This is a genomic window from Pantoea sp. USHLN298, from assembly GCF_037149395.1.
In the GTDB taxonomy this organism is placed as follows: Bacteria; Pseudomonadota; Gammaproteobacteria; order Enterobacterales; family Enterobacteriaceae; genus Pantoea; species Pantoea astica.
In genome coordinates, this window is record NZ_JBBCRO010000003.1 from 460,209 (window position 1) to 675,737 (window position 215,529).

The following is a 215,529-nucleotide window of genomic DNA, read 5'->3' on the forward strand; positions in this document are numbered from 1 at the left end:
ACCGATGATGTGGTCAGCGCAATCGAGTCGCAGAACGCCCAGGTCGCCGTCGGTCAGGTGGGCGGCCTGCCATCAGTCGCGAAACAGGCGCTTAACGCCACGGTGAATGCTCAGTCGATGCTGCAGACGCCGGAACAGTTCCGGGCGATTACCCTGAAAAACAATCCGGATGGCTCGGTAGTGACGCTGGGCGACGTCGCCAGCGTAGCGCTGGGTGCAGAAAAATATGACTACCTCAGCCGCTACAACGGCCAGCCCGCTTCCGGACTAGGGGTGAAACTGGCCTCTGGCGCCAATGAGATGAATACCGACAAACTGGTGCGGGCGCGTATTGAAGAGCTGTCGCACTATTTTCCTCACGGACTGGAAGCGAAAATCGCCTATGAAACCTCGCCGTTCGTCAAAGCCTCTATCACCGATGTGGTGAAGACGCTGCTGGAGGCGATCGTGCTGGTGTTTGGCGTGATGTATCTGTTTATGCAGAACTTCCGCGCTACCCTGATCCCGACTATCGCGGTGCCGGTGGTGCTGATGGGCACCTTCAGCGTGCTCTACGCCTGCGGTTTCAGTATCAATACCCTGACGATGTTCGCCATGGTGCTGGCGATCGGGTTACTGGTGGATGATGCCATCGTGGTGGTGGAAAACGTTGAACGCCTGATGAGCGAAGAGGGACTGTCGCCGCGCGCCGCAACACGTAAATCGATGGGCCAGATTCAGGGCGCACTGGTGGGTATTGCGCTGGTGCTCTCCGCCGTATTTGTGCCGATGGCCTTTTTTGGCGGCACGGTCGGGGCCATTTATCGCCAGTTCTCGATCACCATTGTGTCGGCGATGGTGCTGTCGGTGCTGGTGGCGATGATCCTGACGCCCGCGCTGTGTGCCACGCTGCTCAGGCCGGTGAAGCCCGGCGAGTCGCACGATCGTCGCGGCTTTTTCGGCTGGTTTAATCGTCACTTCAATAAAAATGCTGACCGCTACCAGCACGGCGTGGCGGGCATTCTGCGTAAGGGCGGCCGCTGGCTGCTGCTCTATCTGGCGCTTATCGGCCTGATGGCCTTCCTGTTTCTGCGTCTGCCAACCTCGTTCCTGCCGCTGGAAGATCGCGGCGTGTTCCTGACCCAGGTCCAGTTGCCGGCAGGCGCGACGCTGGAGCAAACCGCCGCCGTGGTGGCAAAAGTGGAGCAGTACTATCTGACCGAAGAGAAAGCCAATGTGCTGTCGGTGTTCTCGACCATCGGTGCCGGTCCTGGCGGTAACGGTCAGAACGTGGCGCGCCTGTTTGTGCGGCTGAAAAACTGGGAAGATCGCCCCGGCACCGATCGCACCTCATTCGCGATTATCGATCGTGCCACAAAAGCCTTTCAGAAGATCAAAGAGGGCCGGGTGATCGCCAGTAGCCCGCCGGCGATCACCGGTATGGGCAGCTCATCCGGCTTTGACCTGCAACTGCAGGATCACGCCGGAGTCGGGCATACGCAGCTGATGGCGATGCGCGATAAGCTGCTGGAGATGGCCGCCAATGATAAGTCGCTGTCGCGGGTGCGGCACAACGGACTTGATGACAGCCCGCAGTTGCAGATTGATGTTGATGATCGCAAAGCGCAGGCGCTGGGCGTCTCACTCGATACCATCAACGACACGCTGACCACCGCCTGGGGCTCAAGCTACGTGAATGATTTCCTCGATCGCGGTCGGGTGAAAAAGGTCTACGTTCAGGCGGCGGCCGAATATCGTATGCTACCGGAAGACATTAATAAGTGGTACGTGCGCAACAGCAGCGGCGGCATGGTGCCCTTCTCCGCTTTCGCCACCAGCCACTGGGAAACCGGTTCACCGCGGCTTGAACGCTACAACGGTTATTCATCGCTGGAGATTGTGGGTGAAGCCGCGAATGGCGTCAGCAGCGGCACCGCGATGGACGAAATGGAAAAACTGGTCAACGCCCTGCCGCTGGGCGTCGGCTTTCAGTGGAGCGGTGCCTCTTATCAGGAGCGGCTCTCCGGCTCACAGGCCCCGGCGCTGTATGCGATTTCGCTGCTGGTGGTCTTCCTCTGTCTTGCCGCGCTCTATGAGAGCTGGTCGATTCCGTTCTCGGTGATGCTGGTGGTGCCGCTCGGCGTGGTCGGGGCGCTGATCGCCACCTGGCTGCGCGGGCTGGAGAACGATGTCTACTTCCAGGTCGGGTTGCTGACGGTGGTGGGGCTCTCCGCCAAGAACGCCATCCTGATCGTCGAGTTTGCCAATGAGATCAACAGCAAAGGCGGCGAACTGGTGGCCGCGACGCTGGAGGCGTCACGCCAGCGCCTGCGGCCGATTCTGATGACTTCGCTGGCGTTTATCTTTGGGGTGCTGCCGATGGCAATCAGTAGCGGAGCCGGTTCCGGCAGCCAGCATGCGGTGGGGACCGGCGTAATGGGCGGCATGATCTCCGCCACGCTGCTGGCGATCTTCTTTGTACCGCTGTTCTTTGTGCTGGTCCGCCGGCGCTTCCCGCTAAAAGAGAAGCCACACGATTAAGCCGATTGGCCCGCAACCGGGCCAGCAAGGTCAGAAATAAAAAGCGGCCACTGATGTCAGTGACCGCCTTATTTCTGTGTGTGGTAAGAATTGCAGCAAGAGGGGAATCGCCCTGCTTGTCTCTTAGCGTGTTACTTGTTGCGTAACATCGCTTCGATAAATTCTTTCCAGTTCCCCATTTCAGTGTCAATCATAATGCCCTCTCTTATTGTGATGGCAATGTTACGCGCTTTTTTTCATCAGGTGAATACGTTTACACCTGTTATCACTATCGGCAGCGGTGAATAAAACCTGAGATTTATCGGATTTGGTAGCTGACGCACATTTCAGCAACTGCTTAACCCGACTGAAAATAATTTTTGATAAACCCAGCGGTAGACTATTTTTCAAACATGGCGAAATTCTTAATCACCCAATGATAAGCCAGGTAATGATTACGGCTGAAATTGATAACGGTTACCCGGTGATAAACCAGGCGCAGCCGAAAGCGTTTTTCGGCAGGTCAGGCTGGCCTGGTGAGATGCCGCAACGGATCGCACTATGCTAAACTCCCGCTTTGGCTGCTTTTTTCAGCTTCCACTTTTCACAGGATAATAAGGATCAGGCGATGAGCGCGCAGTGGGTGATGTTCGGGATTAAAAATTGCGACACGATAAAAAAAGCCCGGGGCTTTTTAACGGCGGCTGGTATCGACTATCGGTTTCATGACTACCGCGCTGATGGCCTGAGTGATGCGATGCTGCAGGAGTTTATTGATGCGCTGGGTTACACCACCCTGCTCAACACCCGCGGCACCACCTGGCGCAAGTTGCCCGAGGCAGAGCGCGAAGCCGTCACCGATGCCGACAGCGCCAAAGCCCTGATGCTGGCCCAGCCCGCCATGATTAAACGCCCGCTGTTACGCACTCCGGATGGCACTTTGCTTGCCGGCTTTAGTGAGACGAGTTATCAGAATGCTATCCAGGAGAAGTAATATGTTTTGCCCGGTCATTGAGCTGACGCAACAGCTGATTCGTCGCCCTTCTCTCAGTCCCGATGATGCCGGCTGTCAGGCGCTGCTGATTGCCCGCCTGCAGGCGATTGGTTTCCACATCGAGACCATGAACATCGGCGACACCCTGAATTTCTGGGCGACCCGCGGTGAAGGCGAAACGCTGGCCTTTGCCGGTCATACCGATGTGGTCCCGTCGGGCGATGCCAGCCGCTGGATCAATCCGCCGTTTGAGCCCACCATCCGCGACGGCATGCTGTTTGGCCGTGGCGCGGCCGACATGAAGGGTTCGCTGGCGGCGATGGTGGTGGCGGCGGAGCGTTTTGTCGCCGTCCATCCGCACCATAAAGGGCGGCTGGCGTTTCTGATCACCTCAGACGAAGAGGCCAGCGGTGCCAACGGGACCGTGAAGGTGGTTGAACGCCTGATGGCACGCCAGGAGCGGCTTGATTACTGCCTGGTTGGCGAACCCTCAAGTACCGAAGTGGTCGGTGACGTAGTGAAAAATGGCCGACGCGGCTCGATCACCGCCAATCTGACCATCCACGGCGTGCAGGGCCACGTCGCCTATCCGCATCTGGCGGATAACCCGGTGCATCGGGCGATGCCCGCGCTGAACGAACTGGTGGCGGTCGAATGGGATCAGGGCAATGCGTTTTTCCCGGCGACCAGTATGCAGATTGCCAACGTACAGGCGGGAACCGGCAGTAATAATGTCATTCCCGGCGAGCTGTTCGTGCAGTTTAACTTCCGCTTCAGCACCGAACTGACCGACGCGATGATCCGTCAGCGGGTCGCAGAGCTGCTGGATCGTCATCAGTTGAGCTACACCATTGAGTGGAAACTCTCGGGTCAGCCGTTCCTGACCGATCGCGGTAAGCTGGTGGATGCCGTCGTAAAAGCGGTAGCGCACTATAATGAAATTAAGCCGCAGCTGCTGACAACCGGCGGCACCTCTGATGGCCGCTTTATCGCCCGCATGGGTGCGCAGGTAGTGGAACTGGGTCCGGTGAACGCCACCATTCATAAAATCAATGAGTGTGTGAAAGCCTCCGACCTGCAGATGCTGAGCCGGATGTATCAACGCATCATGGAACAACTGATCGCCTGAGTGCGATGTTAAGGAGCGGGAAATGGAGTTTATTAAAGATTACTGGTGGATCCTGGTGATCCTGCTGATGGTTGGCGTGCTGATGAATGTGTATAAAGATCTGAAACGCATCGATCACAAAAAATTTATGGATAACAAACCGAACCTGCCGCCGCATCGTGATTTTAACGATAAATGGGACGATGACGACGACTGGCCGAAGAAGAAGTAATGCCGGATGCCCTCGCTGAGCGAGGGCATTTTTACATCATCACGATGACATCATCATCACCGGGCTTCGCCCCGCTCAACGCCTCGTCAAAATAACGCTTCGGCACCGTATAACGCAGATGATCCAGCGCCAGCGCCATGCTGCGATGGTCGATGGCATGGGCCAGATCGTCGACAATATCCAGCGTAACATCGCCGCCTAATGCCGTCAGACGCTGCTCCGCCAGCTGCGCATGATGCAGCGGGATCTGCTCATCGTAATCACCGTGAATCAGATGCACCGTGGTGCGGGTACTGGCTTTCTCGGGTAGCGTGACGAAGCGACCGTTAAACACCACCGCCCGCCCCGCCAGATCGGCATGCGCTTTTACCCCTTCCAGCACCATGCTACCGCCCTGCGAAAAGCCGATCAGCGCCGTCGCTTCCGCCCGGACACCGCTCTGCTGCTGCCAGTGACGAACCGACTCGACGAACTGCGGCATCGCAGCGTCGACCCGTTGCTGAACCGTCTGGTCGTGTAAATCGGCTTCGGGGAACCATTGGCGGCCTGCGGCGGGCGCCCCCACCGACACCACCAGCGACTCCGGGAAGGTGCGGGCAAACCAGCTGCCAATCTCGCCCATTGAATCCGGATTGTCGCCCACGCCGTGATAAAGCAGAAACAGCTGGGCCGCCGTGGCGGGCTGTTGAACGATTACATATTTCAGTGTCATGTTGACCTCCTGTTTTCACTCTACGCCGCCGGGCGCGAAATGATATGAGGAAAATTTGAACCCGCAGGTCGAATTATTTCAACGACTGACGCAGAGCCTCAGCGTCCAGGCCTGGCAGGTTTTCAAGCGCGGTGGCGGTCTGCTGACGCAGCGCAGTAATCAGCGCTTTACGTCCACTCAGTCCCGCCTGTCGGGCCAGCGTGCTGAGCGCATCCGGCGCGGCAATCGCGGCTTCCAGCAGCGGTAACGGCTGCAGCCGGAGACCTGCCAGCCGCTGCAACACCGGCAAACTGGCCTCCAGTGGCCGCTGTGCCCAGGCAAAACCGGCGGCCAGCCAGGCATCCTGATCGGTAAAATCCGCGTCATACCGCTTCACTACGCCTGCCGGTAAGGCGACAGGCTGAGGTAAAAGCGGCCAGTCGCGGGCCAGTTGCTGTGCCGCGCGCTGCTGCAACGCTTCTCCGGCAGCAGAACAGGCCAGCATCGCCATTGCGGCATAACAGCCGCTGCTCGCCTCGCGCTGACTGCCGATTCGCACCAGGGTAAAACCACAGGCGCGCCAGAAGGCCCAAAGAGACTCAGTGTAGCCGAAGCTGACGGAAAGATAGTCGTAATCAGCGGCAGCGTGACGGGCCGCGGTCACCAGCTGCTGGCCGATTCCACGGCGACGGCTTTCCGCCGCCACGGCAATACGGCTGATGCGCAGTGAGCGTAACGTTGCCGCCTCCGTCAGTCCTGCATGCGCCGCCAGCGACTGAGCCACCAGGCTACCGCGTGGCCGACGGGTACCGGCCCACACCGCCTGCGCCAGCGCCGGATCAAGTCCACCCTCTTCCACCAGCCATAATGCGCCCTGCAACGCCGCTGTCTCGCCAGCCAGCCACAGCTGCATACCAGGCGCATCCAGCAGCCGACGTAAATCCAGCGGTGAGGTCCGGTAATGGGCGCTGGTCAGCAGGCGATAGGCCGCCTGCAACGCTGGGAAATCGTCGCGGGAGGCAGGATGCGGAAGGGCTGATGATGAAGGCGTGACAGCAGTGGCATCATCAAACAGCAGCGTCTGGTTGAGCCAGCGCTCCAGCGGATCGCTACGCGACCAGCGCAGTGGCTCATCAAGGGTAAAATAGCGCACCTGCGGCAGTGCGGCGCAAAACTTGAGGATAAAGCCGCGCCCGCTACCTTCGTAACCTTGTACGGTGGTGGTGAGTAACACGCGGGGAAAACGGCTGACCAGCGCCTGCAACAGCGGCGCGGGAATAGCTGCCGCTTCATCAATAATCAGCCACTCAGCGGCAGGCGGCGGGTCCAGCGCCAGTAGCGCGTCTGGTGCCATGAAATGAAAATGCTCGCCGGCAAACGCTGCCAGGACCTCCGTTGAAGCTCTGGCCGGTGCGGTCACCAGCGCGTGACCATTGTGACGCGCCAGCATCCCCGCCAGTGCCGATTTTCCGCGGCCACGGGCGGCGGTCAGGACCGCCACGCCAGACGATATTGCCAGCCACTGTTCCAGCACCGCCTGTTGCTGCTGCGGTGCCTGACACTGCCAGTGTGGCCTGTCAGACAGCGGCGGCCAACGGCACGGCTGATGCTGCCGCTCCAGCAGCACTTCGGCATCGGTGAGAATCTGCTGTTGCAGATGGTGAACGAAGCGTGGCGTGGCGATGGGTTCGGCGACATCCGCCCAGCGCAGGCTATCGGCATCCGGCTGGTGCGGCCAGCGGTCCCAGGGCGGGACCAGCAGCAGCAGCCAGCTACCGGCGGTTAAGGTGCCAGCCAGTGCGGCGAAGGCGTCAGCGTGAAAGCCCGCGCGGGCATCGAAAATGGCGTGATGAAATTCGCGTCCCAGCAGAGTTCGCACCGCACCTGGCGCGCAGTGCGGACCGGGAAACAGCGCGCTGTCGGCCAGCGTCAGCCAGTCACCCGCCAGCGCGTCACGCCATACCGCCGCCCGTGCCAGGCACCAGGCGGGATCGCCGCTGATCACTGCCAGCCGTCGAATCCCGGCCTGCTGCATCAGGACGGTGGTGTGCTGCAGGGTCATTCGTTGCTGGCAAAGGTGTTGCACTGTCCTGGATTGCCACTATCAAAACCGCGCTTGAACCAGCTGTAGCGCTGCTGCGAGGTGCCGTGAGTGAAGCTATCCGGCACCACCCGTCCCTGACTTTTCTGTTGCAGACGATCGTCACCAATCGCCTCGGCGGCATTCAGCGCCTCCTGCAGATCGCCGACTTCCAGGATATTCTCCTGCTGCATATAGTGTCCCCAGACGCCTGCGAAGCAGTCAGCCTGTAACTCCATTTTGACCGACAGATGGTTGACCTGAGTCTGGCTGGCACCCTGCTGCATTTCGCGGACTTTCGGTTCGATGCCAAGTAACTTCTGCACGTGATGGCCGACTTCATGCGCAATCACATAGCCCTGGGCAAAGTCACCGCCAGCACCGAGTTTGGTTTTCATCTCGTCGTAAAATGAGAGATCGATATAAACCGTCTGATCGGCAGGACAGTAGAAGGGTCCCATTACCGACTGGCCGGTACCGCAGCCGGTGCGGGTTGCGCCGCGATACATCACCAGCTTCGGCGCGACATACTGTTTGTTCATCTGCTGGAACAGTTTGCCCCAGGTATCTTCGGTGGTAGCCAGGATAACCTTAGTGAATTTCGCGGCCTCGTCATCATTAGCGCTGACGCTGCGCTGCTGCTGCTGACTGGTCGGCGCCACCTCTCCGCCGGTCAGTAAGCCGGTCAGATCATAGCCATAATAGCCGGCCACCGCGACCACGATCAGCAGAACGATACCACCCTTGCCGCGCGGCAGACGGATCTGGCGGCCTCCATAACCGGACGATTGATCGCGACGGTCCTCTACATTGTCGCTTTCGCGACGCCCTTGCCAGCGCATGCTTTACTCCCTTAGCGGTTTACTCAGATGGCATGATTTTAGTTGTGTGCCGGGGCAATAACCAGCTTTACGCCAAAATGAAAAAAGGAGAGCCGGGGCTCTCCTTTCTCTGCTGTGCGGTGTGGCTTAGTCGAGCTTCACGCCCAACCGCTGAGCAACGGCTTCATAGGCTTCAACCACGCCGCCCAGGCTCTGGCGGAAACGGTCTTTGTCCATTTTATCCAGCGTCTCTTTGTCCCACAGGCGCGCGCCGTCTGGCGAGAACTCATCGCCCAGCGTCACTTCGCCGTTAAACAGACCAAACTCCAGCTTGAAGTCGACCAGAATCAGTCCGGCGTCGTCAAACAGCTTGCTCAGAACCTCGTTGGCTTTAAAGGTCAGTTCCTGCATCCGCGCCAGGTTTGCCTTGCTGACCCAGCCAAAGGTTTCGCAATAGGATTCGTTGACCATCGGGTCATGTTTCGCATCGTCTTTCAGGAAAAGATCGAACAGCGGTGGATTGAGCACCAGCCCCTCTTCCACGCCCAGGCGTTTTACCAGCGAACCCGCGGCACGGTTGCGCACCACGCACTCAACCGGCACCATCTCCAGCTTCTTCACCAGCGCTTCGGTATCAGACAGCAGCGCTTCCATCTGGGTCGGGATACCCGCTTCCTGCAATTTAGTCATAATGAAATGGTTGAACTTGTTGTTCACCATCCCTTTACGATCAAACTGCTCAATTCGAGCCCCGTCACCTGCTGACGTATCGTTGCGGAATTCGAGTATCAGCAGATCCGGGTTATCGGTGCTGTATACGGTTTTCGCTTTACCGCGATACAGCTCAGCTCGCTTTTGCATCTTGTTCACTCCAGACTTGAAATAACGGGTGTCCAGCGGCCTGTGCCGCTGCGGCGATTGCCTTGACGCAATCGTTTACTTCGCCGCGCGCTATTATGCCAAAAACAAAATAAAAAGGCCGGAGAATCTCCGGCCCTTCATCATTTTTATTTGTTCAGCGCGCCCTGGAACACCGCCACCAGCGCATCATTTTGCGACTGGGTCAGCACATGCCCTTTCGGGTCGATGAACTGCAGGCTGGTACGGTTATCAAGATCGCCGACCTGCACTTTATAATCCCCGTTTGGCAATTCGGGATCTTTAGCGCCTACTTCATCCCAGCCGCTGCTGCCCGGTGATTTATAGGTCACCTTCATGCTGCCGGTTGAGCGGGTCGTATCGGTCACTTCCATTCCGATGCGTTTCATTGCCTCTGGCAGACGCTGCCAGGCCACGTTGTACGGCGTACGCAGGATCAGCAACGGCAGGCCGGTATCATCCGCACCGCTCTGCACATCAATCGCGCCATTCACCCGACCCGAAGCCGCATTTTCGCTGGCGGTCTGGATCTTATCCATGCCGGTGCTGATGTCGTTAAGCATCTGCGCGGTATAGCGTTGGATCTGCGCAGGCGAAGTGATGGTTTTGCCATCCTGCTGCAGTTCCAGCAGGCGAACCGTCAGCAGCTGCTGATAGCTCTGCGACTGCACGCTGATCTGGTAACGGCCTCGATACTGCTGATCTTCATCAGCGCGGTTCCACTGAACCCAGTCGGTGGTCAGCTGCTGTCCGGCGTCGTTACGTGAAGCAATCGGGAATTTGTAAGACTGCACCACATTGACGACCTGCGACCAGACGGAGCCACGGCTGTTATCAAGCATCAACGCGCCGGTATTATTGCTGTATTGCGCGCGGGTACCGTTCAGCAGTGCCAGCGGCTGGGCCGGTGGACGGATATCAAGCTGCTTGCCGGTCGGGGCCTTGCTGCTGGTGCGCGGGACATCAAAATCGCCACGCTGAACCGGCAGGATCATCCCGGCTGGGGCTTTCAGTTCATGTAGTTCGCTGGCTTGCAGATAAGATTCGTCACCGCTGACCTGGCGCTTATAGCGCTGGTCGCTTGAACAGGCCGACAACAGCATCAGGGTGGAAAGCCCCACCACTGTGGCTACCGTTGACCGCTTTACTGAGTAATTCATTCAAACTCCCTAAATTATCGCAAACCCGCTTTCACCAGCGCCTGCTCCACTTTCGGCTGGCCGGCTGCAGTCAGTGGCGTCATTGGCAGACGCAGCGTGTCGTTAGCGATTAATCCTAGCTGTTTCGCAGCCCATTTTACCGGGATAGGATTGGGTTCACAGAAAAGCGTCTGGTGCAGGTGCATCAGACGCTGATTCAGGCGGCGTGCCTCGACGAAATTACCCTGCTGTGCCAGTGTGCACAGCTCAGCCATTTCGCGCGCGGCTATGTTCGCCGTCACCGAAATGACGCCTTTGCCGCCCAGTTGCATAAAGTCCAGTGCGGTAGCATCGTCGCCACTCACCAGAATGAACTCTTCATTAACCAGCTCTTGGATCTGACTTACCCGCGATAAGTTCCCGGTTGCCTCTTTGATTCCGATAATATTTTTTATTTCAGCCAGGCGGGCAACGGTTTCCGGCAGCATGTCACAACCGGTACGTGAGGGAACGTTATACAGCATTTGCGGCAGGCTGGTGCTGTCGGCGATCGCTTTAAAGTGCTGGAACAACCCTTCCTGCGTAGGACGGTTGTAATAAGGCGTGACGGTCAGGCAGCCGACCACGCCGGAGTGTTCGAAACGTTTAGTCAGAGAGATGCCTTCAGCGGTGGCATTCGCACCGGTCCCGGCGATTACCGGAATACGGCCATCCGCCAGCTCCAGGGTCAGCATCACCACATCGCCGTGTTCTTCATGGCTCAGCGTGGCCGATTCGCCTGTGGTGCCGACGGAAACAATCGCCGCGGTGCCGCTGGCGACATGATAATCAATCAGTTTTTTCAGACTCGCACGGCAGACATTACCTTTGTCATCCATTGGCGTAACGAGTGCAACAATACTTCCCGTAAACATTGGCGATCCCCTCGACAAACAAGTGCTTCATGGTACGTTTTACGCTTAGGGAAAAGCAAGCAAGCCACGCTATTCCGGCGCTTGTCAGCAGTTTTTTTTATGTTTACCTTATAGTTATTAGCGAATGCACAGGAAAAGCCATTTTGCCGCAATCTCAGCCCCATCATCTGGTGATCACCGCGCTCGGTGTTGACCGTCCGGGTATCGTCAACACCATTACCCGACACGTCAGCAGCTGCGGTTGCAACATTGAAGATAGCCGTCTCGCCATGCTCGGGGATGAGTTCACCTTTATCATGCTGCTGTCAGGCAGCTGGAACGCCATTACGCTGATTGAATCCACTCTGCCGCTGAAAGGCGCCGAACTGGAACTGCTGATTGTCATGAAGCGGACCAATGCCAGTCGCCGTCCGCCGATGCCGGATACCGCCTTTATCCAGGTTGAGGTAGCGGATTCGCCGCACATCATTGAACGCTTCACCGATCTGATCGATAAGCATCAGATGAATGTTGCCGAACTGGTCTCCCGGATTACACCGGGACAACACGATTTGCCTCCCACGCTCTATATTCAAATGACCGCCCACAGTCCGACGCGGACTGAAGGCACGTCGTTTGAGCAGGCCTTTAATACGCTGTGTCATGAGCTGAATGCCCAGGGATCGCTGCGCCTTTACAGCCTGTCGGATGCCGACAGCAGTGAAGCCATCAGCCCGACACGCTAACGGCGCATGTTGATACCGGAGCTATTTCTCCACATGACCGTCACCGAAACGTGCCCGGCTATGTGGTGAAATACCCCCTGATGGTAATTTTCCATTTGGCAGTTTCGCGCCGGATGGTGTATTACCGACAGCCTGAATAAAAAAATGGAGAGATGTGATGAATCCACTGAAAGCCGGTGATACCGCACCGAAATTTAGCTTGCCCGATCAGGATGGCGAACAAGTGAATTTGACCGACTTCCAGGGACAGCGCGTTCTGGTGTATTTCTATCCGAAGGCGATGACACCCGGCTGCACCGTCCAGGCGTGCGGTCTGCGTGACAACATGGATGAGTTAAAAAAAGCGGGCGTGGAGGTGCTGGGTATCAGCACTGACAAACCGGAAAAGCTGTCACGCTTTGTCGAAAAAGAGCTGCTGAACTTCACCCTGCTGTCAGATGAAGATCATGAGGTCTGTAAGGCGTTTGGCGTCTGGGGTGAAAAAACCTTTATGGGTAAAACCTATGACGGCATCCATCGCATCAGTTTCCTGCTGGATGCTGACGGCAAGGTGGAAAAGGTCTTCGATAACTTTAAAACCTCCAATCACCACGACATCGTGCTGGACTACGTTAAGTCCGCCTGATGTCTGCAGGGCGCGGCAGCCTGCTCGCCGCGTCCTGCTTATTAGCGTCACTGCCCTGACTGACTGCGGTGATCCGCTTCAGCCGCCAGAGGGCTTACCGCCTCTCCGCCACCAGAATCTCTCCGTTAACCCGCGCCCTGCCAGGGTTGCGGCTTCCGACGTAGCGGCTAACTGACTGCCGCGGCGATCACACAGTTACGGCCGCTGTTTTTCGCCTGATAGAGCGCAGCATCCGCCTGCTTCAGGCTATCTTCAAGCGTCACATCCTGCTGACCGCTCCATGCCGAGACGCCAATCGATAAGGTGATGCGTCCGACGTCGGTAAGCCAGGCTTCGGCAATGCCGAGCCGCACCCGTTCGGCAATGATCAGCGCCTCTTCCAGCGCGGTGCCTGGCAGCAGCATCAGAAACTCTTCGCCGCCGTTACGACAGACCACATCAGACTGGCGGGCGCTGGCGCGCAGCGTGCTCGCGACCTGCTGAATGACCCGGTCGCCGACGTCATGGCCCCAGCTATCGTTGACGTTTTTAAAATGATCGATATCCAGTGCCAGCACCGAAAATGGCTGACGCAGCGTCTGGTAATAGTCCAGCACCGCGTTGAGCCCGCGACGATTGAGTAACTGGGTCAGCGGATCGGTCTGTGCTTCCGAGTTGAGTCGGCCAATTTTATCCTGCACCAGTCCGATGCCGGTCAGCAGCGCACGCTTGACCTGCGCAGCTTCAAAATACCAGGCGCTGATCCCGCCTATCTCTTTTGACACGCCCTGCGCATCCATCCGGCTGGCCTTACGCGCCAGTTGCCACAGCGGTAGCGCAATCAGACGGGCCAGAATCACCGCCACCAGCAGCGTTAACAGCGCAAAGGGTACAGAGTTTTTCAGCACCTTCAACAACAGGCCCGACAGCGGCTCCAGCGTCACGTTAACCGGCTTGAGTGCCACCACCATCCAGCCAGTGGTCGGCACCACCGCATAGCCTGCCAGCTGGGTAACCTCTCCTGCTGGCGAAATCTTCAGCGAGCCGTTGCTCTGCTCCTCGCGTGGGCCGATGATGGCGGGCAGCGTTTTGCCAATCAGTTGGCGATTCTGGTGATAGAGCACCTGATTATTGCTGTCGAGCACGTAGACGCTGGTGCCATCTCGATAAAACTGTTCGCCCAGCAGCGCATTCAGAACACTTTTCTTCTTCAGATAGATGGTGCCGCCCACATAACCCAGATAGTCCCCTTCCCGGCTCCAGATGGGCCAGGAGACGAACACCAGCAGATTGTTAGCAGCAGAAAGCGTCGGTTTACTGATCATCGGCTGACGCATCGACAGCGCCTCTCGTGACGCGTCGCTGGTGAGGTGCATCCCTTTAAGCGTCAGCGATTCCGGCGAGATAGCTCTGACTATCCCCTGCTGATCGACCACCGCGACCGAGTTAAAACTGATGGTCTGCTCGCGCAGTCGGTTGACTTCGCTCTGCAGCAGTTTGTCATTACCGAAATCGCCGCTGATCTGGTTAGCGCTGTAGTGCAGTTGCGACTGCGCCAGCTGAAAGAAAATTTCACTGGTGGAGGCCAGCTTGGCGGCGTAGGCCCGGTTAGCTTCCAGCGTGCTTTCAATCAATACCTGCCGCTGAACCCGCCAGGTGGCGTACAGGGTATTGGCGAGGGTGATGACGATGCTGACTATGACCAGCAGCGCGATTAAATTGCGCAGATCGGTTTTGGGTCGAAAACGCCTTATCATGACGTTGCCGCCGCAGGTGAAAAAATCATCGATTACGTGCCTGATTATTGTTATTAGCGTGTGCCGGATGGCCTGGCGATACTGGCGTCAGTTTACACCCTGACAGAGGATTTGAGCAGGGTTAAGGCCGCCGGCACCACACTAAATTCAAATTTATCTGGTCCTAATCGATCAATCCCTGGCTATCGTAAAACGGCCAGGGCCCGGAAAAGCGGCCAATGGCGCACTGGTGCGTCACCATTCCCTCTCCGGGCTGCCAGCGATGCAACAGAAATCCGGGCGGCTCCAGCACAAAGTGCGCCGGACCGTCAGGCTGCAGATCCAGCGCCACCTGATGCGAGGCGCCCGGCGCTACGCAGGCCAGCGTGCCGGCAAAACGGGTCTGTAAGCTGCGATGCAGATGACCGCACAGCACCCGTTCCACCTGCGGATGACGGGCAATGATCGCCTCAAGCGCGTCGGGCTGACGTAACCGTTGCCGATCCATATGATCGATACCGCAGGCAAAAGGCGGATGGTGCAGCATCACCAGCGTGGGCCGATCGGGCGCGGCACTCAACGCCCGATCCAGCCACAGCAGTTGCTGCTCATCGACATAGCCCCACGGCTGCTGCGGCACGCTGGAGTCAAGCGCCAGCAGTCTGACATCGCCAACGGTCAGTTGCCAGTTCAGGGTTGGCCCGTTTTGCAGGTAAGCGTGATCCGGAAAGGCAGCGCGCAGCGCCTGGCGGTCATCATGATTGCCCGCCATCAGGTAATAGGGCCGCTGTAGCCGCTGCAAGGCGTCGCGCAGCGTCTGATACTCGTCAGGCCTGCCGAAATCGACCAGATCGCCGGTAATCACCACCACATCGGGCTGCGGTCGCAGCGCGTTTAGCGTATCGATAGCCAGCAGTAAGGCCGCATGGGTATCGACCTTTTTATAAGAGAGACGGCCATTGGCCTTGATATGCAGATCGCTGAGCTGCGCAATCACCGTAGGTTGAACAGACAATCCTGACTCCTTAGCAACTAAATTCCAGTGCGGCATGGCTGGCCAGCGACCAGCTGATACGCTGTCCGGCCTGCCAGACTTCGCGGGCGTGGCGTTCGACCTGAATCGGCGTTTCCAGCCCGATATCGATCAGTAAGCGCTGCGAGGCGCCAAGAAAGGTACTGCCCATCACCATACCCTGCTGGGCATACCGGCTCTCGTCAGCCAGCAGCACATCTTCCGGCCGACAGAAACGCAGCGGTTTGCCGTGCCGATCCTCGGCAATACAGTTAATCGCCCCGACAAAATCAGCGACAAAGCGTGACGCCGGACGCTGATAAATTCCCTGTGGCGTATCGATCTGCACCAGGCGACCCTGCTCCATCACTGCAATGCGGTCGCCCAGCGCCATCGCTTCCTGCTGGTCGTGGGTCACGTAGACGGCGGTGATCGCCAGCCGCTTCAGCAGCGCGCCGATCTCCAGTCGCAGCCGTTCGCGCAGGCGCGCGTCGAGCGCCGCCAGCGGCTCATCGAACAGCAACACTTTGGGTCGGGCGGCCAGCGCACGCGCCAGCGCCACCCGCTGCTTCTGTCCGCCGGACAATTTATCAATCCCGCGCTGCGCCAGATGCGTCAGATCCACCAGCGCCAGCGTCTCCGCCACCCGCGCCTCACGCTCGGCGCGCGGCACGCCCTGCACCTTCAGGCCATAGGCGACGTTCTGCGCCACGTTGAGCGTGGGAAACAGCGCGTAGTTCTGGAACACCATGCCGACATTGCGTTTCTCAATCGGCAAATTGGTCACGTTGCGCTGATCAAACCAGACTTCGCCCGGCCGATCGCTGCTCTCCAGCCCGCTGATGATGCGCAATGTCGTGGTTTTGCCGCAGCCCGACGGGCCGAGTAGCACCAGCGTTTCACCCGCCTGCACCTGCAGATCGAGCGGATGCAGCGCCACATGTTGATTAAAGCGGCGCGAACAGCCGCGCAGCGTTACGTTTACCGCCTCGTTCATGCTTGCTCCTCACGTTGCTGCCGCCGGGTTTGTCGTTCCAGCCAGTGATTACAGGCATTGAGCAACAGCAGCAGCGGTAAAATCATCAGAATAAAAATCAGGGTATAAGCGGACCCGACTTCCAGCCGCATCGAGGCGTAGCTGTCCGCCAGTCCGACCGGCAGCGTTTTGGTCAGCGGGGTGTGCAGCATCCAGGTAATGTTGAACTCGCCGACCGACAGGGTAATCACCATAAAAGCGCCAGCCAGGATGCCGTTGCGGCAGTTGGGAACCACCACGGTAAAGAAACGGTGCCAGAAACCGGCCCCGAGGCTGGCAGCGGCCTCTTCCAGGCGCGGTAGCTGAATCGCCTGCATCACCGCCAGCACCGGTCGGATCATAAACGGCAGCGTGAACAGCACATGACCAATCAGGATGAACAGCCAGCTGTCACGCAGGCTACTGAACTGGCCATACAGCAGAATAATACCCAGCGCGGTCGCCAGACCGGGCAGCGCCACCGGCAGCATCAGACACTCTTCAATCCGCGCCGCCCAGCGTGAGGGCGACTTCAGCAGGCCCCAGGCTGCCGGTACCCCGATCACCACCGTCAGCGCTAAACAGCTCAGCGCGATCAGCAGTGATAGCCAGAAGGTGTCGGCATACATCTGCCACACCTGCGCCACCCACTTCAGCGTCAGGCCACTGCGCAGGCCGACAAAATAGTTTTGCGTCACGCCCGCCAGCATCGATAACAGCACCGGCACGATCATAAACAGCGCGGTCAGGCTGGTGATGGAGATCTGTAGATAAAACAGTCCCCGGCGCTTCATGATGTGCGTTCCTCGCGGCTGGCGGTCAGCCAGCGTGCCAGCATCAGGCCCAGCCAGGCGACCGCTCCCATCACCACCGAGAGCGCGGCGGCGGTGGCGAAATTGGCGTAATTAGTGAACTCGCCGTAGATGGTCAGCGGCAGCACCGCCAGCTGCGTCCCGAGAGTAAATGCGGTGCCAAAGGCGCCCATGCTGGTGGCGAAACAGAGCGCACCGCAGGAGAGCAGCGCCGGTTTCAGACCCGGAATAATCACATCAAGGATGATGCGCCACTGGCTGGCACCCAGTGAACGGGCCGCCTCTTCCAGTGAGCGATCCAGCTTTTCACTGGCCGCCACCAGCGTGACGATGGCCCGTGGCAGCGAGAAGTAAAGGTAACCAATAAACAGCCCGCTCAGCGAGTAAGCAAGGACCCAGCGCTCCCCCACCAGGCTAAGACTGAGTTGCGCCAGCACGCCCTGCCGTCCCGCCAGCATCACCACCAGAAACCCCACCACCACGCCGGGAAAGGCCAGCGGAAAGGTCAGCAGCGCCAGCAGCGTGCCGCGTCCGTTAAAACGCTGCCGCGCCAGAAAGCAGCCAACCACGGCGGCAATCAGCAGCGTCACCAGGGTAACCGCCAGCGACAGCAGCACGGTATTAAACAGGCTTTGCAGATACTGCGGCTGGCTGATGACCGTCCAGTAGCCACTGTGGTGGCTGCTGCGATCGGCTGTCATGCCGATTTGCAACAGGCGGGCAAACGGCAGCAGCCAGAAGGCAGCAAAGAACAGCAGCGCAGGCAGCAACATCCACGGCCAGTTCACGTCCGGCTGCCCGGCACGCGCCCGAGCACGGCCGACGCGGGCTAAGGCGTGGCCGGTTTCAGCGAGTGCCATCAGCGGATCTCACTCAGGTAACGCGCTGAGAAGGCTTTCTGGGCATCGGCCATCTGCTGATAATCGACGGTATGGGCGCGGGCGTAATCGCTGTCCGGCAGAAAATGTTTTTTGGCTTCTGCTGACATCGCCGCCGGGCGTACCGGGCGCAGATATGCATTCGCCCAGATCGCCTGACCGGGATCGGAGAGCACATAGTCGATCACTTTTTTACCGTTCGCCGGATGCGGCGCGTTTTTCACCAGGCTGATAACGTAAGGCACCGTCACCGTGCCTTCCTGCGGAATAACAAATTCGACGTTAGCGTGATCTTTATAGCGGGCGCGATAGGCGTTGAAGTCGTAGTCGAGCAGAATCGGGATTTCGCCGGAAATCAGGCGGGCATAGGCGGTCTGTTTCGGCACAATCGGCTGGTTGCGCTGCAATGCTTTAAACCAGTTAAGCGCCGGAGTGAAATCCTGCAGATTGCCGCCTTTGGCCTGATTCACCGCCACCGCCGTCACGTAACCGACAAAAGCACTGGCGGGATCGAGGTAGCCAATCATGCCTTTATATTCCGGCTTCAGCAGATCGTCCCAGGAACGGGGCACCGGTGCGCCAGCCAGCGCATCCACATTGACCATAAAGCCGAGCGTCCCGGAGTGCAGCGCCACCCATTTACCGGCCGGATCTTTCATCCCCGCCGGGATTTGATCCCAGCCGGACGGTTTATAGGCGGCGATCACATCGGCACCGGCTGCCTGGATACCGAAGCTGACACCGTAGTAAACCACGTCGGCAACCGGATTGTTTTTCTCAGCCACCAGCTGCGCCAGCGCCTGACCGGAATTTTTATTATCCTGCGGCACCTGAATGCCGGTCGCTTTTTCGATCGCTTTCAGCTGAGTGCCCCAGTCAGCCCACTCAGGCGGGCAGTTGTAGCAGATGGCATTATCCGCCGCCTGGACCCAGTGACTGGTGAGCGTGCAGCCCGCCAGCAGCGCGACGCTGAAAAGCTGTTTGATATTAACCGTGAGTAGCATGATGTTTCCCTGAAGTTGAGCCATAAAATGCCGGGGCGACACTCTCCCCAAGCCGCAAATGATGTTCCAGCCGCTCTGTGCCGCCGCCGGAGGAAGGATGTAAAAGCCGATCGATGGCGCGCGTCCCCAGCAGCGCGCCCGGCTGCACCACACTGGCCAGTGAAGGCGAAAGCTGTTCACCCAGTGCAATGCCGTCGAAACCCATCACGGAGAGCTGGCGCGGCACGCTGATGCCGGCACGCGCAGCCGCCCCCATCAGGCTGATGGCCAGCAGATCGTTGCTGCAAATCACGGCCGTCAGCGGCGATGCGGCGTGTATCAGCGGCAGCAGCGGCTGAAAATCAGATTGGGTATGGCTCGGCATTTCGATGACCGGATGCGCCATCAGACCGGCCTGCCGCATGGCATCGCCGTAGCCAAGATAGCGCTGGCGCGCCCGATCAGATTGACGCATCGGCCCGGCGATCATCACGATATGACGGTGGCCCAGCGCCAGCAGATGCCCGGTCGCCTCGGCAATGGCTCGTCGGTTATCCACACACAGGCAGGGCCAGTCATGCTGCTGCGGCACGTTGTGCGTCAGGACAAACGGCATCTCTGCTGCCGCCAGCATCGGTAACAGCGTACTGCTGTCGGCATCCGCCACCGTCAGAACCAGACCCGCCACGCGCTGGCGCAGCATATGTTCGACTATCGCCGCTTCCCGATCGGCCTGATAGTCACTGGTCGCCACCAGCAAACCGTAGCCGGCACGCCGGGCCTGTTGCTCCATCGCCTGAAGCTGCTGGGCAAAAACCGGGTTCAGCAGCGAAGGCAGCAACACGCCTAGCGTGGTGGAGTGCTGGGTGCGGAGCTGACGGGCAATATGATTCGGGCGAAACCCGAGCTCGGCCGACGCCGCCAGCACTTTTTGCAGCGTGTCGGGTTTCAGCAGATGAGGATCAGAGAAGGCACGTGCGGCAGTGGCGCGGGAGACACCCGCCAGATTGGCCACGCTGATTAAATCGGTCATTACGCCCTCGTTTATCGTCGATGAGATCGATCTCATTGAGGCGTAAGCTAACGGCGAGATATGACAGGCGCATCGCGGTGAGGTGACGGAAAGATGACAGCGGCGTTGCCGCCGCCGGAAGAATCAGAGCATCAGAAAAGCGTACCCTTCATTTTGCAACGTGGCGACGGTAGTGCCGCTGGAGATGGTGTGCGTTACTCTCGGATCGATCCATTCACGCTCAAGCTGATGGAATGCCACCGACTGATCGCAAATCGACACCTCAACACCGGCTTTTTTCAGTTCGTCGATCAGTTTAAGGTTCGGGTTGTCGACACCGTAGGCTTTATGAAACTGGGTATTATTTAAGGCAGCCGGCACCGCATCGCTGTTAATCGAAACGACAAATTTGAGCTGGTTGAGCGGCACGCCCGCAGCGTAATAGAGGTTGGTCACGCGAGCCACCCGTTCCAGACCGAGATTGGGCTGACGAATATCGCCTTCACTGCGGTTGATCTGGAAAACAATTTTATTACTCAGGCCTGGCGTGGTGCCTGGTTTAAATGCGGGCGTATCGACATAATGTATTTTTCCGTAGCCATCAATGGCGGGCGTACTCCAGAAATCAGCCGGCTGCGTTTTATTATCCGCCATTTTCCCGCTGACCTTATCGAACAATTCCGGCAACTGTAAAACATTACCCCCAATAAAACCCGCCACCGCGGCGACCACAATAAAGGCTGCTGGACGCATGACTTATTTCTCCTGAAGTTTCAGACAAGACGTTAATTACATTGCCAGCCACGCATAACCCTGATTTTGCAGGGTCGATACCGTGGTTGGGCTGGAAAGTGCATGCACCACCGATTTATCAATCCAGTTATTGGGATAATGGTGGAATGCCACCGACTGATCGCAGACCGACACTTTCACGCCGGTTTTATTCAGCTCATCAATCAGTTTCAGGTTCGGGTTATCGATGCCATAAAATTGTCTGAAATGGGCGTTATCCAGCATGGCTGGCGTCGCATCGCCGGTCACTGACACCACAAACTGAAGCTGGTCAGCCGGAATGCCGGAGGCGATATAGAGATTCACCACCCGCGCGACCCGCTCCAGGCCCAGATTGGGTGCGGTCATGGCACCATCGCTGCGGGTAATCTGGAAAACAATTTTATTGCTCAGCCCCGCCACCGGTTTAAAGGCCGCATCAGACTCATAATGAATTTTGCCGTAGCCCGCAATGGCTGGCGTACTCCAGAAACCCGCAGGCTCCTGCGGCTCAGTTGAAAAATGACTCGCCACTTTGTCATAGATTTTGCTGCTTTGTGTCACAGCCGCGCCAACCGCACCGCCGATAATGGCGATTAACACGTACGAAACCGCTGAGCGCATAACACTCCTCTCCGCTAATTAATGCGTTATCGATCCTGATTCTGAATCGCGGCCTTATCTATATCACAGCGCATGAGTATTCAGCGCCTGCGTAAATTCAGGTCAGCACGCTTTACGCGATCGGAGAAATAATGCACGGACGCAATCAATAGAAAGGTTTCATCGCGTTTAAACGAAAAGACAGTATTTATCGGCCCTTAATAAACGCGAATACGTATGCAGCATCGGCAGACAACGCATAATTTAAGTCCACACCGCAGTGGAAAGAAAGGTTGGCTTTCACCTTGAACGATTTAATTTCTCAATCGAAGATCTGAGCAAAAAGTGACGAAACACCTTTTTTTTTCGGAGTATACCTGGAAAAATTCATGCCACATTCAATTTTTTTGAGTGTGTTTACATAACTTTAAACTAATGAAGTGAACAGGCAGATATTGCCTTCAGCATAATCTGCTTTATTTTTCGCTGCTGCATCGGGAAATCGGTAATAAGCGGAAACAGAGCCGCCAGTTATCGCCAGCACAGGCGGGACGCCTTTTTTCGTTTAGCTCTGGTTTAGGTTTCAGAGACATTCAATTTTTTTCGTCAGAAAAGGCGATCTTGCACAAATCACTCACCATTCTGCGCAGATAACCCCATTTCTTTCTTATCATGCTCTGGTTAAGATGGTTGCGAATCGCTGTTAGCTACGAAAAAACGGAATGTTACCGCTGCGCACCTGTCCCGTCTCAGGGCCTCTTTACAGGATTAAGGCATGTTGAACCGGTTAAAGAAAACGCTGATCGCCGCACTGCTCCCGGCGCTGATAGTAACCAGTCTGGCACCGGCTTATGCCGACGTCAGCGATTCACTGCCCGACATGGGGACCACGGCGGGCTCGACCCTGTCGATTAATCAGGAATTACAGATGGGCGACTTCTACGTTCGCCAGCTGCGCGCCAGTGCGCCCCTGATCAACGACCCGTTACTGAATCAGTACATTAATCAGCTCGGACAGCGGCTGGTGTCACACGCCGATTCGGTTAAGACGCCGTTCCACTTCTTCCTGATCCAGAATGACGAACTCAACGCCTTTGCCTTCTTTGGCGGTAATGTGGTGCTGCACTCGGCACTGTTCCGGTTCACCGACAATGAGAGCCAGCTGGCCTCGGTGATGGCGCATGAGATTTCGCACGTCACCCAGCGCCATCTGGCGCGCGCGATGGAAGATCAAAAACGTAATGCGCCGCTGACCTGGGTTGGCGCGCTCGGTTCCATTCTGCTGGCGATGGCCAATCCCCAGGCCGGTATGGCGGCGCTGACCGGGACGCTGGCGGGTACCCAGCAGGGCATTATCAGCTTCACCCAGGGCAACGAGCAGGAAGCGGATCGCATCGGGATTCAGGTACTGCAGCGCGCCGGTTTTGATCCTCAGGCGATGCCCAATTTCTTACAGAAGCTGGCCGACCAGAGCCGCTTCTCCTCTAAGCCGCCCGAGATCCTGCTGACGCACCCGTTGCCCGACAGCCGCCTGGCTGATGCCCGTAACCGCGCCAATCAGATGCGGCCGGTGGTGGTCCAGTCCACGCAGGATTTCTATCTGGCGAAGGTGCGTGCGCTGGGGATGTATTCAACCGGCCGCAATCAGCTGACCGATGAACTGCTGAGCCAGTACGCCAGCGGCAACGCTCGCGAACAGCTGGCGTCGCAATATGGCAAGGCCGTGCAGTTTTTACAGGCAAAAAGCTATGCCGATGCGAAGCGCATCATCACCCCGCTGCTGGCGAAGCAGCCGGATAACGTCTGGTTCCTTGATATCATGTCCGATATTGATATCGGGCTGAATCAGCCGCAGCAGGCGATCGCTATGCTGACCGCGGCCACCGGCGCGAAGAACAGTCCGGTGGTGCAGCTCAACCTGGCCAACGCCTACGTCGAAGCGAAACAGCCCGCCAATGCCAGCCGCATTCTGAACCGCTACACCTGGAGCAATAAAGATGATCCTAACGGCTGGGATTTACTGGCACAGGCTTCAGCGCAGCAGGGTCTGAACGATGAAGAGCTGTCGGCACGCGCTGAAAGCCTGGCGCTAAATGGCCGGCTGGATCAGGCGATCACCACGCTCAGCAGCGCCAGTGCCCAGGTGCCGCTCGGCAGCCTGAAACAGGCGCGATACGATGCCCGTATTGATCAGCTGCGTCAGTTGCAACAGCGCTTTAAGCAGTATCAGAAAGGTTAAATGACCAGAGATCACAGGAGATCGCCGGAGATGGTGACGATTTATCACAATCCGCGCTGCAGCAAGAGCCGCGAAACGCTGGCGCTGTTACAGGAGCGCGGCATTGAGCCGGAGGTGGTGCTCTATCTGCAGACGCCACCGGCGAGCGACACGCTGCACATTCTGCTGCAGAAGCTGGGGATGCAGAGCGCACGCCAGCTGATGCGAACTAAAGAGCCGCTTTATCAGACGTTAGGGCTGGCGGATCAGAGCCAAAGCGAGACGGCGCTGATCGCCGCGCTGGTCAGCCATCCCATTTTAATTGAACGACCCATCGTGATTAATGGCGATCGGGCGCGCATTGGCCGCCCGCCGGAAGCGGTGCTCGACATTCTCTAAAGGCCGAGCGTCTCTTTGACAAAAGGAATGGTGAGTTTGCGCTGGGCGCTGATCGAAGCACGATCGAGCCGATCCAGCGTATCAAACAGCGTGCGCATTTCGCGATCGAGCCGTTTCAACAGGAAGCGGCCGACATCTTCCGGCAGCTCAAAACCGCGTAATCCGGCGCGCAACTGCAGCGCCTGCAGTTTATCTTCGTCGGAAAGCGGCTGCAGGCGATAAATCTGCCCCCAGTCGAGACGCGAAGCCAGATCGGGCAACTGCAGGTTAAGCTGACGCGGCGGACGATCGCCGGTAATAAACAGGCGGGTATTGCCGGTTTCCAGAATGCGGTTGTAGAGATCAAAGATCGCCATCTCCCACTCCGGCTCGCCGGCGATGCACTCGATATTATCGATGCAGACCAGTGACAGTTGCTCCATCCCTTCCAGCACTTCCGGCACGAACCAGGTACGCTTATCCAGCGGCACATAGCCGACCGCCGCACCGCGTGCAGACATTTCAGCGCAAGCCGCATGCAGCAAATGGCTCCGGCCACCGCCTTCACGCGACCAGAAGTAGAGATAGCTGCCATGTTGTTGGTTGAGAGCACCTTTCAGCGCGGCAATCAGCGACGGGTTTTCCCCCGGCCAGAAGCTGGCGAAGGTTTCGTCGTCAGGCAAATAGAGTGGCAATGACAATTGTGCCGGCGTGTTCAGAAGCACCTCAGCAAGAGAACAAGCAAAAAACCGGGGAAGTCTACCACAGTTTTCAGAAAGAGATGAATGGAGCGTCCCTGCCCCGATCTGATGCGCGTGCCGACGATCAGGAATCCTGACGATCTTCCGCTTCCAGCACTACTTCTTCCGGGCGCAGCAGTGAAATCACACGGAAGATCAGCGCCAGTCCCACGCCAACCAGCGTGGCCAGCGCCATGCCTTTCAGCTCCGCCGCACCGATATGTACCTTCGCGCCGCTGACGCCGATGATCAGGATCACCGAGGTCAGGATCAGGTTCTGCGCTTTGTTGTAATCCACTTTGGATTCGATCAGTACCCGGATACCGGACGCGCCAATCACCCCATAGAGCAGCAGCGAGACGCCGCCCATCACCGGCACCGGGATCGCCTGAATCGCCGCCGCCAGTTTACCGACGCACGACAGCAGAATGGCGAGGATCGCCGCGCCGCCAATCACCCAGGTACTGTAGACGCGGGTAATCGCCATCACGCCGATGTTCTCACCGTAGGTGGTATTAGGGGTTGAGCCAAAGAAGCCAGAGATCACCGTCGATAAGCCATTGGCGAACATCGAACGATGCAGGCCGGGATCGCGGATCAGATCTTTCTTCACAATGTTGGCCGTCACCACCAGATGCCCGATGTGTTCGGCAATCACCACCAGCGCCGCCGGCAGAATGGTGAGCATCGCTACCCACTCAAAGCGCGGCGTATAGAAGGTCGGCAGCGCGAACCACGGCGCGTTCTCGACTCCACGCCAGTCAACGATGCCCATAAACCAGGAGAGCACATAGCCGACCAGCACCCCGATCAGAATCGGGATAATCGCCAGGAAGCCACGAAACAGCACCGATCCGAACACCGTCACCGCCAGCGTAACCAGCGAGATGATCACCGTGGTGCTGTCGGGCGCGCTGCCCTCAGCCGGCAGCAGGCCTGCCATGTTGGCCGCGACGCCCGCCAGTTCCAGACCGATCACCGCAACAATCGCGCCCATCGCCGCCGGCGGGAACATCACATCCAGCCAGCCGGTACCGGCCCGCTTCACAATCAGCGCCACGATACAGAACAGCACGCCGCACAGAATAAATCCGCCCAGCGCCACCTCATAGCCCAGCGGCAACAGCAGCAACACCGGCGAGATAAACGCAAAGCTCGAACCGAGATAGGCGGGGATTTTGCCCTTACAGATAAACAGATAGATCAGCGTGCCGACGCCGTTGAATAACAGCACGGTAGCCGGGTTGATATGAAACAGAATCGGCACCAGCACCGTGGCGCCAAACATGGCGAACAGGTGTTGCAGGCTGAGTGGAATGGTTTGCAGTAACGGCGGTCGTTCACTGACGCCAATGGCGCGACGAGTCATCATTTATCCCCTTATGTTATGCATCCCCTTCCTCGCTGCAGCCGCGACGAGTCACATCCACGCACAAGGCGTGAACCTGTCGCCAGCGGCAGAGGCTATCGGATTGGGGATGATGCTTTTTTGCCAAAAAAAAGCCGACTCTCCGGCCGGCTATGCGATTTATTTGGTTCCGAAAATCTTATCCCCGGCGTCACCCAGCCCGGGAATGATGTAACCTTTTTCGTTCAGTCCCTGATCGACTGACGCGGTATAGAGTTCGACGTCAGGATGCGCTTTTTCCAGCGCCGCAATCCCTTCTGGCGCCGCCACCAGCACCAGCACTTTAATGCTGCTGCAACCGGCTTTTTTCAGCAGATCGATAGTGGCGATCATCGAGCCACCGGTCGCCAGCATCGGATCGACCACCAGCGCCAGACGCTCTTCAATATTCGAGACCAGCTTCTGGAAATAAGGGACCGGCTCCAGGGTTTCTTCATCGCGGTAAACGCCCACCACGCTGATGCGGGCGCTGGGAACATGTTCCAGCACGCCTTCCATCATGCCGAGACCGGCACGCAGAATCGGGACCACCGTAATTTTTTTACCTTTGATTTGATCGATCTGCACCGGGCCATTCCAGCCCTCAATGGTCACTTTTTCGGTTTCCAGGTCGGCGGTGGCTTCGTAGGTCAGCAGGCTGCCCACTTCTGATGCCAGCTCGCGGAAACGCTTGGTACTGATATCATGCTCACGCATCAAGCCCAGTTTATGTTTGACCAGCGGGTGTCTGACTTCCACGATCTTCATTGGTGTTCTCCCGGAGTGAGTTGAGCTAAAAAAAAATCGCGGGATTATACCGCCTTTTCGCCTCTGCGCCACTTATCCTTGCGCAAAGCGGCAGCTTTTACCGGGACAAAATAAGGATTGATGAAAATCACCCGGTGCGCAATCCCGGACTCGCAAACGTTTGCCTGCGCTGGTAGAATTGCCGCGCTTTATTTAAACCACCAACCGCAACTCGCGTGGGGACCTCGCAGTGACCGACAAGACCTCTCTCAGCTACAAAGACGCCGGTGTTGATATTGATGCTGGTAACGCCCTGGTTGACCGTATTAAAGGCGTAGTGAAAAAGACGCGTCGCCCGGAAGTGATGGGTGGACTGGGCGGCTTCGGTGCGCTTTGCGCGCTGCCGCAAAAATACCGTGAACCGGTGCTGGTCTCCGGCACCGATGGCGTCGGCACCAAGCTGCGTCTGGCGATGGACCTCAAGCGCCACGATGCGATTGGCATCGATCTGGTCGCCATGTGCGTCAACGATCTGGTGGTTCAGGGTGCCGAGCCGCTGTTCTTCCTCGACTACTACGCCACCGGCAAACTGGATGTTGATACCGCCTCCGCGGTCATCACCGGCATCGCCGAAGGCTGCCTGCAGTCAGGTTGTGCGCTGGTTGGCGGCGAAACCGCTGAAATGCCGGGCATGTACCACGGTGAAGATTACGACGTGGCCGGTTTCTGTGTCGGCGTGGTTGAAAAGTCTGAAATCATCGACGGCAGTAAAGTGCAGGATGGTGACGTGCTGATCGCGCTGGGCTCAAGCGGTCCGCACTCCAACGGCTATTCGCTGGTGCGCAAGATTCTGGAGGTCAGCAATACCGATCCGCTGACTGAACAGCTGGAAGGCAAACCGCTGGCCGATCATCTGCTGGAACCGACCCGCATCTATGTGAAAAATATTCTCAGCCTGATTGAGCAGGTCGATGTGCATGCCATTGCGCACCTGACCGGCGGCGGCTTCTGGGAAAACATTCCACGCGTGCTGCCCGACAACACCCAGGCGGTGATTGACGAGACGAGCTGGCAGTGGCCAGCGGTGTTCAGCTGGATGCAGCAGGCGGGCAACGTCAGCCGCTTTGAGATGTACCGCACCTTTAACTGCGGCGTCGGAATGATCATTGCCCTGAGCCCGGCTGATGCAGATAAAGCGGTCGCGCTGATGCAGGCGGCCGGCGAGAAAGCCTGGAAGCTGGGCGTGATCAAAGCCTCGGATGCTGAAGAGCGTGTGGTTATCAACGGATGAAAAAGCTGGTTGTCCTGATTTCCGGTAACGGAAGCAACCTTCAGTCCATCCTTGACGCCTGCGCCAGCGGGCGGATTGACGGCAGCGTTGCTGCCGTTATCAGCAACCGCGCCGCCGCCTATGGTCTGACCCGGGCGCAGGAGGCAGGTATTCCCGCGAAAGCGCTGGCGGCCAGCGACTTTGCTGACCGCGACGCTTTTGACCGGCAGCTGATCGCTGAAATCGAGGCGTTTTCGCCGGATCTGGTGGTGCTGGCGGGCTACATGCGCATTCTCAGTCGCGCCTTTGTCGCCCATTTCCACGACCGTCTGCTGAATATTCATCCTTCCCTGCTGCCGAAATATCCGGGCCTGCATACCCATCGTCAGGCGCTGGAGAATGGCGACAGCGAACATGGAACCTCGGTGCACTTCGTCACCGATGAGCTGGATGGCGGCCCGGTGATTTTGCAGGCCAAAGTACCGGTGTTCCCTGACGACAGCGAAGCGGAGATAACTGAGCGGGTGCAGCATCAGGAACATGCGATCTATCCGCTGGTGATTAGCTGGTTTATCGACGGACGACTCAAAATGCGTGATGGCAAAGCCTGGCTGGATGGGGAACCCCTGCCGCCGCAAGGCTACGCCCACGAGTGACCTGGAAGGAGAAGCCCGGGCTTCTCCTGAAAGAGTCGTGGAGTAAAGGCTCAGGGAACCTACGCCCTCCGTAAAGACGCAAAAAACGCCATCCCTCACCGCGCGGCGTTACTACGGGCATAGGCTCCCATCGCTTTGCGTTTATGAGCCGTCTGCCAAAAGCCTCGCCCTTCTCCCTCTTCTTAGCCGTAGCGACCGGTGATGTAATCTTCGGTGCGCCGCTGTTTCGGGGCGGTAAAGATCCGATCGGTATCATCAAACTCCACTAACGCGCCCTGATGCATAAACGCGGTGTAATCCGAGACGCGTGATGCCTGCTGCATATTGTGGGTCACCAGTACCAGGGTAAAGTGCTGCTTCAGCGTGGTCATCAGCTCTTCAATCACCAGCGTGGAGATCGGGTCCAGCGCCGAGGTCGGCTCGTCCAGCAGCAAAACTTCGGGTTCGATGGCAATCGCCCGGGCAATCACCAGCCGCTGCTGCTGTCCGGTCGACAGGGTCAGCGCATTCTGCCCCAGCTGGTCCTTCACCTCACTCCATAACGCGGCCGCCCGCAGCGCACGTTCACAGGCTTCGTTCAGCACCCGCCGATCGCGCACGCCCTGCAACCGCAGGCCATATACCACGTTTTCATAGATCGACTTGGGAAACGGATTGGGCCGCTGAAACACCATGCCAACCCGCCGACGCAGTGCAGAAAGATCCTGATCCGGCCGCATGATCGGCAACCCACCCAGCAGCACTTCACCCTCGACCCGGCAGTGATCGATCACATCGTTCATCCGATTGAAGCAGCGCAGCAGGGTCGATTTGCCGCAGCCCGATGGCCCGATCAGCGCGGTAATGCGGTTCTTCGGCACCTGCAGGGAAATATCCTGCAGCGCCTGGCGCTCGCCGTACCACAGCGAGAGATGATTCACGGTGAGCGCAATGTCAGTGTCGGGCGTCATAGTCATAGCCTGTTATTGAGTCATAAGGCGATAGCGTTCACGCAGACGGTGACGCAGGCTCATCGCCAGCAAATTGAGCGACAGAATAATCAGCACCAGTAGCAGCGCAGTGGCGAACACCAGCGGCCGGTCAGCTTCAATATTCGGGCTCTGAAACGCCAGATCGTAAATCTGGAAGCCAAGATGCATAAATTTGCGGTCCAGATGCAGATAGGGGAACACCGCGTCGATCGGTAATTCCGGCACCATCTTCACCACCCCGACCAGCATCAGCGGCGCGGTTTCGCCCGCCGCTCGTGCCACCGCAAGGATCAATCCGGTCAGCATGGCCGGGACCGCCAGCGGCAGCACCACATGCCATAAGGTTTCCGCCTGAGTGGCACCCAGCGCCAGCGATCCCTGACGCAGCGTGTTGGGAATGCGCGAGAGTCCCTCTTCCGTCGCCACGATCACCACCGGCAGCGTCAGTAGCGCCAGAGTTAACGCCGCCCACAGCAGGCCCGGCGTACCAAAGGTCGGATTAGGCAGCGCGCTGGCGAAGAACAGCTGATCGATCGTGCCGCCGACCAGCCAGACAAAAAAGCCCAGGCCAAAGACGCCATAGACAATCGACGGCACCCCGGCCAGATTGACCACCGCAATCCGCACCAGCCGCGTCAGGGCATTGCGTCCGGCATATTCATGCAGCCAGATTGCAGCGATCACCCCCAGCGGCATCACCACAATCGACATCAGCAACACCATCAGCACGGTGCCAAAAATCGCCGGAAAAGCCCCCGATTCGCTTTCACCATCTGCCGGTGAGTCGCTGACGAAACGCCACAGCTGATGCAGGAAATGCACCGTTTTTTCGCCTGCCGTCATTGCGTTGGGTTTCCAGCTATCAACAATTTCCGTTAACGGAATGGCGTGATCGATGCCGTGCACATCCCGCAGGATCAGCACGTCGCGCAGGCTCTGCTGTTGCAGGCTGGCCAGCGTCTCACTGAGTTGATCGAAGCGGCGCTGCAATGCCGCCTGATTCGCCTGGTATTCCGACTCGGTCTGAAGGTCAAAATGCCCGGCGGCGCGTTGTTTTGCGGCCTGCTCGTCGAGTTGCTCGCGCTGGCTGTTAACGCGTGCCATCTCAACCCGTCGAATCTGGTTGGCCTGCCGCAGCAGCAGTTGCACCTGCGCCAGCCGCTGATGCAGCAGCGCGTCGGGGTCCTGAGCGGTTAAGACGTCATTATCCTCACGCAGGCCAACAAACCAGCCGTAAGCCTGGCCGTGACTGCGGCGCTGTAGCACCATGATTGCTTTTGGCTGGCTGACGCTGGCTGCTTGCCGGCTATAGACCACGCGGAAATCGGGCGCATCCCAGTCGCGATTGCCGGTTTTAATCAGATAACGATGCACCTGTCCGCCGCTGTTGCCCTGCTCATCCGCCGGAGCCGGAAAGCGTGGCTGATGCTCAAGCGTTTCACCCAGCAGCCGCACCTCGCGCCCATCGGGCTGGCTGAAACTGTAGAGATCAACCCGCTGCGGCCAGAAGGCCCGGACGCCCTGCCAGGCCAGCAGCCCAATCAGCAGCGTAAAGGCCAGCAGGCAGACCGCCACCGCACCGGCGGTTAGCCAGCGCCAGCGATCGTTCTGTCGCATCACCTTCATACCTGCTCCTCTTGCTGACTGTAGCGCTGGCGCAGCCGCTGACGGATCAGCTCTGCTACGGTATTGATCACCAGCGTGAACAGCAGCAGCATCAGGGCGCTGAGAAACAGAATGCGATAATGCGCGCTGCCGGCGGCCGCTTCCGGCATTTCAATGGCGATATTGGCCGACAGGGCGCGCAGCCCGCTGAACAATCCGCCTTCAGTTTGCGGCGTGTTGCCGGTGGCCATCAGCAGAATCATGGTTTCTCCCACTGCACGCCCCAGGCCGATCATCAGGGCAGCGAAGATCCCGGCGGAGGCGCCAGGCAGCACCACGCGGGTCAGGGTTTGCCAGGGTGTTGCCCCCAGCGCCAGCGATCCCTGCCCCAGCGCCGCGGGCACGCTGAACAGCGCATCTTCAGAGAGCGTAAAAATCAGCGGCACCAGCGCAAAGCCCATCGCCAGCGCCGCCACCAGCAGGTTGCGCTGTTCGTAATGCGGCAGCCAGTCGCCCGCGTCGGGAATAAACAGCGTCGGCAGCCACAGCGTCAGTAAGGTGACCAGCAGCAACAGCGGCAGCAGAATCAGCACTTCGCGGCCCGGCTGTCGCCAGCGCGGTGGCAAACGTGCGCTGAGCACACCGCACAGCAACAAACTGCCCGCCAGCGTCAGCGGCAGTAACAGCACACCAACCAGCGCCTGACTGATGTGCGGGGCCAGCCAGACACCGGCAATCAGGCCCACCACCACACTCGGCAGCGCGCCCATCATTTCGATAGCCGGTTTAACCCAGCGGCGCAGGCCCGGCGCCATAAAGAATGCGGTATACATGGCTGCCGCCAGCGCCAGCGGCGTCGCAAACAGCAGCGCTAAACTGGCGGCTTTCAGCGTACCCACCACCATCGGTACCAGGCTGAACTTGCCCTGATAGCTGTCGCCTGCCGCCGTCGATTGCCAGATATAGTCCGGTTTCGGGTAGTTTTCGTACCAGATTTTCTGCCAGAAGTTACGCCAGGTGACATCCGGCCACGGGTTATCCAGCCGCAGGGTTTGCCAGCTGCCCGACCGTTCAATCAACAGCGTGTCGCCACGCGGCGAAAACTGCGCGTCGAGAATGCCTGGCGCCAGCTGGCGTTGCAGAACAGGCCCATCCTGCTTGCTGGCGAACAGCCGCAGCAGGCCGCTTTCACTCAGAGTGGCAAATACCCGACGCTGCGATTCGGTGATGACAATCGCCGGTCCGTCACTGTGGCTAAAGGTACGGATGCGTTGCAGCCGCGGACCCTGCGGGCTGGCGATGGCAAACCACTGGGTAATGCCATTCTGATCCTGAATCAGCAGGCTTTTTCCGCCCACCAGCAGATGCAGGCTTTGCGGACGCTGCGGCAGCGTCTGGGTTTCACGCAACAGCGCCTGATCATCATTGAGTTGCCAGACGCGCAGCACGTTGCCTTCGGTGGTATAGAGCAGATCGCCCGCCGGGGAAAGGGCCAGCAGATCCAGGTGCTGTTGCGGCAGGTCAATGGTGGCGGCCTGCTGATCGGTGCCGAGCGTCAGCACCGTCAGTCCGGCATCGGTCAGCGCGGCGATACGCCACTGACCCGCATGGCGGGTCGCCAGCGCCATTTTTGTCACCGCGCCCTGTGGCAGATGAAACGGTTTATCGCCCAGCGGAAAACGCCACTGCTGTTGCGCCGTCGGCTGCATCAGCATCAGCGCGCCCTGCAGATTAAGCAGCAGCGTCTGACCGTCAGCGCTGCGCACCACCTGTTGCGGTGCCGGCGATAAGGCCAGCGCCGGTTCTGCCGGCTGGCCATTCAGCGGAATAAACCGTGCTGCCCCGCGTTCACTGATGCGCCAGCCGGTGCTGCCATCATTGCCGAGCGCTAACGCCGGTGCGCGATCCCATAACTGCTGCTGACTGGCGATGTGAAGCTGTGGTGCGCTAAACAGCGGTAACACCACGCCAATCAGCCAGCAAAACAGCAATAGCATCAGCAGCAGAATCGCAACGCCACAGGACGTGACCAGTCGCCGCGTCAGACGGTCAACGGCACGACGCTTTCGGTCGCTAAACTGGACGGGGATGTGGTTTACGCTCATGCGGTTCCGGTAGCAGGCTAAAACAAGCCGCTATGTTGCCCGTAGCCGGTTGATAAGACAACTATTGACGTTGGACAACGCTGCCATACTCTCGCCATAATGATCGTGGACACTGGATCTTCAGTCCTGCAACCGCTATATGGAGTGAGAATGGGTCAGGTAAAGCTTTATATTGAAAAAGAATTAAGCTGGTTATCCTTTAATGAACGGGTTTTGCAGGAAGCGGCGGACAAAAGTAATCCGCTGATTGAGCGGATGCGTTTTCTCGGCATTTACTCCAATAACCTTGATGAGTTCTATAAGGTGCGTTTCGCCGACCTGAAACGCCGCATTCTGATCGGTGAAGAGCAGGGTTCCGCCAGTACGCCACGCCATCTGTTTAAGAAGATCCAGCAGCGGGTTCTCAAGTCTGACCAGGAGTTTGACGCGCTGTATAACGATCTGCTGCTGGAGATGGCGCGTAATCAGATCTTCCTGATTAACGAACGTCAGCTGTCGCCGAATCAGCAGGCCTGGCTGCGCCACTATTTCAAGCATGAACTGCGTCAGCACATCTCGCCGATTCTGATCACCCATGAAACGGACCTGACCGAATTTCTGAAAGACGATTACACCTATCTGGCGGTGGAAATTATTCGCGGCGATAACATTCGTTATGCGCTGCTGGAGATCCCGTCTGATAAAGTGCCGCGCTTCATTAATCTGCCGGCTGAGCCACCGCGCCGCCGTAAGCCGATGATCCTGCTGGATAACATTCTACGTTACTGCCTGGACGACATTTTTAAAGGCTTCTACGACTACGACGCGCTCAACGCCTACTCAATGAAAATGACGCGTGACGCCGAGTACGATCTGGTGACGGAGATGGAATCAAGCCTGCTGGAGCTGATGTCCTCCAGCCTGAAGCAGCGCCTGACCGCTGAGCCGGTGCGCTTCGTCTATCAGCGTGATATGCCGGATTCGATGGTTGAGTTGCTGTGTCATAAGCTCTCCATTTCCAACTTCGACTCGATATTGCCCGGCGGTCGCTATCACAACTTTAAAGACTTCATCGGCTTCCCGAACGTCGGCAAAAACAACCTGGTGAACCGGCCGCTGCCGCAGATTCGCCATATCGGCTTCGACGGCTTCCGCAACGGCTTTGATGCGATTCGCGATCGCGACGTGCTGCTCTACTATCCTTACCATACCTTTGAACATGTGCTGGAGCTGCTGCGTCAGGCGTCGTTTGACCCCAGCGTGCTGGCGATCAAGATCAATATCTATCGCGTCGCCAAACACTCACGCATCATGGATGCGATGATTCATGCCGCCTATAACGGCAAAAAAGTCACGGTGGTGGTCGAGCTGCAGGCGCGCTTTGATGAAGAGGCGAACATCTACTGGGCTAAACGCCTGACCGAAGCGGGCGTCCACGTCATTTTTTCTGCGCCCGGGCTGAAGATCCACGCCAAACTGTTCCTGATCTCCCGTCGTGAGGGAGAAGAGATTGTGCGTTACGCGCATATCGGTACCGGTAACTTCAATGAGAAAACCGCCCGTCTCTATACCGATTACTCGTTACTGACTGCCGATGCGCGTATCACCAACGAAGTGCGTCGGGTGTTTAACTTTATTGAGAACCCTTACCGCCCGGTCACCTTCGATCATCTGATGGTGTCGCCGCAAAACTCGCGCCGGATGCTGTATGAGTTGATCGATACCGAAATTGCCAATGCGCAGCAGAAAAAGCCGTCCGGCATTACTCTGAAAATTAACAATCTGGTGGACAAAGGACTGGTTGACCGGCTTTATACAGCCTCCAGCGTGGGGGTTAAGGTCAATCTTCTGGTACGCGGCATGTGCTCATTGATCCCCGACTTGCCTGGGATCAGTGAAAATATTCGTGTCATCAGTATCGTTGACCGTTATCTGGAACACGATCGCGTCTATATTTTTGACAATGGCGGCGATAAAAAGGTGTTCCTCTCCTCGGCTGACTGGATGACGCGTAACATTGATTACCGCATCGAAGTGGCGGTGGCGATTCTCGATCCACGCATTAAGCAGCGCATACTCGACATTATTGCTATTCAGTTAAGTGATACGGTAAAAGCCCGCATCGTCGATAAAGAGTTGAGTAACCATTACGTCCAGCGCGGCAATCGTCGCAAAGTGCGATCGCAGCTGGCCATTTATGATTACATCAAGAACCTGGAACAACCTGAATAAATCCTATGCCAATTTCCCATAAAAGTACGCCAAAACCCCAGGAGTTTGCGGCGATCGACCTCGGATCGAACAGCTTCCACATGGTCATCGCCCGGGTGGTGGATGGCGCGATGCAGGTATTAGGTCGCCTTAAACAGCGCGTCCATCTGGCTGACGGGCTGGATGCCAACAATCGCCTGAGCGAAGAGGCGATGGAGCGGGGATTAACCTGCCTGGCGCTGTTCGCGGAGCGCCTGCAGGGATTCAGCCCCAGCAACGTCACCATTGTCGGCACCCATACGCTGCGTCAGGCGGTTAACGCCGAGACCTTTTTGCAGCGTGCCGCCGAGGTGATCCCCTACCCGATTGAGGTGATTTCGGGCCATGAAGAGGCGCGTCTGATCTTTATGGGCGTGGAACATACTCAGCCGGAGAAAGGCCGCAAGCTGGTGATCGACATCGGCGGCGGTTCAACCGAACTGGTGATTGGCGAGGATTTTGAGCCGCAGCTGGTGGAAAGCCGCCGCATGGGTTGCGTCAGTTTCGCCCAGCTCTATTTCCCTAACGGCGAAATCAGCCGCGAAAATTTCCGTCGTGCCCGCTTAGCGGCAGCGCAAAAACTGGAGACGCTGGCGTGGCAGTACCGCCTGCACGGCTGGCAATATGCGCTGGGAGCCTCCGGTACCATCAAGGCCGCCTGCGAAGTGCTGCAGGCGATGGATGAGAAAGAGAAGCTGATTACCCCTGAGCGTCTCGACAAACTGTATGACGAAGTGATCAAACATAAGTCGTTTGCCGCGCTGAGTCTGCCCGGCCTGTCGGAAGAGCGCAAAGGGGTATTTGTACCGGGTCTGGCGATTCTGTGTGGGGTGTTCGACGCCCTGGCGATTCGCGAGCTGCGCCTCTCTGATGGCGCGCTGCGTGAAGGCGTGCTGTATGAAATGGAAGGCCGTTTCCGGCATCAGGATATCCGCAGCCGCACCGCGCAGAGTCTGGCGAATCATTACGCCATCGACAGCGATCAGGCGCGTCGCGTGCTCGACACCACCGAACAGCTCTATCTGCAATGGCGCGATCAGAATCCGAAACTGGCGAACCCGCAGCTGGCGGCGCTGCTGAAGTGGGCGGCGATGCTGCATGAAGTCGGGCTGACCATTAACCATAGCGGCCTGCAGCGCCACTCCGCCTATATCCTGCAAAACACCAATATGCCGGGCTTTAACCAGGATCAGCAAATGCTGCTGGCGGCACTGGTAAGATTCCACCGTAAAGCGGTGAAGATCGATGAGCTGCCACGGGTGACGCTGTTTAAGAAAAAGCAGTTCGTGCCGCTGATCTTCCTGTTGCGTCTGGGTACCCTGCTGAACAATCAGCGCCAGGCTACCACCAGGCCAGATACGCTGGTCCTGAAATGCGATGACGGCCACTGGACGCTGATATTCCCGACGGGTTACTTCAGCCAGAACACGCTGGTCCAGCTCGATCTTGAGCGCGAACAGGGGTACTGGAATGATGTTACCGGATGGAAACTGATTCTCGAAGAAGCCTGATAACGTGGGCGTCTGGCGCCCATCCAACTGAACTGATAACCATGACACAACAAACCGAACGTCTGCGTGACGAAAACTATTTCGCCGAAACCTACGGCCTGACGCCGCCGCACTCTGAAGTGGTTGCCGCGCTGCCGATGCTCAACGTCGGTAAGGCGCTCGATCTCGGCTGTGGCGGCGGTCGTAATACGCTGTTTCTTAATCAGCAGGGTTTCGAGGTAACTGCCTGGGATCACAATCCGCAGAGTCTGGCACGCCTGCACGATATCATCGGGCGCGAAGGCCTGAGCGGTATCCACACCGAGCAACGCGATCTGAACAACACGCGCTTTAATGGCGGCTATGATTTTGTGCTGTCGACCGTGGTGATGATGTTCCTGCAGCCGCAGGCCATTCCGCAGCTGATTGCCGATATGCAGGCCTGTACGGTGAGAGATGGCTACAACCTGATCGTGGCGGCGATGAACACCGACGATATGCCCTGCCCTGGCGACTTTACCTTTGCGTTTAAATCGGGTGAGCTCAGCCATTACTACCGTAACTGGCACATCGTGAAGTACAACGAACATCCCGGCCAGCTGCACCGTAAAGATGAAAACGGCAACCGCATCACCTGCCGCTTCGCTACTCTGCTGGCGCAGAAAGCCAGCTACTGATCTTTGTCTGCTGTTTTTTTCAACAGCGATTGATTTCATCTGGCGACTGTGACTAAATATTGCAGTCGCCCAGCATGGGTCATTACAGGAACCACCCCGCGTGAACAGCGCTATTTCTCCCCGAAGACGTCAAAAAACCGGCACCATGACCCGCATCGTGTTGCTGATCAGCTTTATCATTTTGTTTAGCCGCCTGATTTTTATCCTGCCTGCTGCTTTCGAACATCACCAGCAACAAAAATCGCTGCCTGAACCGGTTGCCGTCAGTTCTGGCGATACGCGTTAGCGAACACGACTTATTCGCCTGAAAAAACTGCCACGCCGTCCGGTTGACTGCGCCATTTTTTGCATCCCTTTTTCAGGCGAAACGCTACACTTCGTGCTGGTGCTTTCAGACTAAAGGGATTCAACGTGTCTGCCTCACACTCTCAACGTTTAAGTGAAATACGTCATCGCATTCTGACGCTGCTGCTCAATGAGCACGATCTGGTTGATGCGTTGCTGGATAAAGCCAGTGACCTCAGCCCTGAACAGCAACGTGAAAATGCGACCCAGCGTGACGCGCTGGAACAGGATATCCTTCAGCTGCACGCGGCTGACCTTGCCGATATCCTCGAAGCCTTACCGGAAGAAGAACGTCAGGCGCTGTGGCGGCTGGTGCCGAACGAACGACGCGGCCTGGTGCTGGTAGAAGCCTCGGAAACCGTCTGGGCCAGCCTGACCGAAGAGATGAGCGACCGCGATATTCTGCGCGCCATCGAACCGCTGGATATCGACGATCAGGTATGGCTGGCACGCTATCTGCCGCGTGACCTGACCGGTCGCCTGCTGGCGTCGGTGGAGCCGGGCCTGCGCGCCCGGATGCTGAGCGTGGTGGAGTTTGACCGCGACCGCGTTGGCCGGGTGATGGATTTCAATATCCTGACGGTGCGCGACGACGTGACGCTGGCCACGGTACAGCGTTACCTGCGTAAGCATAAAAGCATGCCGGGCGGCACCGATAAAATCTTCATCACCAATGATGATAATCTGCTGCTGGGCGAACTGATGCTGACTGACATCCTGCTGAACAAGCCGAAAACGCTGGTCAGCGAGGTGATGAATGCCCGCCCTACGACCTTCCAGCTCAACGATAAAGCCGAAGACGCCGCCAGCGCCTTTGAACGTTATAACCTGATCTCCGCCGCGGTCACCGATGCAAAAGGCCGGCTGATTGGCCGTATCACCATTGAAGACATCATCGATTTGGTCAACGCCGAAAACGAAAGCAACATTCGTAAGATGGGCGGTATCAGTCAGGAAGAGGATGTGTTCGCCCCGGTGCGTAAGTCGGTGCGCAAGCGCTGGGCATGGCTGGCGATTAATCTCTGCACCGCCTTTATCGCTTCACGGGTCATCGGGCTGTTTGAAGGCACCATTTCGCAAATTGTGGCGCTCGCCACCCTGATGCCGATTGTCGCGGGCATTGGCGGCAACACCGGTAACCAGACCATCACCATGATTGTGCGTGCGCTGGCGCTGCATCAGGTTGAACCGGGAAACTTCTCGTTCCTGATTGTCCGTGAACTGGGCGTGGCACTGATCAACGGCCTGTTCTGGGGCGGCATTATGGGCGGCATCACCTGGCTGATGTATGACAACCTGGCGCTGGGCGGCGTGATGATGCTGGCAATGGCGCTGAATCTGCTGCTGGCGGCGCTGATGGGGGTTCTGGTGCCGCTGGTGATGACCAAAATGAAGCGCGATCCCGCCGTCGGCTCCAGCGTATTGATTACCGCTATCACCGACACCGGCGGCTTCTTCATCTTTCTGGGGCTGGCGACGCTGTTCCTGCTGCCGCACTGAGCCTCAGGCGCGGCCTTCGCGGCGTTGTAATGCCCGCCTGAGATTGCGCTGGCGCGTCACCTGCGCCAGCTCACCGATGGCAGATGGCAGCGCATAAGTGCCGCGCTGGCTTAACCACGCCAGCACATCGTCCAGATGCCAGATTGCAGTTTTGCCGTCATGCACCGGCAGCGGAAACGGCGGACGCTGGCTGAGCATCAGTTTACGCATATTCTGGCGTGACATACCGGTGAGTTCCGCCACATCCGTCAGCCCGACAAAATCGGGTGCCGCTTCCGCCAGTATCGCGCCGGGAATCGCGCTCATGACCTCTTCCTCTGCGCGTTTCAGTGCCTCACTGGCAGAAGAGGCCTCACGGCTAAACTCCAGCGCAATTCTGCCGGGAACGCCAAGCCCGACCAGCGCATCATCACAGCCCGCCATTGCCAGATTCTCCAGCATCTCATCCTGCGTGGCATGATCCGCTGGCAGACTAAATCGTAGAGTAAAACGGTATTCCATGAGCCGCTCCTTTTGCTGTGTCAGGCCGTAAGAGTGTGACAATGATCAACCACGCGCCGCAGGGCATTGGCATGGTTTTGCGCACTCTTCGGCGTACTCCAGATGCAGGTCAGGCAAAACTCGCCACACCGACAGGTCATCAGTTTTTTCGGGCAGTACATTTTGCCCCACGCATGATGGCCGCCCGGCACCACCCGCCATCCATGGGATTCTGCGTAACATAAAGCCGATTCAATCTCTTTATTGGGATGTCGCTTTCTGACCATCTGAGCCTCTCAGCCTGACGTGAAACCCGCCAGTTGTCAACTGACAACTGATAAAATAGATGTTATGCGGCTCAGCATGGGCAGACTTTTTCTCGCGGTAAAACAGTCAGGGTATAAACTGGAAAACGGCACGCAAAAAATCATCAACTGTGGATTTACGCGACCAGAATAAAAACACTCTATGGAGGCAACATGTTTAAAGCTGATGATTTTGTCCAGTCAAAGACCGGCGGTCCAAAGATGCAGGTGCTGCGGGTTGAAGGCGATACCCTGTGGTGTGCACGCATTGACGATGCGACCAAAAATGAGATTGAAGTCAAGGCGGATAGCATGAATCTGTATCACGAAGAAGGCGACTTCGGCGTCTGCTGATAAAACTGGCCCCGGTTAAGGGGCCAGACTATTACGGCTTATCCTGCTGAAGGTTGTCGTGACCGAGGCCGCCGATAAACGGCAGACGCAGCCGGAAAGGCGTGAAATCCAGCCCCATATTTAAGCCCAGCAGATTCACTTCAAAGCCCTCTTCAGCGCCGAGCGTCACACCCGCTACGCCCAGAATCGACACCTGTAATCCGCGTCCCGATGGCGGTAACCCAATCGGACGCCACAACGGCCGGTAATCTTTGCCCAGCGCATTAGCGGGCAGATCGAGTTTCAGTGCCGGCACTTCCCGGCCGATATGCGCCAGAAAGGTATTACTGTTGGGGCCTGGCCAGGCGTAATAGGTGGTCGGCCACGGGTAAGATTTAATTGCCGCTTCAATCTGCGGAATCATCGCTTCCGCCGCCGGACCGCGATGCTCCACCAGCAACCGCGGTTTCGCGCCATACCAGTAACCATCCGGAATATTGGTGTTGCGGCGGACTTTATCGCCGCTGCCCCAGCTAATCACTTCATAACGGTTATAACGACTTTCGCCAGCGCGTTTAAAGATGATCCACGGATGAACCGCCACCGCGCCTTTCCAGCCGTAGGTCGGCGCGGCATAGACCTGCACTATCGCCAGGTTGGCTATGGCGCGCGGATCGGGGGCTATCCCGGCCGAATCACGACGAGCCGACCACCAGCCACCCTTTTCATTGTTATCGCTGTGGCGGGTCGCCTGCGCGATGCTGGCACCCAGCGATAACAGTAAGACGGCAACAAAAAACAGGCTGAACACTTTAAGTGAGAGCATGACAACATTCCTGGTGACAATAGTGGCAACGCCTGATTAGCAGACGGATTCAATAAGGGGCGGCTTTGGGATACGAACGATCGGTGAAAGCGGCGGGTAAAGGCGGACGGCAAAGCGGACGCACGTCTCTCTACTGCAGAGCAGGATAGCGCAATTTGCGGCAAAGTGAACAGAAAACCGCCAGCGGCGGGTATGGATGCGCTGAAAGGTTAAAACGGAGAACAGAATGGCCTGCCTGTTAACAGCCAGTAAAAAGCCCGCGGTAAGGCGGGCTTCAGTTACTCAGGATTCAGGCGGTGGGTAGCGACTTACTCAAGATCTATTATTAATAATGAATAAAAAAACCTATGATTATAAAATCATTAAATACAGTATTAAAAAATCATTTAATATATTAACCCAAAGAAAAGTAATACTCCTTACCACTTTAGTGCTACATGCCTACTTTTTTATAAACGAATATTTCCTTAATGTGACTAATGCGACTCTATCCGATTTCAAACTAAAACCCAGTCACTATTCATATTTATCACACACACAGCTCCGGATCTCTCAATATGACGAATACAGCCCCGAAAACTGTGTTCATAAAAAGAATTAGCCCCACATTTGGAATAGCCCAAAAACCTCGCTTAAAGCAGAAGTTAAAAAATGATAAATTTGATAACATTTAAACCGAATTTATTAATAAAATTGAGCTCATAAAAAAACACTAATATTAACAACTCGTTTTACTTGCACCGGCTATAGATGATTTCATTTATTTGCAGTATTAACTGCATTTAAGGAGAACATTTATCGTAACAGTACTGTATGCGCTACGGATTATTTTTGTATTATGTTACTTTTTCTTTTTGCATAAGGAATATTGAGCAAAGCTTGCTATTATAAAGTTGACTCGCACCAAAACCTAAATAATTAAAAATATCATCCTATCGATTAACATATAAAAAACTACCCCATTACTCAGGCAACATTTCAATTTCAACAAAAAAATCACTACTATGTCATGTGCCTTAAACCAATAGCAGAAGCATAAGCTTACGCTGAAAATCTCAACACCTTTGCAGGATGGTACTTATAGTCCGTAGACTTATAAGCATCACCCTGCAAAAGTGTTAAACATTAAAAACCTCTAGGCATAAGTGTGGAAAATACAGTTTGCAAAAGCTTTGGTAAGAGAATACGTTTCCTGCGCCTGAGTGCGGGGCTTTCACAAGAACAACTCGCTAACTTGTGTGACCTAGATCGAACTTACGTCGGAGGAATTGAGCGCGGAGAACGAAATCCGGCATTAAAAAATATACACCGTCTGGCTCAAGCGCTGGGTGTTTCGCTTTCAGATTTGTTTAAAAATATATAAGGAACTAATAAGTGACATTAGCTCTTATGGAATTAAAAAATAGTATACTGGACAATTTCCATAATCAACTTTATCCAGCAGTAATCCAAATTGACTCCTGCAATTTAGAATATCAAAAAAAGGCACAAGCGGTTAATTCCCTTGCCGGGCAAATAAGAAACAACTGGATTAATTGGATCGCTTCATTGCCAGTAGGGGATAGAACAAATGCCTCATTAGTACTGCAATACTGCTATTCAGTAGCAAGCCTAGAATACAGGAATAAGGTTTGGCCCTATGAATATATGGCATTTTCCCGGCGAGTAGGTGAATTATGGGAAGGTTTCTGCTCTGCTGCCTGGAACTTTCCGAATCGGGTAAACGTGCATCGCTATAATCACCCACACTTTGATGACGTAAGAAGAACACTTAGAACGCGTTTAGACCTTAACATTGGTGACCACCCGCTTAAAAATGAACTACAAAAAGATATAGACATTCTGTTTGACATCATCGGTGACATCAATATGAAAGAGGATGAAGTGTTCGAGGTTGATGGAGTCCCCCATGTTATTGATTTCAAAAGTGGGTTTGGCTCTAATGAAAAAGGAAATATGCTACGATTGCAGACAGTAGGGCGAGCATATAAACTTTGGAATTTGAATACCCGCCTGCTGTTACTCGTCAGGCAGTCTGCAAATAACAACTATCTTAAAGTTTTAGAAAAGATTGGATTATGGGAAGTCCATACGGGCGATAATGCTTATAACCTTATCGCCGAACTTACCGGAGCTGGCATTCAGCAAGTTCGGCGAGAGATTATAGATTGGGAGAACGATCTTTCCGAAGACTTTAAAACTCATCTATCGCAACAAACGACAGATCTTCGCTCTTACTTAGAATGGTAATGGATCAATTGCTCCTATAAAATCATCGCAAACCTCTTGCGGCAGGGATTTATTATTTTTAGCATTTTCATAAATTTCTGCCGCAGCCTTATATTGTTCATCTGTTAGCTTAGGCACAGGCAGACGCTTTAAATAATTAGCTGAATTATTAGCACTGCCATTAGTAATTTCTTTAATTCTACGAGAAGCAAGTGATGAATTCAAATAGATAAGAAGAAAAGAAATATCTCTCTCTGCCTTTGGGAAAACTCCAACGACGCCTTGATCAAATACAGCGTTTTCCATAATAGCAGCAGAAATTCGCCGGGTTGAAACCATAGGAACAGAAATGCCACGCCGGAAATAGTAGCTGGCGTTTTGCAGACGAGCTTTTTTATTCGTTTTATAAAAACATACGGATTCCACGCTCCAATGTACGGCTGACGAAGGCTGTTCAAATGGTTGCCTGTGCCCTCCACGAATCAATGGTACATAATCATTTCCATCTTTGATGCCTGATTCCATTTCTTCTACAGTAAGTTCTTCGCATTTTACTTGCCCCCATTCAATGGGATGTCCATTAATCCTACGCGTCACGCGAGCAGGATCAAACCCAATAAATCTTTGATTGTCACCAGTGTAAATACCCGTGCGACATTCTGCTAAATCTCCAAGCAAGATATGATCAGCAAAATATTTTGTATCCTCACCTAGCATGCCCGAGTTCCATCCCGTGGAGACTTGCTGTATAATCTTTTTAGCAGCCACACTTGATTGAAAAACGGTCTTTAAGTTCAGAGAATTTTCATTGTGGAATAAGTCACTCCAATAAACAGTATCAAGCTCTTCTAGTTTTTTTCTATTACCTGCAATTATGCACAAGTTCCCATAAGCAAAATTTACAGTTTCAAATCTCTTCGAAGGGAATCTTATAATATGTGAAGGCGCAGCATTTTTTATAATGAATTCTCTAAGCGGCTTATGAGAAATGCTTGTAAGAAAGGTATCCGGAACAAGAAATACGTAACGCCCATTCTCTTTTAGCCGAAGAATTGCTAACATAAAAAATAAGCCATACGATTCTTTTACATAGAAATTCGGGTATTTCTTTTTGAGCTGGCGCCTGTACTCTAAATCAAAATATAATCCATATGGAGGATTTGAGATCACTGCATCATAATAACTTTTGCATATCGCATCAACTTCATCGGGAATTTCATTATCAAATATTTTTATGAAATCTTTATGATGCAGGGTGAGTTCAAGGTGACCAAATTTTTCTTTTGTAATCTCTAACGCATCGCTATCAATATCAACTGCATCAATTTTTATCGGGCTACCGATAAGACCAGAGAGAAATGCTCCATAACCTACGCTGGGTTCAAGCACTGACAAACCTGTAACATTCCCTAAAAGCTGACACATTAAACATTTTATATCATTGGCATCAGTGAAATACTGTTTCAAAATTTTTTTCTTCATTGCAAATCTCTTAAGATAAATACTTAAAATCATCATATCACATTGCACTACGCCAAGTCTACTTAGTACCCTGGCTATAAAATATAGTTGTTCTTTAAAGCTTGGAAGAGCAAACATCTGGCATAAATGTACATAAACGCAATTTATTCTGTACTAAAAACGGCCACGATGCTCAACTATAGAAGGTTTTATCGGACGTTCAAAATCGGCCAACTTCGCCCTATTCTAACCACATTTAATTGCTTATCGGAAAATTTTCTCCTTCGCCGTATAGCGTTTATTTTCGGTAGAAGTTGCATAGCATGCAATCAGTCAGCATGTATTCCCTTTAAAAAACATGTTCAGAAAAGCACTTTCGCCTCACGAGAAATTCAACCAAACCGGCCTTGTCATAAGATTTACAAATATACGTGCTACGATGACACATTAACTTAGTAAGCATGGCATTTAGCTCATTAAATACTCATACCATGATATATAAATGCGGTGCATGACGATATGTAAAGCTGCCAGAAAGTGCCAGACATAAAAACAAAAAGCCCGCAGTTACGCGGGCTTAGAAGTACTTTACTGCTTTTACGTTCAGGCTGTTGCCATACGTTAAATCATTCCCACTCGATGGTCGCCGGTGGCTTACCGCTGATGTCATACACCACGCGGGAAATACCATTGACTTCATTGATGATGCGGTTAGAGACGCGGCCGAGGAAATCATACGGCAGATGCGCCCAGTGTGCGGTCATAAAGTCGATGGTTTCCACCGCACGCAGCGAGACAACCCAGTCATATTTACGACCATCGCCCATTACACCCACTGAACGTACTGGCAGGAAGACGGTGAAGGCCTGGCTGACTTTGTTGTAGAGATCCGCTTTATGCAGCTCTTCGATAAAGATCGCATCGGCACGGCGCAGCAGGTCGCAATACTCTTTCTTCACTTCGCCCAGTACACGCACGCCCAGACCCGGGCCCGGGAATGGATGGCGGTAGAGCATATCGTACGGCAGGCCCAGCTCCAGACCGATCTTACGCACTTCGTCTTTGAACAGCTCTTTCAGCGGCTCAACCAGGCCCATCTTCATCTCTTTCGGCAGGCCACCGACGTTATGGTGCGATTTGATGACGTGTGCTTTACCGGTGGCAGAAGCCGCCGACTCAATCACATCTGGATAGATGGTGCCTTGCGCCAGCCACTTAACGTCCTGCAGTTTCAGCGCTTCTTCGTCAAAGACTTCCACAAAGACGCGACCGATGGTTTTACGCTTGGCTTCAGGTTCATCAATCCCCGCCAGCGCATCCAGGAAACGCATCTCAGCCGGCACATGGATGATGTTGAGACCGAAGTGGTCGCCAAACATATCCATCACCTGTTGTGCTTCGTTCAGGCGCAGCAGACCGTTATCCACGAACACACAGGTCAGGCGATCGCCAATGGCGCGATGCAGCAGCATCGCCGTCACGGAGGAGTCAACGCCGCCGGACAGGCCAAGGATTACTTTATCGTTGCCGACCTGCTCACGCAGGCGCTCAACCGCATCTTCGATGATTTTAGCTGGCGTCCACAGCGCTTCACATTCGCAGATGTCGATAATGAAACGTTCAAGCATCCGCAGGCCCTGACGGGTATGCGTCACTTCCGGGTGGAACTGCACGCCGTAGAAACGCTTCTCTTCGTTGGCCATGATGGCAAACGGACAGGTTTCGGTGCTGGCAACGGTGACGAAGTCGTCCGGAATGGCGGTCACTTTGTCGCCGTGGCTCATCCAGACATCCAGCAGCGGTTTACCAGCAGCGCTGATCGCGTCTTCAATACCGCGCACCAGCGCACTTGGCGTGGTCACTTCAACCTGAGCATAACCAAACTCACGCTCGCTGGAACCGGAGACTTTGCCGCCCAACTGCATCGCCATGGTCTGCATACCGTAGCAGACACCCAGCACCGGCACACCGGCGCTGAAGACATATTCAGGCGCACGCGGACTGTTCAGCTCGGTGGTGCTTTCCGGTCCACCGGAGAGGATGATGCCGCTCGGATTGAACTGGCGAATCTGCTCTTCGGTGACGTCCCATGCCCAGAGTTCACAGTAGACACCCAGTTCGCGCACGCGACGTGCCACCAGCTGAGTATATTGAGAGCCGAAATCGAGAATCAGAATGCGATGCTTATGGATATTTTCCGTCGTCATTGAGGGGTTTCCAGAACGGTGACTTGATAAAGTAAAGCGCCCGGCTGAAGCCGGGCGGGAAATCTTACGGGATTACGATCCCATGCGGTAGTTCGGTGACTCTTTGGTGATGGTCACATCGTGTACGTGGCTTTCGTTGATGCCGGCGCCGCTGATGCGGACAAATTCCGCTTTGGTGCGCAGGTCATCAATGGTCGGGCAGCCGGTCAGGCCCATACAGGAGCGCAGTCCGCCCATCTGCTGGTGTACGATCTCTTTCAGGCGGCCTTTATAGGCAACGCGGCCTTCGATACCTTCCGGCACCAGTTTGTCAGCCGCGTTATCGGTCTGGAAGTAACGGTCAGATGAGCCTTTTGACATCGCGCCCAGTGAACCCATGCCGCGATAGGATTTGAATGAACGACCCTGATAGAGTTCGATTTCGCCCGGTGATTCTTCGGTACCCGCCAGCATCGAACCGACCATCACGCAGGATGCACCCGCTGCAATCGCTTTGGCGATGTCGCCTGAGAAGCGGATGCCGCCATCAGCAATCACCGGAATACCGGTCCCTTCCAGCGCAGCAACGGCATCAGACACCGCGGTAATCTGCGGCACGCCCACACCGGTCACGATACGGGTAGTACAGATGGAGCCAGGACCAATACCGACTTTCACTGCGCTGACGCCCGCTTCAACCAGCGCCAGAGCGCCGGCACCGGTCGCCACGTTGCCGCCAACGATTTCAAGATCGGGGTATTTCGCGCGGGTTTCACGAATACGTGACAGCACGCCTTCCGAATGACCGTGCGAGGAGTCAATCAGCAGCACGTCGACACCGGCCGCTACCAGAGCATCGATACGCTCTTCGTTGCCTGCGCCCGCGCCAACCGCCGCACCCACGCGCAGACGTCCCTGCGCATCTTTACAGGCGTTAGGTTTACGTTCGGCTTTCTGGAAATCTTTTACGGTGATCATGCCCAGCAGATGGAAGCTGTCGTCTACTACCAGCGCTTTCTCAACGCGCTTTTCATGCATTTTGTGCAGCACCACATCGCGCGCTTCACCCTCTTTCACCGTCACCAGACGATCTTTCGGGGTCATTACCGCGGAAACCGGCTGGGAGAGGTCAGTGACAAAGCGAACATCACGACCGGTAATGATACCGACCAGTTCGTTGTCACGGTTCACTACCGGATAACCGGCGAAGCCGTTACGCTCGGTCAGCGCTTTCACTTCGGCCAGTGGGGTGGTTGGCAGTACGGTCTGTGGTTCAGTGACCACGCCGCTCTCATGCTTCTTCACCTTGCGGACTTCATCCGCCTGGCGTTCAATAGACATGTTTTTGTGAATGAAGCCGAGACCGCCTTCCTGCGCCAGCGCAATCGCCAGGCCCGCTTCGGTCACGGTGTCCATTGCAGCGGAGAGCATAGGAATATTTAAACGGATATTTTTGGTCAGCTGAGTGCTGAGATCGGCCGTATTCGGCAGGACGGTGGAGTGTGCAGGAACGAGCAAAACGTCGTCAAAAGTGAGTGCTTCTTTAGCGATTCTTAACATGGCAATACTCCACCTCGGGTGAATGAGAATAGATAAAATATTGCCGCGGCATTATACAGGCCGTAATCGATTGCCTCCAGCATTATTTCAGAAAAACTCTTGATCCGTGCTAGCAGCCCTGTAGTATCGGTGAATTAACCTGCTGATTTGGAATTTGATCTTCGTCACATGTCGCTGCCACCCGTCGCCAATATTTTTACCGTCAGCCGTCTTAACACCACAGTGCGTCAGCTGCTGGAAAAAGAGATGGGCCTGGTCTGGCTGAGCGCCGAGATCTCTAACTTCACTCAACCCGCTTCCGGGCACTGGTACTTCACCCTGAAGGATGACGGTGCCCAGGTGCGTTGCGCGATGTTCCGCAACAGTAACCGTCGCGTCACTTTCCGGCCGCAGCATGGTCAGCAGGTGCTGGTTCGCGCCAATATTACCCTGTATGAGCCGCGCGGCGACTATCAGCTGATTATCGAAAGTATGCATCCGGCCGGTGAAGGTCTGCTGCAGCAGCAGTTTGAACTGCTGAAAGCCCGGCTGGCGACCGAAGGGCTGTTCGAACCGCAGCATAAGCAACCGCTGCCTGACCCGGCGCGCCAGGTCGGTGTGATTACCTCTTCAACCGGTGCCGCGCTGCACGATGTGCTGCGGGTGCTGCATCGCCGCGATCCCTCATTGCCGGTGGTGATCTACCCGACGCCGGTACAGGGCGTCGATGCGCCTGCCGCGATCGTCCGGGCGATTGAGATCGCCAACCAGCGCAATGAGTGCGACGTGCTGATTGTCGGCCGTGGCGGCGGTTCCTTGGAAGATTTATGGAGCTTCAACGACGAGCGGGTCGCGCGCGCCATTTTTGCCAGCCGCATTCCAATCGTCAGCGCCGTCGGCCATGAAACTGACGTGACCATTGCCGATTTTGTGGCGGATCTACGTGCGCCAACGCCCTCTGCCGCCGCAGAGCTCGTCAGCCGTAACCAGCTTGAGCTGCTGCGTCAGCTGCAGTCGCAGCAACAGCGGCTGGAGATGGCGATGGATTATTATCTGGCGCGCCAGCAGCGGCGCTATAGCCGGCTGGAGCACCGCCTGCAACAGCAGCATCCTCAGTTACGCCTTGCCCGTCAGCAAACCGCCCTGTTCCGCCTGCAGCAGCGACTGACAGACGCGATGGAAACCGCTCTGCGCCACGCCAGCCGTCAGCAGGATCGTCTGACGCATCGGCTGACGGCGCAGCAGCCGCAGCAGCGTCTGTTCGACGCGCAGAAACAGCTACAAAGCTGGCACTATCGCCTGCAACAGAGTATGCAAAAGAAACTGAGCGCCGACCAACAGCGGTTCGGCCAGCGGGTGGCGCAGCTGGAAGGCGTCAGTCCGTTAGCAACGCTGGCGCGCGGCTTCAGCGTCACCACCGACACCACGGGCCAGGTGGTGAAAAAGACCCAACAGCTACAGAGCGGCGATCTTCTGCGTACCCGTCTGGATGATGGCTGGGTCGAGAGCCAGGTGACGCAGCTGCTGCCAGAGAAAAAGCGCCGCCGCAAAACCGCCTCCTGATCCGCCTCTGCGTTCATACTTTTCATCTTACAGCTGGCCTCACTCACCAGGCCTATCCAGCCTGTCGGGTCTATACTTTTTGGCACATCCCTGTTGCCAAGGAGTTTCACATGGCTTTTAGCGTTATTCCTCCCTATATCCTCCGCAAAATTATCGCGCACGGCTCCGGCCATCAGCAGGAACAGGCGCGCCGTACTCTGACCCATGTCCAGCATCTGATGGCGGAACACTGGCAAAAGCCGACCGTGGCGAAAACAGCAGCGGGCGGCCATGTGGACCGTGAAATTTATGATGCGCAAAATCAGCAAACCCTTCCCGGGAAGCTGATCCGTCAGGAAGGCCAGCCTGAAAACGGTGATGTCGCCGCCGGGGAAGCCTGGGATTATCTCGGCACCACCTATGACTTTTTCTGGCAGGCGTATCAGCGTAATTCGCTGGATAATCAGGGGCTGAAACTGCTCGGAACGGTCCATTACGGCGACAAATATCAGAATGCGTTCTGGAACGGTCAGCAGATGGTATTTGGTGATGGCGACGGTGAAATATTTAACCGCTTTACCATTGCGATAGACGTGGTGGCGCATGAACTGACGCATGGCGTGACCGAGAATGAAGCCGGTCTGATCTACTTCGAACAGGCGGGGGCGCTAAACGAGTCACTTTCCGATGTATTCGGCTCGCTGGTCAAACAGTTCAGCAAGAAGCAGAGCGCCGATCAGGCGGACTGGATTATCGGCGAAGGATTACTGGCTAGCGGCATTAATGGCAAGGGCCTGCGGTCAATGTCAGCGCCCGGCACCGCGTATGACGATCCAATGCTGGGGAAAGATCCGCAGCCAGCGCACATGGATGATTATGTGCAGACTCGTGAAGATAACGGCGGTGTGCATCTCAATTCCGGTATTCCTAACCGCGCTTTCTATCTGGCGGCGAAAGCGCTGGGCGGCTATGCGTGGGAGCAGGCGGGACACGCCTGGTACGACACGCTGTGCGACGATGAACTGCCGCAGGACGCCGATTTCAAAACCTTTGCCCGCTTTACCGTTCAGCATGGCGAAAAACGCTTTAACCGTTCCGTTGCCAGCGCGATTGAGCAGGCGTGGAAAGAAGTGGGTGTGCTATGAGTGATCTGCCCGAACTCACCGATGATGCCACCATCATCGTGGCGCGTGAAGGCGGCCTTGCCTTTATGCCCGGCCTGCGTGCTGAGCGCCGTTTTTCGCTGGGTGAACTGCCGCCGCCGGAAAAGCAGCGCGTCTGTCGCGCCCTTGAGCAGGCGATGCCACTGGGCGAACCGGAAGAGAAAGCGCCTCAGGTGGGAAGCGGCGATCAACGCTATTTTCGCATTCAGATTCAGTATGCGACCCACCGCGAGGTCGGCACCATTGTGTTGCTGATTCCGGAACAGGTGGCGCCACCAGAATTACAGGCGCTGTGGCGTGATGGAAAATAAGCAAAAAAAAGGGCCGACAATGTCGGCCCTTTTCACTGGTGAGGTTACTTGCTGTCTGGCAGCGCGTAAGCAATCACGTAGTCACCGCGATCCGGCGACTGGCGTGCGCCACCAGCCGAGATGAGGATGTACTGTTTGCCGGTTTTCGGCGAAACGTAGCTCATCGGGCCACCCTGGCTACCCACCGGCAGACGCGCTTTCCACACTTCTTTACCGGTTGAGGCATCAAAGGCGCGCAGATAGTAATCCTGGGTACCGGCGATGAACACCAGGCCACCCTGGGTTGCCAGCGTACCACCCAGCGTTGGCATACCGACCGGCATTTTCATCCGCATCTTGATGCCGAAAGGTCCGGTATCCTGCACGGTACCAACCGGCACCTGCCAGACGATTTTCTGGGTTTTCATGTCAATCGCCGACAGCGTACCAAACGGTGGCTTCTGGCAAGGAATGCCCAGCGGCGACATAAAGCGGTTTTTGTTCACCGCATACGGTGTACCTTTCAGCGGCACCGCGCCCATACCGGTGTTGATCGCTTCACCGCCGTTGCTGCCACGTGAAATCTTATTGGTGTCAGCCGGGATCATCTGTACCCACAGGCCGAGACGCATATCATTGACGAACAGCAGGTGGTTGTTCGGATCGGTTGACATGCTGCCCCAGTTCATCCCGCCCAGCGAACCCGGGAAGCTCAGCGACTTATCGGTGTCCGGCACGGTGAACAGACCATCATAACGCATCGATTTGAAGCCAATACGGCAGGCCAGCTGATCAAACGGCGTTGCACCCCACATGTCAGACTCTTTCAGCGTCTGGTTGCCAATCTGCGGCATACCGGTCGAATGAGGCTGGGTTTTGGTGTACTGCTCGTTCGGGATATGGCCCTGCGGCATCGGCAGCTCTTCGACTTTAGTCAGTGGCTTGCCGGTCATGCGATCGAGCACGAAGATCATGCCGGTTTTACCGCCAATCACTACTGCCGGTTTGGTGGTGCCATCCTTCTGTGGGAAATCGATCAGGCTTGGCTGCATCGGCAGGTCGAAGTCCCACAGATCGTTATGTACGGTCTGATAAACCCACTTCTCTTTACCGGTAGTGGCGTCGAGCGCCAGCACGGATGCACCATATTTGTGATCCAGTTCGGTACGGTTCGCACCCCACAGATCGACAGATGAGCTGCCCATCGGGATAAACACGGTGTTCATCGCCGGATCGTAGGACATCGGTGCCCAGGAGTTCGGCGTACTGCGGGCGTACTCTTTGCCCGGCATTAATATCGCATTCGGATCGACATTACCCGGGTCAAACGCCCAGCGCATCTGGCCGGTGATGACGTCAAAACCACGCAACACGCCACCAGGCATATCGGTCTGGACGTTATCCGCCACGCGACCACCAACCACAACGGTGGTACCTGCCAGCGTCGGTGCCGAAGTCAGCTGATACTGGGGATCGGGTGCCTGGCCGAGGCCGGCTTTCAGATCGACGATACCGTTATGGCCAAAGTTCTCACAGAATTCACCGTTGTCGGCGTTGATAGCAATCAGACGTGCATCAATGGTGTTCATCAGGATGCGGCGCTGACAGCTATCACCGGCTGGCAGCGTGACGGCCGGAACCGGCGTCGAGCCTGGCTGAGTTGGCTGCTGCAGCGGTTTAGTGGCATCGAAATAGGCCAGACCACGGCAGCGCGGCCAGACTTCCGCCTGGGCGTTGATTTCGCGCTTCCAGATCTGCTTACCGCTGTCTGCTTCAACCGCAATCACGTTGTTGTGCGGGGTACAGAGATACAGGGTATTGCCTACCTGTAATGGGGTCTGCTGATCTTCCGCGCCGTTACCGGTCGGGCTGTCCGGGATATCGCCGGTATGGAAGGTCCAGGCAACCTGCAGATCTTTGACGTTATCGCGGGTGATCTGATCCAGCGCCACAAAGCGGCTGCCCTGCGGCGTGTTGCCGTAGTTATCCCAGTCTTTCTGCTGTTTCGCTTTATCTACCGGAATCAGCGGCAGCTCTTCACCTGAAGAGGCCACGGTAGGATGTGGCTGAAACATCTGCACAAAGGTGACCACCATGCCAACGGCCAGCAGCGCAGAGAGCGTGTAGGCAGCTTTGGCCAGCGAGCTTTTGCCTTCACGCTTGCGCAGCGCAGGCCAGAGCAGGAAGGCCACAACCATCAGGCCAGCTGGCACCATCAGGCGCGACACCAGCGGCCAGAACTCCAGCCCGGCATCAAACAGTGACCAGATCAGCGTGCCGACAAATACCAGCAGAAACAGGACCACCGCCGAGGATTTGCGGCGGAAAAACTGTATTGCTGCCAGAACGGTCACGATACCGGCAATCAGGAAGTACAAACTGCCGCCAAGGGCGACCAGTTTACCGCCGCCAATCGCGAAGAACAGACCGGTTGCCAGCAGCACCAGTCCGAACAGCACGGATATGATTCCCAGCCCCTTAGCGGAGCGGGACGATGTTTCAGCCATAACACTAACTCTCCTGAATAAGCAGAGCGCTCACGCCGGTTGCCGCCTGAACTGCGCAACCTTGTCAAAGAGACATGCGGCGTGCCGCACTGCTTCAAATCGAATATAAACAGACCCGCGTCTGTGAAGTGACCTGGACCGGAAAAAAATGGATCGGCTGGTCCCTCCCCACGACGCGGCAGGATTGTACCACCTGGTACATTACAGAGTGAACATCTATAACGCAGTTGTTACGCTGCAATAGCATTTTTGCTACAACAATCTCTTTATCCGCACCGCTTATGCTGTCCCTGAACCGCCTTGCGCTTTCTGCGGCTGAAAATCGACACGTTTTTTCGAAATCAGGCCGTGTCCGTGATGACAGAAATAGTTCACCGCACCGCAGGCGCTCAGCCGTTCCAGTGGCTGATGACAGTCAGGACAGCACGCCTCCGCCAGGTAGCGCGCGCCGCAACCGCTACAGATAAACTCACCGTCGCTGAGCTGTAACGGCTGCTGACATTTTTCACAGTGGATGGTCATCATCACTCCCCGCCCGTTGTTTTAGCTTAGGCCAAAAAAAGAGGGCCTTCCGGCCCTCATTTGCTTAACGCTTATTTTTCTTCATATGCGCCATCAGGCGCTTACGCTTACGCTGCTGCGTTGGGGTCAGCAGGTTGCGCTTCCCTTCGTACGGGTTATCACCCTCTTTGAACTGGATGCGAATCGGCGTTCCCATCACGTTCAGTGATTTACGGAAGTAGTTCATCAGGTAGCGCTTGTATGAGTCCGGCAGATCTTTAACCTGATTACCGTGGATTACCACAATTGGCGGGTTATAACCGCCGGCATGCGCATACTTCAGCTTAACGCGACGACCACGAACCAAGGGCGGCTGATGATCTTCGGCTGCCATGTTCATGATGCGGGTCAGCAGCGAGGTGTTTACGCGCTTCGTCGAACAGTCATAGGCTTCGGTGATTGACTCAAACAGATTACCGACGCCGCTGCCGTGCAGCGCAGAGATAAAGTGAATGCGGGCGAAATCGATAAAGCCCAGACGGTAGTCCAGCGTCTCTTTCACTTCGTCACGCACTTCCTGCGACAGGCCATCCCATTTGTTGACCACAATCACCAGCGAACGACCACTGTTGAGGATAAAGCCCAGCAGCGAGAGATCCTGATCGGAAATACCGGCGTGAGCATCAATCACCAGCATCACCACGTTGGCATCTTCAATCGCCTGCAGCGTCTTAATCACCGAGAATTTCTCTACGGTGTCAGAGATTTTGGCACGCTTACGCACACCCGCAGTGTCGATCAGAACGTATTCACGTCCATCACGCTCCATCGGGATATAGATACTGTCGCGGGTGGTGCCCGGCATATCGTAGACCACCACGCGGTCTTCACCCAGGATGCGGTTAGTAAGCGTTGACTTACCTACGTTAGGACGGCCGACAATCGCCAGTTTGATCGGCAAGCCTGTCGGGTCGAAGTTTTCTTCTTCCTCTGCGGCTTCCAGTTCAGCCGTCTCCTCGGCGTCAAGTGCCGCCCAGTAAGCCTGGTTCTCTTCTTCTTCGGTGAGTTCGACCGGCTCAACCCTGTCCAGCCACGGCAACAGAGCCGTTTCGATCAGGCTGGAAACACCACGACCATGCGACGCCGCAATGGCGTGGATTTCGCCCAGACCCAGAGAATAGAAATCCACTACCGCCTGATCGGGATCGAGTCCGTCGGTTTTATTCGCCACCAGGAACGTGGCTTTCTGACGCGAACGCAGGTGTTTGGCGATTTGCTGATCGGCGGCCATCATGCCCGCGCGCGCATCGACCATAAACAGCACCACATCCGCTTCTTCGATCGCCAGCAGTGACTGCTCAGCCATCCGCGTTTCAACACCCTCTTCGGTGCCGTCGATACCGCCGGTATCGATAACAATAAATTCGCGCCCTTCCACTTCGGCGCGACCATATTTGCGATCGCGAGTCAGTCCAGGAAAATCCGCTACCAGCGCATCACGAGTGCGGGTTAAACGGTTAAACAGCGTAGATTTTCCCACATTGGGACGCCCAACCAGCGCGACCACAGGTACCATAACAATGCCTCAATAAATAATTAATCGCCCGAATGGCGTGATTATAACGGCTCTGGCCGTTAAGTTCAGGCTGAAGGCGCAAAGAATACCATGCCTGACTAAAAACGAAACGGCCCCTGATTAAATCAGGAGCCGTTAGTGCGGAGGATTTCACCTGCCAGACGTTACCCGTTAGCGGGTAATCGCATAGACCTCGCCATCTTTCGACTGGATCAGCAGCTTATCGCTGGCGACCACCGGCTCGGTCTGGAAGCCGGAGCTATCCAGTTTCTGCTGCGCGACAAAGCGACCATCCGTGGTGTTCATCCAGTGCAGATAGCCTTCGCTGTCGCCGACCACCAGGTAGCCGTTGTAGAGCACCGGTGAAGTCAGGTTGCGATGCAGCAGATCGCTCTGGCGCCAGATGGCGACGCCACCGTCGGCATTCAGCGCAATCACCCGATCATCCTGATCGACCAGATAGATGCGGCCCGCATCGACAATCAGATCTTTCACGCCGCCGATTTCGCGTTTCCACAAAATCTGACCAGAGCGCAGATCCAGCGCGGTGAGATCACCGTTATATGCCAGGGCGTAAACCACACCGTTAACGATAACCGGCGTAGTATCGACATCATTCAGACGATCGATCTCAGTCGCACCGCTGATCTGCGAAATACGCTGCTGCCAGATCAGCTGACCCTGATTCAGGATAACCGCGCTGACGCGACCACTGTCGCCGCCGACAATCGCACCGCCAAAAGCCACCGCTGGTGCAGATTCGCCGCGCAGGGACAGCGCTGGCATATCGAGGTTAACGCTCCACTTGATGGCGCCGCTGCTCTGATCCAGTCCCTGCAACATACCGTTGCTGGTGTGTACCAGTACCAGGCCGTCGCTGACCACCGGACGGGAAAGGGCTTCCCCCGCCACTTTGGTCTGCCACGCCAGGCTGCCATCGCTGCTGTTCAGCGCATAAACCTGACCGCGCTCGCTGCCCACATAGACGCGATCGCCTTCAGCCGTCAGGCCACCGGACAACAGGGCTGAGCGGTTTTTCGAGAAGAAGCCGGTTTTCTCAGAGAGATCGACTTTCCATTTTTCTTTACCGTTGGTGGCATCCAGCGCTTTCACGATACCGAAACGATCGGCCGCAAACACGGTGTTGTCCAGCCAGGCGGGATGCAGGTTGGAGTAGAAATCACCGACGCCATCTCCTACCGAGGTGCTCCACACTTCCTGTGGCGTGAACTGGTTTTCCACCTTGGGCAGCGGAGCCATTTTTACCACATCTTCTTCGCCGCTAAACAGCGAACAACCGCTGAGCAAAGTGACTGAAATCAGCCCCGGCAGCAGGTATTTACGTAATTCCATGCGCTCTCTCTTGACTGGCTTAGCTTAAGTTATTCATCTTCATCTGCATCATTTGCTTCAATGCCGGAGAGGCGTCAGATTCAACCCCTTTGCTCCATGCATCGCGCGCGCCCTGCTTGTCGCCTTTGCTCAGCAGCGCTTCGCCGCGGATATCGGCCACAATGGCTGTCCAGCCATCACCCTTCACAGCGTCAAGGGTTTTAAGCGCCGCATCAGCTTGATTCTGTTGCAGTTGAATGCGTGCCAGGCGCAGGTTAATCACCGCCTGCAGGTTGGCATCTTTGGTATCTTTCAGGCCGTTTTGCAGCAGCGTCGCGGCTTTGTCCAGCTGGTTGGTATCAACATACTGTTTTGCCAGATCCATCGCGGCCAGCGCACCGTAAGTGTTGCTGTTTTCATTGGCAAAGGTGTTTACCGCTTCCAGCGTTTCTGGCTTACCCGCCTGCATGGCGCTGGTGAGCTGCTGGTACTGCGCCGACACCGACTTCGTCGCCTCTTCCTGATGGCTGGACCAGTAACGCCAGCCGCCCAGCGCAGCAATGCCGATCACTACGCCAACCGCTAACGCTTTACCATTATTGGCAAAAAAGCGGCGCAGCGCATCGGTCTGCTCGTTCTCATTGCTATACACTTCCACGCAATCCCTCTCCTTTCAATGGTTGGTGCTGTAACACGCTTACTGTAACAGCGTGCGCAAAACAGCAGCAGCCTCTGCCTGAGCCAGCGTTTGCTGCTCGCCACGGCGTAGATCTTTAATCACGACCTGACCGGCCTTCACTTCATCCTCGCCTAACACCAGCGCGACGCGAGCGCCCCACTTGTCAGCACGAGCAAACTGTTTTTTAAAGTTGCCGCCACCGAAGTTGGTCATCAACCGCAGTTCTGGCGCTTCATCACGCAGTTTCTCCGCCAGTTGCATCGCAGCAGACTGCACGCCCTGACCCGAAGCGATTACATAGACATCCACATTGCTCGTCGGTTCAAAATCGGGATTCACCGCCTGAACCAGCAGCACCAGACGCTCCATGCCCATGGCAAAGCCGACGGCTGGCGTTGCACGTCCGCCGAGCTGTTCCACCAGGCCATCATAGCGACCGCCGCCACACACCGTACCCTGTGAACCGAGGCTGTCGGTCACCCACTCAATCACCGTACGATTGTAGTAATCAAGCCCGCGCACCAGGCGCTGGTTAATGGTGTAGGCGATACCGGCGTCATCCAGCAGCGCACAGAGGCCGTTGAAATGTTCGCGTGATTCTTCGTCCAGGTAGTCGCCGAGTTGTGGCGCATCGTTCAGCAGTTGCTGAATCTCGGGGTTTTTGCTGTCCAGTACCCGCATTGGATTACTGTACATGCGGCGTTTGCAATCCTCATCCAGCACCTCTTTGTGCTGCTCAAGGAAGGCGACCAGCGCATCGCGATAGCGGGCGCGGGCTTCAAGGGAGCCAATGGAGTTGAGTTCAAGGCGAACGTGATCGGCGATACCCAATGCTTTCCACCAGCGGGCGTTAAGCATAATCAATTCAGCGTCGATGTCCGGGCCCTGCAGGCCAAACACCTCGACGCCCATCTGGTAAAACTGACGGTAGCGTCCCTTCTGCGGACGCTCATAGCGGAACATCGGGCCCATGTACCACAGGCGCTGTTCCTGGTTGTAGAGTAAACCGTGTTCAATACCGGCGCGCACGCAGCCTGCGGTCCCTTCCGGACGCAGCGTCAGGCTTTCGCCGTTGCGATCCTCGAAGGTGTACATCTCTTTTTCAACCACATCGGTGACTTCACCGATGGCACGTTTAAACAGCGGGGTCTGCTCCACCAGCGGTAAGCGAATTTCGCTGTAACCGTAGCTCGCCAGCGTCTGTTTAAGAACGCTTTCAATCCGTTGCCAGATGGCGGTATCCGCAGGCAGGTAATCGTTCATCCCGCGAATCGCCTGAATATTCTTCGCCACGTTAGAATCTCTTAATGCAAAAAAACCTGTCCGGCATCATACCTTATGAGGATGAAACCGCACAGGTTCAGTCAAAAAAGTCACGTACGCAAACCGCGCACGCCATTATTTTTCCAGATGCTGCACATCAATACGGCGGCTGGCATCCAGCATCGATGCTTTGGCACGAATGCGCGCTTCCAGCTGATCGATCATATCGTTGTTATCGAGACGATCGCGCTGACGCACGCCATCTTCGTAGAAGCCGCTTTTCTTGTTGCCGCCGGTCACGCCCAGCGTGGAGAGGGTTGCTTCACCTGGCCCGTTGACCACACAACCGATAATGGAAACGTCCATCGGCGTGATCAGATCTTCCAGACGCTGCTCCAGCGCGTTGACCGTGCCGATAACGTCAAACTCCTGACGTGAGCAGGTTGGGCAAGCGATGAAATTGATCCCACGAGAGCGAATGCGCAGTGACTTGAGGATGTCGAAACCGACTTTCACCTCTTCAACCGGATCGGCCGCCAGCGAAATACGCAGCGTGTCGCCGATGCCTTCTGACAGCAGTAAACCCAGCCCGATGGCCGATTTCACTGCGCCGGCACGCGCGCCGCCCGCTTCGGTGATGCCGAGATGCAGTGGCTGCTCAATCTGTTTCGCCAGCAGACGGTACGATTCAACCGCCAGGAAGACGTCAGAGGCTTTTACGCTAACTTTGAACTGATCGAAGTTAAGGCGATCGAGATGATCGACATGGCGCATGGCGGATTCCAGCAGCGCCTGCGGCGTCGGCTCGCCATACTTTTCCTGCAGATCTTTTTCCAGCGAACCGGCGTTAACGCCAATTCGGATCGGGATATTGTTATCGCGTGCACAGTCAACCACCATGCGGATGCGCTCATTGTTCCCGATATTGCCGGGATTGATGCGCAGGCAATCGACGCCATATTCGGCGACTTTCAATGCAATGCGATAGTCAAAATGGATATCGGCCACCAGCGGGACGTTCACCTGCTGTTTAATCAGTCTGAATGCTTCTGCAGCATCCATCGTCGGCACCGAAATGCGGACGATGTCGACACCGACGCGCTCAAGGGCTTTGATCTGATTGACCGTCGCCGCCACGTCAGTGGTGCGGGTGTTCGTCATCGATTGAACAGCGATTGGCGCGCCGTCACCGACTGGCACCTTGCCGACGTAAATACGTTTGGATTTACGGCGGATAATGGGTGCTTCGTTATGCATATTTCTTCTCCACAATTGCCCGGTACGCGATACGCTGTTATTGCGCACCCAACGTCAGGCGAGCAACCTGGTTATTACGGATAAAACGACTTAAATCAACGGGCTGATTCTGATATTGCACCTGAACCGCGGAAGGAGCGCCAATTTTCAGACGATACGGAGCGGTTCCTGCGAGACTGAGTTTACCACCGCTACGCTGCAGGCCGCTGAACAGTTTTTTACCGGTCGCATCACTCACTTCCAGCCAGCAGTCGGCGTTAAAGGTCATCACCACTGCATTCGGATCGGTAGCCGGTTCACTGACTGCCGCTGCGCCCACCGGCATCTGCGGTGCGGTGCTGGCACTGTTGGGGGTTGCCGCTGGCGCGGCAGCGGTATTGTCTACCGGTGCCTGGCTGGGTGAAACCACCGCATTGTTGCTGTTGTCCGGCTGCGCTGCAGGCGCGGTATTGCTATTGCTGGCACTGGCGGCCGGAGCCGCACTGGCTGGTACGCTGGCGGCGCTGTTGTCAGCCGCCAGCGGCACATTGTTACTTTCATCGGGTGCGGCTGGGGTAGTGCTGTCACCGCTGGATTCACCCAGCGGAATAGACTGACCATCACCACTGCTGCCATTCTGGTCGGCCATCGACACCAGATCATCCTGTGAGGCTTTATGATTCTGCCACCACCAGGCGCCCGTCAGGCCAACCACCACAAACAGCACCAGCCAGGTGAAAATCATCAACCAGCCGTCACGCTTTTTGCGGCGCTTACCCAAAGAGAAACTTTGCATCGGTTCGATTTTTGCTGCACGAACCGGCGTCTGTTTCGCCATCATTGGCAGCAGTTCCTCTTCAGGAATATGCACCAGTCGGGCGTAGGAGCGAATGTAGCCGCGCAGAAAGGTAGAGGCTAAATCGGCTGGCGATTTATCTTCCTCAATGTCACGCACGGTAGAAAGTTTCAGACACAGGCGTTCAGCGACGTTCTGCTGCGTCAGCCCCATCTGCTCACGGGCCAGACGCAGGCGTTCACCTGTTGAATGTACTGCAGAGTTCTCTTGAGTGGCTTCAGTATTCATTAGCTAAATAACGCTGGTACTGTATCGATTGCGGAAAACGTCGCGCTAACCGGTCGCCATAACGTGAAACGTCAGCGGCATTCCCCTGTAGCGCGGCGAAACGTAAGTGTAACGCCAGACTGCGTGCCGTTTCGGGCCGCTGTTGCTGGTAAATCTCGAGCAAAATCTGCGCACTGGTCAGCTGGTTTTCAGCCAGCAGCTTTTCAGCTTCACTCAGCACCGATCCGGCTTTGCGATCGTCGGACTCCAGCGCCTGCTGTAATGTACGCCGTGCCGTGGCAAACTCGCCTGCCTGCAGATAACAAAATCCCGCCAGTTCAAGCGCATCGATGCGAGCGTCAACCTGCTGCGCATCGCCTGCCCGACTAAACTGTTGATGCGCTTCGCCATACTGCCTTAAAGTGCAAAGAAACGCACCGTAATTGTTAGCGACAAAACCATTCTGCGGGGCCTGCTGTTGTGCCAGCTGGTAATGGGCCTGTGCGGCAGCACGATTACCCTGCATTTGCGCCAGCCGGGCCAGCGCCAGTGATATCCGATAATCATCCGGTGCCGCCGCCTGCGCTCGCAGGAAATTACGCTCAGCGGCTTCTTCATCACCGCTCGCCAGGTAATGCATACCTAACTGTAGACGCACTTCTGCCGCACCGGGTTGCTGAGTGTGGCTGACACACCCGCTTACAACAAACAGGGCCAGTAAAGCCACAGGTAATCCCTTACGCATCATCGTTTCCATTGGGTTGACGTTAGCAGCGTTAAGCCTGCCACGCGTCACACCCTCAGGAAACGTTAACGGTCACGGTTTCAGAGCGCCTTCACAGATATCGCTTCACCGGCCATTTTTTTCCGCATCGTCCGCTTGGTACGGTCGATCACTTCGCCCGCCAGCTGACCACAGGCGGCATCAATATCATCACCACGGGTTTTACGCACGATGGTGGTGAAACCGTAGTCCATCAGCACCTTGGAGAAGCGATCGATGCGGCTGTTAGAGCTGCGGCCATAAGGTGCGCCCGGGAAGGGGTTCCACGGAATCAGGTTGATTTTGCACGGCGTCTCTTTCAGTAAGGCGGCAAGCTCATGCGCATCGTCAGTGCTGTCGTTCACATGATCCAGCAAGACGTACTCGATAGTGACGCGCCCCTGATTGGCATTCGACTTCCCGATGTAGCGTTTAACCGCGGCCAGGAAGGTTTCGATATTATATTTTTTGTTGATCGGGACGATATCGTCACGCAGTTTGTCATTGGGGGCGTGCAGCGAGATCGCCAGCGCAACGTCAATCATATCGCCCAGTTTGTCGAGCGCCGGCACCACGCCGGAGGTCGAAAGGGTCACGCGACGCTTCGATAAACCAAAACCGAAGTCATCCAGCATGATCTCCATCGCCGGCACGACGTTGTTCAGGTTGAGCAAAGGTTCGCCCATGCCCATCATCACCACGTTGGTGATCGGACGCTGGCCGGTAATTTTGGCTGCACCAACAATCTTCGCCGCGCGCCATACCTGACCAATGATTTCCGATACCCGCAGGTTACGGTTAAAGCCCTGCTGCGCAGTCGAACAGAATTTACACTCCAGCGCGCAGCCCACCTGCGACGAGACACACAGCGTGGCGCGGTCGCCTTCCGGAATATAGACGGTTTCAACCAGCTGATCGCCCACGCGAATCGCCCATTTAATGGTGCCATCGGTGGAACGCATCTCTTCCGCCACTTCCGGCGCGCGGATTTCGGTCAGCTCCATCAGCCGGGTGCGCAGCTTTTTGTTGATGTCGGTCATCTGCTCAAAATCATCGCAGCAGTAGTGATAGATCCACTTCATGACCTGGTCAGCGCGGAACGGCTTTTCACCGAGCGACAGGAAAAATTCGCGCATCTGCTGACGGTTGAGATCCAGCAGGTTAATTTTTTGGCTCTTGGGGGAAACGGCAATTGGGGATGCGGACGCGGGCGTCACAATCTGTTCAGACATAATGTTCTCTGGCCTCGTTGTTACACGTTATGGCGCTGTTCAGGAATAGGTAAAAAATTGCGCCTTCATTAAGCGGAGTCAATGAAGGCGCAATATTGTACAACATCTGCGGCCTGATAACAGGCAGGAGTCGCCTCCCTCAGGCAGATTTTTGTAAAGTCAGCCGGTGGTTAATCGCCAGGCGATTAACGGGTACGCGGGCAGATTTCGTTTTCGCCGAAGAAGTAAGCGATTTCACGGGCAGCAGATTCTGCTGAATCTGAACCGTGGGTCGCGTTCTCGGTGAAGCTGTCAGCGTAGTCAGCACGCAGCGTGCCAGCCAGCGCGTTTGCCGGGTTAGTGGCACCCATCAGGTCACGGTGACGCTGAACGGCGTTTTCACCTTCCAGCACAGAAACCACAACCGGGCCAGAGGTCATAAATTCAACCAGACCGTCGAAGAATGGCTTGCCCTGATGCTCAGCGTAGAAACCTTCAGCCTGCTCTTTGCTCAGCTGCAGCATTTTTGCGCCAACGATTTTGAAGCCTGCGCTTTCAAAACGGTTGTAGATGGCACCGATCACGTTTTTAGCGACGGCGTTTGGCTTGATGATAGAAAAAGTACGTTCGATTGCCATGTTGACCTCTGTCTTGACGTCCTGAAGAAACCGGAGGCGCACGCCCCGGCTAAGAAACGGCGCCGATTATAGGGGCAGAGCCTGGCGTTGCCTATCAGAGATCCGCAATTTATTGAAAAATCTTGATCTGAATCGGAGCAAAGCGGCCGCAACTCTGATTTAGCGCAAAAAACCATCACAGCCGGGTGAAGCTGACGGAGGCGAGCTGGCCCACCTCATCCATCACCACCAGCTGATAATCCCCTGGATGATCAAGATGCAGCGACAGATTATCCGCGGCGTTTTGCGTCATCAGAGGCTCGCCATTCAGGAACCACCAGCGCTGTTCGCCCTGCCCTCCCTGAACCGCCACCGGGATCACCAGCGAGCCGTTGCCTGGCAGCGGCTTGACGATCTGCCGCTCAGTCACGCCGGTGACGATCAGCGGTGCGCTGCTGCCCTGCTGTAACGGCGGACAATGGGTATCAACAGGCGGTAAGCGTTGCGCCCGCCGTTCATGAGGCGGCAGCCAGGCTTCCAGCGGCAGCGGCCAGACCAGCCGCTCGTGACGGGTGGCGTTGGGGCAATCTGCTGCCACACGCAGTCCCTGCGCATTCTGCCAGTAGCCGATGCGCAACCCGCTGAGGCTCTCCTGGCCAGGCGCCAGCAGGGTTGGCGGCTGCGTATTCGCGGCGACCCAGCTTTGCCGCCGCTGGCGGCAATTCTCGTCTCCGGCGGGCAGCGGCTGACCGCCAGGCCAGCAAATAGTTGCTACCGTTACCGAGGCCGGACGCGGATCAGCCGGCACCTCACGCCTGCCGAGGCGGCTCATCAGCACACTGTTGATCTGGTTCATGACGGGAACAGCAGAGGCAAAACCAAACTGCCCGGCCACCGGAGTCGCATCCGGTCGCCCGACCCAGACGCCAATCAGATAACGGGGATTGATTCCCACCGACCAGGCATCGCGATAGCCGTAACTGGTGCCGGTTTTCCAGGCCAGAGGCACCACGTCGGGTACGCGGCCATTGCCTGCCGGCTGCGCTTCACCGGCCAGGATACGCCGGACAATCCACGCTGCTTCCGGCGACAGCAGCCGCCGCTGTTGCAAGGGTTGATCGGGCGTCCAGCGCAGCTGAGCGGCATTGCCGTGGCGGGCAAAGGCGCTGTAGGCGGCCACGATCTCATCCATGCGCGCCCCGGTGCCGCCAAGAATTAACGAAAGATTAGGTTCAGCGCCGGGCGGAAAACGTAAGTTCAGGCCCACATTGCGCAGACGTGCCGCCGCATTTTTCGGCCCCAGCGCCTCCAGTAACTGGACGGCGGGCAGATTCAGGGATCGCACCAGCGCCTCGCTGGCGCTGACCGGGCCGTGAAAACCGGTGTCAAAGTTACCTGGCCGGTAATCACCAAAGCGACGCGGCACATCCTGCAGCAGCGATTCGGCATGGATCAGCCCCTCGTCCAGCGCCATGCCGTAAATAAAGGGTTTTAACACCGAGCCAGGCGAACGCACGCTGGCGATCATATCTACATGTCCAAAACGGCTGTCATCGGTAAAGTCAGCCGAGCCGACGTAGCCACGCACCGCCATGGTGGTGTGATCCACTACCAGCATCGCCAGCGAGGTGCGCGGCGGAAGCTGATTTTTTACATTCAGCGCCAGACTTTCCAGATCACGCTGCAAAGAAGGGTCGAGCGTGGAGACAATCTTATCGCTGCGGCTGATCGACAGCATACGCCGGGCCAGCAATGGAGCCATCTGCGGCATCTGCCGCGGCGGCAACCAGACCGGTTCCTGACGAATCTCCGCCACCTGTTCAGGGGACCAGATGCGGTATTGCGCCAGCCTATCCAGCACTTTATTACGGGCGGCTTCCGCCCGCTCCGGCCAGCGATCGGGCCGCAGACGGCTGGGTGCCTGCGGTAAAACCGCCAGCAGCGCCGCCTCACCGCGCGTCAATTGCGACGGTGCTTTTCCCAGCCAGCTCCAGCTGGCCGCACCTATCCCTTCCAGCGTGCCGCCAAAGGGCGCGCGGTTAAGGTAGAGCGTCAGGATGTCACGTTTGGAAAGATGCCACTCCAGCTGCAGCGCACGCCACGCCTGAATCAGCTTGCCGCGCAGCGTACGGGGTTGCGGGTCAATAAGGCGTGCCACCTGCATGGTCAGGGTGCTGCCGCCAGAGATCACGCTCTGATGACGCAGATCCTGCCAGGCGGCGCGCAGCAGAGCCAGTGGATTGATGCCGGGGTGATACCAGAACCAGCGATCTTCATAGGTCAGCAGCGCCTGCAGATAGGCCGGAGCCACCTCCTCTGGCGTCACCGGATAGCGCCAGATCCCCCGGCTGTCAGCAAAGCGCCACAATGGCGTACCGTCGCTGGCAACAATCACCCGCGCAGGCTGGACCTGTTTAAGCGGCAACGGGAACAGCCGATCCAGTCCCCACGTCGCCAGCCACAGTGCCAGAAAAAAAAGCGGCAGCGCGAGCCACCGCTTTTTAATAGTGCCGATGTTAATCACGCCTGACGTCACTTACTGGATGTGCAGCTGCGATGGCGTGCTGCCAGTGGCGCGCCACTCCGGCACATACATCGACTCGACCTGCGGCGGCGGCATCAGGTAGCGACCCGGTGTGACTGCCCGCGCCAGATAGATCAGCGTGGCGGGACGATAAGTATCCACCGCCAGTGCCGCCACAAAGCGATCGTCACGGAACTCAATGTGCTTAATGTCAGCCTGCTGCATATCACCCATGCTCTCCTTCAGCGCGTCCGCACTGTCGCCGAGGCTGGCGCTGCTGTCGGCCAGATTCTGGTTTTCCAGCTCCAGCCCGGCAGGCAGCAGATCCACCACCAGCGCATCTTTGATGCTGCGCGTCGACGAAACGGTCAGACGCACCACCAGTAACTCACCACTGCGCAGCCTGCTGAGATCGGCGGCTTTGCCATCCAGAGTAAAGTATTCACGTTTTATCCCGAGCACATTGCTTTCCGGCTGTGGTGCGGTCAGTGGATAACCGGTGACATCGAGACGACCATACAGCGGCGCACTGCCCGGATTACTGATGGCTAAGCCCTGCAACAGTCGCTCAGCCGCCAGCCCTTTATTCAGCGGTGCATCGCCCTGTAGCGGCTGTGGATCGCCCGCCAGTATCGCCTGCCAGCTTCTGCCCTGCGCACGCTGCAGAGTATGGGCCGCAAGATAGAGCGCATTATTCTCCTGGGTCGAGAACCAGCGTTTGCCGTTAACCTCTTTTGACAGCGACAGCAGCAGACTATTCTGCAAATCAGGCTGCAGTTGATTTTCTGCTAACAGGGCTATCATCATTCCCTGATCGCGCACCCTGCTGCCATAGTCGCCAAACCACTCTTTATCTGAGCGCGTCAGGCTGGCACCCTGCATGATCGCCAGCTGTGAACGTTGCCCGTCACCCATCAGCTTCAGCGCCACGCCAAGCTGCATCAGCGCCAGGCCGGAGCGGGATTTGTCCCGTTTTTCATACAAGACGCGCAGCGCACCCAGAGGCGCGCGCTGCTGACGCGCCAGCACCAGTCCGGCGTAAGCCTGAACGCTGAACTGCAGCGCGGCGTTATTATCGCTGCTGCCACCGCTGATCTGCGCGGGATCCTGCAGATAGCGCAGCAGCCGGGCGTTAGCGCGATCAACCACGTTATCCGGCAGCGCATAGCCCGCCTCGCTGGCGCGCAGCAGGAAGTCCGTCACGTAAGGCGTCAGCCAGAACTCCTCTTCACTCTGTTTATCCCACAGCCCGAAGCTACCGTTGGCCCGCTGCATGCCCGCCAGACGGGCAATGCCGGTGTTGACTGCGGCCCGGCGCGCCTCATCACTGCTGGTTTTTATCCCCATGGCCGTCAGCCCGGCATGGCTGGTGTAGAGAGAAGGCCAGAGGCCGCTGCTGGTCTGTTCCAGACAGCCGTAGGGATAGGTGTAAAGCGCACTGATATAGCTGGCGATGTTCAGCGGCGGGCGATTGCTCAGCGTCAGCTGTCCACTCAGGGTCTGAGCCTCCAGCCCGGTGAAAGCGGCTGCCGCGACCTGCCACGGCTGATCGGGATTGATCACGGCATCGAAATTCAGCGTCCGGGCCGGATAAGGTGGCCGGACACCGATTTTCCACTGCTGTTTGCTGGGCTTCACCTGCTCACCCGGCAGATTCAGACCGGAAATCTGCACGGTGACCTCACCGTCACCAAAGCCGGTTTTCGCGGTGACCGGAATCTGCACTGTGGTGCGTGCGCCTTTAGCCAGCGTCACGCTCTGGCTGGCAGCACTGGTCAGATCCACTAAACCACTGCTGCTCAGATCCACTTTCAGGGTTTGCGGCAGCTCCGTCAGGTTAGTGATATCCAGCGCCAGTGATGCCGTGTCGCCGCTGGCAAGGAAACGTGGAGTGGCCAGTTCGCTGATCAGCGGCGCCGCGACCACCAGTTTGCGCTCTGCCGCGCCGAAGCTGTCGTCGCTCTAGGCCTGAGTCATCAGCCGCAGTTCGCCGTTAAAGGCCGGGATCGGCAGCGTAACTGACCCGTTGCCCTCTTTATCCAGCGTCACCGCCTGTAACTGCTGCGCCACGATATTGACGTGCGTCACCGGCTTTTTGCCGCCGCGCGTCATCGATTCATCTTCGCCATCGCCACCAAAACGCAGCGCCGCGAGCCGGCCACCGCCTTCGATCAGCTGACCAAAGACGTCATACTGATCGACGTTGTAGCGTTTACGGCCAAAGAACGCCTGCCACGGATCGGGCGTTTTAAAATCTGTCACGCTCAGTACGCCGCTATCCACCGCTGACAGCAGCACATTCACTTTTTCTGGCAGCGGGCCACCGTCACGACTGGCGTGAACTTTTACCGTCAGGTTTTGTTCCGGACGGATTTTATCGGGCGCATCCAGCGTCAGATTTAAGCGGCGCGCCTCTGTCGCCATCGGCAGATGCAACAGCCCCACCGCGCGTTTTGGCGTTGCGCCACTGACCTTATCCCCGTCACGCACCACGATGGCGCTGAAGTAGAGATCGTGACGCTGCCAGCTCTCAGCCACGGGCACATCCACCGTTGTGCCGCCCTGCGGAACAGTCAGCGGTTGCCACCAGAGGGTGCCGCTGCTCGACTCCACCATCAGGTAGCCTTTACCGGCCGCCGGTGAATCCACCTGCAGATGCACGGTGTCGCCCGGCTGGTAAGCGGCTTTATCCAGCTTCAGTCTCACCTGATCCGGGCGCAACGCGCCCGTGCCATTGGTGTTATCCTGCCAGTCATAACCCGCCTGGAACCGCACGCTGCTGACGATCTTTTCGCCCACCTGCACTTCCAGCCGGTAGTGGCCCCACTCGACCGGGAAGCTGATTTTAGTACTGCCGTCAGCCGGGACAGAGATGGCGCGTTCATCTTCCTGCAGATCCTTGTCGCCGTACCGCGCCTGCCAGCCTTCGCTGTCAGAGAAACTCCAGTAGTAATCACGGCGTTCGCGAATCAGGCGCACTTCCAGCTTATCTGCCGCCAGTTTTTTGCCCTGACTGTTGGCATAGACAATGTCGAATTCGGCCAGACCCTGTTCCGGCACGGTAGGCTCATCGTGATAGCTGTCACTGCGGTAGTCATAAACCGCTTTATTACCGAACAGCGGCCGGATACCCGGCAGGACTTCTGCCGGCCAGATGGCCTGAGTGGCACGACGGGTAACCGGACGTCCGCCGGTTTCAAGCAGGCTGGCCTGCAGGATCAGATTGAGCGGGGAGCGCAGCTGATCCCACTGATTCTCTACCTCAAGCTGCGCTTTACCCTGGGCATCAAGCCTGAGATCCACCTCATCCAGCGTGCGCTTCAGACCTTCTTCGGTAATGTCACCAAACTGGTAGCCCGGCAACGCAGCCACCGCCTCGCGTGCCGGTCGCAGATAGAGTTGTCCCTGTAACGTGTTACCCGCGGCAGGTGCGCCATAGAGATAGCGTCCCTCAATACCGAACTCAACACGGGCATCAGCAGGCTGTGGCTGGGGATCGTTTTTCAGGGTTAACGCCATGCGTTCCGGCAGAAAATCTTCGACGTGGAAATGCCACTGGCGCTTGAGGTTATCGCCGGTATTGAGCCGCAGCATCCAGTCGCCGGTCATGGCGGATGCGGGCAGCGACAGTCGCTGCTGGTAGAATCCGGCGTCAGGCTGCCAGACAAAAGTCTGCATCACCTGGCCATCGGGCTGCACCAGCTCCGCTTTAATCGGCTGCGCGGGCAACGGGCGTCCGTCAGCATCACGAAGCAGCGCATTAACGATGACCGTTTCGCCAGGTCGGTAGATATCGCGCGGGCCAAAGACAAACAGTTGTTTGTCATAGCCCTGCGGCCCGGCAACCGGAAATTCGGCCAAATCCAGCGCCGGACGTGACAGATCGATCATCGAGGTCTGCTCACCCTGCACTGCCAGCAGCAGCTTCCCTTTTTCATCCGCCTTCAGGCGCAGATGACCGCTACTGTCGATGGTGCCGCTTTGCAGCACCTGTCCTTTCTCATCCAGTAACCTGACGCTGACTCCGGAAAGCGGCTGGCCGTTTGCCAGACTCTGAGCGAACAGTTCGAATTGGGTCGGGAAGCGATGCAGTGACAGGCCGATATCACTCAGAGTGAAAAGCGTGGCAGGCTGACTGTAGCGATAAGTACCGGCCTGCTTCATCACCGCCAGATAGACACCCGGTTGCTGAAGTGCGGAAATATCACGCATCGGCAGTTGCAGCTTTTCACGCGTGTTACGCGCCGGGTTGAGCTCAAAACGTCCGGAATAGACCAGCTGGCTGCTTTTCAGCAACTCCTGAGACTGCCAGCTGGAGAGGTTGTTGCCGTAGTTCCACTGCGAGAGAAATTCCGCCAGGCCCGCGTTTTTTATCCGGAAAAAATCCACATCAACCTGATCGACATTCAGTGCCAGTACCGGCAAACCCTGAGAGAGACGCAGCGGCAGCAGCGAGCCACGGCTGGCAAAGCCCACCATCGGTTCGATATCACGGGTTGTCACTTTTTTACTGATGCCGGCAGGCAGCGTCTCACCGCTGGCGGCGCGTAATCCCGGCTCCAGCGTCACGGTAAACTGACGTGAAGGCTCCGGATGGCGAAAGCGCAGCGCTTTGCGGTTCTCTGACAGCTCCCAGGCGCCGTCAACCTGGCCCTGTTTATCATCGATCAGCCTGACTTTTTGCGTCAGATCCTGCTTATCATCCAGCGGCTGATTGAAGGTTAACACCAGCGCGGCTGCGCCATCGAGCTGAAGCTCAGAGAGGTCGAGTAGCGCAAGTGGCTTGCTGACCTGTTGGGTGGCAGCGGTTTCCGCCGCGCTGACCGATAAAACCGGAGTGGCCGCGGTTGCCAGCAGAGAGCCGCCGATCAGCAAGCTGAACAGCCATGGGTTAATGCGTTTTTTCATGGTAAATCCTTCACCGTGTCCCAGAGGAGTTGTTTTGTAACGCTGCGCAATTTCATATCAATGCTCGCATTTAATCAACGCTTCTCTTGAGATGGCGCCCGCATTGCCCGACACTGACAGCACAGATCACTGAGATGAGGTTGTTATGACGACGCCACTGTTTGTGTCCGCCGACTGGTTACAGGAACACTACAACGATGAGACGCTGCAGGTGCTGGACACCCGTATGCTGCCGCCCGGTCAGGAGACGATCCGGGATGTGAATGGCGAATATCTGGCGGAACATCTGCCCGATGCGCCTTTCTTCAATATTGAAGAACTGTCGGATCACACCAGCCCCTATCCGCACATGCTGCCGCGCGCCGAGCGTTTTGCCGTGGCGATGCGCGAGCTGGGTATCAGTAGCGACAAACATCTGGTGGTGTACGACGAAGGTAATCTGTTCTCAGCGCCACGCGCCTGGTGGATGCTGCGCCTCTTTGGCGTGGCGCAGGTCTCGATTCTGGCCGGCGGCCTGCAGGGCTGGAAAGCGGCCGGTTATCCGGTTGCAACGGGTCCGGTCTCGCTGCCGGAAGGCGAATTTGAAGCCAGCGCGGATGAAAGCCAGATCCGCCGGCTGAACGATGTCCTGCTGATCAGTCATGAAGGCGGCGCACAGATTATCGATGCTCGTGCGGCCAATCGTTTCAACGCCGAAGTGGATGAGCCACGCCCCGGTCTGCTGCGCGGTCACATTCCGAATAGCCTGAATGTGCCGTGGAACAGCCTGGTGGTCAATGGCGAACTGAAACCGCTGGCTGAGCTGCGCGATCTGTTCACCCGCGCCGGGGTTGATCCGGAAAAACCGGTGGTGGCGAGCTGTGGTTCGGGCGTGACGGCGGCGGTGGTGATTCTGGCGCTGACCGCGCTGGGCGCACGTCAGACGGCGATTTACGACGGTTCCTGGAGTGAATGGGGCAGCCGCGACGACCTGCCGATTGCGAAGTAAAAAAAGAGCGGCCATTGCGCCGCTCTTTTTTCATCAGAGTATCCGTTCGCTGCCTTTAAAGTCGCGCAGGAAACTGCCCCAGCGGCGCTCATAGAACGGCGTAATGTGGGCGGTAAAGAAGTGGCTGATGCCGCGATCTTCCACCGTCACTTCGCACAGATCCACCGGCGCATCGTCCGGCAGCGTATCCATCGCTACGCTACCCGCCGCCTGAATGATCGCCTCAATGTCGCTGTCCGCTTCAATACCAATCAGCAGGTTCGGCGCTTCATCGGCCCGCTCACGGATGCTGGCGATAAACGCACGACGCACCTGTTTATATTTGCTGAACAGCTGGGTCAGCGAGTCAACCATCTGCGCGGGCGGTTCGGCTACTTCAGACAACAGCAGCGACTGCCCGCCTTCCAGCACCGTTTGCTGACTCAGGGCGCTGCCCTCTTCCGCCAGCAGATGAGTGATTTCGGCAGGCGAGAACTCTTTGCCGGTCGGTAACTTAGGATTGAGAAACAGCGTTTCGCCGCGGGTCATTTCAAACAGCGTGCGCACCGGCAGACGCAGATAAGCCTGCTCAGTGCTGACCGCGTCGCTCATCGCCTGTTCTGAACTGAAAAACGGAATGATGCTGCTGCCATCCTCTTTTTCCCAGTGCTGCAGATCGACCGGCGTGCTGGCATCAAGTTGCTGCGCGGTGCTTTCGCCCGGCACCCAGACGTCCGATTCCAGCAGCAGTTGAAAAAATTCGGGCCGGTGAGCTGGCTCGGTCGCCGCCAGCTTTAGCACCTCTTCAAGACGGTTCATAGTCACTCTCTAAAAATGCGGCGGCTGAAGCCACCGCGGAATAGCACTTATTTCAGTAACAGGTTAGCCAGCGTGCGCACACCAAGGCCGGTGGCGCCTGCGGCCCACTGATCGACCGCGCTTTTGCGGTAGGTCGCCGAACAGTCGATGTGCAGCCAGCCCTGCTGGTAGTTGCTGACGAAATAAGAGAGGAACGCTGCCGCGCTGCTGGCACCGGCCGCATGTGCCGGGCTGGCGATATTATTGAGATCGGCAAAGTTAGACGGCAGATGGCTGCGATGGAACTCGGCCAGCGGCAGACGCCAGAACGGCTCGTTCTCACTGACCGCGCTGCCCATCAGCGACTGCGCCAGCACCTCATCAAAGGTGAACAGGGCGTGATAATCGTTACCCAGCGCCGTCTTAGCTGCACCGGTAAGGGTGGCGGCGTCGATGATCATCGTCGGATTCTGCTCGCTGGCGTCGATTAAACCGTCAGCCAGTACCAGGCGTCCTTCCGCATCGGTGTTCATTACTTCCACCGATTTGCCGTTGCGATAGCGAATAATATCGCCCAGTTTGAAGGCGTTGCTGCTGACCATGTTGTCGGCACAGCAGAGGTAAAGTTTGACGCGTTTATTCAGACCGCGCGAAATGGCCATCGCCAGCGCACCGGTCACGGTGGCCGCGCCGCCCATATCGGACTTCATCGAATCCATGAAGCTGCTCTGCTTCATGCTGTAGCCGCCGGTGTCGAAGGTAATACCTTTGCCGACCAGACAGGCGTAAACCGGTGCGCTGTCGTCACCGGTTGGATTAAAGTCGAGCGCCAGCAGCACCGGCGGACGGCTGGAACCGCGTCCCACCGTATGCAGGCCCATATAACCCTGGACCCGCAGATCCTCACCTTTGGTGATGCGATAGCTGACGGCGCTGCCGCCCACTTCGCTGATCAGATCGATAGCCGTGTGCGCCAGCTGTTCCGGGCCCAGCTCTTCGGCCGGCAGGTTGATGGTGTTGCGTACCCAGTCGATAATTTTCAGACGACGATCAAATTCCGCCTGCTCATGCTCACCCAGCGTCGGCCACTCAACCTGACGCTGCCCTTTCGGACCGCGGTAGCCTTGCCAGAATGCCCAGCACTGCTCAAGGTGCCAGCCTTCGCCGGTCAGCGCCACGTGGCGGATACCCTGGCTATCCAGTTTGCGGCCGGCTCGCTGAAGGGTCATCAGCGCGTCAGCGCCGGTCAGGTGCAGCGTCATCCCGCTGTCGTTGCTGCTCAGAATGGCTTTTTCGCCCCAGCGCGCATCGGCGGGCTGGCTGCTAAGAGTGATGTTCATCGGTTGTGTGGTCATCGCGAAGCTCCATAGACGTTATTCGTTTCATCCAGCCCGATTGTTAAAGCGGATTTAATAAGATGTTACATGCAAGATGCAGACAGACCTGATAACAGATTCCGTCAGAGGATGCCAGCGTAGCGCAAATAATGGCGCGGTTTCCAGAATCAGGCCGGTAAGCTGCCGGTTACATTAAGGCGCGCAGACGCGTCACCGATTTCTGCACCAGCGCAATGGCGTAATCGATCTCTTCTTCGGTGGTAAAACGGCCAAGCGAAAACCGCAGCGAACTGTGGGCCAGCTCTTCACTGACACCCAGCGCCCGCAGGACATAAGAGGGCTCCAGGCTGGCCGACGTACAGGCCGAACCGGAGGAGAGCGCCAGATCTTTCAGCGCCATGATCAGCGATTCACCCTCAACGTCGGCGAAACTGAGGTTAAGTATAGTGGCCGCGCTGTGCTGCAGGTCACCGTTAAGCGTGACGCCTGGCAGCGTGCTGATACCCTGCCACAGCCGGTCGCGCAGGCTCTGCAGACGTGCCATTTCAGTTTCTCGCTCTTGCGCCGCGATCTGATAGGCTTCGCCCATTCCGACAATCTGGTGTACCGGCAGCGTCCCCGAACGCATACCCCGCTCATGCCCACCGCCGTGGATCTGGGCGGCAATCTGCACGCGCGGCTTACGACGCACATAGAGCGCACCGATCCCTTTCGGACCATACAGTTTGTGGGCGGAAAAGGACATCAAATCAACCGGCAACAGGCTGAGATCGATCGGCAGCTTGCCGACGCTCTGGGTGGCATCCACATGAAACAGAATGTCGCGTTCACGGCACAGCTCACCAAACGCAGCGATATCCTGAATCACCCCGATTTCATTATTGACGTGCATGATCGAGACCAGAATGGTGTCGTCGCGCAGGGCGTCACGCAGCATGTCAGGGCTGATCATGCCGTTGGCGGCCGGTTTCAGGTAGGTCACATCAAAGCCTTCCCGCTCCAGTTGCTGGCAGCTGTCGAGCACGGCTTTGTGTTCAGTCTGGCTGGTGATGATATGTTTGCCGCGCGCCTGATGAGCGTGGGCTGCGCCTTTAATCGCAAGATTGTCCGATTCGGTGGCGCCCGAGGTGAAAACGATTTCACGCGGATCGGCATTGACCAGTTCGGCCACCTGATTGCGCGCCACATCGACCGCTTCTTCAGATTGCCAGCCAAAACGGTGAGAACGGGATGCCGGATTACCGAACGTGCCATCCAGCGTCAGAAACTGCATCATTTTGCTGGCCACACGCGGATCGGCCGGCGTGGTGGCGGCATAATCCAGGTAAATCGGTAATTTCATTGCGCTACAGCTCCGTATAAAAAATCATACGTCTTTATAGCAGATTCGGCCCCGCCCGCGTTAGCAGTTAGGGCCGCAACAGCGGGGATTACGAGGCGCGCAGATTGACGTTGATTTCCTGAGCGCGCGGGCTCTGGAAGCGACGATTGTCATTGGCGTTCTGACGATCGGCCACGTCAAGGATCTCCTGATTATTCACCAGCTCAGCCAGGGTGATATTGTTCAGGAAGTCACTGATACGCACGCTCAGATCGCGCCACAGGACGTGAGTCAGGCAACGCTCGCCGCCCTGGCAGCCTTCTTTGCCCTGGCATTTGGTGGCGTCAACCGACTCATCGACCGCGGTGATCACTTCACCGACGGCGATAGCATTTGATTCTTTGCCTAACAGATAACCGCCGCCCGGACCGCGCACGCTGGAAACTAAGCCATTTTTACGCAATCGGGAGAATAACTGCTCGAGATACGACAGCGAAATGCCCTGACGTTCAGAAATATCAGCCAGCGGAACCGGGCCTTCATGGGAGTGAAGGGCAACGTCCAGCATAGCAGTTACGGCATAACGTCCTTTAGATGTCAGTCTCATAGCGTACGACCTCAATAGCGTCCGGTTATCGGAGGATTTGCAAAAGATGCTGGCAAGTCTGACATTCCCGAGTAATTTGGTCAACTATTTAACCAGGTAAAACACTCAAGTATTTAACCTGGTATTTTACTCAACTATTATCTTCTTCTTTCTTCTCGTTTTTCCGCTTTTCAAACGACGAAAGCATCCCGCGCAGGATGTTAAGTTCATCACGTTCTGGCCGCGCACGGGTATAAAGACGACGCAGTTTGCTCATCACCTGACCCGGATTGGCTTCGCGGATAAAGCCGCTGTTCAGCATCATCTGTTCCATGTGCTGATAGAAGCGTTCAAGGTCATCCACCAGTGGATAAGGCGACTCCGCATACTGCGGTTGCGGGCTGGCCTGTTCCTGCGCCTGCAACCAGGCCATGCGCACTTCATAGGCGATGATCTGTACCGCCATTGCCAGGTTCAGCGAGCTGTATTCCGGGTTGGCCTGAATGGCGACATGGTAATGACACTTCTGCAGCTCTTCATTGGTCAGGCCGACGCGCTCACGACCAAACACCAGCGCCACCGGAGCCTGCTGGCCCTCTTCCACACTTTTCACGCCGCATTCGCGCGCATCCAGCATCGGCCACGGCAGCGAACGGGAACGGGCGCTGGTGCCGACCACCAGGCTACAGCCCGCGATGGCTTCATCCAGTGAGTCGACGATTTTAGCGTCGCCAATCACATCACTGGCACCGGCGGCGAGAGAAATCGCCTGTGAATCGGGTTTCACCAGTGGGTTAACCAGATAGAGGTTGGTCAGGCCCATGGTTTTCATGGCGCGGGCAACGGAGCCCATGTTGCCGGTGTGAGAGGTTTCAACCAGCACGATACGAATATTTTGCAGCATTAATGAGGAGTCTCAGCAACGGATCAGTAAAATCAGTGGCGTGAATGCTAACATAAAGCAGGACATTTACCGAACACGCTGCTATACTCCGCGCCGTTTTCCCCGTTCTTTAACATCCAGCGAGAGATACCGATGCATCCAATGCTCAACATTGCCGTGCGCGCAGCGCGCAAGGCCGGAAATTTAATTGCCAAGAATTATGAAACCCCGGACGCCGTCGAAGCCAGCCAGAAAGGCAGCAACGACTTCGTAACGAATGTTGACCGTGAAGCAGAACGCCTGATTATCGAAGTGATTCGTAAATCTTACCCGAAACATACCATCATCACCGAAGAAAGCGGTGAACTGGCGGGTGAGGATCAGGACATTCAATGGGTTATCGATCCGCTGGATGGCACTACCAACTTCATCAAACGCCTGCCCCACTTTGCTGTTTCCATCGCCGTGCGCATTAAAGGCCGCACTGAAGTCGCGGTGGTTTACGATCCAATGCGTAATGAACTGTTCAGTGCCGTACGCGGCCAGGGCGCTCAGCTCAACGGATACCGTCTGCGCGGTAGCATCGCTCGCGATCTGGATGGCACCATTCTGGCCACCGGCTTCCCGTTCAAACTGAAGCAGCACGCGCCAGCCTATATGAACATCCTCACTAAACTGTTTACCCAGTGCGCCGATTTCCGTCGTACCGGTTCAGCTGCGCTGGATCTGGCGTATGTGGCTGCCGGTCGCGTTGATGGCTATTTTGAGATTGGCCTGAAGCCGTGGGATTTTGCTGCCGGTGAGCTACTGGTGCGTGAAGCGGGTGGTCTGGTCACTGACTTCACCGGTAACCACGGTTATCTGCATTCCGGTAACATCGTGGCGGGTAACCCACGTGTGGTGAAAGCGATGCTGTCAAACATGCGTGAAGAGCTGAGCGAAGCGTTAAAACGCTAAGCGACAGCAGAGAAAAAGGCGGCTTATCAGCCGCCTTTTTTATTGCCTGATGTTAGCGTGAATTAACGACGTTCGTGTGACAACACCTGACGAGGCTGAGTACGACGGCCCACCATGCCCATCACACCGGCCAGCACCGCTTCGATAATCAACAGAATCAGTGCATACCAGCTGGCTTTCGCCGTCGCTGCTGCTGCCTTCTCTGCCGCTTCACGCGCTTTCTGCTCAGCCTGCTGCTTCAGTTCCTGATATTTCTGTACTGCCTGCTGATAGCTCTTTTCGGTCTGCGCGACGATCTGATCCACTTCCTGATCGCTTTTACCGGTACGCGCTTTAATAATATTTTTCAGCGCATCACGATCGGCAGCCTGTAATGTATCTGAATGACGATCCATCACGCCTTTTAACCAGTTAGTCAGATCAGTATCCGCCGTCTGAGGATGGTTAGCCGTGTTGTTAGCCTGGTTCTCTGCATTCTGCGCTTCGTTATTTGCATCCTGCTTTAAATTCTCAGGCTGTAATTCCGGCTTACCGGTCTGACGCAGCGTAGTTTCCAGTTCATTCTGCAGGTCATTTAAATTAATATTGCTTTCCTGCAACTTATCTTTCGCCATTTGGGTTACCGAAGGCGCTGCTGCGGAAATACCACTACCCAATGCCTGGAAACCGGAGCCGACAATATTCATCGCGCCGCCCAATACGCTACTTGCCAGCGCAATCGCCAGGTAAATAGTGAAAATTGTGCTAAGGCCAAACATCAGTAAGCCATGCAGTGCCCCTTCGCGCTGCGCCAGGCGACCCGCCACATAGCTACCGGCCGCCATCGCCACCAGCATTTCAATGGCCGTCCAGACCAGCGCGCCGGTACCCAGACCGTCTAAAGGATTCTGTTCCTTCATCGGGTCAATAGTGGTGGCGCCAATAGCCGTTCCCAGCAGCGTCAATATGATGTGAACGATCAGCGCACAAATTACCCCGGCAAAGACAGCACTCCAGGAAATACGTTTGAGCGGTAATCCCGCTGGCCCGGTTGCCAGCGTTTCGGTATAGCCATTATTAATACGGGTATCAGCCATGAAATATTCTCCTCGCAACAAACAGAAAGGTGCTCTGGTTTTTATCATCCCGGCAGAGAATGCCGTTTTGGTAATAACAGCGTAGACAGTGAAGAGGCATTTCACCACCGTCACAGCGCGAGAAAAAAATAAAGATGTGAATTTAAAGAAATTAGCGAAGGTGTGCTAGCAGCGGCAATTTAATTCCCGCTGCGGTTTAAACTCATAAAGGCCGAATACCGCCGCTAAAGGCAGGCTGGGATGATTGCCACAATGCGATGCCGGCCATGATTAAAATCAGGCTGCCCGCCAGCGCCAGCAGGGGTAACAGCAGAGACGCCTGTCCGCGCTGGCGGGATTGGGTCAGCCGCTGCGCGACCACTCGGGCGCGCTGGACCAGCAAACCTATGGCCGAGATCGTCAGCGCAGTCCCCAGCGCCATCACGGCGGCTGACAGCACGCCCCAGGCATACACACCAATCACTTTGGCAAACAGCAGCATCATGATCGCGCCGGAACAGGGACGCAGCCCCATCGATACCACTACCAGCCACTGGGTTTTCACGCTAACCGCATCGTTGATCTGCTGTGGCGATGGCAGATGCGCATGACCGCATCCGCAGTGCGCATCATGCTGATGATCAGGATGGAGCGCCCGAAAGACGATAGCCGGACGCGGACGTAACGCCTGCCACAGCGATCGCAGCGCGCGATAACCGATCCAGATCCCCAGTCCGACCACCAGCAGATAACTGCCCTTCTCCAGCCAGAAACTGCTGAGATGCAGCTGGCGCGATGAGGTCTGCAGCAGCACCAGCATCACCGTGACCAGCACGATAGCCACCGTCCCCTGTAGCAGCGACGCCAGCAGCGTCAGCCTGATACTGGTTTTCACTCTGGCCGGATGGGTGGCCAGAAAAGTGGTAATCACCACTTTGCCGTGACCCGGTCCCAGCGCATGCAGCACGCCATACAACAGACTGAACAGCACCAGCGTCACTCCCGCCTGCTGGGGCTGTTCAGCGACCTGCTGTAACAGCTGGGTCATCTGTCGATGCAGATCTTTCTGCCACAACACGCTTTGCAGCAGGATTTGCGGCCAGTTAAGCCAGATGAGCGTACCGCCAGCCAGCAGCAGCGCCGCCAGCAGCCAGAGCGGCCAGAGGCGCGAGCGGCGTTGCGGGGTAGCGATCACTGACATGTGAGTATCACCGTCTGGGCAAACTGCCGGCCTAAATCGAGCTCTTCGGCCGGCGCATCGGCTTTATCCAGCGACAATGCATACTGTTTCAGGGAGTCATTGGGCTTTGGCGTATTCAGCGCAAACTTACAGCGTGGCTGCAGCGCGGGCGGCAGCGTCAGGGCGCGGGCATTGTCGTAAAACATGTCGACAAAATAGGTCGGATCGAAGGTGAGGATCTCAAAGCGCTGGCCGGTCAGTACCGGCGGTTCCGCCAGCGGCAGAATAAACTCAAGCACGGCTTTATGACCGTTACGCGACAAATTGTATTCGGTTGGCAGATTCAAAAACTTCACCCGCTGTTGATTGTGCCAGATTTCTGAAAAGTAGTGCTGGCCCAGCACGTTAGCCATCACGCCTGCTGCCAGCTTTTTCCACACCACGCTTCCCGGCTTCGCCTCGCCAGCGTCATACAGCAGATCGGCCGAGGTGATCTCATCCATCGTCCAGGTCATTTTCAGCCCGGTAAAGGTGTCGTCTTTGGCCACCAGTTCCGTTTTCATGTCGATGAAACTGTGCGGATGCGCCAGCGCAGCCGGACTTAATACCATCAGTAAGACAAAGCCTGTGCGTTTCATAATGTTATAAAGTAACGTTCCCGTTGAAAAGAATCTATAAGTAACAAAATTTTGTGACCCGCCTTAAACCTCTGACTAAAAAATCTGCCTGACCTACACCGGGACTGACGGGGTTAGCTATTCTTAGCTCAAAATAGCCTGCTGGAAATCTGATTGATGAGTTCTGCTACCCCTTTGGCACCACTCTTCACCCGTTCACAGCGTCAGTGCCATCTTTTACTACTGCTGTTTCTGCCGACTCCCGTGCTTACGCTTGAAAAAGTCTGTCAGTTAAATGGCGTGGATCCTGCGGTTGCCCGACAGGATATCGCGGAAGTGGGTAATGAGATACAGCGCTACCACCAGCTGGAACTGCACCAGATGGTGGATGGCAGCTTTCGTCTTCATGGTACAGAGTTGGATCGGCGCCTCTGTTTGCTGCACAACCTGCGACGCAGTCTGCGGTTATCGCAGGATTTCGTCTGTGAGCATTTTGCCGCTCCGTTACGTCAGCGCCTGAAAGTGATGAAGATTGAGAAGGCGCTGTATGATGAAACCAATCTGCAGGCATTAATTCAGCATTGTGGGCTGCGGCTGGGCCGCGACTTCAGCGAGCGTGATCGGCTTTTTTTGCAGATCTTTATGAAATATGGTCTTTGCCAGCGCCAGCCGGCACTGTTCAGCGATGCGCAGCGCGTCTGGCTGCAGCACAAGGTGGAGCGCCGGGCCGCTGAAGCGGTAATCCATCACTGGCGGAAACGCTGCCATCTGGCACCGCATATCAGCGAAACCGATTTCTGGACGCTGCTGTTCAGCCTGATTCACACCCCGGCGGCCGATCGGGTCCGTCATCCCTGCGAGCAGCGCTTAATGGCGGCAACGGTGCAGCTGATTGCCGACTTTGAGGAGTGTGCCGCCGTGACCTTCGCCGACCGCGACGATCTGCTGCGTCAGCTCTATACCCATCTGGCTCAGGCGCTGGATCGCACCCACTTCACTATCGGCATCGACAACAGCGTGGCGCTGGATGTCAGTCGCCTCTACCCTCGCCTGCTGCGCACCACCCAGCTGGCGCTGCGCGCTTTTGAATATGAATACCAGATCGCTTTTACGCCGGAAGAGGTGAGCCTGATTACGGTGATTTTTGGTGCCTGGCTGATGCAGGAAAACGCGCTGCAGGAGAAGCAGGTGCTGATCCTGACCGGTGAAGATCCGCAGCTGGAGCAGGATGTCGAGCAGCAGATCCGTGAAATCACCCTGCTGCCGATCAATATCACCTACCAGCAGGTGAGCAGCTTTCAGCGTGATGGCGCGCCGCGCGAGGTTGACCTGATTATTTCCCCTTACGCGACCTCTCTGCCGCTGTTCTCACCGCCGCTGATCCATGCGGAACTGCCGCTGACGGCACATCATCAGCAGCGTATCCGTTATTTGCTTGAGTCGTAACGCGGACGCAGAAACAGTGCAGGCAGTGCCACCAGCGCCATCACCCAGAACAGATGCCCCTGCAGATGGGTAAAGAGTACGCCGCAAATCATGGTCATCACCGCAATGCCACCGCCCATCGCTAGCGCGGAGTAGAGGGATTGCAGCCGGATGACCTCTGCGCCCTGGCGTGCGGCAATAAAACGCATCGCCGCCAGATGGCAGACGGTGAAGCTGCCGCAGTGCAGAATCTGCGCCACAATCAGCAGCGGCAGCGCGGTACTGGCGCCCAGCAGGCTCCAGCGAATCAGGGCGCAAATGCCCGACAGCAGCAGCAGATCGCGCGCGCTCCAGCGGCGGAACAGCCGGTTACTGAGCGCAAAAATAATAATCTCCGCCACCACGCCCAGCGACCAGAGATAGCCCACCGTCGAGGCGGAATAGCCGCTCTCCTGCCACCAGATCGCACTGAAGCCGTAATAGGCCGCGTGCGCGCCCTGTAGTAGCGTCACGCACAGCATAAAGCGCCAGACCGCATTCTCGCGCAGCAGATCCCGCCAGACCGCCCAGCCGCCGCCTGCAGCGCCCTGACGTTCATTGCCCTGCGGATGCGTCGCAGGCCTGAGCATCATGCCCGCCAGCATGCTGAGCGCGCCAACTGACAGCAACAGCAATATCGCCTGCGAGGAGTAAGCGCTGACCAGCACCCCGGTCAGCGCTGAACTGATGACAAACGCCAGCGATCCCCATAGCCGCACCGGCCCGTAGGCCAGGCCAATCTGCTGCGTCCAGGTGGCGGCGAGCGCATCACTCAGCGGCACCAGCGGCGAGAAAAACAGGTTGAAGCCAATCATCACCGCCAGCAGCCACATCCACTGCTGCCCGACCCAGTAGCCGATGGCGAACAGGCAGGTCATCAGTGCCAGCAGGCGAAGTGCGGTAATTAACTGCGCCGGATTTTTTACCTGCGAGGCGATAAGCAGGCTGCCGACAAAGCGCGCCACCATGCCACAGCCCAGCAGCAGACCAATTTTTTCGGCATCAAGGCCGGTGCCTTTCAGCCAGACGCCCCAGAAGGGCAGATAGATGCCGTAACAGAAGAAGTAAGTGAAGTAGCCCAATCCGAGCCATCTGGCGGAGCCGATTGCCATATTCCCTCCAGCAAGAGTGCTGCATGGCAGCAAGAGTGGACGCTACTCTGGCAGAGCGCCCTGTTTCAGGCAATAAAAAAGGATGGCATCAGCCATCCTTTTTATGCGCGTTCACAACGGGTTAGCGGTTAAGCATAGACCGGCAGACGGCTGCAGATTTCCAGCACTTTCTGTTTGGTGCGCTCAATGGTCGCTTCGTCGTTGATGTTATCCAGCACGTCAGCAATCCAGCCTGCCAGTTCACGTACGTCTGCTTCGTTGAAGCCACGGCGCGTCACGGCTGGGGTACCGATACGAATACCTGAGGTAACAAACGGGCTCTTCGGATCGTTAGGTACGCTGTTTTTGTTTACCGTGATATTGGCACGGCCCAGCGCAGCATCCGCTTCTTTACCGGTCAGGTTTTTGCTCACCAAATCGATCAGGAACAGATGGTTATGGGTACCGCCAGAAACGATGTTGTAGCCGCGCGCGATCAGCACCTCGACCATCGCTTTGGCATTTTTCGCTACCTGCTGCTGGTAGGTTTTAAATTCCGGCTCCATCGCCTCTTTGAAGGCGACCGCTTTACCGGCAATGACGTGCATCAGAGGACCGCCCTGGCCGCCAGGGAAGACCGCAGAGTTCAGTTTCTTATAGAAATCTTCGTCACCGTTTTTCGCCAGGATGATGCCGCCACGCGGACCCGCCAGGGTTTTGTGGGTGGTCGAGGTGACGACGTGCGCATGTGGCACCGGGCTTGGGTAGACGTCAGCGGCGATCAGACCGGCGACGTGCGCCATGTCAACGAACAGCCAGGCACCGACGCTATCGGCGATTTCACGCATTTTTGCCCAGTCACAGACGCCGGAATAGGCAGAGAAGCCGCCTACAATCATTTTCGGCTTATGGTTTTTTGCCAGTTCAGCCAGCTCGTCGTAGTCAATCTTACCGGTTTCATCGATACCGTAAGCGACCACGTTGTAGAGTTTGCCAGAGAGGTTAACCGGTGAGCCGTGCGTCAGGTGTCCGCCGTGAGCCAGGTTCATGCCGAGGATGGTGTCGCCAGGCTGCAGCAGCGCGGTATAGACCGCGAAATTTGCCTGCGAACCGGAGTGCGGCTGCACGTTAGCGTAATCGGCACCAAACAGTTCTTTGGCGCGGTCAATCGCTAACTGCTCAACGATATCAACATATTCACAACCGCCGTAGTAGCGTTTGCCCGGATAGCCTTCGGCGTATTTGTTGGTGAGCTGCGAACCTTGCGCCTGCATAACGCGCGGGCTGGTGTAGTTTTCAGAAGCAATCAGTTCGATGTGCTCTTCCTGACGCACTTTCTCTTGCTCCATCGCCTGCCACAACTCGGCATCATAATCGGCAATGTTCATATCACGCTTTAACATCCGCATCTCCTGACTCAGCTAACTTTTTTAACGGCAGTTTAAGCCCCACCGGGGCGAAGGCCCACAGTGTAAACCGTTTTATCGGGTGAAGGTAGGGTGAATCCCCTCTTTTTACGCAAACGATTGGCTGGGCAGCGGCACGGGATTTTTACGCTTTTTTCCGACGAAACCGCAGCCGGAAATTTCTTCAGGATGTGATGGAGATTTCCTCATCCTGCACTGAAAAGTTGCCAGCGGAATCACCGTAAATGGGGTCTGGTTATTTACAGCGCAGCGTATCGGGCTATAAGATGCATTTAAAATGCAACTTTACCTGTGAGGTTCTTCCTATGCTTGATGCACAAACCATCGCCACCGTTAAATCGACGCTGCCTGCGATTGCGGCCTGCGGCCCAAAACTTACCGCCCACTTTTATGACCGCATGTTGTCGCACCATCCCGAACTGAAAAACGTCTTCAACATGAACAACCAGCGCAACGGCGCTCAGCGGGAAGCGCTGTTTAATGCGATCTGCGCTTACGGGGCTAACCTGGAAAATCTGGCGGTGCTGCTGCCGGCGGTGGAAAAGATTGCGCAGAAGCATACCAGCCTGAATATTCAGCCTGATCAGTACGCCATCGTCGGCGAAAATTTACTGGCAACCATCAAAGAGCTGCTCGATCCCGGCGAAGAGGTGCTGGCTGCATGGGGACGCGCTTACGGTGTTCTGGCAGAGGTGTTTATCCAGCGTGAAGAACAAATTTATCAGGCATCGGAGCAGCAGCCGGGCGGCTGGCGCGGTACCCGGACCTTCCGCATCAGCGCGATTGAACAACAGAGCGCGGTGATCAAAAGTTTCACCTTTACTCCGGTTGATGGCGGCCCGGTAGCGGCGTTTGAACCCGGTCAGTACCTGACGGTTCACCTGCAGCCAGCCAGCTTTGAACATCATCAGATTCGTCAATACTCCCTGACCCACCTGAGTAATGGCAAAGATTACCGTATTGCGGTGAAGCGTGAGGCACAGGGCACGGTGTCCGGCTGGCTTCATCATTCGGGTAAAGTGGGCGATGAGTTGCAGCTGGCGGCACCGCACGGTGATTTCTTCCTGCAGACTGACGCTGAGACGCCGGTGGCGCTGATCTCAGCCGGTGTCGGACAGACGCCGATGCTGGCGATGCTGCATGCGCTGGCGGCCCGCCATTCGCGCGCCCCGGTAAGCTGGCTGCACGCAGCGGAAAATGGCGAGCAGCACGCCTTTGCTGACGAAGTGAAAGCGACCGGCGCACAGCTCAGCGATTTCGTTTCGCAGGTCTGGTATCGTCAGCCCGCCCCGCAGGATGCCGGTGCGTATGATGCGCAGGGTCTGATGGACGTCACGGCTATGGCGGCACGCCTGCAGTCGCCGCAGACGCAGTTCTACCTGTGCGGACCGCTGGGCTTTATGCAGCATGTGATCGCGCAGCTACGTGATGCCGGCGTAGAGGATACACGCATCCACTATGAACTGTTTGGTCCGCATAAAGGCTTGTGATTCCGCCATAAAAAAAGCCCGCATCGCAGCGGGCTTTTTTAATCCGGCGAACTCAGATCGCCTCTTCATCCTCTTCGCCGGTACGGATGCGCACCACGCGCGCCACGTCAAAGACAAAGATTTTACCGTCACCGATTTTGCCGGTCTGCGCGGTGCGCATGATGGTTTCCACACAGGTATCGACGATGTCATCGCCGACCACCATTTCAATTTTTACTTTCGGCAGAAAGTCGACCATATACTCCGCGCCACGATAGAGCTCGGTGTGGCCTTTCTGACGGCCAAACCCTTTCACTTCACTCACGGTCATGCCGGTGATGCCGACTTCAGCCAGGGCTTCACGTACATCATCGAGTTTGAATGGTTTGATAATCGCATCAATCTTTTTCATGTCTGACCCTTTTCTCACTCCCTCCGTGGTCGGAAGGGTTTATCAAGTATAAATGTTGCTGGCGCTGCCGGGCGCGAATATCCGCAATCCACATCACTGTTTGCGATCTGCAGCCGCCTCAGTCGTGCGGCGCACGCTACTCTTTAAAATCGCTGGCGTCCAGTTCGTGACGAGACAGCAGCTTATAGAACTCAGTACGGTTGCGTCCAGCCAGACGCGCAGCATGAGTAACATTGCCTTTGGTCATCTGCAGCAGCTTGCGCAGATAGTTCAGCTCAAACTGGTTGCGCGCCTCGGCAAACGTCGGCAGCGCGCTGTTTTCACCGCTCAGCGCCTGCGCCACCAGCGCATCACTGATCACTGGCGAGGCGCTGAGCGCCACACACTGCTCAACCACATTGACCAGCTGGCGCACGTTACCCGGCCAGCTGGCCGCCATCAGCCGTTTCATCGCATCAACCGAGAAACTGCGGATCTGCGGTTTATGCCGTTCCGCTGCCTGACGCAGCAGATGATTCGCCAGCAGCGGGATATCTTCCGTTCGCTGATGCAGCGCCGGAATTTTCAGGTTGACCACATTGAGGCGATAGAACAGATCTTCACGGAACTCTTTTTTCTCCATCGCCTTAGGCAGATCGCGATGGGTGGCGGAAATGATGCGCACGTCGATATCGATATCATGATCGCTGCCGACCGGCCGGATTTTACGCTCCTGCAGCACCCGCAGCAGCTTAACCTGCAGCGCCTGCGGCATATCGCCGATCTCATCGAGAAACAGCGTGCCGCCGCCAGCCGCTTTGAACAGCCCATCGCGGGCGCTGACCGCGCCGGTAAACGCCCCTTTGGCGTGACCAAACAGTTCAGACTCCAGCAGCTGCTCGGGCAGCGCACCGCAGTTGATGGCGATGAACGGCTTGCCGTTACGGGGACTGGCAGCATGGATCGCCTGCGCCAGCATCTCTTTGCCGGTGCCGCTCTGCCCGTTAATCAGCACGCTGACATCCGACTGCGCCACCATATGCGCCTGCTCCAGCAGCCGCAGCATCAGCGGGCTGCGGGTGACAATCGCTTCGCGCCAGCGGTCATCGCTGATGGGTGCCTGCTGCGCCAGCGCTTCATCAATCGCTTTGTAGAGCGCATCACGATCCACCGGCTTGGTCAGAAAGCTGAAGACGCCCTGCTGGGTGGCGGAGACCGCATCCGGAATCGAGCCGTGTGCGGTCAGAATAATCACCGGCAGCCCCATATGGCGTTTCTGAATCTCGCCAAACAGCGCCAGCCCATCCATTTCATCCATCCGTAGATCGCTGATCACCAGATCAATTTTTTCTTTCTGCAACAGGCGCAGCGCTTCCGGACCGCTGGCGGCGGTGGTGACCTGGTAACCTTCGCTGCTGAGACGCATGCCCAGCAGCTTCAGCAGGCTGGGATCGTCATCGACCAGCAGCAGCCGGGCGGCTTGTTTAACCATTATTGCTCCTCTTCCTGCGGCAGTGCGGTGCCGTGACTGCTGTCAGAGACATCCGGCGCTTTGCGGGATGATAGCTGGCGCTCAATGTCGGTCAGGCGCTCCAGCTTACGCTGCGTATCACTCAGCTGCTGTTGCTGCCTGACCATCTGCTGCCGGATGGCCTCCAGCTGGGCATCACTGCTTTGTTGCAGATGCGCGTAACGGCTGCGCGCTTCGCTGAGGTCCAGCTGCGCGGCCTGGTTGCTGCGCCATAGCTGAATAAGCGGACGCACCGGAGCAGGAAAGTCACTGCTGTAGCTGTCAAGCGTGGTGACATACTGGCGTCGCTCCATTGGCGTTACGTTGCCGTTAGCCATTAACACGCCCTGCTTAAAGGCGCGTGACCAGCTCTCCGCCGGCCAGCGATGCGCTTCTGCCCGGGCTTCGGCCGGCGACAGGCGTTCCGCACAGTCGATGGCGCGCATCCAGTAGAGCGGATTACCAAGCGCCGCCGGATTCTCAATCTGCCATACGTCACTGCAACGGGTCGCCAGATAATCGGCTATTTTGACCTCCGGTTCCGCCACCGGATGACCGGATGGCAGCGATGAAGTGGCCGGAGAAGCGGTACAGCCGCTGAGCAGCACGGTCGTCAGCGTGCTCAGCAGCAAAGCGGGTAAATATTTCATCGGTCAGACATTCCCGGCTGTGGTGTTCAGTTCAATGCGAAAACAGACGCCGGTGCGATCGCTGGTGACCAGCGACAGGTCACCCTGCATCCGGCGCAGACAATCTTTGGCAATACTCAGTCCCAGCCCGCTGCCCTTGACGGGACCTTTACGCTGCTGGCTGCCCTGGAAGAACGGCTCGAAAATCATCTTCTGCTCGTCCGGCGGAATCGGCGTGCCGCTATTGGCAACCTCAATCCAGATGCGATCGCCCTGCTGCTGACTGCGCAGCCAGATGGTACCGGATTCGCTGCCGTAGTTCACGGCGTTCGAATAGAGGTTGTCGATCACCCGCATCAGCAACGTTGGCTCGGCCAGACAGTGCGTCGCCCTGAGATCCAGCACCGTCTGCATCAGTTTGGTTCGGGCCGATAGCGCATGAGCGCTGACTACCCGCTCGACAATCTCATCCAGTCTGACCGTTTCCAGCCGGGTCGGGCCATCGGCCAGTTTGCGGTTGTAATCCAGCAGCTGCTCAATCAATCGCTGCAGATGGCGGCTGCTGCTGTCGAGAATCGATACTACCTCTTTCTGTTCGCTGTTGAGCGATCCCGCCACTTCATCCGCCAGCAGCTCAGTGCCTTCGCGCAGGCTGGCTAACGGCGTTTTCAGTTCATGAGAGAGATGGCGCAGAAACTCATGCCGCTGGGTTTCCAGCCAGGCCAGCCGCTCGCTTAGCCATAAGATACGCTGACCAAGCGAACGCAGCTCACGCGGACCGCGAAGCACCACGCTACTGCCCAGTTCCCGCCCTTCCCCCAGCCGGTTGATCATCCGCTCAATCCGCTTAACCGGTCCGATGATCATGCCGGTAAACAGCAGCATTAACGCCAGGCTGATGATAAACAGAATCAGCGCCTGCCAGCCAAAAAACTGGCCGCGATCGGCAATCTCTCGCTGGAGCTGTAGACCGCGGGAAAACACCACTTCACGCGTATCCTGCACCATCCGGGCATTGGTGGCGGAAAAGCGATCCAGCGCTTCGGCGGCACGCGGTACCGGATTGCCATTATCACATTGCAGTTGCGTCAGTAGCGGCAGCGTGGCCTGTAGTGTCTGGAAAGCGGGCAGTTCCGGCAGGCTGTCGCTGTGGGCGCTCAGCATCTGACTGTAGCGGGTACGTTGCGTCTGATAGAGCCGCGCCAGTGAGGCGTCATCCAGCACGCAATACTGGCGATAGCTGCGCTCCAGTTCAACCGCGGTGCGGGCCATCGCCTCGCTGCGGCGCACGTCGGTAAAGGTATTGCGGTTGGTATCGGCCGCCTGTTCGCTCAGGGCGGAGAGGCTCTCCCACGCCTGCCAGGCCAGCACCAGCAGCGGTAACAGCACCAGCACAAAGGCCATCAGCACCAGCTGGCGCAGAGAACGGGGAAATAAACGCCATCTTTTCACGCGGCCGCTTCCTTAGAAAATTGCTGACTGGATGCTAGCGGACTCTGATGCAGGAAGAAAGAGGCAGACAAGAAAACGGCAGGCGCACTGGCCTGCCGTAGAGGCGACGCCAGCGGCATCGCACAGGAATGGGTGGAGCCTTACTCAACGTGACGTCCGGCGTTTGATAACGTTGCAAAGCAAACGATTATCGATGAGGTGGACGGCAGGCTCCGTTTGGTGCGTCATTCGGTTTTTATGAGCTCTTTTCCGCCAGGCGGGGCAATCATAAACAGGTGAATGAGCAGCTGACAGAGTATAGCAAGTTTCATGCCAGTTAATAAATAGTGATATTTTTCAGAAGATTGCCAGAACCCTGCGCCTGTTGCAGCGTTTATCAGCCGCTGCAACAGGCAAAACTGTCGCCTGACAGCAACACCCAAGCACTGCGAATCATTAGTTGATAAAAATCAGCAGGATAAATGTCGCCTGATAGCGACACCCGAAAGCGACTTCTGTCGTCATTTGCCAACAACCGCCTGAAAAGAAAACAGGAGGCACGGTGGCCTCCTGTTGTTATCAATAAAGTTATCAGCGAATGTTATCAGCGAAAATCTTAACCCAGCTGTTTACGCGCGTTGCGGAAGATACGCATCCACGGGCTGTCTTCGCCCCACTCTGCCGGATGCCAGGAGTTGCTGACGGTGCGGAACACCCGCTCCGGATGCGGCATCATAATGGTGACGCGACCGCTTTCATTGGTCACGGCGGTAATGCCGTTAGGAGAACCATTCGGGTTAGCCGGATAGGTTTCTGTCACTTTGCCGAAGTTATCGATAAAGCGCAGCGCCACCAGGCCTTTCGACTCCAGTGCAGCCAGATGTGCCTGGTCGCGGACTTCAACGAAGCCTTCACCGTGGGAAACGGCGATCGGCATATGCGATCCCGCCATGCCGTCGAGCAACAGCGACGGGCTGGCGGCCACTTCGACCAGGCTGAAACGGGCTTCAAACCGCTCCGACTGGTTACGCACAAAGCGTGGCCACAGGTCACTGCCAGGGATCAGTTCACGCAGATTGGACATCATCTGACAACCGTTGCAGACGCCCAGCGCCAGAGTCTGCGGACGGTGGAAGAAGGTCTCAAACTCATCACGAACGCGCGGGTTGAACAGAATCGATTTCGCCCAGCCCTCACCGGCACCCAGCACATCGCCGTACGAGAAGCCGCCACAGGCGACCAGCGCCTGAAACTCTTCCAGACCGCGACGGCCCGCCAGCAGGTCGCTCATATGCACATCAACCGCGGTAAAACCGGCACGATCAAAGGCCGCCGCCATTTCAACATGGGAGTTGACGCCCTGCTCGCGCAGCACCGCGACCCGCGGACGCGCGCCGGTGGCGATCATTGGCGCCGCCACATCCTCCTGCGGGTTGAAGGTCAGCGTGACGTTCAGACCCGGATCGTTGTCGTTCTTCTTCGCTTCGTGTTCCTGATCGGCACAGGCCGGGTTGTCACGCAGGCGCTGCATCTGCCAGGTGGTTTCCGCCCACCAGGTGCGCAGCGTGCTCCGGCTTTCGCTGTAGACCGCGCTATCACCCGAACGAATCACAAAACGGTCGCCCGGCTGCGCGTGGCCCAGCAGATGACTGCATTCAGCCAGACCGTGATTGGCCAGCACCTGCTCAACCACCGCGCGATCGGCGGCGTTGATCTGAATCACCGCACCCAGCTCTTCGGTAAACAGGGCGGCCAGTGGGTCATTGCCCAGCGCCGCGATATCCACCTCAACGCCACAGTGTCCGGCAAAAGCCATCTCTGCCAGCGTCACTAACAGGCCACCATCGGAACGGTCGTGATAGGCCAGCAGCTTCTGCTGCGCCACCAGCGCCTGCATGGCGTTGAAGAAGCCCGCCAGCTGAGTCGCATCACGCACATCAGCAGGCTTGTCGCCCAGCTGACGATAAACCTGCGACAGCGCCGTGGCGCCCAAAGTATTGGCCCCATTGCCGAGGTCGATCAGCAGCAGCAGGTTTTCCCGATCGGGCTGCAGCTGTGGCGTAACGGTACGGCGCACATCTTCAACCCGCGCAAACGCGGTGATCACCAGCGACAGCGGCGAAGTCATTTCACGCTGTTCATTACCTTCCTGCCAGCGGGTCTTCATCGACATCGAATCTTTACCGACCGGAATGGTGATGCCCAGCGCCGGACAAAGCTCTTCGCCAACGGCTTTGACCGCCGCGTAGAGACCGGCATCTTCACCCGGATGACCGGCAGCCGACATCCAGTTAGCTGACAGCTTGACGCGTTTCAGCGAGCCGATTGCAGTCGCCGCCAGGTTGGTCAGCGCTTCACCCACCGCCAGACGGCCGGAGGCAGCGAAATCGAGCAGCGCAACCGGTGCGCGCTCGCCCAGGGCAAAGGCTTCACCGTGATAGCTGTCGAGGCTGGCGGTGGTCACGGCGCAGTTGGCTACCGGGATCTGCCACGGACCGACCATCTGGTCGCGCGCGACCATGCCGGTCACGCTGCGGTCACCGATAGTGATCAGGAAGGTTTTCTCCGCCACGGCGGGCAGATGCAGCACGCGATTCACCGCATCCACCAGGGTAATGCCATCACGCTGCAGTTCACTGCCCTGCGCCTGCTGCGTCACCACGTCACGCGTCATCTTCGGCGTTTTGCCCAGCAGCACGTCGAGCGGCATGTCGATCGGTTTATTGTCGAAATGGCTGTCGCTCAGGCTCAGATGCAGCTCTTCGGTGGCTTCACCGATCACCGCAAACGGCGCGCGTTCACGCTGGCAAATCGCTTCGAACTCCGCCAGCTTCTCCGGTGCTACCGCCATCACATAACGTTCCTGTGATTCGTTGCACCACACTTCCAGCGGACTCATGCCTGGCTCATCGTTCAGGATATCGCGCAGGTTAAACTGACCGCCTCGGCCGCCATCGCTGACCAGCTCAGGCATCGCATTCGACAGACCGCCGGCGCCCACGTCATGGATAAACAGAATCGGGTTGTCATCGCCCAGCTGCCAGCAGCGATCGATCACTTCCTGACAGCGACGCTCCATCTCCGGGTTGTCACGCTGAACCGACGCGAAGTCGAGATCGGCGTCTGACTGGCCGGAAGCCATTGAGGATGCCGCACCGCCGCCGAGGCCGATATTCATGGCCGGACCGCCCAGCACCACCAGCTTCGCGCCTACGGTGATTTCACCTTTCTGCACGTGGTCAGCACGAATATTACCAATGCCGCCCGCCAGCATGATCGGCTTGTGGTAGCCACGCAGCTCGGTGCCATTGTGGCTGGTGACCTGCTCTTCGTAGGTACGGAAGTAGCCGTTCAGCGCCGGACGTCCAAATTCGTTGTTAAACGCTGCGCCACCCAGTGGGCCGTCGGTCATGATTTCCAGCGCGCTGACGATGCGGTCCGGCTTGCCGAAATCCTCTTCCCACGGCTGTTCAAAGCCAGGAATACGCAGGTTCGATACCGAGAAGCCAACCAGGCCCGCTTTTGGCTTGGCACCGCGACCGGTTGCGCCTTCATCACGGATTTCGCCGCCGGAGCCGGTAGCGGCGCCTGGCCACGGCGAGATCGCCGTCGGGTGGTTGTGCGTCTCAACTTTCATCAGGATATGCGCCGCTTCCTGATGCCAGCGGTATTCACTTTCTGCGGCGTCGGCGAAGAACCGGCCGACGTCGGACCCTTCCATCACCGCGGCGTTATCTTTGTAAGCAGACAGCACGTAATCGGGCGTCTGCTCCATAGTATTTTTGATCATCTTAAACAGCGACTTCGGCTGTTTCTCGCCATCAATGACCCAGTCGGCGTTGAAGATTTTATGACGGCAGTGCTCCGAGTTGGCCTGCGCGAACATATAGAGTTCAATGTCGTTGGGATTGCGGCCCAGGCGGGTGAACGCCGCCAGCAGATAGTCAATTTCATCGTCGGCCAGCGCCAGACCCAGCGTGAGATTGGCCTGAACCAGCGCCTGACGACCCTCGCCCAGCACATCGACACTTTTCACCGGCTGCGGGGAATGATGAGCAAACAGCTGCTCAGCCTGCGCCAGGTCGCTGTAGACCGTCTCCATCATGCGGTCATGCAGCAGTGCGCCAAGCGACTGCCACTGCGCTTCTGTTAACTGTGGTGCCTGCACATAAAACGCCAGACCGCGCTCCAGGCGACGCACCTGCGGCAGATCGCAGTTGTGGGCAATGTCGGTAGCCTTCGATGACCAGGGTGAAATAGTGCCGGGACGCGGTGTCACCAGCAGCAGACGCCCTTGTGGCGCATGTTCAGCGAGAGAAGGACCATATTTCAGCAGACGCTGTAAACGGGTCTGTTGGTCAGCGCTCAGTGGCGCGCTGACATCGGCAAAATGGACGTACTCAGCGTAAATATCACTCACCGGCAGGTGAGCGTCCTGAAAGCGGGTCAGCAGTTTGTTTACACGAAATGCCGACAGAGCGGGCGAACCACGCAGAATTTCCATCATAAGATCTCTCGTCTTCGAAACGCCGGGCGACGCTTCATTGGGCGCAACAGGGGAAAACGGGGCGTATTATAGAGAAAGCGACCTCGCGACGAAACCGTTTGCGCACAATTTTTGGCAACCCGGATTTGCCTGAAATTTGCGCAAAACCTGCTATATGAGTTGCTCAGCTTCGCTTTGTTGCGCAAAATGCCCCTCGCTCTGGGAGTTCAAAGAAGACAAATACTGCCTTTAAAAGACAGAGGCCTTAGAGCCAGCGAGAGATAACTATTTGAAACGCCTAAAATTTAATTATCTGTTTATCGGTCTGGTCGCCGTGCTGTTAGCAATGGCATTGTGGCCGTCCATCCCGTGGTATGGCGGTGGGCAGGATACGATTTCACAGATTAAATCACGGGGAGTGTTGCGTGTCAGCACCATCAATTCCCCGCTGACTTACTACACCGTAAATCAATCTCCGGCCGGTATGGACTACGAGCTGGCAAAACGCTTTGCCGATTATCTGGGCGTGAAACTCAAGGTTACGGTTCGCCCGAACCTGAGTGACCTGTTTGACGACCTGGATGAGGGGAAAGCGGATGTGCTGGCGGCTGGCCTGAATTACAACAGCGAACGTCTGGCACGGTATCGCACCGGGCCCGGCTACTACAACGTTTCGCAACAGCTGGTGTATCGCGTGGATAAGCCACGCCCGAAAAACCTCGGCGATCTCAAGGGGCGGCTGACGGTCGCCTCGGGATCGGCCTATCTCTCGACCCTGAAAAGCGCTCGCTCTAATCAGTTCCCCGATCTGGACTGGGCGATCGCCACTGACCAGAGTCCGAAAGCGCTGCTGGAAGCGGTGGCGGATGGCAAAATCGATTACACCATTGGCGACTCGGTGACCATTGCGCTGCTGCAGCGTATCTATCCTCAATTGGCGGTGGCGTTTGACGTCACCGATGAGGAGCCGGTCACCTGGTACGTTAAGCACAGTGACGATGACAGCCTCAACGCGGCGATGCTCGACTTCTTTAACGGCATGGGCGAAGAAGGCGCGATGGCGCGGCTGGAGGAGAAGTATCTCGGCCACGTCGGCACCTTTGATTATGTGGATACCCGCACCTTCCTGCGCGCCATCGACAACACTCTGCCCGACATCAAACCGCTGTTCGAGAAGTATGCCACCAGCATCGACTGGCGTCTGCTGGCCGCTATCTCTTACCAGGAGTCGCACTGGAACCCGCAGGCCACCTCGCCGACCGGCGTGCGCGGCATGATGATGCTGACCCGTAATACTGCTGAAAGCCTGGACGTGGGTGACCGCACCGATCCGGAACAGAGCATTCGCGGCGGCAGCCAGTATCTGCAAAACATGATGGAGAAAGTGCCGCAAACCATCCCGGAAGATGAGCGTATCTGGTTTGCGCTGGCCGCCTATAACATGGGCTATGCCCACATGCTGGACGTACGGAAACTGACGGCCCGCCAGGGCGGCAATCCGGATAGTTGGGCTGACGTCAAGCTGCGGCTGCCGATGCTGAGCCAGAAGCGTTACTACACGCAGACCACCTACGGCTACGCGCGCGGGCACGAAGCGTATAACTACGTGGAGAACATCCGTAAGTATCAGATCAGTCTGGTGGGGTATCTGCAGGAGCAGGAGAAACGCCTGGCGCAGCAGATGGCGGCACAAGCGGAACTGGCAAAAGGCTATCCGGCCGTCGAACCAAACATCGCCATGAACTAACCCTGGCGCTGCGCCTGACGCAGCGCTTTTTTCTGCTCGCGCCGCATCCGGAAGAAATCACTCAGCATCGCGGCACACTCGTCTGCTAATACGCCGCTGTGCAATTCAACCTGATGATTCATGCCGGGATGACCCAGCACATCGAGCAGCGATCCTGCCGCCCCGGTTTTGACATCATGCGCGCCATACACCAGCCGGGTAATCCGGCTGTGAACCATCGCACCGGCACACATCACGCACGGCTCCAGCGTCACGTAGAGCGTGGTATTCAGCAGACGATAATTTTCCAGCACCTTGCCGCCCTGACGCAGCGCCATCATCTCCGCATGGGCGGTGGGATCGTGCTGACCAATCGGGCGATTCCAGCCTTCGCCAATCACCCGATCCTCCTGTACCAGCACCGCCCCGACCGGCACCTCGCCCTGCTCCCAGGCCAGGCGTGCCAGACCGAGCGCGTGGCGCATCCAGTATTCATCGTGTTGTTGATTCATGCAGGCCACTCCCGGCGACAGAAAAGCGGCGCATTATAGCGGTCTCCCGCGCTGTGTTGAAACTTATTCCAGCTGTTGCAACTCGCCGGCCGGCGTCACCCGCCAGCGATGCTGGCAGAAAAACAGCAGCGGGTTGTCCTGCTTGCTGTCGCTGTAGCCACTGTAGAGCTGCAGCGGCGTGCCGATTTGCTCCTCCAGCTGCGCCACTTTCTCATGACCGAGGCAGCGCATCGCCAGTACCCGTCCACCCCAGCCACGCTGCATCTGGCTGGCGATCAGTTTTACCCGAGGCAGAAACGCAGAGTCGTAATAGACCTGCTCCACCAGCGACTGCGGCGAACCGGTAATCAGCCAGACATCGGCATCATCGCTGCCGAGATAGTCGGTCAGACGCTGTTGCACCACCGGGAAAGCTCTGACCCGCAGACGAAACCATTGGGCAAACTCCGCTTCAAGACGCAGCAGGGTGCGCTCTGAATGACCAAAAGTGATTGACCAGAGCAGCAGGCTCATCGGCCAGCGCGCCGCCCGGCCTTTGAACAGCAATCCTATGCCGACGACGGGCAGCAGCGGCCCCACCAGCAGCAGATTCAGCGGCCGGCGTCGCAGCAGATAACGCATGAAAGTGCCAAACATATCCTGCTGGTGCAGCGTGCCGTCCAGGTCAAAAAATACGATGCGACGTTGTGTACCCTTGGTCAAACAACACTCCTTTTCGCTGATTTTGCGTTAATAGAGACTATTGTAGCCATCATCAGGCGGCACGGCGATGGCTGTCATTTTTAATTCCGATGACTACAATGCCAGATGAATAGTTTATTCTTCGCAAATTACTCCTGAATCATGAGGATTGGGCATGAGTTCATTGCTGCGCATTCGCCAGCTTTATCCCCGTCTGGCGTTGAACGAACGCCGGCTGGCTGATTTTTTGCTGTCACAACCCGATCGGGCGCGCCATCTGAGTTCGCAAAAACTGGCGGAAGAGTCAGGCGTCAGTCAGTCAAGCGTGGTGAAATTCGCCCAGAAGCTGGGCTACAAAGGTTTTCCGGCGCTGAAACTGGCCCTGAGCGAGTCACTGGCCGACAAGGATGCGATTACCGTGCACAACCATATTCTCAGCGATGACCCGCTCAAGATGGTGGGAGAAAAATTGCTGACCGAAAAGCTGTCAGCCATACGCGCCACGCTGGATATCAACAGCGAAGAGAAGCTCAACGACGTATTGCAGTTGCTGAAAAATGCCCGGCGAATTTTGCTGGTGGGAATTGGCGCCTCCGGACTGGTGGCGAAAGATTTTTCGTGGAAGCTGATGAAAATCGGTATTAACGCGGTGGCCGAGCAGGATATGCATGCCCTGCTGGCCAGCGTACAGGCGATGGGACCCGGCGATGTGCTGCTGGCTATCTCTTATACCGGTGAGCGACGCGAGATCAATCTGGCGGCGCAGGAAGCTGCCCAGGTTGGCGCAGACGTGCTGGCCTTTACCGGCTTTACGCCGAATACTCTGCAACAGAGCGCCAGTCACTGCCTCTATACCGTGGCGGAAGAGCAAAGTACCCGCAGCGCGGCGATCTCCTCGACCACCGCGCAGCTGGCGCTGACCGATCTGCTGTTTATGGCGCTGGTGCAGAACGATCCGGAACGCGCCTCCAGTCATATCCGGCACAGCGAAGCGCTGGTGAAAAAGCTGGTCTGATCAGCATCAGGGCGTATAATAGCCGCGCTTTTTCTGTTGGTATCAGGTGGGGAAGATGGCGCTGTTGATTACGGCCAAATGCATTAACTGCGATATGTGCGAACCGGAATGCCCAAACCAGGCCATTTCGCTGGGCGATGCGATTTATGAAATTGATGTCAGCCGCTGCACCGAGTGCATCGGTCATTATGATGAGCCAACCTGCCAGCGGGTCTGCCCTATCGATAACACGATCATCGTTGACCCACAGCACACCGAATCACGCGATGCGCTGTGGGATAAGTTTGTGCTGCTGCACGGCTAGCTTTCGATGATCACCGTGGCGCAGGCGTAATGACGTTCGTCAGCCAGCGTGACGTGAACATTTGCCACGCCCAGCCGCTGTGCTACTTCTGCGGCGTGCTGGAAAAAACGTAATCCCGGTTTCCCCAGCGCATCGTTGTAGACCTCAAACTGATTGAACGCCAGACCGCCGCGGATGCCGGTGCCAAACGCCTTGGCTGCCGCCTCTTTGACCGCAAAACGCTTGGCAAGAAAGCGCACCGGCTGCTGGTGCGCCTGATATTGCTGCCACTCCGCTTCGCTCAGTACCCGACGCGCCAGCCGATCGCCGGATCGCTCAATCACCCCGGCGATACGCTCGATCTCAACGATGTCGGTACCCAGTCCAAGAATGGCCATCAGCGACGCGCTTCACGCAGCAGCTGCTTCATCTCCCGGACTGCATCTGGCAATCCGCTCATCACCGCACGGCCAATGATCGCATGACCGATGTTCAGCTCATGCATTTCCGGCAGTGCCGCAATCGGCAGCACGTTGTGATAGGTCAGACCGTGACCGGCGTTGACCTTCAGGCCCAGGCTGGCCGCGAAGGTGGCTGCCTGACGGATGCGCGCCAGTTCTGCGTCGCGCGCCAGACCTTCCGCTGCCTCGGCATAAGCACCGGTATGAATTTCGATATAGGGCGCACCGCTGGCCACTGCCGCCTCGATCTGGCGGTGATCGGCATCAATGAACAGCGACACCAGGATACCGGCTTCGCTCAGCAGCTTAACCGCTGCATTCAGCTTGTCCTGCTGCCCGGCCACATCCAGCCCGCCCTCTGTGGTCACTTCCTGTCGCTTTTCCGGTACCAGACAGCAGAAGTGCGGCTTGATATCACAGGCGATGCCAATCATCTCATCGGTCACCGCCATCTCCAGATTCATTCGCGTCTGGATGGTATCGCGCAGGATACGCACGTCGCGATCGGTGATATGACGGCGATCCTCGCGCAGATGCACGGTAATGCCATCAGCCCCCGCCTGCTCAGCGATAAACGCCGCCTGCACCGGATCGGGATAGTTAGTACCACGCGCGTTACGTACCGTGGCAATGTGATCGATATTGACGCCTAACAGCAACTCAGCCATGACCATCCTCACTTCTTGTTCATCGTAATGTTGAGTGTACCGCGTTGCGCCTGGCAAGCGGTACCACCTGCACTATTCCGCCGCGTCATCAGGGACTTCACCCGCGACATCCGGCTTTTTCATCGGGGTAAACTGGCGAAACAGCTCCTGGCTCTTGAGCGGCTTTCCACCGAGGTAGGGTTTCAGGGCCATGCGGGTAAACCGCTTCGCGGCGCGCAGGCTCTCCGCATCGGGAAACTCGCGCTCACACAGCGCCCGTAGCTGACGGCCGGTAAAACTGCGCTGATTCAGCACCAGGCTGGCGATAAAGCCGCGCTCTTCACGGTAACTGTAAGTCATGTCATCGCTGACCGGCTCGCCGCTGCCGGCGCAGTGCAGAAAATCGACGCCGTAGCCAAGATGGCCGAGCAGCGCCAGCTCAAAGCGGCGCAGTGCCGGTTCCGGCGTGCCGTGAGATGAGGCTAAGCTCTGTAAGCAGTTGAGATAGTCGAAGAACAGATCGGAGAAGGGAAATTCCTGCTGCAGTACGCGGGACAACAGTTCGTTGACGTAGAGGCCGCAGTAAAGCGTGATGCCGCTGAGCGGTAACGCCAGCGACACCGCTTCGGCATTGCGCAGGGTTTTGACCTCACCGCGCCCGCTCCAGCGCACCAGCAGCGGCGTGAAAGGCTGAAGTGCCCCTTTCAGCTGAGAGCGCCGTGAACGCGCCCCTTTTGCCAGCACCCGTACCCGCCCTTCGCTTTCGCTGAACAGGTCAAGCAGCAGGCTGGTCTCACTGAAGGGACGACTATGCAGCACAAAGGCGCGTTGCCAGCCTTCCATCGAATCAGAGATCGTCTGTGTAACCCAGGCTACGCAGCGCACGTTCGTCGTCCGCCCAGCCCGATTTCACCTTAACCCAGAGTTCGAGATGCACTTTCGCTTCGAACATCTCTTCCATGTCCCTGCGCGCTTCTGTTCCGATGACTTTGATTTTGGCGCCTTTGTTGCCAATCACCATCTTCTTCTGGCCTTCGCGCTCCACCAGGATCAGGCCATTGATATCGTAGCCGCCACGTTCGTTGGTGACGAAGCGCTCGATTTCTACCGTGACCGAGTAAGGCAGCTCAGCGCCGAGGAAACGCATCAGCTTCTCACGGATGATCTCTGACGCCATAAAGCGCTGTGAACGGTCAGTGATGTAATCTTCCGGGAAATGGTGATCGGCCTGACGCAGATGTTTACGGGTGATCGCCGCGATAGTATCGACGTTTTTCCCGCTTTCCGCCGAGATCGGCACGATATCGAGGAAGTTCATCTGCTGGCTCAGGAACTGCAGGTGCGGCAGCAGAATACTCTTGTCCTGGATGTTGTCGACTTTGTTGATCGCCAGCACCACCGGCACTTTGCCGTCGCGCAGTTTGCCTAATACCATCTCATCATCTGGCGTCCAGCGGGTGCCTTCTACCACGAAGATCACCAGTTCCACGTCGCCAATCGAGCTGCTGGCGGCACGGTTCATCAGACGGTTAATCGCACGCTTCTCTTCCATGTGCAGACCGGGCGTATCGACGTAGATCGCCTGATACTGGCCTTCGGTATGGATGCCCATGATGCGGTGGCGCGTGGTTTGCGGCTTACGCGAGGTGATCGACACCTTCTGCCCCAGCAACTGGTTCAGTAAGGTGGATTTGCCGACGTTAGGTCGGCCGACAATCGCGACAAAGCCGCAATAAGTTACGTTTTCGCTCATTCGAGTCCTGAGTTATTCAGCGCCTGTTCAGGCGCCGGGATAGTGCATATTCGGGTCATGATTGATTCAGCGCCGTGTCAGACGCCAGGGCCGGAAGGCAGTCAGGTCATGATTCATCAGGCACCGCTGCCGGTGCCGGGGTCAGGGATTATTCAAGACCCAGTTTAATCAGCGCCTGTTCCGCGGCTGCCTGCTCTGCTTTACGGCGGCTGGAACCTACGCCCACCACCGGCTCGGCCATGCCACTCACCTGACAGTGAATGGTAAATTCCTGATCGTGGGCTTCGCCACGCACCTGCACCACCAGATAGCTCGGCAGCGGCAGATGACGTCCCTGCAGATACTCCTGCAGACGCGTTTTCGGATCTTTTTGCTTGTCGCCAGGACTGATTTCGTCGAGGCGGCTCTGATACCAGTCGAGGATCAGTTTTTCTACCGTCTGGATACTGCTATCGAGGAAGATACCGCCAATCAGCGCTTCCACCGTATCCGCCAGGATCGATTCGCGACGGAATCCGCCGCTTTTCAGCTCACCGGGGCCTAAACGCAGGCACTCGCCGAGGTCAAATTCGCGGGCCATCTCAGCCAGCGTATTACCCCGCACCAGCGTGGCGCGCATGCGGCTCATGTCACCTTCATCGACCCGCGGGAAGCGGTGATAAAGCGCATTCGCAATCACATAGCTGAGAATAGAATCGCCGAGAAATTCAAGACGCTCGTTGTGCTTACTGCTGGCGCTGCGGTGAGTCAGGGCCTGCTGTAACAGTTCCGAATGAGTAAAAGTGTAGCCCAGTTTGCGCTGAAGCTTGTTAATCAGGATGGGGTTCATGCGATTCCAGTTCTTTGTTGCGTCTGTGACTCTGCATACCAAACAGGGCTGAGGTTCCAACACTTTCCGTTTGGTGTGCAGTGGCCTCCCGCAGGAGGCCACCCGATTTGCCTGTTAGTCAGACAATACTTTTAGTGGATGCCGCCGATACGACTGAATCGTACGCCGGTAGGCCACTGCCCTTCTTGTTTCTCAAAGCTCATCCAGATAGCGACCGCTTTACCGACCAGGTTACGCTCCGGGACAAAGCCCCAGTAGCGGCTGTCGGCGCTGTTGTCACGGTTATCGCCCATCATGAAATATTGCCCTTTCGGCACCACCCAGCTCGCCTGTGGCTGACCCGGCTGCTGATAATACATGCCCGCCTGACTCTGCGCTTCGTTCACCAGCAGAATATCGTGGGTCACGTTGCCAATCGTCTCTTTACGGGTGCCGAGGCGTAAGCCGCCACGCATCGTATCGCCCTGCGGAACCTGGTAGAAACCGTTGCCGGTTTCATTGCCATCGAAGCCGCTGAAGGTCTGGATAAAATTGCTCGGCTGAACGTCGGTGTAGGTTACCGCTAACGCGGTATCACAGGCTTTACCGTCGGTACAGGCTGGCTTCACCGTCAGGGTTTTGCTGTAAGGATCATAGATCACTTTATCGCCAGGTAAACCGATAACGCGTTTAATGTAGTCGAGGCTCGGATCTTTCGGGTATTTAAACACCGCGATATCACCGCGCTTCGGCTGACCGGTTGGGATCAGCGTGGTCTGGGTGATCGGATCTTTAATTCCGTAGGCGAACTTCTCTACCAGAATAAAATCGCCAATCAGCAGCGTCGGCATCATCGATCCTGAGGGGATCTGGAACGGTTCGTAAATAAACGACCGCACGATAAACACCACCGCCAGCACCGGGAACACCGACGCCGTGGTTTCCACCCAGCCTGGCTGCGACGACACTTTCGCCAGCGTTTTGCTGTCGAGCGTATTGCCGGTTTGCGCCTGAGCCGCTGCCTGTTTCGCCCGACGTTGCGGTGCCCATTTAAAACGATCAATAACCCAGACGATGCCAGTAATCAGCGTCGCTATCGCCAGTATCAGGGCGAACATATTAGCCATTGGAAATCCTTATTTGCTGTCCTTACCGACATGCAGAATCGCGAGGAAGGCTTCCTGCGGCAGCTCAACGTTACCGACCTGCTTCATTCGCTTCTTACCGTCTTTCTGCTTCTGCAACAGTTTCTTCTTACGACTGACGTCACCGCCATAACACTTGGCGAGCACGTTTTTACGCAGCTGTTTAACCGTTGAACGCGCGATAATGTGATTGCCGATTGCCGCCTGAATCGCAATATCAAACTGCTGACGCGGAATGAGCTCTTTCATCTTCTCAACCAGATCGCGTCCCCGATACGGTGCGTTTTCACGGTGGGTAATCAGCGCCAGCGCATCGACACGTTCTGAGTTGATCAGAACATCGACGCGCACCATGTCAGAGGTCTGGAAACGTTTAAAGTTATAATCCAGCGAAGCATAACCGCGTGACGTCGATTTCAGACGGTCAAAGAAGTCGAGTACCACTTCCGCCATCGGAATCTCATAGGTCAGCGCGACCTGATTGCCGTGGTAAACCATGTTGGTCTGAACGCCACGTTTCTCGATGCACAGCGTAATCACGTTGCCGAGATACTCCTGCGGCAACAGCATGTGACACTCAGCGATCGGCTCGCGCAGCTCTTCGATGTTATTCAGCGCCGGCAGCTTAGATGGGCTATCGACATAGACCACATCGCCGCTGGTGGTGACCACTTCATACACGACGGTTGGCGCAGTGGTGATCAGATCGAGATCGTATTCGCGCTCCAGACGTTCCTGGATGATCTCCATGTGCAGCAGACCCAGGAAGCCACAACGGAAACCAAAGCCCAGCGCCGTCGAGCTCTCTGGCTCGTAGAACAGCGAGGCATCGTTCAGGCTCAGTTTGCCGAGCGCATCACGGAACGCTTCATAGTCGTCAGAGCTGATTGGGAACAGACCGGCATAGACCTGCGGCTTCACTTTTTTGAAGCCTGGCAGCGCTTTGTCTGCCGGGTTGCGTGCGGTGGTCAGGGTATCCCCGACCGGCGCGCCGAGAATGTCTTTAATCGCGCAGACCAGCCAGCCGACTTCACCGCAGTTAAGTTCGTTACGATCGACCCGCTTCGGGGTGAAGATGCCGAGACGGTCAGCGTTATAGACCTGGCCGGTGCTCAGCACTTTAATTTTATCGCCCTTGCGCATGGTGCCGTTTTTGACGCGCACCAGCGAAACCACACCGAGGTAGTTATCAAACCAGGAGTCGATAATCAGCGCCTGCAGCGGAGCCTCCGGATCGCCTTGTGGCGGCGGGATATCGCGTACTAAACGCTCCAGCACTTCCGGTACGCCCACGCCGGTCTTGGCCGAGCAGCGCACCGCGTCGGTAGCATCAATGCCGACGATATCTTCAATTTCCTGCGCCGCACGATCGGGATCGGCCGCTGGCAGGTCAATTTTGTTCAGAACCGGCACTACTTCCAGATCCATCTCAATCGCGGTGTAGCAGTTCGCCAGGGTCTGCGCTTCTACGCCCTGCCCGGCATCCACCACCAGCAGTGCGCCTTCGCAGGCCGCCAGTGAGCGGGAAACTTCATAGGAGAAGTCAACGTGACCCGGCGTATCGATGAAATTGAGCTGGTAAGTTTCGCCGTCTTTCGCGTGGTAATCGAGCGTTACGCTCTGTGCTTTGATGGTGATGCCGCGTTCACGCTCCAGATCCATCGAGTCAAGAACCTGGGCAGCCATCTCACGGGCGGTGAGTCCACCGCAAATCTGAATCAGGCGGTCAGAGAGCGTAGATTTACCATGGTCGATGTGGGCGATGATGGAGAAATTTCTTATGTGCTTCATTTATATGAATATCTTCGCATAGAGAATCAGTTGAAAACCTGAGCACAGACACATTCAGGAAGATCGCTCTTTACCCACAATCCTGTCAGCCTCATTAATGACGACGCATATTACACTGTTAACGCCGCGCATAAAAGAATGGAACGTTGTGGAAGCGAAACAGAGTTTTGCAGCGGGAAGAACGGACAAAGGCCGCGGAGTGCGCGGCCTGGGCGTGGGTTACGCTTCGCTTTCAACACGCAGCGCGTCAGGAGGTAAGGCGATGTTCAGGATCACTGGTTGAAAGGCTTCACGATCCCCCAGCTTCATTGAGACCCCTTTAGCGATAATAAAGCCGCCGATACCGCCCAGCAGCGCGCCGCTGGCAGCGGCCAGATCGCTACTGAACAGTGCCTGAAACAGGCCTGCCACCAGGAAGAGACCCAACAGCGGCGTCATGTAGACCAGCAATGCCGAGCCCAGCAGGCTGCTCTCACGGATACCGAGCTCGATTCGCTGTCCCGGCTGCAGCGGTTTGCTGCTGGCAATCTGCATCACATGGGCATTTTTCGGGCCGAGTTTGTTCAGCATGTGGCTGCCGCAGCCTTTACGCGCCTGGCAACTGTTGCAGGAGGTTTTCGCTTCAGTATGCAGAGTGGCGATGCCATCCTGCCATGCCACCACGGTGGCCCATTCTCTCATCATTTTTGTGACCCCAGGTCGATGCTGTCCGCAATGCGTTTTGCTGTCGCTGGCGGTAATTCGCCGACCACTGCAATCTCGTTATTATTGCGCACAACTGTCTGGACCGTACGTCGCCCAGTGCGCAATGTCTGGGTGGTGCTGCTTTTATCGGCCGGCGTAATATTGATCGCGAAGCTGAACAGGCCATCGCTGTAGAGACGCGACTCCATATTTTTGTTCAGCGCGGGCAGCGTACGACGGTTCTGCGACACCAGCGTCATGCCAGCGGGAATCCAGCCTGGCTGCCAGTTGAGCGTCACCGCATCCCCTTTCGGCACCGAGAGCGATGGCGGCAGATTGGCCTTTTCCAGCCCCTGCATCAGATTACGCACTCCTTCGTCCACCGCAAAGCTGATGACGCGGAACTGCTCCAGCGTTTCACCATCCCGATCCAGCAGGTCAATGCGCAGCGGCAGTTTGGTATCAACGTCGAGCCAGACGACATAGCTGTAGCGTGTGCCGTCGCGCGACACAATGCGCAACACGTCACACATCTGATCGGCAATACGTGAGCGTCCGACGGTAATAAAGTCATAAGCACTGCTCAGTTTGGAGAAATCAGCAAAGATGACCGATGGCAACGCATCGATAATGTGGTTTCCAGGAAGCGAGAACGGTTCAAGGCCCGGTTCGAAGTAGCTGATATCGTTGTCGCGCTGGATCACTTCACGGCGCGGACCGTCCATCTGCAAAAGCTGAGCAAAAATGCGCTGATCGATCACCGCATGACGGTAACGCAGCGATTCAATGCCAAGGCGGGAGACGTTGATATAAGCAAATTCGTAGTTGAGGTTCTGACTGGCCTGCTCCATCTGCTGCAATAGCGCCCCGGACGCAGAAGTTTGCGCCGGGGCGGCAGATGGCCACAACAGGCTGCCTGTCAGCAGGCTAACAGCATACCAAAGCGGCTTCATTACTGCTGCTGGAGTCCTAACGATTGGTTTCCGGGAACATCAGCCTGTGCCTGTTTCGGTGCGTTAGTTTCAAACTGCAGCTGATCGGCATGTAAGCGGCGTTGCAGCTCATAATCCTGCAGCATCGCGTTAACGCGACGACGCTGATCCTGAACCTGCTGATTAGCGCTGTTGGTATCAAACGCATCTGACGGTACGCCCAGGCTGACCGGTGAGGCTTTGCCCATCATCGGCAGCGTGTTAAACACCGGCGAGTCAGACGCTTCAGTCGCACCGCCGGCAGGCTGGTTATAGTGCTGTACGCCAACGATAACGGCCAGTGAAACGCAGGCAGCCACGCCGACCTGAGTCAGTTGCGCAGCCCACGGGCGCACTTTTTGCCAGAACGGCATTTTTTCCCAACGGGAAGGTTCTGGCTGCGCTTCAGGGATCAGCGGTGTAACAGTACGCAGCGGTTCTTTTTCGATGGCAGCGGCAACGCGCGCAGAGATATCAAAATGCAGGAACTCACCAACATCGCCGCGCATCGTATCGCGAATGAGATGGTAGCTTTCCCAGCTTTTCTGTAAATCCGCATCCTTCGATAACGTGGAGAACAGCTCGTTATCTAAGGTCTCACCATCCATTAAAGCGGAAAGTTTTTCTTTCTGCATGCCTAGGTACCCTTCCAGTAGCCGTTATCACTGACGTTGGATAAGCGGTTGAACTTTATTATCAATGGCCTCTCGCGCACGGAAGATACGTGACCGAACAGTGCCTACCGGGCAATCCATAATGACGGCGATCTCTTCATAGCTCAGGCCGTCCAGTTCCCTGAGGGTGATTGCCATACGCAAATCCTCGGGTAGCGCCTCGATGGTACGAAAGACAATTTGTTTCAGTTCTTCTGACAACATTAAGTTCTCAGGGTTCGAAATTTCTTTTAATGCACCCGCACTTTCGAAATTTTCTGCGTCAATCGCATCCACATCGCTGGATGGCGGACGACGCCCCTGAGCAACCAGGTAATTTTTCGCTGTATTGACCGCAATGCGGTACAGCCAGGTATAAAACGCGCTATCGCCCCGGAAAGAGTCCAGTGCGCGATACGCTTTAATAAACGATTCCTGTACTACATCAGGCACATCGCCCGACGGAACATAGCGTGAAACCAGGCTCGCCACTTTATGCTGGTAACGAATTACCAGTAAGTTGAAAGCTTTTTGATCTCCCTTCTGTACCCGTTCAACGAGGATCTGATCCGTTAACTGCTCGCTCATCCGAGGTAATGTCTCCCCAAATTTTTCTTACGCGTAAAGTAACTGCCAGCACATCTCAATGTTTCTGAGCAAGCATGCGCTTAGAGTTGTGATGTGGTGCGAAGTTCACTTATCGCCCTAATATTTACCGCTCCGCTGGAGAGTCTCCGGCTTGTTCATTTTCGTTCAGTGCAAGGAGCGTAAATCGCAGGCAGAGTAACCTATGACAACGGCTTTTTCATCTTTAAATCCCTGTGCTTAATTTAGTTTGGTATAAAAAACAGTTTTTAAACCCGCCTGGCTTTAACTTGCTGATTATTGGTGGCATTTAACCCGCCCGCCACCAGCGAGCTGAAAAGTTGTTCAAAATACTTCACAGCAACCGGCTTAAAGCTTATGCTCAGCCCTATTCTTGTTTAGTAAATTAAACACCATGACAAATGCAAATCCGGATTATCAGTGTGATGTTTTGATTGTGGGCAGCGGTGCAGCCGGTCTGTCGCTGGCGCTGCGTCTGGCCCGACACTATCAGGTGACGGTGCTCAGCAAAGCACAAGTTAATGAGGGTTCCACCCTGTATGCGCAGGGCGGCATCGCGGCGGTGTTTGATGAAACTGACAGCATTGAGTCGCACGTTGAAGATACGCTGGTGGCCGGCGCCGGGCTGTGCGACCGAAATGCCGTCTCGTTTATCGCCAGCAATGCCCGTCATTGCGTGCAGTGGCTGATTGATAACGGCGTCGCCTTTGATATCGATCCGCAGGCGGCGGGCGAGATGCGCTATCACCTGACCCGCGAAGGCGGTCATAGTCATCGCCGTATTCTGCACAGCGCCGATGCCACCGGCCGCGCGGTAGAAACCACGCTGGTCAGCCAGGCGCTCAGCCATCCCAACATCCGGATTCTGGAACGGACTAACGCCGTCGATCTGATTCTTTCAGACAAACTCGGGCTGCCCGGACCACGCCGGGTCGTGGGTGCGTGGATCTGGAACCGCAATCGCGAGCAGGTTGAAATCTGTTCTGCCCGCGCGGTGGTGGTGGCGACCGGCGGCGCAGCAAAAGTGTATCAATACACGACCAATCCCGATATCGCCTCCGGCGATGGCATCGCGATGGCGTGGCGGGCCGGTTGTCGGGTCGCCAACCTCGAATTTAACCAGTTTCATCCGACCTGCCTGTTTCATCCCCAGGCGCGTAATTTTCTGTTAACCGAAGCGTTACGCGGCGAAGGGGCCTGGCTGCTGCGTCCTGACGGCAGCCGCTTTATGCCCGATTTTGATGAGCGAGCTGAACTGGCACCGCGCGACATCGTCGCCAGAGCCATTGATCATGAGATGAAGCGGCTGGGCGTTGACTGCATGTATCTCGACATCAGTCATCAGCCAGCGGACTTTGTCCGCGCCCACTTTCCGATGATTTACGACAAGTTGCTGACCTTTGGCTTTGACCTGACCCGAGAGCCGATTCCGATTGTGCCAGCCGCGCACTACACCTGTGGCGGTGTGATGGTCGATCAGCAGGGCCGCACCGACGTTAATGGCCTGTATGCGATTGGTGAAGTGAGTTATACCGGCCTGCACGGTGCCAACCGGATGGCCTCCAACTCGCTGCTGGAGTGCCTGGTCTATGGCTGGTCTGCCGCAGAAGATTTGATTCGCACCCTGCCCGAGGTCGAAGCTGTTACCGCGCTGCCCCGCTGGGATGAAAGCCAGGTTGATGATGCCGATGAACGGGTGATCATCCAGCATAACTGGCATGAGTTGAGGCTGTTTATGTGGGATTACGTCGGCATCGTGCGGACCACCAAGCGTCTGGAGCGGGCATTGCGCCGCATCACCCTGCTCCAGCAGGAGATCGATGAGTATTATCATCACTTCCGCCTCTCCAACAATTTGCTGGAACTGAGGAATCTGGTGCAGGTTGCCGAACTCATGGTGCGCTGCGCGCTGGCGCGAAAAGAGAGCCGTGGACTGCACTACATCCGCGACTATCCCGATCTGTTACCGGAAGCGCTGCCGACCATCCTGACGCCACCCAGTTACAGGAACAGATAGAACTCCCGCGTCAGGCAACACCAGTCATCAGAATAGTGCGTGTCGGGCGCGCGAATGGCGAGACGCTCCTGCAGCGTTTCGCCCGCCTTAGGGGAAAAGGCCAGCAGCACCCGATGCGGTGGACGATGCGCATATTCCGCTACGTCGAGCCGGAAACGTAAATGCCAGCCATCGTCCAGCGCCTGGCTGATAAAGGTCTCACCGGTGGCGGTCGGCAGCACCACGCAGAACATCCCCTCTTCTTCAATCAGCAGCGCCGCGCTGCGCAACAGGGTCTGATGATCGAGCGTGCTGGTTGCCCGGGCGTTGTCGCGCGCCGTGCTGGAGCAGGCCACGCCGGGCGCGAAGTAAGGAGGATTACTGACGATCAGTGAATAGCGCTGCTCGCAACGCTCTGCCCAGCGAGCAATATCCTGCTGATGAACCCGGATACGTGCCGGCCACGGCGACTGCTGAACATTCTCCTGCGCCTGCTGCGCTGCCTCACTCTCCAGCTCAACCGCATCAATCTCAACCGGAGACGGCGTGCGTTGCGCCAGCATCAGCGCAATCAGTCCGCTGCCACTGCCGATGTCCAGAATCCGTCTGACGCCAGCCACCGGCGCCCAGGCACCAAGCAGAATGGCATCGGTTCCGACTTTCATTGCACAGCGATCGTGCGCCACAAAAAATTGTTTAAAGGTAAATCCGTTCTTGTTTAACTGGGGCCGCTCACGCGGCTTGTCGTGCATCATGGGTCGCTACCATTTACTTTTTTTCTGCCGTGCGGCAGCGCATAAGTGTAACGTGACAGGTAACGGAATTCACGCAGCAGACTATACCTGGCGGATTAACAGATGAAGATTACGTCTGATCTGTCTATAATCAGCGCCCCAAACTGAGGTAGACCATGACAGTAACCACATTCTCCGAACTCGAACTCGACGAAAGCCTGCTTGAAGCGCTGCAGGAAAAAGGCTTTACGCGCCCAACAGTCATTCAGGCTGCAGCCATTCCGCCCGCGCTTGAGGGCCGCGACGTTCTGGGTTCGGCACCTACCGGGACCGGGAAAACTGCCGCCTATCTGTTACCGGCGCTGCAGCACCTGCTTGATTTCCCTCGTAAGAAATCTGGCCCGCCCCGCATTCTGATCTTAACGCCAACCCGTGAACTGGCGATGCAGGTCGCCGACCAGGCACGCGAACTGGCGAAGCACACCCATCTGGATATCGCCACCATTACCGGCGGCGTGGCCTACATGAACCACGCTGAAGTCTTCAGCGAAAACCAGGATATCGTGGTCGCCACCACCGGTCGTCTGCTGCAATACATCAAAGAAGAGAACTTCGACTGCCGCGCCGTTGAGACGCTGGTGCTTGATGAAGCGGACCGTATGCTGGACATGGGTTTCGCCCAGGATATTGAAACCATTGCGGCTGAAACCCGCTGGCGCAAGCAAACGATGCTGTTTTCCGCCACGCTGGAAGGCGAAAACATCAAAGACTTCGCCGAGCGTCTGCTGAACGATCCGGTTGAACTGGAAGCCGATCCGAGCCGCCGCGAACGTAAAAAGATCCAGCAGTGGTACTACCGTGCTGACGATCTGGAACACAAAACCAAATTGCTGGTTCACCTGCTGAAACAGCCGGAAGTGACGCGCTGCATCGTGTTTGTACGTAAACGTGAGCGTCTGCATGAGCTGGTCAGCTGGCTGCACGAAGCGGGGATTCGTAGCAGCTATCTGGAAGGCGAAATGGTGCAGGCGAAGCGTAACGAAGCGATCAAACGTCTGATTGAAGGCCGGGTGAACGTGCTGGTCGCCACTGACATTGCAGCTCGTGGTATTGACGTTGATGACGTCAGTCACGTCTTCAACTTCGATATGCCGCGCACCGCCGACACCTATCTGCACCGTATTGGCCGTACCGGACGAGCGGGCCGTAAAGGGATCGCGATTTCGCTGGTCGAGGCGCACGATTATGTGCTGCTGGGTAAAATCAGTCGCTACGTCAACGAGCCGCTGAAAGCGCGCGTGATTGATGAGCTGCGTCCAGAGACGCGTGCGCCACATGCCAAAACCACCGGTAAACCGTCGAAAAAAGTGCTGGCGAAGCGTGCAGAGAAGAAATCGAGCGAAGCGGAGAAACCGCGAGTGAAAAAACGCCATCGCGATGCCAAAAATATTGGCAAACGCCGCAAGCCGAGCGGCAGCGCACCGGCTAATGAGAATGCGGAATAAATCATCGCATCAATAAAAAAATCGCCTCTGATGAGGCGATTTTTTTGACTTAACCATCAGTAACAGGCGGTTGGTGCCATTTTCAGTGCCTGAGGGCAATCTTCCGTAAGTCAGCGCCGCTCAGGCCTCTGAGCCTGGCTTCTATCTTATTAATAACCTGATAGAAAATACTGTGTGTGCTTTGCGTTCTTTTTCAGCGCCTGCTGATTGTTGTGACTCAAAGACTTTCAGTAAAGGTACGGGCGATCACGTCGCGTTGCTGCTCTGGCGTCAGCGAATTAAAACGTACCGCGTAGCCGGAAACACGAATGGTCAGCTGCGGGTAATTTTCAGGATGTTTAACCGCATCTTCCAGCGTTTCACGACGCAGAACGTTGACGTTCAGATGCTGCCCACCTTCGACGCGCACCTGAGGTTTCATCTCTACCGGTACTTCACGATAGGTGAACTCACCCAGTTCGCTGATAGCAACAACCTGATCTTCTTCATAGCCGCCTTTAGCGCACAGGCAGCGCGCCTCGCCTTTCTCTTCGTCCAGTAGCCAGAAGGAGTTAAGGAGTTGGGGTTTATTGGTTTGTGTGATCTGGATTCCAGTAATCATGTCAGCGCCTCCAGGGCAATGCGTGAATGAATCAAATTTGAGGCCCCGGTATACCACTCCTCCGCAGAAGCAGCTTTGACCTGGGTCAATTTTAGCCAGCCAGAAATCGCCCTTTTCCGCTAACTGTTTGATCTCACAACCCTGCCGACATTAACTTTTTTTGCATTATTAAAAATATTTTTGCCCTTCAGCTCAGCAGCAGGAACGGCTAAGCTTACCGCACACACCTCAAGGGAGTTAATTATGGCTGAAAAGCTGACCTGGCACGACGTGCTGGCTGAAGAGAAACAGAAACCCTATTTCACCGAGACGCTGAAATTAGTGGCCGATGAGCGTGCCGCCGGCGTGACGGTTTATCCGCCGCAAAAGGATGTGTTCAACGCTTTTCGCCTGACAGAATTAGGCGACGTTAAAGTGGTGATTCTCGGTCAGGACCCGTATCACGGTCCTCATCAGGCACATGGTCTGGCCTTTTCGGTCTTGCCTGGCGTTCAGGTGCCGCCGTCGCTGCAAAACATCTATAAAGAGCTGTTGCAGGACATTCCAGGCTTTGAAAAACCGAACCACGGCTTTCTGGAAAGCTGGGCAAAACAGGGTGTGATGCTGCTGAACACAGTATTAACGGTGGAAGCCGGTAAGGCCCATTCCCATGCGCGATTTGGCTGGGAAACCTTTACCGATAATGTGATTGCTGCGATTAACCAGCATCGGGAAGGAGTGGTGTTCCTGCTGTGGGGATCGCACGCGCAGAAGAAAGGCAGCATTATTGACCGTCAGCGCCATCACGTATTGCAGGCGCCGCATCCTTCGCCGCTCTCGGCGCATCGGGGCTTTTTTGGCTGCCAGCACTTCTCGAAAACTAACGCGATACTGCGCGACGCCGGTCAGGAACCGATTGACTGGACGCCGGTATTGCCTGCGTAAGCCGCAAAGCACACGGCCGCGACAGTGCGCGGCCGTGGAACGGATTCAGGCGTGAAATCAGCCTTTGGCTTTGGCAACCGCCACCATCGCCGGACGCAGTAAGCGACCATTCAGCGTGTAGCCACGTTGCATCACCAGCATCACCTGGTTAGGTTCGAACTCTTCAGACTCCATCATCGACATCGCCTGATGCACTTCCGGATTGAACGGCACGCCGGTTTCGCCGACCACTTCAACGCCGAATTTACGCACTGCGCCGAGCAGACCCTTCAGGGTCAGTTCAATCCCTTCGATCATTGGCGCCAGCTGCGCGTCTTCTTTATTCGCCACTTCCAGCGCACGCTCAAGACTGTCGATCACCGGCAGCAATTCGTTGGCAAATTTCTCCAGAGCGAATTTATGCGCCTTCTCGACGTCCATTTCGGCACGGCGACGAATGTTCTCAATCTCAGCCTGCGCACGCAGCTGTGCGTCACGCACACCGGTTTGCGACTGCGCTAATTCAGCTTCGAGCTGAGCGATACGCTCATCACGCGGATCCACCTCTGCTGCTGTCTCCGCTTCCTGAGGTTGCTGCTGATCCTGCTGAATTTCGTCTGAGACTTGCTCGTTTGGGGTGTTCTGTTCTTTACTACTCATGAATTTCTCCGCGTTTTGCACATTCATTTCGCTGGTTGGCTTATTATGGGGATCGGTTTGACGGTTTCAAGGGAACCTATCACATTGCCTTGCCGTTTTGGCTTATAAGGAACACCCACTCGATGAACAAACACTTTAACTGCATTGGTATTGTGGGTCATCCACGCCATCCCACCGCGTTAACCACGCATGAGATGCTCTGGCGCTGGCTGACCGCCAAAGGTTATCAAGTGATCGTAGAGAAGCAAATCGCGCAGGAGCTGGCGCTACACGACGTTCAGACCGGTACGCTGGCGGAGATTGGTCAACAGGCCGATCTGGCGGTGGTGGTCGGCGGCGACGGCAATATGCTGGGCGCGGCCCGCGTGCTGGCGCGCTATGACATCAAAGTGATTGGCATTAACCGCGGTAATCTCGGCTTTCTGACCGATCTCGATCCGGACAATGCGCAACAGCAGCTGGATGAAGTGTTACAGGGCAACTACTTCGTTGAAAGCCGTTTTCTACTGGAAGCGCAGGTGTGTAAATCTGACTGCTCGCCACGCATTGGCTCGGCCATTAATGAAGTGGTGCTGCATCCCGGTAAAGTGGCGCACATGATCGAGTTTGAAGTGTATATCGATGAAGTGTTTGCCTTTTCCCAGCGCTCCGATGGGCTGATTATCTCTACGCCTACTGGCTCAACCGCCTATTCGCTTTCTGCTGGCGGCCCGATACTCACGCCCTCGCTGGAGGCGATTGTGCTGGTGCCGATGTTCCCGCATACGCTGTCGGCCCGTCCGCTGGTGATTAACAGCAGCAGTACCATCCGGTTGCGCTTTTCTTCACGCCGCAGCGACCTGGAGATCAGCTGTGACAGCCAGATCGCGCTGCCGATCCAGGAAGGCGAAGATGTGCTGATTCGACGCAGCGCCAGTCACCTTAATCTGATCCACCCCAAAAACTACAGCTATTTCAATACGCTGAGTTCAAAACTGGGCTGGTCAAAAAAATTATTCTGAAAAGGCGCGCCGCCTCTTTACTGGATAAAATTCCAGTTTATACTGTATGAAAAACCATATGTGTTTATTCATACAGGTGAACCTATGCTGGCCCAACTGACCATCAGTAATTTCGCTATCGTTCGTGAGCTCGACATTGATTTCCAACGCGGTATGACAGCAATCACGGGTGAGACCGGTGCCGGTAAATCTATCGCGATTGATGCGCTGGGATTATGCCTTGGCGGTCGGGCCGATGCCGACATGGTGCGTCAGGGTGCCAGCCGGGCCGATCTTTGCGCCCGCTTTCAGCTTAAATCCTCCCCTTCTGCTCAGCGCTGGCTGGTAGATAATCATCTGGACGATGGCAATGAGTGTCTGCTGCGCCGGGTGATTAGCGCTGACGGACGTTCACGCGGGTTCATCAACGGCACGGCGGTGCCGCTGTCACAGTTGCGCGACCTTGGTCAGTTACTGATTCAGATTCATGGTCAGCATGCGCACCAGCTGCTGCTCAAGCCTGAGCACCAGAAACATCTGCTGGATGCCTACGCCGGTCATGACGATCTGCTGCAGCGCATGCGCACCCACTATCAGACCTGGCACCAGAGCTGCCGCACCCTGGCGCTGCATCAGCAGCAGGCGCAGGAGCGTGAAGCGCGTCGTGAACTGTTGCAGTATCAGCTGAAAGAGCTGAACGAGTTTGCGCCGCAGGCTGGCGAATATGAGCAGATTGACGAAGAGTACAAGCGGCTCGCCAATAGCGGACAGCTGCTGTCGACCAGCCAACAGGCGCTGCAGCTACTTGCGGACAGTGACGACAACAATCTCTGCAGCCTGCTCTACAGCGCCCGTGAGATGCTCTCTGAGCTGACCTCGCTGGATGAGAAACTGAACGGTGTCTACAACCTGCTGGAAGAAGCGGCCATTCAGTTGAGTGAAGCCAGCGACGAATTGCGTCACTACTGCGACAGCCTCGATCTCGATCCTAATCGCCTGTATGAGCTGGAGCTGCGCATTTCACGCCAGATCGCCCTGGCGCGTAAGCATCACGTCACGCCGGAAAACCTGCCTGAACTGCATCAGCAGTTGCTGGCTGAAGCGGAGCTGCTGTCACAGCATGAAAGCGATCAGGAGAGCCTGCAGTCGCTGGTCGGCGAACACTATCAGGCTGCCCTGTTAAGCGCTGAGCAGCTTCATCAGCAGCGCACACAGTACGCTGAAGAGCTACAGCAGCTGATTACCCAGAGTATGCATCTGCTCTCTATGCCGCACGGCCAGTTTAAGATTGCGCTGACCTTTAACCCGGATCAGCTGACGGCAGAGGGCGCCAGCCGCATCGACTTCCAGGTGACCACGAATCCTGGCCAGCCGCTGCAGCCGCTGGGTAAAGTCGCGTCCGGTGGTGAGCTCTCCCGTATCGCGCTGGCGATTCAGGTGATCACCGCGAAGAAAATGGAGACGCCAGCGATGATTTTCGATGAAGTTGATGTCGGGATCAGCGGTCCGACTGCCGCCGTGGTGGGTAAACTGCTGCGTCAGCTGGGTGAGTCAACGCAGGTGATGTGTGTCACCCACCTGCCACAGGTGGCGGGCTGCGGTCATCAGCATTTCTTTGTCAGCAAAGAGACCGATGGCGCAATGACCGAAACCCATATGCAGCCGCTGGACAAGCGTGCACGGCTGCAGGAACTGGCACGCCTGCTGGGCGGTAGCGAGGTCACACGCAACACCCTGGCGAATGCCAAAGAACTTTTAGCCGCCTGATAGCGCACTTTTTTAACCTGCCGTGGTCATATGCATGCTCTGTAGAGGTTTCCAATAGCGAAAAGGTTTATTATCATCGGCACTTATGTCGCCAAAGTAATAAAGCCTGCCGCAGGCAGAGTTCAGATTTTGTTGGCAAAAAAACAGCCTGTAAAAGGCGTTTGGCCCCGGAAAAGGAATGTATAGATGCGCTGTAAAACGCTGACTGCCGCGGCAGTGGTAATGTTGATGATGACCGCCGGATGTTCCACCTTAGAGCGCGTGGTATATCGTCCTGATATCAACCAGGGAAACTATCTGGTTGCCAATGATGTGGCCAAGATTCACACCGGTATGACACAGCAGCAGGTGGCTTACACGCTCGGTACGCCAATGATGAAAGATCCGTTTGGCAGCAACGTCTGGTATTACGTTTTCCGTCAGGAACCAGGCCATGAGCGCGTACAGCAGCAGACGCTGACGCTCAACTTTGATGGCAACGGCGTTCTGACCAATATCGACAACAAGCCGAATCTGGCGCAAAAAAGCGACTAACCCAACGGCAGACAGTAAAAAAGGCGCACTGAGCGCCTTTTTTTATACTGCTGATCATCAGGACCTGGTGATCTGCTGCTTACTTTTTACCGGATGCTGAGCGTTCTGCGCGTTGACGACGCAGCTCTTTAGGATCGGCGATCAGCGGTCGATAGATTTCAATCCTATCGCCTTCATCAACCACATCACTGAGCTTCACTGCCCGGCTGTAGATACCCACTTTGTTGCTGCTGAGGTCGATTTCGCGGCGCAGCTCCAGTATTCCGGATTGCTCTATCGCCTGCTCCACCGTGCTGCCCTGCTCCACTTTGACATAGAGCTGATATTGCTTTTCAGGCAGCGCATAGACCACCTCAACCGAAATATCAGGCACTGTAGACCTCTTTGGCGCGCTGCGTGAACGCCTGCACCATGCTGTTGGCCAGCTCTTTGAAGATTCGACCAAAGGCCATCTCGACCAGCATGTTGGTAAATTCAAACTCCAGGCTTAACTCCACCTTGCAGGCATCATCGCCCAGCGAGATGAATTTCCAGCCGCCGGTCAGCTTACGGAACGGCCCGTCAACCAACTGCATGTGGATGCTCTGGTTATCCGTCAGGGTATTGCGGGTAGTAAATGTTTTGCTGATGCCAGCTTTCGACACATCCACGGACGCGGTCATCTGATTCTCTGACGCATCCAGCACGCGGCTTCCGGTGCAACCCGGCAGGAATTGCGGATAAGCATCCACATCATTTACAAGTTTGTACATCTGCCCGGCACTAAACGGGACCAGCGCCGAACGACTAATCTGAGCCATAATGGTTCCTGTTCATCACGAAACCGCTGAATAATAGCATTTTCAGCGATTAAACAAAAATGCCCCCGAGTAAGGGTGTGCTAGAATATCCCGTTTCCTGCTGCCCCGCTGGACTGGGGATGCGATAACCGACTAAGTGATGTAAAATACGCCGCACTATGACAAAGAAAAAATCACACAAACCCGGTTCTGCCACTGTTGCCATGAACAAACGCGCCCGCCACGAATACTTCATCGAAGAGGAGTATGAAGCGGGATTATCGTTGCAAGGATGGGAAGTTAAATCACTTCGTGCCGGCAAAGCCAACATTAGCGATAGCTATATTCTGCTGCGCGATGGCGAAGCGTTCCTGTTTGGTTCAACCTTTCAACCCTTAGCCGTTGCTTCCAGCCATGTGGTGTGCGATCCCACGCGCAGTCGTAAGCTGCTGCTGAAGCAACGTGAGCTGGATTCACTGTATGGCCGCGTCAATCGCGAAGGTTATACCATCGTGGCGCTCTCGCTCTACTGGAAGAACGCCTGGTGTAAACTGAAGATTGGTGTTGCACGCGGTAAGAAAGAGCATGATAAACGTGACGATATCAAAGACCGTGAATGGCAACTGGATAAAGCCCGTATCATGAAGAATTCAAAGCGTTAAGCGCTGGATTCTGACCCGATTTTTTGCTAGTATTTGAAGTTCTGGGGCTGATTCTGGATTCGACGGGATTGTGAAGCCTTAGGAGCATGCCGAGGGGCGGTTTGCCTCGTAAAAAGCCGCAAAAAAATAGTCGCAAACGACGAAAACTACGCACTAGCAGCTTAATAACCTGCTTAGAGCCTTCTCTCCCTAGCTTCCGCTCTTAAGACGGGGATCAAGAGAAGTCAAACCCAAAAGAGATCGCGTGGATGCCTTGCCTGGGGTTGAAGCGTTAAATCCAATCAGGCTAGTCTGTTAGTGGCGTGTCTGTTCGCAGCTAACCGGCGAATGTAAAAACTGACTAAGCATGTAGTGCCGACGGTGTAGTAATTTCGGACGCGGGTTCAACTCCCGCCAGCTCCACCAAAAAAAGTTGGACAGTGGGAAGACACCGACTTGTAAGTCACAACGTTAACCACTGGGTCCGGGCAGGAACCAGCCTGAAACCGGACAAAGAAAGATACGCAAAGGAGCCCCGGCTCTGGCGCGACAGAAGGCCCGCGAAAGCGGGCTTTTTTGTATCTGTCATTCTTCATCAAATACTCCCGCCTGTGATAAATGCTTTTCCCTCCCGGTAAACAGAGAAGCGTGGTGACTCCCCCGGCGGCGGTTTGCAGTAGACCGATGATGAGCGATGTGAATTGCCGATGCGCATCATCAGCACGTGATGATTTTCGCGACCGACTGTCGGCAGCCTGATGCCCTGCAGCCTGAACGTCATACCCGGCAGCTTTCCTTTGTTGCCTGTATCAGCTCTGTAGAGTTCTTCGAAATGATCTCCGCTCTTAAGCTGAAGACTGAACTGCTGCCTTGCCCTGCGGCATTCAGCAGTGACGGTCAGGTTAGTATCAAGGACACGCTCAAATGTTTCGCCAGCAATATAAAAAATCACGTGCAGACCTCCCCGGTCTGACCAGCTGAACGCGCCTCTGGGTAAATTTATCCCGCCTGACTGAACGTTGTATATGTCTCCGGTGATTTGCCTGGCATCCAGCTGTCCGTGGATTATGCAGTTGTCCTTTATGACGACATTTTCCAGTACACCGTTGACCGCATGGATTGTCCCGCTGATGTCTGCTTTTTTTGCCGTCAGTGTGCCATCCGGCGTCAGTTTGAATGCGGGCGGAGCGCCACTGCTGGTGAGGCTGACCGCCTGCAGTTTTTTGATAAGGGCTTCACGGAAGAATATCTGATCGTTTTCGATAACCAGCGCAGGGGTGCTGTTTCCGCTGGCCGGATTAACAAATGCCACGCGATCGGCCGCCATCAGGATCTGACTCTGTATACCCTCCGGTGTTTCCTCTGTCCCCATACCAAAACCGGCCATGCAGTACTGGCCGTTTTTCATCTGCTCAAGCCTGACAGACCACCGGGTATTGAGGCGTCCCTCCGTGTCTTTCCAGCTCTTCTGAATTTCTTCGATTTTCGCTGCCCCCTCACGGAGCTGCTCCATCTTATTGAGCAACTCCCCGCCCAGATGGGTGTCGCTGATTTTTCCTTTATAAAACGCCAGATAGTCTTCCGCTTTTTCACTCGGGCTGGCCTGCTTTTCTGTAAAAGCGGATTTACCCAGCGCGTTAACGCTGCGGATATAGAAGTAGTGAGCCTTGCCCGGCCTGAGGCCGTCTTTTATCCAGCAGGTCCCTTCCCCCAGATACCTTGCCTGCGTTTCTGCCAGCTGCGGGTCCGCAAGCTGTGCACTGGCGGACCAGAACTCATACCGTGTGGCAGCGTCATAAATCGCCTGATGCGGCACCAGCGTGACCTGGAAATAGCCGGGCGTCACGTCAACAGAAACGGGTGCCTCAGGCGGTGCAACAGTGATATCCACCGAGACCGGTTTGCTTTTCAGCCCGGCTTCATTAATGGACCTGACGGTCAGCGTATAGTGACCGGCTTCAGGCAGCACAAAGGCATATTCAGGCCGGTCCACGGTGTCGCTGACAATCAGGGAGCCAGTGCCGTCATCACCCCGTGTTACCCGGACTTCAGATCGCGCGCTGATGAGGGTGCGCAGAATTTCCCAGCGGGCCTGGGCCTGAATGTGTCCGGATGCCATGCTGACGCTGAAACGAAGATGCCGGACAGCCGGCGGTAATACGGCGTGCCCGCTGGCCGGTGATTCAGAAAAGCGCCTGCCTTCATCCACCCTTGCCTGTTTCTCCGGGCAGTGCTGCAGCGCGGTGATGGCATAGCCGCCGTTTTCGCTTTCCCGGATGGCCACGCAGCGAAACAGTCGCTGCCGCCGCCCCGGCAGTTTCAGTCCCCAGATGCTGAGCGGTGCCACGCCCTCAGGAAGCACATCCACCTCTACACTGTCGGGCTCGGGGTGTCCGGTCACGCTGGCGGTAAAGGGCTGACCGGAGCTGCTGATGAGATTCAGTGTGGCTGCCCCCGTCACCGGAAGGGTCACGGGCCGGTCAAGCCTGAGCATTTTCCTGTCCGGCTCCGTGGCAAGAATGCGGCCACCGGTTGCCGTCCCGGCATAATCGTTATCGCAGATTTCAAGGATGTCGCCGGGGACATGACGCAGCCCTTCTGCACCCACACAGAAATCAACGGTCTGGGTTTCCAGAAGCTCGGTCTCAATAATCCATAAGCCGGTACGGTGTGCCTGACCGCGGCTGGTACAGCCAAATGCATCGACTTTGAGCAGGTTGCGCCCGTAGCGTTTTATTGCATCGCGGTCTTCCACCAGCTCAACCGAAGGCTGCCAGTTATTGTGTGGATCGATGAAGCGGACCTCGACCGCGTTGTGGCGGTCTTTTAATGCACTGAAGCTGTAGTGGAACTGGCCACCGGCCACGCTGGCATTGGTGTAAGTCCAGACGACATCAGAAGGCGCATCCTGAATAAACGTCAGGCGCTGACCGTTCCAGACGGGCATGCAGCGCATCAGGCTACAGAAATCCCTGATGACATCGAATGTCTTCCGCTGCTGCGTCAGCCACGCATTGCAACGGATGCGCGGCTCCTGGCCGCCATAACCGTCACTGACGCTTTCATCACAGTATCGGGCAATGTTATAGAGGGCCCACTTATCGACATCCGCAATCCCCACCCGCTTACCCAGACCATAACGCGGATGCGTCAGCAGGTCATACAGACACCAAGCCGGGTTGTCCGTCCACGCCTCTTTAAACTCCCCGTTCCAGCGCGGGCCGACATAACGGCGCGTCACCGGATCATAATTCGCAGGCACCTTAACCAGACGACCCCGCATCTGATAATTACGCTGTGCCCGCTGGTTGCCTGATTTCTCTGAGTCAATTTTCAGGCCGATGACGGCCGTATAGGGGTAATGCTGCCGGACATCGGTGATTTCTGTATAAGAAGACCAGAAGGTCTTATTGTGCAGACGATTATCCGTACTGTCCGGCGTGACGCGCTTTACGCGGACATCAAAGGGCGGAGGTGGCAGATTGTCGAGGATCACAGAGAACGCAAACGGTTCATGGGTGCACCCTTTCACGGTGATGTCTTTCTCTGTCTGCCAGCCTGCCGGTTGCCGCACAAGAACCTGCAGGGTGACTGACGCATCCCGCGTTTCCCCTTTTTTATTGACCGAGAAAAGCTGGCGAACGCCCAGCGTCAGACGGAGCCGGTTCGTTTCTTTTCCGTTCACCGTGCGGGTGACGGCATACTGCGCGGTCAGGTCAGCATTAATCAGCTTTTCCCTGGCTGATGCCTCAAACCCGCTAAGCGTCGGCTGGTCAGCGGTTCCGGCACGAAAGTCCATGCTGACACCGTGCACGTTAACCTGTCCGTCCGGCCCCAGCACGGGAGTGCCGTTAACCAGCACACTTTTCAGTCCATGGCTAAGGCCGGCAATCGGGCCTTCGCTGATCACGTCAATCACGCTCAGGATCTGGGAAGAACGAAGGTTGTCGGGTTTGTCGTGCGGCGTATGCGCGTGATGATGGAAAATGCTCATGACTTTATCCTGCAGGAAATGAACCGGGACTCTGCTCCTCTTTGTGTCTTTCTATTAATGGCCAATAACAACTGTCTTCCCCTCGCCGCTCATGTCACGGCTGGCAATCTCCTGAGAAATGACGCGCGAACCTACACGCATCTCCCCGTACAAAACCGGCACCGACGCCCCCTGAGCCGTCATGTTTTCTGTTCCTGAAAACCAGGTGCTTTTTTTATTCCGATCATCAGCGGCTGTCGGCCGTGGTGCCAGCAGCTGCACCGCACCGCCCAGCATCAGGCTGGCCCCCAGAGAAAATGCCGCCCCGCTCAGCGAAAGCGTTGTCGCGCCCACAGTCCAGGCGAAAGCATTCAGGCCCGGGATAAATGACGCTGCGATGAGCGCGGCACCCGCAAAAAGCTGAAGCAGCCCCCGCCGTGAAGCCCCCTGCAGACGGGGGACCAGATGAACAACGGCCCCGGCCGGGAGGTTTTCATGCAGGCGGGCATGCAGACTGTCAGCATTCAGATCGCTGCCGGCAATACGCACCTGATACAGGCCTTCAGTAAACTGACGCCTGAACTCACCGGACTGCGTTACCAGCGCATGCAGCGCTTCTGCCGCCGTCATCACATGCAGTTCAATACGCCGGCCAAACCGGGCAAGGTTGCCATACAGGCACACCCGGACTGACCGGGCGGTTTCAGGACAGGCAGTGGTCATGGTCATGTTCATCTTCAGTTCCGAAACAGTAAATTCTGCCGCCACAGACCAGCCACCAGCTGCACGCGCTGTGCGTCAGTCCGTGTCTGTCCGCCGGGCTCAGTTCGGGCGGTCCATCCGGATGACTGTGAACCAGCGCGATAATCGTGCCGGCGGCAGACGCTTTCAGGTAATCCTCAGGAGTAAGGGAGAAGTGACGGCGCGGCTCAGGGGACGCGTTAATACAGGGCAGATACTGATGACCGTCCCGTGTCAGGATGACCAGGCCACAGCACTCCTGCGGGTGACAGGCCCGGGCATGAGACAGGATGGCTTTTGTCAGGCGTTCGCGTGTCGCGGTGCTGAATGCGTACGTCATCATGCAGAACAGGTGTCAATCGACAGGAATCCGCCGAAGCGCCCGATGTTATCTCTGCGCCGGCAACCTGCCGCACAGTTGCCGCAGTGATCCTGAGCAAGATCTGTGACCGGCTGGCCGTTGCTGTCTGTGACAGACGCCCCGGCATAACCGCACTCTTCGGAGCGGTACTCCCACGGGCAAAGGTCAGCCAGCATGATGCGCCCGGGGCACACCAGCCCGTCGGTTTCCGTCGGCACGGCCAGAATAAACCGGGCCGTCAGAGAGGTGAGCTCTGCCAGCTGCTCGATCACATATCGGCTGACCACTTCCTGCTGCGGATCGGCCCAGGGATTACCGTGCCTGAAATTCTCAGCATCCAGAAAGCGCACGCAGACCGTATGGCGTATTACTGCTGCGCCTGCCAGACTCTGGTGCGCTTCAGCCAGGCCGGTCACAACGCCATAGAGATTAGAAACCACGAGCGACGGGCGCATGGCTGCTCCTCTGCCGCTCATACCGCACTCTTCCACCCTGACGGGATAAGGCCGGTATCGCCGCTTCTGCCAGATTACGGCTTTTCCGCACTCGTTCTGCTCATTACAGAAGAAATAGCGTTTACCACCTGTTGCCGTCAGATCGGCTTCCCACAGATCAATACGTGCAGACGGTTCTGTCCGGATCAGTTCGCTCAGCGTCCGGGAGGGAATAATGTTCATTCTGGTGTTCTCAGGCGGGGATCTGTTCAAATTCCCCGTTAATTTCTGTACGCCGCGCCAGCTTTACGGTGGACCAGCGCCGGCAGATAAAAACGGCAGGCGCTGTCTGGCCCGGCGGCAGCCACATAAAAGCTCTGATGCCGCAGTGCCGCATGAGAAAGTCGTCCACTTCCTGCATGGTGGCATGGGGTCCTGACAGCATAATGGCGTAGCGGCTTTGCAGAACATTCAGACCATCCGCACGCCGCTGCTCATACCCGTCACCAAACCGGATTGTCTGTACACGCGGTTCACGCTCCGCCCGCATGCCAGGTCTGACTTTCCAGCTAAACGTTTCCATCAGCCACGTCCTCCGCTCATCATGCCGCCGTCGCGCTGTTGCTGCAGGAAGAAATCCTTCGCGCCCTGTCGCCCCAGTTCGTACATCATTCTGGCGGCCTCCGGCCCGAGCTGACCGTTGCGACCGTCATTGTGAATGGTCACATTAAAGGTGGGTGCGTATTTCATGCCGGGCCCCGTCATTCTGGCCACCACGCCAAGCTTCCCGTCGGCCCCGCGGCGCAGCGGGAAAATCCCTTCCGGCCCGGCCTCACCCATGACACCGGCACCGTGGGCAAACGCAAACAGCGTCGGTGTCCGCACCACGTTTCCGCTGAAGGCACGAAGCCCCAGTGAATGAAACACGCCGCCCTGTGCAAGAAATGACAGCGCAGGCTGCTTAAGCAACCCGGAGAAAAAATCCACGCCCCTGACCAGCGTCATTTTCACCAGGAGCTGGGTGAGCATGTTCAGAACCGTCCGGGTAAAGTCGCGGAACCCTGCCTTACCGTCCGTCAGCAGCATGCTCAGCTGCGCGCTTAACCCCTCAAGCGCCCTGGAAGATGCCTGCTTTATCTGGCTGTTGGCATCAAGGGCCACATTACGGTAATCGGCCCACGCGCTTTTTGCGCCAGCCAGCCAGTCGGCCCGCAGCCTTTCCTCCGCCTGCCAGACGTTACGCTGCGCCTTTAACACCCGGGCAAGCACGTCCGGCGCGGCTGAATACGTGCTACCGAGCCGGGTAATACTGACTTGCTGCTGCACCTCCCTTGCAGACAGGCCGCGCGCAAGTGCAGCTATTTCCGCCTGCCGGGCGCGCTGCTGCTCCGTAAATTTCGCAGCCTGCGCCTGAAGCTGGCAGATTTGCTCCTGAACCACGACCTCATCCCCCAGTACGGCCAGCTTTTCCTGCTGAAGCAGGATGCTGGCTTTACCGGAAAGCAGCGACTTTTCCTCCCGGCTCAGCTGACGTTTTTGCGCGGCCTCCTCAAGGACATGGAATTTCGCCCGGGCTGCCCAGAGCGCCTTACGCTGCTGGCTGACAATGCGGCCGGCTTCCTGATGCATTTTCAGCACACGAAGCCTGGCCTGCAGTGTCAGAAGGTCGGCCTGTGCCTTCTCAGCCGCGAGCGCTGCAGCGGGAGGCTGCAGTGGTATCCGGCTTTTACGGCGGCCTGCAGCCAGAGCGTCGTAGTGCCGGTTTTCACGCCGTATTGCTTCGTCTTTAACCTCACGGGATGCCCATGAGTACCGTATAGCCGACAGCGCGCGCTGATGCTTTTCCTCTGCCGTTTCATACTGTTTTTTCAGCGCCTGGTCGGCGTCGAAACGGCGTTTCTTACGGGTTTCCTCATCCTGCTCCGCTTTATCGCGGGCGGCCTTCAGGTCCTGTTGGAACTTCTGCTCTTCCAGCCGGGAAAGCGCATCCCTGTCCTGCTGCGTCACCGGCACCCAGGCTTTGCCCAGCGCCCTCCCGCCAGCGTGTATTTTATCTTTCAGGGCGGCAATCCGATCTTCCAGTGACCGTTCCCGCCCGATATTCAGCATGGCATCCCAGGCACCGGCAGCCGTTTCCCCCAGCCATTTCCAGGTTTTTTCCAGGGTTCCCAGCTGCTGCGATACGTCATCGCTGCGAAGACGCATTGTTTCAGCGTACCGATCCATGGCCAGCGCTGCCGCATCCGCTTCACGCCCCTGTTCAGCCAGACGGGTGATGTTTTCCAGCTCGGCTTCCGTCAGGAAGTGCAGGGATTTATCGAGCTCGCGAACAGCCTCGACCGGCGCATCCTGAAGCCGTGCAAACTGCCGGATAGTCTCGTCAACGGCCTGCCCGGTTGTAGCTTTAAGCCTGGCCGCAACATCAGCGACCTGTCTGACGTGCTGGTCGCTGAACAAACCCGAGCCGGTCACCTCCGCCAGTACACCTGCGGCTTCATGCTGCGTGATACCACTCCCCTTCAGAGATCGGCTCATCGCCTGCAGCGCTGAGGTTGTGCGGGCGGCATAGTGACCGGTCAGGATCAGGGCCTTATTGAACGTTTCCGCTTCCTGGCTGCCCTGATACCATGCCCTGCCCAGTCCCCAGACGGCGGCGGCAACGCTCCCTACCACTCCCGCCACACTCAAACCGCGGAGGGTCATCAGCTTCTCTATCCACCCGGCGTTATTCGCAAGCGTTATGCCGGAGCCGCGAAGCGCGCCAAAATTACCCCGGGCCACTTCGCCGAGCAGCACCCCGAGTTCGCGCCGCGCCGCCGCGCTTTCCAGTCCCAGCGAATGCGTCTTCTGTCGCGCCGACTCCAGCTTACGGATATAGATTTCAGCCGCATCGCTCAGCCCCAGTTGTGCGGCGCGCGTTCTCAGGATCTCTTCACGTGACAGTCGCTGCGTGGCCAGCTGCGTTTTGAGCTGGCTGAGAAAGCGGGCTTTTGCCTGTGTGGCCTGCGCTTCTGCACGTGAAACGGCATAAACCTGCTTCGCGGCGCATCCGGCCTGCTGACCGGCGCTTTTCAGCTGGCGCTCCACCCGGCCCATCTGCTCGTGAAAACGGGTGGTTTCAGCGCCCAGATTTACGACGAGATCAGCGATCTGCCGGGACATGGCGCTCTCCTCCCATGGACTCTGCCACGGTCATCAGCATCTCATCGGTCATGACGTTATCTGTACCAGAGCGGGCGAGCAGACTGAAGTCTTCTGCATTCAGTCCGCACTCTCCCGCCACAAGCGACACCATCGTACTGCTGAGCGCAGCAAATTCAGCATCCAGCAGGCGATGACTGAAGGGCGTATGGGTGAAATAGCGCTGCCAGTCCGCCAGTTCAGAGGATGTCATCTCGCTCAGCATCCGATGCCAGTCAGGGCGGCAGAACTCATGTGCCAGACACATGATAAATTTCAGCTCCCGTTTGTCTGCTTTACCGCCGTATCCTCCACGGCAGCGGCTACTTCTTCCGACTTTTCGTCCCCCTGCAGATCGCTGAGTGCCATGACTTTTTCGGCAGCCATGCTCAGCGCTTTTTCAGGCCAGTCGGCCAGGATCTGCTCATAAATTTCGTTAACGTCAGCCTCACGGTGACAGTTCCAGAGCGCACGGGAGACAAGCCAGGCATTTGACTCCGTATTCAGCCTGACCAGCGCCGCCCCCCGCGCCGCATCGGTAACGGTTTCATCGTCAGCAGCAGAGGTGGTAATAAAAGCAAAGAACTCTGCGCGCTGCAGTGCCGTCAGTTCAGACAGCATCCTTTGCTCAGCCCCGTACTGGAACACCGTTTTTTCCAGAAACATCAGTTTTTATCTCCTTCAGGTTGATGGCCGGGAACCGGGCCAGGTACCGGTGACAGCGGTATTTCCTCCGCCAGAACCGGACGGCCGCTGTTTGTCACCTTGATGGTGCGGGTAATGACTTCTTTTGCCGGAATGGTTTTGCCCAGGCTGCTGACCCAGCCCCGGAACAGATCCACGGTGCCGTTCGGATAGCGGATTTTGTAATAACGAACCTCCCCGCTGTGAAACCAGCTCAGTAAATCCTTCTGCCCCTGTTCACCGGGTTTCCATGCAAGCGTAATGCTGGCTTCGCCTGCCGATTTCTCGCCCTGCGCCGTGGCTTTCCAGTCGGCATCCGGATCGTCCAGCCACGTGTCGTCGTAACTCTCCGCGCTGATTTCGCCAGGCTGCAGCTCGCGGATCTGGGCCAGCCGTGTCCAGCCGCTATCGTCCAGCGGTTTTGCCGTCGCATCACCGCTGCCGGTGTAAATCAGTAAGGTGGTGCCCGCGCCTTTAACTGACGCAAGGGGATTGGGTGTAGGCATACAGACTCCTTACATCTGATAGGTAATGAGGTAAGTCAGATCGGCTGACCCCCAGTTCGCCATTTCATTATCCCGCTGCCAGTCGTAGCCCAGAGGCGTCAGGGTCTCGATGACGGATGAGAGTTCCGGCACGTTGCTGATCGCAGGCAGGATATGGCTGTCCATCAGCTCATCGAGCGCCGTATCGGGATGCGAGGCACTGAGAAATACTTCGATGTGAAGCGTTGCCTGCCAGTTTTCCGCATCCAGATAGCTCCCGCTGAAGCGGGCGTCGGACAGATAAACAGCCACGGCGGGAAGTTCTTTTTCATCAATAAAAACGGGGCGACCATCGTGAAAGGCCGCCCCGCGTATATGGGACTTAAGCGCAGTGATCAGCGTGCGCCTGATTTCAGCGTGTTTTTTCATAGCACTCTTTTCTTCAGATACAGCCTCAGCTGCTGTTTTAGTGCGGCCGCCAGTTCACGGGGCATATCCGCCTCCGTCAGCTGACGGCTCTCTTCCTGATAATTTCGCGTCAGCGGTCCAGACAGCGGGATCTTCACGACCTGCACGGGATAGCGTCCGCGTCCGGTCCGCTGCAGCACATGCCAGCGACCGTTAGCCAGTTGCTGTATAAAGGCATGCCGGAAGGTAAAACGACCGATTTTCAGGACGCTGCCCTGCCGGGCGGACACGCTTTTGCGCCGCGACAGCTGCAGGCGGGCCGTGCCCAGATTTATCGCCGGCAAATCCCCGCGATTAACGAGCAGCCGCGCAGCCGGATTACGATGACCAGAGGTGGCCAGACGTAACCGGACGCGCTGTCTGACCAGTTTCTGTGGAACGCCGGTCTCCTTTGCCACTCGGCGTGTGCTGCGCGTAATAACACGGCGTGCCACCCGGTTCACCGCCTGCGCCACGGCTTTAGGCACCAGCTGACGATCAAGGTCATGCAGATTACTCAGCGCCTGCTTCAGACCCTGCACTCTTCTCCTCCTCAAGCCAGATTTGCGGCTTGCCGTTGTAAGACTGCCAGCGGGTGATCCGCCAGTGCTTCCCCTGCCACTCCACCCGGTCATGTCGCTCCGGCTGATACGACCGGTCAAAGACAATTAACGACATGCCCTCACCGGACAATGGTCCCATGTCAGCCGTGAAGGCGTGTTCAGCCGCACATATCATCCGGCCATTGATTATCACGGGCTGACCAAACCGGTGTGCAGACACACGGTCCATTCTGTCAGCCAGCCGGCAAAATGGCTTATCCAGAGAGTTTTACGGCCACGACGGCCGCCCCGCCTTCCGCGTTTTCCCAGGCGGTACCGAGTGGTACAGCCGCCGCCTGGTTATCTTCAACAACGTGATTGTCGTACACATATACGCGCTTTCCGGCCTGGATGGTCTCACCCGTTTTTTTCGGTAAGGTGAATACACCTTCAGCCAGGCCGGTGCCGGCGCAACCTTTTGGCGTATCCGTTACGGCAATGACGATACGGTCCCCCACACGCACCATATCGCCACTCTTATAATCTCCGTTTGCAATGAACGTCAGCGTTTTGCCATCCTGCAGATAATTTTTTGCCACCGTTATTCTCCTCCCGGTCCGCGCTGACCGGCTTTCAGGCATAAAAAAAGCCCTTTCGGGCATTCAGAATTTTTAAGACATATCAGGCGACACACTGCACCAGACCGCGATGGTCTACCGGTGCAACCCCGGCATCAATACGTACCTTGGTGGTGATGCCATCAGAAGAGAAGCCTTCCGTCTGGTCGATAAATGGCGTATCCACACCGTTGAGGTAAGCCACTTCAATGGTGTCCGAACCTTTTGCCGCTGCCAGGTAGAAGGTGCTCTGGCTGGCGTCATCGAGACGTGGCTCGGCAATTACCGTCGCGAAATTCTGCACGGGGTTGATGATGCCCGCGTTGATGTCGGCACCTTTGACAGATGCGGAGCGGATGACCTGGCTGGCAGTGGACTCCATGGCAGTCGGCACCAGAACAAAAGCCGGACGGATGTTGAGATGGCGTTCGCCTTCTTTCTGACGACGCATCATCTGACGGGCTTTGTCCAGAGACGCCACGTCCATACCCGCTTTTTCCAGCACGTTTGCATGGCGCGCCTTGTCAAACAGCGGCACGTTATCGGTGGAAAGAGTCGGGTTTGTGGTCAGAATGGCGTAAACCAGATCCGCCACAGTGGCTTTTGCCGCGCGGCCGAGTTTCACAGGAACGTCGGTCAGCATGCTCAGGTCGTCGTTGATAATGGCCTGGCGGGTGATGCTGAACAGTTCGCCGTAGGTGGCCAGGGCAATCGTTGCCTGCTTATCCGACGTGGTAACGTATTTGTATTCCGCCCCTTCGCGGACCTGACGTAGCGAAGGAAAACCACCCAGCCCCACACGGTGCGCGATTTTGAAATCGGACAGCTGTCCCTTTTTGGTCCATTCGCCAAACGTTTCAGGTGCCTCTTCCCAGCCCTGAAGAATGGATTTGTAGGACACATCCAGCATGATATTGCCAAAATCGGATGTGCTGTGCGTAAACGCCAGTCCGACGATCTGCACCTGATTATAACTGGCCACACCGAAGCCACGTTCGGTCAGCGACAGGCGCGCATGTTCGCGAAGCGTCATGGCATTGTAGGGGTTATCCGGCTGAAGAGGCTCGTAGCCGGCCCGCGCCATGATAGCCTGCCGGATGCCGTCACCGGTAAAATTACCGTTCCCGGCATAGATGTGCGTTGCGGCTGATTTGTTAGACGGCGTGCAGTCTTTGCCCATCTGAGTCAGCAGCTTCTCGCGTGCCAGCTCAAGCGTGCACGTCGGATCAGCGATGCACGCTGCCTGTAAAGCCGTGTATTTATCACCAAACATGCCGAACAGATCGTTGAGTGCCCGTGCGCGGACACGCTGCTCTTCCATGAACTGTTCACGCAAACCCGCTTCATTCATCACCACCTTAGGTACTGGTGGAGCAGGCTCATGCGTCAGGCTGTTCTGCGGCGGCGTCAGCATATTGCGAAGGTTTTCTGGCATTTTTTCGTACTCCTCGATACGTTTTGAATCAATGCGGGCCATTGCCTGAACGGCGGGCGCCAGCTGGTCAGCGAATCCCAGCGAGACACACTGGGTCCCATCCATCCAGGTTTCTTCCTTCAGCATCCCGGCAATAACCTCATGGGCCAGCCCTGTTTTGGCGGCATAAGCCGGGATGAGCACAGCCTCTGTTTTATCCAGCAGCTCAGCGAAATCACGCATGTCATCGGCGTCACCGCCCGCGACCGTCCAGGGTTTATGGATCATCATGAAACTGTTGGCCGGCATGATGACCGGATTACCGACCATGGCGATGACGGAGGCCATCGACGCGGCCACGCCGTCGACATGAACCGTAATGGCAGCAGGGTGATATTTAAGTGCGTTAAAAATGGCGATCCCTTCAAAAATGCTGCCACCCGGCGAGTTGATATGAAGGGTGATGTGTTTGATCTCGCCGAGTGCCTGAAGGTCGCTGATAAACTGTTTTGCTGGCACCCCCTGAAAACCGATTTCGTCATAGATATAAATTTCTGCCTCAGTTTCACCCCGTGCGGCCATCCAGAACCAGGATTCAGTCTTCTTCGCCTGTGTCGCCTGACGCTGGCTTATCTGCTTTATTTTCTCGGTCACTGCTGACTCCTTTGTCGTTTGCCGGGTCAGTGTCGAACACCAGCCCCTCTTTTTGGTTTTCATCGACTTCCGCTTTGCGGCGACGTTTAACCTCATCAGGGTTGCGCCCGCATGCCCGGGCCCAGTCAGATTCGGTTGCGGCCCCGCCCCGTATCTGGATTTTCCACGCTGTCGCCTCCTTAACAGGATCGATCCAGGGCATGCCTGGCCCCGAGTAAATGGCGTCATAAAGTGTGGAACGTTCGATACCGGCTGGTGGCTTAATCACGCCCGCCGCGAGCGCCTGCTTCAGCCATGCGCGATAAACCGGGCGGGTGACGGCAGCAATAAAACAGTCCTGCAGGATGAGATACCCGTCGGTAGACTCCACCAGCTCCTGCCGCTGTGCGCTGTACGTGCCGTTGTAATTCCGGGCAGTACTCGAAAAGCTCAGACGTGTGCCGGCAGCCACGGCCCGCAGCTGTCCGTTCCGGAATGACTCAAGGTTAGTGTTGGGGCGGTCTGACTTGATCATGCCAATCTCTTCGCCCTGGCGAAGATCGTCATACAGCATCCCGGGCTGGATAGTCAGTTCACGCTCACTGCTGTCACTCAGGCTTTCTGAATAGTCCTGCCCGTCGCCTTTTTTGATATACATCCCCAGCGCAGCGGCAATGCGCGCGGCGACCAGTTCGCTTTCTTCGTAATCCTTCAGTGCGCTCAGGCGGATCATTACTCCCGAGAGGATGGAATTGCCCCTGACCTGGTGCAGACGCCGCGCAAATTTAAGATGCAGCATGGCGTCAGACGGCACCTCCTTGGTATCCGACAGCAGGCCGCTGACGGGCAGATTTTTATAGACCTGATATTTCTGCGGCCTGCCCCACTCGTTCAGCCAGATACCCTGAATGAGTCCTGCGGCAGGATCGGAGTTCATAGTCACGAAGTCAGGCTCAAGCGCTTCAAGCCAGAAAGGTACGCCGCCGTCAGTCCTGAGTCCGGTGCCATGGCCACTCACCAGCTGAGCAAAAACCTCACCGTCCCTGAGCCAGGTACGCAGCAGCAGACGCTCCAGTACGGGTCGGGAAAACTCACCGGTGACGTCAGGCCGCAGTGACCATTCAGCCCATTTTTTACGTATGGTTTTCACCAGCTCCGTAGCCACACGACCGTCTTTCAGCAACGGATGCGGATCAACGATAATGCCTCTTGCACCGATAACGCGCTCTTCCAGCTTGTCCAGAATGCCGATTACCAGATCGTGATTCGCATCCAGTGCCCTTGCCTGCTGGCGAAGGGAAACAGCCCCCGCCTGATTAAGCTGGTTGGCTGAGCGCGTTTCGCGTCTGGCTTTGTGTATACGGGTGGGAAGAGCAGCTTCGTAGGCACGGATCTGCATGCGGGCACGCAGCCTGGCGGCCTTCCACGACGGTGAAAAAACACCGATTGCATTATCCAGGAACGACATCAGAACCTCGCTAAACGATAACCTGTCTGACCACCGCGTTTTTTAAGGGATCCTGCCAGGCGGCGTTCCCACTCCTGTCGCCCCTCACGGATGGCTGACAGGTTTTCCATCGTCATGGACTGCCCATTGAGCATGATGGTTTTACCACTCAGTACGGCAATCTCTGCCTCGGTGTAATAGCGGATCATGGCTTCCACATCGCTCTGGTTCATATCCAGCCTCCGTCTGTAATCCAGGGATTGTTGGTCATGCCGGGAGTTGTACCTGATTGGGGTTTGCGTGTACTGGCTTTCAGTGGCGAAGACGCCGCTGCCGGAGTGCTATCTGCAGAACTGTCTTCAAGCCAGGTTTCCCGACGCGCCCAGGAGGGTGCATCAGGCCATCGGATTTTTTCGTAGCCGTGCAGAATGGCCAGCGCATCGGCATAGACGAGCAGGTCAAACCCTTCATTGGCTCCCCGTCCTGGCTTACGCCACCGGCCTTCTGGCGTGCGCTCTTCATAGGTGAGCTCGTCGTAAAACCAGCTCCCGAGCCAGGCCGGGAAATGGATGTAATTGGGTCCCGGGGCTTCACGCCACAGCGCATTGTTAACACGGTCCTTAAGCGCATCCGTCTGGAGCAGATAAAGCGGCACATCCCCCGCGGCTTTTGCGCGGCGCGCTGAGCGTCCGGTATTGTCAGGCCAGGCCCGGGTAATCAGCTTTTCACGCTTATGGCTATCGCCCTTGAAAAGATAAACGCGCTTTCCTTCCCCCTCCCGACGACATTTTCGCCAGAAGCGATAGGCGTTGTCGGTGACACCATCCTCGCCGCCAGAGTCCACAGCCATGGCCATGAGCGACATTCGCTTTGATGGGTTGTCTGCCAGCGCCCAGGTTTTGTACAGCACGTCCGGGAAAAGCAGGTCCCAGTCCTCAGGATAACTGGCAGGATCAAGAGGGCAGCTTTCGCCCTGGTCGTCGCAGCGCAGCGAATGGCGGAGGCTATACCGGTCAACGATCCACCGCTCACCCATGCTGCCGTATCCGGTAATCTGTACCACGAAGCGACGATGCCGGCCGCCCTGCACGTCAACGGTAGCCACCAGAAAGTTCACACCTTCCGCAACCGTGCGCTCGGGGATGTCCTCAGCCCGCTGCTCCAGCCGTTCTCCCCTGCGCTGTTCAAGGGCGGCCCGGGGAAGATAAGGCCGGCCAAAGTCGGTGTTGACGACGGCTTTGAGCGTTTCTTCGCTGCCCGTTTTCTGATATTCCTGTTCAGCAGTGAGGTATTTAAAAACCAGTTGTGCCCATGTCTGATAGGCCGCCGCCGGTCCCTCCATCCAGAACGAGGCAATCCTCGACTGACGTCCTTCTCCGGCCACATTTCCGTCACAATCAATCGTCTCGCCATCCCTCAGCCAGACCCCGCGAATATTCAGCTCCCGTTTCATCTCAGGAGAGATCATTTGCTTACAGGCCGGACACTGCAGACGTGCGGCCTCACTGGCGAGAACCGGATCGGTATGATCGTTATAGCCCGTCAGGTTGGCCATTTCTGGCTGAAAATATTCTCTGCAGTGTGGGCAGGGCCAGTACCAGCGCCGACGATCGCCCCGGTTGTACAACGACAATATTCCGGTTGAGGGCGGTGCTTCGTGAGGGGTTAAGGCCTTCCATTTTGTATCGCAGATATCCCGGCCGGGTGAGCTTTCCACCAGCGTCATCCCGGCAGACATAAACGTAGTGGTACGTTTGGATGCGAGCGAGAAACCGTCCCCCTCGCTGTCGATGTTCTCCGGAAAGCGGTCGTAATCGGTCAGAGCGACAAACCGGTAATCCGACGACGACATAATATTGACCGAAGGCCAGCCGATTTTAAGGAATGAGCCGTCCCTGAACGTTTTGTCATGGACATTGTTGTCGTTGCGGCGGGGGCTCATTCTTTTCTTTACCGCCGCGCTGCTTCTGAAGGTTCTGTCCAGGCGCTTTTTAGAGTGCTCCCGGGCCTTGTCTTCGGTCATCTGCACGACGAGCATGTCTGAGGGATCGCAGACGATGGTATAGACAATCCAGCCATCGATGAGGCCGATCGTTTTTCCTGTTCGGGCCGGACCGACAAAAATCACCGCATCGTACTCACGCGATGACAGGCAGTTCATTGGTTCGATGATATAAGGGGTCAGTTCAGGATCCCATGGAACCGAATTACCGGCACCTTTGGGAACACGCATGAATTTTCTAACAGCCTCTGAAATTGGCATGCGACGTGGTGGAGAAAATCCTGCCGCTATGTCCCTGCCAGAATTTCGGGCTGATGAAAAACTCATTATTCCTCCTCGTGACTTTCTCCTTCATCGTCCGGCATTAATTCTGCAGCACAAGCCTCATATGACTTTTCCTGAAGGGTATTCCGCAGGTCATCAATTGACTGTTGTACAACGCTGACAGCCTGTGGCGAGAGGGCACAATCGCGTTCAAGAATATCCGGTATAGTCTCCAGAACCTGCACGACAGCTTTTCTCATGGACGAATAGACAATGACGACTTCATCCACAGGGATGAGTTTGCGTTGCTCCTTTTCAAGTTTGATTCTTTCATTTTCTGACTGATACCAGTCCTTTCTCTCTTTCGGCTCCATCCGGGACGGATCATGAACGGAGTCTGCCGCTTCAAACCTCACGCCGAACAGGGCCGGACCGACATGCTGCAGCGCATAAACGGGATTTCCTCTGACTGTCGCAGCCACCGGAATGTTGGCGGCGAAAAGCCGCTTTTTCACGGTGTCACGGTGCAGCCCGAAGGCCTCAGCAATTTTAAAAACGCTCCAGTGATAGGCATCACCGATTCCACTTACATTTGACACTGGCAACTCCATCTGGCAGGTGAACGTGAGTTTTATTCATTTAATTCAATAAATTACAAACTGATCTGATGACAGCAAGAAAAAAAGAATGTACAGGTGATCATGGAAATTATTTATTATTATCAGTTACTTAACAGACCTGCCGCCGCCAGCATGAAAATGCAAAAATCAGCCGTTTTCCGCGGGGCCGCCGCCTCGTGGACAGGGCACCCCATCGGGAGGACCCTTAGCTCAGAAAGGATCCCGCTCATACAAAGCTCGGTTTTGCTCAATCTTTCGGATGCCCGCCTTGTCCATATTGCAGTTCTCAATGACAGTCAGAAGCCTTTCATTCAGTGCCAGGCTGTCGCCGTAGGTCATGTGTTCAGGGACCTCTGGAATTTCACACTCCACCAGCAATTCCGGTGGAACCGGAACGACGGGAGCGGGCACGAATTCTTTCTCTGTGCGCGCGCAGCTGGTCAGTAACAGCGGCAGGCACAGGCTGATGAGCACAGGCATCTTCATGCACCTCTCTCCTGATACGGGCAATGCGCTTCTCACTTTCGGCATGATTTCGCTGCCTGTCTTCATGCGTGATACGGGTGATATCCCTGAACAACGTGACTGCTGCCATTGTGTTGTGGAGGACTGACTGAGATCGCTGCAGCTCTTTTCTGACGGCCAGCTCTGCCTTTTTAGCCATCAGCAATTCATGATGAAAATGTTCGGCAGCCCAGCCGATGATGATGACGATAATCAATCCACCGGCAATGCTGACTTTCATGTCACCACCTTCGGACTGCGCTAATCAGGCTTGCTAAACCCATCAGAAACAAAACGAACCCTAACAAAAGAAATCGCTGATTATTCATGTGCCAGTTTCTCAGCCCTTTTCAGAACGGCTGCATCGTATGGCTGATATCCGTTTTCGTGAACGATAATGGCCTGAATGAGTTTCAGCATCGTCGTGCTGTCCGTCACATTAATATGCTGGTGGGCAGGAATACCGGTCACCGCGACCACACTGTCAATATAAGCCTGCGTGTCATTTTCATCAGGCGGTGCCCAGCGATGAATTATGCCGGCGATGGTGCTGAGGCCATGCTGCATCTGATAGTGGGTCAGGATAATCATCATGGCGCGTATGCCATATTCAGGACTGACGAACTGACAGAACGCTTTGTCGGTGCGCTGAGCCCCTGGAACGAGTCCCCGCCAGTTTTCACCCCAGCGGATGTTACCGGGATTATTATTTCGTATGCCCCGGGCCCCTTTCGCTGTCATCTTTCACCCCAATACGATTACCGATAAAACGGAGAACAAAAGTACGCAGGGAATCCACGCCGATGAAACCTACCGACCCGCCTATGGCAATGGTTGCCGTACGCGGCCAGTCGAAATAAGCCAGCGCGGATGCTACCGTTAACGTAAGCGCACCGCACAGAAGACCTTCGAGGATCATTCTTCGCCAGCCGCCCCCCGTATAGGCGATACGTAATACGGCCATGAACATCGCCAGTAAAATCGCACCCACAGGTGTTTCACCCCGCCACCAGCTCTGTATCAGCTCATGCAGGCCTGGCCAGTTATGCGGGTTGGTATGCATCGTCATTCTCTGGCTCCCCTCAGGGGACATGAAAATAAAAAGCCCCGCCATAATGGCAGGGCTTGCTGAAATTAACTGTGCGGGCACATCTTTGAATGTGTAAAGAATACATGTCATTTTACGTACGTAAATACGTTTATTCTGAGGATGCCGGTACAGAAATACGCTGGACATGGCGATCCATTTCAAGCGGAACATTAAGCATCATCAGCATTCCTTCAACGAGTCCTTCTGCTTTCTGCAGTTTTTTTCCGATATGTCCATCTGAACAACCGTGCTTTGCTGCCAGACGTATGAACGTATACCCCAGCACGTAATAATCAATCAGGAGATCATGCATATCGCGATTATTTTTAGAGAGCCTGGCAATACATTCGCTGAGAATCAGTGCATCTTCATCACTGCATTGTGGGCGGGAAACAATCTTATCGGGAATTAAGCCCCCAAAGCCAGCAGCAGTGTTATACCAGGTCATTGTTTCATGATTATTAGCAGCCCATGCGCCCCAGCGCTCAAGTACTTGTTGAATATCGCGCATTATGTCCCCCGGCACTGAAACGGATAGATAATAGAAACCGGTCTTTGATTACCGTGTAACTTAACAGATTGCTGAAAAGTATTTATGGCGCTGATTATCTCACAGCCTGCTTATCAGCAAACACTTTTTAAGGCCCGGGGTTGTGGGTACAATACATGTTCGCTGCGGGATATCAGCGACTAAGGCGTCCGCGAATTATCCCTTATATTTGAAAATAAAGTTTCATGGCATTGCATTCTCTTTTTTGCTCAAGGAATAATGATGACTATTCAGAACCTGTCCAGTCAGGCATTTTACGAAAAGCTCAATAAAGTGATCCGCCCTTCGGCACCCATCTCCTCTTTTGAAATGCTTTTTGGCCGGGAAAAGCAGGTCAGTGAGATCGAGGCGGCACTGTATGCAGATGGCCGCCATGTTTTCATTTACGGTGACCGTGGCGTGGGCAAAACCTCGCTGGCTCAGACTGTGGCGGTTAAGCTGCAGACACATAATGATCCAATCTTTGTTGGCTGTGAGCCCGGCTCAACCCTCAGCACTATAGTGAGTGATATTCTGCTTAAGGCAAACGTCTCTGCTGAACCGGTTTCTGAAATGACCTGGGGAGCCAGTGTAAATCTGATGGGTACAGGCCTGTCAGCCCAGCATAAAAAAACCGAAAAGCCTCTGCTGCGTGAAGTGAACTCGGTCTCCTCTGCGGTGATGGCTCTGTCGGCGCTATCAGGAAAGCACTCACCTGTTCCGCATATTGTCATTGATGAATTTGACCAGATCGAAAGTGCTGAAGAAAGAAAGAACTTCGGAAGGCTCATAAAAGCCCTTGGCGACCAGAACCTCAGAATCAAGCTTATCTTTACAGGCATCAGTGACTCCCTTCATTCACTGATTGGCGGGCATCTTTCCAGTGAACGGCAGATCCATCAGACACCCCTTGAGGCATTGCCCTGGAGCGGAAGGGATGAAATTATCGACAGAGCCTTTGGCGAGTTTGATCTTGAGCTCAGCAAGGATGTGAAGTTCAAAATATCCGGCCTCAGTGACGGCTATCCTCATTATGTTCATCTGCTGTGTGAGAAGATCCTTCAATGCGCCTTCTCTAAAGACGAAGAGGTGAAGCAGGTCGACCAGGCGCTGTTTCTGGAAGGACTCAGGGATGCCGTCAGCTCCGTTGCTGAAACACTGAAATACGATTACGTGCAGGCGACTCACTGCCGGCCTGAATACTTTCACCATATGCTGTGGGCTATGGCCGACTCTGGTGATCTGCAGCGGGAAAAGAAGACCATCTTTTTCTCTTACAACCATATCTGCGAAATGCGTGGCTACAGCCAGCTTGAGAGTAAACAGTTTGATCGGCAGTTTTCAAAACTGAAAACGGAGGAGTACGGTACGGTAATTATTCCCGCCCTGGAAGGAAGAAAGGGCTGGTTCAGGTTCAAAGAAAATATGCTGAGAGGCTATGTCAGAATGATGGCCGAGCTCAATGGCGTGGAGCTGGACTTTGAACGCCGCTTTACCGCAAATGAGCCTTCAGCGCAGGCAGTTTCATACCGTTCGGGATCTTACCGGCCACTCACGCCAGTTGAAAATAAAATATATCGGCGTGAGCAGAGGCAGTTAAAAAGTAAGTTGTGACGTTTACTGAACCGGGCAGCATCTCAGACCAGCTCTGAATCGCAGACGAAAAAATGCTGACGCTGCCCATTACTCGTAGCTACTACAACGGCCAGCTTTACTGCCCTCCCGGCCTGTATTGAAGCTTCACCTGCATCGCAACTTTACAGTTTACTAAATATGCGAATGACAACCTTAGCTATCAAAGTATCGGAAAGATAAAATATAAAATCACTCAATGATTCCTATAAGCTCTTAAAAAAGCACCTACTGCAAACATCTCAACGAACTCGCATTAAAGCTGCGGGGGGGGCATTACCACGCTAAAAAAATTTAGCTTAACTGATAATTTAAAAACAAAATGAATAATTTTCACTTTAATTGTCATTTTCTAATGACTACAGTTATTCACAAGTTTTTGACAACAAACCTTATCTGGAGAAGCAAACTTGTTTGGCTACGAAATCGCATTCATCCCTATATTAGTTATTGCTATCATTCTGATGTGTTCATTTATAACATTTAATCTGAAACTATATTTTGAATTAGGGTTACGTCCAGGTATCGTCACTTTTCTTTTTATTGGCACTTATAGTGGATTATCCTTCGCCTTCTCCAATGAGAAACCAATTATTTATTTTTTTGCCACCATAATAACTTTGTTTGCAGCAATCGCTCCAAGGTGCTGTTCATTGGTTGAGAGTTACAGACAATACCAATACATATTAACGAGCCCTGAAGACACCCAGTACAGAACAACCTTTATACGCAGAGTTTTTGACATACTTCCGGACCTGGTAGTTATACTGCTTATTTTTTCTCTCGCATCAGATGTCCGAAAAGAACTAAAATTGAATGCTTTATGCTTAACTCTTTTCTATATGACTTCCTTCTTCTATACCTTTGTTGTTGCTGCTTATATAGCGATAACGGATAAGATTAACAGCAAAACACATCAATAGCGCCACTACCCCCCCCTTTTATGAAGGTCTTTTTTATTATGGAAAGTTTAGTGCAGAACATTATTAAGTTTGACACATTGATAAGTGCCATTTCGGCGATCATTATACTTTTAGCAATCAGCTATATTTTTTATTCGAGAAGCGGTTCTACCTACAGCTTATACTATCGCCTGTGGTCTTTATTTGTAGGAGACAAGAAATTTTATGATGAAAACCTCGAAACATACATGCAGGAAAGAAAAGATCTTGATAAATTCAATGCGGTATTCAATACAGAAGCAAAAACAAAAAGTGATCTTTTAAGATTTCACAAAAGAATAACAAAACACGGCATTGACATAAAGAAAATTTCGGAATCAAAAGGTAATTTTGATTTTTATAAGCTCAAGATGGAGAAACCATCACTGACATTTAGCTTTATTACATTTCTCTTTTCTGTTGGGATTTTCCTTTTCAGTCTCGTTATCGTTGCCATCGGCGTCAGTGATAAGGCCATGCTAAAGTTCCATGATGAAGAACCGTGGGTTTTGATAAACCATGAAATGGCTAAGCCAGCACTCAGCAAATATAAGATAACACCAGAAACATGCAAAAAGGATAACTATGACGTCAACAAAATCAACCGATTAACAAAACTATCCCCGAATACAATTGAAGTAATATGCCACTCCTTTGATAGTAAAGATGATGCAAAAACCATTGATAAATACATTGCAGGGCAAAAAGGATTACCATGGATTGCAGTATTATTATTATTCGTTGCATTTCGGATTTTCATTTTTTCAATCAGGCGATTCTGTGCCAGAGATTACAGGGTTTATTTAAAAAATCAGTATATTAAGTCGAGAAAGGCAGCTCGTACTACTGTGAACTAACATCTTCAGAAACTGAGTGTTGAGCAAAGCAATATCCTGACAGGGCCTAACCACTCTGTCAGAGATTCTGTTACGAATGGATATTGCCTGACGGCCATAGCTGTTCAGTATTATGAGGCCGCCCTGTTACTTAAGCCGCTCGTCCGGCGTACGCCATTTCAACAGGCGCTGCAGGGCAGTTTCACCCTGCATAAATCCCCTTGCGGCCCTGAGCCGTTCTCTCAGCTGATCCTGAAGTACAGCATCGCATTTCTCAATATCTCTTTCAGCATCCCTGAAGAATTGTTCGACACGCATATCTTCTGCCCATTTAGCCATAATGCCCTGCAGTTCGTTCACGCTGGCCTTATGCGCCTCTTCCCGCTTACGGATAGCCTCACGTTTTTTATACTCGATCATCTGCTGCTCCATCCGCAAACGGTGGGCTTCAGCACGTTCTTTCTGCGCCTGGATTTCATTCTTTAGGACCGGCAGAGCGGATTGGGCCGCCTTGATAATTTTCGGTATCTGGCTTATCAAACCGCAGGTTTTGGTTTGAGTGAAAACCTGATACCAGCCCTCCTGCTCGTAGGGAGAGTAGAGTTGCAGCCTGAACCGACCACACGGTATATGATGCCGACTGTAATAACCGAGTTGAGCTGAATTTTTGCCGCGCGACCAGCTGATCATCTTTTCATCCCGTACATAACGGCCCTTCACCCTTTTAGCTGGCACATACTCCACCATCTCCACCAGTGAGAAGCCCACGCTTATTCCGTCTAAGCTTATTACGCTCTCATTTGTTGGCTTCCAGAGAGATGGGTACAGAAAATCCCGGCCGCCCTCTTCAAAGGCAGAAATATCTCTTCTGTAAAAGCTTTCACGCATCTCTGCCAGCCTCACACGAAATCCGCTTCTCTCTGCTGTGGCAAAAAATTTAAGCAGGAAGGCTTCAGCATCATTCAGGCCTGTATCCGATACATTTACGTCCAGGAGTTTGCGCTTAGTTGGCTTGTAATATCCCAGCTGAGTTATCTGAGCTTTCAGCAAAATCTCTTTAGCGGCAAAAAACAGCTGTGCGCCTGTGACAGAATGAGATGGCGTTTTCCGCCTGGCATCAGGTTTGGCGTTGTTGCTGCTGCGTGAAGGTTTATCTTTCACAACTGAGGGGTGTTGTGACAAACCGGCTTGACTGAAAGAACTAATGCTTTCGTTTGCTTTAAGCGGAGGCAAAGGAGGAATGGATGGTGCGTTATTTCTGGCGACCGCACGCCAGTAACCAGCCATTGGCCGGGGAATTCTGAGCTCGATGCATCTGGCAATAAGCGCCTGCTCGGTGATACTGAGTTCTGACGCTGCTTCATTAACTGGTTTCGACCAAATCAGTTGATACAGCGATTTTCTGTCATCCAGATACTGCATTGAAGCCCACTCCTCCCCCTTATCAAACAATCTAACTGATTAAATGTTATCGGTTTAGCATCAAAAAATTAGTTACGAATATCAAGGTTTTTAGTTTCCATGCTGTACAAAACTCCCGTTCACGACTCACAAAAGCACTCATAAATACCTGTTCAGCAGTGCCTAAAAGATGAGTTTATGGGATGATTAGGGAATGAATAGTGGGAGAAATTGCGTGAACATAATACCTATCCGCCGCGAGTCCGAGTGGACCGCTTTGGAATTCTTTGCTGGTATAGGTCTGGCCAGAGCAGGTATGGAGCTGGCAGGGATCAAAACTGTTTGGGCAAATGATTATGATTTGAACAAAAAGGCAATGTATGAAGGCCACTGGGGACCTGGTGATCTCATACTTTCTGATATTCATTCCCTCACGAGCGAAGAATTGCCTGCCGCTGATGTTGCGTGGGCATCCTCACCCTGCACTGATCTGAGCCTTGCTGGTAAACGTGTCGGCTTACGGGGAGGGCGTGAGTCGTCCGCTTTCTTCGGCTTTACCGATTTGATTGCAAATATGCATGAGCGCAAGCCAGAAGTAATCGTTCTGGAGAACGTGATCGGACTCGCTTCTTCTCACAACAGAGAAGATTTAAGAGCTGCAGTAAAAGAATTTAACTCGCTGGGCTATGCCGTGGATGCGATTACTTTGGATGCACGCCGCTTTGTTCCACAGTCGCGCCCTCGGCTTTTCATCATTGGTGTTAAGCATCCTATTGATGGCGGCGAGCAGGATACATGCTTAAGGCCTGACTGGCTTTCATGGCTACATAAAGATTCTGAGCTGCGCACATTCATGATGCCATTACCAAAGGCACCAGACTTACTGGCTCAGGGGTTCACAGAAGAAATTGAAATGATGCCAGACGGTGATCCCAGATGGTGGAACGCTGAAAAGGTAGCGTTATTCAGGAATTCTATGGCCCCTGTACAGCGTGAAAGGCTGGAGCAATTTGTCAGCCTGCCTGAGATTACCGCCCGAACGGCTTATCGGCGAACGCGCAACGGGATCCCGGTATGGGAAATGAGGCCCGAAGATATTTCCGGATGTCTCCGCACCGCTCGAGGCGGTTCTTCAAAACAGGCAGTTGTGATTATGGGTAACGGATCACTTAAAATCCGCTGGATGACCGGGCTTGAATATGCACGACTGATGGGTGCCGGGTGGTATACGCTTAATAATCTGCGTGACTCACATATTCAGTATGGCTTCGGTGATGCCGTTGTTGTGCCGGCCGTTGGCTGGGTAGCTAAGCACATGATCCTCCCTCATCTTGAAGCATCAGCAAACTCACATGGAAAATTAGTGAATGAACAAATCCAGCCATACTGAAATTTATCTGGAAGCGGCAAAAAATTGGTACGAAAGTCAGCGCGCTCAGAACGGCTCGATGAATACCAACGTCATGAATGCCGGTTTGATTGTCTCTCGCATGATGGCCGATGGTATGCCTATCACTGACGATAGACTTTACAGTGATGGTAAAAGTCAGGTACGCGGTCTGAGCGGGCCGGCTATAGCAAAGATTCTCGAGCAACATGGCGAAACCCGCATTTTCACGCGAGAAGGTGGTCGCACCTCAAGAGGAACCGTCTTTCTTGCTGCAGCAATTAGGGACGTGTTAAATAACACTCAACTTTCAGGGAGTGATCCCGTTGATGTAGTTTACATATCATCCCAGCTTGAGGCATTTTTTACGAAGTGTGTGCGGATCGATTACTTCGACAAGCAGAGAATAACCGTCGATATTGATCATACTAAACCCTTATCTTCTGTCGTCAGCGATATTCTCAAAGCAGCTGCAGAACGTTCTGACAAGCCTACGGGTGCCGTGCTGCAGCATCTTGTCGGAGCCAAATTACAGCTGCGCTTTCCTGATGAAAAGATTGGTACTGACAGAGCTAACGCTGCTGATTTACATACCGACAGGGAAGGTGATTTTCAGGTGGGTACGACGGCATTTCATGTCACCACAGCGCCTATGGAAAAACTGATTTCGCGGTGTGTTGAAAACAAGCGTGCCGGATACAGACCCGTTATTTTGACGCTTGACAGTAAAGTTCAAGCCGCACGACAAATGGCAGATAACGTAGGTATGTCCGAACAGATATCGGTGCAATCCGCTGAGATTTTCATCGGTACTAATATTGAGGAAATGTCAACCTATGATGGGGACCACATTCGCTACAGTTTAGCAAAACTAATTCGGACCTATAACATGCGAATCCATGATATAGAAGTTGATAAATCGTTAATGATTGATGAGCCGCGATGGATTATTAACGCATTAGATCGAGGCAACTGACTTAACGTTGCCCATCACGAGAGTCCGTTGAGTGCTAACGTGGCGATGCGTAATCATGGCTTCTTTTGAGACTTAGCGGAGAAAAATTTTTCTGACCGCTGACAGACCAAAAAAACGGAAAATGGAAAGAGAGACGGAGCAGCAGGATTCGAACCTGCATCTTCAGCTATGAACAAAGCCGACGTAATGACCTTTATACGATGCCCGTTTTGAAGCATTAATCTTCTTCATGGCTATGCTCAGGTTGCGCATTATCACGTTGTACGTACCGTTGTCTGGCGAAGCATGAACTCACGGTCATAGGGTACCGGCATATTGCGCAGGCAGCTCCATGCGGCATCCTCTGAACCTGATCTCGTTGAGTGAATATGAACTTATTTGAGCCACACTTTTGGCAACAAAAACACAAAGTACACATGCCATTCACCTTGAAAAAGCAGGAAGTCAGTACTTAAACTGCCTATGAATCTAACCAGTTAATTATTTTAAAACATGATCAGCATCAAATTAGCAGTAGTTTGAATATCGAATCGTTTCGATAGAAAATTTCTTATTAAATTTAACCATTTTGGGTTATAGTCAGCTTCCTTCAGAGCAATTCCTGTGTAGTTCCACCGCATTATTTTTGCAAAAAAATCACGTCCCCCTCTTCCAGTGTTATAACTTTTATGGGATGAAATATTTCAGTTATATAAATAATATGGTTACTCAGTCTACTTAAGAGGGAATAGCTTATGTCGAGGTATGCAACACCCAGTGAGTCTGAAGCTGCCAGACGACGCAGATATAAGGTTTCTGTAAATGGTATGGAGTTTCCCAGTGCATGCCAGGCTTTTGATAAACTAGAAATAAAATGCAAACCATTTTCTCATATCAAATTTCGGGCGGACGCTATAGCGAATTCGAAGGGCTCACAAGATCCTTTCAACAGTGCCTTTGTTGACGAAGACGGAGTTACATACATTTTCACATTCCAGATGAAGTAGCTTATGTCACACAATCCAGCAGCACGCAGCAGAAAACCGTTGCAGGGTTAACGTGGATTTAGACCCGTCAGGGATAGCGTATGAATATGCCGGTTATCTCCATGGGGTGGAGATGCAGCAGCCGGAAGCACTGGAGCCTTACTTCCGTGACTGATCGCAGTATTACAGTAATGTTGCGCTGCCTTGCTCGCACGATACTGACCCGCTTTATCATAAGGAAACCTGGTGATGCTAAGAGTTTCGGTAAGAACAGATCAACATCCAGAGCTGGCTCTTGATGCGAAAATTACTGCAGGAACCCGCATGGGGCGGTTAACGATCGTAAAAAACGATAAGCTTAAAGTATTCCGCTGTAAAGAGGCTGATATCCTTTTCGCAGGGTTAGGTCAAGACCATCACGTTGCATTTAGTATTAATCGTGCTGAATTTGAAACCTATTATTATCAGGCTCGAGATAGTGAAGGATTTATCTTCCATTCTAATCCCTAGCTACGTATCCACCCTTAATCGACCTCGTCCCGGCGGGGAAGCGGAGGGGCCATCTTTGTTATATTCAGACGTCTGCAATGTGCTGTGAGTTCAACGGGTCGATGCAACGCTATCCTTAAATAAAGGGGGACGTTGCCATGAAACGAAGAACTCACAGCCATAAGCGGACATCTGTGTTCCGGGCCAACACAACAGGTGAGCGAGAGTAATTTTGTGTTAAATGAACGTACCTATCATCTGTCAGGTCTGAGAGGCGCCCCCGTCAGCAAACAGCTCTATACCATTCACATAACTTGAGGCATCACTGGCCAGGAAAGAAACAACAGAGGCAATTTCTTCCGGCTCTCCGATACGCCCCAGCGGACTTTTAGCGGTGAGGAAGGCGATCCCCTCTTCGGCATTATCACCAAATGCGGCTCTGAGCGACTCTGTATTCACAGGACCCGGACTGACGATGTTTATGCGTATACCCGTCCCGTGCAGCTCTGTAATCCAGCTTCTCACCATGTTTCTCACAGCGGCTTTAGTCGCACCATAAATGCTCATGGTTGGACCCGGGTCTACTGATGCCGTCGAACCAATGATAATCACGCTTGAACCCTTCACAAGCAGGGGCAAAGCCTGCTGGACAGTCAACACAACACCTTTAACATTGGTGGCGAACTGGTCGTGGATCTGTTTTTCAGTGATTTCACCAAGCGGAGCATGGACCCCACCGCCGGCATTAGCGACAAGAATATCAATGTGGCCAAATTCCGCTTCAACCTGTTCATAAAGCGCATTAATACTAACCTTGCTGCTGACATCAGCAACAATACCTTTTACATTTTTCCCCAGAGCCTTTACCGCCTCCTGAAGGGTTTCTGCATTCCGGCCAGTGATAATGACATCTGCGCCTTCATCGCTCATGCTTTTCGCTATAGCCAGTCCAATGCCGCTCCCGCCACCAGTTATAACGGCCACCTTTCTCTTAAACAACTGATTCATAATTGCACCATATGTTTGTTTGTAGTGGTCACTATAATTAAACCTGAACAGGCTGTCACTAACTTCTTGTAGCGATCACTACAAGAAAGTTTTAAGATGGCAGTCAGAAACACTTCTGATGCAGCGGAAAAAAACCTATGAGCGATACCGAAAAAACAATAAAAGCACCCAGGCGGGTGCTTGACAGAGAGTCCGGCGTGCAGACGGCTAAAGCGCTGTTTCATCAGCGTGGTTATGATGCTGTAGGTATCACGGAACTGACAAAGACGCTGAATATAAATCCTCCCAGCCTTTATGCCGCTTACGGTAGTAAAGCAGGACTGTTTGAACGCTGCCTGGATCTCTATGTTGCAGAAGGAAACCTGCCAGCTGACAAAATTTTGACTCCGGGCAGGCCGCTGGATGAGGCGGTTACAGATCTTTTTATGACTGCTGCACGTTTATACGCCCGTTCCCCGGTCCAGCGAGGCTGTCTTGTGGCTGAAGGTATGCGTGCCAACGATCCGCAGGCCCGGGAGCTGGCAAGTCGCTATGGTAAGGCAGGAATTCAGTTCATCAGAAATTATATCCGGCAGTATGAACCAGCACGGGACCGCGAGCTTTCTGATTATGTCGTGACAACGCTGCGAGGCTTTTCTGCAGCCGCAGTAACGGGATTATCAAAAGCCAGGTTGACTGCCGTGGCTCAGCTGGCCGGTCAGGCATTCAGCGCTCTCCTGACGTCAAAAAATGTTTAACCAGGAAGTAAAAGTTATGTCTGTTATCGACCATGTTGAAATTGCTGTAAAAAATGCTCTGGTATCGCTCAAATTCTTTGAAGCAGCCCTCGCCCCGCTGGGGTTCAGCCTGATTATTTCTGTGCCTCCGGAGCGCACTTTAACGGGTGGTGCCCGGCACGGGCTGGGCCCGGAGGGATACCCGAGGCTCTGGCTTCACGATAAAGACATAACAGGCGCTTCAACACATCTGGCTTTTGCTGCCAGTGAGCGGGCCATAGTCGACGAATTCTGGCGTGCAGCTCTACAGGCAGGCGGTAGAGACAATGGCGCGCCGGGAATTCGCGATCATTATCATTCACACTACTATGCGGCTTTCATCCTTGATCCTGACGGTAATAACATCGAAGTCGTCTGTCAGAAAGGATGAGTAAGAGTGCCAGCCGTCACTTTGCGAAATTGAACCACGTCTGAGTTACTGCCTGTTGGATTTTCCTGACTGCTACCCACGGAGTGAAATATCGCGAGTTGAGTTATTGCTTCGTTGCGGCAGCAAAATTCACTGCCGCTTTAAACGTGGTGATTCAGAGAGTTTTCTGCATCATCAGCGTCGTTCCGGAGACTTGCAGCATCTTTTAAAGGAGAGCGGCCAAAGAAACGGGCGTACTCACGATTAAACTGAGGCACGCTGCGATAACCCACCTCCATGGCAACAGACGTGACGCTTTGCTGACGCGCCAGTAATTTGGTTCTGGCATGAAGAAGACGGACGCGCTTCTGATATTGGACCGGACTCATGTTTGTCACAGACTTAAAATGACGATGAAAGGCCGATACGCTCATGGCTTCCCGTCCGGCCAGTGTTTCAACCACAAATTCATCAGCAAAATTATGTCTTATCCAGCGAATTGCATTACCTATCCGCGCCAGCATGGTTCCCGGTGAAGCAATATCCCTCAGCATCCAGCCATGTGGGCCTTTAAGAACATGATAAAGGATTTCACGTTCATACACCGGTGCGAGAGCAGGGATATCTTCAGGATTTTTCATCAGGCGAAGCATTCTTATCCAGGCATCCAGCAGTTCGGGCGTGACGGCAGCAACGGAAAAAGCACCCGACTGTAAATCAGCCTTCACGGGAGGTAAATCAGCCAGCAGTGTCGCAATCCGTTCCGGCGTCAGGGTCAGGCTGACCGCGAGATACGGCTCACCGGTGACCTCGGGATGGACTTCGCCTACGGCTGGCAAATCTACCGACATAACAAAGTAAGAAGCAGGATTGTAATTAAACACCCGGTCTCCCACCGTCATGGATTTACTGCCTCGCAATATGAGATTAACCATCGGCTCATAGACCGCAGCCAGTGCATGTGCGGGAACGTTACCCTGCACCATTGCCACACGGGGAATACCGGTTTCGGTTCGCCAGTTTCGGGCATGAGCGGCCAGAAGACGCAGCTCTTCAAGCAGGGGTTCCAGTATCAAAGTCAGCTTCCTCTGTATGATGATTAAAACGAGCATAAAGCAGAAAAAGGCAAGAATCGAGCAGGAACGCAGAGGCTGGCCTGTCCGGGAAGTTTTATCCTTTTTCTATCGCAGACAGAAAGGATGAAATCATGAAAATTGTACTGATTACCGGCGGCAGTGGCGGGATCGGCGCCAGCGTGGCGCAGCAGTGCGCGGCTAAAGGGATGGGGGTGATTGTGACTTATAACAGCCATCCTGAATCTGCCCTGAGCGTTGTGAAGGTGATTGAAGCGTCAGGCGGGCGTGCCGTTGCGCTGCATCTGGATGTGGCTCGCACCGAAACCTTCGGCACTTTCCGCAACGCCTTACTGGAAATAGTCAGTGTCACCTGGGAACGTGAGCAGATTGATGTGCTGGTCAACAACGCCGGATTTGGGCTCTTCAACCCGATTGAAACGGTGACGGAGAGTGAGTTCGACAGTCTTTTTGCCGTACACCTGAAGGGCCCTTTTTTCCTGACCCAAAAGCTGCTGCCTCTGATTTGCGATGGAGGACACATCATCAACGTCACCAGCGCCACCACGCGCGTGGCTACTGCAGGTGTTGCGCCCTACGCTGCCTTTAAAGGCGGCCTTGAAGTACTGACCCGCTATATGGCCAAAGAGTTCGGGCCGCGGCGCATCCGGGCCAACGCAGTCTCTCCGGGTGCGATCCGTACGTCGCTTGGCGGAGGACTGAATGATGAATTTGAGGCTCTGCTCGCCTCACAGACCGCGCTGGAACGCGTGGGGGAGCCGGATGATGTCGGCCGGGTTATCGCAGGCCTGGTCTCTGATGACAGCGTCTGGATTAACGCACAATCCATTGAGGTTGCCGGCGGCTACCAAATCTGAATCCTTCCGGAGGTTTTATGCTCGATCATCTGTTTTTAACGGTCAGCGATACAGACCGTTCTGTCCGTTTCTATACGGAAGCGCTTGCCCCTCTCGGCATCACGGTTCGTCATGATTATGACGGAAAAGAGGGGCCGCCTGGCCACCCGGATTTGAAAGGGTTTGGCGCTCAGGGCCGGATCTTTTTCTGGCTACGCGAAGGAGCTGTTGCACCAGCTGCTGTACATGTCGGGTTTGTCGCGCGAAATCAGACAATGGTGAATGAAGCCTATGCTTCAGCCATGCGTGCCGGCGCGTCTGACAATGGCGCACCCGGTGCCCGGCTTCACTACGATCCCCGCTACTACGCCGCCGGCGTTTTCGATCCCGATGGCTACAGCCTGGAATTTGTTTATAAACAATGGCAGCACCCTCAACCATGAAAACATTACTGATTTATGGAGCCACCGGTTATACGGGACGCATGATCGCTGCGCAGGCTAAAAGTGCCGGCCTGAATACTATTATTGCCGGCAGAAACAGGCAACGGCTGGCCGCACTTGCCGGTGAGCTTGACGTCAGTATGCGGGTATTTGGCCTGGAAGACGCTGCTGAAACTGCGCTGCAGCTGGCAGGCGTCGGCGTTGTGCTGAACTGTGCCGGGCCGTTTGCCGCTACGGCAGAACCGCTGATGAAAGCCTGTATAGACCAGGGTATTCATTACCTCGATATCACAGCGGAAATTAACGTTTACCGGCTGGCAGAGTCATTGGGAGAAAGAGCGGCGCGGGCCGGGAGTATGCTACTGCCGGGCGTGGGCTGGGACGTGGTGCCAACCGACTGCCTGGCCGTTCGCCTTGCACGGCATGTACCGGAACCACGACGGTTACGTATAGCATTACAGGTGGCTGGAACGATGTCCCGGGGGTCTGCCGTCAGCGCAGGCGAAATAATCGCAGCCGGCCTGCTGGAACGTGTTAACGGTATTCTGATGACGAAAGAGGATGCGCAGCCCGGCTGGTTTGATTTTGGTGAAGGCCCTGTGGCCTGTGCGCCGCTTTCCTTTGGCGATCTGGTGACGGCATGGCATTCAACCGGCATTCCGGATATTGAGATGTTTGTGCATGTAACAGGGGATGCCTTTCCGCAGGGTGATTTGTCCCTGCTTCCTGAAGGGCCCGGGCAGGATGAACGCGATGCAAACCGCGCACGCGCTGTTGCTGAAGTTACCGGGGCTGACGGGAAGATCAACCGGGCTGTGATTGGAACGGTTAACGGATATTCCTATACGCCGCTTGCGGCCACAGAGGCTGCAAGGCGTGTCCTGAACGGTGACAGTTTCCCTGGTTTTCAGACGCCGGCGATCGTTTTTGGTTGTGAGTTTGCGCTGAGTATTCCGGGTACGTGGCTCCAGCTCTCCTGACTTGGTTAATAAGCTGCACCGGTCAGCATTGAGCTGGCCGGTGGCCCGCATTACGTCACTGCTTTGATTTTGATACACGGCAAGGGGAAATCTGTCTGCACGCAAGGGCATCACGCCGTCATTACTGTCATCAGTACTGTTTTCTGTACTCTGTTATTACAGTGTTTTTTTGTATCCGCTGAAAGGATGGCAGATAGCCGGATGGCGTGCTTTAACCACTGCATTGTTCCTGATGCTGGCGCTGGTTTTTCGAAATAAGCTCAGGCCTTTCCGGCGCTATTTATTATCAGTGGTAAAAAGTATGCGGCTGCTCGCTGCAACGTGTGTCTGCGCAACACTGCCTGGCCTGCAGATAATCATTTTCTGCTGGGCTCCGATCAACGGGCAAAGCCGGTCACTGGCACTCGGTTACTTTCTTCTTCCTCTGGTTATGGTAATAACCGGCAGAGCCCTGTACGGCGAAACGATATCGGGATGGCAGAAAATTGCTGTGCTGCTTGCGGCGTTACGGCTGAAGTGTTCATGGTCCGTTCACTTTCTCTTGTAGCCCTCGTGGTTATGCTGGGATATCCGCCCTATTTCATTATCAAACGTCAGCTTAAGAGCGACGCTTTTTTCAGCGTGATAGCAGAGAATTTATTTCTCGTGATACCGGCAGTTGTTCTTCTGATTTATCAGGGAAGCGGAAATGAATGGTTACCCACCGGTGGGTGGCGCACTGTCACAGGGCTGGGCTTACCGAGCTGTTCTGCCTTACTCTGCTTTCTGCTTACCAGCAGCAGTCTCTCGTTTACGCTGTTTGGCATGCTGTCATATGTCGAACCCCTGTTGTTATTTCTGGTATCACTTTTCCTGCCGGGAGAAAAACTGTCTCTGTCATCACTGTTAACGTATGTCCCGATATGGCTTGCCGTTCTGGCACTGATGGCTGACGGGTATAAAAAAGTGAAGTCTACTACGCTCTCTCAGTCCGCGAACTGTCGATAGGCGTGCCCACATGAAACTGAAGTGCACCCATCAACCGGGGAACCACGTTGCGCGATGTAAACCGCCACTGACCGTCGTGTTTCTCAAAACTGTCGTAATACCTGCCTGTGCATACGGGCTGCAAAGGAAACCCCTCCAATTCCTGATGCACGGTGAAATAGCTGACGCAGGTAGCTGAATTACCGGAAGGTGAAACATCTATCAGCACATTAGAAACGTTATGCCACGTCCGGGGAGTTCCGTCCTTATGACGCTGAACGCCACGGTTAAGAAACTGCTCAACCTCTTCACTACCATGAGCCGCATCACCAAGAACAATAAATTCAGCATTTTTAAACAACTCGGCATTCTCAGCAAATTCTCCGTCATCCAGGTTGTGGGCATAGGTAGCGAGTAACCGCTGAATTTCTAGCTCATCGAAATAATGTTGTTTATTTTCTGCGCGAACGGAATCAATCATAATTTAAACTCTTCAGGTCAGGGTTGAAATGGATCCGCCACGCACAAACCAGGCGAACCACGTTAAATATTGCCGTTGAAAATCAGCGCAACATATCCACTGCCGACAGGAAGCATCTGTGCCGGACCAAATCGTGGCAGCAGGACCGGTTCCCGCAGCAGGGAGGACTGTCATGTTGCCCAAAAATATTCCTTCTCCAATAACAACAGTCAGATCTGAGATGCGCCGCCATCGGCAAAAATCTCCGCGCCGTTGATATAACTGGCATCATCACTGGCGAGGAAGACAACAGCTTTTGCTATTTCTTCTGTCTGGCCGATGCGGCCAATCGGGCTGCGGTCACGCAAAGACTGCAGGATGGCGTCAACGGGGTCGGGAAGGAAATCGTGTAAGGATTGAGTATCCACCGGCCCGGGGCTGAGGATATTGATGCGAACGCCAGCACCTTTTATGTCCAGAATCCAGCTGCGTACCATTGCACGTAAAGCAGCCTTGGTGCCTCCATAAACACTGAGGCCCTGACCGGGATTAATGGAGGCCGTTGAGCCCGTAATAATAATGCTGCTGCCTGGTTTCATAAGTGGTAATGCTTTCTGAACGGTAAACGTGATACCCCTTACGTTCGTTGTGAACTGACGATCGAACTTCTCCGGGGTAATCTGCCCGAGGGGTTCAAATTCGCCCATGCCGGCATTTGCTATCAGAATGTCAATGCGACCAAACCGGGACAATATTTGCTTATAAAAATTATCCAGTTCGGTGAGGCTGGATACATCCACCTGAAACTGACATGCATCCGGTCCAAGCGTACTGACTGCTAGTTCCAGTTTATTTTTGTCTCGTCCGGTAATGATTACGGTTGCGCCGAGTGCTGAAAGCTCCTGTGCTATTCCCAGACCAATGCCGGATGACGCGCCAGTTATAACTGCGATTTTTTTCTGAAAAGACTGAGCCATTGTGTATTCTCCTGATTTTTGTGAGCCAATAATGTAGTGATCACTACACGCAAATAGCAAGACACACAACAGGAAATTACACCTATCATTTTAAATTTAATATAATCAACAACATATGTTTAACCTTTGATGCTAAAGATTTTAGCGATCACTATGTGGGCGTGTTTATAACCGAAATGAAATAAAAAGCAGACTGGGAAATCCTGCCTTTGTTCGCGATGCAAAAGTGACTATTGCACAGGCTATATTGCTGTATGCTGAAATTCTCTGGTTGTTCAGCGAGCTTACAAAGTTTTAGTCTGAGAAAAAGCGCCGCATTGGTATGTTGCGTGGTCAGAACAGGTTACACCGATTATGGCAACGTCCGCTTTGTGCTCATCACGCACTATATGCAACACGGCTCTTTATGCTCAGCCCCCTCTGAACCCCTCCGGAATCTCATAACCGGTATCAGGTATCGCGCTAATATCGCGTCGGGGCGCTCTGTTTCGCTGACACTGGCGTCCCTCCACCAGCCGCTGTGCCAGTTTCAGGTCCCACTGCGCCTGTCTGTACTGTTTCCCCTCTGCTCGCCAGAATGCGCGAAATTCAGCAATCTGGGCGGGCTCTGGTAGCTTATCAAGCGTCATGCCTGCCTCTGCTGCAATCTGAATCAGGTCAGAAGATGGTTGCCACTCAGGATGCATGGCGAACCGTTCCTGTGGTACCGGCGAAAAGATATGGCATGTTCGCCTGCTTGCTGCCGGGTCATTCAGAGGGACAGGTTCTGCAGGGTTTCTTTGCGTTACGCCGGATGCGTTACGCATGTTCGTTACGCCAGGAGGTGTGTCACCGTAACGCTGGTCAGAAACGTTACGCTGTACATCACCGTTACGCGTTACGCCGGCCGTTACGTTATGCGTTACGTCTTCAGTAACGTTACGGTTACGCCCTGTGACAGGGTATCTGACCGTTGCTACCTGTGCCGCCTGAGCACCCTTCCCTGCTCTCAGCCCTTGACCTGTCTGGGTTTGTGGCTGTTCAGCCTCAAAGTTATCCACAGAATCCGGAAAATTCCTCGCGCGCGCGGTGTGTGTGTTTTGTTTTAGATCTTCTTTTCTTATCTTATCTAACGTTACCGTTACGTTATGCGTTACGTTACGCGTTACGTTACGGTTTGCCTTCTGACGCTCACGATAGCGACGCTGGCGTTCGGCGTTTGTTGAAGCTCGCTGACTTGCCGGGACGTTGTTTTCACAGAAATCTGGCAGAATGACGCAGCGGTTTTCGGCATCGAAAATGGCCCACCCTACAGCGGCCATCGCTTCACCGAATCCATCGAATTCTGCCAGAACATCCAGGTAACTGAGATCGACATTACGGAACACGCCGTCACTGGTGTGCTCATTGGCAGCGCTCCATACAAGCAATAGTGATGTGACCGTAACGCAACGCGTTACGTTACGCGTCAGCAGCGCGGAGCGTTGCCCGCTGACAGAAACGTCAAAACCGTCTCTTCCATCCGCCGGTTTCTCAAGAAGCGCAGCGATTTCATTCACTTTGGGATGCGACTTGAGTGAGGTACGCATCTTGACCCAGTCTTTTGGAGAATTCATGTCGATGCCCTCCTATCTGCCATGTTTAAGATTTTTAGCAGGATGAGGGAAGAGGTCCGGAAGATCAGGACGGATTTGGAATGCTTTCACCTGTCCTTTTGTGGCTTTTACTATCGGCAGCACTCGCTCAGGTGAAACTCTTTTTTTATTGTGCAGCCATGACCATACATTCGGCTGACTTACTCCAATCATCTGCGCTAATTTCTTTTGGCTTCCGGCAATTTTTACTGCTCTCTCAATAGCTTGGTTCATAAGATCAGTACTCTATTTCACCAAATGGTCTTGAATAGTAGCTATAGAATTAACCCAGAGCAATACCCTAGGCTATTTGACGTGCTATGCATGTGGCTTTATCGTTTCAACATCAAAACCTTGGTTATCATTTAAAGATGAAAATGGATACGTTGTCAGAGAGACTAAAAAAAGCCATGAAGTATCGCGGCATGTCACAAGCTGGTCTTGCTGCGTCTGCTGGTCTGTCACAGCCCAGCGTTTGGAAAATAACCTCAGGTAAAAGCCATACAACTAAAAAATTACTAGATATTGCACGCGCACTTGAAGTTAGCCCTGACTGGCTTGCGCATGGGGAAGGAGAAATGATTGAGGAAATTAATAGAAATTCCCTATCAGCTGACCATAACTTATCTACTGAAGAAAAAAAGTTTTATGATGGGATAAAGATAGTTCCTGTATGGGATGAAAATGGGCTTACAGACACTGCTACACCGGTACCAGAGTTCATCGATACAACTAATGCTCGAGCTTATAAACTCAAATATGACTCCGGGTATTCTGACCTACCAGCTGGCTGCTTGGTAGTTGTAGATACCGCAGAGCAGCCCGGAAGTAATGACTATGTACTTGCAAGTATAAAAGGCAAAATATCCGCATATCGTTATTCTATTGGCGGCAGCGGTGTGCTACTTGACGCTGATCCTAGAGTCGACCCAATACCTGTCAGTGAAGATGTCAGAGTAATTGGTCTGATCGTGTTCATGTCCAGATCACTAAGACGATAGACCTCGCCTACAGCTGCCATGACTTTTCCTCTGGGTTGAACTTCCACGAACTTTCCTGGGGCAACCCTTAGTAACGCGTTTTTCACTGCGCTCTCCTAAAAATCGCTTACAAAACCTTATAGCGCTGCCTAAGGCAGGGCCTTTTTTCACCATATCTAATGGTTATACAACTATACCCTAGAGAAATAAATCCCTCTGAGAAGTTATTCATTCCGCCATCAGCCATTCTAATAACTACATGATAATTAAAAAAAATTATTTAAATCATTGCAAAGTTGAGTCGAATAACGTTGACAGTGTAAATAACCCAGGCTATTTTCTTGGTTATTACAGCTCGTTTCGGGTATTGCCCAAAGGAGCAGATCTTTAACAACGAGCAGGAAGCTCTACGGAGGGTGCCGAGAACGCACCGAACCTCAGGTTACTGAGTGCATTGTTGCGACAGTGCAGCCAGTAACTTAACGGAGGGATGTATGGCGAAAATCAGCTATGGCAGATCTGTTAAACCTGTAGCCAAAAACAATGCCCGGGCACGCCGGCATATGCGGCGCATGCTTGAGGCGATTGCGTGCCGCAAGATTGAAGAAATTCTGGCTTCAGAGCTGGGATGGGAGCCGCCAGCACGGGCTACTGAACTCTGCCGGGCGGAAAACCATTGCAGGCGAGCAGTAACCGATCGCGTAAGTAAGGCCGTGGAGACGGAAACCGAATATCACAAACAGATTATGGCTGGCGCTGCGAAGTATCCTGATTACCGAATGAACTCTCAATTCACCAAAGTTTGCAACGAGGCAGGTCGACAAATACACGCCGTCCAGAAAAAATGCCGATTCGGTAATAACTGATATTTTATTCACTAATCTAGAGCGGCTAAGTTATGATATTAAATAGCTAATTCTATTTATAAACAATTACGACACTAATTACATCTAAAACCACGAAAGGGTTCAATCACAAAAATTATTTTTGCTTATTGCTTTTACTTCGCTCAAGTGCAAATAGAGGATAACAAAGCAATGCCATCGCAAAAACCGTATAGCTAGTCAATAGATTTACAGTAACCTTGTCATCTGGCCCCGAAAGCATAAAGAAATCAAAATAGATAGAAAGGAAGACCCCTACCATCACATTCATAATAAAGTAAATTATAGCTGCTATTTTTTCTTTATATTTAAAATACGGGAAAACATAAAATACTCTGGCGAGCCTACGTTTAGGGAAGTACGATAAAAACCAGAAAAAACCAATGTGTATGGTAGCCCATATCATTGAATCAGGAGGGTTATTGAAATCAAGTTTTCCGGCCATCCAATTATAGACAATTAAGCCAAGCAAGCCATATACCATGGCCATAAGTATAGAATAGAGATTCTGAAAGTATGTGGAACTAGTTTCCTTGTTGATATCCATATCGAAGCCTCATTGCAATCAAATAAAAGGTCACATTATTGATGTGTGCTTTAAATTAAAATTTCATAAAACAGAAAACCATTATTGTCTCAAAAGAATGAAGATTCAAGAAATGTTTCGAATAAATTCTCACACTCTCATTCCTATGTTGTTATGACGAAACCGGAGAAAACTATGCACAAAAACAAACCTTCGCGTGTGCTGAGCCAGAAAGAAATGCGCAGCCTCGCTCTTGTTCACGTGCAGGCGTATGTCAATGCCTGTCACTGCCAGTCCCGCCGCGATGTGCTGCTTGCGCTGGCCCACTGGCAGGATGTGGGCGTGAACATGAGTGATTTCATCAGAAATACGCGCCTCATCGTCATTGATGAAAATGGCAAACACGAGCTTTAAGGAGCCGTTCCGCCAGCCCTTAGCCGACAGCATATTCACCTGACCCGGAGGTCACTATGCAACATCGTGAGACTGCAGAAAAAGCCACAGAAGCGCTGCTGAATGTGGCTTATCAGCTGTGTTCATTAATAAATATGTTCGAAGCGAGTGAGAAGGAGGGAAAAATCAGTAAAGAAGAAGGAGAAACATACCGGCGCGCCGTAATGGCCTCAATAGATGAATTACTGACTTCCATCCTCACGCCCATTGTCGACATTCACCCTGATTTACGGCCTTCAGGCTGCTGTTGCTGTGCAGATCCAGAAGCAGACAAGGGCGAACAGCCGTAACGACGTCCCTGATAGCGCAAACATAACCGCCCTCTGTGGCGGTTTTTTTACTTGGAAATTTTCCAAATGTGACGTTCTACAAGTTGGCTATATCACTTTACTATATTAGGATAGGAACAAGGAAAATGAATATTAAAAGAGAATCATCAATGGCAACTTTAAGTTTTAACACTGAAAATCAGACCTTTAGTAACTTGATGGGAAGACCTGTAAAATACAGAGTACCTCCATTCCAGCGAGATTATTCATGGGAAGAAGATCATTGGGACGATTTTTGGCAGGATACGCTCTCTCTGGTAGATTCAATAGAAGATGAATCTCATTATATGGGATATTTGGTTTTACAATCATCTGATAATGCCACCTATAGCATTATTGATGGACAGCAAAGGCTTACAACCGTTAGCATCTTAATATTGGCAGGCTTGGATTTCTTAAACCAATTAATTAACGAGGGAATTGATTCAGAAAAAAACAAAACCCGTAAAGAGGAAATAACTAAGCGGTACATCGGCTTTATTGACCCTATTACATTAGAAACCCAATCAAAACTAGAATTGAATAGGCATAACAATAGTTTTTACCAAACATATCTAGTTCTTCTGGATAAGATACCGCAACGCGGATTAAACTCATCCGAACATAAATTGCGCAAAGCATTTATATGGTTTGGAGATAAAATAAAAAACCATATTGTAATTAGCGAAGGTGGAGGTGAGCGACTTGCCTCATTCTTATTGAAGCTTCTTGATAGGCTTTTTTTTACCGTGATCACAGTCACTGATGAACTTAATGCATTCAAAGTATTCGAAACACTAAACGCTCGTGGAGTCAGATTGTCATCAACGGACTTGCTCAAAAACCTCATATTTTCCACAATCAGCAATGATGATTTGCATAACTATCAATTTAAGCAACTTGAAGATCGCTGGGAAAGAATTGTTGGTGCCTTAGGCGGTGAAGCATTACCGGAATTCCTAAGAGTTTTTTGGAATAGCAGAAATAAACTTGTAAGAAAAGCCGATTTATTCAAGGTAATCAAACGTTCAATTATTTCTAAAGAAGAGGCATCTTTGCTTCTTAGAGATTTAGGCTATACGGCTGACATTTACGCTGCGCTTCGTGACCCAACAGATAATCGCTGGAATACTGATGAAGCTAATGCAATTGAACAATTAAACATGTTTAATGTCAGGCAGCCAATTGCAATGTTGATGGCATGCTACTTAAATTACTTCGAAAATGATAGAGAGTCCTTTACCAAAACGATAAAAGCAATATCCGTCATATCGTTCCGGTATAATGTCATATGCAACCTGAAAACTTATGAGCAAGAAAAGCTTTATAGCGACATTGCTGTTAAGATTCATAATAAATTCTACAATAATATAACCAACCTAATTAGCGAGCTGAAAGTCATATATCCTGACGATAACGTGTTCAGATCAGCATTCTCTGAAAAATCCCTCAAAACAACTAGCGCCAGGAATAAAAAGGTGGTTCGCTATGTGCTGGCAGAAATAGAAAGGAATGCTTCAGGAAATGCTTACGACTTTAACGACTCAATATATAATCTGGAGCATATCTTACCAGAAAACCCGAACTCCGGATGGGAGGGTTTCGATGATCAAGCCTATGAGAAAAACGTTTACCGTATTGGCAATATGACTTTAATGAAAAAGAGCGACAACAGAGATATAGGCAACCTTCCCTACGCTCATAAAGTGTCGACATATGCTAAAAGCACTTTCAGAATCACCAGTTCAATCATTGATAATTATCATGAATGGAATCCGAGTTCTATTTCATCAAGACAACTATCTATGGCTAAAAAAGCATGCTCCATCTGGAGGATAAACTGAATACAAATAAACCCTTGTCCAAACCGCCCGCTGTGGCGGTTTTTTTTATCCTGATGGGAGACCAGACATGATTATCCCTGTAAAGAATGGCCGGTTCATTTTCACGGCCTGCACGTTAAACAGAAGCCGCAGATTTTCAGCTTCAATGATGGCGTTTCCCGTGTCCATGTACCGCGACTGGACGCAACCTGTGGCGCTGGAATGAGGTAAAGCCGATGCCCAAACCGCATGCACCCGCCCGGATAAAGCGGCGCGCCGAAGGGATTATGCGTTTATGGCGTGCAGGACAAATCCGGGCGAGGCGAACCTGTCGTGACAGATACCTCACGCTTCGGGTCACCCCGCAATGGCGACTCCTCTCCAGAGATAACGGACAGCATTGGGAGTTGCTCAGTCACGCAGATTATGACAAACAGATTTAAGGCCAGCGCTTCGCTTAAGCGCCCCGCTGGCTTAGGCAGTCAATCATCCATATTTAATCACTGGCCTTCTGCTGAGGACGGGCCAGCGCGATTAAGGAGTAACCGTGAAAATTGATTACATCACCAATGGTGTGCGTTCGATACTCACCATCAAGAGCTTCATTTTATGCCTTTCTGAGCATATCCGTGTTGTTGACGCTGCACTGGAAGCCGCCCCTGAAGCTGATGTCACAACTACCGGCATTATTATTCTCCGGACACTGATATCAGGTGATCCGGTGAGTATCTTTGCCGCGCTGAACGCCGCAAGACAAGAGGAGGAGTATTGAACTACCCCCCTTTAACGGGTTGTGGTCTTGTCCGGTAAATTTCCATTTTACCTTCTGGCCACACCTCTTTCTGACAGCCAGCCCGGCTTTTCACTAAGCGTATTCGTTTAACCCAACTGTTCAAAGGACCATTTCCCATGATGCATTCACACATCAGGGGCGATGCCGCTTTTGCTCGCCCTTTTCACGCCATCCGCGATATCGAGTTTGCACCGGATAACATTCTGACCGGAGCCAGTTTCGCGTCCTCGCCTCCGCCAGCCCTGCCGCCTCAGCCACCGCTGCTGCAGAAAGGGCTGGACCGCGTAGTTGAAATTCTTCTGCAGGAGGGTAAGCCATGATGCCGTATATCCAGCTGGAGCGCCGCCGGGATCAGCTCAGCGCGGAAGAGCTGGCCACCATAAAAAAAGAGCAGTGGATTGATGACGAAACCGCACGGCTGATTCAGCGCTTTCCGCCACAGCTTGCCGGCTTTCGTCACTGGCGGCAGGATCCGGAAGTGAAAGCATGCTGTGAACAGGCCGGTGCCGATGACGTTTATCAGGATTTCATCTGGAAACTGGCTTTCCTGCAGGCGCAGCGCAATTACACACGGTGTCACGCTGATGAACCCGTCCACCAGCCAGAGCGTCCGGCCGGGCGTAACGCCGTATCCTCCTGTCGGGGCACGGTCCGTATGCATCGGGGGACGGCGCAATGAAAAAAGCCGTTTCCCTGCAGAAGCCCACGCCCTATATGCGGCTGGCCAGGATTGCTGCTGAGGCTGAAAATGCCGGTGCTTACGGATTTGCCGCAGCAGCATGGAAAGCAGCGGCCGGCCTGGCCCTGCGTGAGAGCAACAGGCAATGGGCGGAAGAACGCTGCGCGCTCTGTGAAAACGCACTCAGGCGCGAATGGGGCGTGATCAAACCTGAGAAGGAGAAATGACATGAATGCCTCTGAGATACCTTATGCACAACTTTGCAGTACGGACTGCAGTCTGTTAGCCATCACGCTGCTGGTATTGCTGACTGTACTCGGGATCCTGATCCAGCTGGCTGTGGTCTTTTCCATCATTCATCTGGTACTGCACGACAGCACCGGCTCTCCTTCACCCGGCCGGAAAAAACATCCGCATGCCGCAGGTTACTCATGAGGAAAACATCTTATGCAGGTCTGCTCAAATCCGTTCGCCGGTTCGGCTGCATCTTCATGGTTTCCGTAACGATCGGGGCCGGGCTGATGACGGGGCTGCTCTGCGTCGCGGCATCCTTATCCATGCTGCTCAAGCTGTCCAGCCACTGATGCCGATGCCCGGTCTGTGCCGGGTATCGTTTCGGTAAATCACCACTGCCACGGCAGTTTCACTCTGAGAGGTAAATATGCTGAATCTACAGTGCGTTCCTATTTCTCTTTACTGCAGGGAAACCGGAGAAACCCCGGACGCTATCACCAAACGCGTGCAGCGGGGTTTCTGGCGGGAGGGTATTCAGGTACTGAAAGTCAGCGGCGCTAAGGAACGCTGGATCGATTTGAATGAGGTCAGTAAATGGGCACGACAGACGTCAGACTACCGCGGGGAGTAACCATCCGCCGGCACCGGAATGAAACGACAATAAACATTACCTTTACCTATAAAGGTGTGAAGTGCAGGGAGCCGCTGTCACACCTGACGGTAAATGCCAGGAACATCAGATATGCGGAGAGGTTGCTGGGTGAGATCTACAACCACATCGGAAGAGGTACGTTCAGTTATGCCGATTACTTTCCAAAATCGTCCAAGCTCAGGCTGTTTGGTAAAACCGGTAACGCCTGCCAGGTTAAACACTACCTGAGTGAGTATCTGGCCATCTGTCAGACCCGCAACCTGTCCCCCTCGACAATCCGTGGCTATAAAAAATGCATGGATGCGCTGCGGGATCTGCATGAGGTGCGCGCGGCTGAGCTGACGCCGGCGTTACTGAAAAACTGGATCAAGGCGCAGACCACCGTGCTAAAGACCATCAGGAATCAGCTGTCATTCCTGCGCTCAGCCCTGGATGAAGCGGTAATCGATGGTGTCATTCCGGTAAATCCGGTCACGCTGGTCAAGGCGTCCCGCTACCGGAGCCAGCGTCCGGAGGAGAGCCGGTATGTCGTCGATCCCCTGTCACCCGACGAAGTCAGCGCCCTGCTTCATGCTGCCGGTAATCAGCAATGGGAAAATCTTTTCCGGTTTGCTATCAACACGGGGCTGCGGAGTTCAGAGCTGTGTGCGCTGTCGTGGAAAGATATCGATGCAGAGAAGCGCCAGGCCAGCGTCCGGAACGCCAGCGTGGTTGGCATAATCAAGACCACCAAGACCCGGGCCGGCAGGCGAAAAGTGGATCTGAACGGTGATGCTCTCGCGGCACTCGCCAGTCAGAAAATGTTCACCTTTGAAAAGGGAGAGTTTGTTTTTGAAGATCCGAAAACCGGACAGCCCTGGGCGAGTGCGGATGCCATACGCAAAAAGGCCTGGGTCCCTACGATTAAGAAGGCAGGCATCCGGTACCGCAATCCCTACCAGACCCGGCACACGTTCGCCACCCGACATATCAGTCAGGGCGCAAACCTTTTCTGGCTGGCTTCGCAGATGGGACATAAAGGACCGGAAATGCTGTTCCGCCACTATGGGGCCTACCTGGAAGAGTATGACGGTCACACGGTTAAAAGAGTGCTGCGCCTCGCAGATAATCCCTCAAAAGGAGCCGCATGAACAGTCGCGTACCCTTTTCAAAAAATACTGCTTTTATTTCATTTAATTACGGAGGGTTCAGCCGTGTTCAACTCCCGCCAGCTCCACCAAAATTCTTGGTTGATGGTTACCAGAACCATCATCGAAGTCCTGAAAGCCCGCAAGGTGAAAGCCTCGCGGGCTTTTTTGTGTCTGTGATTTTGCGAATTGTCATTTATGGTGCTGGCAAACCGGGTATGGCTGGAAGAGGTTTCTTGAGGTCACCGGCGGCGACAGTGGTAAAAGCATCATGGCGGAAATCGCCACCATGCTGGCCGGAACGGACAACACCACCTCCGCGACCATCGAAACACTGGAGTCGTCGCGCGAACGTGCGGTGGTGATTGGCTACTCGCTGATTATCCTGCCCGACCAGGAAAAGTGGAGCGGCGACGGCGCGGGCATCAAGGCGATTACCGGCGGCGATGCGGTGTCCGTGGATCCTAAGTACCGCGATGCCTACTCAACCCACATTCCGGCGGTGATTCTGGCGGTGAACAATAACCCGATGCGCTTCAGCGATCGCAGCGGTGGAGTTTCGCGTCGCCGGGTAATCCTGACCTTCCCGGAGGTGATACCGGCTAAAGAGCGCGATCCGCAGCTGCTGGACAAAATCAGCGCCGAGCTGGCCGTGATTGTTCGCCATCTAATGCAGCGCTTCGCGTCACCCGATGAAGCACGCGAGCTGTTGCAGGCGCAGCAAACATCCGGCGAAGCACTGGAGATAAAGCGACAGGCCGATCCGCTGGTCGATTTCTGTGGCTACCTGATGCCGCTGAGCACGCCGAACGGGCTGTTTATTGGTAACGCCAATATTCGCCCGCTGAATCCGAAGCGCTATCTCTATCATGCGTACTTGTCGTTTATGGAATCGCGCGGTCATCAGCACCCGCTCAGCCTGACGGCTTTCGGCCAGGCAGTGCCGCAGACACTCAAAGAATATGAGCGCGTGTTACTCAAACGCCGTACTAATAATGGCATACAAACAAATTTGACATTACATGAGGATAGCGAGGCAGATTGGTTGCCCGCATGTAACGTCTAATAACATCATTTCACGTAAACCGGCTTAGGCCGGTTTTTTATATTTAATACAATTATCAATCTCAGCCAAGGTCCGTTAAGAGCGAACAGCGGAAATTAGCAACTGAGTCGCCCCGTTGACAGTCTAAAAATTAAAAAATAAGCGCCGTGTGAATTTGATGCTCTGGAGGGAATATTGAGTTTAATAGTTGATATAAGCTATTAGTAAATTTAGTACTACGCTCGCTCAGATCAACATATAATGGCTTATTTAGCCTTTCGTTTTTGTCTTTTATGTCCTCAAGAATATCTCTTTTACCTCTATTACCTAGACATAAAAGAAAATATTCATACTCGCTGAAGATTTCATTTATTGTTTCACTAAAACCCTCATCCGAACTCTCATTCGCTATATTGAAAACCCGCTCTAAGGGTGACTTTTCAAGTAAGGATGATAAATAATTAACTCTATCTTCAGTTCCAAGATTTTGATCACTAGCTGCAGCGATTGTCATTATTCCTGCAAAGTATAGTAGTTTCCTAGAGAATCTTAGCTTTATATTTCTTGTTCCCCATGACTTTCCATCGGCATCTACTTTGTGCTGGAAGTCAGTAGTTATAGTTCTATAATATCTAATTATATCGTTCAATAGATATTTGTCGATTTTTCCATCACTCGATGAATTTAAATATTTATTAATAAGTGTTTTTCTGTAGCTATCGAAAAGCAATTCATTATAAATAGCTTTTCCTTCTAATAAGAACAGCATACGCCTTGTTAAAGATTGATTTGTATCCTGATTCCCACCAATATTTGCAAGAATGCTATCGAAGACATCAACTGCATCAGCACCGAAAGTACCAGTATCTCCTGCCTCTTTTTTAATATATTTGTTTATGCATTCTTCTATGTCTTTCTTTTTTTCTAGCATAAAATCTTTCGTTGAAGTTTTATCACAAAATATAAAAAGGTCCATATCAGACTCTACGGATGCTTCATGCCTGCCAAAGGATCCTGTTGTTATAATTGTAAACTCTACATCCTTGTGCACTTCAAACATCGAATCCAAATCATGCTTAAGTTTTGATAAAATATCTTTACTATAGGATATTGATGAGTCTATATTTGTGTGTGTTTTTATCAAGTCATCATAAGACATCTTTTTTCTCCGCTTCAGTTAAAAATTTACTTCCCGGTAAATGTTAAGTTCATCATTATCTATTATTTTTTTATGCTTGCTATTTATGTATCTTTTTTTAATGTTTTCTTCATGTAACACCACTTCATATTTTCTTGTTGTGTACTCTAAATCATAACTTTTTATACAAGATGGCATATCATTGTTTTTTAATGCTGATAGCCATTTGAACAACATTGAGTACTTACCTCTCCAGTTCTTCTCTTCCGCAAAAAGATCTTTGTGTTCAATTTTATTGTATTCAATAAAGAAAATCTGGCTTGCTTTGTCAGACAAGATTCCATGCTTTGTATTTATGAAATTATTGTAAACAAATTGCTTCGTTTTCCAAAAATCGTCTAAAGTTTGTAATCTTTTTGATTTGCTTATGCAAGCATTATCTATAAATGCAGCTCTAGCAATAGATATTCTGTTTAAAACATTACTTTGATTTATCCCTTTATATTCAACACACCTTATTATTCCATCTATTGTGTCGGCATTTATTTTACTATTGAATATATCTGCGCCATCGTCTTTTGCTTCAAAATTAAGAAGACTTACAATGAAATTAATATCAAAACTCTTAGAAAGAGCGTCTTTTAGTCCACTATCCTTCCATGCACTGCCATTAATAATATTTTCGCCAATTTCATGGTGTCCATACCCAAAGTGCTTTTGGATATAAGGCTCAGCACTGTGTGATAGGGGTATATGGCCTATATCATGAAGTAATGCTGCGGCCACGATATGCTCTTTAAGCTCGTGGCTATAATTTCGTTCTGTTGCAATGTAATTGGCTATTCCTGCAACAAATAATGAGTGAGATGCTCTATTTCTATCTATATTAGATAGATAATTTCTTTCACTATAATCGATGGCACCTAAAAAGGATATATCAAATAGCCGCTTAAAAGCAGCTGTTTGAATTATACCTAACAATGTCTCGGAATTTTGTAGATCTTTAACCCAATATCCGATACTTTCTTTTTCAATGTCATTATCATTGTCAGGGATGTTAAAAAACTGTTTCATACACTCCCTCTAAAATCACCTGTGAAAAGTTGACTTTAACATCTAATCGCCTCTTTTGCGTACTAAATCTAAGCATGAATGTACATCATCATTAGAAATCATAAGTACAGATAAAAGAAAAAACACTCATTACGTAAATTATTAATTATAAATCAGATAGTTATTCATTTTAAATGTGTGGAAAAGCTTAAGATGACAAGCCTCTTTAGTGGCTCAAAGCACCCTAAGTTTATCTATAGTGGCGTACCAAATTTGTCCACATAAACAGTGCTGAAAATGTCAGCTCCTGGCACAAAGATAACCATTGACAACAGTAGCACCTCATAGCTTCAAATTGCGGATAGTAGCTTGGATAGCTTTTTTTATCATCTTGGCTAAGGTGATCACCTTAAGTGCACACTAGTGTACATCCCGCCCCAAACCATTCACCACCTAACCCAATGAATTTAATAAAAAAAACAAAATTGAACAGTATGAACACTTTTTCATAAAATCATTTTTTGGGATTTTAGGCTAGCTGTTAATAATTCTAGCAAAGCCGTTCCGGGGTATGAAATCCTACAATTGGTACACGTTTAGGTACACGCACCAAAGCTGAATTTAATAAAAACACTTAATTTCATAAGCTTGAAGAGCCTATTCAGATTCCGCCAGCCCTTCCTGGTGATGGTTACCAGAACCATCGTCGAAGTCCTGAAAGCCCGCACGGCACAAGCCTTGCGGGCTTTTTGTACCCCCAATCCGGGAATTTCAGGCAACTGGTCAACTTTTTCGATAAACGTCTTTAGTGCATCATCTCGGAAATCAATTAGTGCATCATCCTGGAAATCAAAAGGTACCGGATGGCTTTTCTGGCAATCAACCCTCTCCTACGCACCATCTCAGCGCACTGATTTTTTGCACTCCATAACATTCACTTCCCTAATCATTCCATTACCAATTGAATTTAATGACTTTTTCAAACTGGCACACATCCTGCTAATGGCTTTACGTCTACATCTGCGTATCGGGATGAAGGTTCCGGGGATTGAGCATTAGCAGGCAATTCGACAAAAAAGTGGTTAAGCAGAGCAAAGCGTAATTTTGGAGACAGATAATGGCCTTGATGAGCGAACCGGTGGTAATAGCGAAAAACAGCAAGTGGGTACAGCTTCTGCTTGGATTACTTTGCATGGCGTCAATTTCCAGCCCGCAGTATGTCTGGACGCTGTTAACCAAACCTATGATTGCCAAACTCGGCGTCGGACTGGCGGAACTACAGGTAACGTTCTCGCTGCTGATTATTCTGCAGACCTTCTTCTCACCCTTCCAGGGTCGGCTGGTAGAGCGTTTTGGCCCACGTCTGCTGATCTCTATCGGTACACTGATGGCGGGTTTTAGCTGGGTAATCGCCGCCCGGGTCAACAGCCTGACTTCACTGTATCTGGTCTATGGCTGCCTTGGCGGACTGGGTACGGGTATTGTTTATATCGGCGTGGTGGGACTGGTAATGAAGTGGTTTCCACAGCAGCGCGGTTTTGCCGCCGGAACCGTGGCGGCGGGCTACGGCATGGGGGCAATTTTTACCACCTTCCCGATTTCCATTTCTCTAAACAGCTACGGGCTGGAACAGACAATGACCCTATTTGGCCTGCTCTTTGCCGCCGTGGGTTTTCTCGCCAGTCAAAGCCTGAGACTGCCTGAAACCAGCATGACGAAGTCGGTCAACAAAATACCGTCGCCTGTGCCGGACCAGCGCCAGTTCAGCTCCGGAGAAATGCTGCGCCAGCCACTGTTCTGGCTGATGTTCATCATGATGACCATGATGTCGACATCGGGACTGATGGTGACCTCGCAGATGGCAATTTTTGCCGAAGACTTCGGCATCAGCAAGGCGGTAATTTTCGGTATGGCCGCGCTGCCCCTGGCGCTGACTATCGACCGTTTCACTAACGGTTTAACACGCCCACTGTTTGGTTTTATTTCTGACCGCTACGGCCGCGAAAATACTATGTTTGTTGCCTTCGCGCTGGAAGGTGTTGCGATGACGCTGTGGCTTGCCTGCCGCGAAGATCCGTTGCTATTCGTACTGCTTTCAGGCGTAGTGTTCTTTGGCTGGGGTGAAATCTTCTCGCTGTTCCCATCCACACTGACCGACACCTTTGGCAGTGAAAATGCTTCAGCGAACTATGGTTGGTTGTATATCTCACAGGGTATCGGCGCAATCTTTGGCGGTCCGCTGGCGGCACTGATGTATCAGCACACCCATAACTGGCACCTGGTCTTTGGCTGCGCTATTACCTTCGACTTTATCACCGCGGGTCTGGCGTTATGGGTGCTCAAGCCCTGGCGTACGCGATTCCTGCACGCGCAAAATAATCTTTCACACTGATTATCGGGTAGTGAACAAAGCTCGTAAAACCGCTTCCCCGACGACGTGCAGTGCCATTGAAAATATCCCGTCAGTCAGGCTGCGGACACAGAAAACAGCCGGGACCTCAACCGTCCCGGCCAGAACCTTACGCCAGAAACTATCATCAACCGCAGCGAAATACCTGCTGCCATCTTCGTTATAGCTATAGTCGTCACGGTTGAGATTTTTATCGGTCAGATTCAGAACCCCTGTGCGGATCTTTACCGTTTTATTCGCCTTATACGACTCGCCTGTATTCCAGATGGAGTATCCGCCCAGCGCATCGGAACAGTATAAGGACGACATTAGCCCGCGTACCACTTCGATAGGTTTGATCGATTCCGCGGGGATCCAGCTCAGATTGGAATCGTTATGTCGGAGGTGGTTTTTCTCCACCACGGCACACTAAGCGCCATATTAAGACACTCCCGCGCTGAGCCTGCACCAAAAAAGGGCATTGGACGTTGCAACATTACCGCTTTGCACCGTTTCGCTTCTTCAGATGCTGGCACACTTTATGCTTGAGTAGATTGACAGCCTTTAACGTCTGCGAGGTGACGATGCTGAATATCAATCTCTCCGCTTCACCCTTTTTTGATGAGATGCTTCTGGCTGAAGGTGAGCACCGTGACCACTACGCCGCCTACTGGCAATGGCTGCAACAGGCTGATCATCAGGCTGTACAGCGCAAGCGGGAAGAAGCCGCCCTCCTGTTTCACCGGGTAGGTATTACCTTCAATGTCTACGATGACGATAATGGTGCTGAACGGTTGATCCCGTTCGACAGCGTGCCACGTATTATACCGGCCGCCGAATGGGCCATGCTCGATGCCGGCATCCGCCAGCGTGTGCAGGCACTCAACGCCTTCCTCTACGATATCTACCATGAACAACATATTCTGAAGGCGGGAATCATTCCGGCAGAACAGGTTCTGGCTAACGAACAGTATCAACCCTGTATGCAAGGTGTTGATCTTCACCGTGATATCTATGCGCATATTGTTGGCGTAGATATGGTGCGCAACAGTGATGGCGAATATTACGTCCTGGAAGATAACCTGCGTACCCCCTCCGGCGTCTCTTATATGCTGGAGAACCGTAAAATGATGATGCGGCTCTATCCGGAACTCTTTGCGCAGCAACGTATTGCTCCCGTAGAACGCTATCCGTCGCATCTGCTACAAACGCTTCGCGAAAGCTCACCCATTAACGATCCCACCGTGGTGGTATTGACCCCAGGCCGCTTTAACAGCGCTTACTTCGAACACAGCTTCCTGGCCCAGCAGATGGGCGTTGAGCTGGTTGAAAGCGCCGATCTGTTCGTTAAGGATGGCATGCTGTTCATGCGCACAACTGCCGGGCCATGCAGAATACATGTCATCTATCGTCGGGTTGATGATGCCTTCCTCGATCCGCTGGCATTCCGCCCGGACTCCATGCTCGGCGTACCGGGACTGCTGTCGGTTTACCGGGCTGGCAATGTCGTCCTGGCCAACGCCATCGGCACTGGCGTAGCTGATGACAAATCAATCTATCCTTACGTACCGGATATGGTGCGCTTTTATCTGCAGGAAGAACCGATCCTCAATAACGTGCCAACCTGGCAGTGCAGACATAAAAATGAGCTGTCGTATGTGCTGGCCAACCTCGAAAAAATGGTCGTGAAAGAGGTTCACGGTGCTGGCGGTTACGGCATGTTGATTGGACCCGCCGCGAACAAAGCTGAGCTCGCCCACTTCCGTGACCTGTTGCTGGCTCGTCCGCAGAATTATATCGCGCAAAACACGCTGGCGTTGTCCACCTGTCCCACTTTTGTCAACGACGGCCTGGCCCCACGTCATATCGATCTCCGACCCTTTGCGCTGAGTGGTGCGGAGATTCGACTGGTGCCCGGCGGCCTTACCCGCGTGGCGTTGACGGAAGGTTCGCTGGTCGTCAATTCGTCACAGGGCGGCGGAACCAAGGACACCTGGGTACTGGAGGATGATATATGCTGAGCCGGACAGCCAGTGAACTCTATTGGATGGCCCGCTATCTGGAGCGGGCAGAAAATATCGCCAGGGTACTGGACGTCACCAACAAGCTGTCGATGATGCCAATCCGCAATGGGGGTAATCATGATCTGCTGGTACCGCTCAACCTGACCAGCACCAGCGAGCTGTATGCTGAGACCAACCTGACACTGACGATGCCCAATCTGGTCAGTTTTTTCGCCCTGGATAGCCGGAATTACAGCAGCATTTTTAGTTGTCTGCAGATGGGCTGGAACAACGCGCATGCGGTACGTGGCAGCCTGTCATCCGAAGTCTGGGAATGTATCAATGCCACCTGGATCGCGATGAAATCGATACGCCGTCAGGGCATAGGCTCAGACGGTGCCGATGCCTTCTTTGACTGGGTGAAAGAGCGATCTCATCTGTTCCGTGGTGCCATGTTCGGTACCCTGCTCCGCAGCGACGCGATGCACTTTATTCGTCTCGGGACGTTGCTGGAACGGGCTGATGGCACTGCCCGTCTGCTGGAGGTGAAAAACAGACTGATGGATATTGATGACGATCCGGTGCGCGAATATTACCGCATGGACACACTGCTGCAGGCGGTAAGCGCGCGCGAAGCCTACCATAGTATTTATAAGCAGCCGCTGAGCCGGGAGACCATCGCCGAACTGATGATCCTGCGCAACGAGCTGCCGCGTTCGTTGCTGGCGTGTATCAACGATATGGTTCAGCAACTGGAGCTGATAGGTGGCCGTGCAAACCAGCCACGCCGCCTGGCGCACATCCTGCACGCCGAGTTGCGCTTCAGTTCCATGAAAGACCTCAGCAGAATCGGGCTGAACAACTGGCTGGAAGCCTTTCTCACCCAGTTAAACGAGATCGCCGAAAGTATTCATCACACTTATCTGGAGGCGCAATGAAACTTAGCATTGAGCACAACACGCATTATCGCTACGACCAGGCGGTGCAACGCAGTATCCAGTACCTGCGGCTGACGCCTCAGGAATCGTCTCATCAACGCATACTATCCTGGGAACTGACCTTACCGGATAAGGCGGTTTGCACCACTGATGCCTTCGGCAACATCATGCATGTGCTGACACTCGATGAACCGCATGAGTCCATCACCATTCAGGCACATGGCGTGGTGGAGATTGAACACGGCATTGAAGATCAGGCTCAGGGGCATCTGTCGCCGCTAGTTTTCCTGCGCCACAGTCCGCTGACCCAGCCCGATGCGGCGATTCAGGCTTTTGCCCTGCACTATTATCAACCCCAGGCGATTCTGACCACCCTGGAAAACCTGATGGGAGACCTGCTGCTCAGGATGCCTTACACCCCAGGCTCTACCCTTGTGACCGACAGTGCCGCTGAGGCTTTCGCCGCGGGTAGCGGAGTGTGCCAGGATCATACTCATGTCTTTCTGAGCTGCTGTCGTAGCCTGAATATACCGGCACGCTACGTTAGCGGTTACCTGCACAGCAAAGATTCTGCACATGTCGCGACCCATGCCTGGGCCGAAGTTTGGGTGGAAGACCGCTGGCACTGCTTTGACATTACCAACAATACCCGTATACCTGATCAACATCTTAAACTTGCTGTGGGTATTGATTACCTGGATGCCTGTCCGGTACGCGGTTTACGCATTGGCGGTGGATACGAAGATATGTGCGCGATTGCCGCGGTACAAATGATGTAAATTGACCTGTAGCGACTTGCTGGTGGTGAAAACTTCATGCACGCTGATGGCGTGCAAATTTTTTTGAGGGGAGTGTGGTATGACCTATTGTGTGGCCATGCGCCTGTCATCCGGGCTGGTCTTTGCATCCGATTCACGTACCAATGCTGGGGTGGATCACATTTCCACCTTCCGTAAACTACATGTGTTTCATCAGGACGGCGATCGTACGCTGGTGCTTCAGACTGCCGGTAATCTGGCGACCACTCAAAGTATTATCAGTCTGCTGCGACACCGCAGCAGGAATGCCGATTGTCCCAATCTGCTGAATGCCGCCAGCCTTTACGAGGCCGCTTCCCTGGTTGGAGAGACGGTTCGTGAGGTGATCCAGCGTGACAGTGAGGCACAACAGAATGGCAGTACGACAGATTTCAGTTGCAACCTGCTGCTCGGCGGTCAAATCAACGGGGATGATATTGGTCTGTTCCATATTTACCCACAGGGTAATTTCATCGAAGCAACTCGCGATACGCCCTATTTCCAGATTGGTGAAAGCAAGTACGGCAAACCGATTATTGACCGGGTGCTGCACTACGACATGTCTCTGGAGCAAGCGATGCAATGCGCGCTGATTTCACTGGATTCGACCCTGCGCAGCAATCTCTCTGTTGGCCTGCCGCTCGACGTCATGATCTACCCTTGTGATAGCTTCAGCGATGCCCGGCAATACCGCATTACCGAAGACCATCCCTACTTCACGACTATCCGTAAAGGCTGGGGAGAAGGCTTAGTCAGCACCTTCAAACAACTACCGCCGCTCCTTCTCTAGTCAGATAAGGCAATAAAGCCGGATTCAGTCAAAAGCGAACCCCCTAACATCCAGGCTGATAGTTTTTTACACCACTCTGTATCAATACTTTTTCTTCGTTGTGGCCGACGGGGCGGTCACTTAACCCGAAATAACCGCTGTTCACTCCACATTTTCCTTCTATCTACTGACATCCACTCCCCTTTACAGCCCCCGCCTAAACACGAAATAATAACCCCGCTACTTACGCCATCGAGCGCAGGCAGCATCTGACCAGCACTTCAACTTAGCGGACTCTTTATGACTAACGACATTCCCCTCAAGTACTACGACGTCGCAGATGAGTATGCGACCGAATCCGCTAAGCCGGTGAGCGATGCAGAACGCACACCGCTGGCGCACTACTTCCAGTTACTGATCACGCGTCTGATGAATAACGAGGAGATCAGTGAAGAGTCGCAGCAGGAGATGGCCACGGAAGCGGGCATTGATGCTGAGCGTATCGATGAGATCGCGACCTTCCTCAACCAATGGGGTAACGAGTAACCTTACCCGAATGCGCCGGGCGGTCAGCAGGTGACGATAGTGACCTTGTCCGCCCGGATATACTCCCTGCGCCATAACCGCACCGTCAGCGTCATCTCCCGCGCCCTTCCCCATTTCTCTGCCGGCCAACTCATCGTGAGCACTTTCACAGCCACAGATCCCTGATGGCCCGACACCGTTCAACGCGTCACCGGATTGCTCTCTTACCGGTCAGAAATTATCATTCACACGGATATAGTCTGCGCAGGCATTGTGCTTTACACTGCGCGCTGTAAAAAACTGAGTAGATAAACGATTAAACAGGCGGTAATGGCGATGAACGGAACAATCACAACCTGGTTCAAAGATAAGGGTTTTGGTTTTATCAAAGATGAAAACGGTGAGAACCGCTATTTTCATGTGATTAAGGTCGCCAACCCTGATCTGATCAAGAAAGATGCTGCAGTGACCTTTGAACCCACCACCAATAACAAAGGCCTGTCGGCCTATGCGGTGAAAGTGGTGCCGGAAAGCAAATACATCTTTATCGCGGGTGAGCGCATCAAGATCACTGCGATCAAATCTTACCTGGTCTACAGCGAAGAAGTGCCGGTCGACACCCGCATCGATAAAGAGAATCCGGTGCTGTCGGTGGGCGTGCTGCTAAGCAACATCCGACCGAAATCAGACGTAAAGCCCGGTGAAATGCGTTCGCTGAAGAAGCTGGCAATCACTACTTTTCAGGGTTCGACCTTAATCTTCACCGAAGATGAGATCGACATCGAGAGCACGGTGAAGCTGCTCAAGGGTCTCAAGTAATCTCTGGCTGGCCGGAATCCTGCCCCTGGCCCGCGCAGGATTTCGCCATCCCGCTTCCGACCTGGTGAAGCATAACCTCCCGTCCGCTATGCCTCAGCCTGTTGTGAGCTGCCTTAGCCTCAGTGATTCCCAGGTCAGCCTGCCCGCTGACGCCACTGAATCCGCTGCTTCAGAGAAAACCATCGCGATCAGCCGAAGCGAGAAAGGATCATCTTCCTAAAACCTTTTTCCAGGGTAGAATTAGTCACTTCCTTTAGACGTTGCCAATTTTTTTCTATTATCGCCGTTAGTGTTATTGATACGAAAAGGGGCTGAAATAAGGTATAAAGCCGCATGAAAATCCCAAACAGAATCCAGCCTCTGGTCGATGATGGCCTGATTGATGACGTGCTTCAGCGACTGAAAAGTGGCAAAGAAGCTGACGTCTACACCGTGTTATGCGGTGACAAGATCCAGTGCGCCAAAGTCTATAAAGAAGCCACGCAGCGTAGCTTCAAGCAGGCAGTGCAGTATCAGGAAGGACGTAAAACCCGTAACAGCCGTAGCGCCCGCGCCATGCAGAAAGGCTCGAAGTTTGGCCGTAAGCAGCAGGAGGAGTCGTGGCAGACGGCTGAAGTGGATGCGCTGTTCCGTCTGGCGAATGCCGGTGTGCGCGTGCCGCAGCCTTATCTCTGCATTGACGGTGTGTTATTGATGGAGCTGGTAACCGACGCCAATGGCTCAGTCGCGCCGCGCCTCAGCGATGTCACGCTCTCCGAAGAACAGGCGCTCACTGATTTCAACACCATGATCCGTAATATCGTGCGCATGTTATGTGCCGGTATCGTGCATGGCGATCTATCAGAGTTCAACGTGCTGCTTGACGATCAGGGCCCGGTGATTATCGACCTGCCGCAGGCGGTTGATGCCGCAGCCAACAACCACGCCGAATCGATGTTCGAGCGTGATGTTAACAATATCACCGCCTACTACGGTCAGTTCGCACCGCAGCTGTTGCAGACCCGCTATGCCAAAGAGATCTGGCTGCTGTATGAAGATGGCAAGCTGACGCCGGAAACACCGCTTACCGGGAAGTTTGTGGAAGAGGAGCGCGTGGTCGATATGGATTCTCTGATGGATGAGATCATCACTGCAGAAGATGAATATTACGAGCGCCAGCGCGCCAGCCGTGAGCGCGACGAAGAGTAACTGCATCAAAAAAGGCAGCGAGTCGCCTCGCTGCCTCTCAATTACCACACTATTACCTCACTATCACAACGCCCTCACCGCACGATCACCGTCAGCGCAATCAGCGTTAAACCGATGATCATCACGCCGACAAACACTTTATCAATCCGGTCATTTTTCATCGTCGCCTCCCTAGAACCACTGACCAAAGCGGCGGATATATAAACGTTTCATGCCCTGCGCCACCAGGCAGTAGCTGAACAGCGTCAGCACCAGCCACGGGAAGTATTGCCATGGCAACGGCACCAGCCCGACCATCGCGCCCAGCGGTGAGAACGGAATCGCAATCCCCAGCGCCATTATCGCCAGCGTGGTCAGCATCACCGGCAAGGTGGCGCGACTCTGGATAAACGGAATCTTGCGGGTGCGCAGCATATGTACCACCAGCGTCTGAGAGAGCAGCCCCTCAATAAACCAGCCGGACTGGAACAGCGACTGCACACCAGCGTGGTTAGCCCCGAAGATGAACCACATCAGCGCAAAGGTAGTGACGTCAAAAATTGACGAGGTTGGTCCCATCCACAGCATAAAGCGTTTGATGTTACCGGCATCCCATTTGCGTGGCTGACGCAGAAAATCCCGGTCCACTTTGTCCCACGGCAGCGCCAGCTGGGAGACGTCATACATCAGGTTCTGAATCAGCAGATGAATCGACAGCATCGGCAGAAACGGAATAAAGGCGCTGGCGATCAGCAGCGAGAAGACGTTGCCAAAGTTCGAGCTGGCGGTCATGTTGAGGTACTTGATGATATTGCCAAAGGTTTCGCGTCCTTTCAGCACGCCCTCGCCCAGCACCTGCAGATCTTTCTCCAGCAGAATAATATCCGATGAGGCTTTCGCCACATCCGCCGCGCTGTCTACGGAAATACCGGTATCCGCCGCCCGCAGTGCCGGCGCGTCGTTGATGCCATCACCGAGAAAACCCACGGTATGACCATTCTGTTGCAGCAGGCGCACCACGCGGGATTTCTGCTGCGGCGTCAGCTGCGCAAACAGCGTGCAGCGTTCCGCCTCCTGCGCCAGTTGCGCATCGTCCATCGCCTCGATCTGATCACCGGTCAGCATTGCCGGATCGCGTAGCCCGACATCCTGGCAGACCCGCAGCGTGACCAGCGGGTTATCGCCGGTCAGCACTTTCACCGCGACGCCGTGGTCGCGCAGTGCCTGAATCGCTTTACCGGCGCTCGCTTTTGGCGGATCGCGGAAGGTCAGCAGCCCTTCCAGCGTCAGCTCCCGTTCGTCACTGTGGCTGAGCGGCGCCTGCAAATCGCTTTCGCGCGTCGCCACCAGCAATACCCGATAGCCCTGCTGGTTATAGCGTTGGGTCAGCGCCAGCAGTTCCGCCCGCAGGCGGTCATCCAGCGGAACGATCGCTTCGCCCTGGCGGATAGTGCTGCTCACCGCCAGCATCTCTTCCACTGCGCCTTTGCAAATCAGCAGCGAGCGATGGCGCGCGAGATCTTCCACCAGCACCGAAACCCGGCGGCGCTCGAAGTCGAACGGCAGCTCATCAACCAGGTGAAACTGGCTGCGCCGGGTCTGGCAGATCACTTTGTCGCCCGCCATCAGCACCGCCCGATCCATCAGATTTTTCGCGCCGCTCTGGCTACCGCTGTTTAGCCATCCCAGCAACAGCACCTCTCCATCTTCCTCTCCCTGCGGGTTGAGGTGGTGGGCCAGCAGAATGGTGTCCTGGGTCAGCGTGCCGGTTTTATCGGTGCACAGCACATCCATGGCACCCAGGTTCTGAATGGCGTTCAGCCGCTTCACGATCACTTTGCGCCGCGACATCGCAATCGCGCCTTTGGCCAGGTTGGCGCTGACAATCATCGGCAACATTTCCGGGGTCAGGCCGACCGCCACTGCCAGCGCAAACAGCGTGGCATCCATCCAGTCGCCTTTGGTGAAGCCGTTGATCAGCAGTACCACCGGCACCATCACCAGCATAAAGCGAATCAGTAACCGGCTGACGCTGTTAACCCCGCGATCAAAAGCGGTCTGCGGACGGCTTCCGGTCAGCGAGGCGGCCAGCGATCCAAACCAGGTTTCAGCGCCCGTCGCCACCACCACCGCGCTGGCCGTGCCGCTGGCGACGCTGGTGCCCATCAGACAAATGTTACTGAGCGTCAGTAACTCCTGGGCGGATTTGCCCTGCGGATCGACGGCGAGATTGCCGCTCTGTTTCTCTACCGGCAGCGATTCACCGGTCAGCACCGCTTCGCTGATAAACAGATTACGCGCACTCAGCAGCCGGACATCGGCAGGCACCTGATCGCCGGTACTTAACAGAATCACATCGCCCGGCACCAGTTCACGCATATCCACATCATGACGCTGCGCGGTGTCACTGTCGGCTTCGCGCCGCAGCACCGTGACCTGGGTGCGCACCAGAGACTTCAGCGCCTGCGCCGCACGGTTGGTGCGAAACTCCTGCCAGAAGCGCAGCAGACCACTCAGCAGCACCATGGTGGTAATGATGATCACCCCGGAGAGATCGGTTTCCTGACCGGCCCGCAGCGGCAGCAGATAGTCAGTAAACAGACTCACCAGCGCCAGCACCAGTAAGACGTATATAAACGGATTGTTGAAGGCCATCAGTAACTGAATCAGTGCCGGTGGCGCTTTTTCATGGGCGACCTCATTCGGGCCATACAGCGCCAGGCGGGCCGCCGCTTCGGTGTGGGTCAGGCCGTCCCGATCGCTACGCAGGTTCGCCAGCGTGACGTCGACAGGCTGGCCCGCTTCACGGGCAATCGCGAATAGTTTTTGATTTTTTTTGGTTGTACGGTTGGCGTCAGATTTGATCGCAACCTGTTCCAGTTTCATGTCGCTCATTTCGACATCTCCCTGATTTAAAGCAATAGTTGTCCTGCACGCCCAATAAGGCATGCGGAGAAAACCTGGCGTTGCCGGGTTATTTAAAAGGGTAACCTTGCGGGATCGTCCATATATCCCTCCTTTGTTCAGAAATAATGGGGCGCAGAAAGTCACGCGGCGCGAAATTAGCGCAACGTAATATCAGGCAGAAAGCGGAGATCGGGCGTAGCCTGGGCTACGCCAGACGAGGTGGAGGAAAAAGAGCCAGAATAAACAGGAACATAATGCGCACTCACTCAGCTAACAGGGTGATGAAAAAGGAGCGCAATCGTGACGAAAAGAGAGGATTGCTGCCCGCCGGTTGGCAAGCAGCGAAGAAAATTCAGCTTGCCATAATAAAAATAAATTTAGGGTGACTGTCCAACTGAATTCTCCAGAAATAATTTGACGCTATTATAAAGAGAGGAAGGTCAGGGTAAAGCGGCAATAAGAAAAATCATCATTTCGTTGAGGTGCCGTTTCCGGAATAGACGTAACGGCGCAACAAATATGTCACCTTCTTATAACCACAACCTTACTCTTATGCCTTTTTGGCATATGATTAGCCCATATTCGACTATTCTTCGCATCTGCCCTTTCGTAAACTCGCGTAACTTTTTAAGGCAAGGAAATTTCATGAAAACTATAATTCCATCACTGCTGGCGCTGACGCTGGCTGCCGCCTTCTCTGCTCAGGCTGCGACACCAAAAGATACGCTGGTCATTGCGCAGTCTACTGACGATGCCGATAGCTTCGATCCGGCCAAAGGTTTTGAACTCACCAGCGTGCAGGCCTTCACCAATATTTATCAGCGTCTGGTCCAGTCCGACCCACAAAATCCGGTCGATCTGAAACCCACGCTGGCAACCTCCTGGCAGCCCGGCAGCGACAACCGCAGCCTGACCTTTGAACTGCGTAAAGACGCGAAATTCTCTACCGGCAATCCGCTGCGTCCGGAAGATGTGATCTTCTCGCTGGGCCGGGTAGTGAAACTGAATCTCGATCCCTCTTTCATCCTGACTCAGCTTGGCTGGACCAAAGATAACGTCGATGGCTTCCTGAAGAAGGTCGATGACAACCATGTGCAGATCAGCTGGACCGCCAACGTCAGCCCGACCTACGTGCTGAGCCTGCTGTCAGCGCCGGTTTCGTCAATCGTCGACGAGAAAACCGCGATGGCCAATCAGAAGAACGGCGATTTCGGTAACGGCTGGCTGGCGACCCATTCTGCCGGCAGCGGCCCGTACCAGATCCGTAAAGTGGTGATGCATCAGGTGGTGCTGCTGAGCGCGAACCCAACTTCGCCAGCTGGCGCACCAAAAATGAAGAACATCCTGATCAAGAACGTGCCGGAACCGGCGGCGCGTCGCCTGCTGCTGGAACAGGGTGATGCCGATATCGCCCGTAATCTCGGTGCTGACCAGATTGCGGCATTGAACGGCAAACCGGGCGTGAAGACCGAAGCGATTCCAATGGCCTCGCTCTACTACATTCAGTTCAACATCGGTGCCAACGAGACGCTGAAAAACCCGGCATTCTGGGAAGCGGCGCGCTACCTGTGGGATTACAAAGGCATCGCCAACGAGCTGCTGAAAGGCCAGTTCGACGTGCATCAGACCTTCCTGCCAAAAGGTTTCCTCGGCGCGATCAACGACACGCCATATAGCTACGATCCGGAAAAGGCCAAAGCGATTCTGAAGAAAGCGGGCCTGACCAACGTCAGCTTTAAACTCTCCACCAGCAACCAGCCGCCTTACCTCGACATCGCACAGGCGCTGCAGGGCAGCTTTGCCAAAGGTGGCGTGAAAGTGGAAGTGGTACCGGGCCTGAGCTCCGAAGTCTCCACCAACGTCAAAGCGCATAAGTATGAAGCGACGCTGAACGCCTGGGGTTCAGACTATTTCGATCCCAACACCAATGCCGCCTCTTTTGCCTATAACCCGGAAGATGGCAGCAAAACCATCGCCTTCCGTTCTGACTGGCACATTCCTGAGCTTAACAAGCAGGTGATTGCGGCGACCGCAGAAAGCGATCCGAAAAAACGCGTGGCGCTGTATGAAGCGATGCAACGTGACGTGATGAAAAGCTCACCTTATGTGATTGGGATGCAGGCGAAAAACCTGATCGCCCTGCGCGACAACCTGAAAGGTTATGTGCAGGGCATTAACCCTGACATGGTCTATTACTCGCAGGTCACGAAGTAATGGCACAGTCTGTGACGACAGCCGGGTTCGCCCGGCTTTTTTGGCAACGTGGCGGACGGCTGATCGGCAGCCTGCTGTCGCTGCTGGTCACCCTGCTTGGCCTGCTCGCCTTCACCTTTATGCTGTCGCACCTGTCGCCGATCGATCCGGTGCAGCAGATCGCTGGCGATCACGCCAGTGAAGCGACCTACGCCCAGGTGCGCCACGATCTCGGGCTGGATCAGCCGGTGCTGGTGCAGTTCTGGCGCTATGTGTCCCATCTGGCCCAGGGCGACCTCGGCGTGTCGCGGCTGACCAATCAGTCCGTCAGCAGCGACCTGATGACCACCTTCCCCGCCACCATTGAGCTGGCCACCTGCGCGATGATCTTCGCCGTGGTGTTCGGCGTGACGCTGGCGCTGCTGGCGGCGTGGAAACCGGGTAGCTGGATCGATAATCTGGCGCGCTTTATCTCGCTGCTGGGCTATTCGGTGCCGGTGTTCTGGCTCGGCCTGCTCGGTCTGCTGCTGTTTTATGCGGTGCTGCACTGGTCTGCCGGTCCGGGACGGCTGGACGATATCTGGGTCTATACCCTGGAGCCGAAAACCGGCTTTGTGCTGATCGACAGCTGGCTGTCAGGTGAGCCGGAGATGTTCCGCAACGCCATTGCCCACCTCTGGCTGCCGGTGGTGATCCTCGGGCTGCTGGCGATGGCGGGCATTACCCGTCTGCTGCGCGCTGCGCTGCTGGAAGAGAGCAGCAAAGAGTATGTGGTACTGGCGCGGGCCAAAGGGGCCGGTCGGGTCCGCATCCTGCTGCGCCATATTTTCCCGAACGTGCTGGGCACGCTGGTGACGGTGATCGCCCTCTCCTACGCCACGCTGCTGGAAGGCTCGGTACTGACAGAAACCGTCTTCGCCTGGCCGGGTGTCGGCCGCTACATGACCAACGCCCTGTTCTCCGGCGATGTGCCGGCGATTCTCGGCTCTACCCTGTTGATCGGTAGCTGCTTTATTCTGATTAACACCCTGGCGGATGTTTTAACCTGGTTAACCGACCCGAGAACCCGATGACGCAACAACTCTCTGAACTCGAAACGCTGCGGCCACGCCGTCGTCGTCAACGCGTGACTTCGTTAACCGTTGGGCTGACGCTGGTGGCGATCCTGATCCTGATGGCGCTGCTGGCACCGCTGATTGCGCCGTTCGATCCCAATCTGCAAACCATGTCGAGCCGTCTGCTGGCGCCGTCAGCACAGCACTGGTTCGGCACCGACGGCTTTGGCCGCGATCTGCTGTCGCGGGTGATTTACGGTGCCCGTCCGACCCTGCTGCTGGTGTCGCTGATTCTGGTGCTGACCATACCGGCCGGGCTGCTGATCGGCATTACCGCCGGTTACGTTGGCGGCTGGACGGAACGCCTGCTGATGCGGATTACCGATATCTTCCTGTCGCTGCCCAATCTGGTGATTGCGCTGGCGCTGGTGGCGATTCTCGGCCCTGGCCTGATGAACGGCGCGCTGGCGCTGGCGCTGACCAGCTGGCCGCCGTTTGCCCGTCAGGCGCGCGCCGAAACGCTGGCGCTGCGACGGAGCGACTACCTCGCCGCGGCACGGATGCAGGGCATCACCGGCTTTCGCCTGATGTTCGGCCACATTCTGCCGCTCTGTCTGCCGACCGCCGTGGTGCGTGCCGCGCTGAGCCTGGGCGGCATCATTCTTGCCGCGGCCGGTCTCGGCTTCCTGGGTATGGGCGTTCAGCCGCCAACCGCCGAATGGGGTTCGATGGTGGCCGAAGGCAGTAAAGTGATCTTCGACCAGTGGTGGGTCGCCGCCGCACCGGGCGCCGCCATTCTGTTTGCCAGCCTGGCCTTTAACCTGACAGGCGACGGCCTGCGCGACCGACTGGATACCCGTCATGCCAGATAAACTGCTACACGCCGAAGGGCTGATCATTCGTAGCGACGATGCGCTGCTGGTCGATAATATTGGTTTTACCATTGGCCGCGAGCGCGTGGCGCTGGTCGGTGAGTCCGGTTCCGGCAAGTCACTGACCGCCCGCAGCCTGATGGGCTTACTGTCGCCCGCGCTGCATCTGCAGGCCAGCCAGCTCCAGGTGGCCGGCGAAAATGCGCTGACGCTGAGCGAGCGTCACTGGAGCCAGCTGCGCGGCAACCGCGTGGCGATGGTGATGCAGGACCCGAAGTATGCCCTGAACCCGACGCGTACTATTGGCTGGCAGGTTGAAGAGCCGCTGATCCTGCACCGTCGTCTGAGCCGTGCCGAGCGTAAAGAGAAAGTGTGCGAGATGCTGGATGCAGTCGGCCTGCCCGATCCGCGTCAGCTGATGAAACAGTATCCGCACCAGCTCTCTGGCGGCATGGGCCAGCGCGTGATGCTGGCGATCGCCCTGATTACCGATCCCGATTTCCTGATTGCCGATGAACCAACCTCGGCGCTCGATCATGCGATGCGCGATCAGGTGCTGGCGCTGATTCGCGGTCTGGTGGAAGCGCGAAACATGGGGCTGCTGCTGATCAGTCACGATTTGCAGCAGGTGTCGGAACACTGTGAGCGGGTGATGGTGATGTACAAAGGCCGTCTGCTGGATACCCTGCCCGCCGCTGAACTGCCGCGAGCGACCCATCCTTATACCCGCACGCTGTGGGCCTGCCGTCCGGGCAAAGCAACCCACGGTCAGGTGCTGCCGGTGCTGGATCGCGCGGCGCTGGAGGCCAGTCATGATTAAGTTGCAGGATCTCAGCGTCGCCCATAAGCAGGGCTACGAGTTGCGCACCGTGGTGCACGAGGTCAGCCTGGAGGTGAATGCCGGAGAATGTTTTGGTCTGGTGGGGCCTTCCGGCTGCGGGAAGTCATCGCTGCTGTGGGTGCTGGCGGGTCTGAATCCTCACTGGCAGGGCCGGATGCAGTTAGCCGGTCATCAGGTTGAGCCGGGCAAAGCCTTTACCGGCGCGCTGCGTCAGGAAGTGCAGATGGTATTCCAGGACCCTTATGCTTCGCTGCACCCGCGTCACCGGCTGCGCCGTACCCTGGCGGAGCCGCTGAAGCTGCTTAAACGCGACAATATCAACGATCGCATCGATCAGGGCTTTCGTCACGTCGGGCTCGATCCGACGCTGGCCGATCGCTATCCGCATCAGCTTTCCGGCGGTCAGCGTCAGCGCGTGGCGATAGTCCGCGCCCTGCTGTTGCAGCCGAAGATTCTGCTGCTGGATGAGCCAACCTCGGCGCTGGATATGTCGGTGCAGGCGGAGATCCTCAACCTGCTGAACGATCTCAAGCGTCAGGATGGCTTAACCATGGTGCTGGTGAGCCACGATCCGGACGTGATCGATCACATGTGCGATCGCGCGGTACGGATGGCGCAGGGCCGCATCATCGAACAGATCGGTGCCTGACAACTGCCGGACGGTCCCTGCCGTCCGTCCGGCGTTGACGGCTGCAGCGACTGTAAAGTTTCACTGCGGATCGAGCCGCTAATCTCCGCCTGCAGCAGCATGCTGCGGGCTGCCAGCATCAACACCGCTGCACTTTGCCCTCTTCTGCGCCTGTCACCCGGCGAACATTTCACGGTGGTATCGTCTTATCCAGACAACCCTGCGCCAGCTTCCTTATCCCGCAGGTAAGGCGTCGGCAGGCTCACTGTTGCACAAAGAGTCAGGCGTGGTGATGCGTTCAGTTAGTGCATCCTGCGCAATATTGTCATCTGACGGGTGCGGTATACTCGCCGCCATCTTGTAACGGAAGGAAAAGAAAATGACGGTTAAACTGCGTCCGCTTGAGCGGGAAGATCTGCACTTTGTGCATCAGTTAGACAACAACGCCAGCGTGATGCGCTACTGGTTCGAGGAGCCGTATGAGGCTTTTGTTGAACTGTCGGATCTCTACAACAAGCACATTCACGATCAGACTGAACGGCGCTTTGTGGTGGAGCACAGCGGGCAGAAAGCGGGACTGGTTGAGCTGGTCGAGATCAATCATGTTCATCGCCGCGCCGAGTTTCAGATCATCATCGATCCGGCGCATCAGGGCAAAGGCCTGGCGACCCAGGCGGCTAAACTGGCGATGGATTACGGCTTCTCGGTGCTGAATCTCTATAAGCTCTACCTGATTGTCGATCAGGAGAATGAGAAGGCGATCCACATCTATACCAAGCTCGGCTTCGAGATCGAAGGCGTGCTGAAGCATGAATTTTTTATTAACGGGGAATACCGTAACACCATCCGCATGTGCATTTTCCAGCATCAGTATCTGGAGCGCCATAAAACGCCAGGCGGAATGGTGAAGCCAACCGCGCAGTAATCAGCCGCGCGCGCCGACCGGGTTCATAAACGGACGTGGATGCTCTGGCTTGAGGTCATACATGCCGCCGTAGAAGGGATCGACCAGCAGCCAGCCGGGGAAACCGCCCAGCGGAATGTTGCCCAGCAAGTACCACAGGTTCGCGCGTGCTTCGATCGGCATCGTCACCGGCACATAGCCAGGACTCTCCAGCATCAGCAGATAGTGTTTCTTGCCGAAGTAGCGACCGGTGGATTTCGCCAGCTCAACGGTCTGCGGCGTGAAACCCTGTGCGACCGCGAAACCGCGTTCATCCTGCACGGTAAAGCGCGCACCCTGCGGCAGCGAGTCGATGCGGACCAGTTGGGTTTCATTGCCGACGATGGTGGCACAGCCGCTAAGCAGCAGTGCGGCGGCCAGAGCCAGAATTCGCTGTTTCATGAAGGGTTCCGCAAAAAGGTCAGGAAGCACAGTGTAAACCGCCCTTCCCGCCTTTTCACGCGCCTCAATCGGGCTATCATCGCCCGATTCAGCCATCTTATTGCGGTTGACAAGCGTGCGCGATAGCCGCGATGTCCTGGGGTGAGGTGCGACAGCAGCCGCCGATCAACTTCGCGCCCGCCTGTTGCCACTCATCCAGCTTGTCATGCAGGGTGCAGCCCGACGGCGCTGAATGCCAGGTTTTGCTGCTGGCGTCATACTGTTCGCCGGAGTTGGGATAGACCACCAGCGGCTTGCTGGTCAGCGACTGGAGCTGCTGCAGCGCTGGCGTCACGCTCTCCAGCGCTACGCAGTTGACGCCCAGCGCCACCACCTGCGGCTGAGTGTTCAGCCAGGCGACCACCTCTGACAGCGGCGTTCCGTCGCTGATATGGCCCGCGTCGCGCAGCGTAAACGAGAACCAGGCGGCGCTGTGCGGAAATTCGGTCAGCAGTTTTGCCAGCGCCTGCGCTTCAGCAAAAGATGGCAGCGTCTCGCAGGCCAGCAGATCGGCTCCGGCCTCCAGCAGCGCCGCGATGCGCGGGCGATGAAACGCCATCATCTCCGCTTCCGGCAGCGCGTAGTCGCCGCGATACTCCGATCCATCCGCCAGAAATGCCCCGTAAGGCCCGACCGATCCCGCCACCAGCAGGGTTTTCTCCTGAGATTGCATCGCCAGATAATCTTCGCGCGCGCGCCGCGCCAGTGCAACGCTCTGCGCAATCAACGCCAGCGACTGCGCCTGATCCAGCCCGCGTGTGGCAAAGCCCTGCGGCGTTGCCTGATAGCTGGCGGTAATCGCACAGCGTGCGCCGGCGACAAAATAGTCGTAGTGCACCTGATAGATCAGTTCAGGATTCTCCATCAGCACTTTGGCTGACCACAGCGCATCGGCCAGCTGGCAGCCACGCGCTTCCAGTTCGGTGGCCAGCGCGCCATCGAGGATCAGCAGCGGCGATTCAGACAGAGCCTGCGCGACAGGATTATGCGACATCATTAGCCTCCTCAGGCTTTGGCGATGATTTATGGGTCAGATGGTAAGCGGCATAGCAGAGCAGCACAAACGGAATGCCGCACCACAGGGCGATGCGCTGGGTCGGATCGAACGCCAGGCCGACGCAGGCCAGCAGACAGAGCAGAAACCCGAGCACCGGCGTCAGCGGATAGAGCGGCGCACGGTAGGCCAGTTGCGCCAGCGATTTTCCCTGCTGCAGATGACGGCGACGGAAGACAAAATGGGAAGCGCAGATGCTGAGCCAGACGGCGACCACCGCAAAGCCGGAGATCGCCGACAGCGCCACAAACACCGTATCCGGCGCGACCACGCTGGAGATCAGCGCCAGCAATCCGCCAATCATGCTGACGGTAATCGCCAGCAGCGGTACGCCGCGCTGATTCACCCGGGCAAAAGCGCGCGGCAGAGTATTTTCATTCGCCAGCGACCAGAGCATCCGGCCGGAGGCATAAAGTCCGGAGTTGGCGGCTGACAGAATGGCGGTCAGGATAACAAAGTTGATGACATCCGCCGCCCAGGGCACGCCGATCTTTTCAAAGACCAGCACAAACGGACTTTTAACGATCCCGGCCTGATCCATCGGGATCAGCGCTGCCAGTACAAACACCGTGCCGATAAAGAAGATGATTAGCCTGGCTACGGTGGTGCGGATCGCCAGCGGCAGCACTTTCTCTGGCTGCTGGGTTTCACCGGCCGCGATGCCAATCAGTTCGGTGCCGGAGAAGGCAAAGTTCACCGCCACCATGGTCATCAGGATCGGCAACACGCCGTTCGGCAGCCAGCCGTGCGCGGTGATATTGCTCAGACCCGGCGCGGGCGTGCCATCTTTCATCGGGATGAAGCCGAACATCGCGGCACCGCCCAGTACGATGAAGGCAACGATAGTGATCACTTTGATCAGCGAGAACCAGAACTCCCCTTCCGCGAAGAAGCGGGTCGAGATGACATTCAGCAGATAGATTGCACAGCAGAACACCAGGCACCAGATCCAGACCGGGATCTGCGGAAACCAGTACTGCATACAGAAGCCCGCCGCCGTCAGGCTGGAGCCCAGCGCCACGGTCCACGTCAGCCAGTAGAGCCAGGCCACGGTGTAACCGGTTGCCGGGCTGAGATAGCGCGCCGCGTAAACGTGGAAGGCGCCGGTTTCCGGCATCGCCACAGAGAGCTCGCCGAGGCAGACCATCACCAGCCACACCACTAATGCGCCAATCAGGTAAGCCAGCAGGGTTCCGGCCGCGCCGGTGGTGGAGATAATGTAGCCGGTGTTAAAAAACAGCCCGGTGCCAATGACGCCGCCCAGCGATAACATCACCAGATGGCGCACTTTCATGGTGCGTTTGAATTGATCCTGCGCGGGGTTTTGCTGTTCGCTCATCACTTTTATCCGTATGGACGTCTAAACATCTATAGTGGAGAGTTTTATACGCGTCACAGGCGGGAATTGCAATGGACTGGCGGGATGGGAGGATAACCGATGCGTTCAGTGCCCCGTCGCGGCGGGGCCTGATGCGTTAGCCGAAAACGCTCTGTAAATAGCGTTCCAGCGCCATGCGGGAACTGAATCCGTGCGGGATGCCGTAGTGTTCCTGTGAATCACCCGCCAGGTAGAGAGGGAATTGGGTGTAGTGATCGCAGGTCTTCATTTCAGAAGCCGGTTCAGCGAACGGCTGGCTCTTCTCTTTCAGTGTCGGGTGAATCACCAGCGCCGTGCGCCCCATGCGCGCTTCGCGATTCACATAAACGTAGTTGTCACCCCGGCGATAGCCATACGCCCGTGGCGTTATTTCGTCTACTTCAAAACCCGCTTTTTCCAGTACGCGCGCTACCTCATCTGGTCGTAAATACATGCTCGATCCTCTCCTCTTTCAAAAGCTTCGCAACCTTACAACAGCATGACAGAGTGGGCATTCGGAATTTTCCCTAAAGGCCACTCTCGCGTCTCGTTTATCTCAAGGTCGTCTACACTAGTATTACGTTTTAAAACAAAGGGAGCCAAAAAATGTTTAATCGAACCGTAAAAAACGATGACATTGATATCAATCAGGATGTTAACGAACTCGCTGATTCACTTGAAGCACTGCTGAAATCTTACGGCAGTGATGCCAAAGATGAAGTGGACTCCGCACGCAGCCAGGCAGAAGCTCTGCTGAAACAGACTCGCGCAAAACTGAACGGCGGCAGCAACCGTGTGGCGCAGGTCGCCCGTGATGCCGGTACACAGGTTGATACCTATGTGCATGATAAGCCGTGGCACGGTGTCGGCGTCGGTGCCGCCATCGGTCTGGTGTTTGGTGTACTGCTGGCTTCACGCCGCTAAAACGCCTCCACCTTCCCTGAGCCTCGCCCTGTGCGGGGCTTTTTTATGCCCATTTTTTGAGCGCCAATATTTACAAATCATTTTTTCGGCCCTGAAGGCGCAGCGTCACTGGCTTTGTCCCGTTCCGGCAAATGCAAATCTCAAAACCCTATATCTGGTGGGCTTGACCCAATAAAACGCTACATCTAGTATTTACCTCATCAGCACGACAGTCGATGTCCGCCCAGACGAAGCCCGATATTTACCACTTCTGCTTCGTTTCCCGGCATCAGAACCGCATACAGAGGGAAATACGAATCATGCGCATTATTATTTACACTAAAGATAATTGTGTCCAGTGCAACGCCACCAAAAATGCCATGGACCGTCAGGGCATCGCCTATCAACTGATCAATCTGGATAACCAGCCAGAAGCGATCGACAACCTGAAAACGCTGGGCTATCGCCAGGTGCCGGTGGTGATGGCCGATGATGATCACTGGAGCGGCTTCCGCCCGGATAAAATCGCCTCGCTGCGCCAGCTCTCTGCTGTCGGAGGCTAAGGCGATGTTCCCACTGGTCTACTTTTCCAGCCAGTCGGAAAACACCCACCGCTTCATCCTGCGCCTGGGCTTGCCGGCCCGGCGCATTCCGCTCGATGCTAAACAGCAGTTACACACCAGCCAGCCTTACATTCTGGTGGTGCCGAGCTATGGCGGGGGCAGTAGCCGTGGCGCAGTGCCGCGCCAGGTGATCCAGTTTCTGAATGATGAAGGCAACCGCCGCGGGATTCGTGGGGTGATCGCCGCCGGTAACCGTAATTTCGGTGCCGGTTACTGCCTGGCCGGCAGCATCATTGCAAAAAAATGTCAGGTTCCCTGCCTCTATCGTTTTGAGCTGATGGGAACCCCCGACGATATCGCGAAAGTTAAAGCGGGAGTAACCCAATTTTGGCAACAACAGATACCCTCAACGCCGTGACGCTGGATTACCACGCGCTTAACGCCATGCTCAACCTGTACGATGCCGACGGCCGGATTCAGTTCGATAAGGATCAGGAAGCGACGCGTCAGTTTTTCCTGCAGCATGTGCAGCCCAATACGGTGCCTTTCGCCACTACCGCTGAGCGGTTGCGCTACCTGGTGGCGGAAGGTTATTACGAAGCGGAGGTGCTGAACCAGTACGATTTCGACTTCCTGCTGGCGCTGCATGAGGTGGCGGATAACCGCGGCTTTGAATTTAAAACCTTTCTCGGTGCCTGGAAATATTACACCAGCTACACGCTGAAGACCTTTGACGGCAAACGCTATCTCGAAACCTTTGAGCAGCGCGCCTGCATGGTGGCGCTGACGCTGGCGCAGGGTGACGAAAACCTGGCGCGTTTGCTGCTGGAAGAGATGCTCAGCGGTCGGTTCCAGCCTGCGACGCCAACCTTCCTTAACTGCGGTAAGCAGCAGCGCGGCGAACTGGTCTCCTGCTTCCTGCTGCGTATTGAAGACAATATGGAGTCGATTGGCCGGGCGGTGAACTCGGCGTTACAGCTGTCGAAACGCGGCGGCGGCGTCGCCTTCCTGCTGTCGAACCTGCGCGAGTCGGGCGCACCGATCAAACGCATCGAAAATCAGTCATCGGGCGTGATCCCGGTGATGAAAATGCTGGAAGATGCTTTCTCCTATGCCAATCAGCTCGGCGCGCGTCAGGGCGCAGGCGCGGTATGGCTTAACGCTCACCATCCCGACATTTTCCGTTTCCTCGACACCAAACGCGAAAATGCCGATGAGAAGATCCGCATCAAAACCCTGTCGCTCGGCGTGGTGATCCCCGATATCACCTTCCAGCTGGCGAAAGAGAACAAGCCGATGGCACTGTTCTCACCCTATGACGTGGAGCGTATCTACGGCCAGGCGTTTGGCGATATCAGCATCAGCGAAAAATATGACGAGATGCTGGCGGATGCGCGCATCCGTAAAACCTATATTCAGCCGCGTGATTTCTTCCAGACGCTGGCTGAGATTCAGTTCGAGTCCGGCTATCCCTACATTATGTTTGAGGACAGCGTGAACCGCAGTAACCCGATCGCCGGTCGCATCAACATGAGTAACCTCTGCTCCGAGATTCTGCAGGTGAACAGCGCCAGCGAGTACTTTGACGATCTCAGCTACCGCCGGATTGGCAAAGATATCTCCTGTAACCTCGGCTCGCTGAATATTGCCCACGCGATGGATTCGCGAGACCTGGCGCGCACCGTTGATGTGGCCGTGCGCGCTCTGACCTCGGTTTCCATGATGAGCGAGATCGGCTCGGTACCGTCGGTAGCCGAAGGTAACCGTCGCTCACATGCGATTGGCCTCGGTCAGATGAATCTGCACGGCTATCTGGCGCGTGAAGGCATGGCCTACGGCTCGCCGGAAGCGCTCGACTTCACCAATCTCTACTTCTATTGCATCACCTATTACGCGCTGCGCACCTCGAACCAGCTGGCTCGCGAACGTCAGCAGAGCTTCGACGGTTTTGCTGACTCGCAGTACGCCAGCGGTCGCTATTTCGATAAATACATTCAGCGTGAATGGCGTCCGCGCACCGAACGCGTCGCGCAACTGTTTGCGGATGCCGGTATTACGCTGCCGACCCAGGCGGACTGGCAGGCGCTGCGTGACGCGGTGATGCAGCACGGTCTGTTTAATCAGAACCTGCAGGCGATTCCGCCGACCGGTTCGATCTCCTATATCAACCATGCGACATCGAGCATTCATCCGATCGTCTCGCGCATTGAGATCCGCAAAGAGGGCAAAACCGGTCGCGTTTATTATCCCGCGCCGTTTATGACCAACGACAATCTCGATCTCTATCAGGATGCGTATCAGATTGGGCCGGAAGCGATTATTGATACCTACGCCGAAGCCACGCAGCACGTCGATCAGGGCCTGTCGCTGACGCTGTTCTTCCGCGATGACGTCACCACGCGTGACATCAACAAAGCGCAGATTTACGCGTGGAAAAAAGGCATCAAAACGCTCTATTACATTCGTCTGCGCCAGATGGCGCTACAAGGCACAGAGGTTCAGGGCTGCGTCTCCTGCGCACTGTGATAAAAACTATGCAACTAAAACAGATTCAGGCAATTAACTGGAACCGGATTCAGGATGAGAAAGATCTTGAGGTCTGGAACCGTCTCACCAGCAACTTCTGGCTACCGGAAAAGGTGCCGCTTTCCAACGATCTGCCCGCCTGGCAGACGCTGGATAACCAGCAGCAACAGCTGACCATCCGCGTCTTCACTGGCCTGACGCTGCTCGACACCATTCAGAATGTGATTGGCGCGCCGGGGCTAATGGAGGATGCGCTGACGCCACACGAAGAGGCGGTGCTGTCGAACATCAGCTTTATGGAGGCGGTTCATGCCCGCTCCTACAGTTCGATCTTCTCGACCCTGTGTAATACGCAGGATGTCGATGCGGCCTACCAGTGGAGCGAAGAGAATGTGCCGCTGCAAAACAAAGCGCGCATCATTCTTGAGCACTACCGGGCAGATGATCCGCTGAAGAAAAAAATCGCCAGCGTGTTTCTGGAGTCGTTTCTGTTCTACTCCGGCTTCTGGCTGCCGATGTACTGGTCAAGCCGCGGCAAGCTGACCAATACCGCCGATCTGATCCGTCTGATTATTCGTGATGAGGCGGTCCACGGTTACTACATCGGTTATAAGTTCCAGAAAGCGCTGGAAACCGCTGACGATCTGCGTCGCGAGGAGCTGCAACAGTTCGCTTACGACCTGCTGCTGGCGCTGTATGAGAATGAAGTCGCCTATACCGAAGCGCTCTATGCTGATGTCGGCTGGGTCGAAGAGGTGAAGACCTTTTTGCACTATAACGCCAATAAGGCGCTGATGAACCTGGGTTATGAGGCACTGTTCCCGGCGGAACTCACGGCGGTGAATCCGGCTATCCTGTCTGCGCTTTCACCGAACGCGGATGAAAACCACGATTTCTTCTCCGGTTCCGGCTCTTCCTATGTGATGGGAAAAGCGGTCGAAACCGAAGACGAAGACTGGAACTTCTGATCCCTGCCGGGCGTGCTGCCACCGCGCCCGGACCTTACCGGTTATCCCCTTCCCTGCCCGCCAGTTGCGGTTTAGTTGAGCAGATGGCAGCTCGTGCCGCCTCGCGAAACCCTTTTTTCGCTGCACTTCAGCCGGTCAAAAGAGTTTTTGAACAGTGGCGATTATTCACCTGAAATTTGCGATTATTCAGATAATTATTTTACGCTGTCAGACGCCATTATTTCGGTAATATTTCCCGTTTGCAGGCGCTAATTTCCCGCCTTTGCGGCCGAAAACCGGCCAGAAGGCCAATAATTTCCACTTCCTTTCATAAAAAATTAATCTGCGCTGATCCCTTGTGAGCACTGGCGATAATCGGCATCAGCCCGCCAGCGGCTACGCCAATATCCGCCATCAGGGTTGTCAGATAATCTCAGTATGCTACGGTATGGCCTGCTCAAATTTCAGCGGGACAGGCAGAATAATATTAAATAATTCAACCAGGATTTAATGACTGCATGGCAATAAAACTCGAAGTAAAGAACCTCTATAAGATATTTGGCGACAATCCGGATCGCGCATTTAAATATATTGAACAGGGTGCAACCAAAGATGTGATTCTGGAGAAGACCGGTCTTTCTCTCGGAGTAAAGAACGCCAGTCTGGCCATTGAAGAAGGCGAGATATTCGTCATCATGGGGTTATCCGGTTCAGGAAAATCGACCATGGTTCGCCTTCTCAATCGTCTGATAGAGCCGACACGCGGCCAGGTGATTATTGATGGTGTCGATATTGCGAAAATATCGGATAGCGAACTGCGCGAAGTTCGCCGAAATAAAATCAGCATGGTATTCCAGTCATTTGCTTTGATGCCGCATATGAATGTCATAAATAATACCGCCTTCGGCATGGAATTAGCCGGAATAGCGCTGGCTGAACGGCAGGAAAAAGCATTAGAGGCGTTACGCCAGGTTGGCCTGGAGAATTATGCTCATGCTTACCCGGATGAACTTTCCGGCGGCATGCGTCAGCGTGTTGGATTAGCCCGCGCGCTGGCGATTAATCCCGACATATTATTAATGGATGAAGCCTTCTCTGCGCTGGACCCGTTGATTCGAACCGAAATGCAGGATGAGCTGGTCAATTTACAGGCCCGCCATCAGCGCACCATCGTCTTTATTTCCCACGATCTGGATGAAGCGATGCGTATTGGCGATCGTATTGCCATTATGCAGGGCGGCGAAGTGGTGCAGGTCGGCACACCCGATGAGATCCTGAATAATCCCGCCAATGACTACGTGCGCACTTTCTTCCGCGGCGTCGATATCAGCCACGTCTTCAGCGCCAAAGATATCGCCCGTCGCAGCGCCGGCGCGTTAATCCGCAAAGCGGCCGGTTTTGGTCCACGCTCCGCCATCAAACTGCTACAGGATGAAGATCGCGATTACGGCTACGTGCTGGAGAAGCAGAAATTCATCGGTGTGGTCTCCACGGATTCACTGAAAGCGGCGCTGGCAGCTGGCGAAGGGCTGGACAGCGCGCTGCTCGACGCACCCGCGGCGGTTCCTGCCGATACCTCACTCAACGATTTGCTCTCTCACGTTGCTCAGGCACCCTGCGCGGTGCCGGTAGTCGGAGAAGAAAATCAGTACGTCGGTATCATTTCCAAAAGCACGCTGTTGCGCGCATTAGATCGTGAAGGAGCCCAGCCATGAGTCAGGAAACCAGCAATCCGTGGGATACCGCCAGTGCTGCTCCCGCCAGCAGCCAGGCCGCACCGGCCACCAGCGGCGGCGCTGACGCCTGGGGCGCGCCGGATGGCAGCACGACACCGGATGCCGCCAGCAGTGACTGGCTGCACAGCGCACCGGCGGCCCAGCCAGAACATTTCAATCTTCTGGACCCGTTTCACAAAACCTGGATACCGCTCGATCACTGGGTGACTAACGGTATCGACTGGGTAGTGAATCACTTTCGTCCGCTGTTCCAGGGGATTCGGGTACCGGTCGATTATATTCTTAGCGCGTTCCAGCAACTGCTGCTGGGGATGCCCGCGCCGGTAGCCATCCTGGTCTTCGCGCTGATCGCCTGGCAGATTGCCAGCCCGGCAATGGGGATCGCAACGCTGATTTCGCTGGTGCTGATTGGTGCGATTGGTGCCTGGTCGCAGGCGATGGTGACGCTGGCGCTGGTTCTCACCGCGCTGCTGTTCTGTATCCTGATCGGCCTGCCGCTGGGGATCTGGCTGGCCCGCAGTCAGCGCGCCGCACGCATTGTCCGGCCGCTGCTGGATGCGATGCAGACCACACCCGCCTTCGTTTATCTGGTGCCGATTGTCATGCTGTTTGGTATCGGCAACGTGCCTGGCGTGGTGGTCACCATTATCTTCGCCCTGCCGCCGATTGTGCGTCTGACGATTCTCGGGATTAAGCAGGTGCCTGCCGACCTGATCGAAGCGAGTGAATCCTTCGGTGCCAGTCCGCGTCAGCTGCTGTTTAAAGTGCAGCTGCCGCTGGCGATGCCGACCATTATGGCGGGCGTTAACCAGACCCTGATGCTGGCGCTGTCGATGGTGGTGATTGCCTCGATGATTGCCGTCGGCGGACTGGGCCAGATGGTCCTGCGCGGTATTGGCCGTCTCGATATGGGTCTGGCGACCGTCGGCGGCGTCGGCATTGTGATCCTCGCCATCATCCTCGATCGTCTGACTCAATCCTTTGGCCGTGATAACCGCAGCCGTGGCAACCGTCACTGGTACCACAGCGGCCCGATTGGCCTGATCCTCTCTCCGTTTCGTAAGAAATGAGTTTTCGGGCGGCACCCGCGTGTCGCCCGCTCGCAAAAAATAAGGAATCACTATGCGCAAGACAGCTCCTCTGCTCGCCGCCGTGTTAGCCACATTGACTGTTTCACAGGCCTCTGCAGCCGATCTGCCCGGCAAAGGCATCACGGTGAAGCCCATTCAGAGCACCATTTCTGAAGAAACCTTCCAGACGCTGATTGTCAGCCGCGCGCTGGAAAAACTCGGTTATCAGGTAGAGAAACCGAGTGAAGTGGATTACAACGTCGGCTATACCTCGATTGCCGCTGGCGATGCGACCTTTATTGCCACCAACTGGAAGCCGCTGCACGATGATATGTATAAAGCCGCAGGCGGTGATGCGAAGTTTTATCGCCAGGGGACTTACGTCACCGGTGCCGCCCAGGGCTATCTGATCGATAAAAAAACCGCAGAAAAGTACCACATCACCAATATTGAACAGCTGAAAGATCCTAAGATCGCCGCGCTGTTTGATACCAACGGCGACGGCAAGGCGGACCTGACCGGTTGTACTCCAGGCTGGGGCTGTGAAGCGGTGATTAATCATCAGATCGAAGCCTTTGGCCTGAGTAAAACCGTTGAGCACAATCAGGGGAACTATTCCGCGATGATTGCCGACACCATTACCCGATTTAAGCAGGCTAAGCCGATCCTCTATTACACCTGGACGCCTTACTGGGTCAGCGACGTGATGAAGCCGGGCCGCGATGTCACCTGGCTGCAGGTGCCGTTCTCTTCCATGCCGGGCGAGCAGAAAAACGTCGATACTAAACTGGCTAACGGCGCTAACTACGGCTTCCCGGTCAACACCATGCACATTGTGGCGAATAAAGCCTGGGCTGAGAAAAACCCGGCGGCGGCAAAACTGTTCGCAGAGATGAAACTGCCACTGGCCGATATCAATGCGGAAAACGCCGCGATGCATGCCGGCCAGTCGTCAGAAGAGGCGATCAATGGTCACGTCGATGGCTGGATCAAAGCCCATCAGGCCGAATTTGATAAGTGGGTCAGTGACGCCCAGGCCGCCGCGAAATAACGCCTCTCTTCTCCCTCAGGGCGGACCTTGTCCGTAATGCTGATCGGTTAAGGTTACATTTGCAAAGGCTGTCACGGTTAAACGTGGCAGCTTTTTTTTGGGTGAGTGTGCCGGAGTGCGGGCCAGAGCACTTCTGCTGCTGCCGGGCCGTCCTCGCGCCGCTGCGCGGTTCCTTCGGCTTTGACGTCGTGCCGACGAACCGTTCGGGGATCGGCCCTCCCTGGCCGGCCCCGAACTCTCCACGCTTCCCGGCGTGGCGTTCTGGCCCAACGTCACGCCTCAGCGCTGCGGATAGCCCTTTCAGCAGCAGAGGCGCTCAGGCCTCTACCATCGTGCCCTTTTTAACAACATGCACTGAAGTTTCAGAGCAGGCTGGGGCCGATCAGGGGCAGGCAATCCGCAGCGCTGAGCAGAATGGGTCTGCCAGGAGAGCCCGCAGGACGCGGGCGAAAGGCGGGGCGGCACAGGATGTGCCATCCCCGGCGGTCCGTCAGGCAGAGGAATGAAGTGAAGGAACCGCGCAGCGGCGCGAGGACCGCCAGCCCCGGAGCGGCACCAGACTGCGTTATCACCTGCTGCTTACTGACAAGCATTACGGACCTTGTCCGCCCTTTTTTGTGTCTGTTAAGCAAACTGGTATGGCCTGTTAATAAAGATGCGTGTGAAATAGTTTTTTGAGTTATTATTACCATCTTATGATTATTAGCTGCCGTTGTTGTTTATGAATGCTTCCCGTCAGGGTCTGACGCCTGCTCTGGTTATGCTGATGTCGGTGGCCACCGGGCTTTCCGTTGCCAGCAACTATTACGTCCAGCCTCTGCTCAGTACCATTGCTCATCAGTTCGATCTCTCTGTCAGCCTCGCCGGTTTTATCGTGACCACGGCGCAGCTGGGTTACGCCTGCGGACTGTTGCTGCTGGTGCCGCTGGGTGACAGATTGGAACGCCGCAGCCTGATCGTCACCATGATCCTGCTGGCGGCGGCAGGCATGGTGATGATCGCCCTGTCGCGCTCTTTCCTGTTTTTGCTGCTCGGCACGCTAATGACCGGTCTGTTCTCGGTGGCGGCGCAGATTCTGGTGCCGCTGGCCGCCACTCTGGCCGAACCGGAACGGCGTGGCAAAATTGTCGGCACGGTGATGAGTGGCCTGCTGCTGGGTATCCTGCTGGCGCGAACCGTGGCCGGTGGACTGGCGCAACTCGGCGGCTGGCGCACGGTTTACTGGACCGCCAGCCTGTTGATGGGCGTCATGGCGCTGGCGCTGTGGCACTTCCTGCCGCGCGTCAGCGTGTCGGTGACGATGAGTTACCGCCAGCTGCTGACATCTATTTTCAGGCTTTACGCCAGCAATCGGGTGATCCGGACCCGCGCCTGGACCGGCTGTCTCTCTTTTGCCAACTTCAGCCTGTTGTGGACCTCGATGGCCTTTTTGCTTTCTGCTTCGCCTTACCACTTTTCAGAAGGTGAAATTGGCCTGCTGGGGCTGGTGGGTGCCGCGGGTGCGCTGGCGGCACGTCAGGCGGGTTCACTGGCGGATAAAGGCAAAGCGAAGCTAACTACCCGCGTCGGCCTGCTGATTATGCTGCTGTCGTGGCTGCCAATCGCACTGGGCGCGCACTCTCTGGCGGCACTGATTGTCGGCATCCTGTTGCTGGATCTGGCGGTACAGGCGGTGCATATCACCAATCAAAGCGTGATTTATGCCCAGTTGCCGGACGCGCGTAACCGCCTCAATGCCGGTTACATGACCAGTTATTTTATCGGCGGCGCAGTGGGTTCACTGCTTTCCGCCACCGCCTACCATCTGTCAGGCTGGTACGGCGTATGTAGCGCAGGCGTCGTGCTGACGCTGGTTAACCTGTTGATTTGGTTTAAAGGCCAGCGATTTGAGCAGGCAAAAATGAGCTGAAGCGCAGGCCGGATAGCTGATTGAGTCTGGTCACAAATGGTTAGGTTTGTTATGGTTAGTGATAAACCTATTCACTTCAGTTATTTTTCCTCGCGAAATTATTAAATTCGACACCTTTTTGATCACGTCCCGGCACGTTCACTGTCGCCGGGCGTACGGGTTTTTAACCCAGGGCCAGGGAATGGCCTGGAGTCGCCTGTTGGTGGCAGTGTGACCGTATCCGCTCTCACCTGCCGAAAATGTGACTACGCTTAATCTGTCACCATAGTTATTATACAAGTTGCAATTAGTGAGGTTTTTTTTAATGGAAAGTTCGTTTACTCCCATTGAGCAGATGCTTAACATCCGTGCCAATCGCCATAAGGATTTTCCGTTGCAGGAAATTATCCTGACGCGTCTCTGTATGCACATGCAGGGTAAACTGCTGGACAACCGCAACAAGATGCTGAAGGCCCAGGGAATCAACGAAACCCTGTTCATGGCATTGATTACGCTGGATGCGCAGGAGAACCAGAGTATTCAGCCGTCAGAGCTGAGCTCGGCACTGGGTTCATCACGTACCAACGCCACGCGTATTGCTGATGAGCTGGAAAAGCGCGGCTGGATCGAGCGCCGCGAAAGCGATCACGACCGTCGCTGTCTGCACCTGCACCTGACCGAAAAAGGCAATGAGTTCCTGCGTCAGCTGCTGCCACCCCAGCATCAGAGCCTGCAATATCTCTGGTCATCACTGTCGGTCGATGAGAAGTCCCAGCTGGAAGGCATCACCCGTAAGTTACTTAACCGCCTCGATAAAATGGATGAAGATCAGTTGATCGCCTCACTGTCCCGCTAATAGCAAGAAGTGCGACACAATCACCTGTCGAAACCGTTATTTTAATTTCCTTTTTTATCCGGCCAGCGCTCAGTCGCTGGCTTTTTCGACTCGGGCGCTGGCGGGAATGGATTCCTGCATCCCGACTAAATGGAAAACGTGGAGAAAGACATGAGTGCAACGGCAGAAGCACAAAGCCCGCAACCGTCAGCGAACAAAAAGAAGAAGCGCAAAAGTGTGCTCATCGTGCTGGCGCTGATCTTTGTGCTGATTGGTATTGCCTGGGGAGTTTACTGGTTCCTGGTGCTGCGCCATTTTCAGGAAACTGACGACGCCTACGTGGCGGGGAATCAGGTGCAGGTGATGGCGCAGGTTTCCGGTAGCGTCAATAAAGTCTGGTTTGAAGATACCGACTTCGTTAAAAAAGGCGATGTGCTGGTTTCGCTGGATAAAACCGATGCGGAACAGGCGTTTGAAAAAGCGCAAACCGCGCTGGCCACCAGCGTCCGCCAGACCCATCAACTGATGATCAACGCCAGGCAGTATCAGGCCACCATCACCTTACGGCAGACGGCGCTGGCTCAGGCAGAAGCTGACCTGAAGCGTCGTGAGCCGCTGGGTGCGTCGAATCTGATTGGTCGTGAAGAGTTGCAGCACGCCCGCGACGCGGTGGCCTCTGCCAAAGCTGAACTGGACGTAGCGGTACAGCAGTACAACGCCAATCAGGCGATGATCCTCAATACCTCGCTGGAAAACCAGCCGGCGGTGAAACAGAGCGCCGCGGAACTGCGTGATGCCTGGCTGGCGCTGCAGCGTACCGACATCCGTAGCCCGATGGACGGTTTTGTCTCGCGTCGTAGCGTGCAGGTCGGCTCGCAAATCTCCCCCAGCACGCCGCTGCTGGCTGTCGTGCCTGCAACGAATCTGTGGATCGACGCCAACTTTAAAGAGACTCAGCTGGCAGGCGTGCGCATCGGTCAGCCCGCCACGGTGGTTGCTGATATCTACGGCGATGACGTGGTCTACCACGGTAAAGTGGTCGGGTTAGATATGGGTACCGGCAGTGCGTTCTCCCTGCTGCCGGCACAGAACGCCACCGGTAACTGGATCAAAGTGGTTCAGCGTCTGCCGGTGCGTATCGAGCTTAACCCGCAGGATATCGCCCAGCATCCGTTGCGTATTGGTCTGTCGACGCTGGTGAAAATCGATACCACCAGCGCAGAGGGCAGCACCCTGGCGACCAGCGTGCGTCAGCAGGCGGCTTACAGCAGCAATGCGCTGGCGATTGACCTTGCGCCGGTCAATCAGCTGATCACCGATATCGTCCGCGCCAACGCCGGATGATGACGCGGAGGCTGTAATGGCACAAAAACCGCTTGAAGGGATGCCGCTGGTCTTAATGACCATTGCGCTGTCGCTGGCGACGTTCATGCAGGTACTGGACTCGACCATCGCCAACGTGGCTATCCCCACTATCGCCGGTAATCTCGGTGCCTCGAACTCGCAGGGCACCTGGGTCATCACCTCGTTTGGTGTGGCCAATGCGATCTCGATCCCGCTGACCGGCTGGCTGGCAAAACGCATCGGTGAAGTGAAGCTCTTTACCTGGTCCACCATTCTGTTTGCTATCGCCTCCTGGGCGTGCGGCATGTCAGACAGCCTGGAGATGCTGATCTTCTTCCGCGTCATTCAGGGGATCGTCGCGGGTCCATTGATCCCGCTGTCGCAAAGTCTGCTGCTCAACAACTATCCGCCCGCCAAGCGCAGTGTTGCGCTGTCGCTGTGGGCGATGACGGTGATCGTCGCACCGATCTGTGGCCCGATACTGGGCGGCTGGATCAGCGATAACTATCACTGGGGCTGGATCTTCTTTATCAACGTGCCGATTGGTGTGGCGGTGGTGATACTGACGCTGCAAACCCTGCGAGGCCGGGAAACCAAAACCGAAATCCGGCGGATCGATATGGTCGGGCTGGTGCTGCTGGTGGTGGGGATCGGCTGTTTGCAGGTGATGCTGGATCGCGGAAAGGAGCTCGACTGGTTTAACTCGTCCGAGATCATCGTGCTCGGGGTAGTGGCCGTGATTGCGCTGTCAGTCCTGCTGGTGTGGGAGCTGACTGACGATCACCCGATCATTGACCTGTCGCTGTTTAAGTCGCGCAACTTCACCATTGGCTGCCTGTCGATCAGTCTGGCTTATATGCTCTACTTCGGCTCGATTGTTCTGTTGCCGCAGCTGTTGCAGGAGGTCTACGGCTACACCGCAACCTGGGCCGGTCTGGCGTCTGCGCCGGTGGGGATTCTGCCGGTGATCCTGTCGCCGATCATCGGACGCTTTGCCCATAAGCTCGACATGCGACGGCTGGTCACGTTCAGCTTCATTATGTATGCCGTCTGCTTCTACTGGCGCGCGTATACGTTTGAACCGGGAATGGACTTTGGCGCCTCCGCCTGGCCGCAGTTTATTCAGGGCTTTGCCGTGGCCTGCTTCTTTATGCCGCTGACCACCATTACGCTATCGGGATTGCCGCCGGAGCGCATGGCCGCTGCCTCCAGCCTGTCGAACTTTATGCGTACCTTTGCAGGCTCGGTGGGAACGTCGATTACCACGACCATGTGGAGTAACCGCGAGTCGATGCATCATAGCTACCTGACGGAGTCGATCACCCCGTACAACGTCAATTCGCAGCAGATGTATAGCCAGCTGGAAAGTATGGGAATGACGCAGCAGCAGGCGTCGGCCTGGATCGCCCAGCAGATTACCAATCAGGGACTGATTATTTCAGCGAATGAAATTTTCTGGGCGTCGGCGGGGGTCTTTTTGATTCTGCTGGTGCTGATCTGGTTTGCCCGCCCGCCGTTTACCGCAGGCGGCGGTGGCGGTGGTGCGCACTGATGTGACAAAGCAAAACGGGCCTTTCGGCCCGTTTTTTTTATGCGTTCTGACGCCACCATTCGGCGAGCAGCACGCCGGTCGCCACCGATACGTTGAGGCTTTCAACGTTACCGGTACCGCCAATCGATACGCTCATATCACCCTGCTGGAAGGCGCTGTCAGACAGACCTTCACGCTCCTGACCCAGCACCAGCACCATTTTGGCCGGCAGCTCCGCTTTCGCCAGCGGCGTACCCTGATGGCTGGAGGTGGTCACGATGGTGTAACCGGCTTTCCGGAACGCTTCCAGACCTTCACTGAAGGTCGCGCCGCTGATTGCCTGCACATGTTCCGCGCCGCCTTCAGCAGTACGGACTGCGGCACCCGACTCCAGCAGAGAGGCGTCATTGACCAGCAGACCTTTCACGCCGAAATGCGCGCAGCTACGCATAATCGCGCCGAGGTTGTGCGGGTTGCTGACATCTTCCAGCGCCAGCACGCAATCTTTGGTGCCCGCCTGGCCCAGCCACTCTGATACGGCCATGCCCATGCGCTTTTTGATCAGGAAGCAGACGCCGCCATGATGCTCAGTACCGGAGGCTTTGGTGATCTCTGCATCTTCGACCACATGGTAGGCTTTGCGGTTTGCCGCCAGCCAGCGCAGCGCTTCGCGGAAACGCGGTGTCACTTCCTGAATAAACCAGGCGCGTACAATCGCTTCAGGACGGCTCTGGAACAGCGCCTGACAGGCGTTCTCACCATAGACGCGCGTCTCTTCGTTACGCTGACGACGGATCTGCTCGGGATCGACAAAGCTCTTACCGCTGATGCCACCGTGATCGGGCTTATCGCTTTCTGTCGCAGCCGGACGCTCTGACGGTGCGCGTGACACGGTACGCCACGGCGAATCGCTGTTGCTGTAAGCACCACGATTATCATCCGCGCGCTCGTTACGGCGACCTGCGCCTTCACCGCTACGGCGTGGTGCGCCACGACCGCCTTCGTCGCGACGGGCTGAGCCGCTGCGGGCGCCGTCATCGCTACGACGGCCAGCCGGGCGTCCGCCCTCTTCATTACGTTCAGTGCGGGGGCCAGAAGAACGACGATTATCATCCTGACGGGCAGCAGGACGGCCACCTTTGCCGGTACGCGGATTAGGCGCACGCGCGCTCTTATCATCCTCGCCACGTACGTACATCACTTTGACCTTGCCGCTTTTGCCTTTAAATTCGTCGTTCATATGTTCCTCCTGCATTGAGAGCGCGCAGATTACCTGATGTGCTGGCGCTTAGCTATCAACTATTGAACCTATAGAGCGATCCAGATTGAGAGGGCATTCGCCCCCTTTCATAATGGACAATATTACCAGAACGACACATTCCAACATCAGAGGTTTCTATGAATACGGTATGCGCTTCCTGTCAGGCAACTAATCGCGTTCCGGAAGAACGGCTTGCCGAAGGCGCAAAATGTGGTCGCTGTGGACACGGACTGTTTGATGGCGACGTGGTGAGCGCGACCGCCGCCACCTTAGACAAATATCTGCAGGACGATCTGCCGGTCGTGGTCGACTTCTGGGCACCGTGGTGCGGTCCCTGCGTTAACTTCGCGCCGGTGTTTAAAGAGGTCGCTGGCGAACGCAACGGTAAGGTTCGCTTTATTAAGGTGAATACCGAAGCAGAACCGGCGCTCAGTAGCCGTTTCCGCATTCGCAGTATTCCGACCATTATGTTGTTTAAGAACGGCGAGATGGTCGATATGCTGAATGGCGCGATGCCCAAAGCGCCTTTCAACGAGTGGCTCGACGAGTCACTTTAATCCGCTAAGGCCAGCCTCGCTGGCCTTTTCCTTTTCGGCGACGCTTCGATTACACTGTGGTTTTTCCTGCCCTGAATACTCATGTCTGATAATGCTGTTTTGCGCCTGCGCACCCAACGTCTTGCCCGTGCCACCCGCCCTTTTCTTGCGCGCGGTAATCGCGTGTTGCGCTGTCAGGGCTGTCTGCTGCCTGAGAAAAACTGTCTCTGCAGTGAAATCGTGCCGCAAACGGCGCGCAGCCGCTTTTGCCTGGTGATGTTCGATACCGAGCCGATGAAGCCGAGCAACACTGGCCGCCTGATTGCCGATATCCTGCCGGATACCCAGGCCTTCGGCTGGTCGCGCACTGAGCCCGACCCGCTGCTGCTCGACGCGGTACGCAACCCTGATTATCAGCCGCTGGTGGTCTTTCCGGCCGCCTATGCCGACCCCGGCCGCGAAGTGCTGACCGCCCCGCCACGCAGCGGCAAACCTCCACTGTTTATTATGCTGGATGGCACCTGGACCGAGGCGCGGAAGATGTTTCGCAAAAGCCCGTGGCTCGACGCCCTGCCGGTGATGTCGCTGACGGTAACGGCCCCGTCGCGCTATACGCTGCGAGAGGCGCACGGCGAGGGCCAGCACTGCACCGCTGAAGTGGCGGCGGCGCTGCTGGAACAGGCGGGCGATCGCCCGGCGGCCCAGGCGTTATCCCACCATTTTGAACAGTTCCGTGCCGCCTATCTGGCCGGCAAGCCGCATCATCCCACCTCAGGTTAAGCGATGCCGGTGTTGAGCGTCGTCGCCGGCTGAGCGGGTTCGATTGCTCAGCCTGCGATCTGCCCGGAAGCACTGACGGCGAAAAGCGTTTACAATCACGCAAATCCCGATCTCTGGAGGGCGAGATGAGCCAACGCGGACTGGAAGCGCTGTTAAGACCCAAATCCATTGCGGTAATCGGCGCCTCGGTAACGCCGGGACGTGCCGGTTACTTTATGATGCGTAATCTGCTGGCCGGCGGTTTTGGCGGTCCGGTATTACCGGTCACGCCCAAATACAAAGCCGTCAGTGGCGTGCTGGCCTGGCCTGACATCGACAGTCTGCCGTTTGCGCCGGATCTGGCTATCATCTGCACCCACTCAAAACGTAATCTGACACTGCTGCAGCAGCTGGGTGAAAAAGGCTGCAAGGCCTGCATTATTCTCTCTGCTCCCGCCAGCCAGCGGGAAGAACTCAAAGCCTGCGCCAGCCAGTGGCAGATACGGCTGCTAGGACCGAACAGTCTGGGCCTGCTGGCACCGTGGCAGGGGCTGAACGCCAGCTTCTCGCCGGTGCCGATTGCCAAAGGGCGCATCGCATTCATTTCACAATCCGCCGCGGTCTCCAATACCATCCTCGACTGGGCGCAACAGCGCAATCTCGGCTTCTCCTGGTTTATCGCACTGGGTGATAGCCTGGACACTGATGTGGATGATCTGCTCGATTTTCTGGCGCGCGACGGTAAAACCAGCGCCATCCTGCTCTATCTCGAACATCTCAGCGATGCCCGGCGCTTTGTTTCCGCCTCGCGTAGCGCATCACGTAATAAGCCCATTCTGGTGATCAAGAGCGGCCGCAGCCGTCAGGCGCAGGCGCTGCTCGGCAGCCACAGCGGGCTGGATGCGGCCTGGGACGCGGCCATTCAACGCGCAGGCCTGTTGCGGGTGCAGGATACTCATGAACTCTTCTCTGCCGTCGAGTCGCTGAGCCACATGCGGCCGCTGCGCGGTGAACGGTTGATGATTATCAGTAACGGTGCGGCGCCCGCTGCGCTGGCGCTGGACGAGCTGTATGCGCGTAACGGCAAGCTGGCCCAGCTTAGTGATGAGATGCGTCAGCAACTGGAGACGCTGCTGCCCGCCGGTGCCGGTCACGGCAACCCGCTTGATTTAAAGGATGACGCGACACCGGATCGCTACGTGGCCTGCGTCGAGTGTTTGCTCGACAGTCATGAGCTGGATGCGCTGATGATTATTCATGCCCCGAGCGCGGTCGCGCCCGCGACCGAAACGGCCAATCGTCTCATCGCCGCCATTGCGGCGCACCCGCGCGGCAAGCAGGTCACGCTGCTGACTAACTGGAGCGGCGAATTCTCCTCTCAGGCCGCGCGCCGTGCTTTTACCCAGGCGGGAATTCCGACCTGGCGGACGCCGGAAGGCACCGTGACCGCGTTTATGCATCAGGTTGAATATCGGCGCAATCAGAAGCAACTGCGTGAGACGCCCGCTCTGCCAGCCAGCCTGACCCAGGACAGCGCACACGCCCACCAGCTGCTGTCGCAGGCGCTCGATCGCGGCATTACGGCGCTGGATACCCATGAGGTGCAGCCGGTGCTTCAGGCCTACGGGCTGGCGACGCTGCCGACCTGGATCGCCAGCGACAGCGCCGCAGCGGTGGCCATTGCCGATCAGATTGGCTATCCGGTGGCGCTGAAGCTGCGCTCGCCCGATATCGCCCATAAATCAGATGTCCAGGGTGTGATGCTCTATCTTCGCAACGCCAGCGAAGTCGAACGCGCCGCGGAGGCAATCTTTGATCGGGTGCGTCAGACGCTCCCGCAGGCGCGGATTGAAGGCCTGCTGGTGCAAAGCATGGCGAACCGGGCCGGAGCGCAGGAACTGCGGGTGGTGGTGGAACAGGATGCACTATTCGGTCCGGTCATTATGCTGGGCGAAGGCGGTGTTGAATGGCAGGCGGATAAACAAGCCGCCGTGGCGCTGCCGCCGCTGAATATGACTCTGGCGCGCTATCTGGTGATCCAGGCGATTAAAAGCGGCAAGATTCGCAGCCGAAGCGCCCTCAATCCGCTGGATATCGCCGGTCTCAGTCAGTTGCTGGTGCAGGTCTCCAACCTGGTGGTGGACTGCCCGGAGATTCAGCGGCTGGATATTCATCCGCTGCTGGCGGCCGGTAACGACTTTACGCTGCTGGATGTCACGCTCACGCTGGCACCGTTCAGTGGCGATAACGAAGCACGCCTGGCAATCCGCCCCTATCCGCAGCATCTGGAAGAACAGGTGCAGTTAAAGGATGGGCAGAGCTGCCTGTTCCGCCCGATCCTGCCTGAAGATGAACCGCTGCTACGCGACTTTATTGGCCAGGTGACCAAAGAAGATCTCTATTACCGCTACTTCAGCGAAATCAGCGAGTTTACGCATGAGGATCTCGCCAACATGACGCAAATCGACTATGACCGGGAGATGGCGATCGTGGCGGTGCGTCAGCAGCAGGGCAAGCCAGAGATTATCGGCGTGACCCGCGCCATCTCTGATGCTGATAACATTGACGCCGAGTTTTCCGTGCTGGTGCGCTCCGATCTTAAAGGGCTCGGCATGGGCCGTCGGTTGCTGGAAAAGATGATCCGCTATACCCGGCATCACGGCTTGCAACAATTGAACGGTATCACTATGCCGCATAATCGCGGCATGATTACCCTGGCGCGCAAGCTCAACTTTCATGTTGATATTCAACTGGATGACGGTATTGTCAGCCTGAAACTGTCGCTGCAGGATGCGTTAAGCTAACCTTGTAGAGAAAGGTAAAAAACGCCCGGATCGCGACAGTTGATGTTATTATTTGTCGTTATGACCCTGATTTGATGGCAAAAGGCCATGCAATGAACAGAGAAGAAGTGCACTGTGATGTTGTCTAAATTTAAACGTAATAAACACCAACAACACCTCGCACAGCTGCCGAAACTGTCACAATCCGTTGCGGATGTGTCGACACTTTACTCGCCTGCCGAATTTCGTCAGACGCTGCTGGAGAAAATCGCGGCAGCGCAGACCCGTATCTGCATCGCGGCGCTTTATCTGGAAAACGACGACGCGGGTCGTGCGGTAATGAACGCGCTCTATGCAGCGAAACAGGCACGTCCTCAGCTGGATATTTCTATCCTGGTTGACTGGCATCGGGCGCAGCGTGGACGCATTGGCGCCGCACGCGGCCTGACCAATGCTGACTGGTATTGTGATATGGCCACTCAGCATGCTGACATTGCCATCCCGGTGTATGGCATTCCGGTCAATACCCGTGAAGCGCTGGGTGTACTGCACCTGAAAGGCTTCATTATTGATGACGAGCTGATTTACAGCGGCGCCAGTATTAATGATGTTTACCTGCATCAGCATGATAAATATCGTTATGATCGTTACCAGATTATCCGTAATCCGCAGCTGGCGGATACCATGTACGCGTGGATCAACCTTAATCTGAAGCAGGCAGAGGCCGTTAACCGGCTCGATTTTGCCGAGCGTCCTTCCAGCCCGGAAATAAAAAATGAAACGCGTCAGTTTCGTCAGGATCTCCGGGGATTCAACTATCAGTTTGAAGGGAATGCCAGCAATGAAGAGCTGGCAGTGACGCCGCTGGTCGGGCTGGGCAAGCATAGCCTGCTCAACAAGACGATCTTCCACCTGATGCCCTGCGCTGAACAGAAACTGACTATCTGCACGCCTTACTTCAACCTGCCGGCTTTACTGGTGCGCAATATTATTCACCTGCTGCGTCAGGGGAGACAGGTTGAGATTATCGTCGGCGATAAGACCGCCAATGACTTCTATATCGCCCCGGATCAGCCATTTAAAATTATTGGCGCCCTGCCCTATCTGTATGAGATTAACCTGCGTCGCTTCCTGAGCCGGCTGCAATACTACGTCACCAACGATCAGCTGATAGTGCGGTTATGGAAAGATGGCGATAACAGTTATCACCTCAAGGGCATGTGGGTGGATGATGAATGGCAGCTGATTACCGGCAACAATCTTAACCCTCGCGCCTGGCGGCTCGATCTGGAAAATGCGGTGTTGATTCACGATCCACTGCAACAGCTGGCGGATCAACGCGAAAAAGAGCTGACGCTGATTCGTCAGCACACCACGGTGGTGAAGCATTTCCGCGAGCTGGAGAGCATTGCCGACTATCCGGCTAAGGTGCGTAAACTCATCCGTCGTCTGCGCCGGATCCGTATCGATCGGTTAATCAGCCGCATCCTTTAACCTTCGCCCGCATAAGGCATTCATCCACTATGCGAATTTTGCTGTTTGCTGTGCTGTTGTGTAGTGGATGTGCCCATATGGCCGACGATCGCTGGACCGGGCGCGATAAAGCAGAACACTTTGTCGCCTCTGCGGCGCTGGCCGCGGCGGGCAGCGAATATGGTCAGCGTCAGCACCTCTCTACCCGGCAAAGTCATACGTTGGGGATCATGCTTTCGCTCAGTCTCGGGGCGGGTAAAGAGTGGTATGACAGCCGCCCGTCGGGTAGCGGCTGGAGCTGGAAAGATTTTGCCTGGGATGCCGCCGGTACCGCCAGCGGCATCGCCTTATGGAATCTCAGTCAGTAACGGGCTTATAGCTGAATCCCTTTCCCCCGCTTGTGCAGTAACAGCGACACCGCAAAAGCCACCGCGCCCATCGCTGAGACATACCAGAAGAAGGTCGTCTCTATTCCCTGTTGCTTCATCAGCAAGGCCACGTACTCCGCCGATCCGCCGAAGATAGCATTCGCCACCGCGTAAGAAAGCCCGACGCCTAATGCACGGACCTGAGGTGGGAACATCTCTGCTTTCAGAATGCCGCTGATGGCGGTGTAGAAACTGGTGATCAGCAGCGCCAGCATGATTAACAGGAAGGCGATGCCCGGGCTCTGAACATTCTGCAGCAGAGTCAGGATCGGCACGGTACAAATTGCCGCACCGGCACCAAAAATCATCATTGAAGTACGACGGCCAATTTTGTCCGACAGCGCACCGATAGCCGGTTGCAGTAGCATGAAGACCAGCAGTGCGCCGGTCATCAGGCCGCTGGCGGTTTTAGGGTCCATACCTGAGGTGTTAACCAGATACTTTTGCATATAGGTGGTGAAGGTATAGAAGCTCAGGGATCCACCGGCGGTGAAGCCCAGTACCATCAGGAACGGACGGGTATGATTGCGTAACAATCCCATCACGCTGCCCGCATCGCGGTGCTGACGGCTGCTCTTGTCAGAGGTTTCTTCCAGTGAGCGACGTAACCACAACGCAACCACGGCCAGCAAGGCCCCGAGGAAGAACGGGATGCGCCAGCCCCAGCTACGCAGCTCTGCATCGCTCAACACAAACTGCAGCACCACTACTGTCAGTACCGCGGCCAGCTGGCCACCGATCAGCGTGACATACTGGAATGAGGCGTAAAAACCTTTGCGTCCTTCCAGCGCCACCTCACTCATATAGGTGGCACTGGTGCCATATTCACCGCCGACAGATAATCCCTGGAACATGCGAGCCAGCAACAGAATGATCGGTGCCGCGATGCCAATAGCGTCATAGCCGGGTAAACAGGCGATCACCAGCGATCCAAAACACATCATGCACACTGAGATCAGCATGGAGCTTTTGCGCCCGTGCTTGTCACCGATGTAGCCGAACAGCCAGCCGCCGATAGGTCGCATCAGGAATCCGGCAGCAAATACGCCGGCCGTCTGTAAGAGTTGCGTGGTGGTATCGCCTTGCGGGAAGAAGATATGGGCAAAATAGAGGGAGAAGAATGAGTAGACGTAGAAGTCGAACCACTCCACCAGGTTACCCGATGAGGCGCCAACGATCGCCCAGATGCGCTTTTTGGTATCCTCTGTCTGACCTTTATTATTTATGGGTGTCATGCCTTGCCTCTGTTCCTTGCTGATTAGCAGCATTTAAAGAAGTGAGTAAAGCATTTAAGTTCACTACGGGTAAAGGCGGTGTATTCCGAGATTATAAATGTGAGCTACATCGCTAATTGCTGGAAAATCAGCGAGTTGTTCGGGGCAGACAGCAATAATTTTGCCCAGCAACGGTGAGGTGAGAACAGCAGCCAGCGGGGAGAATTGGCGATCTTCAGACGTAAAAAAGCCCCGCACTGCTGTGCGGGGCTTCTTCACTGATATAATGCCTGGCAGTTCCCTACTCTCGCATGGGGAGACCCCACACTACCATCGGCGCTACGGCGTTTCACTTCTGAGTTCGGCATGGGGTCAGGTGGGACCACCGCGCTACAGC

General features: G+C 55.2%; 202 protein-coding genes, 1 tRNA gene, 1 rRNA gene, 1 other RNA gene and 4 pseudogenes (1 of these 209 cut by a window edge). 91 read left to right on the forward strand and 118 right to left on the reverse strand.

The genetic code is table 11. The features are described 5' to 3' along the window. Window positions 1-2,520, forward strand: partial view of a multidrug efflux RND transporter permease AcrD gene (gene acrD / locus WFK59_RS10060; protein ID WP_233987425.1) — the 3' portion only. The gene continues 597 nt to the left of window position 1, outside the view; 2,520 of the gene's 3,117 nt are visible here — the last part of the coding sequence; its start codon lies off the left edge, out of view; its stop codon occupies window positions 2,518-2,520. Between the two features lie 131 nt (window positions 2,521-2,651). Here the strand turns inward: acrD and ypfM are convergent, their stop codons facing one another. Beyond that, window positions 2,652-2,714 carry a protein YpfM gene (ypfM, locus tag WFK59_RS22085; RefSeq protein WP_139015967.1) on the reverse strand — a complete coding sequence of 21 codons (63 nt, stop codon included), beginning with the start codon at window positions 2,712-2,714 and terminating at the stop codon, window positions 2,652-2,654. 413 nt (window positions 2,715-3,127) lie between these two features. Between ypfM and WFK59_RS10065 the strand changes: the two genes are divergently transcribed. From WFK59_RS10065 to WFK59_RS10075, 3 genes are read left to right on the forward strand one after another with little or no spacing between them, the layout of a single operon-like run. Then, window positions 3,128-3,493, forward strand: coding sequence for an ArsC family reductase (locus WFK59_RS10065; RefSeq protein WP_094121199.1), 366 nt, complete (start codon window positions 3,128-3,130; stop codon window positions 3,491-3,493). A 1-nt stretch (window position 3,494) separates the two neighbouring features. After that, on the forward strand, window positions 3,495-4,622 hold the full coding sequence (gene dapE, locus WFK59_RS10070; protein WP_336755709.1) for a succinyl-diaminopimelate desuccinylase: 1,128 nt from the start codon (window positions 3,495-3,497) through the stop codon (window positions 4,620-4,622). Between the two features lie 22 nt (window positions 4,623-4,644). Next, on the forward strand, window positions 4,645-4,833 hold the full coding sequence (locus WFK59_RS10075) for a YpfN family protein (protein ID WP_233987423.1): 189 nt from the start codon (window positions 4,645-4,647) through the stop codon (window positions 4,831-4,833). 31 nt (window positions 4,834-4,864) lie between these two features. On the opposite strand, the gene ypfH is transcribed toward WFK59_RS10075, so the two are convergent. From ypfH to dapA, 6 genes are all read right to left on the reverse strand, one after another. Further along, window positions 4,865-5,545: an esterase gene (gene ypfH, locus WFK59_RS10080; RefSeq protein ID WP_336755710.1), complete on the reverse strand. Its 681-nt coding sequence runs from the start codon at window positions 5,543-5,545 to the stop codon at window positions 4,865-4,867. A gap of 73 nt (window positions 5,546-5,618) precedes the next feature. Next, complete coding sequence (locus WFK59_RS10085) at window positions 5,619-7,586, reverse strand: tRNA(Met) cytidine acetyltransferase TmcA (RefSeq protein WP_336755711.1); 1,968 nt, start codon at window positions 7,584-7,586, stop codon at window positions 5,619-5,621. Then, a complete protein-coding gene (gene ypfJ, locus WFK59_RS10090; protein WP_233987420.1) occupies window positions 7,583-8,446 on the reverse strand; it encodes a KPN_02809 family neutral zinc metallopeptidase in 864 nt (287 codons plus the stop codon). The genes WFK59_RS10085 and ypfJ overlap by 4 nt, the downstream gene beginning before the upstream one ends. A gap of 126 nt (window positions 8,447-8,572) precedes the next feature. Then, window positions 8,573-9,286, reverse strand: coding sequence for a phosphoribosylaminoimidazolesuccinocarboxamide synthase (purC, locus tag WFK59_RS10095; RefSeq protein WP_233987419.1), 714 nt, complete (start codon window positions 9,284-9,286; stop codon window positions 8,573-8,575). A gap of 146 nt (window positions 9,287-9,432) precedes the next feature. Continuing rightward, entirely contained in the window at window positions 9,433-10,464 is a 1,032-nt protein-coding gene (bamC, locus tag WFK59_RS10100; RefSeq protein ID WP_336755712.1) for an outer membrane protein assembly factor BamC, read from the reverse strand. Between the two features lie 14 nt (window positions 10,465-10,478). After that, entirely contained in the window at window positions 10,479-11,357 is an 879-nt protein-coding gene (gene dapA / locus WFK59_RS10105) for a 4-hydroxy-tetrahydrodipicolinate synthase (RefSeq protein WP_233987417.1), read from the reverse strand. 143 nt (window positions 11,358-11,500) lie between these two features. On the opposite strand from dapA, the gene WFK59_RS10110 reads away from it, so the two are divergent. Further along, complete coding sequence (locus WFK59_RS10110) at window positions 11,501-12,082, forward strand: glycine cleavage system transcriptional repressor (protein WP_094122051.1); 582 nt, start codon at window positions 11,501-11,503, stop codon at window positions 12,080-12,082. A gap of 157 nt (window positions 12,083-12,239) precedes the next feature. Further along, window positions 12,240-12,707: a thioredoxin-dependent thiol peroxidase gene (gene bcp, locus WFK59_RS10115; RefSeq protein WP_031375386.1), complete on the forward strand. Its 468-nt coding sequence runs from the start codon at window positions 12,240-12,242 to the stop codon at window positions 12,705-12,707. Between the two features lie 167 nt (window positions 12,708-12,874). Here the strand turns inward: bcp and WFK59_RS10120 are convergent, their stop codons facing one another. The 9 genes from WFK59_RS10120 to WFK59_RS10160 all read right to left on the reverse strand — a co-directional run bounded on the left by WFK59_RS10120 (window position 12,875) and on the right by WFK59_RS10160 (window position 21,529). Continuing rightward, complete coding sequence (locus WFK59_RS10120; RefSeq protein ID WP_233987416.1) at window positions 12,875-14,443, reverse strand: sensor domain-containing diguanylate cyclase; 1,569 nt, start codon at window positions 14,441-14,443, stop codon at window positions 12,875-12,877. 163 nt (window positions 14,444-14,606) lie between these two features. Beyond that, window positions 14,607-15,437: a phosphodiesterase gene (locus WFK59_RS10125; protein ID WP_094122048.1), complete on the reverse strand. Its 831-nt coding sequence runs from the start codon at window positions 15,435-15,437 to the stop codon at window positions 14,607-14,609. A gap of 10 nt (window positions 15,438-15,447) precedes the next feature. Then, window positions 15,448-16,431: an ABC transporter ATP-binding protein gene (locus WFK59_RS10130; RefSeq protein ID WP_336755713.1), complete on the reverse strand. Its 984-nt coding sequence runs from the start codon at window positions 16,429-16,431 to the stop codon at window positions 15,448-15,450. After that, a complete protein-coding gene (locus tag WFK59_RS10135; RefSeq protein ID WP_094121594.1) occupies window positions 16,428-17,243 on the reverse strand; it encodes an ABC transporter permease in 816 nt (271 codons plus the stop codon). Before WFK59_RS10135 ends, WFK59_RS10130 begins: the two co-directional genes overlap by 4 nt. Beyond that, window positions 17,240-18,121: an ABC transporter permease gene (locus WFK59_RS10140; RefSeq protein WP_336755714.1), complete on the reverse strand. Its 882-nt coding sequence runs from the start codon at window positions 18,119-18,121 to the stop codon at window positions 17,240-17,242. Before WFK59_RS10140 ends, WFK59_RS10135 begins: the two co-directional genes overlap by 4 nt. Further along, window positions 18,121-19,143, reverse strand: a complete 1,023-nt coding sequence (locus WFK59_RS10145) for an ABC transporter substrate-binding protein (protein WP_094121592.1) — start codon at window positions 19,141-19,143, stop codon at window positions 18,121-18,123. Before WFK59_RS10145 ends, WFK59_RS10140 begins: the two co-directional genes overlap by 1 nt. Next, window positions 19,127-20,155, reverse strand: coding sequence for a LacI family DNA-binding transcriptional regulator (locus WFK59_RS10150; RefSeq protein ID WP_336755715.1), 1,029 nt, complete (start codon window positions 20,153-20,155; stop codon window positions 19,127-19,129). Before WFK59_RS10150 ends, WFK59_RS10145 begins: the two co-directional genes overlap by 17 nt. A gap of 123 nt (window positions 20,156-20,278) precedes the next feature. Next, on the reverse strand, window positions 20,279-20,887 hold the full coding sequence (locus WFK59_RS10155) for a DsrE family protein (RefSeq protein ID WP_336755716.1): 609 nt from the start codon (window positions 20,885-20,887) through the stop codon (window positions 20,279-20,281). Between the two features lie 36 nt (window positions 20,888-20,923). Further along, window positions 20,924-21,529: a DsrE family protein gene (locus tag WFK59_RS10160; protein WP_336755717.1), complete on the reverse strand. Its 606-nt coding sequence runs from the start codon at window positions 21,527-21,529 to the stop codon at window positions 20,924-20,926. A 754-nt stretch (window positions 21,530-22,283) separates the two neighbouring features. On the opposite strand from WFK59_RS10160, the gene WFK59_RS10165 reads away from it, so the two are divergent. Both WFK59_RS10165 and arsC read left to right on the forward strand, forming a co-directional pair. After that, a complete protein-coding gene (locus WFK59_RS10165; RefSeq protein ID WP_233987410.1) occupies window positions 22,284-23,747 on the forward strand; it encodes a beta-barrel assembly-enhancing protease in 1,464 nt (487 codons plus the stop codon). Window positions 23,748-23,777: 30 nt separating this feature from the next. Continuing rightward, window positions 23,778-24,125, forward strand: coding sequence for an arsenate reductase (glutaredoxin) (gene arsC / locus WFK59_RS10170; protein WP_233987409.1), 348 nt, complete (start codon window positions 23,778-23,780; stop codon window positions 24,123-24,125). Here arsC and hda read toward each other — a convergent pair. The 3 genes from hda to upp form a co-directional block, all read right to left on the reverse strand. Next, window positions 24,122-24,823, reverse strand: coding sequence for a DnaA inactivator Hda (hda, locus tag WFK59_RS10175; protein ID WP_180217190.1), 702 nt, complete (start codon window positions 24,821-24,823; stop codon window positions 24,122-24,124). The two genes, arsC and hda, sit on opposite strands and share 4 nt — an antisense overlap. A 106-nt stretch (window positions 24,824-24,929) precedes the next feature. Next, window positions 24,930-26,213 carry a uracil permease gene (uraA, locus tag WFK59_RS10180; RefSeq protein ID WP_233988136.1) on the reverse strand — a complete coding sequence of 428 codons (1,284 nt, stop codon included), beginning with the start codon at window positions 26,211-26,213 and terminating at the stop codon, window positions 24,930-24,932. Between the two features lie 159 nt (window positions 26,214-26,372). Then, window positions 26,373-26,999 (reverse strand): uracil phosphoribosyltransferase, encoded by a 627-nt coding sequence (gene upp / locus WFK59_RS10185; protein ID WP_233987408.1) that lies wholly within the window; start codon window positions 26,997-26,999, stop codon window positions 26,373-26,375. A 229-nt stretch (window positions 27,000-27,228) separates the two neighbouring features. On the opposite strand from upp, the gene purM reads away from it, so the two are divergent. Next, complete coding sequence (purM, locus tag WFK59_RS10190) at window positions 27,229-28,269, forward strand: phosphoribosylformylglycinamidine cyclo-ligase (RefSeq protein ID WP_233987407.1); 1,041 nt, start codon at window positions 27,229-27,231, stop codon at window positions 28,267-28,269. After that, a complete protein-coding gene (purN, locus tag WFK59_RS10195; RefSeq protein ID WP_336755718.1) occupies window positions 28,266-28,904 on the forward strand; it encodes a phosphoribosylglycinamide formyltransferase in 639 nt (212 codons plus the stop codon). Before purM ends, purN begins: the two co-directional genes overlap by 4 nt. Window positions 28,905-29,086: 182 nt before the next feature. On the opposite strand, the gene pstB is transcribed toward purN, so the two are convergent. Genes pstB through WFK59_RS10210 form a run of 3 tightly spaced genes read right to left on the reverse strand, consistent with a single transcriptional unit; the run spans window position 29,087 to window position 33,585 of the window. Continuing rightward, complete coding sequence (gene pstB, locus WFK59_RS10200) at window positions 29,087-29,854, reverse strand: phosphate ABC transporter ATP-binding protein PstB (protein WP_233987405.1); 768 nt, start codon at window positions 29,852-29,854, stop codon at window positions 29,087-29,089. A 12-nt stretch (window positions 29,855-29,866) separates the two neighbouring features. Then, window positions 29,867-31,501, reverse strand: coding sequence for a phosphate ABC transporter permease PstA (gene pstA, locus WFK59_RS10205; RefSeq protein WP_336755719.1), 1,635 nt, complete (start codon window positions 31,499-31,501; stop codon window positions 29,867-29,869). Next, on the reverse strand, window positions 31,498-33,585 hold the full coding sequence (locus WFK59_RS10210) for an ABC transporter permease subunit (RefSeq protein ID WP_336755720.1): 2,088 nt from the start codon (window positions 33,583-33,585) through the stop codon (window positions 31,498-31,500). Before WFK59_RS10210 ends, pstA begins: the two co-directional genes overlap by 4 nt. A gap of 150 nt (window positions 33,586-33,735) precedes the next feature. Here WFK59_RS10210 and ppk1 point away from each other — a divergent pair, with 150 nt between their 5' ends. The 5 genes from ppk1 to mgtE all read left to right on the forward strand — a co-directional run bounded on the left by ppk1 (window position 33,736) and on the right by mgtE (window position 39,826). Continuing rightward, entirely contained in the window at window positions 33,736-35,796 is a 2,061-nt protein-coding gene (gene ppk1 / locus WFK59_RS10215) for a polyphosphate kinase 1 (protein WP_233987402.1), read from the forward strand. 5 nt (window positions 35,797-35,801) lie between these two features. Beyond that, entirely contained in the window at window positions 35,802-37,325 is a 1,524-nt protein-coding gene (ppx, locus tag WFK59_RS10220; RefSeq protein WP_233987401.1) for an exopolyphosphatase, read from the forward strand. 41 nt (window positions 37,326-37,366) lie between these two features. Then, the gene (gene tehB, locus WFK59_RS10225) at window positions 37,367-37,981 is read left to right on the forward strand and encodes a tellurite resistance methyltransferase TehB (RefSeq protein WP_233987400.1); all 615 of its coding nucleotides are present in this window, start codon (window positions 37,367-37,369) and stop codon (window positions 37,979-37,981) included. A 100-nt stretch (window positions 37,982-38,081) separates the two neighbouring features. Then, on the forward strand, window positions 38,082-38,267 hold the full coding sequence (locus tag WFK59_RS10230) for a YfgG family protein (RefSeq protein ID WP_031375371.1): 186 nt from the start codon (window positions 38,082-38,084) through the stop codon (window positions 38,265-38,267). 125 nt (window positions 38,268-38,392) lie between these two features. Then, a complete protein-coding gene (gene mgtE, locus WFK59_RS10235; protein ID WP_233987399.1) occupies window positions 38,393-39,826 on the forward strand; it encodes a magnesium transporter in 1,434 nt (477 codons plus the stop codon). A gap of 3 nt (window positions 39,827-39,829) precedes the next feature. On the opposite strand, the gene WFK59_RS10240 is transcribed toward mgtE, so the two are convergent. Together WFK59_RS10240 and WFK59_RS10245 are read right to left on the reverse strand one after the other, a co-directional pair. Beyond that, window positions 39,830-40,327, reverse strand: a complete 498-nt coding sequence (locus WFK59_RS10240) for a helix-turn-helix transcriptional regulator (RefSeq protein ID WP_336755721.1) — start codon at window positions 40,325-40,327, stop codon at window positions 39,830-39,832. Between the two features lie 20 nt (window positions 40,328-40,347). After that, entirely contained in the window at window positions 40,348-40,593 is a 246-nt protein-coding gene (locus WFK59_RS10245) for a hypothetical protein (RefSeq protein WP_233987397.1), read from the reverse strand. 192 nt (window positions 40,594-40,785) lie between these two features. On the opposite strand from WFK59_RS10245, the gene WFK59_RS10250 reads away from it, so the two are divergent. Then, window positions 40,786-40,965: a DUF2158 domain-containing protein gene (locus WFK59_RS10250; RefSeq protein ID WP_336755722.1), complete on the forward strand. Its 180-nt coding sequence runs from the start codon at window positions 40,786-40,788 to the stop codon at window positions 40,963-40,965. 31 nt (window positions 40,966-40,996) lie between these two features. Here WFK59_RS10250 and WFK59_RS10255 read toward each other — a convergent pair whose 3' ends face one another. Then, the gene (locus tag WFK59_RS10255) at window positions 40,997-41,770 is read right to left on the reverse strand and encodes a DUF3750 domain-containing protein (RefSeq protein WP_336755723.1); all 774 of its coding nucleotides are present in this window, start codon (window positions 41,768-41,770) and stop codon (window positions 40,997-40,999) included. 1,147 nt (window positions 41,771-42,917) lie between these two features. Here WFK59_RS10255 and WFK59_RS10260 point away from each other — a divergent pair. Together WFK59_RS10260 and WFK59_RS10265 are read left to right on the forward strand one after the other, a co-directional pair. Continuing rightward, on the forward strand, window positions 42,918-43,133 hold the full coding sequence (locus WFK59_RS10260) for a helix-turn-helix domain-containing protein (protein ID WP_336755724.1): 216 nt from the start codon (window positions 42,918-42,920) through the stop codon (window positions 43,131-43,133). An 11-nt stretch (window positions 43,134-43,144) separates the two neighbouring features. Then, window positions 43,145-44,020 carry a hypothetical protein gene (locus tag WFK59_RS10265; RefSeq protein ID WP_336755725.1) on the forward strand — a complete coding sequence of 292 codons (876 nt, stop codon included), beginning with the start codon at window positions 43,145-43,147 and terminating at the stop codon, window positions 44,018-44,020. Here the strand turns inward: WFK59_RS10265 and WFK59_RS10270 are convergent. The 3 genes from WFK59_RS10270 to guaB form a co-directional block, all read right to left on the reverse strand. After that, window positions 44,009-45,598: an Eco57I restriction-modification methylase domain-containing protein gene (locus WFK59_RS10270; protein ID WP_336755726.1), complete on the reverse strand. Its 1,590-nt coding sequence runs from the start codon at window positions 45,596-45,598 to the stop codon at window positions 44,009-44,011. The two genes, WFK59_RS10265 and WFK59_RS10270, sit on opposite strands and share 12 nt — an antisense overlap. Window positions 45,599-46,086: 488 nt before the next feature. Next, entirely contained in the window at window positions 46,087-47,667 is a 1,581-nt protein-coding gene (gene guaA / locus WFK59_RS10275; protein ID WP_233987394.1) for a glutamine-hydrolyzing GMP synthase, read from the reverse strand. Between the two features lie 72 nt (window positions 47,668-47,739). Then, window positions 47,740-49,206 carry an IMP dehydrogenase gene (gene guaB, locus WFK59_RS10280; protein WP_233987393.1) on the reverse strand — a complete coding sequence of 489 codons (1,467 nt, stop codon included), beginning with the start codon at window positions 49,204-49,206 and terminating at the stop codon, window positions 47,740-47,742. Between the two features lie 168 nt (window positions 49,207-49,374). On the opposite strand from guaB, the gene xseA reads away from it, so the two are divergent. From xseA to WFK59_RS10295, 3 genes are all read left to right on the forward strand, one after another. After that, window positions 49,375-50,748: an exodeoxyribonuclease VII large subunit gene (gene xseA, locus WFK59_RS10285; RefSeq protein WP_336755727.1), complete on the forward strand. Its 1,374-nt coding sequence runs from the start codon at window positions 49,375-49,377 to the stop codon at window positions 50,746-50,748. A gap of 110 nt (window positions 50,749-50,858) precedes the next feature. Continuing rightward, on the forward strand, window positions 50,859-51,872 hold the full coding sequence (locus WFK59_RS10290; protein WP_336755728.1) for a M4 family metallopeptidase: 1,014 nt from the start codon (window positions 50,859-50,861) through the stop codon (window positions 51,870-51,872). Next, the gene (locus WFK59_RS10295) at window positions 51,869-52,201 is read left to right on the forward strand and encodes a protealysin inhibitor emfourin (protein WP_233987390.1); all 333 of its coding nucleotides are present in this window, start codon (window positions 51,869-51,871) and stop codon (window positions 52,199-52,201) included. Before WFK59_RS10290 ends, WFK59_RS10295 begins: the two co-directional genes overlap by 4 nt. Before the next feature lie 44 nt (window positions 52,202-52,245). Here WFK59_RS10295 and WFK59_RS10300 read toward each other — a convergent pair whose 3' ends face one another. The 13 genes and pseudogenes from WFK59_RS10300 to WFK59_RS10360 form a co-directional block, all read right to left on the reverse strand. After that, window positions 52,246-54,687, reverse strand: coding sequence for a glucose/quinate/shikimate family membrane-bound PQQ-dependent dehydrogenase (locus WFK59_RS10300; RefSeq protein ID WP_336755729.1), 2,442 nt, complete (start codon window positions 54,685-54,687; stop codon window positions 52,246-52,248). 279 nt (window positions 54,688-54,966) lie between these two features. Continuing rightward, a complete protein-coding gene (locus WFK59_RS10305) occupies window positions 54,967-55,209 on the reverse strand; it encodes a zinc ribbon domain-containing protein (protein WP_336755800.1) in 243 nt (80 codons plus the stop codon). Between the two features lie 64 nt (window positions 55,210-55,273). Beyond that, on the reverse strand, window positions 55,274-56,764 hold the full coding sequence (gene der / locus WFK59_RS10310) for a ribosome biogenesis GTPase Der (protein WP_233987388.1): 1,491 nt from the start codon (window positions 56,762-56,764) through the stop codon (window positions 55,274-55,276). Window positions 56,765-56,935: 171 nt separating this feature from the next. Beyond that, window positions 56,936-58,117 carry an outer membrane protein assembly factor BamB gene (bamB, locus tag WFK59_RS10315; RefSeq protein WP_233987387.1) on the reverse strand — a complete coding sequence of 394 codons (1,182 nt, stop codon included), beginning with the start codon at window positions 58,115-58,117 and terminating at the stop codon, window positions 56,936-56,938. A 19-nt stretch (window positions 58,118-58,136) separates the two neighbouring features. Further along, window positions 58,137-58,754, reverse strand: coding sequence for a YfgM family protein (locus WFK59_RS10320; RefSeq protein WP_233987386.1), 618 nt, complete (start codon window positions 58,752-58,754; stop codon window positions 58,137-58,139). A gap of 39 nt (window positions 58,755-58,793) precedes the next feature. After that, window positions 58,794-60,068: a histidine--tRNA ligase gene (hisS, locus tag WFK59_RS10325; RefSeq protein WP_336755730.1), complete on the reverse strand. Its 1,275-nt coding sequence runs from the start codon at window positions 60,066-60,068 to the stop codon at window positions 58,794-58,796. A gap of 105 nt (window positions 60,069-60,173) precedes the next feature. Then, window positions 60,174-61,295 carry a flavodoxin-dependent (E)-4-hydroxy-3-methylbut-2-enyl-diphosphate synthase gene (gene ispG, locus WFK59_RS10330; RefSeq protein WP_233987384.1) on the reverse strand — a complete coding sequence of 374 codons (1,122 nt, stop codon included), beginning with the start codon at window positions 61,293-61,295 and terminating at the stop codon, window positions 60,174-60,176. A gap of 37 nt (window positions 61,296-61,332) precedes the next feature. Continuing rightward, a complete protein-coding gene (gene rodZ / locus WFK59_RS10335) occupies window positions 61,333-62,358 on the reverse strand; it encodes a cytoskeleton protein RodZ (RefSeq protein ID WP_233987383.1) in 1,026 nt (341 codons plus the stop codon). Then, window positions 62,348-63,082 (reverse strand): type IV pilus biogenesis/stability protein PilW, encoded by a 735-nt coding sequence (pilW, locus tag WFK59_RS10340; RefSeq protein WP_336755731.1) that lies wholly within the window; start codon window positions 63,080-63,082, stop codon window positions 62,348-62,350. The genes rodZ and pilW overlap by 11 nt, the downstream gene beginning before the upstream one ends. 80 nt (window positions 63,083-63,162) lie before the next feature. Beyond that, window positions 63,163-64,332: a bifunctional tRNA (adenosine(37)-C2)-methyltransferase TrmG/ribosomal RNA large subunit methyltransferase RlmN gene (locus WFK59_RS10345; RefSeq protein ID WP_233987382.1), complete on the reverse strand. Its 1,170-nt coding sequence runs from the start codon at window positions 64,330-64,332 to the stop codon at window positions 63,163-63,165. Between the two features lie 185 nt (window positions 64,333-64,517). Then, window positions 64,518-64,949, reverse strand: coding sequence for a nucleoside-diphosphate kinase (gene ndk / locus WFK59_RS10350; protein ID WP_003848684.1), 432 nt, complete (start codon window positions 64,947-64,949; stop codon window positions 64,518-64,520). Window positions 64,950-65,124: 175 nt separating this feature from the next. Next, on the reverse strand, window positions 65,125-67,452 hold the full coding sequence (pbpC, locus tag WFK59_RS10355) for a peptidoglycan glycosyltransferase PbpC (protein WP_442956305.1): 2,328 nt from the start codon (window positions 67,450-67,452) through the stop codon (window positions 65,125-65,127). Window positions 67,453-67,464: 12 nt separating this feature from the next. Next, window positions 67,465-72,360 (reverse strand): annotated as a pseudogene (locus tag WFK59_RS10360) (alpha-2-macroglobulin family protein). 145 nt (window positions 72,361-72,505) lie between these two features. Between WFK59_RS10360 and sseA the strand changes: the two are divergent. Beyond that, on the forward strand, window positions 72,506-73,348 hold the full coding sequence (sseA, locus tag WFK59_RS10365) for a 3-mercaptopyruvate sulfurtransferase (RefSeq protein ID WP_233987379.1): 843 nt from the start codon (window positions 72,506-72,508) through the stop codon (window positions 73,346-73,348). 33 nt (window positions 73,349-73,381) lie between these two features. On the opposite strand, the gene sseB is transcribed toward sseA, so the two are convergent. From sseB to trmJ, 5 genes are all read right to left on the reverse strand, one after another. Continuing rightward, complete coding sequence (gene sseB, locus WFK59_RS10370) at window positions 73,382-74,146, reverse strand: enhanced serine sensitivity protein SseB (protein WP_094119748.1); 765 nt, start codon at window positions 74,144-74,146, stop codon at window positions 73,382-73,384. A 47-nt stretch (window positions 74,147-74,193) separates the two neighbouring features. Next, window positions 74,194-75,480 carry an aminopeptidase PepB gene (pepB, locus tag WFK59_RS10375; protein WP_233987378.1) on the reverse strand — a complete coding sequence of 429 codons (1,287 nt, stop codon included), beginning with the start codon at window positions 75,478-75,480 and terminating at the stop codon, window positions 74,194-74,196. Between the two features lie 169 nt (window positions 75,481-75,649). After that, entirely contained in the window at window positions 75,650-76,804 is a 1,155-nt protein-coding gene (locus tag WFK59_RS10380) for an IscS subfamily cysteine desulfurase (protein WP_233987377.1), read from the reverse strand. A gap of 88 nt (window positions 76,805-76,892) precedes the next feature. Next, window positions 76,893-77,390 (reverse strand): Fe-S cluster assembly transcriptional regulator IscR, encoded by a 498-nt coding sequence (gene iscR / locus WFK59_RS10385; protein WP_233987376.1) that lies wholly within the window; start codon window positions 77,388-77,390, stop codon window positions 76,893-76,895. Between the two features lie 130 nt (window positions 77,391-77,520). Next, entirely contained in the window at window positions 77,521-78,273 is a 753-nt protein-coding gene (gene trmJ / locus WFK59_RS10390; protein WP_094119752.1) for a tRNA (cytosine(32)/uridine(32)-2'-O)-methyltransferase TrmJ, read from the reverse strand. A 132-nt stretch (window positions 78,274-78,405) separates the two neighbouring features. On the opposite strand from trmJ, the gene suhB reads away from it, so the two are divergent. Continuing rightward, complete coding sequence (suhB, locus tag WFK59_RS10395; protein ID WP_031376258.1) at window positions 78,406-79,209, forward strand: inositol-1-monophosphatase; 804 nt, start codon at window positions 78,406-78,408, stop codon at window positions 79,207-79,209. Window positions 79,210-79,271: 62 nt separating this feature from the next. Here suhB and WFK59_RS10400 read toward each other — a convergent pair whose 3' ends face one another. The 3 genes from WFK59_RS10400 to WFK59_RS10410 all read right to left on the reverse strand — a co-directional run bounded on the left by WFK59_RS10400 (window position 79,272) and on the right by WFK59_RS10410 (window position 82,082). After that, a complete protein-coding gene (locus WFK59_RS10400) occupies window positions 79,272-80,285 on the reverse strand; it encodes a TIGR04086 family membrane protein (RefSeq protein WP_233987374.1) in 1,014 nt (337 codons plus the stop codon). Between the two features lie 202 nt (window positions 80,286-80,487). Further along, window positions 80,488-81,465: a nickel/cobalt transporter gene (locus tag WFK59_RS10405; RefSeq protein ID WP_336755733.1), complete on the reverse strand. Its 978-nt coding sequence runs from the start codon at window positions 81,463-81,465 to the stop codon at window positions 80,488-80,490. Continuing rightward, window positions 81,456-82,082, reverse strand: a complete 627-nt coding sequence (locus tag WFK59_RS10410) for a DUF1007 family protein (RefSeq protein ID WP_233987372.1) — start codon at window positions 82,080-82,082, stop codon at window positions 81,456-81,458. Before WFK59_RS10410 ends, WFK59_RS10405 begins: the two co-directional genes overlap by 10 nt. A gap of 156 nt (window positions 82,083-82,238) precedes the next feature. Here WFK59_RS10410 and csiE point away from each other — a divergent pair, with 156 nt between their 5' ends. Next, window positions 82,239-83,507 carry a stationary phase inducible protein CsiE gene (gene csiE, locus WFK59_RS10415; protein WP_233987371.1) on the forward strand — a complete coding sequence of 423 codons (1,269 nt, stop codon included), beginning with the start codon at window positions 82,239-82,241 and terminating at the stop codon, window positions 83,505-83,507. Here csiE and WFK59_RS10420 read toward each other — a convergent pair. Further along, a complete protein-coding gene (locus WFK59_RS10420; protein ID WP_233987370.1) occupies window positions 83,489-84,637 on the reverse strand; it encodes a 3-phenylpropionate MFS transporter in 1,149 nt (382 codons plus the stop codon). The two genes, csiE and WFK59_RS10420, sit on opposite strands and share 19 nt — an antisense overlap. Window positions 84,638-84,765: 128 nt before the next feature. After that, the gene (gene glyA, locus WFK59_RS10425; protein WP_336755734.1) at window positions 84,766-86,019 is read right to left on the reverse strand and encodes a serine hydroxymethyltransferase; all 1,254 of its coding nucleotides are present in this window, start codon (window positions 86,017-86,019) and stop codon (window positions 84,766-84,768) included. Window positions 86,020-86,348: 329 nt separating this feature from the next. On the opposite strand from glyA, the gene hmpA reads away from it, so the two are divergent. Next, entirely contained in the window at window positions 86,349-87,533 is a 1,185-nt protein-coding gene (gene hmpA, locus WFK59_RS10430) for an NO-inducible flavohemoprotein (RefSeq protein ID WP_336755735.1), read from the forward strand. 52 nt (window positions 87,534-87,585) lie between these two features. Here the strand turns inward: hmpA and glnB are convergent, their stop codons facing one another. The 5 genes from glnB to purL form a co-directional block, all read right to left on the reverse strand. Then, window positions 87,586-87,924 carry a nitrogen regulatory protein P-II gene (gene glnB, locus WFK59_RS10435; RefSeq protein ID WP_003848647.1) on the reverse strand — a complete coding sequence of 113 codons (339 nt, stop codon included), beginning with the start codon at window positions 87,922-87,924 and terminating at the stop codon, window positions 87,586-87,588. Window positions 87,925-88,060: 136 nt separating this feature from the next. Further along, window positions 88,061-89,395 carry a two-component system response regulator GlrR gene (glrR, locus tag WFK59_RS10440; RefSeq protein ID WP_409520427.1) on the reverse strand — a complete coding sequence of 445 codons (1,335 nt, stop codon included), beginning with the start codon at window positions 89,393-89,395 and terminating at the stop codon, window positions 88,061-88,063. After that, window positions 89,395-90,063, reverse strand: coding sequence for a two-component system QseEF-associated lipoprotein QseG (qseG, locus tag WFK59_RS10445; RefSeq protein ID WP_233987367.1), 669 nt, complete (start codon window positions 90,061-90,063; stop codon window positions 89,395-89,397). Before qseG ends, glrR begins: the two co-directional genes overlap by 1 nt. A 3-nt stretch (window positions 90,064-90,066) precedes the next feature. Continuing rightward, on the reverse strand, window positions 90,067-91,494 hold the full coding sequence (locus WFK59_RS10450) for a sensor histidine kinase (RefSeq protein WP_233987366.1): 1,428 nt from the start codon (window positions 91,492-91,494) through the stop codon (window positions 90,067-90,069). A gap of 595 nt (window positions 91,495-92,089) precedes the next feature. Further along, window positions 92,090-95,980 (reverse strand): phosphoribosylformylglycinamidine synthase, encoded by a 3,891-nt coding sequence (purL, locus tag WFK59_RS10455; protein ID WP_336755736.1) that lies wholly within the window; start codon window positions 95,978-95,980, stop codon window positions 92,090-92,092. Between the two features lie 268 nt (window positions 95,981-96,248). Between purL and mltF the strand changes: the two genes are divergently transcribed. Further along, the gene (gene mltF, locus WFK59_RS10460; protein WP_233987364.1) at window positions 96,249-97,706 is read left to right on the forward strand and encodes a membrane-bound lytic murein transglycosylase MltF; all 1,458 of its coding nucleotides are present in this window, start codon (window positions 96,249-96,251) and stop codon (window positions 97,704-97,706) included. Here mltF and tadA read toward each other — a convergent pair. Next, window positions 97,703-98,197 (reverse strand): tRNA adenosine(34) deaminase TadA, encoded by a 495-nt coding sequence (gene tadA / locus WFK59_RS10465; protein ID WP_233987363.1) that lies wholly within the window; start codon window positions 98,195-98,197, stop codon window positions 97,703-97,705. The genes mltF and tadA overlap by 4 nt on opposite strands. A gap of 63 nt (window positions 98,198-98,260) precedes the next feature. Further along, a complete protein-coding gene (gene yfhb / locus WFK59_RS10470; RefSeq protein ID WP_336755737.1) occupies window positions 98,261-98,899 on the reverse strand; it encodes a phosphatidylglycerophosphatase C in 639 nt (212 codons plus the stop codon). Between the two features lie 154 nt (window positions 98,900-99,053). On the opposite strand from yfhb, the gene WFK59_RS10475 reads away from it, so the two are divergent. Together WFK59_RS10475 and WFK59_RS10480 are read left to right on the forward strand one after the other, a co-directional pair. Next, a complete protein-coding gene (locus tag WFK59_RS10475) occupies window positions 99,054-99,893 on the forward strand; it encodes a MurR/RpiR family transcriptional regulator (protein ID WP_233987361.1) in 840 nt (279 codons plus the stop codon). A gap of 55 nt (window positions 99,894-99,948) precedes the next feature. Beyond that, a complete protein-coding gene (locus WFK59_RS10480) occupies window positions 99,949-100,197 on the forward strand; it encodes a YfhL family 4Fe-4S dicluster ferredoxin (protein ID WP_094119765.1) in 249 nt (82 codons plus the stop codon). On the opposite strand, the gene acpS is transcribed toward WFK59_RS10480, so the two are convergent. From acpS to rpoE, 11 genes are all read right to left on the reverse strand, one after another. Beyond that, on the reverse strand, window positions 100,194-100,574 hold the full coding sequence (acpS, locus tag WFK59_RS10485) for a holo-ACP synthase (RefSeq protein ID WP_094119766.1): 381 nt from the start codon (window positions 100,572-100,574) through the stop codon (window positions 100,194-100,196). The genes WFK59_RS10480 and acpS overlap by 4 nt on opposite strands. Continuing rightward, the gene (gene pdxJ, locus WFK59_RS10490) at window positions 100,574-101,305 is read right to left on the reverse strand and encodes a pyridoxine 5'-phosphate synthase (protein ID WP_233987360.1); all 732 of its coding nucleotides are present in this window, start codon (window positions 101,303-101,305) and stop codon (window positions 100,574-100,576) included. The genes acpS and pdxJ overlap by 1 nt, the downstream gene beginning before the upstream one ends. Before the next feature lie 72 nt (window positions 101,306-101,377). After that, window positions 101,378-102,127 carry a DNA repair protein RecO gene (gene recO / locus WFK59_RS10495; RefSeq protein WP_336755801.1) on the reverse strand — a complete coding sequence of 250 codons (750 nt, stop codon included), beginning with the start codon at window positions 102,125-102,127 and terminating at the stop codon, window positions 101,378-101,380. Window positions 102,128-102,131: 4 nt separating this feature from the next. Continuing rightward, window positions 102,132-103,037, reverse strand: coding sequence for a GTPase Era (gene era / locus WFK59_RS10500; protein ID WP_094119768.1), 906 nt, complete (start codon window positions 103,035-103,037; stop codon window positions 102,132-102,134). Between the two features lie 148 nt (window positions 103,038-103,185). Next, the gene (gene rnc, locus WFK59_RS10505) at window positions 103,186-103,866 is read right to left on the reverse strand and encodes a ribonuclease III (RefSeq protein ID WP_069728695.1); all 681 of its coding nucleotides are present in this window, start codon (window positions 103,864-103,866) and stop codon (window positions 103,186-103,188) included. 131 nt (window positions 103,867-103,997) lie between these two features. Next, on the reverse strand, window positions 103,998-104,972 hold the full coding sequence (gene lepB, locus WFK59_RS10510) for a signal peptidase I (protein WP_233987358.1): 975 nt from the start codon (window positions 104,970-104,972) through the stop codon (window positions 103,998-104,000). Window positions 104,973-104,981: 9 nt separating this feature from the next. Then, complete coding sequence (gene lepA / locus WFK59_RS10515) at window positions 104,982-106,781, reverse strand: translation elongation factor 4 (protein WP_094119770.1); 1,800 nt, start codon at window positions 106,779-106,781, stop codon at window positions 104,982-104,984. A gap of 219 nt (window positions 106,782-107,000) precedes the next feature. After that, window positions 107,001-107,465 carry a SoxR-reducing system protein RseC gene (gene rseC / locus WFK59_RS10520; RefSeq protein ID WP_233987357.1) on the reverse strand — a complete coding sequence of 155 codons (465 nt, stop codon included), beginning with the start codon at window positions 107,463-107,465 and terminating at the stop codon, window positions 107,001-107,003. Beyond that, window positions 107,462-108,418 carry a sigma-E factor regulatory protein RseB gene (rseB, locus tag WFK59_RS10525; protein WP_336755738.1) on the reverse strand — a complete coding sequence of 319 codons (957 nt, stop codon included), beginning with the start codon at window positions 108,416-108,418 and terminating at the stop codon, window positions 107,462-107,464. The genes rseC and rseB overlap by 4 nt, the downstream gene beginning before the upstream one ends. Beyond that, entirely contained in the window at window positions 108,418-109,071 is a 654-nt protein-coding gene (gene rseA / locus WFK59_RS10530) for an anti-sigma-E factor RseA (RefSeq protein ID WP_233987355.1), read from the reverse strand. The genes rseB and rseA overlap by 1 nt, the downstream gene beginning before the upstream one ends. 27 nt (window positions 109,072-109,098) lie before the next feature. Continuing rightward, window positions 109,099-109,677, reverse strand: a complete 579-nt coding sequence (gene rpoE, locus WFK59_RS10535; protein WP_094119811.1) for an RNA polymerase sigma factor RpoE — start codon at window positions 109,675-109,677, stop codon at window positions 109,099-109,101. Window positions 109,678-110,089: 412 nt separating this feature from the next. Between rpoE and nadB the strand changes: the two genes are divergently transcribed. Continuing rightward, window positions 110,090-111,712, forward strand: coding sequence for an L-aspartate oxidase (gene nadB / locus WFK59_RS10540; RefSeq protein ID WP_336755739.1), 1,623 nt, complete (start codon window positions 110,090-110,092; stop codon window positions 111,710-111,712). On the opposite strand, the gene trmN is transcribed toward nadB, so the two are convergent. After that, on the reverse strand, window positions 111,697-112,446 hold the full coding sequence (gene trmN / locus WFK59_RS10545; protein WP_336755740.1) for a tRNA(1)(Val) (adenine(37)-N(6))-methyltransferase TrmN: 750 nt from the start codon (window positions 112,444-112,446) through the stop codon (window positions 111,697-111,699). The genes nadB and trmN overlap by 16 nt on opposite strands. A 155-nt stretch (window positions 112,447-112,601) precedes the next feature. Between trmN and srmB the strand changes: the two genes are divergently transcribed. Beyond that, entirely contained in the window at window positions 112,602-113,930 is a 1,329-nt protein-coding gene (gene srmB, locus WFK59_RS10550) for an ATP-dependent RNA helicase SrmB (RefSeq protein ID WP_262287605.1), read from the forward strand. A 217-nt stretch (window positions 113,931-114,147) separates the two neighbouring features. Here the strand turns inward: srmB and grcA are convergent, their stop codons facing one another. Beyond that, window positions 114,148-114,531, reverse strand: coding sequence for an autonomous glycyl radical cofactor GrcA (grcA, locus tag WFK59_RS10555; protein ID WP_233987351.1), 384 nt, complete (start codon window positions 114,529-114,531; stop codon window positions 114,148-114,150). Window positions 114,532-114,774: 243 nt separating this feature from the next. Between grcA and ung the strand changes: the two genes are divergently transcribed. Continuing rightward, entirely contained in the window at window positions 114,775-115,455 is a 681-nt protein-coding gene (gene ung / locus WFK59_RS10560; protein ID WP_233987350.1) for a uracil-DNA glycosylase, read from the forward strand. Between the two features lie 57 nt (window positions 115,456-115,512). Here the strand turns inward: ung and grpE are convergent, their stop codons facing one another. Further along, on the reverse strand, window positions 115,513-116,094 hold the full coding sequence (gene grpE / locus WFK59_RS10565) for a nucleotide exchange factor GrpE (protein ID WP_031376291.1): 582 nt from the start codon (window positions 116,092-116,094) through the stop codon (window positions 115,513-115,515). A 122-nt stretch (window positions 116,095-116,216) separates the two neighbouring features. Between grpE and nadK the strand changes: the two genes are divergently transcribed. The 3 genes from nadK (at window position 116,217) to bamE (ending at window position 119,375) form a co-directional block, all read left to right on the forward strand. Continuing rightward, window positions 116,217-117,095, forward strand: a complete 879-nt coding sequence (gene nadK, locus WFK59_RS10570; protein WP_031376292.1) for an NAD(+) kinase — start codon at window positions 116,217-116,219, stop codon at window positions 117,093-117,095. 84 nt (window positions 117,096-117,179) lie between these two features. Further along, window positions 117,180-118,841, forward strand: a complete 1,662-nt coding sequence (gene recN, locus WFK59_RS10575; RefSeq protein ID WP_233987349.1) for a DNA repair protein RecN — start codon at window positions 117,180-117,182, stop codon at window positions 118,839-118,841. Between the two features lie 186 nt (window positions 118,842-119,027). Continuing rightward, window positions 119,028-119,375, forward strand: coding sequence for an outer membrane protein assembly factor BamE (bamE, locus tag WFK59_RS10580; protein WP_031376294.1), 348 nt, complete (start codon window positions 119,028-119,030; stop codon window positions 119,373-119,375). Between the two features lie 79 nt (window positions 119,376-119,454). Here bamE and WFK59_RS10585 read toward each other — a convergent pair whose 3' ends face one another. After that, window positions 119,455-119,748: an RnfH family protein gene (locus WFK59_RS10585; RefSeq protein WP_233987348.1), complete on the reverse strand. Its 294-nt coding sequence runs from the start codon at window positions 119,746-119,748 to the stop codon at window positions 119,455-119,457. Next, window positions 119,741-120,175 carry a type II toxin-antitoxin system RatA family toxin gene (locus WFK59_RS10590; RefSeq protein WP_031376296.1) on the reverse strand — a complete coding sequence of 145 codons (435 nt, stop codon included), beginning with the start codon at window positions 120,173-120,175 and terminating at the stop codon, window positions 119,741-119,743. Before WFK59_RS10590 ends, WFK59_RS10585 begins: the two co-directional genes overlap by 8 nt. Window positions 120,176-120,333: 158 nt before the next feature. Here WFK59_RS10590 and smpB point away from each other — a divergent pair, with 158 nt between their 5' ends. Together smpB and ssrA are read left to right on the forward strand one after the other, a co-directional pair. Next, window positions 120,334-120,816 carry an SsrA-binding protein SmpB gene (gene smpB, locus WFK59_RS10595; RefSeq protein WP_159861142.1) on the forward strand — a complete coding sequence of 161 codons (483 nt, stop codon included), beginning with the start codon at window positions 120,334-120,336 and terminating at the stop codon, window positions 120,814-120,816. Between the two features lie 43 nt (window positions 120,817-120,859). Beyond that, window positions 120,860-121,221: a transfer-messenger RNA gene (gene ssrA / locus WFK59_RS10600) on the forward strand. Between the two features lie 169 nt (window positions 121,222-121,390). Here the strand turns inward: ssrA and WFK59_RS10605 are convergent. The 23 genes and pseudogenes from WFK59_RS10605 to WFK59_RS10705 all read right to left on the reverse strand — a co-directional run bounded on the left by WFK59_RS10605 (window position 121,391) and on the right by WFK59_RS10705 (window position 140,744). Beyond that, entirely contained in the window at window positions 121,391-124,789 is a 3,399-nt protein-coding gene (locus tag WFK59_RS10605; protein WP_336755741.1) for a host specificity protein J, read from the reverse strand. Between the two features lie 54 nt (window positions 124,790-124,843). Then, the gene (locus WFK59_RS10610) at window positions 124,844-125,503 is read right to left on the reverse strand and encodes a tail assembly protein (protein WP_442956306.1); all 660 of its coding nucleotides are present in this window, start codon (window positions 125,501-125,503) and stop codon (window positions 124,844-124,846) included. Then, window positions 125,472-125,852: a C40 family peptidase gene (locus WFK59_RS22090; RefSeq protein ID WP_442956307.1), complete on the reverse strand. Its 381-nt coding sequence runs from the start codon at window positions 125,850-125,852 to the stop codon at window positions 125,472-125,474. The genes WFK59_RS10610 and WFK59_RS22090 overlap by 32 nt, the downstream gene beginning before the upstream one ends. Beyond that, window positions 125,849-126,547: a phage minor tail protein L gene (locus WFK59_RS10615; RefSeq protein WP_336755743.1), complete on the reverse strand. Its 699-nt coding sequence runs from the start codon at window positions 126,545-126,547 to the stop codon at window positions 125,849-125,851. The genes WFK59_RS22090 and WFK59_RS10615 overlap by 4 nt, the downstream gene beginning before the upstream one ends. Before the next feature lie 10 nt (window positions 126,548-126,557). Then, window positions 126,558-126,887 carry a phage tail protein gene (locus WFK59_RS10620; RefSeq protein ID WP_336755744.1) on the reverse strand — a complete coding sequence of 110 codons (330 nt, stop codon included), beginning with the start codon at window positions 126,885-126,887 and terminating at the stop codon, window positions 126,558-126,560. Beyond that, the gene (locus WFK59_RS10625) at window positions 126,887-129,466 is read right to left on the reverse strand and encodes a phage tail tape measure protein (RefSeq protein ID WP_336755745.1); all 2,580 of its coding nucleotides are present in this window, start codon (window positions 129,464-129,466) and stop codon (window positions 126,887-126,889) included. The genes WFK59_RS10620 and WFK59_RS10625 overlap by 1 nt, the downstream gene beginning before the upstream one ends. Next, window positions 129,447-129,752 (reverse strand): phage tail assembly protein T, encoded by a 306-nt coding sequence (locus WFK59_RS10630; protein WP_069728684.1) that lies wholly within the window; start codon window positions 129,750-129,752, stop codon window positions 129,447-129,449. The genes WFK59_RS10625 and WFK59_RS10630 overlap by 20 nt, the downstream gene beginning before the upstream one ends. An 8-nt stretch (window positions 129,753-129,760) precedes the next feature. Continuing rightward, window positions 129,761-130,150 carry a phage minor tail protein domain-containing protein gene (locus tag WFK59_RS10635; protein WP_336755746.1) on the reverse strand — a complete coding sequence of 130 codons (390 nt, stop codon included), beginning with the start codon at window positions 130,148-130,150 and terminating at the stop codon, window positions 129,761-129,763. 62 nt (window positions 130,151-130,212) lie between these two features. Continuing rightward, window positions 130,213-130,674, reverse strand: a pseudogene (locus WFK59_RS10640) (phage tail tube protein); the annotation flags it as partial. A 9-nt stretch (window positions 130,675-130,683) separates the two neighbouring features. Beyond that, the gene (gene gpU / locus WFK59_RS10645; protein ID WP_336755747.1) at window positions 130,684-131,082 is read right to left on the reverse strand and encodes a phage tail terminator protein; all 399 of its coding nucleotides are present in this window, start codon (window positions 131,080-131,082) and stop codon (window positions 130,684-130,686) included. Continuing rightward, complete coding sequence (locus WFK59_RS10650; protein WP_336755748.1) at window positions 131,079-131,642, reverse strand: phage tail protein; 564 nt, start codon at window positions 131,640-131,642, stop codon at window positions 131,079-131,081. Before WFK59_RS10650 ends, gpU begins: the two co-directional genes overlap by 4 nt. Then, window positions 131,614-131,892: a hypothetical protein gene (locus WFK59_RS10655; protein ID WP_069728680.1), complete on the reverse strand. Its 279-nt coding sequence runs from the start codon at window positions 131,890-131,892 to the stop codon at window positions 131,614-131,616. Before WFK59_RS10655 ends, WFK59_RS10650 begins: the two co-directional genes overlap by 29 nt. 25 nt (window positions 131,893-131,917) lie before the next feature. Continuing rightward, a complete protein-coding gene (locus tag WFK59_RS10660; RefSeq protein WP_279809796.1) occupies window positions 131,918-132,241 on the reverse strand; it encodes a DUF2190 family protein in 324 nt (107 codons plus the stop codon). An 82-nt stretch (window positions 132,242-132,323) separates the two neighbouring features. Further along, entirely contained in the window at window positions 132,324-134,255 is a 1,932-nt protein-coding gene (locus tag WFK59_RS10665) for a ClpP-like prohead protease/major capsid protein fusion protein (RefSeq protein ID WP_069728678.1), read from the reverse strand. Between the two features lie 13 nt (window positions 134,256-134,268). Further along, a complete protein-coding gene (locus WFK59_RS10670; protein ID WP_336755749.1) occupies window positions 134,269-135,774 on the reverse strand; it encodes a phage portal protein in 1,506 nt (501 codons plus the stop codon). Beyond that, window positions 135,774-135,986 carry a hypothetical protein gene (locus WFK59_RS10675; RefSeq protein WP_069728676.1) on the reverse strand — a complete coding sequence of 71 codons (213 nt, stop codon included), beginning with the start codon at window positions 135,984-135,986 and terminating at the stop codon, window positions 135,774-135,776. The genes WFK59_RS10670 and WFK59_RS10675 overlap by 1 nt, the downstream gene beginning before the upstream one ends. After that, entirely contained in the window at window positions 135,983-138,082 is a 2,100-nt protein-coding gene (locus WFK59_RS10680; protein ID WP_336755750.1) for a phage terminase large subunit family protein, read from the reverse strand. Before WFK59_RS10680 ends, WFK59_RS10675 begins: the two co-directional genes overlap by 4 nt. Then, a complete protein-coding gene (locus tag WFK59_RS10685) occupies window positions 138,082-138,630 on the reverse strand; it encodes a DUF1441 family protein (protein WP_084227819.1) in 549 nt (182 codons plus the stop codon). The genes WFK59_RS10680 and WFK59_RS10685 overlap by 1 nt, the downstream gene beginning before the upstream one ends. A gap of 219 nt (window positions 138,631-138,849) precedes the next feature. After that, window positions 138,850-139,119 carry an Rz1-like lysis system protein LysC gene (lysC, locus tag WFK59_RS22095; protein WP_122983622.1) on the reverse strand — a complete coding sequence of 90 codons (270 nt, stop codon included), beginning with the start codon at window positions 139,117-139,119 and terminating at the stop codon, window positions 138,850-138,852. Next, on the reverse strand, window positions 139,001-139,384 hold the full coding sequence (locus WFK59_RS10690) for a hypothetical protein (protein ID WP_164092179.1): 384 nt from the start codon (window positions 139,382-139,384) through the stop codon (window positions 139,001-139,003). Before WFK59_RS10690 ends, lysC begins: the two co-directional genes overlap by 119 nt. 80 nt (window positions 139,385-139,464) lie before the next feature. Next, window positions 139,465-139,737 carry a hypothetical protein gene (locus WFK59_RS10695; RefSeq protein ID WP_306457323.1) on the reverse strand — a complete coding sequence of 91 codons (273 nt, stop codon included), beginning with the start codon at window positions 139,735-139,737 and terminating at the stop codon, window positions 139,465-139,467. Window positions 139,738-139,849: 112 nt separating this feature from the next. Further along, window positions 139,850-140,212, reverse strand: a complete 363-nt coding sequence (locus WFK59_RS10700) for a phage holin, lambda family (protein ID WP_336755802.1) — start codon at window positions 140,210-140,212, stop codon at window positions 139,850-139,852. Window positions 140,213-140,342: 130 nt separating this feature from the next. Further along, the gene (locus WFK59_RS10705) at window positions 140,343-140,744 is read right to left on the reverse strand and encodes an antiterminator Q family protein (protein WP_336755751.1); all 402 of its coding nucleotides are present in this window, start codon (window positions 140,742-140,744) and stop codon (window positions 140,343-140,345) included. A gap of 261 nt (window positions 140,745-141,005) precedes the next feature. Here WFK59_RS10705 and WFK59_RS10710 point away from each other — a divergent pair, with 261 nt between their 5' ends. Together WFK59_RS10710 and WFK59_RS10715 are read left to right on the forward strand one after the other, a co-directional pair. Further along, entirely contained in the window at window positions 141,006-142,376 is a 1,371-nt protein-coding gene (locus WFK59_RS10710) for an ATP-binding protein (protein WP_336755752.1), read from the forward strand. A 991-nt stretch (window positions 142,377-143,367) separates the two neighbouring features. Beyond that, the gene (locus tag WFK59_RS10715) at window positions 143,368-144,192 is read left to right on the forward strand and encodes a DUF6216 family protein (protein ID WP_336755753.1); all 825 of its coding nucleotides are present in this window, start codon (window positions 143,368-143,370) and stop codon (window positions 144,190-144,192) included. 126 nt (window positions 144,193-144,318) lie between these two features. Here the strand turns inward: WFK59_RS10715 and WFK59_RS10720 are convergent, their stop codons facing one another. Beyond that, the gene (locus tag WFK59_RS10720; RefSeq protein ID WP_336755754.1) at window positions 144,319-145,593 is read right to left on the reverse strand and encodes a hypothetical protein; all 1,275 of its coding nucleotides are present in this window, start codon (window positions 145,591-145,593) and stop codon (window positions 144,319-144,321) included. Between the two features lie 214 nt (window positions 145,594-145,807). Here WFK59_RS10720 and WFK59_RS10725 point away from each other — a divergent pair, with 214 nt between their 5' ends. Then, entirely contained in the window at window positions 145,808-146,962 is a 1,155-nt protein-coding gene (locus WFK59_RS10725) for a DNA cytosine methyltransferase (RefSeq protein WP_336755755.1), read from the forward strand. Continuing rightward, the gene (locus tag WFK59_RS10730) at window positions 146,940-147,935 is read left to right on the forward strand and encodes a DUF4928 family protein (protein ID WP_336755756.1); all 996 of its coding nucleotides are present in this window, start codon (window positions 146,940-146,942) and stop codon (window positions 147,933-147,935) included. Before WFK59_RS10725 ends, WFK59_RS10730 begins: the two co-directional genes overlap by 23 nt. Before the next feature lie 132 nt (window positions 147,936-148,067). Here the strand turns inward: WFK59_RS10730 and WFK59_RS10735 are convergent. Then, window positions 148,068-148,143 (reverse strand) — tRNA-Asn (locus tag WFK59_RS10735). A 1,003-nt stretch (window positions 148,144-149,146) separates the two neighbouring features. Here WFK59_RS10735 and WFK59_RS10740 point away from each other — a divergent pair. Further along, window positions 149,147-149,410: a hypothetical protein gene (locus WFK59_RS10740; protein ID WP_336755757.1), complete on the forward strand. Its 264-nt coding sequence runs from the start codon at window positions 149,147-149,149 to the stop codon at window positions 149,408-149,410. 240 nt (window positions 149,411-149,650) lie between these two features. Here WFK59_RS10740 and WFK59_RS10745 read toward each other — a convergent pair whose 3' ends face one another. Continuing rightward, window positions 149,651-150,397, reverse strand: coding sequence for an SDR family NAD(P)-dependent oxidoreductase (locus WFK59_RS10745; protein WP_336755758.1), 747 nt, complete (start codon window positions 150,395-150,397; stop codon window positions 149,651-149,653). Between the two features lie 137 nt (window positions 150,398-150,534). Between WFK59_RS10745 and WFK59_RS10750 the strand changes: the two genes are divergently transcribed. Together WFK59_RS10750 and WFK59_RS10755 are read left to right on the forward strand one after the other, a co-directional pair. Then, window positions 150,535-151,134 carry a TetR/AcrR family transcriptional regulator gene (locus WFK59_RS10750; RefSeq protein WP_336755759.1) on the forward strand — a complete coding sequence of 200 codons (600 nt, stop codon included), beginning with the start codon at window positions 150,535-150,537 and terminating at the stop codon, window positions 151,132-151,134. 16 nt (window positions 151,135-151,150) lie between these two features. Further along, window positions 151,151-151,543 (forward strand): VOC family protein, encoded by a 393-nt coding sequence (locus WFK59_RS10755; RefSeq protein WP_336755760.1) that lies wholly within the window; start codon window positions 151,151-151,153, stop codon window positions 151,541-151,543. Window positions 151,544-151,683: 140 nt separating this feature from the next. On the opposite strand, the gene WFK59_RS10760 is transcribed toward WFK59_RS10755, so the two are convergent. Next, on the reverse strand, window positions 151,684-152,634 hold the full coding sequence (locus WFK59_RS10760) for an AraC family transcriptional regulator (protein ID WP_336755761.1): 951 nt from the start codon (window positions 152,632-152,634) through the stop codon (window positions 151,684-151,686). A gap of 95 nt (window positions 152,635-152,729) precedes the next feature. On the opposite strand from WFK59_RS10760, the gene WFK59_RS10765 reads away from it, so the two are divergent. From WFK59_RS10765 to WFK59_RS10775, 3 genes are read left to right on the forward strand one after another with little or no spacing between them, the layout of a single operon-like run. Beyond that, window positions 152,730-153,473 (forward strand): SDR family NAD(P)-dependent oxidoreductase, encoded by a 744-nt coding sequence (locus WFK59_RS10765; protein WP_336755762.1) that lies wholly within the window; start codon window positions 152,730-152,732, stop codon window positions 153,471-153,473. 17 nt (window positions 153,474-153,490) lie between these two features. Next, on the forward strand, window positions 153,491-153,895 hold the full coding sequence (locus WFK59_RS10770; protein WP_336755763.1) for a VOC family protein: 405 nt from the start codon (window positions 153,491-153,493) through the stop codon (window positions 153,893-153,895). Further along, the gene (locus WFK59_RS10775; RefSeq protein WP_336755764.1) at window positions 153,892-154,875 is read left to right on the forward strand and encodes a saccharopine dehydrogenase family protein; all 984 of its coding nucleotides are present in this window, start codon (window positions 153,892-153,894) and stop codon (window positions 154,873-154,875) included. Before WFK59_RS10770 ends, WFK59_RS10775 begins: the two co-directional genes overlap by 4 nt. Window positions 154,876-155,830: 955 nt before the next feature. Here WFK59_RS10775 and WFK59_RS10780 read toward each other — a convergent pair. From WFK59_RS10780 to WFK59_RS10795, 4 genes are all read right to left on the reverse strand, one after another. Next, a complete protein-coding gene (locus tag WFK59_RS10780) occupies window positions 155,831-156,322 on the reverse strand; it encodes a nuclear transport factor 2 family protein (protein ID WP_336755765.1) in 492 nt (163 codons plus the stop codon). A 209-nt stretch (window positions 156,323-156,531) separates the two neighbouring features. Continuing rightward, the gene (locus tag WFK59_RS10785) at window positions 156,532-157,278 is read right to left on the reverse strand and encodes an SDR family NAD(P)-dependent oxidoreductase (RefSeq protein WP_336755766.1); all 747 of its coding nucleotides are present in this window, start codon (window positions 157,276-157,278) and stop codon (window positions 156,532-156,534) included. A gap of 410 nt (window positions 157,279-157,688) precedes the next feature. Next, window positions 157,689-158,873: a DnaT-like ssDNA-binding domain-containing protein gene (locus WFK59_RS10790; RefSeq protein WP_336755767.1), complete on the reverse strand. Its 1,185-nt coding sequence runs from the start codon at window positions 158,871-158,873 to the stop codon at window positions 157,689-157,691. Between the two features lie 12 nt (window positions 158,874-158,885). Further along, window positions 158,886-159,125: a helix-turn-helix domain-containing protein gene (locus tag WFK59_RS10795; protein WP_279810538.1), complete on the reverse strand. Its 240-nt coding sequence runs from the start codon at window positions 159,123-159,125 to the stop codon at window positions 158,886-158,888. A gap of 92 nt (window positions 159,126-159,217) precedes the next feature. Between WFK59_RS10795 and WFK59_RS10800 the strand changes: the two genes are divergently transcribed. Together WFK59_RS10800 and WFK59_RS10805 are read left to right on the forward strand one after the other, a co-directional pair. Next, the gene (locus tag WFK59_RS10800) at window positions 159,218-159,892 is read left to right on the forward strand and encodes a helix-turn-helix domain-containing protein (protein ID WP_336755768.1); all 675 of its coding nucleotides are present in this window, start codon (window positions 159,218-159,220) and stop codon (window positions 159,890-159,892) included. Between the two features lie 473 nt (window positions 159,893-160,365). After that, window positions 160,366-160,737: a hypothetical protein gene (locus WFK59_RS10805; RefSeq protein ID WP_336755769.1), complete on the forward strand. Its 372-nt coding sequence runs from the start codon at window positions 160,366-160,368 to the stop codon at window positions 160,735-160,737. 115 nt (window positions 160,738-160,852) lie between these two features. Here the strand turns inward: WFK59_RS10805 and WFK59_RS10810 are convergent, their stop codons facing one another. After that, window positions 160,853-161,302: a hypothetical protein gene (locus WFK59_RS10810; RefSeq protein ID WP_313188824.1), complete on the reverse strand. Its 450-nt coding sequence runs from the start codon at window positions 161,300-161,302 to the stop codon at window positions 160,853-160,855. Window positions 161,303-161,476: 174 nt separating this feature from the next. Between WFK59_RS10810 and WFK59_RS10815 the strand changes: the two genes are divergently transcribed. The 12 genes and pseudogenes from WFK59_RS10815 to WFK59_RS10865 form a co-directional block, all read left to right on the forward strand. Beyond that, the gene (locus WFK59_RS10815) at window positions 161,477-161,695 is read left to right on the forward strand and encodes a hypothetical protein (protein ID WP_069729677.1); all 219 of its coding nucleotides are present in this window, start codon (window positions 161,477-161,479) and stop codon (window positions 161,693-161,695) included. 56 nt (window positions 161,696-161,751) lie between these two features. Then, window positions 161,752-162,024, forward strand: a complete 273-nt coding sequence (locus WFK59_RS10820) for a hypothetical protein (RefSeq protein ID WP_336755770.1) — start codon at window positions 161,752-161,754, stop codon at window positions 162,022-162,024. Between the two features lie 125 nt (window positions 162,025-162,149). Then, the gene (locus WFK59_RS10825) at window positions 162,150-163,886 is read left to right on the forward strand and encodes a DUF262 domain-containing protein (RefSeq protein ID WP_336755771.1); all 1,737 of its coding nucleotides are present in this window, start codon (window positions 162,150-162,152) and stop codon (window positions 163,884-163,886) included. A 215-nt stretch (window positions 163,887-164,101) separates the two neighbouring features. Continuing rightward, complete coding sequence (locus WFK59_RS22100; RefSeq protein WP_442956308.1) at window positions 164,102-164,308, forward strand: ParE family toxin-like protein; 207 nt, start codon at window positions 164,102-164,104, stop codon at window positions 164,306-164,308. A gap of 104 nt (window positions 164,309-164,412) precedes the next feature. Next, entirely contained in the window at window positions 164,413-164,637 is a 225-nt protein-coding gene (locus tag WFK59_RS10830) for a hypothetical protein (RefSeq protein ID WP_336755772.1), read from the forward strand. Between the two features lie 137 nt (window positions 164,638-164,774). After that, the gene (locus WFK59_RS10835) at window positions 164,775-164,978 is read left to right on the forward strand and encodes a hypothetical protein (protein ID WP_336755773.1); all 204 of its coding nucleotides are present in this window, start codon (window positions 164,775-164,777) and stop codon (window positions 164,976-164,978) included. Continuing rightward, window positions 164,975-165,337: a host nuclease inhibitor GamL gene (gene gamL, locus WFK59_RS10840; protein ID WP_336755774.1), complete on the forward strand. Its 363-nt coding sequence runs from the start codon at window positions 164,975-164,977 to the stop codon at window positions 165,335-165,337. Before WFK59_RS10835 ends, gamL begins: the two co-directional genes overlap by 4 nt. After that, window positions 165,334-165,564: an ANR family transcriptional regulator gene (locus WFK59_RS10845; protein ID WP_336755775.1), complete on the forward strand. Its 231-nt coding sequence runs from the start codon at window positions 165,334-165,336 to the stop codon at window positions 165,562-165,564. Before gamL ends, WFK59_RS10845 begins: the two co-directional genes overlap by 4 nt. A gap of 1 nt (window position 165,565) precedes the next feature. Next, complete coding sequence (locus WFK59_RS10850; protein WP_336755776.1) at window positions 165,566-165,772, forward strand: hypothetical protein; 207 nt, start codon at window positions 165,566-165,568, stop codon at window positions 165,770-165,772. A 226-nt stretch (window positions 165,773-165,998) separates the two neighbouring features. After that, window positions 165,999-166,202: an excisionase gene (locus WFK59_RS10855; protein WP_069729684.1), complete on the forward strand. Its 204-nt coding sequence runs from the start codon at window positions 165,999-166,001 to the stop codon at window positions 166,200-166,202. Beyond that, entirely contained in the window at window positions 166,166-167,353 is a 1,188-nt protein-coding gene (locus WFK59_RS10860) for an Arm DNA-binding domain-containing protein (RefSeq protein ID WP_336755777.1), read from the forward strand. The genes WFK59_RS10855 and WFK59_RS10860 overlap by 37 nt, the downstream gene beginning before the upstream one ends. 192 nt (window positions 167,354-167,545) lie before the next feature. Then, window positions 167,546-168,416: pseudogene (locus WFK59_RS10865) on the forward strand (DNA primase family protein); the annotation flags it as partial. A gap of 130 nt (window positions 168,417-168,546) precedes the next feature. On the opposite strand, the gene WFK59_RS10870 reads toward WFK59_RS10865, so the two are convergent. Beyond that, window positions 168,547-169,554, reverse strand: a complete 1,008-nt coding sequence (locus tag WFK59_RS10870) for a nucleotidyltransferase domain-containing protein (RefSeq protein ID WP_336755778.1) — start codon at window positions 169,552-169,554, stop codon at window positions 168,547-168,549. Window positions 169,555-169,572: 18 nt separating this feature from the next. Beyond that, entirely contained in the window at window positions 169,573-170,607 is a 1,035-nt protein-coding gene (locus WFK59_RS10875) for an HD domain-containing protein (protein WP_336755779.1), read from the reverse strand. A gap of 1,096 nt (window positions 170,608-171,703) precedes the next feature. On the opposite strand from WFK59_RS10875, the gene oxlT reads away from it, so the two are divergent. Then, window positions 171,704-172,978, forward strand: coding sequence for an oxalate/formate MFS antiporter (oxlT, locus tag WFK59_RS10880; RefSeq protein ID WP_336755780.1), 1,275 nt, complete (start codon window positions 171,704-171,706; stop codon window positions 172,976-172,978). 135 nt (window positions 172,979-173,113) lie between these two features. Here the strand turns inward: oxlT and WFK59_RS10885 are convergent. Further along, window positions 173,114-173,275, reverse strand: a pseudogene (locus WFK59_RS10885) (hypothetical protein); the annotation flags it as partial. 284 nt (window positions 173,276-173,559) lie between these two features. Between WFK59_RS10885 and WFK59_RS10890 the strand changes: the two are divergent. The 7 genes from WFK59_RS10890 to WFK59_RS10920 all read left to right on the forward strand — a co-directional run bounded on the left by WFK59_RS10890 (window position 173,560) and on the right by WFK59_RS10920 (window position 180,014). Next, window positions 173,560-174,996: a circularly permuted type 2 ATP-grasp protein gene (locus WFK59_RS10890; protein WP_336755803.1), complete on the forward strand. Its 1,437-nt coding sequence runs from the start codon at window positions 173,560-173,562 to the stop codon at window positions 174,994-174,996. Further along, entirely contained in the window at window positions 174,990-175,916 is a 927-nt protein-coding gene (locus tag WFK59_RS10895) for an alpha-E domain-containing protein (RefSeq protein ID WP_233987344.1), read from the forward strand. The genes WFK59_RS10890 and WFK59_RS10895 overlap by 7 nt, the downstream gene beginning before the upstream one ends. Further along, the gene (locus tag WFK59_RS10900; protein WP_336755781.1) at window positions 175,913-176,695 is read left to right on the forward strand and encodes a transglutaminase family protein; all 783 of its coding nucleotides are present in this window, start codon (window positions 175,913-175,915) and stop codon (window positions 176,693-176,695) included. The genes WFK59_RS10895 and WFK59_RS10900 overlap by 4 nt, the downstream gene beginning before the upstream one ends. 79 nt (window positions 176,696-176,774) lie before the next feature. Further along, a complete protein-coding gene (locus WFK59_RS10905; RefSeq protein WP_233987342.1) occupies window positions 176,775-177,503 on the forward strand; it encodes a proteasome-type protease in 729 nt (242 codons plus the stop codon). Window positions 177,504-177,782: 279 nt separating this feature from the next. Then, on the forward strand, window positions 177,783-178,028 hold the full coding sequence (locus WFK59_RS10910; RefSeq protein ID WP_094119791.1) for a DUF2543 family protein: 246 nt from the start codon (window positions 177,783-177,785) through the stop codon (window positions 178,026-178,028). 309 nt (window positions 178,029-178,337) lie between these two features. Further along, window positions 178,338-178,826, forward strand: coding sequence for a cold-shock protein (locus WFK59_RS10915; protein WP_031378050.1), 489 nt, complete (start codon window positions 178,338-178,340; stop codon window positions 178,824-178,826). Window positions 178,827-179,159: 333 nt separating this feature from the next. Then, entirely contained in the window at window positions 179,160-180,014 is an 855-nt protein-coding gene (locus tag WFK59_RS10920) for a PA4780 family RIO1-like protein kinase (protein WP_233987341.1), read from the forward strand. 74 nt (window positions 180,015-180,088) lie between these two features. On the opposite strand, the gene mgtU is transcribed toward WFK59_RS10920, so the two are convergent. Continuing rightward, window positions 180,089-180,175: a magnesium transporter protection protein MgtU gene (mgtU, locus tag WFK59_RS22105; RefSeq protein ID WP_442956310.1), complete on the reverse strand. Its 87-nt coding sequence runs from the start codon at window positions 180,173-180,175 to the stop codon at window positions 180,089-180,091. A 10-nt stretch (window positions 180,176-180,185) separates the two neighbouring features. Then, window positions 180,186-182,888 carry a magnesium-translocating P-type ATPase gene (mgtA, locus tag WFK59_RS10925; protein ID WP_336755782.1) on the reverse strand — a complete coding sequence of 901 codons (2,703 nt, stop codon included), beginning with the start codon at window positions 182,886-182,888 and terminating at the stop codon, window positions 180,186-180,188. Window positions 182,889-183,545: 657 nt separating this feature from the next. On the opposite strand from mgtA, the gene WFK59_RS10930 reads away from it, so the two are divergent. The 6 genes from WFK59_RS10930 to speG all read left to right on the forward strand — a co-directional run bounded on the left by WFK59_RS10930 (window position 183,546) and on the right by speG (window position 189,414). After that, window positions 183,546-185,114: an ABC transporter substrate-binding protein gene (locus tag WFK59_RS10930; RefSeq protein ID WP_336755783.1), complete on the forward strand. Its 1,569-nt coding sequence runs from the start codon at window positions 183,546-183,548 to the stop codon at window positions 185,112-185,114. Further along, complete coding sequence (locus WFK59_RS10935; RefSeq protein ID WP_094119796.1) at window positions 185,114-186,166, forward strand: ABC transporter permease; 1,053 nt, start codon at window positions 185,114-185,116, stop codon at window positions 186,164-186,166. Before WFK59_RS10930 ends, WFK59_RS10935 begins: the two co-directional genes overlap by 1 nt. Beyond that, entirely contained in the window at window positions 186,163-187,020 is an 858-nt protein-coding gene (locus tag WFK59_RS10940; RefSeq protein ID WP_094119797.1) for an ABC transporter permease, read from the forward strand. Before WFK59_RS10935 ends, WFK59_RS10940 begins: the two co-directional genes overlap by 4 nt. Further along, complete coding sequence (locus tag WFK59_RS10945; protein WP_336755784.1) at window positions 187,010-187,840, forward strand: ABC transporter ATP-binding protein; 831 nt, start codon at window positions 187,010-187,012, stop codon at window positions 187,838-187,840. The genes WFK59_RS10940 and WFK59_RS10945 overlap by 11 nt, the downstream gene beginning before the upstream one ends. Further along, window positions 187,833-188,510 (forward strand): ABC transporter ATP-binding protein, encoded by a 678-nt coding sequence (locus WFK59_RS10950; protein WP_233987337.1) that lies wholly within the window; start codon window positions 187,833-187,835, stop codon window positions 188,508-188,510. The genes WFK59_RS10945 and WFK59_RS10950 overlap by 8 nt, the downstream gene beginning before the upstream one ends. Before the next feature lie 358 nt (window positions 188,511-188,868). Further along, on the forward strand, window positions 188,869-189,414 hold the full coding sequence (gene speG, locus WFK59_RS10955; RefSeq protein WP_003850356.1) for a spermidine N1-acetyltransferase: 546 nt from the start codon (window positions 188,869-188,871) through the stop codon (window positions 189,412-189,414). On the opposite strand, the gene WFK59_RS10960 is transcribed toward speG, so the two are convergent. From WFK59_RS10960 to WFK59_RS10975, 4 genes are all read right to left on the reverse strand, one after another. Further along, window positions 189,415-189,834 carry a hypothetical protein gene (locus WFK59_RS10960; protein ID WP_262287603.1) on the reverse strand — a complete coding sequence of 140 codons (420 nt, stop codon included), beginning with the start codon at window positions 189,832-189,834 and terminating at the stop codon, window positions 189,415-189,417. A 97-nt stretch (window positions 189,835-189,931) separates the two neighbouring features. After that, window positions 189,932-190,867: a homocysteine S-methyltransferase gene (mmuM, locus tag WFK59_RS10965; RefSeq protein ID WP_336755785.1), complete on the reverse strand. Its 936-nt coding sequence runs from the start codon at window positions 190,865-190,867 to the stop codon at window positions 189,932-189,934. Next, window positions 190,857-192,269 (reverse strand): S-methylmethionine permease, encoded by a 1,413-nt coding sequence (gene mmuP / locus WFK59_RS10970; protein WP_442956309.1) that lies wholly within the window; start codon window positions 192,267-192,269, stop codon window positions 190,857-190,859. Before mmuP ends, mmuM begins: the two co-directional genes overlap by 11 nt. Window positions 192,270-192,402: 133 nt before the next feature. Continuing rightward, window positions 192,403-192,738, reverse strand: coding sequence for a DUF2002 family protein (locus WFK59_RS10975; protein ID WP_031376461.1), 336 nt, complete (start codon window positions 192,736-192,738; stop codon window positions 192,403-192,405). Window positions 192,739-192,890: 152 nt separating this feature from the next. Here WFK59_RS10975 and WFK59_RS10980 point away from each other — a divergent pair, with 152 nt between their 5' ends. The 12 genes from WFK59_RS10980 to emrB all read left to right on the forward strand — a co-directional run bounded on the left by WFK59_RS10980 (window position 192,891) and on the right by emrB (window position 206,699). After that, the gene (locus tag WFK59_RS10980; RefSeq protein WP_233987334.1) at window positions 192,891-193,208 is read left to right on the forward strand and encodes a DUF883 family protein; all 318 of its coding nucleotides are present in this window, start codon (window positions 192,891-192,893) and stop codon (window positions 193,206-193,208) included. 299 nt (window positions 193,209-193,507) lie between these two features. Then, window positions 193,508-193,750, forward strand: coding sequence for a glutaredoxin-like protein NrdH (nrdH, locus tag WFK59_RS10985; protein ID WP_233987333.1), 243 nt, complete (start codon window positions 193,508-193,510; stop codon window positions 193,748-193,750). A 4-nt stretch (window positions 193,751-193,754) separates the two neighbouring features. After that, window positions 193,755-194,168 (forward strand): class Ib ribonucleoside-diphosphate reductase assembly flavoprotein NrdI, encoded by a 414-nt coding sequence (gene nrdI / locus WFK59_RS10990; protein WP_094119807.1) that lies wholly within the window; start codon window positions 193,755-193,757, stop codon window positions 194,166-194,168. Beyond that, entirely contained in the window at window positions 194,138-196,276 is a 2,139-nt protein-coding gene (nrdE, locus tag WFK59_RS10995; protein WP_336755787.1) for a class 1b ribonucleoside-diphosphate reductase subunit alpha, read from the forward strand. Before nrdI ends, nrdE begins: the two co-directional genes overlap by 31 nt. Window positions 196,277-196,284: 8 nt before the next feature. Beyond that, a complete protein-coding gene (gene nrdF / locus WFK59_RS11000) occupies window positions 196,285-197,244 on the forward strand; it encodes a class 1b ribonucleoside-diphosphate reductase subunit beta (protein WP_233987331.1) in 960 nt (319 codons plus the stop codon). 497 nt (window positions 197,245-197,741) lie between these two features. Then, window positions 197,742-198,938, forward strand: coding sequence for a glycine betaine/L-proline ABC transporter ATP-binding protein ProV (proV, locus tag WFK59_RS11005; protein WP_336755788.1), 1,197 nt, complete (start codon window positions 197,742-197,744; stop codon window positions 198,936-198,938). After that, window positions 198,935-200,029 (forward strand): glycine betaine/L-proline ABC transporter permease ProW, encoded by a 1,095-nt coding sequence (gene proW / locus WFK59_RS11010; protein WP_336755789.1) that lies wholly within the window; start codon window positions 198,935-198,937, stop codon window positions 200,027-200,029. Before proV ends, proW begins: the two co-directional genes overlap by 4 nt. A gap of 52 nt (window positions 200,030-200,081) precedes the next feature. Then, window positions 200,082-201,080, forward strand: coding sequence for a glycine betaine/L-proline ABC transporter substrate-binding protein ProX (gene proX / locus WFK59_RS11015; protein WP_233987328.1), 999 nt, complete (start codon window positions 200,082-200,084; stop codon window positions 201,078-201,080). A 721-nt stretch (window positions 201,081-201,801) separates the two neighbouring features. Further along, window positions 201,802-202,989, forward strand: coding sequence for an MFS transporter (locus WFK59_RS11020; RefSeq protein ID WP_336755790.1), 1,188 nt, complete (start codon window positions 201,802-201,804; stop codon window positions 202,987-202,989). A gap of 304 nt (window positions 202,990-203,293) precedes the next feature. Continuing rightward, on the forward strand, window positions 203,294-203,824 hold the full coding sequence (mprA, locus tag WFK59_RS11025) for a transcriptional repressor MprA (RefSeq protein ID WP_031376453.1): 531 nt from the start codon (window positions 203,294-203,296) through the stop codon (window positions 203,822-203,824). Window positions 203,825-203,974: 150 nt separating this feature from the next. Further along, window positions 203,975-205,147, forward strand: a complete 1,173-nt coding sequence (gene emrA, locus WFK59_RS11030) for a multidrug efflux MFS transporter periplasmic adaptor subunit EmrA (RefSeq protein ID WP_233987326.1) — start codon at window positions 203,975-203,977, stop codon at window positions 205,145-205,147. 16 nt (window positions 205,148-205,163) lie between these two features. After that, window positions 205,164-206,699 carry a multidrug efflux MFS transporter permease subunit EmrB gene (gene emrB / locus WFK59_RS11035; RefSeq protein WP_233987325.1) on the forward strand — a complete coding sequence of 512 codons (1,536 nt, stop codon included), beginning with the start codon at window positions 205,164-205,166 and terminating at the stop codon, window positions 206,697-206,699. Between the two features lie 37 nt (window positions 206,700-206,736). Here emrB and WFK59_RS11040 read toward each other — a convergent pair whose 3' ends face one another. Next, window positions 206,737-207,918 (reverse strand): tRNA/rRNA methyltransferase, encoded by a 1,182-nt coding sequence (locus WFK59_RS11040; protein ID WP_233987324.1) that lies wholly within the window; start codon window positions 207,916-207,918, stop codon window positions 206,737-206,739. 158 nt (window positions 207,919-208,076) lie between these two features. On the opposite strand from WFK59_RS11040, the gene trxC reads away from it, so the two are divergent. The 5 genes from trxC (at window position 208,077) to WFK59_RS11070 (ending at window position 213,858) form a co-directional block, all read left to right on the forward strand. Then, on the forward strand, window positions 208,077-208,496 hold the full coding sequence (trxC, locus tag WFK59_RS11045; protein ID WP_233987323.1) for a thioredoxin TrxC: 420 nt from the start codon (window positions 208,077-208,079) through the stop codon (window positions 208,494-208,496). A gap of 81 nt (window positions 208,497-208,577) precedes the next feature. Further along, complete coding sequence (locus tag WFK59_RS11050) at window positions 208,578-209,255, forward strand: tRNA-uridine aminocarboxypropyltransferase (protein ID WP_233987322.1); 678 nt, start codon at window positions 208,578-208,580, stop codon at window positions 209,253-209,255. A 125-nt stretch (window positions 209,256-209,380) separates the two neighbouring features. Beyond that, on the forward strand, window positions 209,381-212,038 hold the full coding sequence (locus WFK59_RS11055; RefSeq protein WP_336755791.1) for a bifunctional acetate--CoA ligase family protein/GNAT family N-acetyltransferase: 2,658 nt from the start codon (window positions 209,381-209,383) through the stop codon (window positions 212,036-212,038). Window positions 212,039-212,155: 117 nt separating this feature from the next. Further along, entirely contained in the window at window positions 212,156-213,511 is a 1,356-nt protein-coding gene (gene pssA, locus WFK59_RS11065; protein ID WP_336755792.1) for a CDP-diacylglycerol--serine O-phosphatidyltransferase, read from the forward strand. Between the two features lie 29 nt (window positions 213,512-213,540). Then, window positions 213,541-213,858, forward strand: coding sequence for a YfiM family lipoprotein (locus WFK59_RS11070; protein WP_233987319.1), 318 nt, complete (start codon window positions 213,541-213,543; stop codon window positions 213,856-213,858). Between the two features lie 5 nt (window positions 213,859-213,863). Here the strand turns inward: WFK59_RS11070 and WFK59_RS11075 are convergent, their stop codons facing one another. Continuing rightward, window positions 213,864-215,153, reverse strand: coding sequence for an MFS family transporter (locus WFK59_RS11075; protein ID WP_233987318.1), 1,290 nt, complete (start codon window positions 215,151-215,153; stop codon window positions 213,864-213,866). 267 nt (window positions 215,154-215,420) lie between these two features. Beyond that, window positions 215,421-215,529, reverse strand: a 5S ribosomal RNA gene (rrf, locus tag WFK59_RS11080); the annotation flags it as partial.

Bases quoted from the DNA above. Each gene is read 5' to 3' on its own strand.
- WFK59_RS10065 (WP_094121199.1), top strand. From the start codon at position 3,128: ATGAGCGCGCAGTGGGTGATGTTCGGGATTAAAAATTGCGACACGATA.
- dapE (WP_336755709.1), top strand. From the start codon at position 3,495: ATGTTTTGCCCGGTCATTGAGCTGACGCAACAGCTGATTCGTCGCCCT.
- WFK59_RS10075 (WP_233987423.1), top strand. From the start codon at position 4,645: ATGGAGTTTATTAAAGATTACTGGTGGATCCTGGTGATCCTGCTGATG.
- ypfH (WP_336755710.1), bottom strand. From the start codon at position 5,545: ATGACACTGAAATATGTAATCGTTCAACAGCCCGCCACGGCGGCCCAG.
- WFK59_RS10085 (WP_336755711.1), bottom strand. From the start codon at position 7,586: ATGACCCTGCAGCACACCACCGTCCTGATGCAGCAGGCCGGGATTCGA.
- ypfJ (WP_233987420.1), bottom strand. From the start codon at position 8,446: ATGCGCTGGCAAGGGCGTCGCGAAAGCGACAATGTAGAGGACCGTCGC.
- purC (WP_233987419.1), bottom strand. From the start codon at position 9,286: ATGCAAAAGCGAGCTGAGCTGTATCGCGGTAAAGCGAAAACCGTATAC.
- bamC (WP_336755712.1), bottom strand. From the start codon at position 10,464: ATGAATTACTCAGTAAAGCGGTCAACGGTAGCCACAGTGGTGGGGCTT.
- dapA (WP_233987417.1), bottom strand. From the start codon at position 11,357: ATGTTTACGGGAAGTATTGTTGCACTCGTTACGCCAATGGATGACAAA.
- bcp (WP_031375386.1), top strand. From the start codon at position 12,240: ATGAATCCACTGAAAGCCGGTGATACCGCACCGAAATTTAGCTTGCCC.
- WFK59_RS10120 (WP_233987416.1), bottom strand. From the start codon at position 14,443: ATGATAAGGCGTTTTCGACCCAAAACCGATCTGCGCAATTTAATCGCG.
- WFK59_RS10130 (WP_336755713.1), bottom strand. From the start codon at position 16,431: ATGAACGAGGCGGTAAACGTAACGCTGCGCGGCTGTTCGCGCCGCTTT.
- WFK59_RS10135 (WP_094121594.1), bottom strand. From the start codon at position 17,243: ATGAAGCGCCGGGGACTGTTTTATCTACAGATCTCCATCACCAGCCTG.
- WFK59_RS10140 (WP_336755714.1), bottom strand. From the start codon at position 18,121: ATGGCACTCGCTGAAACCGGCCACGCCTTAGCCCGCGTCGGCCGTGCT.
- WFK59_RS10145 (WP_094121592.1), bottom strand. From the start codon at position 19,143: ATGCTACTCACGGTTAATATCAAACAGCTTTTCAGCGTCGCGCTGCTG.
- WFK59_RS10150 (WP_336755715.1), bottom strand. From the start codon at position 20,155: ATGACCGATTTAATCAGCGTGGCCAATCTGGCGGGTGTCTCCCGCGCC.
- WFK59_RS10155 (WP_336755716.1), bottom strand. From the start codon at position 20,887: ATGCGTCCAGCAGCCTTTATTGTGGTCGCCGCGGTGGCGGGTTTTATT.
- WFK59_RS10160 (WP_336755717.1), bottom strand. From the start codon at position 21,529: ATGCGCTCAGCGGTTTCGTACGTGTTAATCGCCATTATCGGCGGTGCG.
- WFK59_RS10165 (WP_233987410.1), top strand. From the start codon at position 22,284: ATGTTGAACCGGTTAAAGAAAACGCTGATCGCCGCACTGCTCCCGGCG.
- arsC (WP_233987409.1), top strand. From the start codon at position 23,778: ATGGTGACGATTTATCACAATCCGCGCTGCAGCAAGAGCCGCGAAACG.
- uraA (WP_233988136.1), bottom strand. From the start codon at position 26,213: ATGACTCGTCGCGCCATTGGCGTCAGTGAACGACCGCCGTTACTGCAA.
- upp (WP_233987408.1), bottom strand. From the start codon at position 26,999: ATGAAGATCGTGGAAGTCAGACACCCGCTGGTCAAACATAAACTGGGC.
- purN (WP_336755718.1), top strand. From the start codon at position 28,266: ATGAAAAAGCTGGTTGTCCTGATTTCCGGTAACGGAAGCAACCTTCAG.
- pstB (WP_233987405.1), bottom strand. From the start codon at position 29,854: ATGACGCCCGACACTGACATTGCGCTCACCGTGAATCATCTCTCGCTG.
- pstA (WP_336755719.1), bottom strand. From the start codon at position 31,501: ATGAAGGTGATGCGACAGAACGATCGCTGGCGCTGGCTAACCGCCGGT.
- WFK59_RS10210 (WP_336755720.1), bottom strand. From the start codon at position 33,585: ATGAGCGTAAACCACATCCCCGTCCAGTTTAGCGACCGAAAGCGTCGT.
- ppk1 (WP_233987402.1), top strand. From the start codon at position 33,736: ATGGGTCAGGTAAAGCTTTATATTGAAAAAGAATTAAGCTGGTTATCC.
- ppx (WP_233987401.1), top strand. From the start codon at position 35,802: ATGCCAATTTCCCATAAAAGTACGCCAAAACCCCAGGAGTTTGCGGCG.
- tehB (WP_233987400.1), top strand. From the start codon at position 37,367: ATGACACAACAAACCGAACGTCTGCGTGACGAAAACTATTTCGCCGAA.
- WFK59_RS10240 (WP_336755721.1), bottom strand. From the start codon at position 40,327: ATGGAATACCGTTTTACTCTACGATTTAGTCTGCCAGCGGATCATGCC.
- WFK59_RS10245 (WP_233987397.1), bottom strand. From the start codon at position 40,593: ATGGTCAGAAAGCGACATCCCAATAAAGAGATTGAATCGGCTTTATGT.
- WFK59_RS10250 (WP_336755722.1), top strand. From the start codon at position 40,786: ATGTTTAAAGCTGATGATTTTGTCCAGTCAAAGACCGGCGGTCCAAAG.
- WFK59_RS10255 (WP_336755723.1), bottom strand. From the start codon at position 41,770: ATGCTCTCACTTAAAGTGTTCAGCCTGTTTTTTGTTGCCGTCTTACTG.
- WFK59_RS10270 (WP_336755726.1), bottom strand. From the start codon at position 45,598: ATGTTTGCTCTTCCAAGCTTTAAAGAACAACTATATTTTATAGCCAGG.
- guaA (WP_233987394.1), bottom strand. From the start codon at position 47,667: ATGACGACGGAAAATATCCATAAGCATCGCATTCTGATTCTCGATTTC.
- guaB (WP_233987393.1), bottom strand. From the start codon at position 49,206: ATGTTAAGAATCGCTAAAGAAGCACTCACTTTTGACGACGTTTTGCTC.
- xseA (WP_336755727.1), top strand. From the start codon at position 49,375: ATGTCGCTGCCACCCGTCGCCAATATTTTTACCGTCAGCCGTCTTAAC.
- WFK59_RS10290 (WP_336755728.1), top strand. From the start codon at position 50,859: ATGGCTTTTAGCGTTATTCCTCCCTATATCCTCCGCAAAATTATCGCG.
- WFK59_RS10295 (WP_233987390.1), top strand. From the start codon at position 51,869: ATGAGTGATCTGCCCGAACTCACCGATGATGCCACCATCATCGTGGCG.
- WFK59_RS10300 (WP_336755729.1), bottom strand. From the start codon at position 54,687: ATGGCTGAAACATCGTCCCGCTCCGCTAAGGGGCTGGGAATCATATCC.
- WFK59_RS10305 (WP_336755800.1), bottom strand. From the start codon at position 55,209: ATGACCATCCACTGTGAAAAATGTCAGCAGCCGTTACAGCTCAGCGAC.
- der (WP_233987388.1), bottom strand. From the start codon at position 56,764: ATGGTACCTGTGGTCGCGCTGGTTGGGCGTCCCAATGTGGGAAAATCT.
- bamB (WP_233987387.1), bottom strand. From the start codon at position 58,117: ATGGAATTACGTAAATACCTGCTGCCGGGGCTGATTTCAGTCACTTTG.
- ispG (WP_233987384.1), bottom strand. From the start codon at position 61,295: ATGCATAACGAAGCACCCATTATCCGCCGTAAATCCAAACGTATTTAC.
- rodZ (WP_233987383.1), bottom strand. From the start codon at position 62,358: ATGAATACTGAAGCCACTCAAGAGAACTCTGCAGTACATTCAACAGGT.
- pilW (WP_336755731.1), bottom strand. From the start codon at position 63,082: ATGCGTAAGGGATTACCTGTGGCTTTACTGGCCCTGTTTGTTGTAAGC.
- WFK59_RS10345 (WP_233987382.1), bottom strand. From the start codon at position 64,332: ATGTCTGAACAGATTGTGACGCCCGCGTCCGCATCCCCAATTGCCGTT.
- ndk (WP_003848684.1), bottom strand. From the start codon at position 64,949: ATGGCAATCGAACGTACTTTTTCTATCATCAAGCCAAACGCCGTCGCT.
- sseA (WP_233987379.1), top strand. From the start codon at position 72,506: ATGACGACGCCACTGTTTGTGTCCGCCGACTGGTTACAGGAACACTAC.
- sseB (WP_094119748.1), bottom strand. From the start codon at position 74,146: ATGAACCGTCTTGAAGAGGTGCTAAAGCTGGCGGCGACCGAGCCAGCT.
- pepB (WP_233987378.1), bottom strand. From the start codon at position 75,480: ATGACCACACAACCGATGAACATCACTCTTAGCAGCCAGCCCGCCGAT.
- WFK59_RS10380 (WP_233987377.1), bottom strand. From the start codon at position 76,804: ATGAAATTACCGATTTACCTGGATTATGCCGCCACCACGCCGGCCGAT.
- iscR (WP_233987376.1), bottom strand. From the start codon at position 77,390: ATGAGACTGACATCTAAAGGACGTTATGCCGTAACTGCTATGCTGGAC.
- trmJ (WP_094119752.1), bottom strand. From the start codon at position 78,273: ATGCTGCAAAATATTCGTATCGTGCTGGTTGAAACCTCTCACACCGGC.
- suhB (WP_031376258.1), top strand. From the start codon at position 78,406: ATGCATCCAATGCTCAACATTGCCGTGCGCGCAGCGCGCAAGGCCGGA.
- WFK59_RS10400 (WP_233987374.1), bottom strand. From the start codon at position 80,285: ATGGCTGATACCCGTATTAATAATGGCTATACCGAAACGCTGGCAACC.
- WFK59_RS10405 (WP_336755733.1), bottom strand. From the start codon at position 81,465: ATGTCAGTGATCGCTACCCCGCAACGCCGCTCGCGCCTCTGGCCGCTC.
- WFK59_RS10410 (WP_233987372.1), bottom strand. From the start codon at position 82,082: ATGAAACGCACAGGCTTTGTCTTACTGATGGTATTAAGTCCGGCTGCG.
- csiE (WP_233987371.1), top strand. From the start codon at position 82,239: ATGAGTTCTGCTACCCCTTTGGCACCACTCTTCACCCGTTCACAGCGT.
- WFK59_RS10420 (WP_233987370.1), bottom strand. From the start codon at position 84,637: ATGGCAATCGGCTCCGCCAGATGGCTCGGATTGGGCTACTTCACTTAC.
- glyA (WP_336755734.1), bottom strand. From the start codon at position 86,019: ATGTTAAAGCGTGATATGAACATTGCCGATTATGATGCCGAGTTGTGG.
- hmpA (WP_336755735.1), top strand. From the start codon at position 86,349: ATGCTTGATGCACAAACCATCGCCACCGTTAAATCGACGCTGCCTGCG.
- glnB (WP_003848647.1), bottom strand. From the start codon at position 87,924: ATGAAAAAGATTGATGCGATTATCAAACCATTCAAACTCGATGATGTA.
- glrR (WP_409520427.1), bottom strand. From the start codon at position 89,395: ATGGTTAAACAAGCCGCCCGGCTGCTGCTGGTCGATGACGATCCCAGC.
- qseG (WP_233987367.1), bottom strand. From the start codon at position 90,063: ATGAAATATTTACCCGCTTTGCTGCTGAGCACGCTGACGACCGTGCTG.
- purL (WP_336755736.1), bottom strand. From the start codon at position 95,980: ATGATGGAAATTCTGCGTGGTTCGCCCGCTCTGTCGGCATTTCGTGTA.
- tadA (WP_233987363.1), bottom strand. From the start codon at position 98,197: ATGAATCAACAACACGATGAATACTGGATGCGCCACGCGCTCGGTCTG.
- WFK59_RS10475 (WP_233987361.1), top strand. From the start codon at position 99,054: ATGAGTTCATTGCTGCGCATTCGCCAGCTTTATCCCCGTCTGGCGTTG.
- WFK59_RS10480 (WP_094119765.1), top strand. From the start codon at position 99,949: ATGGCGCTGTTGATTACGGCCAAATGCATTAACTGCGATATGTGCGAA.
- acpS (WP_094119766.1), bottom strand. From the start codon at position 100,574: ATGGCCATTCTTGGACTGGGTACCGACATCGTTGAGATCGAGCGTATC.
- pdxJ (WP_233987360.1), bottom strand. From the start codon at position 101,305: ATGGCTGAGTTGCTGTTAGGCGTCAATATCGATCACATTGCCACGGTA.
- recO (WP_336755801.1), bottom strand. From the start codon at position 102,127: ATGGAAGGCTGGCAACGCGCCTTTGTGCTGCATAGTCGTCCCTTCAGT.
- era (WP_094119768.1), bottom strand. From the start codon at position 103,037: ATGAGCGAAAACGTAACTTATTGCGGCTTTGTCGCGATTGTCGGCCGA.
- rnc (WP_069728695.1), bottom strand. From the start codon at position 103,866: ATGAACCCCATCCTGATTAACAAGCTTCAGCGCAAACTGGGCTACACT.
- lepB (WP_233987358.1), bottom strand. From the start codon at position 104,972: ATGGCTAATATGTTCGCCCTGATACTGGCGATAGCGACGCTGATTACT.
- lepA (WP_094119770.1), bottom strand. From the start codon at position 106,781: ATGAAGCACATAAGAAATTTCTCCATCATCGCCCACATCGACCATGGT.
- rseC (WP_233987357.1), bottom strand. From the start codon at position 107,465: ATGATGAGAGAATGGGCCACCGTGGTGGCATGGCAGGATGGCATCGCC.
- rseB (WP_336755738.1), bottom strand. From the start codon at position 108,418: ATGAAGCCGCTTTGGTATGCTGTTAGCCTGCTGACAGGCAGCCTGTTG.
- rseA (WP_233987355.1), bottom strand. From the start codon at position 109,071: ATGCAGAAAGAAAAACTTTCCGCTTTAATGGATGGTGAGACCTTAGAT.
- rpoE (WP_094119811.1), bottom strand. From the start codon at position 109,677: ATGAGCGAGCAGTTAACGGATCAGATCCTCGTTGAACGGGTACAGAAG.
- nadB (WP_336755739.1), top strand. From the start codon at position 110,090: ATGACAAATGCAAATCCGGATTATCAGTGTGATGTTTTGATTGTGGGC.
- trmN (WP_336755740.1), bottom strand. From the start codon at position 112,446: ATGATGCACGACAAGCCGCGTGAGCGGCCCCAGTTAAACAAGAACGGA.
- srmB (WP_262287605.1), top strand. From the start codon at position 112,602: ATGACAGTAACCACATTCTCCGAACTCGAACTCGACGAAAGCCTGCTT.
- grcA (WP_233987351.1), bottom strand. From the start codon at position 114,531: ATGATTACTGGAATCCAGATCACACAAACCAATAAACCCCAACTCCTT.
- ung (WP_233987350.1), top strand. From the start codon at position 114,775: ATGGCTGAAAAGCTGACCTGGCACGACGTGCTGGCTGAAGAGAAACAG.
- grpE (WP_031376291.1), bottom strand. From the start codon at position 116,094: ATGAGTAGTAAAGAACAGAACACCCCAAACGAGCAAGTCTCAGACGAA.
- nadK (WP_031376292.1), top strand. From the start codon at position 116,217: ATGAACAAACACTTTAACTGCATTGGTATTGTGGGTCATCCACGCCAT.
- recN (WP_233987349.1), top strand. From the start codon at position 117,180: ATGCTGGCCCAACTGACCATCAGTAATTTCGCTATCGTTCGTGAGCTC.
- bamE (WP_031376294.1), top strand. From the start codon at position 119,028: ATGCGCTGTAAAACGCTGACTGCCGCGGCAGTGGTAATGTTGATGATG.
- WFK59_RS10590 (WP_031376296.1), bottom strand. From the start codon at position 120,175: ATGGCTCAGATTAGTCGTTCGGCGCTGGTCCCGTTTAGTGCCGGGCAG.
- smpB (WP_159861142.1), top strand. From the start codon at position 120,334: ATGACAAAGAAAAAATCACACAAACCCGGTTCTGCCACTGTTGCCATG.
- WFK59_RS10605 (WP_336755741.1), bottom strand. From the start codon at position 124,789: ATGAGCATTTTCCATCATCACGCGCATACGCCGCACGACAAACCCGAC.
- WFK59_RS10610 (WP_442956306.1), bottom strand. From the start codon at position 125,503: ATGAACATGACCATGACCACTGCCTGTCCTGAAACCGCCCGGTCAGTC.
- WFK59_RS22090 (WP_442956307.1), bottom strand. From the start codon at position 125,852: ATGATGACGTACGCATTCAGCACCGCGACACGCGAACGCCTGACAAAA.
- WFK59_RS10615 (WP_336755743.1), bottom strand. From the start codon at position 126,547: ATGAACATTATTCCCTCCCGGACGCTGAGCGAACTGATCCGGACAGAA.
- WFK59_RS10620 (WP_336755744.1), bottom strand. From the start codon at position 126,887: ATGGAAACGTTTAGCTGGAAAGTCAGACCTGGCATGCGGGCGGAGCGT.
- WFK59_RS10625 (WP_336755745.1), bottom strand. From the start codon at position 129,466: ATGTCCCGGCAGATCGCTGATCTCGTCGTAAATCTGGGCGCTGAAACC.
- WFK59_RS10630 (WP_069728684.1), bottom strand. From the start codon at position 129,752: ATGTGTCTGGCACATGAGTTCTGCCGCCCTGACTGGCATCGGATGCTG.
- WFK59_RS10635 (WP_336755746.1), bottom strand. From the start codon at position 130,150: ATGTTTCTGGAAAAAACGGTGTTCCAGTACGGGGCTGAGCAAAGGATG.
- gpU (WP_336755747.1), bottom strand. From the start codon at position 131,082: ATGAAAAAACACGCTGAAATCAGGCGCACGCTGATCACTGCGCTTAAG.
- WFK59_RS10655 (WP_069728680.1), bottom strand. From the start codon at position 131,892: ATGGACCGTGTGTCTGCACACCGGTTTGGTCAGCCCGTGATAATCAAT.
- WFK59_RS10665 (WP_069728678.1), bottom strand. From the start codon at position 134,255: ATGGCCGCACGGGGTGAAACTGAGGCAGAAATTTATATCTATGACGAA.
- WFK59_RS10670 (WP_336755749.1), bottom strand. From the start codon at position 135,774: ATGTCGTTCCTGGATAATGCAATCGGTGTTTTTTCACCGTCGTGGAAG.
- WFK59_RS10675 (WP_069728676.1), bottom strand. From the start codon at position 135,986: ATGAACCAGAGCGATGTGGAAGCCATGATCCGCTATTACACCGAGGCA.
- WFK59_RS10680 (WP_336755750.1), bottom strand. From the start codon at position 138,082: ATGAGTTTTTCATCAGCCCGAAATTCTGGCAGGGACATAGCGGCAGGA.
- WFK59_RS10685 (WP_084227819.1), bottom strand. From the start codon at position 138,630: ATGGAGTTGCCAGTGTCAAATGTAAGTGGAATCGGTGATGCCTATCAC.
- lysC (WP_122983622.1), bottom strand. From the start codon at position 139,119: ATGCCTGTGCTCATCAGCCTGTGCCTGCCGCTGTTACTGACCAGCTGC.
- WFK59_RS10690 (WP_164092179.1), bottom strand. From the start codon at position 139,384: ATGAAAGTCAGCATTGCCGGTGGATTGATTATCGTCATCATCATCGGC.
- WFK59_RS10695 (WP_306457323.1), bottom strand. From the start codon at position 139,737: ATGATGATTATCCTGACCCACTATCAGATGCAGCATGGCCTCAGCACC.
- WFK59_RS10700 (WP_336755802.1), bottom strand. From the start codon at position 140,212: ATGACGATGCATACCAACCCGCATAACTGGCCAGGCCTGCATGAGCTG.
- WFK59_RS10705 (WP_336755751.1), bottom strand. From the start codon at position 140,744: ATGCGCGATATTCAACAAGTACTTGAGCGCTGGGGCGCATGGGCTGCT.
- WFK59_RS10710 (WP_336755752.1), top strand. From the start codon at position 141,006: ATGACTATTCAGAACCTGTCCAGTCAGGCATTTTACGAAAAGCTCAAT.
- WFK59_RS10720 (WP_336755754.1), bottom strand. From the start codon at position 145,593: ATGCAGTATCTGGATGACAGAAAATCGCTGTATCAACTGATTTGGTCG.
- WFK59_RS10730 (WP_336755756.1), top strand. From the start codon at position 146,940: ATGAACAAATCCAGCCATACTGAAATTTATCTGGAAGCGGCAAAAAAT.
- WFK59_RS10745 (WP_336755758.1), bottom strand. From the start codon at position 150,397: ATGAATCAGTTGTTTAAGAGAAAGGTGGCCGTTATAACTGGTGGCGGG.
- WFK59_RS10750 (WP_336755759.1), top strand. From the start codon at position 150,535: ATGAGCGATACCGAAAAAACAATAAAAGCACCCAGGCGGGTGCTTGAC.
- WFK59_RS10755 (WP_336755760.1), top strand. From the start codon at position 151,151: ATGTCTGTTATCGACCATGTTGAAATTGCTGTAAAAAATGCTCTGGTA.
- WFK59_RS10760 (WP_336755761.1), bottom strand. From the start codon at position 152,634: ATGCTCGTTTTAATCATCATACAGAGGAAGCTGACTTTGATACTGGAA.
- WFK59_RS10765 (WP_336755762.1), top strand. From the start codon at position 152,730: ATGAAAATTGTACTGATTACCGGCGGCAGTGGCGGGATCGGCGCCAGC.
- WFK59_RS10770 (WP_336755763.1), top strand. From the start codon at position 153,491: ATGCTCGATCATCTGTTTTTAACGGTCAGCGATACAGACCGTTCTGTC.
- WFK59_RS10775 (WP_336755764.1), top strand. From the start codon at position 153,892: ATGAAAACATTACTGATTTATGGAGCCACCGGTTATACGGGACGCATG.
- WFK59_RS10780 (WP_336755765.1), bottom strand. From the start codon at position 156,322: ATGATTGATTCCGTTCGCGCAGAAAATAAACAACATTATTTCGATGAG.
- WFK59_RS10785 (WP_336755766.1), bottom strand. From the start codon at position 157,278: ATGGCTCAGTCTTTTCAGAAAAAAATCGCAGTTATAACTGGCGCGTCA.
- WFK59_RS10790 (WP_336755767.1), bottom strand. From the start codon at position 158,873: ATGAATTCTCCAAAAGACTGGGTCAAGATGCGTACCTCACTCAAGTCG.
- WFK59_RS10795 (WP_279810538.1), bottom strand. From the start codon at position 159,125: ATGAACCAAGCTATTGAGAGAGCAGTAAAAATTGCCGGAAGCCAAAAG.
- WFK59_RS10805 (WP_336755769.1), top strand. From the start codon at position 160,366: ATGGCGAAAATCAGCTATGGCAGATCTGTTAAACCTGTAGCCAAAAAC.
- WFK59_RS10810 (WP_313188824.1), bottom strand. From the start codon at position 161,302: ATGGATATCAACAAGGAAACTAGTTCCACATACTTTCAGAATCTCTAT.
- WFK59_RS10815 (WP_069729677.1), top strand. From the start codon at position 161,477: ATGCACAAAAACAAACCTTCGCGTGTGCTGAGCCAGAAAGAAATGCGC.
- WFK59_RS10820 (WP_336755770.1), top strand. From the start codon at position 161,752: ATGCAACATCGTGAGACTGCAGAAAAAGCCACAGAAGCGCTGCTGAAT.
- WFK59_RS10825 (WP_336755771.1), top strand. From the start codon at position 162,150: ATGAATATTAAAAGAGAATCATCAATGGCAACTTTAAGTTTTAACACT.
- WFK59_RS22100 (WP_442956308.1), top strand. From the start codon at position 164,102: ATGCCCAAACCGCATGCACCCGCCCGGATAAAGCGGCGCGCCGAAGGG.
- WFK59_RS10835 (WP_336755773.1), top strand. From the start codon at position 164,775: ATGATGCATTCACACATCAGGGGCGATGCCGCTTTTGCTCGCCCTTTT.
- gamL (WP_336755774.1), top strand. From the start codon at position 164,975: ATGATGCCGTATATCCAGCTGGAGCGCCGCCGGGATCAGCTCAGCGCG.
- WFK59_RS10845 (WP_336755775.1), top strand. From the start codon at position 165,334: ATGAAAAAAGCCGTTTCCCTGCAGAAGCCCACGCCCTATATGCGGCTG.
- WFK59_RS10850 (WP_336755776.1), top strand. From the start codon at position 165,566: ATGAATGCCTCTGAGATACCTTATGCACAACTTTGCAGTACGGACTGC.
- WFK59_RS10855 (WP_069729684.1), top strand. From the start codon at position 165,999: ATGCTGAATCTACAGTGCGTTCCTATTTCTCTTTACTGCAGGGAAACC.
- WFK59_RS10860 (WP_336755777.1), top strand. From the start codon at position 166,166: ATGGGCACGACAGACGTCAGACTACCGCGGGGAGTAACCATCCGCCGG.
- WFK59_RS10870 (WP_336755778.1), bottom strand. From the start codon at position 169,554: ATGTCTTATGATGACTTGATAAAAACACACACAAATATAGACTCATCA.
- WFK59_RS10875 (WP_336755779.1), bottom strand. From the start codon at position 170,607: ATGAAACAGTTTTTTAACATCCCTGACAATGATAATGACATTGAAAAA.
- oxlT (WP_336755780.1), top strand. From the start codon at position 171,704: ATGGCCTTGATGAGCGAACCGGTGGTAATAGCGAAAAACAGCAAGTGG.
- WFK59_RS10890 (WP_336755803.1), top strand. From the start codon at position 173,560: ATGCTGAATATCAATCTCTCCGCTTCACCCTTTTTTGATGAGATGCTT.
- WFK59_RS10895 (WP_233987344.1), top strand. From the start codon at position 174,990: ATGCTGAGCCGGACAGCCAGTGAACTCTATTGGATGGCCCGCTATCTG.
- WFK59_RS10900 (WP_336755781.1), top strand. From the start codon at position 175,913: ATGAAACTTAGCATTGAGCACAACACGCATTATCGCTACGACCAGGCG.
- WFK59_RS10905 (WP_233987342.1), top strand. From the start codon at position 176,775: ATGACCTATTGTGTGGCCATGCGCCTGTCATCCGGGCTGGTCTTTGCA.
- WFK59_RS10910 (WP_094119791.1), top strand. From the start codon at position 177,783: ATGACTAACGACATTCCCCTCAAGTACTACGACGTCGCAGATGAGTAT.
- WFK59_RS10915 (WP_031378050.1), top strand. From the start codon at position 178,338: ATGGCGATGAACGGAACAATCACAACCTGGTTCAAAGATAAGGGTTTT.
- WFK59_RS10920 (WP_233987341.1), top strand. From the start codon at position 179,160: ATGAAAATCCCAAACAGAATCCAGCCTCTGGTCGATGATGGCCTGATT.
- mgtU (WP_442956310.1), bottom strand. From the start codon at position 180,175: ATGAAAAATGACCGGATTGATAAAGTGTTTGTCGGCGTGATGATCATC.
- mgtA (WP_336755782.1), bottom strand. From the start codon at position 182,888: ATGAGCGACATGAAACTGGAACAGGTTGCGATCAAATCTGACGCCAAC.
- WFK59_RS10930 (WP_336755783.1), top strand. From the start codon at position 183,546: ATGAAAACTATAATTCCATCACTGCTGGCGCTGACGCTGGCTGCCGCC.
- WFK59_RS10935 (WP_094119796.1), top strand. From the start codon at position 185,114: ATGGCACAGTCTGTGACGACAGCCGGGTTCGCCCGGCTTTTTTGGCAA.
- WFK59_RS10940 (WP_094119797.1), top strand. From the start codon at position 186,163: ATGACGCAACAACTCTCTGAACTCGAAACGCTGCGGCCACGCCGTCGT.
- WFK59_RS10945 (WP_336755784.1), top strand. From the start codon at position 187,010: ATGCCAGATAAACTGCTACACGCCGAAGGGCTGATCATTCGTAGCGAC.
- WFK59_RS10950 (WP_233987337.1), top strand. From the start codon at position 187,833: ATGATTAAGTTGCAGGATCTCAGCGTCGCCCATAAGCAGGGCTACGAG.
- speG (WP_003850356.1), top strand. From the start codon at position 188,869: ATGACGGTTAAACTGCGTCCGCTTGAGCGGGAAGATCTGCACTTTGTG.
- WFK59_RS10960 (WP_262287603.1), bottom strand. From the start codon at position 189,834: ATGAAACAGCGAATTCTGGCTCTGGCCGCCGCACTGCTGCTTAGCGGC.
- mmuM (WP_336755785.1), bottom strand. From the start codon at position 190,867: ATGTCGCATAATCCTGTCGCGCAGGCTCTGTCTGAATCGCCGCTGCTG.
- WFK59_RS10975 (WP_031376461.1), bottom strand. From the start codon at position 192,738: ATGTATTTACGACCAGATGAGGTAGCGCGCGTACTGGAAAAAGCGGGT.
- WFK59_RS10980 (WP_233987334.1), top strand. From the start codon at position 192,891: ATGTTTAATCGAACCGTAAAAAACGATGACATTGATATCAATCAGGAT.
- nrdH (WP_233987333.1), top strand. From the start codon at position 193,508: ATGCGCATTATTATTTACACTAAAGATAATTGTGTCCAGTGCAACGCC.
- nrdI (WP_094119807.1), top strand. From the start codon at position 193,755: ATGTTCCCACTGGTCTACTTTTCCAGCCAGTCGGAAAACACCCACCGC.
- nrdF (WP_233987331.1), top strand. From the start codon at position 196,285: ATGCAACTAAAACAGATTCAGGCAATTAACTGGAACCGGATTCAGGAT.
- proV (WP_336755788.1), top strand. From the start codon at position 197,742: ATGGCAATAAAACTCGAAGTAAAGAACCTCTATAAGATATTTGGCGAC.
- proW (WP_336755789.1), top strand. From the start codon at position 198,935: ATGAGTCAGGAAACCAGCAATCCGTGGGATACCGCCAGTGCTGCTCCC.
- proX (WP_233987328.1), top strand. From the start codon at position 200,082: ATGCGCAAGACAGCTCCTCTGCTCGCCGCCGTGTTAGCCACATTGACT.
- WFK59_RS11020 (WP_336755790.1), top strand. From the start codon at position 201,802: ATGAATGCTTCCCGTCAGGGTCTGACGCCTGCTCTGGTTATGCTGATG.
- mprA (WP_031376453.1), top strand. From the start codon at position 203,294: ATGGAAAGTTCGTTTACTCCCATTGAGCAGATGCTTAACATCCGTGCC.
- emrA (WP_233987326.1), top strand. From the start codon at position 203,975: ATGAGTGCAACGGCAGAAGCACAAAGCCCGCAACCGTCAGCGAACAAA.
- emrB (WP_233987325.1), top strand. From the start codon at position 205,164: ATGGCACAAAAACCGCTTGAAGGGATGCCGCTGGTCTTAATGACCATT.
- WFK59_RS11040 (WP_233987324.1), bottom strand. From the start codon at position 207,918: ATGAACGACGAATTTAAAGGCAAAAGCGGCAAGGTCAAAGTGATGTAC.
- trxC (WP_233987323.1), top strand. From the start codon at position 208,077: ATGAATACGGTATGCGCTTCCTGTCAGGCAACTAATCGCGTTCCGGAA.
- WFK59_RS11050 (WP_233987322.1), top strand. From the start codon at position 208,578: ATGTCTGATAATGCTGTTTTGCGCCTGCGCACCCAACGTCTTGCCCGT.
- WFK59_RS11055 (WP_336755791.1), top strand. From the start codon at position 209,381: ATGAGCCAACGCGGACTGGAAGCGCTGTTAAGACCCAAATCCATTGCG.
- pssA (WP_336755792.1), top strand. From the start codon at position 212,156: ATGTTGTCTAAATTTAAACGTAATAAACACCAACAACACCTCGCACAG.
- WFK59_RS11070 (WP_233987319.1), top strand. From the start codon at position 213,541: ATGCGAATTTTGCTGTTTGCTGTGCTGTTGTGTAGTGGATGTGCCCAT.
- WFK59_RS11075 (WP_233987318.1), bottom strand. From the start codon at position 215,153: ATGACACCCATAAATAATAAAGGTCAGACAGAGGATACCAAAAAGCGC.